Genomic DNA, 230,686 nt, shown 5'->3' with positions numbered 1-230,686 from the left:
GCGGCGAACACGGACAGCAGTGGTCCGCTTCCGCGAGCGACCGGGTAGACCACCGAGAGGTCGCCCACCGCGTAGCCGCGCTGCAGAACGATGCCATAACAGACGTGGAAGACCGCCGTGAGCACGGCCGCGAGCAACCAGGCCCACTGTGGACGTGCCGGTTCGACGACCAGCGTGACGATCGCGACGGGCAGGCAGCAGACCGCGCTCGCCGTGTAGTAGAGGAAGACGAAACTCGCGCCACCGTCACGGACACGCTTGGCGGCCAGGTTCCACGCCGCGTGCACGACGGCGGCGATGAGCACGAGGGCGAGGGCGGTGCCGTTCATCGAAGGCCCTTCCGGCCTTGCGCGGGCACGCAAGAACCAGGGCCCTCGGGGCTTTTGTCCCATCAGGTGTGCCGACGGGCGTCCGGCCCACCGGTCGGTGCCGCTCGGACCAGGCCCACCACCCCTGATTGTCGATCCCAGCGGGACGGCGGCGGAACCCTAGGCACTACGTGGATCATCATACCGGCGCTGGTAGTCTTCTTGTCGCTCGTTGCCGTGTGGCATTCCGCCAGGGAGGAAACCCGGTTTCCGGGGCCAGTCGAACGCGGCAGCCCAACCAAGATCAAGGAGCGCCCTCGTGGCCAACATCAAGTCTCAGATCAAGCGCATCAAGACCAACGAGAAGGCGCGCCAGCGCAACCAGTCGGTCAAGTCCTCGGTGAAGACCGCGATCCGCAAGTTCCGCGAGGCCGCCGAGTCGGGCGACAAGGACAAGGCCATCGCGCTACAGCGTGAGGCCGCCAAGAAGCTGGACAAGGCCGCCAGCAAGGGCGTCATCCACCCCAACCAGGCCGCGAACAAGAAGTCGGCCATGGCCAAGCGAGCCAACCAGCTCTGATACGCAACCGTCCGTGGGCGGGTGGGCCGTGAGCGGCTCACCCGCCCACGTTCGTCAGTTCTTCTCCCGCACCGACACCAGGTCCAGCACGGCACGCTCGAGGGCGTAGGACGGGTCCGCCGCGGCGCCCTTCACCTCCGCGTTGACGCGCGCCACGATCCCCATCGCCTCCGCCAGCCCGGCCGAGGTCCAGCCACGTGCCTGCCCCTGGGCCTTGCGCACCTTCCACGGCGGCATGCCCAGCTCTCCGGCGAGCTGGTTGGGGTTGCCGCGCCCGGCCGCGGACACCCGCGCAATCGTGCGCACGGCGTCGGCCAGCGCGTCGGCGACCAGCACGTGCGGCACCCCGATCTGCATCGCCCAGCGCATCGACTCCAGGGCCGCCGCGCGATCGCCGGCCACCGCCCGCTCCGCCACCGCGAAGCCGGTGACGTCGGCGCGGCCACGGTGGTAGCGGCGGACCGCCTGCTGGTCCACCGTGCCGCCGGAGTCGGCCACCAGCTGCGCGGCCGCCGAGGCCAGCTCCCGCAGGTCCGAGCCGACCGCGTCGATCAGCGCGGCGACCCCGGCCGGGTCGATCCGGCCGCCGGCCCGGCGCACCTCGTTGCGGACGAACGCCTCGCGCTCCGCCGGCTTGGTGATCTTGGCGCACTCGGTGATCTCGGCGCCGGCCTTGCGCAACGCGGCCGGCAGCGCCTTGCCGGCCTTGCCGCGCCCGCCCCCGGTGTGCACGACGACCAGCACAACCCCGTCCTCGGGCCGCTGGGCGTAGTCGAGCACGGCGTCCGCCAGTTCCTGGGCGATGTCCTGGCCCGACTCGAGCACAATCACCCGGCCCTCGCTGAAGAGCGAGGGGCTGACCAGCTCAGAAAGCTCTCCAACGGTGAGTTCCGACACTTTCCTGCGGGTGAGTTCGGCCGCGGGATCGACCTGCCGTACCGCATCGAGAGCGGCACGAACAGCACGCTCGACGAGAAGTTCTTCGTCGCCGAGGACCAGGTGCAGTGATGGTGTGGTCGCGGTGGCCGGCACGCCTTCGATCCTGCCATGTGGACGAAGACCCCATGGCCATAGCGTGGCATCAACGCGATGTCGTATGTTGTTACGGACGCATCGCGCGACGTGAGCGTCGACAACCGAATACCGCTCATCCAGAGGGGCAGAGGGAACGGCCCGAAGAAGCCCCGGCAACCGGCGTCAGCCTGTCATCTCGATTCCGCGAGGTAGCTGACGACCACGGTGCCAATTCCGGCCCGCGTCAGCGGGGCAGATGAGGAAAGGAACCTCGCGATGACTGCAACCCTTACGTCGACCGGCGCCCGGCGCACCCTTGACCTCGGCCCCGCGGTGGAGCTGGTGTCGAAGGAAGAGGGACACCGCCAGCCGCTGGCCCCGGAGTTCGTTTCCGCGGAGGACTTCTCGCCGCTCGAGGTCGCCTATGACTTCGGCAAGGTGCGCCGCGAGGACATCGAGGCGGGTCCCAAGAACATCTGGCGCTACCAGAAGCTCCTTCCGGTGCCCTCGAACGTGGCGGAGATCCCGAACACCGAGCCCGGCTTTACCCGCCTGATCCGGGCCGACCGGCTGGCCAAGGCGCTCGGCGTGAAGCGGATCTGGGTCAAGGACGACACCGGCAACCCGACACATTCCTTCAAGGACCGCGTGGTCGCCGTCGCGCTGGCGGCGGCCCGGGAATTCGGCTTCGACACCCTCGCCTGCCCGTCCACCGGCAATCTGGCCAACGCGGTCGCGGCGGCCGCCGCCCGGGCCGGCTGGCGGTCGGTGGTGCTGATCCCGTCGTCGCTGGAGCGTGCGAAGGTGCTGACCACCGCGGTCTACGACGGGAACCTGATCGCGGTGGACGGCAACTACGACGACGTCAACCGCGTGGCCACCGAACTCGCCGCGGAACACGAAACCTGGGCGTTCGTGAACGTCAACGTGCGGCCCTACTACTCCGAGGGTTCCAAGACGCTGGCCTTCGAGATCGCCGAGCAGTTGGGCTGGCGGCGGCCCGAGCAGGTCGTCGTGCCGGTCGCGTCGGGCTCGCAGCTGACCAAGGTGGACAAGGGCTTCCGCGAGCTCGCCGAAGTCGGACTGATCGAGGACAGCCCGTACCGGGTGTTCGGTGCGCAGGCGACCGGGTGTTCCCCGGTGTCGGCCGCCTTCCGGGATGGTCACGACGTGGTCCGGCCGGTCCGGCCGGACACCATCGCCCGGTCGCTGGCCATCGGCAACCCGGCGGACGGGCCCTACGTTCTGGACACGGTCAAGCGCACCGGCGGCGCGGTCGAGGACGTCAGCGACGAAGAGATCGTCGAGGGCATCCGGCTGCTCGCCCGCACCGAAGGGGTCTTCACCGAAACCGCCGGTGGCGTGACTGTGGCGACCGCGAAGAAGCTGATCGAGGCCGGCAAGATCGACCCGGACGCGGAGACCGTGCTGATCATCACCGGTGACGGGCTGAAGACGCTCGACGCGGTGGAAGGCCGGATCGGCCCGCGCGCCACCGTGCCGCCCTCGGCCGACGCTGTGCGCGAGGCGCTCGGCGACTGAGCGGGCCGCCTGCGGTCCGCGGAAGACCGGCGCTGATCCGGCCGGCTCGACCCTTCTCTCCTGCGGGCAGGGCCAAGTAAGGTGGCCCTGCGAGAAGGGCGAACGGTGAAGGTTTCCGGGCGTGCGCTGCGGTTGTCGATCTTCGTTTGCGAGGGCGACACTTGGCGTCACAAGCCGCTTCACGCCGAGATCGTGCACCGGGCGCACCGGGCGGGGCTCGCCGGGGCTACGGTCGTCCGCGGTATCGAGGGCTATGGCTCGACCTCCGCGATTCACACCGCGCACCTGCTCCCCATCGGCGACCGGTTACCACTGCTCATCGTGATCGTCGACGCGGAGCAGCGGATCAGGGACTTCCTGCCGCAGCTCGACGAGCTGGACATCAGCGGCCTGGTCACCCTCGACGAGGTCGACGTGGTCCGGTATGTGCCCGGCGAGACGGCGCACTCGCGGCACCGCGACCGGCGATCCGGCTGAATCACCGGTGACACCGGCCGGACAGACGGTGAATACCGCCACACAGGCCCGTGCGGGTTACGCTCCTGCCGGTATCGTGTTAAGACGCGGCGGTGGGGCTCGCCGCTTTCGGTCTCGAAGAACCGCAGGTCAGCTGCCAACGGTCCCTACTCGACCCGGACGAGGTGAAACACGTCCAGCGCGGGAGTAGGAGGATACGACCATGGGCGGTGAGGTCGAACTAGAACATCCCATCGACTCCGACGTCGACCTCCGGGTCGGCGCGCAGCGTCGTGAGCTGGCGCGCCGCCACGCACCGGTGCTCGTGGCGATCGCGTTCGGCGGCGGGCTCGGCGCCCTGGCCCGTTTCGGGCTCACCCTGCTGCTGCCGGTCCTTCCCGGCCAGTTCCCGTGGGCCACGTTTTTCGCGAATGTGCTCGGCTGCCTCCTCATCGGCGTGCTGATGGTGCTGATCACCGAGCGGTGGACCGTTCACCGCCTGGTCCGGCCGTTCCTCGGTGTCGGTGTGCTCGGCGGGTTCACCACCTTCTCGACCTATGCCGTGGAGATCCGGGGACTGCTCCAGCCCGGCACGGTCGGGCTCGCCTTCGCCTATCTCGCCGGGACATTCCTCTGCGCGATGCTCGCCGTCATCACCGGGGTGTCGGTCACCCGAGCGGCCCTGCGCCTGAACACCGCCCGCCAGGAGGTGGCCTGACTGATCCAGACCGAGCAGGCGCTCCGGCTGACGATCTTCGTCGGCGCGGACGACCGCTGGCACCACAAGCCGCTCCACCACGAAATCGTGCGGCGAGCTCGCGAAGCCGGCCTGGCCGGGGCCACGGTGCTGCACGGCAGCGAGGGTTACGGCCGCTCCGCCATGATCCACACCACCCGCCTGCTCAGCCTCACCGAAGACCTGCCCCTGATCGTGATCATCGTGGACGGCGTGGACCGCGTCCGTGGTTTCCTGGCCCAACTCGATGACCTGGTCACCGAGGGCATGGTCCTCCTCGACGAGGTCGAGGTCGTGCGCTACCCACGGAAGCCCACCGAATGACAGCGTCTGTGTCGACCCGCGGTACTCAGAGCAACCAGGAACAAGCATGACCCTCGTCCTGATCTTCGTCGGCGCCGCTGTCGGCGCTCCCCTGCGTTACCTCACCGACCGTGCCGTCCAGTCCCGTCACGACAGCCTGTTCCCGTGGGGAACGTTCAGCGTCAACCTGGTCGGCTGCCTGATCCTCGGCGCCCTCACCGGTGCCGGGACCGCGGTTCCCACGCCCGCCCTGGCCCTGGCCGGGACCGGGTTCTGCGGAGCGCTGACCACCTACAGCACCTTCAGTTACGAAACCCTTCGGCTGGCAGAGCAAAAGGCATACTTCTACGCCGCCATGAACACTCTTGTCAGCATCATCGCCGGCCTTGGCGCTGCTCTGCTCGCTTACACCACCACGCGGGCGATCGTCTTCCAGTAAGGCCGATCGAAGTCACCCACCCCTTCGCACCACCTCCGGTCCTTGCGCGTCGGCGACGACGGCGGTGTCACCGCCCGAGTCGGTCCGGGCCACGAGCGCCCCGTCCGCCGTCAGCGTGTCTACTGTGGACTTGCTTGGGTGGCCGTAGCGATTTCCCGCGCCCACACTGATGACCGCGATCCGGGGTGCCACCGCGGCGAAGAATCCCGGCAGGGAGTAACGCGAGCCGTGGTGGGGCACCTTGAGCACCTCCGCATGTAGATCCGTGTCGGCCGCCAACAACTCGCCTTGAGCATCGAACTCGACATCGCCGGGGAGCAAAACCCGCCCGGCCGCCGTGACCGCCTTGAGCACAACAGAGGCGTTGTTGATCACTGTTCCGTCGGTGTCGTCCAGCTGCCGCGTGCTGACCTCGCGCGGGCCGAGCACCTGCACGCTCAGCCCTGGCCAGTCGAGCCGCTGTCCGGGTGCCAGCTCCAGCAACGGCACTCCCCGGCGCGTGGTCACCTCGGCGACCTGGCGCCAGGCCCAGCCCGGCATCCGCCCGGGGCCGACCGCGACCGCGCCCACCGAGCGGCCGGCCAGCACCGAGTCCAGACCGCCGATGTGGTCGGCGTGCAGGTGGCTCAGCACCAGCAAAGGCACCCGGTCGACGCCGAGCCTGGTCAGACACTCGTCGGCGGGGCCAGGCTCGGGTCCGGTGTCCACCACCACCGCCCGCCCGGGGTCGGCGGTGGCCAGCACCGCTGCGTCTCCCTGTCCGACATCGCATGCCACGAACGACCAGTGCGCGGGAGGCCAAGCAGGTGCGATCACCTGTACCGGCACCACGGCGAGCAACACGCAGACCAGCACGACTGCGAGGCCGACGCGGAGGCGACGGTGGTGCAGCGCGAGCACCAACACGCCCACTGCTACCAGTGCCAGGAACCCGCCCCACCAGCCGCTGGGCCACGACAGCACCGCGCCGGGCGCCCGAGAGGCATGGCGCGCGAGGAGAACCAGCCAGTCGGCTTCGGGCCCGGCCAGCCACGCCGACCACCCGGCGGCCGCCGGCCAGAAGGTGCTCAGCATCGCGGCCACCACGCCCAACACGGTCGCCGGCGCTACCACCGGGGCGGCCAGGATGTTGGCCACGATGGACACAACGCTGATCGCTCCGGCCATACCCGCGATCACCGGTGCGGTCACGACGAACGCCGCCACCGGAATCGCCAGTCCATCCGCGAAACCGGCCGGCACTCCGCGCCGGATCAGGGCACCCGCCCACCGCGGGGCGAGCAACACCAGCCCGCCAGTGGCCAGTACCGAGAGCGTGAAGCCGAAACTGACTGCGGTAGCCGGGTCGAAGACCACCAGCACGCACACCGCTATGGCCAAGGCGGGCAGTGCCGAACGCCGCCGGCCCAGCGCCATCGCGAGCAGGCCGACCCCGCCCATCACAGCGGCCCGCAACACGCTGGGCTCGGCACCGACGAAAACCACGAAGCCGGTGAGTGCCAATCCCGTGAGAAGCGCCGACAACCTCGGCCCCAACCGAAGGATCCGCAGCAGCAGGAGAACAACACCGGCCACGATGGCGAACTGGCTCCCGCTGACCGCCATCAGGTGCGACATGCCCGCAGCGGTGAACTCCCGCTGGACCTGTGGCGAAAGGCCGCTGATATCTCCTGCGACCAGTCCCGGGAGCAGTCCGGCCGCATCCGCGGACAGGCCCGAACTGGCCTGCCGAAGCCCACCCCGGAGCGATTCGGCCGCACGTTGCCACCAAGGCGCGGAGCCCGGGTTCACCGGCGGCCCCCGCACGTACACCGCGGCGACCGTCAGGTCGGCGCCGCGTGGCGGCGCCAGCTTTCCCTCGCTGGTGACCTCCTGGCCGGGGAGCAGATCCGACCACTGCTGGAACGGTGCGATGAGCACGACCCGGCCGCCGGAACCGACGGTCACCCGGCCACCGCCTCCGGCCGCCTCGGCCTGCAGCACGTCGGCCGTCACCACCACCAACCGGGCGCTGGAGGGCTGATCGGCGTATCCGGCCGAATGCACCGGTTTCGGACGCCCGGCCACCACGACGCGCAGGGTCACGCTCGTCCCGCGGGCGGCCAGTTCGCGGAGTGGGTCGTGCTCGGCGCGAAACATCCGTATGGTCAGCGGACCGGCGAGCACCAGACCGGCCAGCAAGGCGCCGAACAGGCCGGAACGCCACCGGTTGCCGCGAAACCGGGCCACCCAGCCGGAACCGCCGGCGCTCGACCCAGCCGGTCGCCGCCACAGCAGGAACGAGGCGGCCAGCATCGTCACGATGCCGCCGGCCAGCGCGGCCCACCAGCCGAAGAGCAGACCGGCCAGCGCACCCAACCAGAGTGACAAGGCGGCCGGTACAAGGCGGAAATCCTGCCGTGCCGCGGTGATCTCCCGCGTCGTCACGAGACAGTCACCTGGTCACGCAGCCGGGACAATTTGGCCTGCCCGATCCCGCCGACGTCCTTCAACTGCTCCACGCTGGTGAACCCGCCGTGTTGGGTACGCCATTCGATGATCCGTTTCGCGGTCACCTCACCGACGCCGGGAAGGGTGTCGAGTTGTTCGAGAGTCGCGCTGTTGAGGTCGAGCTTGCCCGGCGGCGGCGCACTGCCGCCCGCGGCCGGTTCCGGCAACGCCTGCGGAGGTACGGGAACGCCGACGTAGAGCTGCTCACCATCGGACAACTTCCGAGCCAGGTTGAGGGCGGTGATGTCGGCACCATCGAGGACGCCACCTGCTGCGCGTAACGCGTCGTCCACGCGCGCTCCACTCGGCAGCGTTACCAAGCCGGGTGAAGCCACTCTGCCGACCACGCTCACGACCAGCGAACTGTCCGCGGCCTTGCGCGCGGTGGTCGTGACGGGCATGGGCCGGTCAGGCGCGGCGGGCAACAAGGGCGGGCGCTCGGCCGGAGGACCGCCGCCGAGCAGCAGGATCGACCCGCCGACGAGCACGATCACCACGACCACCGCGCCGCAGACCGCCAGCAGCCTGCGGCGGTGGGGACTACGGGTTAGCGCGGACGGAACCCAGCGCTCGACGAGCCGGCCCGCCGCCTGAAGCGGCGGTGGACCGTTGGTCGTGCTGGACCGCGCCTGGTCGACGAGTTCGCTCAGTCGGTTGCGCGCCGTTGAGCTCGGGGATTCGGGGAAGGTTTGCTCGAACACGCATTCGACGGTAGGAGGACGGTCCGTGGCTGGAAAAGCAGAGATCACCGGGGCTGTGGACAAGCCGGGGTGTGTGGACAAGTCCGCGTTGCGTGGCGGAATCGTCCACTCGTTGTCGGTGGGTTATGGGAGGATGCCCGGCTCGCGCTGAACGACGACGCCGATCACTCCGGGACCCGTGTGCGCGCCGATGACCGCGCCGAGTTCGGACACCAGGCAGCCGCCCCGCACGGCGAGCCGCTCCTCCAGCCGGTTGGCCAGTTCCACCGCCCGCTCCGGTGAGGCCAGGTGATGCACCGCCACCTCGACCGGCCCTTCCCCCGCGGCCTTGGCGGTCAGCTCGACCATGCGGGCGATCGCCCGGTGCATGGTGCGAACCTTCTCGACCGGCTTGATCCTCCCGTGGTCGATGCCCAGCAACGGTTTCACGGCCAACGCGGTGCCCAGCAAGGCCGCGGCCGCCCCCATCCGCCCGCCCCGGCGCAGGTATTCCAGCGTCTCCACCACGAACAGGGTCTCCGACTGCCCCGCCGCCGATACCGCGGCGCTCTCGACCTCCTCGGCCGAGGCGCCGTTGGCGGCGGCGCGAGCGGCGCGCAGGGCGGCGAAGCCCAGCCCCATCGCCGTGCTTCGGGAATCGACGACGCGCACGCGCTCAGGACCGACGTCCTGGGCGGCGAGCAACGCCGACTCCCAGGTTCCCGAGATCTCGCTGGAGAGGTGGATCGAGACGATCGAGTCGGCGCCGTCGGCCAGGGCGCCGCGATAGGCGGCCACGAACTCCCCGGGCGCCGGGCGGGACGTGGTCACGAACCGGCGCTCGGCCAGCGCCTTGGCCAGCGCGGCCGGCCCGACATCGATCCCGTCCAACGCGGCCACGCCGTCGATCAGCACGTGCAACGGCACCACACCGATGGCGAACCGCTCGGCGAAGCCCTCGGGCAGGTGGGCAGTGGAGTCCGTGATGACGGCGACCGGCACGCCCGCCAGCCTACGGCCACGCCCGCCCCGGATGCCGCCCGTGGAGGCCCCCGCCGGTGTGCCGCGCCCCGATGGTCGTTACCGGCCGTCGGCGCCTGAAGCGGCCAGCAACGGCCCGACCAGCGCGGCCATCGCCTTGCCCACGTCGGCGTGTCCTTCCCATCCCCAGTGCATTCCGTCGGGATTGCCGCGCCCGCCCAGCACGTGCTCACCGACCACCGCGGCCAGGTCGAGCAGCGGGACGCCGACCCGATCCCCCCACGCGGCGATGGCCGCGGCGGTCGCGTCGCGTTCGGCGTAGACACCGCCGTAGGACGGCGCACGGTGCACGCTCGGCAGCACCGCGACGATCGGCAACTCGGGCCGCAGCACTCGCAGCGCATACACCGACCTGTCCAGGTAATGGATGGTCAGCTTCCTCGGCAGGGCGACCGGCCGGCCGCGCAACGCCACCGCCAGCCGTGGCTGAGCCGCGAGGTAGGCCCGGCGAACCGCTCGCCGCAGCCATGGCGGGCGCAGGTATCGCAAGCCTGTGCGCAGGTATGTGGGCAGGGGCGAGGGCAGCGGATCCATGCTTCCCACCGCGATCACCACGGCATCCACCCGCCGCAGTTCGGACCACACGCGCGGATCTCCGGTCAGTGCCCACCACAGGTCCCGCGCCGTCCAGCCGAAGCCGGCCACCAGATCCGCCGTACCGCCGAGCGCGGCCGCCGCGACGTTCGGCCACAGACGTGCCTCGTCGGCCGCGCAGGGTCCGCTGGGACCGTGGAAACTCAGCGAATCGCCGAAGACGAGCAGGCGCCCAGACGCCCCCTCGCTAGCCATGCATGCCGGCGTTGTACGCGTGCAACCGCCACGTACCGTCACGAAGGCCCAGTTCCACCCAGTGACAGTTGCCTATCCCACCCAGTTGTGGCCAGGTCTCGATCGGCAGCGACAGCAACCGTGCGGTGAGCGCGGTGATCAGGCCGCCATGCGCCGCCAGCAGCACGGTTCGCAACTCCTCCGCACCGGTCCGGAGGTCGCTGACGACCTCGGTGGCTCGCTCGGAGACGTCGATCCGGGACTCACCGCCGGGGGGAGCCCAGGTCGCGTCGACACGCCAGCGGTCGCGCTCCCCCGGCCATTCCGCGTCGACCTGCGCCCCGGTCAACCCCTGCCACTCGCCCAGATGCGTCTCGCGCAACCGCTTGTCGATCCGCAGCGGGACGCCCATCGCCTCGGTGAACACCGTCGCGGTGTCCGTGGCGCGGCGCAGGTCGGACGCGATCACCAGGTCGGGCTCGAACCGGGCCAGCGCCGGTACCGCGAACCGTGCCTGGTTCCAGCCGATCTCGGTCAACGCGGAGTCGAGGTGACCCTGCATCCGGCCGGCGGCGTTGTAGTCCGTTTCCCCGTGCCGCCACAGCACGAGGCGCTGTAACGTCACGGCGTCGCCTTGGCGCCGGACAGCCCTGGAACCTCGATCCGCGGGCAGTCCTTCCACAGCCTCTCCAGCCCGTAGAACGAGCGCTCCTCTTCGTGCTGGACATGCACCACGAGATCGACGTAGTCGAGCAGGACCCAACGTCCTTCGCGCGCGCCTTCCCGCCGCACCGGCTTGTGCCCGGCCAGCCGCAGTTTCTCCTCCACGTGGTCCACGATGGCGCCGACCTGCCGTTCGTTGGGTGCGGACGCGATCACGAACACGTCGGTGATGACCAGTTGGTCCGACACGTCCAGCACCACGACGTTGGTGGCCTTCTTGTCCGCCGCCGCGTGTGCGGCCACGGTCGCCATGTCTCGTGATTGGGACGTCGCTACCACTCATGCTCCTTACGGCTTGGAAGTCCGTCGGTTCACCGAGCGTACCCGGCGCGGGCGACGATGGTTTCGACGAGGCACTCGAGATCTTCCAGGTCGGCCTCGAACTCCGCGTCCCAGTCCGCCGGCGTCTCCAGCCATGGCGCGATCGCCTCGTGCCCGGGCAGCGCCCCGCCCACCGCCAGGTCCCGCCGTCCGCGCGGGTTCAGCCGCTGAAACCGGCCGCCCGACTCGGAAGCCGCGTATCCGACGATCAGAGTGCTCAACATCCGTTCGAGGCGGGGGACCTCCGAAGCCGGCACGCCCGCCTCCAGCAGCGCCAGGTAGATCCGGTCGACCGCGCCGACCGCTTCGGGCGTGACCGCGGGCCGCGAGAACAGCAGCGCGGCGGCCCACGGGTGCCGGTGGGCGAGTTGCCGCGTGGCATGGGCGAACTCGCGGAGCAGCCGGCGCCAGCCGACCGCCTCACCACTCGCGGCGGTCAGTTCGGCGAGTAACCGGCCGAGCATCCCGTCGAGCAGCCCGGTCTTACCGCCGACGTGCGGGTACAGCGCCATCGGAGTGATGCCGACCCGCTCGGCCACCGCCCGCATGGATACCGCGTCGATGCCGTGTTCGTCCGCGATCGCCAGTGCCGCGTCCAGGATCTCTTCCCGCCTGCCCCGCATGAGTATACAGTGTAGATCTATACGCTGTAGATCATTTGGGGGCTCGGGTGTTGTGCGTGGAAGGACTTCGCAAGCGATACGGCAGGCAAACCGCGCTCGATGGATTCGACCTGACTGTCGAGCAGGGCGAGATCGCCGGACTGATCGGTCACAACGGCGCCGGTAAAACCACCTTCGTCGAAGTGGTCGCCGGCCTCGTACGCGCGGACTCCGGGCGGGTGGTGGCCGATGGCCCGCTCGGGTTCGCCCCGCAGGAACTGGCGTTGTACCCGAGCTTGACCGTCCGGGAGAACTTGCGGCTTTTCGGCGAACTCGCGGGGCTGCGCCGTCGCGACCTCGGCCGGGCCATCGAGCGACTCGTGGCCGAACTCCACCTCAGCGGGACCGTGGACCGCCGAACGGGACTGCTCTCCGGCGGCCAGCGACGCCGGACACAGGCGGCCTGCGCGCTGATCGGCGACCCACCCCTGCTCCTGCTCGACGAACCCACGGCAGGCGCCGACCCGGAAACTCGCGCGGCGCTGCTCGCCGCGGTCCGGGCACGGGCGCACACCGGGGCCGCCGTCGTCTACACCACGCACTATTTGCCCGAACTGGCCGATCTCGACGCCACTCTCGCGGTCGCGCGCGCTGGGAGAATCATCGCGCGCGGCAGCAGGCAGCAACTGACCCGGCACCTGCCCGGCGAACTACGGCTCGTCTTCGACGGCCCGCCGCCGGATCTCGGGCCGCGGGCCCGCCTCGTCGGCGGGGAGGTACGGGTCCACACCCAGGACCCGCCCGCGGACCTGTCCGCCCTCCTGGCCGCGGGACACCTGCCGAGGTCGGTGGACGTGCGCAAGGCGGATCTGGACGACCTGTACCACTCACTCGGGAGTTCTCGTGACCGCTGACCGCCTCCGCCGGACCACCGCGCTGATCAGGCACAACACCCTCCTGCTCCGCCGGGAGCCCGGGCCGCTGCTGTCCCGCACGGTGCTGCCGGTGGCCTTCCTGATCACGCTCCGCCCGCTCTACACGGGCGCGCAGGGCATCACGGCGGGCACCACCCAGGCGATGCTCGGCGCGCTGGTCACGTTCTCCCTGCTGGCGATGAGCATCGTCGGCGCGTCATTGCTCAACGAGCGGGTCTGGCGGACGTGGCACCGGCTTCGCGCGACCGCCGTGCGCCCTGCGGAACTGCTCGCGGGCAAAGGACTTCCCGTGCTCGGCGTCCTGGTGACGCAGCAGGCCGTCGTCCTGGCCGCGGGACTGGTGCTGGGTGTGCGGGTGGCGCATCCGGCGCTGCTCGTCCTCACCCTGCTGGCATGGACCCTGGTGCTGCTCGGGCTCGGCGCGACGCTGGGCGCATTCGCCAACAGCCACAGCGCCCTTTCGGCGGGTTACGACATCGGTGGGCTGGTACTCAGTGCCCTCGGTGGGGCGCTGGTGCCGATCGCCGCGATGCCCGGCTGGCTGGCCGCCGTCGCGCCGGTCTCCCCCGGCTACTGGGCGGTCTCCGGCCTGCACGCGGCGCTCGACGGCAACGTCTCGCGAGCACTGGCCGCGGCTGCGGTGCTGGTGGCCTTCGCGGTGGCGGCCGGCCTGGTCGCGGCATGGCGCATCAGGCGGGGCTGGGGACGCTCCACAAAGCTCTAGGCCCGTCGGTCTCCGTTCTCGAGGCGTTACTCCGGCTTGCGGTAGAGCCGGCGCTTGTCGACGTACCGAACGACGCCGTCGGGCACCAGGTACCAGATCGGCTCATTGTGTTCGACACGCTCCCGGCAGGCGGTGGAGGAGATCGCCATCGCGGTGACCTCCACCAGGCTCACCTTGCCGCTGGGCAAATGGTGGTCGTTGAGCCGGTATCCGGGCCGGGTGACGCCGATGAAATGCGCGTAGGTGAACAACTCGTCGGCGTTGTGCCAGGTGAGGATCTGTTCCAGCGCGTCCGCGCCGGTGATGAAGAACAACTGGTCTTCCGGGTACTCGCGGTGGAGATCGCGCAACGTGTCCACGGTGTAGGTCTCGCCGCCGCGGTCGATGTCCACACGGCTGACCGAGAACACCGGATTGGAGGCAGTCGCGATGACCGTCATCAGATAACGGTCCTCCGCCCTGCTCACCGAGCGGCCGGTCTTCTGCCACGGCTGCCCGGTGGGCACGAAGATCACTTCGTCGAGGTCGAATCGGGCCTGCACCTCGCTGGCTGCGACAAGGTGGCCGTTGTGAATCGGATCGAACGTACCGCCCATTACTCCGACACGACGTGGTGACATGCTCTGAAGGGTATATAGCGGCAGTCCGCGAGGAACCTCCGGTGACCGGCGGGACTGTCACACGAGGCCCGGCTTCGCCGCAGGCCGTGCGTCGCGTCACATTCCGTACGAAGGGTCCGTTCGCACACCCGGCACGGCCCGATTGTCCGGCCGATGCGGTAGACGTGTTCCCGTGGACCTTCACCAACTCCGTACCCGCGCCGGCACAGTGCTCCAACGGCTGGCCGGCGACACCGCCGTGCTCCGTGACGACCAATGGACCGCGATCCAGGCCCTGGTGGCCGAAGGCCGCCGCGCCCTGGTCGTGCAGCGCACCGGCTGGGGCAAGTCGGCGGTGTACTTCCTGGCGACGGCCCTGCTGCGGGAACGCGGCGCCGGGCCCACGCTGATCATCTCGCCGCTGCTGGCGCTGATGCGGAACCAGATCGCGGCCGCCGGCCGGGCCGGTATCCGGGCCGTCACGATGAACTCGGCAAACCCGCAGGACTGGGACGACGTACAGCAGCGGATCGCCGCCGGCGAGGTCGACGTGCTCCTGGTCAGTCCGGAGCGGCTCAACAACCCCGACTTCCGCGATGCCGTGCTGCCCAAGCTCACCGCGTCGGCCGGGCTGGTCGTGGTCGACGAGGCGCACTGCATCTCCGACTGGGGCCACGACTTCCGGCCGGACTACCGGCGCCTGCGTACCCTGCTGGCCGAACTGCCCGCGGGCATTCCGGTCCTGGCCACGACGGCGACGGCGAACGACCGGGTGGTCACGGACGTGGCCGAACAGCTCGGCATCGGAGACGCCGCGGACACCCTGGTCCTGCGGGGCTCGCTCGAGCGGGAGAGCCTGCACCTGTCCGTGGTCCGGCTGCCGACCGCCGAGGCCCGGCTCGCCTGGCTGGCGCAGCGGCTGGCCGATCTCCCCGGTTCGGGCATCATCTACACGCTGACCGTCGCCGCCGCGCATGACGTGGCCGGCCTGCTGCGGCATCACGGGTACGAGGTCGCCGCGTACACCGGCAAAACAGAGCCGGCCGAGCGGGAGGCGGCCGAAGCCGACCTGCTCGCCAACCGGGTCAAGGCGCTGGTCGCGACCTCGGCGCTGGGCATGGGCTTCGACAAGCCGGATCTCGGTTTCGTCGTGCATCTGGGCGCGCCGTCCTCGCCGATCGCCTACTACCAGCAGGTGGGCCGGGCGGGACGAGGCGTCGAGAGGGCCGAGGTGATCCTGCTTCCCGGTGAGGAGGACCGGGAGATCTGGAGTTACTTCGGCTCACTCGCCTTCCCGGACGAGCAGCGCGTGGCGCAGGTACTCACCGCACTTGCCGGCACCGACCGTCCACTGTCGACAATGGCGTTGGAGCCGATGGTGGAGCTTTCCCGTTCCCGGCTGGACATGGTGCTCAAGGTCCTCGACGTGGACGGCGCCGTCCGCCGGGTGCGCGGCGGCTGGGTGGCTACCGGGCAGCCCTGGCGCTACGACCGCGAACGGTATGCGCGGGTCGACAAGGCACGTCAGGCCGAGCAGGCGGCGATGCTCGACTACCAGGCCACCACCGGCTGCCGGATGGAATTCCTGCGGCGGCAACTCGACGATCCCCTCGCGCAACCCTGTGGACGGTGCGACAACTGCACGGGCAAGCGGGAGCAGGTCGACATCTCGGCAAGCGTGGTGGAGGCGACCGCGGACCGGCTCCGGCAGCCGGGCGTCGAGCTGGCACCCCGGCGGCAATGGCCGACCGGGCTCGGCGCGCTGGAGGTTCCGCTGTCGGGCCGGCTGACCAAGGCCGAACTGGCGGAGCCAGGGCGGGTTCTCGGGCGGCTCACGGACGTCGGCTGGGGCAACCGGTTGCGTGACCTCGTGGGCGGGGCGGCATCCGATGGCGAGGTGCCTCCTCCGGTGTTCCAGGCATGCGTGTCGGTACTCGCCGCCTGGGACTGGGCGCGGCGACCGGTTGCCGTCGTCGCGCTCCCGTCCGGTCGGCGTCCCCGGCTCGTCCACGATCTCGCCACCCGCATCGCCCAGGTGGGCCGCCTGCATTTCCTGGGCACGATGAGCGCTCAGGGCGCGACGCCACGCACGGCCAACAGCGCCCAACGCGTGGCCGACCTGTGGCAACGGTTCAGCCTGCCGAAGGAGCTCGCCGCCGCGGTGTCCGGCGTGGATGGTCCGGTGCTGCTGATCGACGACCTCGTGGACACGGGCTGGACGATGACGATGGCGTCCCGGTTGCTGCGAGAGGCGGGCGCGCCCGCGGTCCTGCCTTTCGCCCTTGCCGGTACGAACTGATCTTCACCAGAAGGGAGACCTCAGTGTTACGAAGGTAGACCTCAACCACCCGAACCGGGTCGGCAGTGGGCGTGAGGCGTTCGGGAACCGGTGCCGGGAGCCTCACGATGAGGCGCGGTGGGCGGCCAAGGGCACGAGATCGTCGGCGTGGACGACCTCACGGCGCTGCTCTTCAGGCAGCTCATGGGTGGAGCGGCCGATCAGTTCGGGTAGTTCGGAGGCATCGAATGCCACGGCACCTCGCGCGACCACGCGCTGGGCCGGGCTGACCAGCTCGACCACGTCACCGGCCTGGAAGTCACCGTCGACGCCGACGATCCCGGCGGCGAGGAGCGAGCGCCTGCGCCGCACGACCGCGGTCACCGCGCCGTCGTCGAGGTGGAGGCGGCCGGTCGTGCCCGCCGCGTAGCCGAGCCAGAAGCGGCGAGCGGACAACCGCGAGTCGGCCGAGGCGAACGCGGTGCCGACGTCGGCCGCGGTCAGCGCCCGCGATGCGTCCGTGGCCGCGGCGAGCAGCACGGGGATGCCGGCTGCGGCCGCCGTCCGGGCCGCCGCGAGCTTGGAGACCATGCCGCCGGTGCCGAGCCCGGAGCTGGACATCCCGACCGCGATCCCGTCCACGTCGGACTCGCCGGTCACCTCGGTGATCTTGCGGGTGGCGCCGCTTCGCGGGTCGCCGTCGTACAGTCCGTCCACATCGGACAGCAGGACCAGGGCGTCGGCACCGACGAGATGGGCGACCAGCGCGGCCAGCCGGTCGTTGTCTCCGAACCGGATCTCCTCGGTGGCCACCGTGTCATTCTCGTTGACCACCGGTACGGCGCCGAGCGAGAGCAAACGAGAGAAGGTTCGCTGCGCGTTGCGGTAATGGGAGCGGCGGACGACATCGTCGGAAGTCAGCAGCACCTGACCCACGGTGAGCGAGTACCGGCCGAAGGACGCGGCATAGGCGTGTGCCAGGGCGAGTTGGCCGACGCTGGCCGCCGCCTGCTGCGTGGCCAGATCCCGGGGACGCTTGCCGAGCGCGAGGGGAGCCAGTCCCGCGCCGATCGCGCCGGAGGACACCAGCACCAACTGGCTGCCCTGGGCGATACGGCCCGCGATGGCATCGACCAGCGCGTTCAGCCTGCCGACATCCAGGCCGTTGCCGGCGGTGGTCAGCGCCGACGAGCCGACCTTGACCACCAGCCGCTCTGCGCCCGCGACGGCCTTCCTCGTCGCGCTCACTCGTCGTCCAGTTCGGGGTCGTCCACCTCGTCCGGCTCGGCCGTGCCTGCACGCCTGACGCGACGGGCTTCCTTGCGCTGGGCGGCGGTGCTCCGGCTGTGGTCCTCGAGCCGGACGTCGGTGCCACGCGAAGCGAAGTACGTCGCAACACCGGGCGTGGAGGGCTCCCAGTCGAAGGTCATGTCGCCGATCGTGACGGGACATCCGGGCTGCGCACCCTGGCGCGCCAGATCCTCTTCGACGCCCAGGCGGTTGAGCCGGTCGGCCAGGTAGCCGACGGCCTCGTCGTTGGCGAAGTTGGTCTGCCGCACCCACCGCTCGGGCCGCGAGCCGCGCACAATGAACGCGCCGGGCTCTTCGGGGTCCGGCTCGACGGTGTAATCCGCTTCGTCAACGGCACGGGGTCGCAGCACGATCCGCTCCGCCTCCGGCCGCGGCTGCTCGGCACGATACTTCTCGACGACAGCCGCCAGCGCGTAGGAGAGTTCCCGCAGGCCCTTCCGTGACGCTGTCGACACCTCGAACACCGGCAGCCCGCGCGCCTCGAAATCCGGTTTCACCAACTCGGCCAGCTCCGCCGCCTCGGGCACGTCGATCTTGTTGAGCACGACCACCCGTGGCCGCTCGGCAAGCTCCCCACCGAGCCCCGGCGTGTAGCGGTCGAGCTCCGCTTCCAGAGCATCCACATCGGACAGTGGGTCACGGCCGGGCTCGTAGGTGGCGCAGTCGACCACGTGCACCAGGACCGCACAACGCTCGATGTGCCGCAGGAAGTCGAGTCCGAGGCCACGCCCCTGGCTGGCACCCGGGATCAGGCCCGGCACGTCGGCCATCGTGAACACCGTCTCACCGGCCGTCACGACACCGAGATTGGGCACCAGCGTGGTGAACGGATAGTCGGCGATCTTCGGTTTGGCCGCGGAAAGCACCGAGATCAATGAGGACTTTCCGGCCGAGGGGAAGCCGACCAGGCCGACGTCGGCGACCGAACGCAGCTCCAGCACCAGGGAACGGGTCTCGCCCGGCTCGCCGAGCAGCGCGAACCCGGGTGCCTTGCGTGCCCGGGAAGCGAGCGCGGCATTGCCCAGCCCGCCACGGCCGCCTTGCGCGGCGACGAACGTGGTGCCGGCGCCGATCAGATCCGCGAGCACGTCGCCGGTTTCACTGAGGACGACGGTGCCGTCGGGCACCTTCAGCTCGAGGGTCTCTCCTGCCGCGCCGGCACGGTTGGCGCCCTGGCCCTGCTTGCCGCTGCCCGCGGTCGCGTGCGGGCGGAAATGGAAGTCGAGCAGCGTGTGCACGTTCGGGTCGACGACCAGCAGTACGTCACCACCGTTGCCACCGTTGCCGCCGTCGGGTCCGCCGAGCGGCTTGAACTTCTCCCGGTGGACCGAGGCGCAGCCGTTCCCGCCGTTGCCGGCGGCCACCTGGATCACCGCTCGGTCAACGAATCGGGACGCCATCGCATACTTCCTCTCACAACTTGTGCAAGTTCCAACCTAACGCGACCACGCTGAGTCGTAGGGAGCTCGCACCGTGGGGGTGTGGGGGGCCCAACCCCCACAGACACGAAAACGGGCGACGAGGTCCGCGCATTCCGCGGACACACGTCGCCCGGTCGCTTGTTTCTGCTCAGACCTCGGCGGAGACGATGTTGACCGTCCTGCGGCCACGCTTCGTGCCGAACTGAACCGCACCGGCGGCCAGCGCGAACAGCGTGTCGTCGCCGCCACGGCCGACGTTGACGCCGGGGTGGAACTTGGTGCCGCGCTGACGGATGAGGATCTCGCCAGCCTTGACGACCTGCCCCCCGTACCGCTTGACACCCAGGTACTGAGGGTTCGAATCGCGGCCGTTGCGGGAGCTGGACGCACCCTTCTTGTGTGCCATGACTCAGCTCCTTACTTGCTGATTCCGGTGACCTCGACACGGGTCAGCTTCTGCCGGTGACCCTGCCGCTTGTGGTAGCCGGTCTTGTTCTTGAACTTGTGGATGTGGATCTTGGGGCCCTTGGTCTGCTCGACGACCTTGCCGGTGACCGAGACCTTCGCCAACGCGTCGGCGTCCGTGGTGACCTCGCCGCCATCGACGTACAACACGGCGGGGAAGGTGTGCTCGGTGCCCGGCTCGCCCTCGAGCTTCTCGACCTCGACGACGTCGCCGACGGCCACCTTGTACTGCTTGCCGCCGGTCTTGACGATCGCGTACGCCGACACGGAAGTCTCCTGCTTACTCGACTATGGGTGGGGGCTCGCGCCCGGTCCGCTCGCAGGCGATCCGCGGGTCGCGCCATGGTGACCCGCGTGCTGCGGGCCGCTACACAGCTTATATGCCACCCCGGCCAGCGCTGAGGCCGGGGTGGCATAACCGATCTAGCTCTGGTCGGAGGCGTGCACCGGCGGTCCCGCGGGGCGGGAGACCACCCGGCGGGGACGCCGGCGCACCGAACGGGCACCCGTGCCGGGGCCGGCGGAACCGGCAGCGGTTTCACTCGGCTCCGCCACGGTCCCGACGGGTTCGGGCACGACGGGTTCGGATTTCCCGGCTTCCTCCTGCTCGGCGGTAGCCTCCGCCTCAGCGCGGACTCCCGACCAGGAGGCCGGCTCCGGCTCGGCACCGGCTGCCGGCTCGGTGGTCGCTCCCGTCCAGGCGGCGGTCACGGGCTGCGTGCCGCTCTCCGCCGGTTCGGGGGCACCCACGGGCTCTGCAGGCGCAGCTTCCTCCGGTCCGGCGTCTGCTGCCACGGCTCCCACGGATGTGGCTTCTGCCTCAGCGGCCTCGGGCTCGGCGGACGCGGCTTGTGCCTCAACGGGCTCCGGCGAGACAGGTGCGGACGCTGCCTCGGTGACGACCGGTGCGGGCTCCGGCGTCTCACCGGCCGTCTCCACGGGTACCTCGGCAGGTTCGGTCGTGGTGTCGGAGGGGGTCACCGGTTCCGTGGCCGGAGTTTCCGTTGCCGACTCGGGCGGGGCCGCAGCCGCCGCCTCGGTGACCGTTTCGGCCGCAGTCTCGGCGGGTTCGGGCGGCTCCGAGCTCTCGGACCAGGCGGGCTCCGCAGGTTCGGCGGGCTCGTGGTCCTTCGCCTGGTCCTTGCCCGAGGACGCGATCTTCGCCGCGTTCGCCATCGCCTGCACCGCCGAGACGACCGACTCCCGCTGTTCGGGCGTAGGGCCGGCCTGTTCGCCGCGGGTCTCGGCCGGGGTCTCCTCGGACTTGCCACGGCCGCGTGCACGCCGGGAGCCGTGCTGGTGGCCGCCGTTGGCGCCGTTGGCACCACCGGTCCGTTGCGGCTCCGTCGAAACGATCACGCCGCGGCCCTTGCAGTGCTCACACGTCGTCGAGAACGCCTCCAGCAGACCGGTGCCGACCTTCTTCCGGGTCATCTGCACCAGCCCCAGCGAGGTCACCTCGGCGACCTGATGGCGCGTGCGGTCCCGGCCCAGGCACTCGGTGAGGCGCCGCAGCACCAGCTCCCGGTTGGACTCCAGCACCATGTCGATGAAGTCGATCACGATGATGCCGCCGACGTCGCGCAGCCGCAGCTGGCGCACGATCTCTTCGGCCGACTCCAGGTTGTTGCGGGTCACCGTCTCTTCGAGGTTGCCGCCGGAGCCGGTGAACTTACCCGTGTTGACGTCGATCACGGTCATCGCCTCGGTGCGGTCGATGACCAGGTAACCGCCGGAGGGCAGCCAGACCTTCCGGTCCAGCGCCTTGGTGATCTGCTCGTCGATGCGGTAGTCGGCGATCACGTCACCGGTGCCCACGTAACGCTTGAGGCGGCCGAGGAGGTCCGGCGCCACGTGCTGGACGTAGGCGTTGATCGTCTCCCACGCCGTGTCGCCCTCGACCTCCAGCTTGCTGAAGTCCTCGGTGAACAGGTCGCGGACGACCTTGACCAGCAGGTCCGGCTCCTCGTAGAGCATGGTCGGCGCGCCGGCCTTCTTGCCGCTGGCCGCGTCCGCCTTGCCCTTGATGACCTCCCACTGGGCCTTCAGGCGCCGGACGTCCCGCTCCAGTTCCTCCTCGCTGATCCCCTCGGACGCGGTGCGGATGATCACCCCGGCGTCTTCGGGCACGATCCGCTTGAGGATGTCCTTGAGCCGGCGCCGCTCGTTCTCCGGCAGCTTGCGGGAGATCCCGGTCGCGCCACCGGCGGGGACGTAGACCAGGAACCGGCCGGGCAGCGAGATCTGGGTGGTCAGCCGTGCCCCCTTGTGGCCGACCGGGTCCTTGGTGACCTGCACCAGCACGTTGTCCCCGGTGGACAGGGCCTGCTCGATCTTCCGGGATTTGCCTTCCAGCCCGGCGGCGTCCCAGTCGACTTCACCGGCGTAGAGGACCGCGTTGCGGCCGCGGCCGATGTCGACGAACGCCGCCTCCATCGATGGCAGCACGTTCTGCACGCGACCCAGGTAGACGTTGCCGACGATCGAGCCGCTCCCGGCCGAGGTCACGAAGTGCTCGACGAGCACACCGTCCTCGAGCACGGCGATCTGGGTGTTTTCGCCGCGTTCGGCCACCACCATGGTCCGCTCGACGGACTCGCGGCGGGCCAGGAACTCGGCCTCGGACAGGATCGGCGCGCGCCGGCGGCCCGCCTCGCGGCCGTCCCGCCGCCGCTGCCGCTTGGCCTCCAGCCGGGTGGAGCCGCGCACGCTGCGCACTCCATCGGACTTGCCGTCCTTGCCGTCCTTGCCTTCCTTCTTCTCCGGCTCGACCTTGGCCTCGCGGACGTGCACCACCGTGTTCGGCGGGTCGTCGCTGGACTCGGTCAGGTCCTCGTCGGCGCTCTTGCGGCGGCGACGACGGCGGCGACGACGGCTGGTGCTCTCCGCCTCCTCGGTCTCCTCGGGCTCTTCCGAGGCTTCGGTCTCGGCTGCGGCCTGGTCGTCCTCGTCGGGCTTGCCCGTCTCCTCGGCCTGCTCCTCGGTGGTCGTGGCCTCGTCGCCGCCCTTGCCGCGGCCCCGGCCCCGGCGTCCGCGACGGCGCCGGCGACGGCCAAGGTCTTCTTCCTCGGCCGGCTCGGCCTCGCTCTCCTCCGGATCGCTGGCCGCCGGTTCCTCGACCGGCGGCTTTGCCGGGGCCGGCGGCGGCTCCGGTGGGAGGAACAGCGGGGACGGCGCGGCGAACACCGGCGCGTGCGCCAGCGGTCGCCGAACCGGTTCGGGTTCGGGCTCCGGCTCGGGTGCTGGTTGAGGTTCCGGCTCGGGTTCGGGTGTTGGTTCGGGTTCGGGTTCGGCTTGCGTGGTGAACGCGTCGGCGACCCGGATGGCGGTCTCCCGGGGCACGCTGGACTGCGCGCTGCGGGCGGGTTCGCCCAGTTCCGTGAGCTTCGCCAGGACGTCCCGGCTGTTCAGTCCGAGCAGCTTGGCCAGCGCATGCACCCGCACTCGCGGCGGTAGTTCGCCGAGCGGGCCCCCGGATGTGGGTGTGGCGATATTCCCGCCCGCGGCGGGTGTTTCAGTGTTCGACATGCGTCTCCTCCGCCCCCGGGCGCGTCTACCGGCTCCGCGAGCTGGCAAACGCGGCCGCGCAGGGGCACTTTCTCCGTCTGTTCCGCCGTGGTGGTCACCGACGACGGGAATCCTGTGCCTCTCTCACCGCGACGGCGCCGGGCTGGCCCGGCGGCCCGCCGACGGCAGGTCCGCTCGATGGCGTGCCGGCCGGGCCGGCGGCTTCCCAAGCCGCCTGCCTTGTCGTCGAGCCACCCGCACGGGCGGCGACGACCTGGCGCTCTTCCAGCATGTCACCGGGCCACCGGCGCCTTTGCGACGCAGCAGCCAACCTGAGTATCCCACACGGGGCGGTGGCGTCCGCGTACCAAGGGGGCCTGGGGGCTTGCCCCCAGTCGGGGTCTGGGGGGCTGAGCCCCCAGAAGACACAGGGCCTGGGGGCAAGCCCGCAGATGACACGGCCCTGGGGCCGAACATCCGCCGTGGCGTTGTCACCAGGATATCCCCGTGGTGAGCGCGGCAAGCCTGGGTCGCCGCCGGGGTTAGGTGCTCTCCTACCGCAGCAGCAGACGACTGATCCGGCGGTATGCGCCATACACACCGATTGCCGCAAGCGCACCGAGATAGGCGAAATGACCGATCATGGCGAGATTCAACACCCCCGCGGAGAAGTCCCGCATCAGTTCGATCCCGTGGTAGAGCGGGAAGCACTGCACCAGAACCCGGACCGGCTCCGGATACACCGACAACGGGTAGAACGTGGTGGAGAACAGGAACATCGGCACGACGGCCAGCTGGATGAAATCGAACTGGGACGGCGACTTCAGGAACGTCACCAGTGTCATGCCGACCGCGGCGAAGGCGAAGGCGACCAGCAACGCGACGGGAATGAGCAGCAGCGCCCACGGCGAGGTGACCAGCCCCATCGCCAGCATCACACCGAAGAACGCGACCGAGTAGATCCCGCCACGCAGCACCGCCCAGGAGATCTCCCCGACCGCGATGTCCAGCGGGCCGATCGGGGTGGCGAGCATCGCATCATAGGTCTTGGCGTAGCGGAACTTGAAGAACACGTTGAACGTCGCGTCGAAGACCGCGCCGTTCATCGCCGACGAGGCCAGCAGGGCGGGCGCGACGAACGCCACATAGCTCATCGGCCGCCCGTCCGGCCCGGCCACGTCACCGACCAGCCTGCCGAAGCCGATCTGGAAGGCCATCAGGTAGAGCAGCGGCTCGACCACCCCGGACGCGAAGACGAACCACATCCGGGAGTAGACGATGACCGAGCGCTCGACGACCTTGCTCGCCCGGCCGCCGTACAACCCCGGCGGCAGGACCCGGAGCAGCAGCCCCGGACGTTGGCCGACCGCCACCATTCAGACCACCAACCGTCGGTAGAAGTACCTGCGGGACAGCACCACGCCCACCGCCAGCAGCGCCGCGAGAAACGCGAGGTGCCCGAGCGCGGGCAACGGGCCGAGGCCGCCGAGGGTGGCGCCGCGCGCGAGCTCGTTTCCGTGCCACAGCGGGGAGATCCAGGCGAGCCAGCGAAGCGCCGATGGGATCTGTGTAATCGGGAAGAACGTGCCGGAGAACAAAGTCATCGGCATGAGCACGAACCGGAACAGTGCGTTGAACCGGGTTCCCTCGTCGAAGGTGGTAGCGGCCAGCGCGGTGACCGGGGCAGCACAGGCGAGCCCGGTGACCACGCCGACGAGCACGACCAGGACCACGCCCGCGTTCAGCCAGGCACCGAAGGCCAACGCGATCAACGCGTACACCGCGCCGACCATCGACAACCGCAACGCCACCCATAGGAAGTGACCGCCGAGCAGTTGTCCCGGCGTGATCGGCGTCGCCGTCACCGCGAGATAGTCCTTCTGCCACTTGAAGCCGGACAGCACCGGGTAGGTGGACTCGCCGACCGCGTTCTGGGCGGCCGCCGAGACCAGCAGGGTGGGTGCGATGTAGTGCAGGTACGACAGCCCACCGGTGGCCGTACCGGCCTTGACCTGCGAGCCGAAGCCCACGCCCAGCGCGACCAGGAACAGCACCGGCTGAAGGCCCGTCGAGTAGAGGGTGGACCGCCAGTAGCGGCCGTACCAGGCCCAGTGACCCTCGACCCGGAACCAGGCCGCGCGCCACGACCCGACCACCCGCCCACTCGGACGCACCTCCGCGCTGACCAGACTGCTCATGCTTGTCTCTCCACAAGTAAGGCGCAGTCACCGTGATTGCCGCGACGTGTCATTCGGTCAGCTCCCGGCCGGTGAGGCGGAGGAACACGTCCTCCAGGGTGCTGCGGCGAACCAGGCTCGACATGGGCCGGACGCCGCGGGCGTGCGCGCATTCCAGCGCCGTCTCGCCCGAGCCGGTATAGAGCAGGACCCGGTCGGGCAGCACCTCGACCCGCTCGGCGAGATCCGCGACGTCCGGCGCGGCCTCGCCCGGCGGGAAGCGGAGTTCGAGCACTTCGCGGGTGGAGTAGCGGTCGATCAGCTCGGCGGGCGAGCCCTCGGCCACGATCCGGCCCCCGTCCATGACGACGAGCCGATCGCACAGTTGCTCGGCCTCGTCCATGTAGTGGGTCGTGATGATGAGCGTGACGCCGCGGGACTTGAGCCGGAACAGCTTGTCCCACAACAGGTGCCGGGCCTGCGGGTCGAGCCCGGTGGTCGGCTCGTCGAGCAGCAGCAGTTCGGGGTCGTTGACCAGCGAGCGGGCGATGGTCAGCCGCCGCTTCATGCCGCCGGAAAGCGGCTCGACCTCGTCGTCGGCCCGGTCGGACAGCTGGGCGAACTCGAGCAGCTCGGTCGCCTTGCGGCGGGCCGCGGCGCGGGAGAGCCCGAAATAGCGGCTGTAGACCTGCAGGTTCTGCCGCACGGTCAGCTCGTTGTCGAGGTTGTCCTGCTGCGGCACCACCCCGAGACGGGCGCGGATGCGGGGCCCGTCCACGCTCGGGTCCATCCCGAGCACCTTCAGTTCACCGTCGGAACGCGGCGACACGCTCGCGATCATCCGCATGGTGGAGGACTTCCCCGCACCGTTGGGCCCGAGGAAGCCGAAGGCCTCGCCGCGGCGGACCTCGACGTCGATGCCCCGCACCGCTTCGAACTCGCCGAAGCGCTTCACCAGCGCCTTGGCCTGCACCATGGTCGGTTCGTCGTGCACACCATGCACGGTAGAACGGACCACCGACAGAATTCGAACTCTTTACGAGAGACCGGCCCCGGCGCGGTGGCCCGATCGGCTTAGTTACCAGTTTCAGGCCCTCGTTCTCGACTCCCGGGGCGGCTGCTGGCGGGCCCTGGCGAGGTCGAGCGCGCGGACGCGCAGCCGTGGCAGCCGGTCATGGAGCTCCTCGCCGGTTCGACGACGTACTGGGCGCTGAGGGCCGCCCGCGACTGGAGGCTGCGGGCGTCGCCGAAGGTCGGCGCGGTCGATGGCGAACTCGCCGCTGTTGAAGCGGTGCGGCAAGGTGCGGTAGAAGGTCACGCCGGTCGGCTCTGTCCGTGAGGACGGACAGCAGAGCAGAATTCGAAGGAATCAGCAGACCGGGCCACCCAGCGAGGTGGCCCGGTCTACCGAACAACCAGGTCAGAGCTCCGGGAACCAGATCTTGAGCTCGCGTTCGGCGGATTCCGGCGAGTCGGAACCGTGCACCAGGTTGTACTGGGTCTCAAGGCAGTAGTCGCCGCGGATGGTGCCCGGCGTCGCCTTCTCCACCGGGTCGGTGCCGCCCGCCAGCTGCCGGAACGCGGCGATCGCCCGCGTCCCCTCAACGGCCATGGCCACGACCTGGCCGGAGGTGATGAACTCGAGGAGCTCGCCGAAGAACGGCTTCTCCTTGTGCTCGGCGTAGTGCTCTTCGGCGACCGCGCGCGCCACATTGCGCATTTCCAGCGCGACCAGTTTCAGGCCCTTCTTCTCGATCCGCGAAATGACCTCGCCGACGAGACCGCGCTCGACGCCATCGGGCTTCACCAGGACCAGCGTGCGTTCACTCACGACGGTGTTTCTCCTCCATTACTGCGACTGTGAAGGAAGCCTAACGGGGCGAACCGGCTCCCGCGCCCGCGGTCCTCATCCAGCCGTGCGGATACCTGGCCCGGGCGGGGGAAGCCGGTCTCGAAGAGGTCCTCACGACGCGGTTCGGCGCACCTGCCAGAGTCCCGTCGCCAGCCACAGGCAGCCCACTGCGACCAGCACGCCGTGCGCGATCCGGAGCGCCGGCGAGGCGTAGAACTGCGGGATGAACAGGGCGAAGGCGACCGCGAAGAGCACGCCGCTGGACCGGGGTAGCGCGCCGGACCGCCAGATCGCCGCCGCGACGAGGATCGCGGCCACCGCGATGAGCAGCAACCCGCCCGCGAACAGGACCGCGGCGGCCGGGTTGAACCGCATCGCGTCCACGGCGCTCATCAGCGCGGGGCTGTTGTCGGCCAGCGCGCGGGCGGCGATCGCGTTGCCACCGAATACTTCCGCGCCGTAGTAGGGCAACGTGAGCCCGACACCGACCAGCCCGCTGATTACGGACGCCCGGGCGAGGCCCGTTCCGCCGATCGCCAGCCGCAACGCCAGGAGCCCCAGTGAGACCAGGACGAAGCCGACGACCGCGGCCAGGTGCGCGACGATCCAGGCCGGTGAGGCCATCGCCGCCGCACCGTCCAAAGTCGACTCGTCGGAATAGGGGCGGGTCGCCGGATACACGGCGAACAGCACACCGGCCAGGCCGAGCCCGATCGCGGCGGCCCGGGCACCGCGGATATCCGTGCCGGGCGAGGTGAGTAGTGCCATGGTCGCCTCCGTGAGCGCTAGCCCTTTTCAAGAGCAGTGATCTCGTTGTTGCGATCAGCATGACGCAAACGGTGCACCAAGTCAAGAGCAGTGCTCTCGTTTTGCTGATAGTGCTCTCAGATTGGCCGAGCAGGGCGCTCAGGAACGGGAGAAGGTCAGTCGGACTGGCGTTGCTGGCTGGGTAGGCGGCCCTGAGCCATGCGCCGCGCGACATCCCGGCGCAGCCACAGCGCCCACAGCCAGAACGCGAGGAACAGCAGCCCGATGATCCCGATCGCGACCTGCGACACGAAGAACGCGATCAGCCCGACCTGCAGCGCCAGGATGACCGGCACGATCCACGGCCGCCCGAGCAGCCCGCAGCAGGCGACGAGCGCGATGGCGATGCCGATCACGGCCCAGCCGCCGACAGTGCCCACTCCCCCGCCGAGCCGCGCGACCACCGGCACCGCAAGGCCCACCGTGATCGCCTCCAGGATCAGTGCGCCCGCCATGACCCCGCGGAAGGACTTCATCGGGTCCTTCGCGGGTGGACGCGGGGACTCCTCGTCGCTCACTCTGGCTCCTTACCGAACAGGGTGCGCGCATCGCCGACGGTCACCACCGAACCGGTCACCAACACGCCTCCGCCGGACAGCGGCTCGTCCGGGTCGTCGACCTCGTCCACCAGCGCCACCGCGCTCTCCACCGCCGCGTCCAGGCTGGTCTCGGCGACCACCCGGTCCTCGCCGAAGATCGACAGGGCGAGTTCGTTGAGCTCCTCCAGCGGCATCGCCCGCGGTGAGCTGTTCCGGGTCACCACGATGTCGGACACCACTGGTTCGAGCGCCTCCAGGATGCCCCGCGCGTCCTTGTCCGCCATGATGCCGACCACGGCGACCAGGCGCCGGAACGCGAACTCCTCCGCGATCGTGCCGGCCAGCGCGCGGGCGCCGTGCGGGTTGTGCGCGACGTCAAGCAGCACTGTCGGCGCTGGGCGCACGTGCTCCAGGCGGCCGGGCAGCCGCACGTCGGCGAACGCCTCGCGCACGGCGTCGACCGTGAGTTGCCGGTCCTTTCCGGCGCCGAAGAACGCCTCCACCGCGGCAAGCGCGAGCGCGGCATTGCCCGCCTGGTGCGCGCCGTGCAGGGGCAGGAAGATCTCGTCGTAGACGCCGCCGAGACCCTGCAGTCGCAGCATCTGCCCGCCGACGGCGATCTCGCGCTGCAGGACACCGAACTCACTGCCGGCCCTGGCCACCGTGGCGTCGACCTCGATCGCCCGCTCCAGCAGCACCCGCTGAACCTCGGGCTCCTGCTCGGCGAGCACCGCGACGCTACCGGGCTTGATGATGCCCGCCTTCTCCGCGGCGATCTGGGTGAGGTCGCTGCCGAGGTACTGGATGTGGTCGAGCCCGATCGGCGTGATCGCGGCGACCTGCGCGTCGGCCACGTTGGTGGCGTCCCAGCTGCCGCCGAGGCCGGTCTCCAGCACCGCGACCTCCACCGGAGCGTCGGCGAAGGCTGCGAAGGCCATTCCGGTGAGCACCTCGAACTTGCTCATCGGCGGCCCGCCGGCACCGTCCACCATGGACACGTACGGCGCGATGTCACGGTAGGTCTCGACGTATTTCGCGATCGGGATCGGCGCGCCGTCCACCGCGATCCGCTCGGTCACCAGTTGCAGGTGCGGGCTGGTGTAGCGGCCGACGCGCAACCCGAGACGGGTCAGCAACGCGTCGATCATGCGGGTCGTGGAGCCCTTGCCGTTCGTCCCCGCCACGTGCAGCACCGGGTAGGTCTTCTGCGGATCGCCCAGGACCGTGGTCAGCGCGGCGATCCGGTCCAGCGACGGCTCGATCTTGGTCTCCGGCCAGCGCCGGTCCAGCTCGGCCTCGACCCGGATCAGCTCCTGGCGGGCCTGGCGGTCGAGCACCGCGGGATCGATTTCCTGGCCGTTGTCCGTCTCGGACGGATCGTCGGGCAGCGGTCCGGCCACGAAATTGTCACCGCTGGACAGTTCCGCGGGGTACTCCTCTTCCACACCTATCGAGTCTAGAGTGCCGCTTTGTGGCAGGTTGGCCCCGTGCCGTTCAACCACAACCACCACTATCACCCGCTCCTGCTGCGCACCGTGCCCGAAGGCGCCCGCACCGCACTCGACATCGGCTGCGGCACGGGACTGTTCGCGCGCCGGCTCGCGGCCTCCGGGCTGGACGTGGAAGCGGTCGATGAGGCCGCGGAGGTCGTCGAAGCCGCCCGCGCGCTCGGCAACCCGGGGCCGGGCAAGATCAGCTACCGGTGTGCCGACATCACCGAGGCCGAGCTCGGCCGGTACGACTTCATCTCCGGCCTGGCGTCGATCCACCACGTGCCGTTCGAGACGGTCGCCAGGCTGCGCGACGCGCTCGAGCCCGGCGGCGTGCTCGCGATCCTCGGCCTCGGCCGGCCCAGTTCGCCGGCGGAGCTGGGCAAGTGGCTGCTCGCCGGCCCGCCGCTGAACCTGGCCGCCCGCCTGATCGTGCACCTCGGCGAGCGACTCAACGGCGGCCCGGAGCCACTCGGGGTCGTGCCGCCGGTCAAGGCCGAGACGATGACCATGCGCCAGATCCGGCGCGCGTCGGCGTCGCTCCTGCCGGGGAGCACCGTGCGGCCCTTGGCGTTCTGGCGCTACCTGCTCGTCTACCAAGCCGGGTAACCCGACACTAAGGTCGTTTCCACGGCGTTCCGGGTCATGACGCGGGGACGCACCAGGGCAACGCGGAGGGCCGATGACCGTCGAACGGACCACGACCGACCAAGCGGTGGCCGACGCTCGCGAACTGGGGGCGTTCGTCGAGCTGTACCCGGAAAGCCCGGGAATTCCAGTGGCCGTCAAGGATCTGATCGACGTCGCCGGCCAGACCGTCCGGAACGGGACGCCCGGGCTCGCCCACCGGACGGCAGGCGAAGACGCCGAGGTCTGGGCGCGGCTGCGTGCGACCGGGCATGTCGTGTCCGGACGGACGACGGTTCCGGAGCTGGCCTGGTCGGTGCGCACGCCGGGGTGCCGCAACCCGTGGGACCCCAGCCGCGACGCGGGCGGCTCGAGTGGTGGTTCGGCGGTCGCGGTGGCCACCGGCGCGGTCCCGGCCGCGCTCGGCACCGACACCGGCGGCTCCATCCGGATTCCCGCCGCGCTGTGCGGCGTGGCCGGCCTGCGCCCCACCCACGGCACCATCTCGATGCGCGGGATCACACCGGTGGCCCCGTCCATGGACACCGTCGGGCCGATCGCGCCGACCGCGCGGGAGTGCCTGCGGCTGCACGAAATCCTGGGCGGCGCCATGGTGCCCGCCCGACCGGTGGCAGACCTGCGTATCGGGCTGCCCAGGCAGCTGTGGGACGGCAAGATCGATCCCGAAGTGCTGCGCCTGTTCGAGGAGGCGGCGGACACTCTCGAGGCGGCGGGCGCGAAGCTCAGCGACATCGAACTGCCGCTCGGTCACCGCCATGCCCGCACGGCGGGCTACACCATCATGCTGGCCGAATCGGCACGAGAATGGTGGGCCGCGTACACCGGCGATCCGGCCGGCCTGGCCGGACGGGCCGCGGAAATGCTGCGCGCGGGCAGCGAAGTGTCCTCTTCGGATTATCAGGAGGCGCTGGCCCGGGCCGCCGCCGTGCGCGCCGAACTCGACGAAGCCTTCGGCGCGGTGGACGCGCTTCTCCTGCCGACCGTGCCGGTGACCGCGGCGCCGGCCGGCACGGACACGGCGATGGTGGGCGACCGCAAGGAGCCCATCGAGGCCGCGTACTTCCGGACCACCGCGCTCGCGTCGGTCACCGGACATCCCGCGCTCACCGTCCCGGCCGGCCTCACCGGCGACGGGCTGCCGGCCGGCGCCCAGCTCGTCGGGCCACGGCGGCAGGAGGCCCTGCTGTGCCGGTTGGGCGAGACCATCGAGGGCGGGCCGCGGGCGCGCGAGTTGGCGCGGGCGCGCGGATCGAACCGCTGACCGGTCTGGTCCTCCCCAAGGGCGAGGCATGAGTGAGGAGTTCATCCCGAATTTCGACAGTAACGGGTCACTCATGACCGCTGGGGGTTGACAAACTGGGGAATGCACCCGAACGGCGGCGGCGCAGTCCCGCGCCAGCGGCTAGGAATTAGCCATGCGCAGACTCGCCGTCGTCGCCGTGGCCCTCGCTGTCGTCATGTTGTCCTCCGCTTTCACGGCGTCAGCCGCCCCACAAAGGTTCAACCATTACGTCGCCCTCGGCGATTCCTACACGGCGGGCCCGCTCATTCCGTTGCAACGACTCGACCCGGTCGGGTGCCTGCGCTCCACCTCGAACTACCCGGCACAACTCGCCTTCCGCCTGTTTGTCCGGTCCTTCACCGACGTCAGCTGCAGTGGTGCGGACACGTCGGACATGACTTCGCCGCAGGATATTCCGCTTGGCACCAACCCGCCGCAGCTCAATGCCCTGAGGCCGGACACCGACCTGGTCACGCTGGGCATCGGCGGCAACGACTTCAGCGTGTTCGGCACCCTGGTCGGGGTCTGTCCCGGTCTGCGCGCCTCCGACCCGACCGGCAACCCGTGCCAGCGCCAGTTCACCGTCGACGGGGTCGACACGGTCAAGGCGAAGATCGCGCAGACCCGGAACAACATAGCCGCCGTGCTCACCGAAATCCACGCCCGCGCACCTCACGCGAAGGTGGTCGCCGTCGGCTATCCGCGGATCGCGCCTCCGTCCGGCACCTGCCCGGACATCCTTCCGTTCGCCGATGGGGACTACGCCTGGCTGAACAGCGTCGAGGAAGCGCTCAACGGAGCGATTTCCGATGCCGCGGCGGCCGACGGCAAGACGTCCTATGTGGACACTTTCACTCCGTCGCTCGGCCACGACGCCTGCTCGGCCAGCCCATGGATCAACGGCCAGCACACCAACGTGCTCGCGGCGGCCGCGTACCACCCGTTCTTCGCCGGGATGCGGGGAATGGCGCAGGCCATCTACGCGTCCCTGCGCTGACCGAGGAACCCGCGGGCCCGGTTATTCCGGTTTTCGGCCGAACAACAGGTGCAGAACGGGCCGGGCGGCGGCTTCGGGGTCGGTGCCGACATCGGACGGGATCGCCCCGCCCAGCCACAACGCGGCGAAGCCGTGCGCGATCGACCAGGCCGCGAGGCGTGCGGCGCGACTGTCGGCCGTGTCCCCGACGACCGCCGCGGCGCGTTCGGCGAGGATGGCCGTCGCGCGGGCACGGGCGGCCGTGACCTCTGGATCGTCGGCGTGGTAAAGCTCGGGGCGGAACATCACTTCGAAGTGCGCTCGGTGCCCGATCGCGAAGCGGATGTAGGCCACGCCGGTCTCGTGCAGGTCTGGACCGGCCGCGGCCAGCTCCTCGGCCAGCAGGTCGAAACCCTGCGTCGCCAGCGCGGTCAGCAGTCCCGCCTTGTCGCCGAAGTGGTGCGCGGGCGCGGCATGCGACACGCCGGCCCGGCGCGCCAGCTCACGCAGGCTGAGTGTCGCCGGACCTGACTCAGCTATCACCTCGACCGCCGTCGCCAGCAAGGTCCGGCGCAGGTCGCCGTGGTGGTAGGCCATGGCTCTCCAATCTTGTCATTGACAAGTTGATTGTCCTAAGTCAATCTTTCCATTGACAAGATCGATGAACAAGAACCGAGGAGATCCCGATGGCCCCCTTGATCGCCCTGGTCGGCGGATTCGCCGTGCTGCGCCTGCTCGGCTTCGCCGGCATCGCGGTGCTGGACGCCTGGCAGCCCGCACTGCGCGGCGGGCTGGCGCTGATGTTCCTGCTCACCGGACTTGCGCACTTCAACAAGCGACGGCGGGGGTTGATCGCGATGGTCCCGCCCCGCCTGCCCCGCCCGGACCTGCTGGTCACGGTGACCGGCATGCTCGAACTGGCCGGCGTGGCCGGACTGCTGCTGCCACCCACGGCCTCCCTGACCGCCTGGTGCCTGGCCCTGTTGATGCTGCCCATGTTCGCCGCGAACGTCTCCGCCGCACGCCGTGGCCTGCCGGTCACCCCACTGGTACCCAGAACCGCCATCCAGATCGTCTTCCAGGCCGCCGCCGTCGCGGCCGCACTCTGATCCCATGCGAGCACCGAGAATGGAAGCGAAACTGCACCGGAGACCGGAGGCTGGGTTGGCCCGAGCCGGGAACTCGCGTGCCTGAACCGGGAACTCACCGTCCCCAGCCGGGGACACGCCAGGCCCCCGCCACGCCGACTGCCGAAGGCAGGGAGCCGCCTACCCGGGCAGAGTGACGTCGAAGCGGAGCGGGGCCTCGGACGGCTCGAGCACCAGGCGTGTGACATTGCCCGCGGCGCGCAGATCGTCGGCGATCGAGTCCAGGGTCTCCAGTTCGCTCACCGGACCCTCGATACGCACGTGTTCCACCGGCGAACGCATCGACTGCTTGGCGTCGGACTTCGCCTTGCGGATCGCGCCGATCGCCCGGCTGGCCAGTGACACGACCGCGCCGCCGTCGGCCGCACCCCGAGGCACCGGCCACTCGGCGACGTGCACCGACTCCGCATGCCACCAGGACCAGACTTCCTCGGTGGCGTAAGGCAAAAACGGCGCAAACAGCCGCTGCAACACCGACAGGGCCGTGCGAAGCGCAAGGCGGGCGGACTGGTCGTCACCGCCGTAGGCGCGCTGCTTCACCAGTTCCAGATAGTCGTCGCAGAAGAACCAGAAGAACTTCTCGACGCTTTCCAGCGCGCTGGTGTATTCGAAGTCGTCCAGCGCCTGCGTCGCCTGCCGGATCACGTCGTCCAGCGCCGCCAGCATGGCCCGGTCGAGCGCGTGCGTCACCTCGGCGCCCGCGGCCGGCTCGGGGAAGCTGAGCACGAACTTGCTGGCGTTGAGCAGTTTCGTCGCCAGCCGGCGTCCGATCTTCATCTGGGTCTGGTCGAAGGCCGTGTCCGTGCCGGGACGCCCGCTCGCCGCCCAGTACCGGACCGCGTCCGGGCTGAACTGCTCCAGCAGCCCCAACGGGGTGACCACGTTCCCCTTGGACTTGCTCATCTTCTTCCGGTCGGGATCGAGAATCCACCCGGACAGCGCCACATTCCGCCACGGCAGCGAGTGCGCCTCCAGCTCCGACCGCAGCATCGTCGAGAACAGCCAGGTGCGAATGATGTCGTGCGCTTGCGGACGCAGGTCCATCGGGAACGTCTGGGCGTACAACTCCTCGTCCTCGCCCCAGCCGCAGACGATCTGCGGGGTCAGCGAAGACGTCGCCCAGGTGTCCATCACGTCGGGATCGGCCACGAACCCACCGGGCTTGCCGCGCTGGTCCGCGCGGTACCCGCGGGGAACCTCCGAGGACGGATCGACCGGCAACTCGTCGTCCCCGGGCACGATCGGCGCGCGGTAGTCCGGCTCGCCGTCGGCGTCCACGGGGTACCACACGGGGAAGGACACCCCGAAGAACCGCTGCCGGCTGACCAGCCAGTCCCCGTTCAGGCCGCGCACCCAGTCGTCGTAGCGCGCCTTCATGTACGGCGGGTGCCACACCAGTTCGGCGCCACGCCGGAGCATCGCGTCCTGGTGCGCGAGCGAGCGGATGAACCACTGCCGGCTGGACACGATCTCCAGCGGCTTGTCGCCCTTCTCGAAGAACTTGACCGGCCGGACCGTCTTGCGCGGCTCGCCGTCGAGGTCACCGCTTTCCCGCAGCATGGCCACGACCCGTTCCCGAGCCGTGTGCACCGTTGCGCCGGCCAGCTCGGCATAGGCCGCCCGCCCCCGCGAGCCGGCCAGCCCGGCCGGCGGCTCCGGCAGGATCCGGCCGTCCCGGCCGATGATGGTCCGCGTCGGCAACCGCAACTCGCGCCACCACTGCACGTCGGTCAGGTCGCCGAACGTGCAGCACATCGCGATCCCGGCGCCGCGCTCCCGCTCGGCCATCCGGTGTGCCAGCACCGGAACCTCGACGCCGAAAACCGGTGAGGTGACCGTGCTGCCGAACAACGGCTGGTAACGCTCATCGTCGGGATGCGCGATCAATGCCACGCACGCGGGCAGCAACTCGGGACGCGTGGTTTCCACGTACACCGGGCCGTCCGCGCTGGGGAAGGCGATCCGGTACCACGCCCCGGCGTGCTCGCGGTCCTCGAGTTCCGCCTGTGCCACCGCCGTGCGGAATCCGACGTCCCACAGCGTCGGCGCCTCCGACTGGTATGCCTCGCCCGACTCCAGCAGCCGCAGGAATGCTCGCTGCGAGACTCGGCGGGCGTGCTCGCCGATGGTGGTGTACGTACGCGACCAGTCGACCGACAGGCCCAGGCGGCGCCACACCTCCTCGAACGCCTTCTCGTCCTCCTCCGTCAACTGCTCGCACAGCTCGATGAAGTTTTCCCGAGAGACGTCGAGGACGCCCTTGTGGCTGGACAGGCGGAAATCGGGATCGTAGGGCAGTGACGGATCGCAGCGGACCCCGAAATGGTTCTGCACGCGGCGTTCGGTCGGTAACCCGTTGTCGTCCCAGCCCATCGGGTAGAACACGTGCTTGCCCCGCATCCGCTGGTAGCGGGCGACGATGTCGGTATGCGTGTAGGAGAACACGTGCCCCACATGCAGCGAGCCGCTCACCGTGGGCGGTGGCGTGTCGATCGAGAAGACCTCAGCACGCCGGCCCGGGGCACGGAAGGAGTACAGCCCGGCCCGCTCCCAGTGCTCCGACCATTTGACGTCCAGCCCGTCCAGCGACGGGCGTTCCGGCACCTGCGACATCGGCTCCCTGCCTCACCTTGACGACTGTTCGGTCGAACCGGAGTGCGTCTCAAACTCCGTGTTTCCGCCCGAGGTAACCACGGGCGCGCGTGCCGAAGGCCGCGCGCACTTTGAAACACTGTCGAAGAGGCGGCGCTCGGGAACACCCGAGGCCGCCTACATTACCGGCAGTTCGTCCAGGCGGGCGCTGATGCGGTCGAGGTCGGCGGCGGCGACCTCCCGGCGGGCGCGGATCTTGTCCACCACGTCGGCCGGTGCCTTGGCGAGGAACGCCTCGTTGCCGAGCTTGGCCTCGGTCTGCTTGAGCTCCTTCTGCGCCACGGCCAGGTCCTTCTGCAGGCGCTTGCGCTCGGCCGCGACGTCCACCGCGCCCGACAGGTCGAGGGCGACCCGCGCCAGCCCGCCGGACAACGCGACCTCGACGGTGGCGCTCGCGGTGAACCCGTCGCCGGGTTCGGTGAGCCGGGCCAGCGTCCGGAGGCTGCCCTCGTGACCGGCGATCGCGGCGAAGCCCGGGCCGGCCACCTGGGCGGCGACCCGCTGTCCTGGCTTGAGCCCCTGGTCCGAGCGGAACCGGCGGACCTCGCTGATCAGCTTCTGCAGGTCCTCGATGCGTCCCAGGGCGACCGGATCGGTGAAGGAGGCGTCCGCCGCCGGCCAGTCGGCGATGACGATCGACTCACGGCCGGTCAGCGCGGTCCACAAGCGTTCCGTGACGAACGGGATCACCGGGTGCAGCAGCCGAAGGACCACCTCCAGCACGTGACCCAGCACCGCCCGGGTCGCCGGTGCGCGGCCGGCATCGGCCAGCTGGACCTTCGCCAGCTCCAGGTACCAGTCGCACAGCTCGTCCCAGGTGAAGTGGTAAAGCGCGTCGACGGCCTTGGCGAACTGGAAGTCCTCCAGCAGGCCGTCGGTCTCGGCCACCACCTCGGCCAGCCGGCCGAGGATCCACCGGTCGGCCTCGGTCAACTCGGCGGCGGGCGGCAGCCCGGTGGCGACGGTGGCACCGTTCATCAGCGCGAATCGCGTGGCGTTCCACAGCTTGGTGCAGAAGTTCCGCGAGCCGGCGGCCCACTCCTCGGCCAGCGCCATGTCCGCGCCCGGGTTCGCGCCGCGGGCCAGGGTGAACCGGGTGGCGTCGGCGCCGTAGCGATCCATCCACTCCAGCGGGTCGATCACGTTGCCCCGCGACTTCGACATCTTCTTGCCGTTGGCGTCGCGGATCAGGCCGTGCAGGTAGACGTGGTCGAACGGTTGGACGCCGTCCATCGCGTGCAGGCCCAGCATCATCATCCGGGCCACCCAGAAGAACAGGATGTCGTAGCCGGTGGACAGCACGCTGGTCGGATAGAACCTGGCGAGGTCCTTTGTGGACTCCGGCCAGCCCAGCGTGGAGAACGGCCACAGGCCCGAGGAGAACCAGGTGTCGAGGACGTCCGGGTCCTGCGTCCATCCCGGGCCCGACGGCGGCTCCTCGTCCGGGCCGACGCACACCAGCTCGCCGTCCGGCCCGTACCAGACCGGGATGCGGTGGCCCCACCACAGCTGCCGCGAAATCGTCCAGTCGTGCAGGTTGTCCACCCAGTCGAAATAACGCTTCGCCAGCTCGGGCGGATGGACCTGCGTGCGACCGTCGCGCACCGCGTCCCCGGCGGCGCGGGCCAGCGGCTCGACCTTGACCCACCACTGCAGGGAAAGGCGCGGCTCGACCACCGTGTCGCAGCGGGAGCAGTGCCCGACCGCGTGCAGGTACGGCCGCTTCTCCGCGACGATCCGGCCCTGCTCGCGCAGCGCGGCCACGATCGCGGGCCGGGCCTCGAACCGGTCCAGCCCCTCGAACGGGCCGGGCGTGGTGATCGTGGCGCGCTCGTCCATGATCGTCAGCATCGGCAGGTCGTGCCGACGGCCGATCTCGAAGTCGTTCGGGTCGTGCGCCGGGGTCACCTTGACCGCGCCGGTGCCGAACTCCGGGTCGACGTGGGAGTCGGCCACGATCGGAATCTTCCGCCCGGTCAGCGGAAGCTCCACCTCGGTGCCGATCAGATGCGCGTACCGCTCGTCGTCCGGGTGCACCGCGACCGCGGTGTCGCCGAGCATCGTCTCCGCCCGGGTGGTGGCCACGACGATGGAGTTTTCCCCGTCGCCATAACGGATCGAGACCAGCTCGCCCTCGTCTTCGGAGTGCTCCACCTCGATGTCCGACAGGGCGGTCTGGCATCGCGGGCACCAGTTGATGATGCGTTCGGCGCGGTAGATCAGGCCCTCGTCATAAAGCCGCTTGAACATGGTCTGGACCGCGCGGGAGAGGTTCTCGTCCATGGTGAACCGCTCGCGCGACCAGTCGACCCCGTCGCCGAGCCGCCGCATCTGCCCGAGAATCCTGCCGCCGTACTCGGCCTTCCATTCCCAGACCCGCTCGACGAACCGCTCACGGCCGAGGTCGTGGCGCGAGACGCCCTCCCCGGCCAGTTCGCGCTCGACGACGTTCTGCGTGGCGATCCCGGCGTGGTCCATGCCCGGCAGCCACAGCACCTCGTAACCCTGCATCCGGCGGCGCCGGGTCATCAGGTCCATCAGTGTGTGGTTGAGGGCGTGCCCCATGTGCAGGCTGCCGGTGACGTTCGGTGGCGGGAGCACGATCGTGAACGGAGGCTTGTCCGAATCCACGTCCGCCGTGAAGTAGCCGGCGTCTACCCAGCGCTGGTAAATCGCGGCTTCCTCGTCGGCCGGGCTCCAGGCACCCGGCAGGTCGGTCGTCCGGTCAAGAGGGTTCTCCGTCACAGCAGGTAAGTGTACGAACCCGTCGTCCCCAGAATGCATCGGCACTGCCCGTGCAGCGAGTAACGATCGACAACCGCGCCCGATGGGACGCTTGCGACGAACGGGAAGGGCGCGATCGGGCATGGAAGACAACGACAACGGCATCGAAAACCACCCGGACCTGATGGACCCGGACTGGCAACGGCACGCGGAGAAGGAGGCGTGGGTCGAACTGCGCACCAAGCGGCGGCGGGCCAGACGGGGCAGGAGGCTGGCCTGGACGGCCGCGGCGCTGGTCGCCGTGCTGGCCGTCGGGTTCGGCATCTACCGCTGGCGGACCACCGACCACAACGAGACGAACGGCGCGGCTGGGACCCCTGGTGACGTCGTGGCGACCACGAAGCCCAGCGTGCTGCCGGAAATCGCGAGAGTGGACCTCGCGCGACCATTCGACAACACCCCGGCCCAGTCGTGGGCCGACAGCGTCGACGGGTTGACCGTGCCGGCGGCCGAGAAGATCGGCACGTTCTCGGCCGCCCAGGTGCAAAGCGCCTACGACAAGGTCAAACAGTCGATCAACGCCGGGCAGGTGGACCGGCGGGTGGTGGAGGGCCACGACACATCGGCCTACCTGGCGCTGCTGTCTTCGCGTGAGCGCGACCGCGTCGGGCCGATCCTGGCCGACCGAAGCAAGAACACCTTCTCCGCCTACGTCGCGTTCGCCGCCGACGGCTTCCACCTCCTGCCCGCCGGACCGAAGATCACCGGCCGGCTCTCCGCGCGACCCGGCGGGGAGGGCGAACTGGTCGTGCACGCCGAGTACGTGGTGGCGTATGCGTTCGACCCGGGAAGCTACGGCCCGGTCACCTCGCCCGCGGACATCGACATCTTCTGGCGGCACCAGGAGGACTACTCGATTTTCACCAGCCCGCCGTATGTCAAGAGCGACGCGGGTCTGACCGCCCCCTACGGACCGAACTCCGGCGAGATGTATCCGGTCGCCTGTCGCGCGGCCGGGGCCGGTTACCTCGCCCCCTGGATCAGCGAGCGTGCGACGACCACGGGTGGCACGCCAGCGACGAACGAGGCCGCGATCTACGACCTGGACCAGCCCATGCCGACCGACGACGGGTGTGAACCACACAGTCCAACCTCAACAGGCTAGACTGTGCAATATGCCCGTCCCGAACGAGATCGCCCGTCTTGCCGGCGAACTGCGCGGCTTGGTCGGCCAGCTGCGCCGGCGACTGCGTCAGGTCGACAACGCCGGCGTGCTGACCCCCACCCAGTCGGCCGTGCTGGCCCGGCTGGACCGGGAGGGCCCGGCGACCCAGGCCCAACTCGCGGCCGCCGAGCGCGTCCGGCAGCAGTCGATGGCGGCGACTCTGGCCGCGCTCGACCAAGCCGGGCTCCTGGACCGCACGCGTGACCCCGATGACGGGCGGCGAGTCGTGATCTCGCTGTCCGACGTGGGACGCAAGACCGTGCGCGGCCTGATCCAGCACCGCGAGGAGTGGCTCGCCGCGGCGCTGGCCACCGGATTCACCGACGACGAGCGCCGCACGATCGCCGAAGCACTGCCGCTGCTGCGCCGCCTGGCGCAGCGTGAGGACTGACGCCGTTGAGCACGGCCACGAAGACCCGGGCGAGGATTGGCACCCGGCTGGTGACTCCCCTGGTAGCCAGCGCGGTACTCAACCCCTTCAACTCGACGCTGATCGCGGTCGCGCTCATCCCGATCGGGCATGCCTTCGGCGCCGGACCGGAACGGACCGCGTGGCTGGTCACCTCGCTCTACCTGGCCACCGCGATCGGGCAACCGGTGGTCGGGCTGTTCGTGGACCGCTTCGGCGCGCGGCGCGTGCTGCTCGGCGGCGCGGCACTGGTGATGGCCGCCGGTGTTGGGGGCCTGTTCGCGTTCTCCCTGGACTGGCTGATCGCGGTGCGCGTGGTGCTCGGTATCGGCACCTGCGCGGGCTTCCCGGCTGCCATGGCGGTGCTGCGCGCACGCGCCGACGCGACCGGTCAGGGCGTGCCGAGCGGGGTCCTTTCCGTGCTGGCGATCTCCGCGCAGACGATCATGGTCATCGGTCCGGCGCTCGGTGGCGCGCTGATCGGTCTCGCCGGCTGGCCGGCGATCTTCGCGGTGAACATCCCGCTGGCCGCGGTGTCGCTCGTGCTGGCGCTGCTGTGGGTGCCGAAGGACGACCGGCGCGGTCTCAAGCGCGAACCGATCGACGTCGTGGGCATTCTGCTGTTCTCCGCGATGCTGCTGGCTCTGCTGATGTTCGTGATGAACGCTGCCGTCGGCAATCTCTACCTGCTCGCCGTGTCGGCGGTGCTGGGCGCGGGGTTCTGCTGGAAGGAGTTGCGTTCCCGCAAGCCGTTCATCGATCTGCGCATGCTGGTAGGCAACGGGCCGCTGCTGCGTACCTACCTGCGTCAGGCGCTGGCGTTCCTGATCGTCTATTCCGTGCTCTACGGATACGTGCAGTGGCTGGAGTCCGCTCGCCGGCTCAGTGAGTCGCGGGCCGGTGCGCTGCTGCTGCCGATGTCCGCGGTGGCGGTGGCCGCGGCGGCGTTCTCCGCGAAGCCGACCCGCGTCAAGGGCCGGCTGATCGCCACCTCTCTCGCCCTGCTCATCGGCTCCGGACTGCTGCTGTTCGCCGGGGAGAGCACCTCGCTCGCCGCGCTCGTCGGGCTGGCCGCGGTGTTCGGTTTGGGCCAGGGACTGACCAGTGTGACGAATCAAACTGCCCTGTATGGACAGGCCCCGGCCGAGCAGATGGGCACCGCCAGCGGACTGTTCCGGACGGCCCAATATCTCGGCGCCATCGCCGCATCCGCCCTGATAGCGCTGTGTTTCGGCCCGCATGCGGACTCCGCGGGGCTGCACCGGCTCGCCCTCGTGCTGATCGTCGTCGGCGGGCTCCTGTTGGCCGTCACCGTCTCCGACCGGGCACTCGGCACTCGCAAAAGGCCCGCTGGCCAGGCACGATAGCGCCGTGAGTCGCTCCGGACCAACCTCAGACATCGACGAATCCGATCTCGAAGTCCATCGGCCCAAGGCCTGGGCCGCCGGGACCCCGGGCGTGGCCGTGTCGCTGCGCCGGGGCGTCGAACAGATGGGGCCGCTGCGCACCGCGCGCACGCTCAGCCTGCTGAACCAGCGCGAGGGCTTCGACTGCCCGGGCTGCGCCTGGCCCGAGCCGCAAGCCGCCGACGGCGAGGGCCGCAAGCTCGCCGAGTTCTGCGAAAACGGTGCGAAGGCGGTGGCCGAAGAAGCCACCCGGCGCCGGGTCGGACCCGAGTTCTTCGCCGCGCACCCGGTCGCCGAACTGGCCGAACGGACCGACTACTGGCTGGGCCAGCAAGGCCGGCTCACCCACCCGATGGTGCTGCGCCAGGGCGCGACCCACTACGAGCCGATCTCCTGGGACGGTGCGTTCGCGCTGGTCGCGGACAAGCTGCGCGAACTGTCCAACCCGGACGAAGCGATGTTCTACACGTCCGGCCGCACCAGCAACGAGGCCGCGTTCCTCTACCAGTTGCTGGCGCGCTCCTTCGGCACCAACAACCTGCCCGACTGCAGCAACATGTGCCACGAGTCGTCGGGTGCGGCGCTGACCGAGTCGACCGGCATCGGCAAGGGCTCGGTGAGCCTGGCCGACATCCACCACGCCGACCTGATCGTCGTCATCGGACAGAACCCGGGCACCAACCATCCCCGGATGCTGGCCGCGCTGGAACAGGCCAAGACGCGGGGCGCGCGGATAATCGCGGTGAATCCGCTGCCGGAGGCCGGGTTGCTGCGGTTCAAGAACCCGCAGAACGTGCGCGGCCTGCTCGGCCGGGGCACCGCGCTGGCCGACGAGTTCGCGCAGGTCCGGCTGGGCGGGGACCTCGCGCTGTTCCAGGCGATCGGGCACCTGCTGCTGTCCTGGGAGGACGCCGCGCCGGGCACGGTGCTCGACCGGGACTTCATCGACGATTCGACGCACGGTTTCGAGGACTACGCGAAGAACCTGCGTGAGCTGGACTGGGCAGCCATCGACCAGGCCACCGGGTTGTCCCGCAGCCAGATCGTGAAGATCGCGCGAATGATCTCCGACTCCGAGCGCACGGTGTACTGCTGGGCGATGGGCGTGACCCAGCACCGGCATGCCGTGCCGACCATCCAGGAGATCACGAACGTCGCACTGCTGCGCGGCATGATCGGCAAGCCGGGCGCCGGCCTGTGCCCGGTACGCGGGCATTCGAACGTGCAGGGCGACCGCACAATGGGCGTCTGGGAGAAGATGCCCGAGGAGTTCCTCGACGCGCTCGACGCCGAGTTCGACATCACCGTTCCGCGCAAGCATGGACTGGACACGGTGGACGCGATCCGCGCCATGCGGGACGGCCGCGGCAAGGTGTTCGTCGGAATGGGCGGCAACTTCGCCGCCGCCACACCGGATTCCGCGCTGACCGAACGCGCGCTGCGCTCGTGCGAGCTGACCGTCCACGTGTCGACCAAGCTCAACCGGTCACACGTGGTGCACGGGAAGACGGCCCTGATCCTGCCCACGCTCGGGCGCACCGAGCGCGACGTGCAGGCGACGGGCGAGCAGTTCGTCACGGTCGAGGACTCGATGTCGTGCGTGCACGCATCTCGCGGGCGGCTGCGCCCCGCGGACCAGCACCTGCTGTCCGAAGTGGCCATCGTCTGCCGGCTCGCACGAACCCTCCTCGGCGACGGTCACGCCGTGCCGTGGCGGGAGTTCGAGCGCGACTACGACCAGATCCGCGACCGGATCGCCCGGGTCGTTCCGGGCTGCGAGAACTACAACGCGCGAGTGCGGGAACCGGATGGGTTCGTGCTCCCGCACCCACCGCGCGACTCGCGGGAGTTCACCGGGACCGCAACCGGCAAGGCGCACTTCACCGCCAGCGAGTTGGAGTTCCCGGAAGTCCCCGCCGGGCGCCTGCTGTTGCAGACCCTGCGCAGCCACGACCAGTACAACACCACGATCTACGGGCTTTCCGACCGCTACCGCGGCATCGAGGACGCGCGGCGCGTGGTGCTGGCGCACGCCGAGGATCTGGCCGAACTCGGCTTCGCCGACGGGGATCTGGTGGACCTGGTGTCGGAGTGGGAAGGCACCGACCGGCGCGCCGAACGGTTCCGGGTGGTGGCCTACCCGACCGCGCGCGGGTGCGCGGCGGCCTACTTCCCGGAGGCGAACGCGTTGGTACCGCTGGATTCGGTGGCCCGCAAGTCCAACACCCCGGTGTCCAAGGCGATCATCGTCCGGCTGGAGGCGACCGCGTCGGGGCGTCAGTAGTAGTGACGTAGCTGCGGCCAGATCTGTGACCACGGCCCGGTGGTCCCGTCGCACAACGAAATCCAGGTGCCCTGTTCTTCGTTGTCCACACCGGCACCGTTGTCGTTCACGGCGGCCTGACGGCAGCCGACGAACGGGCCGCCGCCATGCGGCCCGACGAGAACGACCGGGCCGGTCATGGCGTCCGGCGGCGGCCCCCAGTCCGCATAGGACATGTGCCCCGAGTACGCGCCGGGCAGGCCGGCATCGGCACCGTAGTCGTTGATCGCGGACGCCTGCCCGTAGTTGCCGGTGAAGATCACGGCGGTTTCCCGCTGCTCCGCCGGAATCTGTTGCCACACACCGGAAATCGTCGTGACGAGTTCCGGCCAGCCGACCTGCTCGCCCTGTTCCTTGTTCACCGCCAGCACCGGGCCGAGCGCGCTGGGCGGCAACACCGGGAGCGCGACCAACACGGAGATCACGACCGCCACCACGCCGGCCACCGCAGCCGCAACGCGTCGCGCGCGTGTGCGCAGCCACCGCACGGCCGGCTCGGCTCCCGCTGCCATCAGTACCACCAGCAACGGCACCGAGTAGTAGGGTTTTCCGCCCATTACCAGCAGGATCGCGCAAATCAGGGGGTAACTGACCGCCAGTGCGCGGTAGCGGCGGTCACGCCAGAGCCGTACCAGCCCGGCCAACCACACCGGCACCAGCACCGGCGAAAGGTAGACCACTTGCATCGGCACGAACATGATGCGGTTCTCGGTGCCGTCCTTGTCGCTGATCCCGCCCGCCACGGTCAGCATCGGGAACCCGTGCGTGGCTTGCCACACGATCAGCGGCGCCACCAGCACCAGCGCGACCAGCACGCCCAGCGCAAGCCAGCCGGACCGCAGCACCGCGCGCGGCCCGGTCGCGAGCAGCCCGACGCCGATGGCCGCGACCAGTAGCAACACCAACCACTTGTTGGCCATGCCGACGCCGGCCGCCGCGCCGATCGCGACCCACCATCGGCCGTCGCCGGTGCGCAGCAACCGCACGGTGAGCAGCCCGAGCACCACCCACATCACCGTGTCCACCGACGTCGTGGACACCATGTGCGACAGGGCCAGCACCTCGGTGGACAGCGCGGTCGCGGCTCCGGCGAGGGCCTGCGCGGCCGCCCCACCGCCGAGTTCCCGCGCGATCAGCGCGGCGGCGATCACGGTCAGGACGCCGGCGAGGGTCGCGACAACGCGCAACCCCATCGGCGTGTCCCCGAAGAAAAAGGTTGCGGCTTTCGCGAGAAATGGCGTAATCGGCGGATTGTCGACATATCCCCACGCGAGATGGTCGCCGGAGGCGACGAAGTACATCTCATCGCGATGGAAGCCGTATCGCCCGGACAGCGCCGTCAGCATGATGGCCTGCACCAGTACTACGGCACCGACCGGGCGCAGCACGAAGCGCGGCAGCGAAGTGATGTTTTCGACGCGCAACGCTGTCGCGCTTCCGCCCATGGACGGCCTCCAGATTGGTCCCACCAGTGGTTCTTATTACGAACCGGTCAATCCGGGCGATGCTAGCAGAAAGGAACCCTCAGCCGCCGAAAAGCTGGATAACCTTGAGGATCAACTGGTAGACCCCGTAGGCGAAGGGGATGCCGACCCACAGCCAGGCCAGGGCCATCAACCACGGCCGCCGGACGGCCTGGTCGTCGCCCTGGCCACCGCGACTCGCGACCTGCTCACTCATGCGGCCTCCTGTGTTTTGCGGGACACCCGCACCCGGTCGGCCCGCATGAGCGGGCTTCGCAATTTTCACTCATGCGGCCTCCTCCTTTTCGGACACGGGAGCCGGCTCGTGGTACCGGCTGTGCACGGGGCGCACCAGTTCGTTGGCGACGAAGCCGACCACCAGCAGCGCGATCATGATGTAGAACGAGGTGGTGTAAAGGTCCGGACCGTGCTTGCCCGCGGCCGCCTGCTGGTCGGCGATGCCGTCGATGATCACCGGGCCGAGCACGCCCGCCACCGACCAGGCGGTGAGCAGCCGGCCGTGGATCGCGCCCACCTGGAACGTGCCGAACAGATCCTTCAGGTACGCGGGCACGGTCGCGAACCCACCACCGTAGAAGGAAAGGATCACCATCGCGCACAGCACGACGACGACCTTCGACGAGTTCCCGGTCAACGCGAGCGTCAGGTACAGCAGCGCGCCCACGCCGAGATAGATCCGGTAGATGTTCTTGCGTCCCACCAGATCCGACACCGACGACCAGACGAACCGGCCCAGCATGTTGGTCAGCGACAGCAGGGCGACGAACCCGGCGGCGGCCGCGGTACCCACCGGAACCGGTGTCTGGCGGAAGAAGTCGGTGATCATCGGCGCCGCCTTCTCCAGGATGCCGATGCCGGCGGTGACGTTGAAGCACAGCACCACCCACAGGAGCCAGAACTGCGGCGTCTTGATCGCGTTGGCCGCCGACACCTGCGCGGAGGTGACCATCGCCTTGGTGGTCGCCGGAGGCCGGAAGCCCGCCGGGCGCCAGTCGTCGGCCGGCACCCGCACCAGGAACACGCCAAGGGACATGAAGACGGCGTAGACGACGCCGTGCACGAGGAAAGCGCCGGCGATCCCGTTCGTCGTGCTGCCGAAGGACTGGAGCATCTGCGCCGACCACGGCGAGGCGATCAGCGCTCCCCCGCCGAAGCCCATGATCGCGATGCCGGTGGCCATGCCCGGCCGGTCCGGGAACCACTTGATCAGGGTGGACACCGGCGAGATGTAGCCGATGCCGAGACCGACGCCGCCGACGAGACCGTAGCCCAGCACGATCAGCCAGAACTGCGCGGTCACCGCCCCCAGCGCGGAGATCAGGAACCCGGTGGAGAAGCAGGTCATCGACACGAACATCGCCCATCGGGGGCCTTTGCGCTCGACCAGCGTGCCGCCCAGAGCCGCGGACAGCCCGAGCATCACGATGGCCAACTGGAACGGCAGCGAACTCTCCGTGCCGGAGAGGCCCATCGACTTCTCCAGCGGTGTCTTGAACACGCTCCAGGCGTATGCCTGACCGATAGCGAGATGTACCGACAGCGCCGCGGGCGGGATCAGCCAGCGACTCCAGCTCACCGGAGCAACCGTGCGAGCACGGTCAAGAAAGGTGACGGCCACGGTGACGCTCCCCTATCCTGGACGGTGGTTGAGCGTGCAATCTAATACCAAAACTGCGTCGGCGCAGCAACCGAATGTCGAATCTTGATCGACCCGTGAGGCGGGAGTTGAGGGCAATGGGCCGAGTGACCGTACGGCGACCGGTCCGCATGCTGTCCCCGGAGGGGCAGCGTAGGCGGTCGGACTCCCTGGCCGCCGAGGAACCGCTGGAGCTCCGCGTCGGCGGTAAGCCCCTGGCAGTGACCATGCGCACGCCCGGCAACGACGTCGAGCTGGCCCACGGGTTCCTGCTTTCCGAAGGCGTGATCGGCTCGTCCGCCGACGTCTTCAGCGCTCGTTACTGCGACAGCGTGGACGACACCGGCCGCAACACCTACAACGTGCTGGACATCGCGCTCGCCGACGGCGTCCCGCCGCCCGACACCGGTGTCGAGCGGAACTTCTACACAACGTCGTCGTGCGGTGTGTGCGGCAAGGCGGCCTTGGACGCGGTGAAGCTGAAAACCCGCTTCCCGCCGGGTAAATCCCCGTTCGCGGTGACTCCGGAGGTGCTCGCCGGGCTGCCGGATGCCCTTCGCGCCAAGCAACGCGTGTTCGCCAGCACCGGTGGTCTGCACGCGGCGGCGCTGTTCAGCTCCGACGGCACGCTGCTGGCCGTACGGGAGGACGTTGGGCGGCACAACGCGGTCGACAAGGTACTTGGCTGGGCTCTCCTGGAAAACCGGGTGCCGCTGGCCGACAGCGGGCTGCTGGTGTCCGGGCGTGCGTCGTTCGAACTGGTACAGAAGGCCGCGATGGCCGGAGTTCCCTTGCTCGCGGCGGTATCCGCACCGTCTTCACTCGCCGTGGAACTGGCCGAGGAGAACGGCATCACGCTGGTCGGCTTCCTGCGCGGCGCCAGCATGAATCTCTACACCGGCGAACACCGCGTGCTCGCGGCGATACCGTCCTGAATACCACGAAAGTGCTGGTGAGAGCGACCCCACTACGATTGAATGATCGCAGTGGAGGACGAGGGGCAGCGGGCTGACGCGCCCGGAGCGAAGCGGTGGGCGCGGCCCAGCCGCCGCTCTGTGCTGATCGCCGGTGCCACGCTCCTGGCCGGTGGTCTCACCGCCGGCACGGCGACCGGGACGCTACCCATCGCAGATGTGGTCGACCAGGTGCCGGGCGAGACGCCCGCCGCGCCGCCAGGCTCGGGCGTGGTCAAGGTGGAGCGGGTGTGGTCGCAGGCCCGCAACCGAGCCGTCGACCTCGTCACGCTGCTGCCCAGCGACTCCCCGCCGGATCACCTACCGGTCTCACTGCTGCTGCACGGCCTGCACGGCCGAGCCCGCGCGGCAGCGCCCACGGGCACCCGCGCCGCATTGGCCGGCCAGGTCTCGCAGCGGGCCGTGCCCGCGTTCGGGCTGGTGGCCCTCGACGGCGGAGACAACTACTGGCACCAGAACAAGCCGGGTGACGATCCGATGGCGATGCTGCTGGAGGAGTTGCCGGTCTGGCTGCGGCAGCGCCGCCTCGCCGGGGTGGACGGCCTTCCCTTCGCCTGTATGGGGCTCTCGATGGGCGGGTTCGGCGCGCTGCTGTACGCGCGCCGGCGGGCCGAGCGGCGGCAGCGGCTGTCGGCGCTGGCTCTGCTCGCCCCCGCGCTGATGACCTCGTGGTCCGACATGAGCAAGCGGCATGCGTTCCACAACCCGGCCGACTGGGCGTCGATGGATCCGCTGCTCCATCCGGACGCGACCCAGGGCGTGCCCACCGGCGTGTGGTGCGGCACCGAGGATCCGTTCATCGGCGGGGTGCGCAGGTTCATCGCCGAGACTCACCCCGCCGTCGCCTACACGGCCCGCGGCCGCCACGGCGACTCGTTCAACCGCACCGTCGTCCCCGCCGTCATCGGCTTCCTGGGCAAGCACGTCCCGTAGTCGTATTTCCCAAACGGCGGAGCCGCTTGCTGTGAGGCACGCGGCCTGCACCGCTGAGGTTCCGCTACCCGCACCGCCAAGCAAGCCCGCCACAACAGGGCCCTAGTGCAGGTGGGTGCCTATGACGGACATGACCCAGAACGCGACCAAGATGCCGGTCAGGAACACCGCGGACCACACCAGCAGGCCGCGGTCGCCCTGGGCCGAGCGGGTGCGGCGCAGGCCGAAATACGCGGTACCGAGCAGCGGAAGCGGGAGCAGCGGAAACGGCGACAGCCGGACCCCGGACGCGATCACGCAGACCGCGGCGAGCACCACCAGGGCCACGAAGCACGCGCGGTGCAGCCTCTCGTGGCGCAGATACGGGGTGATGATCCGATAGGTGAGATCGCTGATCCCCTGAACATCCCCGCGGCCCTCGGGCACCACCGTGTCCGTACCGGCGTCCGGTCTGCCGGTTTCGGCATCCTGACGGGGCCCCGCCCCCTCCTTGCTCATTCCGGTAGTTTATCGCGAGCGCTACACCGGGCCACGCGCAGACGGCCACGTACTGTGGCCGTCAAAGAACGTGACAGCAACGAGATTCAGCGACGGCGAACGCCTCACGCCGACTTCTCGCCACGCTCCGTGCTACGCCGTCGCGACGGCTGCCGGGACACGATCGTCGGGTTCACGTTCTCCCGCACGGTCTGCTCGGTGATCACGACCTTGGCCACGTCCGTGCGGCTGGGAATGTCGTACATCACCGGCTGCAGGACCTCTTCCATGATCGCCCGCAGGCCACGAGCGCCGGTGCCGCGCAGCACCGCCTGGTCGGCGATCGCTTCCAGCGCGGTCTTGGTGAACTCCAGCTCGACGTTGTCCATCTCGAAGAGCTTCTTGTACTGCTTCACCAGCGCATTGCGCGGCCTCGTGAGGATCTCCACCAGCGACGTCTTGTCCAGATGCGTCACGCTCGCGACCACCGGGAGCCGGCCGATGAACTCCGGGATCAGCCCGAACTTGATCAGGTCCTCGGGCATGGTCTCGGTGAAGATGTCGCTTTCCTCGATCTCGGCCTTGCTGCGGATCTCGGCGCCGAAACCGAGGCCGCGCCGGCCGATCCGGTCGTTGATGATCTTCTCCAGGCCGGCGAACGCGCCCGCGACGATGAACAGCACGTTCGTGGTGTCGATCTGGATGAACTCCTGGTGCGGGTGCTTGCGCCCGCCCTGTGGCGGCACCGAGGCGGTGGTGCCCTCGAGGATCTTCAGCAACGCCTGCTGTACGCCCTCACCCGAAACGTCACGGGTGATGGACGGGTTCTCCGACTTGCGGGCGATCTTGTCGACCTCGTCGATGTAAATGATGCCGGTCTCGGCGCGCTTGACGTCGTAGTCCGCGGCCTGGATGAGTTTGAGGAGAATGTTCTCCACATCCTCGCCGACATAACCGGCTTCGGTCAGCGCGGTGGCGTCGGCGATGGCGAAGGGCACGTTCAGCAGCTTCGCCAGGGTCTGTGCCAGGTAGGTCTTGCCACACCCGGTCGGCCCGAGCAGCAGGATGTTCGACTTGGCGAGCTCGACCGGCTCGTCCTTGGCGTCCTTGGGGCCGGTCTTGTCGTCGGACTGGATTCGCTTGTAGTGGTTGTACACCGCCACCGCGAGCGTCCGCTTGGCCTCGGTCTGGCCGATGATGTACTGGTCGAGGAACTCGTGGATGTCGAACGGCTTGGGCAGCTCGTCGAGCTTGACGTCACCGGCCTCGGCCAGTTCCTCTTCGATGATTTCGTTACACAGGTCGATGCACTCATCGCAGATGTACACGCCGGGGCCGGCGATGAGCTTTTTCACCTGTTTCTGGCTCTTCCCGCAGAAAGAACACTTCAGCAGGTCCCCGCCGTCGCCGATCCGTGCCATGACCGTTGACCTGTCCCCTCCGGAGCGCCGGGTCGGCGCACCTGATTGACGCGTTGCTTCTGACGGTACCCGCCCGGAGCCTCGGACGGGAGGACCGACCATAGACCAAGAAGCCGGCGCGTGTCGTCTCCCGACACGCGCCGGCCCCGGGTTGTGATCAAGCCTCTGAAGAAGCCTTCCGGTACGGCAACACCTCGTCGATGATCCCGTATTCCTTGGCCTGCTCGGCGGTGAGGATCTTGTCGCGTTCGATGTCCGCCCGGACCTCGTCGGCGGTCTTGTTCGTGTGATGGGCCAGCGTGGTCTCCATCAGGCGCCGCACGCGGCCGATCTCGGCGGCCTGGATCTCCAGGTCCGACACCTGTCCGTAGGTGCCCTCGGTGGCCGGCTGGTGGATCAGCACGCGGGCGTTGGGCAGGGCGAGCCGCTTGCCCTTGGTGCCCGCGGCGAGCAGCACGGCCGCCGCCGAGGCCGCCTGCCCCAGCGCCACCGTGCTGATGTCCGGACGCACGTACTGCATCGTGTCGTAGATGGCCATCAGCGAGGTGAACGAACCACCCGGCGAGTTGATGTAGATGGTGATGTCACGGTCGGGGTCCTCGTGCTCGAGGTGCAGCAGCTGCGCCATCACGTCGTTGGCCGACGCGTCGTCCACCTGCACGCCGAGGAAGATGACCCGCTCTTCGTAGAGCTTGTTGTACGGGTTGGACTCCTTGACCCCGTAGCTCGTGCGCTCGACGTAGGACGGCAGCACGTACCGGGACCGTGGAAGCTGGAAGTGACTCATCGCTCGTTTCTCCTACTTGCGCCCGGTCAGCGGCTGCCGTTGGCCGAGGGGAGCTGGTTCTCCCGGGTCAGGACATGGTCGACGAAGCCGTAGTCACGCGCCTCTTCGGCGGTGAACCAGCGGTCGCGGTCGCCGTCCTTGATGATCTGCTCGACGGACTGGCCGGTCTGCTCGGCCGTGATCCGCGCCAGTTCCTGCTTCCACTTGCCGAACACCTCGGCCTGGATCGCGATGTCCGACGCGGTGCCGCCCACGCCCGCGGACGGCTGGTGCATCAGGATGCGGGCGTGCGGCAGCGAGTACCGCTTGCCGGGGGCGCCCGAGGAAAGCAGGAACTGTCCCATCGAGGCGGCCAGGCCCATCGCGTAGGTCGCCACGTCCGGCTCGATGAGCTGCATCGTGTCGTAGATGGCGAAGCCCGCGGTGACCGAGCCGCCCGGAGAGTTGATGTAGAACCGGATGTCGGACTCGGAGTCCTCCGCGGCCAGCAGCAACAGCTGCGCGGTGATCCGGTTCGCGACATCGTCGTTGACCTCGGAGCCGAGGACGACGATGCGCTCCTGGAGCAGCCGCTCGTACACCGAGTCGGTCAGGTTGAGCCCGGCGCTGGTGGTGCGCGCCTCGGGCTTGTGCTGCGTCACGTCTGCCTGCCTTTTCGCCACTGCGTTCACACGTTCAAAATCTGTGTTTTCGACCCTAACGAACCCGGGCGGCGTGGTATGCCCACAACCGCCCGCGTTCGCTCAGAGCTTCACTTTTCGGCCGCGTCCGCCGCATCCGCGGTGACCTCGGTCTCAGCATCGGTGCCGGCCTCGGCGTCCGGCTCCGCCTTCGCCGTGCCGAACAGCTCGTCCAGGTCGACCGCGGCGCCGGAGGCGTCGGTGACGGTTGCCTTCTGCACCACCGAGGCAATGGCCTTGCCGCGGCGGACATCGGCGTAGATCGCGGCCAGCTGGCCCGATTCCTGTGCCCGGCGCACGTACTCGTCCGGGCTGACGCCGAAGCGCTGCGCCTGGTAGATGATCCGCTCGGTGAGTTCGTTGTCCTCGACCGTGGTCTGCTCCGCCTCGGCGATCGCGTCCAGCAGCAGCTGGGTCCGGACCGCCTTCTCCGCCTCGGTCTTCAGCTCGGCGTCGAACTCCTCGACGGTCTTGCCTTCCTCCTCGAGCAGCTTGGCCAGCGCCTCCTCACTGTGGTCGAGGTCGTGGACGGCGTCGTGCTTGCGGTTGGCCACCTCGGCTTCGACGATCTTCTCCGGCAGCGGCACCTCGACCGACTCGAGCAGCACGTCCAGCACCCGGTCCCGGGCCTGCACGCCCTGGCCCACCTTCTTCACCCGGCCCAGCTGCTCACGCAGGTTGGCGGTGAACTCCTCGATCGTGTCGAACTCGCTGGCCAGCTGCGCGAACTCGTCGTCGGCGTCGGGCAGTTCGCGCTCCTTGACGCTCTGCACGGTCACCTCGATCTCGGCGTCACGGCCGGCGTACTGGCCGGCGACGAGCTTGGCGGTGAACGTCTTGGTCTCGCCCGCGCTCGCGCCGGTCACCGCCTCGTCGATGCCGTCGACGAGCTCACCGGACCCGACCTGGTAGGACAGCCCGGTGGTCGCGGCCTCCTCGACCTCCTCGCCGTCCACGCTCGCCGCCAGGTCGATGGAGAGGAAGTCGCCGTCCTGGGCGGGCCGGTCGACGCCCTTGAGCGTGCCGAAGCGCGCCCGCACGTTCTCCAGCTCCTGCTGGACCTCCTCGTCGGTCACCTCGATGTCGTCCACGGTCACCTCGATGCCCGAGAAGTCGGGCAGCGTGATGTCGGGGCGGACGTCCACCTCGGCGGTGAACTCGAGTACGTCGCGGTCTTCGAGCTTGGTCACCTCGAAGTCGGGCTGGCCGAGGGCGCGGACATCGCCGGCGCGGACGGCCTCCATGTACTTGGACGGGATGGCCTCGTTGACGACCTCATCGAGCACCGGCGCGCGGCCGATCCGGCTTTCCAGGACGCGAGCGGGGACCTTGCCGGGGCGAAAGCCCGGGATGCGGACCTGCTGGGCGATCTTGCGGTAGGCGCGGTCGAAGTTCGGTTTCAGTTCGTCGAACGGCACCTCGACATTGATCTTGACTCGCGTCGGGCTCAGCTGCTCGACGGTGCTTTTCAACGTGTTCTCCTCGGCCTTAAGGTTGCGGGTTCGGGCACACGGGTACCCCAAGAACCGAGTCTAGGCCAGTGACTTGACAGCGCGGCCCCGGGCCTGCTCGCCACCGGAGACGTTTACTTTCGAACTCCGCTTGTCTACCTTCTTTGGCGAGCAGAGCCCCCTTCCGCAGGAGCCAGTTCGTGACCGCTGACGCGTACTGCCCCGCCCCCGTTCGACTACCCACCGCGCGTGAACGACTGCCCACCGTGGCGGTTCCGACCATCGCCCTGTTCACCGGCGCCCTGGCGCTGGGCTCGTTCGCCACCTGGCTGTCCCTGGTCCGGCAGGTGCCCGCGTGGGCCACCGTCGGCCTGCACACCATCGCCGTGGTCGGCATGTTCGTGGTGCTCCACGAGTGCGTTCACCACAGTGCGGGCAGGCTGACCTGGGTCAACGCGGTAATGGGGCGCCTGGCGACACCGTTCGTCTCGGCCTTCGGGGCGTTCCCGGCGGCCCGCCACCTGCACCTGCACCAGCATCGCCACGGCCGGGAGCACCTGACCGCGTGGGACGTGCGGGGTCCGGCGTGGCTGCTTCCGCTGCGGTGGCTGACCATGGACCTCTGGCACGTCGTGACCTACCTCCGGCGCAGCGACGCACGCCCCCAGCTGGAGGTCGCCGAGGCGCTCGCGATGCTCGTCCTGGTCCCCGGCACGCTCGTCGCGGTGGTCGGCACCGGGAACGCATGGTCGCTGTTCGTGGTGTACCTGCTGCCTCAACGGCTCGCACTGGCCGCCCTCGCGTGGTGGTACGACTGGCGTCCGCGACGGCAGGCACCCGGCACCCGCGGCTATCCCGAGGCGCACCGCAGGTGCCCCCGGCTGCCGTTCTACCGCTACCCGGAGGCATGGCAGGCCGAGAAGACCGAGGCCGGCCCCGCGGCCGGAGAACCGGCCGGCGAGTTCCACCGGCTGACGGTCTCCGAGGTACGCCCGCTCACCAGCCAGGCGGTGCTGGTCACCTTCGACATCCCGGAGGAGCTGCGCGCGGAGTTCCGCTTCCGGCCGGGACAGCACGTCGAACTCCGTGCCGTCGTCGACGGCGAGGAACTGCGCCGCCGCTACGCGATCTGCTCGTGGCCCGGCGAGGACCGGCTGGGCATCGCGATCAAGCGCGTCGGCCGGTTTTCCGGCTACGCCACCGGAACGTTGCGGCCCGGCGATGAGATCGACGTCCGCCCGCCGGCCGGCGGGAACGCGCTCGCCCCGGACTCGCGGCACGTGGTCGGGCTGGCGGCGGGGATCGGCATCGCCCCGTTGCTGCCGATGCTCGCCCACGCGCTGGCCGCCGCCCCGCGCGCCCGCGCGACCCTGCTCTATGTCAACCGGCGCAGCGAGGACACGATGTTCGCCGCGGAACTGACCGAGCTGGCACGTCGGTTCGACGGCCGGCTTCGGGTGCTGCACTTCCGCACCGACGAGCGCGACCAGGACCTGCGGCCGGCCCGGCGCCCACTACCCAACATCGCGGACGCGCTGGCGATCTGCGACGAGCGGTACTACCCCGGCCGGCTCTCCGCCGGCCAGCTACGCGAGTTGCTCGGCCGCCGGCTGCACCCGGCCAAGGTGGATGAATGGGTGCTGTCGGCACCCGCCGATCTCGCGGGTGTCGCCCGGAACGTCCTGGCCGAGCACCACGTGCCCGCCTCGGCCATCCACGTCGAGCAGTTCCATTGACCGGCCCGCCGGTGGTCACGACCTGTCCACGGGTCAGTTCGGCCGAGCGATGTCGAGCAGGATCTTCAGCAGGTCGTCGGGCGCGTCTCGCATGAGGTTGTGCCCGCCGTCGAGTGCGTGCGTGGTGCATGAGGAATCCTCACGCAGGCGCTGGTAGACGGGCGTGAAGGGCGACTCGCCATTCCATCCGGCGGCGTAAACGTAGTCCCGGCGCCGAAACCGGGCGATCTCGACGGACATCCGCAGCGGCTGGAGCAGTGAGGCAATCGGGTGAGGCGTGGCCCGCGGATCGAAGAACGGCAAGGGGCGCACGGCATACCCGTTGTCCACGACGTCGAGGTACCACTGGCGTTCTTGGTCGGAGACCAGTGTCCAGCAGGAGTCGCCATCCGCGGGCACCATGGCGTCGACGTAGGCAAGACAGTCCACTCGCTCGGGCATGCGGTCGGCGGCCCCGGTGATCACCATTCCGCCGTAGCTGTGGCCGACCAGCACGGCGTCGTGGATGTTCTCTGCCGCCAGCAGCGCGGTCACGTCCTCAATGTGCGTGTCGAGGTTGACCCCGCCGTGCAGGAGGTGGCTGCGTTCGCTGAGTCCGGTCAGCGTCAGCAGGTGGACGGCGTGCCCGTGTCGGCGGAGTTGCTCGGTCAGTTCGGTGAAACACCAGCCGCCGTGGCACATGCCGGGGACGAGGACGAAGGTAGCCATAGATCGCTCTCCGTGTTGGTTTTTCCGTTGGTTCAGCGGATCTCGGCATCGAGTTCCGGAGGTGCTGGGGTTCGTGGTGGGACTGCCGCCAGCAGGGCCGCCACGGCACAGAGGGCGGCGGTCCAGGCCAGGGTCGCGGCGGTCGAGGTGTGGTCGGCGAGGATGCCGGCCAGCCACGGGCCCACGGTCTGTCCCGTGGCGAACAGGATCGTGAACGCGGCCAGCGTGGCGGTCCAGTCGGCCGGTGGAACAGCGGTCCGGATGTGCGCGGTGACCGCGGCGGGCACCGCCATGAAGGTCATCCCGTAGGCGACCGCGGAGGCGATCACCACCACAGACGAGGGTGAGAGCAGCGCCAGTGCCGCGCCGCCGGCCAGTACGCCGAGCACGACAGCCAGGGCGCGCATACCACGCCATCGCGTTACCGGACGGCTCCACAGCGCCGGGGCCACCACGACCCCGGCGCCCAGCACCGTCCACGTGAGCGCCACCTGCACGGTCGGCGCATGCCGGTCGGCCAGGTATACGGACAGGAAGGTGATGTAGGTGATGTAGCCGGCCGCGAACAGGAAGTACACCACCGCGAGCCGCCACAATGGACGGACACGCGCCCGGCCGACGTCGCCGGTTTGGCGCTCCTCGTCGATGCTTGCGGCCCGCCAGCAGATCAGGGTCGCCAAGCCGGCCGCGGCCCCCATGCCACCCCACGCCGCCTGCCAGTGCTCACCCAGTCCCGGAATGGTCGCGCCGGACAGGACGATCCCCAGCCCCGTGCCCGCGAAGTACACCGTGATGGGCATGCTGGATCCGGCACGGGTGGCGAGCCGAGCCGCGATCACCCCACCGGCGATGAACACCACCGCCCCGCTTGCCCCGGCCAGGACGCGGATCGCCAGCATCACCACGAAAACATGACTCACCGCGGTGCCGGCCAGCGCCACCGCGGTAATGACCATGCCCCAACGGAAAGCCGCCGCGGTGCCCCACCGGCGAACCACGGCGGCGGTCGCCACCGCGCCGAGGAGGTAACCCAGCCCGTTCGCGGTGCTGACCGCCCCGGCCTCGGCCAAGGTCCACCGTAGGTCGTCCCGCATGGCCGGCACGAGCAGCCCGTAGGCGAAGCGCGCGAGCCCCAGCGCGGACGCGGTCCCGAGCGCCAGCCGTGCCGCCTGCCCCACCGCCGTCATGCCCACCCCATAGATCGAACTGATCAGTACGATCTTGACGCTAGCACAGTGAACGAACCGATCGGTACCATCGTGGTCATGCCGGTCGCCAAGGGTTCCACCATCGACCCGGCGCGCACGCGCGCCACGATCCTGCAAGCGGCCACCCAGATGCTGTACGAACGCGGGCTCGACGGCATCGGTGTGGCCGAGCTTTGCGCGCGCCTTGGCGTATCCAAGGAAACGCTGTACCGACACTTCGGGACCAAGGACGGGCTCGTGCAAGCGATGCTCGAAGCGCGAAGTGACCAGGGCATACGCCGGATGAACGACGCTGCCCTGGCCGCCGGTGATGACCCCGCCGACCAACTCACGGCCGTGTTCAATGCCTTCCAGAGGTGGTACGACGAGGCGACCTTCCGCGGCTGCGCACTACTCAACGCGGCCACCCAGCACTACACCGATGCCGTCCGGGCCATCACCGCACGCCACCTCCGCCGCTACCTCGACCTGCTCACCGGGATCGCCGAGCGGGCCGGAGCCGCCGACCCGCAGCTACTCGGACGGCAACTACTGATCCTCATCGAGGGCGCCACCGTGGTAGCCGACCACCACAGCCCCACTCGCGCGGGCGAGCACGCATGCCAGGCCGCACTCACCCTGCTCGCCGCGGCCCGCAAAACCTGATGCCGAGGCCCGAATGCGGAACTCATTTCACCGGAGCGGGAATTCGGCTGCCTGAAGCCGGAACTCGCCTTACTGAACCGAGAACTCGGCTGCCTGAAGCCGGAACTCGCCCGCCTGGAGCGGGAATTCAGGTACCTGAAGCCGGAACTCGGCGGCCTGGAGCGGCTGAAGGCAGCCCAGATGCAGTCGGTGCGACCGTCCACTGTGGTCGCACCCTCGATCTGGAAGGCGGCGGTGCCGGCTCCCCAGACGAACCCGGCCGGGAACTTCACGACATCCCCGGCGACACCGTCATTTCGCTTCTGTTCCGCCATAAACCAGTTGCCCTTTCACGGCACCCTGCATGATGCCCGCCACGATTCCCGAAATGCGTTCCGAACAGGGTCGTTAAGATCATGCCGATCGCGACCAGGCTCGCCGCGTAGGGCATCAGCACCCCGACCCGCCAGCCCGAGCGGAAGCGCACCCTCGTGTTGAGCGCCGCGGCCAGCAGCACGGCGATCACGATCTGCGGCCCGCTGGAAAGCACGAAGATCGATACCGTGTTCAGCACGGCGTTCCAGAACTGCCCGTCACCCACCAATTCGACGTAGTTCTTTCCAGGCCGAGGAACTTCGGATTGTCGTCACCGATATCCCAGTCGAACAAGGACACGTAGGCCGTGTAGAGGAGCGGCACAGGCCGGTGGTGGCGAACACCACGAAGAACGGCGCGATGTACGGGTACGGGGACCACCTTGATGTCCCAGTGCGCCTGCACGCCTTCAGGCTGGGTTTGTGCGGTTCCCCGCTGGGCGCCCGCCGCGGCCGCGCGCGACCCGCCAGGACAGTGCGAACGGTCGGTTCGCGCCTGTCGGTTCAGTCGCCGGAGTGGTCCGGCAGGAGTTGGGCCGCGAGTGATCGTGCCGTGGCAGTGAGTGTGGCCGTGTCCAGCCCGGTCCGGCTCATGAACACGAGCCCTTTTGCGCGGCCAGGAGGGCTCGCGCCGCACCGGGCCGACCCGCTCCCCCGCGCGCTACGCCTGCTGCGGCTGCCCGTGGTGTTCGGTGGGCCGCCCGGAAACCTCACCCGCGGCGTGCACGTCGTCGACTTCGACAACTCCTCCGGCGCCCGGCTCGCCGCGGAGTACCTGCTGGGCAGCGGACGGCGGCGGATAGCCACGGTCGCCGGACCGCAGGACCAGACCGCCGCGCGGCACCGGCTGTCCGGCCGGCGCGAGACGTTGCGGGCGGCCGGCCACGAACCCGCCGATCTCGCCGAGGAAGCCGCCTTCACGCTGGACGGCGGCCGGGCGGCGATGGAACGGCTCCTGGACCGTCACCCCGATCTGGACGCGGTGTTCGTGAGCGGCAAACCGATCAAGGGCGGGCCGGCTGGCACTCCCGGTGTCGATGACCGTGCGGGAATCCGCCTGAGGGCGGCAAATCCCGGCCGCCGCGCGGACCGGTCCCCTGCATGGCACAAATCACATTGCCCCGCAACGGACGCCCGTGAAAGATGCTCCGGTGCGAAGACTGGGGATTCTCACCGGCACGCTTGTGTGCGCGGTGGTGGCCGTACTGGCCCAACTCCCGCTGATCGGTAACCGGATCTTCTACTACTGGGACGACAGCGCGGCGCAGTTCCTGCCGATGTGGTACCACCTCGGCCAACTCGTGGCGGGTGGACACTGGCCCACTCTGCTGGATCTCCATACCTGGATGGGCGGAAACGTCGCGGGCGAGGCGTTGTTCGGCGTCTACAACCCGCTCAACGTGGCCAACTTCCTGCTGGTCTTCGGGATCGGTGACCTCGCCGTCGCGGCAGCGGTGGTGAAGACCGAGTTCCTGATCATGCTGGCGCTCGGCACCTACCTGGTCTGCCGCGAGTACGAAGCGAAACGACACGTGTCGGCCGCGGTCGCGATCGCGTTGCCGTTTTCCGGCTTCACTCTTTACTTCGACACCGCCGCGTGGGCCTCGGGCCTGATTTCCTTCGCCTACCTCCCGTTCGTGTGGTGGTCGGTACGCAAGGCCGCGCGGGGCGCGCTCAACCCGTTCTGGGCCTTCCTGATCGGCGCTGGAGCCATCACCTCCGGCAACCCGTACGGCGTGCTCGGCGTGTGCGTCGTGTTGCTGGGCCTGCTCGTCGAATTCGGCGTGCGGAAGCGATGGCGCGGATTCCGCACGACGCTTCTGCTCGGCGTGTGTGTCGGCCTGGTGGTGCCGCTGGTGTTCCTGCCGCTGGCGCTGACCGGACCGGTCACCTGGCGCGCGGGCTGGGGCATCCTCAACGACGGCTTCCTGGTGCCCAGCGGCACCGATCTGATGGCCATGAGCGTGCCCGGCTACCTGCCCCGCATCACGGCCTTCGACGGCGCCGAAAGCCTGCGGGTACCGGCGGCCTACTTCGCGTGGTTCGCGCTGCCACTGGCGCCCTGGCTCAACTACCGGGCCGCCCGCCGGGCCACGCTCGGCGCCGTCGTGGTGGCGGCGGTGTTCCTCGCGCTGACGCTCGGGCCGTCGAGCTTCTGGATGTTCCGCTGGCCGCTGCGGCTCATCGAATATTTCTATCTCGGGCTGGGCGTGCTGCTGGCGGTGGTGCTCTCCGCCGGGCTACGCACCGACCACCGCCGCATCCGGATCGTGCTCACGGCGGGAATCCTGCTCGGCGGCGCCTACCTCGCGTGGGCCACCGAGCCGAAGACGCTGTCGTGGAATCTGCTCGGCCTCGTTGTGGTCGCCGCGTTCACCGCCGCGGCCATCTGGGTGTCCCGGCGTGGCACCGCCTTCGGCGCCGTGCTCATCACCGGCACCGCGGCCGTGCTCGGCCTGCAACTCGCCAACTTTCCCGGCAATTTCAACATCAAGCCCTACTACTATCCGCACTCGGTCCAAGCGCTGAAGGACACGTTCGCCGACCGCTACCAGGGCGAGACCCTGCAGATCGCGTCGATCAAGACAGCGTCCGACACGATCGGTCTCGGGCCGGACAAGGCGTGGCGCTACTTCCTGTTCGGCTACTCCTACCAGGTGGCCGGCGTCGATGCGGTCAACTCGTACGCGGGCATGGGGTTCAGCGCGTTTTCCGAGACCTTGTGCTTCGACGGCTTCGGCTCTTCCTGTGCGGAGGCATATCCGAACCTCTGGCGGCCCACCTCGTTCGGCGGCGCGCCGCTGGCGGACCTGATCCGGCTGCGGACCGTGGTCGTGGAGAACGCGCTCGTGCCAGAGCTCACCGTGCCCGACGGCTGGCAGGTCGTGGAGCACGACGAGGTGGTCACCGTGCTGCGGCGCACCGGCCCGCTTCCCTGGCCGCAGGGCACGCTCGCCTGGGCGGGTCCCGGGCTCAGCGTGAGTGACGATGCCTCCGAGGACTCCCAGGCCGAAACGGTGCGGTTCACCGCGAACGGACCAGACTCACGGCAACTGGTCTTCGCACGGCTCGCCTGGCCCGGGTACGAGGCGCGGGTCAACGGCCAGGAGGTGCCGGTGAGCCTGGGCCCCTCCGGGCTGCTCACCGTCGAACTGCCGCCCGGCACGACAAGTGGCGAGCTGACCCTCAGCTGGGCACCGCCCGCGTTCTGGCCGGGCATCTGGCTGGCCGTGGCCGGTCTGCTCGGCGGCCTCGCCCTCGGCGTGGGCCACTACCTCACGCGACGCAAGCACGGTACGGAAAACGTCGTGTCCCGCGGCTCAGGGACCGTGCCCCGGCCTCGCGGCGATCTCCTCCCGGAGTTCGACGGTGACAGCCCGACAACCCGCATCCATCCGCTGTAGCTCCAAGTGATCTTCGGCCCGGTCGCCTGGAATCGTGGAGAGGCCACCGGTTAGGTTAGAGCGTCAAGATGGGCACGCATGGCGACACACCACAACGCCGCACGGGGGCGGGGAGGCAGGCCGCCATCGTGGTGAACGGGCAGCCGACGAGGAGAAGTCACGGCCTGTCTACCCGAACACGTTCTGAATAACGCTGCGGCTGGCGACGAGCGAGGAGGCGGTCTTGTCCGGTCCACTCAACGGGTTGCGGGTCGTGGAACTGGCCGGCATCGGCCCCGGGCCGCACGCCGCCATGGTGCTCGCCGACCTGGGTGCGGACGTGGTGCGGGTCGAGCGGCCTTCCGGTGGTCTCGACATCGCCGGCGGCAAGCCCGACCATCTGCTGCGCGGCCGGCGTTCGGTGGCCGCGGATCTGAAGACGGAGCAGGGCCGGGATCTCGTGCTGCGCCTGGTCGCCAAGGCCGACGTGCTGCTGGAGGGGCTGCGTCCCGGAGTCGCCGAGCGGCTCGGCGTCGGGCCGGAAGACTGCCACGCGATCAACCCCGGCCTGGTCTACGGCCGGATGACGGGCTGGGGTCAGGACGGCCCGCTGGCCTCCCGCGCCGGGCATGACATCAACTACATCTCGCTCACCGGCGCGTTGCACGCCGTCGGGCGGGCCGGGGAACGGCCGACAGCGCCGCTCAATCTGGTCGGCGATTTCGGTGGTGGCTCGATGTTCCTGGTCACCGGGGTGCTGGCGGCGCTGTGGGAGCGCCAGCGATCCGGCCGGGGACAGGTGGTGGACGCCGCGATGGTGGACGGCGCGAGCGTGTTGCTGCAGATGATGTGGGCGCTGCGGGGAACCGGTGCGTGGACCGACGAGCGCGGCACCAACCTGCTCGACAGCGGCGCCCCCTTCTACGACACCTACACCTGCGCGGACGGCCGGTGGGTCGCGGTGGGCGCGCTGGAGCCACAGTTCTACGCGGCGTTGCTGGCGGGTCTGGGCCTCGACGGCGAGGATCTGCCCGCCCAGTTGGACTCCTCGGGCTGGCCGGCGCTGCGGGCCCGTTTCACCGAGGTGTTCCTGACTAGGACCCGGGACGAGTGGGCGGATGTCTTCGCCGGAACCGACGCCTGCGTGACCCCGGTGCTGTCCTTCGACGAGGTCGCCGGACATCCGCACCTGGCCGCTCGCGACACGATCATCACCGTCGACGGTGTCGCCCAGGCCGCCCCCGCACCCCGTTTTTCCCGTACCCCCAACGAGATTCCCACGCCGCCGCCCACCCGGGGCGGCGACACCGAAGCCGTTCTCGCCGACTGGGACGCCTGAGGCGTCCGATCTAGGAGGAGGTGGGCTCGGGCGCCGGCGCCTCGCGGCGGACGGACTCCAGCAGAAGCTGGGCGACATCGCGAACGTCGACCCCCTGCCCGGAGTCCTCGCTCTGCCGCTGCACGAGCCCGTCGGAGATCATCACCTTGCAGAACGGGCAGCCCGTCACGATCGTGCTCGCTTCGGTGGCGATGGCCTCGTCGACCCGTTCCAGGTTGATCCGCTTCCCGATCTTCTCTTCCATCCACATCCGCGCCCCGCCCGCGCCGCAGCACAGCGCGCGGTCCGCGTGGCGCGGCATCTCGGTCAGGGTGGCGCCGGCGGCCCCGACCAGTTCTCGCGGCGGGGTGTAGACCTTGTTGTGACGGCCGAGGTAGCACGGGTCGTGGTAGGTGACCGTGGCCCCGCCGACCGGGGCGACCGGCGTGAGCCGGCCGTCCCGCACCAGCCGATTCAGCAACTGCGTGTGGTGTACGACCTCGTAGCGCCCCTCGAACTGCGGGTACTCCCGGCTCAGCGTGTTCATGCAGTGCGGGCAGGTGGTCACGATCTTGCGCCGGCCCGGCTCGCGGCCGGAGAACACCGCGTCGAGGTTTTCTTTGGTCTCCTGGGCGAGCATCTGGAACAGGAACTCGTTGCCCGAGCGGCGCGCCGGATCGCCGGTGCAGGTCTCGCCGGTGCCGAGCACCGCGAACCGCACCCCCGCCAGGTGTAGCAACTCGGCCGTGGCGCGCACGGTCTTGCGGGCGTTGTCGTCGAACGCCCCCGCGCAACCGACCCAGAACAGGTACTCGCTGTCGTCGGGCAGTTCGCCGTCACAGACGGGCACTTCGAAGTCCAGGCCGGCGGCCCAGTCCATGCGCTGCGAGTTGTTCTGCCCCCATGGGTTGCCCTTGTTCTCCAGGTTCCGGAACAGGGTGCCGAGTTCGGTGGGGAACGCCGATTCGATGAGCACCTGGTGGCGCCGCATGTCGACGATGTGGTCGACGTGCTCGATGTCCACCGGGCACTGCTCGACACAAGCTCCGCAGGTGGTGCACGACCACAGCACGTCCGGATCGATCACGCCGCCGTCCGGCACGGGGCCGACCAGCGGCACCTCGGGCCGGTCCGGCTTGCCGTCGAGCAGATAGGGCGCCTGGCCGAACAGGTGGTCCCGCAGGTCCATGATCACCAGCTTCGGCGACAGCGGCTTGCCCGTGTTCCAGGCCGGGCACTGGCTCTGGCAACGCCCGCATTCGGTGCACGTGGCGAAGTCGAGCATGCCCTTCCAGGTGAAGTCCTCGATCTTGCCGCGGCCGAAGATGTCGTCCTCGCCGGGATCCTCGAAATCGATGGGCTTACCGCCGGACTCCATCGGCAGCAGCGGGCCGAGCCCGTCGGGCATCCGCTTGGCCGTGACGTTCACCGGCGCGAGGAAGATGTGCAGGTGCTTGGAGTGCAGGACGATGACCAAGAACGTCAGCATGACGCCCAGGTGCAGCAGTAGCCCGACCGTTTCCAGCACGTCGTTGACGCCGGCACCCAGCGGCCTGAGCGCGTCGCCGACCCCAAGTGACACGTAGGCGCCCGAGTCGTACGGAAAGGTCCCGGCCGCCGCGGAGGCGCCCCGGAACAGGAACATCGTCCAGATCACGTTGAAGATCATCAGCAGGATCAGCCAGGCGCCACCCAGATGCGAGCCGTAGAACCGCGAAGCCCTGGCCTTGCGCTCCGGCGCCTGCCGGATCCGGATGATCGCGAACACCACCAGCGACACGAACACCGCGACGGCGATGAAGTCCTGCAGGAAGCCCAAGATCGGCGACCGGCCGATGAACGGGATGTGGAAGCTCGCGGTGAACAGGGAGCCGTACGCCTCCAGGTACACGGTGGCGAGGACCAGGAAGCCCCAGAACGTGAAGAAGTGGGCAAGGCCGGGAACCGACCACTTCAGCAGCCTGCGCTGGCCGAACACCTCGGTGAGATGGGTCTCGGCGCGCTTTCCGGCCTGCCCGGTGCGGCCGGGGGCCGGCTGACCGGTGTTGATCAACCGGTACAGCCACCAGGCCCGGCGCCCGGCGAAGGCGAGGCCGATGGCGGTGATCGCCAGACCGATGATCAGCCGAACTAGCACGAGTCCTCCGCTTGGTCTTTCGTCCAGGCGTTGCGGAGATCACGTTACCGCGTGGTAGCTACAGTGTGAAGCGTGTCACTCGGAGTAGTAGTTGCGGGCCTTCATGGCACACCGCATCTTGCGGACCTGCCAGTATTTCCGGTAGAGCCGCGGCGCGCGCAGGCGATCCGGGTGCAGCCCGAGACGCTCGTAATGCCTTGTCCCGTAACGCCTCTCGCACTCGCTCGCCTCGAACTGCTCGGTCGCCCAGCCGAGCCAGGCGCGGCGCAGGATCTGCCCGCACCCGAGCCGGCGGACTTGTGACACATAGTTACAGAACCGGTGCGCAACGCCAAGGTTCGGCAAACCGTCGGCCCGCGGGGGCGCGAAGGCCACCTGGTCGACGACACCGTAACCGGGATGCCGGTGGTCGCCGGTCAGCCGTACCCGCAGGCCGCAATAGGAGCAGGCGTAACCGGCGAGGCGCACCACGGACCGACCTCCTTGACCACTCAATGTGGAGCCAGTGTGACCTGGAGCACTTGGCGACAAAAGAGGCCGAACGACCTAACTCCGACAGATTCAGCGAAGCGGCTCTATGCGGAACACCGCGATGCGTTCCGCAGCGGCGGCGACCTCGTCGGGCGTCGCCCCCTCCGCCAACCCGGTGGTCACGAACCGTTTGCCGACACTGGCGTTCGACGTCCGCACCAGTTCGTGCAGAACGGGCCGACGCTCCTCCACCGGCAACTCGATCAACCGCACCGTGGACGAGTGGCGCCCGCGGGTCAGGGTCGCGGTGTCCGCCGCGCGCACGTTGGCTACCCAAGCCGCCCTCGGATAAGCCTGGAAGATGTACTGCCCGCCGGTCAGCGGGAGCACGGCGATCGGGAAGGTGCGCGGGAGGCCGCTCCGGCGTCCCGTGACGGTGATCAGCCGCATCGGCCCGATCACGATGCCGACTCGCTGCAACCCGATGACCGCCTTGTTCATCGAGTTGACCATCCGGCGGTAGGTCCGCCCCTTTTCCTTCTGCTCGACCATTCGTCCATCCTTCACTCGGCGAGATTATATGATTTCCATAGTATATCAAAGCCAAACTACATTGGCCGGTCAGGCTTGTCAGCCGCGAGTCCCCGTTCCCGTCCCGCGAGCCCCACGTTCCGGTCCACCGGGGCAGACGATGAAGGCGTTTCCCGTAGTAGTTGAGCTGGTCAACCTTCTGGAGCCGTTTGATCTAGCCGGGCACGGGCTAGCGCGGCGGTAACAGCGTCGTAGGTTTGACCTGCATCGCGCCCGTCGGTCTGAACCACCACACACTCCGGACGGGTGTCCAGATACGCGGTGAGGTGGTCATGGATCCGCTCCAGCAACACCGGGCCACCACCCCGCGCGACGATCTCTTCGATATGTCGGTGGTGGGTCAGCACGGCGCCCGCCGCTCGACCTGCGAAGCGCTCGACCATCTGCTGCTTGCCAACCATCAACACGACCTCGCGATACTGCGCCCCGGCACGGCCAGCAGCGGCTTGGAATCCCTCGACTTCCTCCCACTTGGTCGCCAACTGCGGCATCACGACATCGTGACCTGTCCGCAGGTGTGTCTCCGCCATACTGACCGCCAGTAGTCGTCCGGCCTTCAACGCCTCCCAAAAGTTGTCCTGCCAACCACCGATAAGGCTGACAACCTGGTCAGTGTCGAGATTGAGCACGCCTGGATGTCGATCGGCATACATCCGGGCAACCGTGGACTTCCCAACGCCGGACGGACCGTTCACATGGATCAATTGCGGCATCCACCAACCCTACGAATCTCGAAGGGGCCCACACACCGATGAGTTCCGCGCCGGTCGATGGTCATAGTCCGCGACTGCCGGTTCGAACTAAGCAAAGGAGCAGCACATGGTGATCGTCGCGGGAACCATCACCGTCGATCCACAACAGCGCGAGTCCTATCTCGCGGGCTGCGTGAGCGTCGTTGAACAGGCCCGCCACGCGCTCGGCTGCCTCGACTTCGCCATCACCGCGGACCTGGTGGATGCCGGCCGCATCAACGTTTTCGAGCGCTGGGAGTCGCGGGCGGCCGTCGAGGCGTTCCGGGGCAGCGGTCCCAGCGGCGAGCAGCGCGCTGCGATGCTCGCCGCGTCGGTGGCCGAGTACGACGTCGCGGGCGTGCGCTCGCTGACCTGAACACCAAGCCGCGCGGCGTGCGGCGACCTTACCGGCCGTGCCGGAAGAGCCTGCGGATCAGCCGGATCGCCACCGAAGCGCCCACGATGGCGAGGCCGAGACGGCCGTGATGCTCCGGCGGGGGCGGTTCGGCCGGGCCCACCGGCACGGCCCGGGGCTCGGCGAGCCCGAGGCGGCGGCGCAGGTCGTCCGCCGCCTCGCTTTCCACCAGGCGCTCATGCTGCTGCAGCCAGTACAGGTAGACCAGAGACGGCGCCACGATCACCACGGCCAGTAGCGCCACGGCCAGCAGGGCCCACAGCGCGCTGCTCGAAGCGCTGCCGTCGACCAGCGTCAGCGTCCCGGGCAGCAGCCAGGGGTACTGGGCCCACCCCCATGCCACGATCACCGACACCACCGCGAGGGCCCCGGTGATCCTCAACAGGTTGTAGCGCCTGATCCCCAGCAGGGTGTCGCGCCGCAACACGAGCAGGCCGAGCGTGGCGATGCCCGCGGCGACCGAGAGGGCGACCATGGGCAGTGCCGGTCCGACGAGCCGGCCGAAGACGTAGGGGGCACCCGTGCTCATCAGGTACATGTTGATGGCCGCCACCACACCGGTGGCCAGCCCAGCGGCCAGCGCGCGGCGCGAGAAGTAGCTCACCAGGTCGGTTTCGCCCCGGTGTTCGGCGTCACCGACCAGGTACACGGCGCCGATATAGGCGCAGGCGCAAACGAACAGGACTCCCGTGACCAGTGCGACCGGGTTCGTCCAGGCTGCGAAGTCGTTACCCACCGAGTGGGCCCGCACTCGGCCGGTGGCCACCGCGCCGATGACGGTACCGAGGAAGAACGGCGCGACCAGCGAGGCTGAGGCGAACATCGCCCCCCACATGCGCCGTGACGGCAGCCGCTCGGCCTCGTGGCGGAACGCGAACCCGATTCCGCGGAAGAAGATCCCCGCCACGGACAAGAACAGCGGAACGAACAGCGCCGTCATGATGCTGGCGAACGCGATCGGGAACGCCGTCCAGATGACGACCAGGCCGAAGATGATCCAGACGTGGTTGCCCTCCCAGACCGGCGTGACCGACGCGTCGATGGTCGCGCGCGGCCGCTGCCCGCGCTCGGTGCCCCCGGCGAACAGGTCCCAGATCCCCGCACCGAAGTCGGCGCCGGCGAACAGCGCGTAGCAGACTATCGCGAGGAACAACACCACCGCACTCAAGATCGATTCCGGTGACGGGTTCATGATCCGGCCTCCGGCACGGGCGGCCCGTAGGGCGTGGTCTCGTACTCCTCCAACCGCGGATCCTCCCGGCGCCAGCGCCGGCTCATCAGCCACGGCACGCCTATGCAGATGCCGGTGAGCACGGCATAAATCGCGATGGTCGCGCCGAGGGTCACCGGCACCCCGCCCGCGGTCGTGACCGCGTCGCGGGTCAACAGCAGCCCGTAGACGGTCCAGGGCTGCCGCCCGACCTCGGTGACGATCCAGCCGAACTCCATCGCCACCACCGCGCCGATCCCGGACAGCGCGGCCGGGATCAGGAACCAGCGCGTGGTCAGGGTCGTGTGGCGGAACCGCCAGACCCAGCCCTGCCACGCGCCGAGCAGCATCAGCGCGAGTCCGATCACCACCATGCCGTCGAAGGTCAGGTGGATCAGGTTGGGCAGCGGGGCGCGCAACTCGGGCGGGAAGTCCTCCCAGCCGATGAGGCGCGGGCTGCCGGCCAGTAGCGAGCCCAGGCCGGGGATGCCGACACCGAAGTACACCTGGCCCTGGTAATAGATGCCGCCCAGCCACTCGGTGACGTTGGTCCCGGTCCGGTCGATCAGTTCCATCGCGGCGAACTTGGCCGGCTGCTGCGCCGCCACCGCGCGTGCGGCGATGTCGCCCACGACGACCTGGATCGGTGCCGCGATCGCGCCCGTCGCGAACGCGATGCCGAAACCCAGCCGGTGGTAATGGTTCCGGCGCCCGCGGAGCATCCCCACGGCGTACACCGCCGCCACGACGAAGCCGGCGACCATGTACGCGGCGAGCACCATGTGCGGCACCTCGTACGGCGTGGCGGCGTTGAAGATCACCGACCACGCGTTGACCGATACGATCCGCCCGTCACGCAGCACGAACCCGCTGGGCACGTTCATCCAGGAGTTCGCCGACACCACCGCCAGCGCACCCAGCGCCCCGGCGACCACCATCGGCGTGCCGGCCCACCAGTGGGCCCACGCGGACAGCCGGCGCCAACCGTAGAGGTAGATGGCCGTGAAGATCGCCTCCAGGAAGAACCAGATTCCCTCGATCGCGAACGGGATTCCGAAGGCGCTGCCGTAGGTGCCCATCAGCCCCGGCCACAGCAGCCCCAACTCGTACGAGAGCACCGTGCCGGACACCGCGCCCACCGCGAAGGTCACGGCCATGACCTTCGACCACCGCCGCGCCAGCAGCAACGCCGCCGCGTCACCATGGCGGATACCCCGCCAGTGGGCGGCGAGCACGATCGTCGGAAAGGCGATGCCGAAGCAGGAGAACACGATGTGGAAGCCCAGCGCCGCCCCCATCTGGGTACGGGCGGGGATGTCCCCCTCCGCCAGCGTCACCAGCGAGGCGGTCACCATCGCGGCACGCCTCCCCGACGAGTGCGGTCGCGCGCCCGAACCCGGACATCGAGGCTGGGACGTGTAGTGCCCTCGGCAGCGGGAACCACCAGATACGGAGGTGAGGCGGCAATGGCAGAGGCGATTGGGGTGATTCTGCTCGGCGTCGGCATTGGTGCCCTCGGTCTTGTTCAAGCGGACATGTATGTGGTCGGACTCGTCGTGATAACCATCGGCCTTGTCGGCGTGCTCGTCCGGCTCGTCTACGGGTGGCTCGACCGACGGTCCACCGTCACGAGCTGACAGCGCCCGCCGCCCGTTCTCGTATTGCCGCTCCTGCCCCGGGCAAACCGCAAGACCCGACCGGGGTTGTGACGCTGCGATCACCCGTTTCGGGAGCTACCACGGGTGGCAGGAATCGGTCCGGGATCCAACGTGAGCACCGCTTGCCCACACACCGGCAACACCCGAGGTCCTCATCGATCCGATGGCCGGCCACGAGGTGGCCTTCACCCCACCCGAACGGGAGTCGTTCGGCTGACCGGGCGGCTGCCGCCGGCACCGAACTCAACCGGAACCGGATCACCGAATACGTCGAACCGGTCACCGCACGGTTCCTGGTGATCGGCTACGAGCGGGAAAGTCGTGGTCGGCTCGGCCGGCCCGGAAAAGGGGCTGAACCCGTGGGTCCAGCCCAGGTGGTCGGGATGACAGGATTTGAACCTGCGACCCTCCGCTCCCAAAGCGGATGCGCTACCAAGCTGCGCCACATCCCGTGGCCGGGTAGCCCCCGAACGAACAGAGGACCCGAATGCGAGCGGGCCAGTTCGCGAAGACCGAGCACCCGCTCCCCGGACACTGTACACCGGCTGTTGACCTTCGCCTCGTCTGGGCACGCTCGGGCCGGCCGCGGGATCAACGGCCGCCGGCGCTCGACGCCGACCCTCGGCGTCGCACAGCAATGGGCCAGCACCATCCTTGATGGCGATCAGAGTGGTCGCGTCGCAGGAAATGTGTTCGTGGCGTGCCAGTAGGTGACCAGACGTCAAGTTTGAAACCTTACCCCGGCTTCAGACACGAAAACGCAATATTCGCCGTTGATGCGTTACCAGAATGAGTTTTCGTTCTGCAACCGGTTTCTCGGATATTTCCTTCTCTCCGGCGCCGAACCCGACGGCACCCCAGAAAATGAGGCCGGGGGCACCGTCGCCAACCGCCGACACGGCCCGTTTCAGCCTCACGGCGCACAAATCTCGTAGACGGTGATCGGCGTACCGGAGACATGGGCGGCTTGCCACCCGACCGCCGGTAACGCGCCGACAACGACGGGCCTTGAAGTGGTGAGTGGATGGTCAGACCTCCGGTCGCTGACAGCACCGCGACAGTCTCGACCAGTGATCTGGTGAGGGTTTACGCATACCGCCAATGAAAGCGAAAGACGCACTGTTCGTAACAAGACTTCTACCCCACCGGGCCACCACCAACGCATCGCGAAGAAAAACAACCAGACCACATTCGCACCACGATCACCGATCCGGTGGACCAGAACCCGGCACACAGATCGCCTCTACACCATCAGCAAGGCCGCGCTGGAGGTGATGGCCCCTCGCCGGCCAACGAGCTGGGCCGACGCCGCATCACCGTGAACAGCGTGGCGCCCGGTGCGCTCCGGGGCGACCTGACCGGGGGTTACACCGTCAACCGGCAGCCAATGGCCGAAGTCACGGCCTGGCTATCCGAACACGTTCCGAACAACACTGGATAATCGCCGGCGTGCGGTTTGGCATCCTCGGCGAGACCCGGGCGTGGCACGACGACGGGACCGAGATTCCCTTGGGGGGACCCGCCCGGCGTGCGCTGCTGACGTTGCTGCTGGTCCGTCCCGGCCAGGTCGTCCCGTCCGGCCGGCTGGCCGAGGAGATCGACCCGGATGCGGCACCGTCGGCGCATGCGCTGCAGTCACAGGTGTCCAGGCTGCGAACGGCGTTGGGATCGGCGGCCACGATCGAGCGCGCCGGGGCGGGCTACCGCATCGTCGTCGCGGACGACACCGTGGACGCCTGCCGGTTCGAGCGGCTGGCCGGGCAGGGCCGGGCGGCGTTGCGCGACGGCGAGGCCGATCAGGCGGTGGCGCTGCTGCGTGATGCCCTGGAGTTGTGGCGCGGGCCCGCGCTGGCCGAAATCACCGAGAGCGAGACGGCCCAGTCCGCCGCCGTCCGGTTGGAGGAGATGCGGCTCGGGGCACTGGAGGACCGGTTCGAAGCCGAACTACGGCTCGGCGGGCACCGCGCGGCCGTGCCGGAGCTACGCGAGCTGGTCGGCCGCCATCCGCTCCGGGAACGATTGGCGGGACTGCTGATCCGGGCGCTGTCCGCCGAAGGCGGGCAGGCCGAGGCGCTGGCGGTGTTCGAGGCGACCAGGCGGCACCTGGCCGAGGAACTGGGTGCCGGCCCCTCCGTCGAACTGGCCGCGCTGCACCGGGAACTGCTGAACGCCGATGCGTTGCCGTCGCTCGCCGCTCCGCCCGCCCAGCTGACCTCCTTCGTGGGCCGCGACGAGGAGGTGACCGAGATCGCGGACCTGCTGCGTACCGCCCGGCTGGTCACGCTGATCGGCCCCGGCGGCGTCGGCAAGACCCGGCTGTCGGTCGAGGTCGCCGCGCTCGCAACCGACGAGGTGTGCTTCGCGGAGCTGGCCCCGTCGAGCGACGGCGCCGGGCTGGCGCGGGCGCTGCTGGGCGCGCTCGGCCTTCGCGAGAACGCGCTACAGCTCACGGACGGACCGCAGGCGCCGATCGATCGCCTGATCGCGGCCCTGTCGGACCGCGCGCTCGTACTGGTTCTGGACAACTGCGAGCATGTGATCGAGACTGCCGCCGAGGTGGTGGCACGGCTGCTGGCGGCCTGCCCGCGACTGCGGATCCTGGCCACCAGCCGGGAGCCGCTCGGCATCATCGGCGAGACCCTGCACCAGGTGCGCCCGCTTGACGAGGCCGCAGCCGTGCGGCTGTTCGCCGACCGGGCCACGGCCGTCCGGCGTGGTTTCACCGCCGAGGACGGGCTGGTGCGGCGGATCTGCGCGGCCCTGGACGACCTGCCGCTGGCCATCGAACTCGCGGCGGCACGCGTGCGCACACTGGACATCGACGATCTCACCGCGCGGCTGGGCGTCGGCAGCCGGGGCAGCCGCACGATCGCCGAACGACATCGGACGCTGCGCTCGGTGATCGCGTGGAGCTGGGACCTGCTCGCCGAATCCGAGCTACGGGCCGCGCGGCGGTTCTCGGTCTTCGCCGGCGGCGCGACCGCCCGAGCCGCGGCGCGGGTGTGCGGCACCGACGAGGAAACGCTGGAATCGCTGGTCGACAAGTCACTCCTGGAGGTCTCGCACGGCCGTTACCGGATGCTGGAGACGATCCGCGCCTACGCCGCCGAACAGCTCGACGAGGCGGGCGAACGCGAGTCGGCGCAACAGGCTCACGCCGACCAAGTACTGGATCTGCTGCGTTCAGCGGACCCACATCTGCGGCGAGCCGAACAGCTGCAGTGGCTGCCGCGCCTGGTAGCCGAACACGAGAATCTTCTGACGGCCCTGCGTTGGGCGGTCGAGACGCCGAACGTCACCACCGGCTTGGAGCTACTCGCCGCGGCCTCGGCCTACCTGTGGATCCGCGGCACGTCCACTTCAGCCGCCCCGTACGCGATCACGCTGCTCGGCTTGATCGGTGCCGGCCCGCCCGCCGGGCTCGGCGAGGACTACGCGGCATGCGTGCTGCTGGCCGCGTCCGACCGGCCGACGTGGCAGCGCCACCGCGCGACCGCCGAAAAGGTCTTGACCGCCGCGTGGCCCGGCGACCGGCCGGGCCGCTACCCCGTCGTCCTGTTGCCGTGGATGATGCGGAACGCGAGCGAGGGCGATCGGCAGGCGGCGTTCGCGCTCGTCTCGGCCCAGCAAAACTGCCCCGAGCCATGGGCGCGGGCGACCGCCCAGTACGTCGCGGGTTTCGGGGCGCTGGGCGACGGAGACACCGCGGCGGCCGAGCGAGCGTTCGACCTGGCCGCCGACGGATTCGGTGCGCTCGGAGACCGATGGGGCACGGCCGTGGCGCTGGACGCGCTCGCCGGCCTGGCGGACGGGCGGGGTGATCGCGCTCGGGCGATCGCGCTGATCGACCGGGCCCTGGCCCTGACCGAACAACTCGGCGCGCAGGAGGACTCGGCCGACCTGCTGGCCAGCCGGGCCGACCACCGCGCCGACACCGAGACGACGGCAGCCCGCGCGGACTATGCCCAAGCCGCGGACCTGGCCCGCCGCACCGGCAGCGCCGCCTGTCTGGCGGCGGCCCTGCGCGGGCTCGGCGACATCGCCCTGCGGGAGGGAGACCCGGCCGAAGCGGAACGGCTCTACACCGATGCGCTCGACCGAATCGATCCGCACTGGGTCAAGAGCCTCGGCGACCGGGTGCGCTGCCTCGCCGGGCTCGGCCGCATCGCCGAAGTACGCGGCGATCACGCCGCCGCCCGCACGTCCTACCAACAGGCCATCGGAGCAGTGGCTGACCTGGCCCCCTCCGTGCCGGACACGCTCCGCATGCTCGGACTGTCCGACGACCTCGTCCAGGCGGTGACTTCACGGTGAGCCCGCGGTGAGCGCGCCCTTGCAGTCTTAGCGTCATGACGAACCGCAACGTACTGATCTCCGGCGCTTCGGTCGCCGGCCCCGCGCTCGCCTACTGGCTCCACCGCCACGGCTTCAACCCCACCATCGTGGAGCGCGCCCCCGCGCTCCGGGATGGCGGCTACGCCGTCGATTTCCGCGGCGAGGCACACCTGTCGATCCTGCGCCGCATGGGCATTCTGGACGACATCGAACGCGCCCGCACCGGCACCGGCTCCATGTCCTACGTCAACAGCGCAGGCAAGCCGGTGGCCCAACTGCCCGCCGACCTGTTCGCCGGAGACATCGAGATTCTGCGCGGCGACCTGGCCCGCATCCTCTACCACGCGACCAGCGAACACACCGAATACATCTTCGGCGACTCCATTACCTCACTCACCGAGGACGCCGACGGGGTGGCCGTCACCTTCGAACGCTCCGCGCCGCGCAGGTTCGACCTGGTCATCGGCGCCGACGGGCTGCACTCCAACACCCGCCGGCTGACCTTCGGACCCGAGGAGAATTTCGTCAAGCATCTCGGCGTCTACTGCGCGATCTTCACCACCGACAACCACCTCGGGCTCGACCACACCGGCCACGCCTACCGCACCGCGAACAAGCTCGTGGCGATGTACAGTGCCCGCCACAACGCCGAGGCCAAGGCCGTCTTCTACTTCGGCTCGCCGGACCTGGACCTGGATCGCCGCGACGTGGCGCGGCAACAAGCGATCCTGACCGAGCAGTTCACGGGCAACGGCTGGCAGAGCGACCGGCTGCTGCACGAGATGCGGCACGCGCCCGACTTCTACTTCGACTCGGTCGGGCAGGTCCGCATGGACGCCTGGACCCGCGGCCGCGTCGCCCTGGTCGGCGACGCCGCTTACTGCCCGTCTTCCCTGTCGGGCATGGGATCCGGCCTCGCGCTCGTCGGTGCGTACGTACTGGCGGGTGAACTGGCCGCCGCGCAGGGCGACCACCGCGTCGCGTTCGTCCGCTATGAGGATGAGATGCGCGCGTACGCGGTGGGCTGCCAGAAGATGGGCGACGGCGTCGCCAAGCTCATGGTCCCCGGCAACCGCTTCATGGCCGCGGCCCTCAACCGGTACTACAAGGTCATGCCCTACCTGCCGGGCAAGAACATGGCCACCAAGATCGCCCGCAAAACCGCCGAGAACATCACCGTTGGTGAGTATGCGGATAGCTGTCACCGGTAATCACCGGCGTGACTTTCGCCGCAGAGCGGGGTTCCTCACGTGTGACCCGTTGGATATAGCGGCATCATGATCGGGTCGGACGTTTCCGGAATGACCTCCAGAGCGAGTCGGCAGTGAGCATTCCTGGCAGAGGAGGCCCCGAAGGTGACAACTGACCGCATGCCTCGCGACAAAGGCTCCGAAGTACACGGGATCTTCGAGAAGATCGCCGGGTACTACGACCGGATGAACTTCGTCATGACGCTCGGCCGCCATGAAAAATGGTGCCGCGAGGTGGCCGCGCGTGTCGCACCGGCCGCGGGCGGACAGCTGTTGGACCTGGCCACCGGTACAGGTGTGATCGCTTTGGAGGCGGCACGGCGCTACCCTGCCTCCGCCGTGACGGGCGTCGACTTCTCGGAGGAGATGCTGAGTCGTGCCATGGCCAAGCCTGGGGCTGACGCGATTCGATGGCAGCGTGCGGATGCAGCCTGCCTGCCGTTCGAGAACGAGTCTTTCGACGGGATCACCGAGGGCTATCTCCTCCGCAACGTCGAGGACCTGGCCGGAGTGCTTCGCGAACAATACCGAGTTCTCAAGCCTGGCGGCCGGATCGTGATTCTCGAAACCTGTCCCCCGAGCGGCCTGCTGAAACCGATCATGGGGTGGGGAGTTCGCGTGGTTGTTCCGCTGTTGGGGCAGCTCGTGGCTCGCGACCGGTCGTCCTACACCTATCTCGAATCCAGCACGCTCGCCTTCAAGTCACCGCAACATATCGCCGATATGCTGAGTGGACTCGGTTTCCGGGACATCGGGTGGCGCAAGAAGTTCTTCGGCACGAACGTCATCCTGTGGGCCACCAAGCCGAAATGATGGAGTTGACGTCAGCCGAAGGCCCCTCAGTGCCCCGACCTACTGGAGGGGCTCGGCACGACCGGACCGCCCGAGGGGCAGGGGGCTCGCCCCGTGGCGGGGGTCCGGGGATCGGCTCCCGGAATAATGGCGGAGAGACAAGGCGAAACGCACAGCGTGAGCAGGGTCCGCCTATCTCGGAACGCTACGCGTCGCAACTATGTCACCGAAGTTGTTAGCGCCTTCGCGTTCCTGGCTGACGATGCTGGCTTCATCGGCCCCGAACGCGACCACCACTCGGTGCTCTGGCATCACGGCACCCTCCGAGTCGAAGTAGCGATCCCAGGGTTTCGGGACCGATGGTGTCGACCAGCCTGACGACGACCGCGCCTGATGGTCAGGACCGGCAGACCTGGCTGCCGGAAATCTACAGCGCGATCGGTTGCGGCGCAGAACCTTCCGGTAGACGCCTCAACGCTCGACACGGCGTTGGAAAACGCCCGAAAGCGCTGCTGTTCCGCGTCGGGCACTGCCGCTCCTGCTGGCCCGCGACGGCCAGCTCATACCGTTGAGAAACTGGCTAGTGTCACGAGTCGTTAATTCGCTTGCAGTATGCGGGTGATTCGAGGAAGTTACCACCCGGCCTTGGTCAAGACATAGCGTCCCACGAAATTGAGCCAGCAGCGGCTGGCCGGGGTGAAACTGGCAGTTGACAGCTCGACCAGGACCCGAAATTCTCTGTCCCATGGAGCCCTCAGAGACCCTCTACGAGCATGCCGGTGGTGACGAAGCGCTGCACCGCCTCGAGGAGTTGTTCTATGACAAGGTTCTCGCTGACCCTGTGCTGAAGGCGCAGTTCAAGGAACGGGTACCGACACACATTGATCATCTGACCTGGTTCACCGCCGAGTCATTCGGCGGCCCCGATCGCTTCACGCAGGAACTGGGTTTCCAATACATCATCGACGTGCACCGGCACCTGAAGATCACCGATGACCAACGGGAACGCTTTGTAACTCTCTATCTGGAGGCGATCGGCGAAGCCGGGCTGCCCAACGACGAGCCATTCCGGCAGGCTGTGCGTGAGCACCTGGAGTTCGGCTCACAGGTCGCCCAGCAGAACTCGTGGGCCAAGACCGATGCCGAGCTTCACCCCATCCGCAACGTGCCGCGCTGGAACTGGCCCGACTGACACCGCGAGCACCCCGCGTTGTCCGGCGGATCCCATGTAGAGACCGACGACGTCACGACCGCCACGCCAACGTCTGCGGGGGTCTTCCGCCGGCGGCCATGGCCGGAGCCCACGGCGTCTTCGCCGGCTGGACCAGGATGGCGCCGAGGCCATCGCCACACTCCTCGACGGCTTTAACGGACTATCCGACGCCACACGGGGGTGGCACGCTCATGCACAACCAGCACCGCGTGGGGGTAAGGGGCTCGCCCCCCGGCGGGGGTCTGGGGGCTCGGCCCCGGAATAAGGGCGGAGAGACCAGGGCGAAACGCGAAGCGTGACCAGGGCTCACCTGTCTCGGAGCGGGCGACGGGAATCGAACCCGCGTAGCCAGTTTGGAAGACTGGGGCTCTACCATTGAGCTACGCCCGCATACGCCCGGGAGGACCCGGGCGCGACACCAGTCTAGCGGCTCACGCCTGGGTGATCGCAGGGCCCCACCCACTGCCGGCCGGGGCGGGCGCGTCAGTCGTCGACCCGCCGGGCCGTGGCCATGGCCCGGTCGACCTCCCAGAAGGCGCGCATCGACCGGATCAGCCCGGCCTCATCGACCCGGTAGACGAACACCCCGTCGGTGTCGACCCGGTAGCCACCGGGCAGAAACGTGGTGATCGTGCCGACGTTCGCCACCTCCGTTCCGGCCGCGTGGGAGTCCCGGATGGTGAACCGGAACCGCTCGACCTTGGCGATGGCAAGGTCCCAGAACGCCGAGATCCCGTCGTGGCCGTGGTGGCCTTTGCCCTCGGGATCGAACATCGAGGGTCCGACGGGGTCCTCGATCACGGCGGTGGACGCGAACAGCGAAAGCCATTCCCGCTTGTCGCCGCGGACCGTGGCGTTCATCGACCGCCACGCCGCGACCCGCGCGGCGGGCTGCTCGGCGGAGGGGTCCCAGCAGACGTCGATGCTCACGGCAACTTCCCGATGATCTCGTCGGCGAACTTCTTGATGGCGTCCTTCTTCTGTTGCAGCGGGCCGTCGAAACCGACGCCGTCGAACACCCAGGGCTGCGTGATGACGTCCGTCACGCCGATGTCGGCCTGCTCGCGGTAACCGTCCAGGCCGAACCGGTCGACGCACACGGCCTGGATCTCGAACGGCTCGGCTTCCCGCCCGTACTCCGCGCGGAGCTCGCCGAGCCGGTTGATCGTGCTGCGCAGGTCGTCCAGTTTCATCATCGCCGATGCCCAGCCATCCCCCACCTTCGCCGCGCGCCGCAGCGCCGGCTCGGTGTGGCCGCCGATGTAGAACGGGACCCGCTTCGCCGGCGCCGGGCTCATGCGCAGCTTGCCGAAGTCGAAGAATTCCCCGTGGTAGGAGACCATGCCGCCACCCAGGATCAGGCGCAGCACCTCGATCGCCTCATCCACCCGCCGCCCGCGCCGCTGGTAGGGCGCGCCGCACCATTCGAACTCTTCCGGCGCCCAGCCGACACCGAGTCCGAGCCCGAACCGGTCGCCGCTGAGCACCGCGACCGACGCCACCTGCCGCGCGAGCAGCACCGGGTTGCGCGAACCGAGCTTGAGCACCGAGGTGTAGAAGAAGATCTCGCTGGTCACCGCGCTCATCGAGGCGACCGCGATGAGCGGGTCCGACCACGGGGTCTCCTCGGTCCAGAATCGGCTCCCGTCGAGCGTGTAGGGATACGCGGCCGAAACGGCCTCCGAGTAGAACAGCGAGTCCGGCAGCGCGATCGCGGAGAAGCCGTTCTCTTCCGCTGTCCGCGCCAGCTCCGCGAACTGGTCGAGCGGGTTCATCGCGACCGACAGCGTGAACTTCATGCCGCGAGACTATAACGTGTTCTAGTTTTCGTCCAGCACCGCTATTACCGTGGGTGCCTTCCAGCTCACGGAGAGAGTCCCGGAACCTGCTGTTCGCCACGGTCAGCGTTGGGCGGCTTCCTGCGCCACGCGTTCCAGCCGGCTCCGGTAGCCGTCCCACCATGCCTGGTCGCCCGGCGCCATGTTGTCGTTGCCCTTCCGCAGCCCAACGGCCCCGTCGATCAGTTCCCGGACGATGTCGGCGTGCCCGGCGTGCCGATATGTCTCGGCGATCATGTGCACCAGGATCTGGTGCAGCGTCACCTCGCGCCGGTCCGCCGGCCACCAGGGCACCTGGCCGGTCGCGTCCAGCGCCAGCGCGTCGATGGTCGCGTCCGCATGTGCCCACGCCCGGTGGTACAGCTCGATGATCTCCGCGCGGGACTCGCCGGCGGTGGCCCACATGTCGGCGTTCGGTTCGGCGTCGTCGGCGAACCAGGGCAGCGGTTGGTCGGACGGCCGTCCGAAGACCTGGCCGAAGTACTCCAGCTCCGTGCTGGCCACATGCTTGACCAGCCCCAGCAGGTTGGTCCCCGTCGGCGTCAACGGGCGGCGGACGTCGTACTCCGACAGCCCGTCGAGCTTCCACAGCAACGATTCGCGGGCGGTCTGCAGGTAGCGGTGAAGGTCGGCCTTCGGTTGCGATCCGGTCATGCCCGGCAGTCTCCCACCGGCCACCGACAGGCCAACGCGCCCGACCGGCGACCGTGCGCCACCCGAGGGTGAGACCTGATCGGGCGCCCCGCTCCCCCTGTGAGCGGGTGGAATCCACCTCTTTTCCGGAACCTGCCGACGGCCCAGTACGTTGGTGGTATGTCCGGTTCGCGGTGGCCAATACGGTGTGTGTACTTGGTTACACTTCGGACCTTGTCCGGTTCAAGACCACCGAATTCGTGGGGAGTAAGGCCATGGGCACCGCGATCACCGTGATCGTGCTCCTGCTGATCATCGGCGGCGGCATCGTGTATTTCGCCAAGTCTCAGGCGGCGACGCGGCAACGCCAACTCGACGACGTCAAGGCCGACGCCCGGCGTCTGGTGGAGCGGCTGGGCGGGCAGGTACTCAATCTCACCGGCACCGACACCGCGTCGAAGCAGGCGCTGGCGGACGCCGCCGAGCGCTACAACGCCGCCGGTTCGCAACTCGAGCAGGCCCAGACCGCCGAGCAGGCCAAGCTGGTGAAGGAGACCGCTCTCGAAGGGCTGTACTACGTGCGTGCGGCGCGGACCGCGATGGGCATGGACCCGGGTCCGAAGCTGCCCGAGGAGATCGAACGCGAGCGCGCCGGAAAGGTCACCGAGCACCGCAAGGTCGAGGTCGAAGGGCGCGACTACGAGGCCTCCCCGAACCCGGGCGAGGGCACGCCGTACTACTACCCGGGCGGCCGCGTGGCCGGCCGGCCGGTGCCACAGGGCTGGTACAGCGAGCCCTGGTGGAAGCCGGCGCTGGTCGCCGGTGCGTGGGGGCTCGGGTCGATGTTCCTGTTCAGCGCGATGTTCAGCGGCATGAGCGGCATCGCGAGCGCCCAGGCTTGGGAGGCCGGGTACGACGCAGGCCAGGCCGAAGCGATGGGCGGCTCCGACGGCGGCGACGCCGGGGGCTCCGACGACGGCGGGTTCGACGGCGGAGATGGCGGCGGCTTCGATGGCGGGGGCTTCGACGGTGGCGGCTTCGACGGCGGTGGGTTCGACTTCGGCGGCGGCGACTGGTAGTCCGGTCGCCTACGCGGGCTGGCAGCGGGGGCACCAATAGAGGTTGCGCCCGGCCAGTTCCGTGTGGGCCACCGGAGTTCCGCAGACCAGGCAGGGCTGGCCCGCACGGCGATAGACGTAGACCTCGCCGCCGTGCCGGTCCTGCCGGGGCGCGCGGCCGGTGGCCTCGGGCAGGTGTTCGTCGTGCACCGTGTCGATCCGCCCGGTGCGCACGCCCGCGCGCATCAGCGTGACCAGGTCGGTCCAGATTTCCTTCCACAGCACCGGATCCAGCGAACGACCCGGCGTCATGGGCGCGACGTTGTGCCGGAACAGCACTTCCGCGCGATATACGTTGCCGACGCCCGCCAGCACGGCTTGATCCATCAACAGCGCGGCCAGCGGGGCACGGGACGCGGAGATCCTGTCCCACGCCCGTTCGGGACGCGCGTCGCGCCGCAACGGGTCCGGGCCCAGGCGCGACTTGATGGCATCCACCCGGTCCGGCGTGAGCAGCTCGCACCGGTTCGGCCCGCGCAGATCCGTCCAATGTGTACTACCGATGAGCCGGAGCCGCACCTGGCCCACCGGCGCCGCGGCCGGCAGCTTCGACTCGGTGAACGTGCCGTACAACCCGAGATGGACGTGCACGGTGCCGGACGGGCCGAAGTCGTGGAAGAGATGCTTGCCGTACGCCTCGGCGCGCACCAGCACCTGACCGTCCAGAGTGGATGCTTCGGTGGCGAACCTGCCCTGTGGGCTGCTCACCTCGACCGGCCCGCCCGCGTACCGCCGCTGGTGCAGGCGGGCGAGCCGGTGGAGCGTGTGTCCCTCGGGCATCAGGCCGACGGCAACGGCGGTGGCGTTCCGGTGCGTTCGTAGTCGGCGAGTTGCCGGATCCGGCGGTTGTGCCGTTCGTCGGGAGACGGCGGCGTGGACAGGAACGCGTCGACGATCGCCTCGACCTCTTCGAAGGTGTGCATCCGCGCGCCGATACCGATCAACTGGGCATGGTTGTGCTCGCGGGCCAACTGGGCGATCTCCGGTTTCCACGCCAGCGCCGCCCGGGCGCCCGGCACCTTGTTGGCCGCGATCTGCTCGCCGTTACCCGACCCGCCGATCACCAGGCCGAGGCTGCCCTCGTCGGCCACCACGCGCCGGGCCGTCTCGACGCAGAAGGCCGGGTAGTCGTCGGCGGCGTCGTAGACGAACGGGCCGATGTCGGTGACCTCGTGCCCCTTCCCCTTGAGGTAGGACACCAGGTGGTTCTTCAGCTCGAATCCAGCATGATCGGATCCCACATAGACATGCACGCCTGGAGTGTGCCATCCCGCCTCCCCACCTCCGTGCTGCGGGTGGGACGGCCGTCGACGCTACCCTGAGTAGCGCTATCCGTAGCAAATATTCATTGCTCCTGAACGCACCGGAAAAGGCGGTCGCTGTGGGTGAGTGGACGGAGGTCGGCGACGGTGTGCTCGCGCGGCGCTACGAGCATCTCGACCAGACGCTCGGGCTCGTCGTGGGCCAGGAGCGGTGCCTGGTGATCGACACCGGTGGTGACGAGGTGCAGGGTGCGGAGTTCGTGGCCGCGATCAAGGGCGTCACGAGTCTGCCGTGGACGGTGGTGATCACGCACGCCCACTTCGACCATTACTTCGGTACCGCACCGTTTCGGCCGTGCCCGGTCTGGTCACACGATCGTTGCCGGGCGGCGATGGCCGCCGACGCCGAGCATGACCGTGCGGCGTTCGCGGCCCGGTTCGTCCGGGACGGCGAACACGAGCTGGCAGACCGGCTCGTCAACGCGGAACTCGTACTGCCGGACGAGGTGATGACCACCAAGACCGAGTTGGACCTCGGCGGCCGGGTGGTCACGCTGCTGCATCCCGGCCTCGCGCACTCCGACGGCGACCTCATGGTGCACGTCGCCGACGCGGGGGTGGTGTTCGCCGGGGACCTGGTCGAGGTCGGCGCCCCGCCGTCGATCGGCCCGGACGCCGATCCGGTGGGGTGGCCCAAGGCTCTCGACAAGATTCTCGCCCTGCGGCCGGACACCGTAGTACCCGGACACGGCTCCCCGGTGGACGTGTCATACGTCGAGGAGCAACGGGACCAGCTGCACCAGCTCTCCACGTTGTTCCGCGCGGTCAAGGCGGGCCGAATGTCCGTCGAAGAGGCGCTGCCCCACTCGCCCTTCCCCGAGGCCACGACCCGCCCCGTACTGGACCGCGTCAGTCGAACTTGAGGTCCCCGCTCCTGGTCCGCTTCAGCTCGAAGAAGTCGGGGTAGCTGGCCAACGCGACGGCTCCGTCGAAGATCTTCACCGCTTCCTCGCCGCGCGGGATCGAGGTCAGCACCGGCCCGAAGAAGGCGACCCCGTCGATGTGGATGGTCGGCGTGCCGACGTCCATGCCCACCGGGTCCATGCCCTCGTGGTGGCTCTTGCGCAGCGCCTCGTCGTATTCGGTGGACTGCGCGGCGGCGGTCAGCTCGGCGGACGCGCCCACCGCCTCCAGGGCTTCCTTCAGCACCACGGTGACGTCCTTGTTTCCCTGGTTGTGGTACCGGAGACCGAACTCCGTGTAGAAGTCGCGCAGGACCGCCTCGCCCTTCTGCTGCGCCAGCGCCACGGCGACCCGTACCGGCCCCCACCCCTTCTCCATCAGCTCCTGGTAACGCTCGGGCAGGTCGTCGCGGCCGCTGTTCAGGACCGACAGGCTCATCACCCGGAACCTCAGGTCGATGTCCCGCTCCTTCTCCACCTCGAGAATCCAGCGCGAGGTGATCCAGGCGAAGGGGCAGATCGGGTCGAAGTAAAAGTCGACACGGGGCTTGGTCATGGGTTCTCTCCCAAGGAAGTGGTCACACTTTCAACCAGCCCAACAGCGCATGCGTGACGCTTGTTCCCGCGGGCATCCATGATTGGATAGTTGGAACTACGACCACTAGCGCGACCAGAGGTGCACGTGCCCGCCCCAAACCTGACCCGCGACCAAGCCAAGCAGCGCGCGGAACTGCTGGAAGTCGAGTCCTACGACATCGCCCTCAACCTCACCGACGGCCAGGGTGGCCCGGGCGAGAAGACGTTCGACTCGAAGACCACGGTCCGGTTCACCAGTGCGCGTCCTGGGGAGAGCTCCTGGATCGACATCGTGGCGGCGCGGGTGCGCTCGGCCACGTTGAACGGCCAGGCGCTCGACGTCTCCTCATACGTGGAGGACGACGGCGTCGCACTGCCAGACCTGGCCGCCACCAACGAACTGGTCATCGAGGCCGACTGCCGGTACATGAACACGGGCGAGGGCCTGCACCGGTTCGTGGACCCGGTCGACGACGCCGTCTACCTTTACACGCAGTTCGAAACCGCTGACGCCAAGCGCATGTTCGCCTGCTTCGACCAACCCGACCTCAAGGCCACCTACCGGCTCACCGTCACCGCACCAAGCGACTGGAAGGTGGTGTCCAACGCGCCGGTCGAATCGACCGAGAAGACCGCGGAAGGCGCCACCAGGACGGTTTTCGCGGTGTCCGACCGCATCTCCACCTACATCGTCGCGCTGATCGCCGGCCCCTACACGGAGTGGCACGACCAGTACGTGGAGAAGACCGCCGACGGTGACCTGGTCATCCCGCTGGGTATCTACTGCCGTGCCTCGCTGGCCGAGCACATGGACGCCGAGCGCCTGTTCACCGAAACCAAGCAGGGTTTCGCCTTCTACCACAAGGCGTTCGCCACGCCGTACCCGTTCGCCAAGTACGACCAGCTGTTCGTGCCCGAGTTCAACGCGGGCGCGATGGAGAACGCGGGTGCGGTCACGTTCCTCGAGGACTACGTGTTCCGCAGCCGGGTGACGCGCTACGCCTACGAACGCCGCGCCGAGACGCTGCTGCACGAGATGGCGCACATGTGGTTCGGCGACCTGGTCACCATGCGGTGGTGGGACGACCTGTGGCTCAATGAGTCCTTCGCCACCTTCGCCAGCGTGCTCGCCCAGGCCGAGGCGACCGAGTACAAGCACGCGTGGACCAGTTTCGCCAACATCGAGAAGTCCTGGGCCTACCGCCAGGACCAGCTGCCCTCGACTCACCCCATCGCCGCCGACATCGTGGACCTGCAGGCGGTCGAGGTGAACTTCGACGGCATCACCTACGCCAAGGGCGCCAGCGTGCTCAAGCAGCTGGTGTCCTACGTCGGTCTGGACAACTTCTTGGCCGGTCTGCGGGTGTACTTCGGCAAACACGCCTGGGGCAACGCGACGCTGGCCGACCTGCTGGCCGCGCTGGAAGAGGCGTCCGGGCGTGATCTCTCCGGCTGGAGCGCGCAGTGGCTGGAAACCACCGGGCTCAACTCGTTGCGTCCGCGCTTCGAGACCGACGCCGACGGCCGGTTCACGTCGTTCTCGGTGATCCAGACTGGCGCGAAGCCGGGTGCCGGTGAGCTGCGCACGCACCGGACCGCGGTCGGCGTCTACGACGACTCGCCCAATGGCGACCTGGTGCGTGTCGAACGGGTCGAGCTGGACGTGGTCGGCGAGCACACCGACGTGCCCGAGCTGGTGGGCCGGCAGGCCGGGAAGCTGGTGCTGGTCAACGACGACGACCTGACCTACTGCACGATGCGGCTGGACGCCGGCTCGCTGGCCACGCTGGTCGACCGGATCGCCGACATCACCGAGCCACTGCCGCGCACGCTGTGCTGGTCGGCGGCCTGGGAGATGACCCGCGAGGCGGAGCTGAAGGCGAGGGACTTCGTCACGATCGTCTGCCGCGGCATTTCCGCCGAGACCGAGGTCGGTGTGGTGCAACGGCTTCTGCTGCAGGCGCAGACGGCGCTGAACTCCTACGCGAAACCCGCCTGGGCGGAACGCGAAGGCTGGCCGAAGTTCACCGCGCGCGTGCTGGAGTTGGCGCGCGCCGCCGAGCCCGGCTCGGATCACCAGCTGGCCTTCGTGAACGCGCTTTCCGGTTCGATACTCGACGATGCGACCCTCGAGGTGCTGGCCGGCTGGCTCGACGGCTCGGCCCCGCTTCCGGGCCTGACCGTGGACGCGGACCTGCGGTGGCGACTGGTGAAAGCGCTGGTGGCGCATGGGAAGGCGGCCGGGACGGAGATCGACGCCGAGCTCGCCCAGGACGACACCGCGACCGGCCGGCGACACGCCGAGCACGCCCGCGCGCTGCGGCCGACGCCGGAGGCGAAGGCCGAGGCGTGGCAAAAGGCCGTCTATGACGACGAGTTGCCCAACGCCGTCGGCACGTCGATCATCAGCGGGTTCTCTCACCCCGGCCAGAAGGAACTGCTCGGCGAGTACGTGAGCAAGTACTTCGGGATGATCGACGAAGTGTGGCAGCGGCGGTCCAGTGAACGGGCTCAGCCGACCGTGGTCGGGCTCTTCCCCGCGTGGGCGGTCGAGCAGGCCACGGTGGACGCCTCCGACGAGTGGCTCACCGGCGACCATCCCGCTGCCCTGCGCCGGCTCGTTTCCGAGGGCCGGGCCGGAATCCTGCGCGCACTGGCCGCTCGCGAGTTCGACGAGTCCTGAAAACCACAGTGCTGAGCCGGGGCCCGGTGGCCCCGGCTCAGCACTGTGTTCAGTGTTCGAGCTTGTTCAGTGTTTGGGAGCCGCGCCCGCCTGGTCGGAGAGCATCCGCAGGCCGGAAACCAGGCCGCCGATGAGGTCGCCTTCCTTGAACGAGGCGACCATGCTCATCACCGCGAGCTTGGCGCCGCGGTCGGAAACGCGGTGGAGCGCATCGGAACCGGTCACGACCTCGACGACCCGCTGCCCCGGCGAGACCGCGATGAGTACCGAGTCGTCCGCGCCCGGGCCGATGGACCAGTGCAGCTTCTCCGCGGCCTGCCGGGTGTCGCCGCCGTCGAGTTCACCGAGGTAAACGCTGAAGTCGAGGCCGGTCTCGCGGCTGGCCAGGGTCAGCGCCTCGTCGAGCCGGGCGAGCTGCGTGGTGCTGAACGGGCCGGTGGACTTCGATGGCTGGTACATCTTGGCCACCGAGCGCCGCCCGGTCGGGTAGATCGCGACCCCGAACTCGGGCTCCTCGCTCAGTCCCTGCTCGGTAAGTTCACCAGCTGCCACGGGCACCTCCTAGTGCCGAGCCGGCCGTCTCGCCGGAGCTCACTTCCGGGTGCGGGTGGGCCGCACCAATGCCCTCGGGATTCCCGCTCCACCACATCGGTGGATGCTCCCAGGCCTGCCCGGGACGGTACCTCGGGGTCCCGGCGAACTTCGACCGCAGCGTGATCAACGCAACCACACCGAAGATGGCGGCCGGGATCAGCGCATAGACCAGGATCGTCTCGACGATGCTCACGACCCCCAGACTAGAGGGGGTCTGGGGGCTTGCCCCCAGTCGGGGGTGTGGGGGCGCAGCCACCACAGAACAGAGCGGTCTGGGGGCTTGCCCCCAGACCGGGTGCGGGGGCGGAGCGGCACCGGGCGCAGGTGGTTTTCCGCGTGCTTCACGTCGCATCTGGAGCCTGCGTCCTCCGTGTGCCACGTCGCCGTTCACTCCATGGGCCGAAGGGCGCGCGGGCGAAAGGTCGCAACGCCACGTACGGGCGGACCCAACCAGCGGAGCCATCTTGTTCCGACGATCAGATCCTCGTAACTTTTCACCTGTACGGGCCTTGCGCTCCGGCCAATTGCTTCTTCGGTCACCGCAGCTGTCCCCTGGAGGATGGATCATGAACCTCGTCGCTACCCCCACTCAGACCAACGACGACTACGCGCTGTCGCTGATCGACGCTTCCGGCAGCCGAGGCACCCGCGTCACCCGTGGCACCAGGGTCACCGCGGGTACCAGGGTCACCCGCGGCACTCGGGTGACAAGGGGCACGAGGGTCACCTCGGGTACGCGCGTCACGCGCGGCACCCGCGTTACTCGGGGTACGCGGGTCACCGCCGGCACTCGAGTGACTCGCGGTACTCGGGTGACGAAGGGCACGAGGGTCACGGCCGGTACCCGAGTCACCCGCGGCACCCGGGTCACCCGCGGCACCCGAGTCACCGCCTCCTGAGCAGCACAGACGCACGACGTCGGCTCGCCCCGGCCGCCCGCGAAGGCAGCCGGGGCGCCGTCGTGAGCGCCTGGTGATCGCCGCGACTCTCAGGCGGCTACCCCGAGATACGGCCGCCACAACGGGTCGGCGTCCCCGGAATGCACGAGCAACCGCCAGTGCGGCCCGTGCGGTGCCGTCGGCACCACCCGCAAGTGCCAGCCCAGTTCGGCCAGCAGCCGGTCGGCCTTGCGATGGTTGCACTTGGCACAGCAGGCGACGCAGTTCTGCCAACTGTGCTGACCGCCGCGGCTGCGCGGGATCACGTGGTCGATGGTCTCCGCGCGCCCGCCACAGTAGGCACAGCGGTACCGGTCCCGGTGCATCAGGCCCGCCCGGGTGAGCGGCACCTGCGCTCGATAGGGCACGCGGACGTATGTCGACAACCTGATCACCGAGGGCACGGGCAACGAGAACGTCGCCGCGTGCAGCGTCAGACCGCCTGGATCGCCGTGCACGACCTCCGCCTTGCCGCACATCACCAGCACCACGGCCCGTCGCAGTGGAAGCGCCGTCAGAGGCTCGTATGTGGCATTCAGGAGGAGTACTCGCCTCCGTCCCCACAAGGGCGCCGTACCGGCCGCCGGATCCCGCCCTCTACGCTGCCCGTGCGGGCGACCGGTCCGGCCGCCACGCGTGGGTGGCCCACTGGGGTGGGGACCACTCTGGGCACCCACACCCGGATAGGAGTACAGGGCTCCCTCCGACGCCTGCCCGACCACGCTGTGGTCGGCGGCGCCGAGGGAGATCGGTTGTCGGTCTGGCACTCGACCACCTCCACCGGTGCAGCAATAGTCGACCACAGATGGCACCCGAAATGCACCTGTGTTAGAAGACGTGTCCTGTGATATCCGCCCCGCGTTAGTGTGACGCCGGGCACAAAACCAGCCAGAAAGGGACTGCGCGCGAGGTGAACCCGCTAACGAGCGAGACCCCACAATGCATCAGTGAGCCAGGATCCTGGTGTTACCAGGTGTACCAGGTGACTCACAACGAGTGGCTGGCAGCCTCCGCCGGTTGGCTGGTCGCCAAGCCGTTGAAGATCCTGATGATCTTGTTGGGGGCGTTCCTTGTCCGACTGATCGTGCGGAAGCTGATCGACCGGGTCACCGCCATGCCCCGCAAGAACGACCGCAAGCTGCCCGCCCTGCTGCGGCCGCTGCGGGAACGCGCACCCAGCCTGCTCGGCCCCGCGCTGACCGAGCGGCGCACGCAGCGCGCCAAGACGATCGGCTCGGTCCTGAAGTCCGTCACCAGCTTCGTGGTCTACGGGCTGGCGGGCATCCAGATCCTCGGCGAACTGGGCTACAACCTCGGCCCGATCCTCGCCTCCGCCGGCATCCTCGGCGTCGCCCTCGGGTTCGGCGCCCAGAACCTGGTCAAGGACTTCCTGTCCGGGATGTTCATGATGGTGGAGGACCAGTACGGCGTCGGCGACGTGATCGACATCGGCGAGGCGAGCGGCGTGGTCGAATCGGTCGGCCTGCGCATCACGACGCTTCGAGACGTCAAGGGCACCGTGTGGTATGTCCGCAACGGCGAGGTGCGCCGGGTCGGCAACTCCAGCCAGGGCTTCGCGGTCGCCGTGGTGGACGTGCCGCTGAACTACTCCGCCGATGTGGACCGGGCCACCGCGGTGCTCACCGAAGCCGCCATCGAGTCGGTCGGCAGCGAACCGTTGTCGGTGAACGTGCTGGAGCCGCCCGAGGTGCTCGGGGTGGAGAGCGTGACACCGGAAGGGCTCACCATCCGGCTGACCGTCAAGGTGCGCCCCGGCAAGCAGTGGACCGTGCAACGCGCACTGCGGGCCGCGGTGATGGCCAAACTCGAATCGGTCGGGTTCGAACCGCCCATGGGCCGGTTCGTCTCACCGGGCAACTCGTCACAACCGGCACAATGAACCTATGACGACCCCCAAGTCCCCCGAGCCGGAGAACTTCTTCGAGGCCGTTGGTGGCGAGCCGACCTTCCGCAAGATCGTGGCGCGGTTCTACGCCGAGGTCGCCGAGGACGAGGTGCTACGGCCCCTCTATCCGGAGCCGGATCTCGGGCCCGCGGAGGAGCGGCTGAGGCTGTTTCTGATGCAGTACTGGGGCGGTCCGCACACCTACTCCGAACGCCGCGGCCACCCGCGCCTGCGCATGCGGCATGCGCCGTTCAAGATCGGGCCGATCGAGCGTGACGCGTGGCTGCGCGCGATGCGAGTCGCCGTCGACGAAGCGAACCTGCCCGAGCCGCTCGACAAACAACTCTGGAGCTACCTGGAGATGGCCGCGCAAACGCTGATCAACAGCTGGACCTGACCACCGCCGCGGCCCGGCGAAGAAGGGTGAAATACACCGCAGCCATCGACGGGTACGCGCGCCGGCTGTCAGAATCGTGATCGCCGGCCTCGGTGGTGCGGTCGGAAGCGCGGTGGAGGTTGACTTCACCGACGATCTCGATCGTGCCAACGTGGAGGTGAGGAGGACCGGCACGTCCGCGGCGTGCGGGGCGTTTCGGCAGGTTATGGACCGCAACAGAGTTTTCGGCCCAGGGCCGGTGCTCGTCGGCCACCGGGGCTGTGGCGGGGGCACCGTCAACGGCCATCAGGAGAACACCCTCGGATCCTTTCTCGCGGCGGTCGACGCGGGCATCGACTGGGTAGAGGTCGACGTCCGCCGGACCTCGGACGACCGCCTGGTCGTCGCACACAACCCGGCGGACTCCGGCGGGGTGTTCTACGCCGACCTCACATCGCAGGAAGCGGTCGAAAAGGGCGCACTGCGGCTGGAGGAACTCCTCGAAGCACTTCCCCCGACGGTCGGCGTCGACTTCGACGTCAAGACGGCGATGGAAGACGCCACACGGGCCCGGGACGAGACCACAATGGGCCGGCTCGCCGCCGTCGCGGCCCGGGAGGCGTCCCGGCGCGAACTGCTGATCACCTCGTTCGACGCGGGTGCGCTCGACATCGCCCGCCAGTTGGCCCCGGCGGTGCCGCGAGGGCTGCTCACCTGGGTCTACTTCCCGATCGACCACGCCGTTGCCGCGGCCGCGCATCTCGACGTGCAGGTGCTCGCGCCACACTGGGGCTCGTTGCTTCCCAACGGCGTGGAGCCCGAGGAGCCTCAGCGACCGCTGGACTACGTGATCGACCTGGTCCACTCCAGCGGCCGGGAGTTCCTCGCCTGGTGCCCGACCGTCGAGTACGCCCGGCGGCTGCTGGACGCCGGGGTCGACGCCCTGTGCGTCGACGACGTCCCCGACGTCGTCGACGCACTCGTCCCCCGGCCCTCCTGATCAGAACAGCAGAGGCAGCAGGGCGTGACGGCGGCGGAGCACCGCCCCGTAGCGAGCATCGAGCCGCAGCCAGGAACTCGTCGCCGTCACGCGGACCACGTCGTCCGGAATGGACGAATCCACGAAACCCATGCCGGACAACGCGAACAGGCACCGCATCGGGATTTTGACCTCCAGGCTGCCCTCGGTCACGGTGAGCACCGCCTGATCCAGCAGCGAGGCCGGCGGGGTGCCCTGCGGGCCCAGGTTGTCCCGGGCGAGCGCCGCCCCCTTCTCGGCCAGTTCGCTGATCACCTTGGCGGGCACCAGGTCGACCTGCGGCCAGTCCCCGCCGGCCGGCAGCTCCGAGTGCCACATCAGATCGCGCGGCGGCCCGGGATCCATCCGCTCGCCCGGCGTGATGGTCAGTGCGGCGAGCAGCTCGTTACCCGAGACCGTCACGTCTCGGGGCGTGATCTCGCCGTGCACGGCACGGGTCGCCAGCACCTCGAACGGTGTGGCCACCCATGCCTCCACCACCCCGTTGCCGCGGTTACGCAGGCGGACCAGGGCCAGCAGGTCGAGCCGGACGGCTCTGGCCACGAAGGCGCTCAAGGTCTCCCGGTCCGCCGCGTCGGGAATCCGCAACTCCGTGTTCGCCGATCCACCCTGGCGGGACAGTTCACCGTTTTCCGGCAATCTGCTTGTCATCGGACTGTCTCCACTGGGCCCAGCCTTTCCAACAGGAAGGCGCGCTCGGAGTCGGTCAGCCGGCGCGGGCGACGGGTCTGAGTGTCGTAGGGCGCCAGCACGGTCTCCGCGGTGACCGCCACCTCGTCCGCCGCCGAAGCTCCATTGTGGACGTTGTAGCCAAGGGTGAGCGAGGCGAACTTCAGCTGCCGCAGGCTCACCTCCACGCGGATGTGCGCGCCGTCCGCGACCACCGGCGCGCGGTAGTCCACGGACAGCTTCGCCACGACCATGCCCTTCGCGAAACCGGCCAGCCCGGCCTTGTTCGCCTCGGCGAACAACACCGGCACCCGCGCCTCTTCGAGAAGCGTCACCATGCTGGCGTGGTTGACGTGCCCGAAGGCGTCCATGTCGGACCACCGCGGGCGCACCATCGCGACACACCCCATCACTGCACCGTGCTTCGCAACTGTCGCGCCGCCACCGAAAGCGCCGCCAAATCCAGCCGGCCCAACCGGTTGATCTCGTCGAGCGCGACCCTGGCCCGCGCCAGGCGGGACGCGTTCGTCTTCTCCCACTGCGCGATCTTCTCGTCCACGCTGTCGCCGGAATCGCTGTGTCGCAGCGCGTCCAGGGTGATCCCGCGAATCGAGGCGTAGACATCGTCGCGCAGGGAGAGCCTGGCCAGCGCGTGCCAGCGGTTACCGCGTTCCAGCCCGCTGATCGCGGTGAGGAGCCGATCCGCGTCGAGGTGCGCGGCCATCGCGAAGTACAGCTGCGCGGTTTCCAGCGGGGTTCGTTCGGCCTCCAGCCCGGCCTCACGCTCGGCGAGTTCGGCCACCTCCGTGGCATCCAGCAGGCAGTACACGTACAGCAGGGTCGCGATTCGTGTCGCGAGCTCCTCGGGAACCCCCTGCGCGGTGAGCTCGTCGATCCGGTTGCGCACGGCCTCGGCCTCGCGCCCGCGCAACAGTTCGGGCACACGCGGCGCGAGCGAGGCGACGTTCTCCTCGAACCGGGTGATCTCGGCGCTGACGGCCAGCGGCTGCGGCCGGTTGGCGAGGAACCAGCGGGCGGCCCGGTCGAGCAGGCGCCGCGACTCCAGCAGCATCTCGTAGGCGACCTCGACGGGCACGACGTTGTCCAGTTCGTCGATCGCCGACCACAACGAGCCGAGGTTGAACACGCGGGTGACCACGGTGTACGCGCGCACGGCGTCGGTCGCGGTCGCGTTCATTTCCTCGGCCAGCCGGAAGGCGTAGGTGAGGCCCGCGCCGTCCACGACCTCGTTGACCAGCAGGGTGGTGATGATCTGCCGGCGCAGCGGGTGTTCGCCGATCTGTCCCGAGAAACGCTCCCGCAACGGCTCCGGGAAGTACTCGGGCAGGCGGTGGGCGAACGCCTCGGCATCGGGCAGCTCGCTGGCCAGCAGCTCGTCCTTCAGCTCGAGCTTGACGTGCGCGAGCAGAGTGGCGAGCTCGGGTGAGGAGAGCCGTCCGCCTTCCTTTTCCAACTCGCCGAACCGCAACGCGCTCGGCAGCGCCTCCAGCTCACGATCCAGCGCCCCGGCCCGCTCCAGTGCGTCCACGAGCCGCGCGTGCACCGACACCATCGCGGCGGCGTGTGCCCGGCTGACGCCCAGGACGGCGTTCTGCCGGTAGTTGTCGGCAAGGACGAGGCGCGACACCTCGTCGGTCATCTCGAGCAGCAGGCGGTTGCGCAGGTCGTGCTCCAGCTGGCCGGTGGTCACCAGATGGTCGAGCAGGATCTTGATGTTGACCTCGTGGTCGGAGCAGTCCACCCCGGCCGAGTTGTCCAGGGCGTCGGTGTTGATCTTGCCGCCGGTGTGGGCGAACTCGATGCGGCCGAGTTGGGTGAGCCCGAGGTTGCCGCCCTCACCGACGACCTTGACCCGCAGGTCCCTGCCGTTCACCCGCACCGCGTCGTTGGCCTTGTCACCCGCGTCGGCGTGGCTTTCCGCCTGGGACTTCACGTAGGTGCCGATCCCGCCGTTCCACAGCAGATCGACCGGCGCCAGCAGGATCGCGCGGATCAGCTCGGCGGGGGCCAGCTTGGTGATCGTCTCGGGCAGCCCGAGCGCGCGGCGCACCTGCGGCGTGATCGGGATGGTCTTGGCGACTCGCGGGTAGACCCCACCGCCCTCGCTGATCAGCGAGCGGTTGTAGTCGTCCCAGGACGAGCGGGGCAGCTCGAACAGCCGCTTGCGCTCGGCGAAGGAGGACTTGGGGTCCGGGTCGGGGTCGAGGAAGACGTGCATGTGGTTGAACGCGGCCACCAGGCGGATGTGCTCGGACAGCAGCATGCCGTTCCCGAACACGTCGCCGGCCATGTCCCCGATGCCGACCACCGTGAAGGACTCGCTCTGGGTGTCCACGCCCAGCTCACGGAAATGCCGCTTCACGCTCTCCCACGCGCCACGCGCGGTGATGCCCATGGCCTTGTGGTCATACCCGGCGGAACCACCGGACGCGAACGCGTCACCGAGCCAGAACCCGTAGTCCGCGGAGACCTCGTTGGCGATGTCGGAGAAGGTCGCCGTGCCCTTGTCCGCGGCGACCACGAGGTAGGTGTCATCGCCGTCGTAGCGGACCACGTCCCTGGCCGGAACGGTCCTGCCCTCGACGAGGTTGTCGGTGAGGTCCAGCAGACCGGAGATGAACATGCGGTAGCAGGCGATCCCCTCCTTCTGCTGCGCCTCCCGGTCCACCCCCGGGTCGCCGGTCGGGGCGGGCGGGCGTTTCACCACGAACCCGCCCTTCGCGCCGACCGGCACGATCACCGCGTTCTTCACCGCCTGCGCCTTGACCAGGCCCAGGATCTCGGTTCGGAAGTCTTCCCGGCGATCCGACCACCGCAACCCGCCGCGCGCCACCGAACCGAAGCGCAGGTGCACCCCTTCGACCCGCGGGGAGTACACGAAGACCTCGAACCGCGGGCGGGGCTCGGGCAGGTCCGGTACCCGGTGCGGGTCCAGCTTGACCGCCAGGTACGGCCGCGGGTTCCCGTCCGGGTCGGTGACCCGGTAGTTCGTGCGCAGCGTGGCGCCGATGACCTCCAACAGCCGGCGCAGGATGCGGTCCTCGTCCAGGCTGGTGACCGCGTCGATCATCGTGGAGATCTCGGCGGCCATCGCATCGGTCCGCTCGTCGCGGTCCGGGCCGGCGGCCGGGTCGAACCGGTGCTCGAACAGGCGCACCAGCGCCGTCGCGATGTCGGTGTGCGCGAGCACCGCCTTCTGGATGTACTCCTGCGAATACGGCGTCCGCGCCTGCCGCAGGTAGCGGGAGTAGGCCCGCAACACCGCCGCCTGCCGCCAGGTGAGCCCGGCCCGCAACACCAGCGCGTTGAACGAGTCGACCTCACAGTCGCCCAACCAGGCCGCGGCGAACGCGTCCTGGAACCGGACGCGCAGATCCTGTGCGTCCTCCGGCGAGCGCACCGACAGGTCCTCCAGCGGGATTCGCAGGCCGAAGTCGTAGATCCAGAATTTGGCGCCGTCTTCACGGCGCAGCTCGTACGGCCGCTCGTCGACGACCTCGACACCCATCCGCTGCAGCACCGGCAGCACCGCCGACAGCGTCACGCCCTCGCCCAGCAGGTACAGCTTGAACCGCCGCTCCCCCGGTTCGGCGTCGGCCGGCACGTAGAACGACATCGCCAGATCCCGGTCGCCGGAGAGGGCTTCCAGCTGCCGCAGGTCGGCCAGCGCGTCGACCGCGGAGAAATCCTCCTTGTACGACTCGGGAAACGCGCTCGCGTAGCGCTGTCCCAGTTCCGTCGCCGACTCCTCGCCATGCGGCCTGGCGGCCCGCGGGCCCCCGCCCGCGCGCTCCCGCCGCTCGGCCAGGATGGCCTCGACCATGGAATCGTCCCAGCCCCGCACGGCCTCGTTCAGCCGCTCCTGGATGTGCAGGGTGTCGGGCACCAGCTCCTCGGCGGGGTCCGTGTGCACGATGAAATGCACCTGTGCCAGGAGGTTCTCCCCGACATGGGTGCCGTACTCCAGGTGCGTGCCGTGCAACTCGGCGAGCAGCACTTCCTGCATCGCGAGGCGCGAGCGCGTCGTGTAGCGATCACGCGGCAGGAAGACCAGGCAGGAAAAGAAGCGGCCGTAATGATCGCGGCGCAGGAACAACCGCAGCCGCCGGCGATCGGACAGGGTGATCGCGCCGATCGCCGTGCTGTACAAGGAATCCTCATCGGCGGAGAGCAGGTCGGCACGCGGCCAGTTCTGCAACACCTCCAGCATCCGCTGACCGGAGAAGGACTCCATGGGGAATCCGGCGCGGTGGATCACTTCGCGGGCCTTGCGGCGCACCACCGGCATGTCCAGCACGTCCTCGTGCAACGCGCTGGTGGTGAACATGCCCAGGAAGCGGTGTTCTCCGGTGACGTTCCCGCTCGGATCGAACGTCTTCACGCCGACGTAGTAGGGATAGGCCGGCCGGAAAACCGTTGAGGGTGCGCTGGCCGGTGTCAGCACCAGCAGGTCCGGCGCGGCCACCCCGGCGCCGGTGTCCAGACCAGTGGTGAGACTGCGCGCCGCGGCGTTGTCCTCCCGGAGCACGCCGAGCCCCGACGCCAGGACCGCACGCAGGGCCGGCCCGCCGGCGGCCGAGTCGTCGCGGTGGTCCGTCCCCTGCGAGCGACCGGGTTCGTGAACGACCTCCGACTGGCGGTAGCCGAGAAATGTGAAGTTGCCCCGGGCCAGCCAACGCAACAACTCCGCGGCCTCGGACATCTCGGTCGCCGGGAACAGCGGCGGGGCCTCGTCCAGTTTCAGGGCCAGGTCGAGCGCCGCCTGCACCATCTTGTCGGCGTCCTCGACGACCTCGCGGACATCGGCCAGCACGGAGGTCAGGTGGGCGTCCAGCTCCCGCACCCGCTGCGAGTCGGAGACCAGGTCGAGCTCGGCGTACATCCACGATTCGACGGCCGCGCCCTCCGGCGGATCGGCCGCGTCCGCGGTCGGGTGGACCTCCAGCAGCTTGCCGGTGATATCGCGGCTCACCACGACGATCGGGTGCACCATGCGCTGCACCTGGGCCCCGTGGCGAGCCAGTTGCGCGGTGACCGAGTCGACCAGGTACGGCATGTCGTCGGTGACGATCTGGACGACCGTGGCGTCGCGGGTCCAGCCGTCCTCGGCGACGGTCGGGTTGAGCAGGCGCACCGCCGGCCTGCCCAGCACGCGCTCGGCAGCGAACTCCAGATGGGAGCGCACCGCCCCGACCAGGTCGGCCGGGTCGTCCCCGACCACCTCGTCCGCCGGGATGTGCCGGTAGTACAAGCGAATCAGGTCCACGATGTCCGGCGCTTGCTCTGCCGCGCCCTCGATCAGCTCATCCCGGCGCTGCTCCGGGCTCGCCGGTTCGAGCCGGCTTTCCGACAAACCTGCACCGAGATTGGACGAGATTCCTGTCGACGTCATTTGAGGCAGCTCCATTGCGCACGGTTAGGCCGAACAGCCTCACCCTAGAGCCTCCGCCGCCGGAGAAAGCTTGGACGCCACCAAAAGTGGGCCACCTGCAAATACGCCGTGAAGCCGATCGGGAGCCGCTCCGCACCGCCCCGGAGACCGTCACGAAGCACAGCCATGCGCGCCTACGTGAGTTGCGCGCGCCCCTGTCCTGTGGGGGCTCCGCCCCACGCCCGGACTGGGGCAAGCCCCCGAGACTCCTTGATCGTGTCGATGGGGCGTTGCACAAGGAATCGAGTCAGGTCCGCGACGAGGACATCCCGCCGCGCCGATAGCGGGGTCTGAGGGCCGGTCGGGGGCGTGAAGGCGGAGCCCGCAAGACACGGGACAGGGACAGCGCTCGGTGGTTTCGCGATTGCCGAGGGTTGAGGCTGGAGGCGCCATGTTGATCCGCCCCGCGGCTCGCTACGGCGTGTCCGTTCCGGCGCACAGCCGGCGGAGCCGGTGGCTCCCAGCCGGGTCAGGCGCCGTTTCGATGGCGGCCGTTGGGTGGCGTTTCCCCGTTGTGGTGGCTATGCCCGTTGACTGTACGGGCCTCACTGTCGCTCTGGCCGCCGAACCGTTTGACCAAAGCGGCCGCGCTGGCCGTACCGGCCTGATGCTCGGCCAATGCCCGGGCGAGCAGATCGGCGAGCCCCGCGTCGGGCGGCAGGTCGTCATCGAGCGGCGGGGCGCCGGAACGGTCGGCGGGGAACGGGTCGCCGAGCCCGGCGTGCTCGATGACCGGCGCATTGGTGAAGGGAGTTTCCGATGTCGAAGGCGGCTTGTCGTCCGCTGCCTTGTCGTCCGCCGGCAGCTCGTCGAACGGGGCGAGGGACGGGGGCAGCTTCAACCGCGGCAGCCAGTTCGGGTTCACCACCGGCATGCTGACCTTCGTCTCCGCTTCCGCTTCCGCTGGTGCCGGCTCCGGCACGGCAGCGGCCGGGGCTTGCTGCTCAGGCGCGGGCGGCTCGACAGCCAGCTCCCGGCGTTCCTCCGCCGGGGCGGAGTTGCCAGTTGCGGATGCCTCGGGCGAAGCGGAATCCGCGCTCGCGCGGGGCTCCTCCGCTGGTGCTTCGGCGGATTTCGTGGGGGCATCGGATGTCGACGACGGGGGGTCATCCGGCTCGGCGCGGCGACGACCGCCTCCGCCCGCACTGATGCCCAACCTGTCCAGCACCGACCGGGCCGCCACCGAGCCGTGCTCGGAGTCGTGGCGCGTGGTCGGTTTCGCTGCGGACTCCTCGCGGGCCCGCCTCGGCGCAGGGGTTTCGGCGGCATCCCCCGGAGTCTCGGCTTGTGGTCGGATCAGAGCCTCGAAGCCGAGAGGCACGCGCGGTTGGTCGGCCGGCGCAGGCACCGGCGGTTCAACGGCTGGGCGCTTCACCGGTTTGAGTGGGGCCACGGTCTTGCGCTGCTCGTGGTCGGCCTCCGGCCGCAGCGCGACCACCGGAGCCACCTTGAACCTCGCCACCGATGGCGTCGACGGCTCGGCTTCGCCCACCGTCCGCTCCACCGGGCGCTGGTGCGCAGACGGCCGCCGCTCCGCAGAAGGCTCGGCCGCGCGCTCCTCGGCGGGCCACCTGGTCGCCACCTGTGCGGTCTCGCGCTGCGCGACCGCCGGCTTTTCGACCGCTCGTTCTCCCTTCGCCGGTTCCGTGGCGACGCGCTGGCGGACGGCCGGCGGCGCTGCCGCGGCCGGCGACTCGACCGTTCTGGAGGGAGCCGACTGCTCAGGCTCTCGCTGCTCGGCCACCGCTTCGGGCGGCGCGGGGCGGGCAGCGCCGGCCGCGGACGGAGCGCAACCGAGCACGTCATCCAGGTCGACCGCGGCATGATCGCCGTTACCGAACTCCCCGGACAGCAGGCTCACCGCCTGCCTACGGGCACGGGCGTGAAGGTGCTCCTCGGCCCGCGCCTGATGCAGGCATTCGATCGCCTCGGCCGACCGGCCGAGGCGCTCCTCGACGTGCGCGAGCTCCGACCAGAGTTGGGCGGTGATCGCGTGCAGTTCGTGACGTTCCGTGCTCCGGACGCCTTCCCGGAGCACCGCGGCAGCGGCCTCCGCCGCGCCCGAGGGGAGCAGGATGCGGGTGGCGACGGCCAGCCGGAGCCAGCCCGCGGGCGCGACCGAGGCCGCGCGTACCGCCTCGTCCAGCACCGGTTGTGCGATCTCCAGCGCGTTGCGGGTGTCGCCACGGTCGAGCAGCGAGCACACCAGCTGGAGCACCAGCCGTACCCGAGCCACGCCCCCGTCCGCCTGCGGATCTTCAAGTTGTTCCAGGAAACCCAGCCCGGTGCGAGCCGCGTCGGCGGCACCCATCACGTCGCCATGCCGACGTCGATGTGCCGACACCGCGACGCGCACCAGCGCACGGGCTAGCAACTTGCCGTCGTCATCGAGTCCGTCGTCCGCACTGCACAAGCGGTCCGCTTCGGTCAGCATCCGGTCCAGGTCCGGCTTCCGGCCGAACTGGAACAGGCAGCCGACCAGATGGCAGAGCACCGCGGCCCTGGCTGCGCCGGAACAGCCCGGCACGTCCAGCGCCTGCCGCAGCGCGGCAAGGCCGGTCAGGGGAACCCCCACGCTGCGTGCGCATATGGCCAGGTCCGTCCGCAGCCCCGCGGCGAGCACATCGTCGCCAAGGTCCTCCGCGGCCCGCAGCGCGGCCACCGCGCGGGCCACGGTCATGGCACGGAGCCCGGTGCGGACCCGGGCCGTCACCACCAGGCTCTCCGCCCGCACCCACAGCTCGGCCGCCCCGGCGTCCTCGGCCAGCGCAGACGCACGCTCGCCGAGGACCAAGGCGAGCTCCGGCGCACGCAGGTCGACAGCCGCGGCCTCGGCAAGCATCCGATCAAGGGCATGCGGTTCGCCCGCGGACCACCGGCCGGCACGGCGCGCGAGTGGCTGCGGTCGGGTGTGCTTGGTGGCTACCACTCCGGACTCCGGTTCAGGTCGGCTCGGTCGACTCCCACTGCGGTCGGGCGAGGTTAGTCGCGGGTCAACTTCCGGTGAGTCACCCGGTGTGGCCGGGCCGCCTCCGCTCCCAAACGTTCGATCTTGTTCTTCTCGTAGCCTTCGAAGTTGCCCTCGAACCAGAACCACTTCGCCGGGTTCTCGTCGGTGCCCTCCCAGGCGAGGATGTGGGTGGCCACCCGGTCCAGGAACCACCGGTCGTGCGAGATGACCACCGCGCAGCCCGGGAACTGCTCCAGTGCGTTCTCCAGCGAGCCCAGAGTCTCCACGTCCAGGTCGTTGGTCGGCTCGTCCAGCAGGATCAGGTTTCCGCCCTGTTTCAGGGTCAGGGCCAGGTTGAGCCGGTTCCGCTCGCCACCGGAGAGCACCCCGGCCGGCTTCTGCTGGTCCGGCCCCTTGAAGCCGAACGCACTGACGTAGGCCCTCGACGGCATCTCCGTCTGCCCGACGTGGATGTAGTCGAGTTTGTCCGACACGACCTCCCACACCGTGCGGTCCGGATCGATACCCGCCCGGTTCTGGTCCACATAGGACAGCTTGACCGTGTCGCCGACCTTGACCTCGCCGGAATCGGGCGTCTCCAGGCCGACGATCGTCTTGAAAAGGGTCGTCTTGCCGACGCCGTTGGGACCGATCACGCCGACGATGCCGTTGCGCGGCAGGGTGAACGACAGGTCGTCGATCAGCAACCGGTCGTCGAACCCCTTGCGCAGATGCTCGACCTCGACCACCACGTTGCCCAACCGGGGCCCCGGCGGGATCTGGATCTCCTCGAAGTCGAGCTTGCGGGTCTTCTCGGCCTCCGCCGCCATCTCCTCGTAGCGGTCGAGCCGGGCACGGGACTTCGTCTGACGGGCCTTGGCACCCGCCCGCACCCACTCGAGTTCGGTCTTCAGCCGCTTAGCGAGCTTCGCGTCCTTCTTGCCCTGCACCTCCAACCGTTCCTGCTTCTTCTCCAGGTAGGTCGAGTAGTTGCCCTCGTATCCGACAACCCGCCCACGGTCCAGCTCCATGATCCACTGGGCGACGTTGTCGAGGAAGTACCGGTCGTGAGTCACCGCGAGGACCGCGCCCGGGTAGCTCGCCAGGAACTGCTCCAGCCACAACACACTCTCGGCGTCAAGGTGGTTGGTGGGCTCGTCCAGCAGCAGCAGGTCGGGCTTGGACAGCAGGAGCTTGCACAACGCCACGCGGCGCCGCTCGCCACCGGACAGATGCGTGACCGGCTCGTCGGGCGGCGGGCAGCGCAGCGCGTCCATCGCCTGCTCCAGCTGCGAGTCCAGCTCCCAGGCGTCGGCGTGATCGAGTTCCTCCTGGAGACGGCCCATCTCGTCCATCAGCTCATCGCTGTAGTCGGTGGCCATCTGCTCAGCGATCTCGTTGAAGCGGTCGAGCTTCACCTTGATGTCGCCGAGGCCCTCCTCGACGTTGCCGCGCACCGTCTTGTCCTCGTTGAGCGGCGGCTCCTGTTGCAGGATGCCCACCGAGGCCCCGGGCTGGAGGAAAGCCTCCCCGTTGCTCGGCTGGTCGAGCCCGGCCATGATCTTGAGCACGGTGGACTTGCCGGCCCCGTTCGGGCCCACGACGCCGATCTTGGCGCCGGGGTAGAACGCGGTGCTGACATCGTCGAGGATGACCTTGTCCCCGACGGTCTTTCGCACCTTTTTCATGGTGTAGATGAACTCGGCCATGGCGTCGATCGTAGAGCCGCCCCTAGTCCGCCCGAACGGCGGTCAGGCCCTCGGTGGCGATTTCCGTCACCACCCCGACCGCCGTCCGGGAAACGATCCCTCCCTCGTTCGCAGCTCCGCTGGTCAGCGCCGGGCAGCACCCAGCCGAACGAACAGTGGGTGACGCCGGCGTCAAGCTGCCTGTACCCGCTCACCCGCCTGGGCGTGCGGCTTGGCCCCCGCGGGGACCGGAGGATGCCAGGTCGTCTCCGTGGCCGGACTCCGACCGGGTTCGGCCCGCTCCCGCTCGACGGTCGCTTTGCACAGCATGAGATTGGGACCGACAGCCCATGCCTCGATCTCGGGCACGCTCCGGGCCTGGCCGTCGGAGGTCTCGAAGTCACTGACGAACAGCCGGCCCGCGACGATCACCGGATCGCCCCGGCGCAGCACGTCGTGCACGGTCGCCGCCAGCTTGCGCCAGCACTTGACCCGGATGGAAAAGACCCGGTGGTCATACCACCCGGACTTCTCCTTGTCGTACTTGCGCTCACTGGCGCGCAGCAAGAAGGTGGCGAGTTCGTGCTCGTTCTCGCCAACCCTTTTCAACGCCACCTCACTGACCACCGTGCCCACCACGGTCACCGGGGTCTCCCCTACCGTCATCGCCTTCCCCTTTCCGGTTTTCCTGGCTTCGATCCGTAGGGACCAGCCTGCCCGGGCTGCGGGGAGTGGGGAACGGTGTCGCGGCGACGCTGTGGATAACCAGGGCAGTGTGCACAAGTCGCGACCGGAAAACGGCATGGCGCGAAAACTGTCGGTATGGCGTGCTACCGGCCGCCAGCGCAAGGGGCCTGAGCCAGCACCGTCATCGGGTGACCTGACGCTGGTATGCGGCGACGCCCCCCTCCGTACCGCACGCCCCGCCCCGTCGCTTCGACTCGGCAGCGGCCTTGCGCCGGCGCCTGGCCACCAGCAGGGTGACCTTGGCGATGGTCCGCAGCACCAGGGAAGTGAGCCCCACCCACGGCACCAGGAGAACCACGATCGAGATCACCGCCACCGCGGCGATCCCCACGTCACCCTCGGCGATGCCGATGCCGCAGACCTGCCAGTAGTGCGCGATGTTGATCGAGGCCGTGTGCAGGTAGCTCGGCAGGAACAGGATCAGGTTGACCAGTGCGGCGATCAGGGCGGGCACCACCAGGGCGACCCACGCCGTGATGATCCTCCTGGTCCGCGGCCGGAGGGTGGCGATCGGCCGGGCCGGCTCCCGCCGCAGGATGGCCCGCCGCAGGATGTGCGGGATCTGCTCGAACAGGTTGGGCACGCCGACCAGGTCGCCGAGGATGTAGTAGCCGTCCAGGCGGACCAGCGGGATCAACTGCTGGAGTATCTGCAGGTGGATCAGCACGATGATGGCCGGGAGCGGGGCGAACCCGGTGAGCAGGTAGATCGCGCCGATGACCACCGCGAACACCGCGTTGAAGTAGATACCGCCGAGGTCCGTGCGCAGCCGCCCACGCCGGTCGAGCCGGTAGGCGTCGTTGACGTTGGTGTAGAAGGCCGGGACCATGATCAGGACACCGACCCCGATCGCGCCCGGCTGGCCGCCCCCGTAATGGCAGCCGGCGGCGTGACCGCACTCGTGGAACAGCGTGTTCGCCAGCATCACCCCGAACACCGCCAGCATCAGCAGGGGCGAACCGATCGACGCGTGGATGGAGGCGTTGGCATGTCCGGTCGCCAGCAGCCAGACGTCCAGGACGCCCAGTGCCAGCAGCACCGTGACGATCACCGGAGCCACGAACAGCGGGTAGAAGACCGCGGCGAGGCGGCGGACCACCTTGGCGGGCAACAGGACCCCACGCAGGGACAGCCCGAGCAACGGGTTGGCCCGGGGGCGTTCTTCTTGCTCCTCCTCGCCGAATCCGGCCAGGCCGAGCGGCTTGAGCTTGTGCTCGATGAGATAGTGGACCGCCTCCGGGGACAACACCGCACCGTAGGTCTGGCCGGCGTTCTCGGCGATCTGAGCCAGCGTCCGGCCGTCGCCCACCCCGGCCAGGACCGCGTTCAGCATCCGGGACACCAGCACCATCTGCCCGTCTCCCCGGGAGACGAGGTAACGGGGCTCGTCGTAACCGCCGCCCTCGTACTCGCCGAGCAGGGAGAGCCCCTCGGCCCGGACGGGGCGAAGGTCTGGGTCCACCGCCGCGAGCGGGCCCGGGTCCGCGGCCGCCGGGGGCGAGGTGGGCGCGTTGTGCGGGATCTGTCGAGTCATCGAGGTTCCTCCTCACGCGGCCGAGGACGGCCTGCGCGTCGATCCGCCGGTTGCGGGCTGGTTTGGTGCCGGTGCGATCACGGCTTCGCAAGGGGGCCACGGTTTCCACCGTGGATGGCGCCGGTGATCTGTCGATGGGTTGCGTCAACCGAGTTTCGTCGTAGCGGTGACGACGGTCAGGCATCGTCGAAGTGGGCGGGTAGGAGCCGGTTTCTCGCTCGGGTAGGAACCGACGACCTACCCGCCCGCCGGATCAGTTGACGCTGGTGATCACCACGGCGATCTGTTGCGCGCCGGCGTCGGCCCCACCGAACTCCGAACTCGATTCGGCGATGTCCGGGATGTACTTCCACTCCGTGGTGGAACCCGGCCGGGCCTCATCGGCCGACAGCAGCTCAGCGGCCCGCAGAGGCAGCCTCGGAGGGTCGGTCATTCCTTGGTCCTTTCAGCGGATCATCGCTCCCGAGCCAGAACTGTTCGCCATACGCGGAAACAGTAAGGCACATGTTACGTCACCAAGTCGTCATCAGCTTCCCGAAGTCTGTTCACTTTCGTGTTTTTGGAAACCCGCCACCTCACGGCGCGTATTCGAAAACGGAGAACAAACGCGACTGACGCGGCTCGCCCTGCCCGGGTAGAATGAACCCAGGCAGGGCGAATTGGTCTACTCTCCGTGTGTCCCTAGTGGACTCCGACCATCTGGCTGGCGATCGCGCTCGTCACCTTGTCGGTAATGCCGGCGATAGCAAGAGCGAGGTTGAGGTCTATTACAGTGTTGATGTTGATGGTGACATCGCCCACAAGCGTCTCCCGGACAGGCAGCAATTCGGCCTCTTCGCGATTGAGCTGGGCCAGCGACGGGCGGTATTCCTTCACAAAAATTCTCCTTGGTTTCGTTTCGAGGTCATTGAGCCGCCGGCTTCGTCACCTGTAACGGATCCACCGGGGACTCGCGATCTGTTTGTCGATCAGCTTGTCAGTGCGTGCTCACCACAATGTCCTGATGGACATGGCCGAATGAACCGGCATCCGCGACGGCAACGAAGCATCGATCATTGTCGGTTCTCCTCGGCCATGAACGACGTTAACCCCATGCGCATTCGGCAGGCGCTCCACCTGTCACCTCACCATCTCGACAGGGGCACCGCACCGCCAGTGATCCGAACAACAGCCGTGGCATCGCTACCTGATGACCGGCAACGGACGCGGGCCGCCGTGGAGGAAGCTGCCGTGGTATGCGGGGAAGTGGTTCAACGCCTGCCCGACGCCCAGGGCACCGCCGAAGAGGCCGGCCAACCCGTCCATCGGGCCGACCTGCAGGGCCTCGCGAGCGGGCAACAGGTCGGCGTCCTGCCCGGAAAACTCGAGCACCGACACAGGCATTTCGTCTCCTTTCGTTTTCTTTCCCGGTGCGCGGCAACCGACCGCACGACAAAAGTAAGGTGCGGCGCCGTCACCAAAACGTCACAACCGGGAATTATGGAGACGATGGGAACCTACGCTGGCTCAATCTAGTGAATCCCGCAGCCAGCGGTTCCGCACAGCGCGAGTATTCGCGTCCGTCGAGAGGTGTACCGATGTCGCCGATCGAACCGAACACACACCAGGTGAACGATGTCGGCGGGGGTGGAGCGGGGGGCCCGGACGCGAGGTCGAACGGCGTCCTGGTCATCAGGTTCTGGCGTGAACACCCGGGGCCCGGTGGCTTTCGTGCGCGGGTCAGCAGAACCGCTGACATCTCGCACAGACCACGGAACAGCAGTCTCGTGTCGTCCATTGACGAGGTCCGCCACCTCGTCGAGGCGTGGCTTCAGGAGTGTGCAAGTCAATGAACGTCACCATACGCGGGAAGCCCGTTGGAGAATCGGGTTCTAGCCGAAAGGATGAAGTCGCCGCAGGGCGGCGACCGGGCCGTCTCGAACGTTTGATGCGTGCCGACCGGGGAGGTAGCGTGATACCGGGTATTACTTCGCCGGGAGCTTCCCTCGATGTAGCAAGGAATTTCGACGGCGAGCAGCGTCCTGGACCTCGACCGTCAACCCCGTCACGGAACAGTGCCAGACCGGTGGTGCGAGGGCAGTATGCGCCAGTTGTTCTTGCCTTGACCGCAAAGGGTGGTGGCGGTCGGGGCGATCCACGCAGGGCCACCCGGCGACCGTGCGGCGCCGGTGTCCTCAGTGGACTCCGCTCGATCCTTTGCGAAGTGGACACGGCGGCCTGTCACCATACGTCATGGAAGGAAGACAATGACACGGATTCCGAGTCAGCGGACCGGATGGCCGAGATCCGACGGGGCGGGCGACGGGTTCCAGCTCACCCTTCTTGGGGGATTTTCGTTGCGACGGGGTGGCTCCCTGATACGGCTGGCCCCGAGCGGGCAGCGTCTGCTTGCGTTCCTCGCGCTGCATCGGCGCCATCCGCGTGGCTACGTGGCGAGCATGCTGTGGCCGGAGCAGTCTCAGGAACACGCGCTCGCCAGCCTGCGGACCACGCTGTGGCGCGTGCGTTCGCGAGCCCCGGAAGCACTCTCGCCGACTCGGCACGACGTGGCGCTCCACCCGGATGTCACGGTGGACATCCAGCAGATGGCCGACATCGCCCAGTACTTCCTCGAAGGTGCCGGCCCGAAACCGCCGATCGACGCGCACACCGTGCTGGACGTGCTCGCCTCGCCCGGCGAGTTGCTGCCCGGCTGGTACGACGACTGGGTGCTGATGGAACGAGAACGAGTGCGGCTGCAGCATGTGCGGGCACTGGAAGCACTCGCCGAGCAGTTACTCAACCATCAGCGGCCCAGCGACGCCCTGCGTGCCGCGCTCACCGCCACCACCCTTGAGCCCTTCCGTGACAGCGCGCACGCGGTGGTGGTGCGTGCGTACCTGAGTGAAGGTAACACCGCCGAGGCGATCCGGCACTTCCGGCACTACCGGTCGCAGCTGCTGGAAGAACTCGGTGTGGAGCCGTCACCGGCGTTGCAGGAGCTGATCCACCCACATCTGTCGGGAATCGTCAGCTGACTGAAGCGCGGTTCCGGTTCACCCGGTCCGGGTGAACCGGAAAACCGCGCTCAGCGCTCGGCGCCGGGTGAACCGCCGCTGCCTTCCGCGACCGGCCGCCCTTCCGCGAGCTGGCGGAGCATGGCGTTGTAGGCGGCGAGCTCGGCGTCTCCGCTGGCTTCCGCACGGCGGTCGTTACGGCGCGCCTCGCGATCGTCGGCCCGCGCCCACTGCACGAGCAGGGCGATCAACACGAGCAGCACCGGAAGCTCGCCGGATGCCCAGGCGATGCCACCGCCCAGCCGCTGGTCGGCGAGCAGATCGGTGATCCAGGGCAGGCGCAGAGCCTGGAAGAACGCCTGCCCGATGACCGTCTGCTTCGACATCAGGATCACGCCGAAGAACGCGTGGAACGGCATGGCCGCGAACATCAGCCCGAGCCGGCCCAGGTGCGGCAGCCGCCGCGGCGACGGGTCGATGCCGATCACCGGCCAATAGAACACGTAACCGGCCAGCAGGAAGTGGGCGTTCATCAGCAGGTGCGCCCAGTGATAGTTGAGCGCGGCGTCGAACAGTCCCGAGAAGTACAGGACGTAGAAGGATCCGACGAACAGCGCCAGCGCCACGATCGGGTGGGTGAGCGCCTTCGACAGCGGGGAATGCACGAACGCGAGCAGCCATTCCCGCGGTCCCGGCGGCGCATCCTTGCCGGCCACGGGGAGCGCGCGCAGGGCGAGGGTCACCGGCCCGCCGAGCACGAGCAGGACCGGGGCGACCATGGACAGCAACATGTGCCCGCCCATGTGCACGCTGAACATCGCGGGGGAATACCGGCCGATTCCCGACGAGGTGGCCAGCAACACCACGAGGCACCCGGCCAGCCAGGCGAACGTCCGTCCGGCCGGCCAGCGGTCCCCGCGACGGCGTAGCCGGAGCACGCCCGCCAGGTACAGCGCGGCCAGCACGATCGCCGCGGTGCCGTAAACCAGGTCGAACCGCCAGTCGAAGAGCAGGCGCAGCACGGTTGGCGGGCCGGCCAGGTCGTAGCCGATGAGCAACTCGGTGTTGCTGGGCTGGATGAGGCTCTGCGGTGGCGGTGGAGTGCGGCTCAGAGCCGTTGCGATGCCGATGGTCACGAACATGATCAGCACCTCGACCGCGCCCAGCCGGAGCAGTTGTCCACCACCCGGCCCGTCGGTCAAGGCCCGGACACCGCGGCTGCGCTGCTGATGACCGAACACGCCGAGCATCAGCAGGGCCACGATCTTGGCCAGCACGAGCAGGCCGTAGTCGGTGGTCAGCAGGTCGCCGGGGGAAATCCGGACCAGCGCGTTGATCACACCCGAGGCGGCCATCACGAGCCAGCACGCCAGCGCGAGCTTGGAGAACCTGGTGGCGGCGAGGGCGAAGTGGTCACCGCGGCGCCAGCCGTGCGCGAGCAGGGCCAGCAGGCCTCCGACCCACAGCGCGGCCGCGACCAGATGGTAGAGCAGGCTGTTGGTCGCCAGGTCGTGGGCGCCGCCGCTGGCCGAGTGACCGGTCACGGCCACCGGAACCAGTCCCGCGACCGCGACGAAGAACAGCACCGCCGTCCAGCCCCAGGACAGCACCAGCCGGCAGCCCACGGCGACCAGCAGCGCGAGGGCCGCGGTGAACAGCCATGCCTTCGGCTGTTCGATGGCGTCGACCAGCGTGAGCAGGGTCTGGCCGGAGAACATTTCGGTCACCGGCTTGCCCGCGCCGTCCGCGGCGGTGAACAGCACCGAGGCGAGCGCCGCGACGAACCACACCCAGGCGGCGATCCCCGCGGTGCGCACGGCCGCGTATCCGTCCCGGGCCAGGGTCCCCGACCCCTGCGGAGGCACGAGAAACGCCGCCAGCAGCAGCGATCCGATACACACCACCGACGAGGCGTCGGCGACGACGCGGACCACGCCGATGCCGTAGCGTGTGATCGCTCCCGGATCGGGCAGCCCGACGATGACGTAGGTGGCGGCGCCCGAGAGCGTGAGCAGCGCGACCGCGACGACCGCGCCCAGGAGCACACTCACCGCGAGCAGCGGCCACACGCTCATCGTTTTGCGCTGGCTAGAAGCTTGTGAGGCCACGTTACGAGAGTAGGCCCCCGTGCGGAGGGAGTGTCTGGGCGGTGACCTCGCGGTGACGCGCGCGGCGCGCGCCTACGGCGGCGGCGGCGATCGACATGGCGAGTATCGCGACCACAACGAACGAAATCGTCAACGAGGTGAACTGGGCGATGCCCCCGATCAACGGTGGGCCACCGACGAACCCCGTGTAAGCGATGGTGGTGACGAAGGCGATCTCCCGCTCTCCCCCGCTGTCGTCGTCGCGCTTGCCGGCCTCCCCGGCGAGCCCCAGTGCCAGGGGGAAGGACGCGGCCAGCCCGGCGCCCGCGAGCGCGAAGCCGGCGTAGGCGAGTGCGGTCACCGGGACGACGGCCGCCACGGCGAGGCCGGCTCCGGCCAACAGCGCACCTACGACCAGGGTCCGGGTGGGGCCGACCCTGCGCTGCACCCACGCCCCGCCGAGCCGGGTGAGCGCCATGGCCAGGGAGAACCCGGAGAACGCCAGCGCCGCCGCACCCTGCCCGGCCCCGTGCACGTGGACCAGCAGCAGCGCCGACCAGTCCGAGCTGGCCCCTTCGGCGACCGCCGACAGCAGCGCGACCGCGGCGAGCAGCCACAGCACCGGGCGCCGGCCGGGCGCGACCCTCGGCGAGCTCGCGGCTTCCTTGTCCCGTGGCACGGCACCCGGCAGCCCGCGCAGCACCACCAGGAGGGCCAGCGCGATGACCACGGCCGCCGCGGTCAGGTGCCGCGCGAGCGAGAGATGGTGCGCGGCGGCGAGACCCGCGGCCGCGGACGCGGCCAGTCCGCCGAAGCTGAAACCGGCGTGAAAGACCGGCATCATGGGACGGCCGGTCCGGCGCTCCACCCCGACCCCGGCGACGTTCATCGACACGTCCAGTGCGCCGCTGGCGGCCCCGACACCGACCATCGTGACGACGAACCAGGCGACCGAGGTGAGCGACCCGATCACGGGCAGGAGCACGCAGGCGAGCATGACGGAGCCGAAGATCACCGAGCGCGCACCGAACCGTTCGACGAGCCGGCCGGAGACCGCGGCCGTGAGGAGCATGCTGACCGTCATCGCCAGCAGCGCCAGTCCGATCGGCCCAGGACCGACGTGTAACCGATCGCTGAGCGCCGGCACGCGGGGCGCCCATGATCCATACGCCGCACCGTTGAGCCCGAACACCACGAACACCGCGACCCGATTGTCGAGCACGTGCCGCCCCCTTCCGCCGGTACCCCACAATCGGTACCACACAATGCCTCGAACGCTTCAGAAAGTTCGTCGGCGGCACTCCGCTCGCGCAGTGGGTGGAGCGTCCGCACGGTGTGGCAGGACCTGATGCGACCTGGTTCGCCAGGGCACGAGGCTGGTGAACCGGCGCTGCATTCGCTCGCCGGCAGGCGAGCACACCAGAACCGGCCATTGTGGACATCGAGTTCGTCGTCCGCGGCTCGACCGGCCCGGCCCGGCCCAATAGCAGACTCCTCCCGTGCAGGCGAGCCGTTTGGCTGATCTGTGGACAACCCACACCCGGTCGGGCGATCGGCGGCGAGTTGTCCACAGAAGACGAAACCCGGGCTGACAAACCTGGTGCCGGTCGGCATTCTGAACTCGTGCGACAGACGAAACAGGTTCGCCAGATCGCACCGATATTTCTTCAGGGGAGGACAAACCATGCTTTCCACATTGCGCGCCTATCTTCCGAGACTGCTGATTCTCGCCGCGCTCGGAATGCTCGGCGGGGCCGGGATCGCGCACGCGGACACGGCACCGCCGCCGGCCGAGCGTCCCGAGTTCGCCTGCGATCCCGGCGAGTTCTGCACCTGGACGGGCGAGTTCTACCGCGGGACCATGCACCGCCTCGACCTCCGGACGACCAATCCACAGGAATGCATTGCACTACCCGATGACGCGGTCGCGAAATCTTTTGCAAACAGGCTGGAACGGGACGTCACGGTTTACCAGGACGTCGAATGCGGCACAGAAGGCGATTTCATCACCTACCCGGGGCACGACACTTTCGCACCGCACGCACCGTTGCTGGTACGCGCGGTCAAGATCTGGGACTGACCGGCCACCCCACGCACGTGACGCCGGCCATCTCTCCTGGGGAGGAGGGCCGCGCGTCCGGGGCCGAACCGGACGGCCCTGCCCGCGGGCGCGCCACCGCCCCGATTCCTGGCGCGCCCGCGGGTCCCGCGACGGCACGCGGTCGTGAACCCGAGTGGTATCGACATCTCGAGCCGTGGTTGTTACTGTGATCGCCGTGACTGCCGGGTCGGCGAAAAGCCATGAGCGGATGAGGTTCCCGGCCGCGCCGTGACCATCCGGCGGGCCAGGGGCCCGCCCACCTTCCTCGCATTCCCATTTCCTTGACGGCAACCGTGCCCATTGCGGCATTCAAGGTGACATGGAATCGCGAGAGGAGGTGAAAGCATGTCCCAGCCAAAGGTCTCGCTGTCCGAGTGGACGGAGTTCCTGGCCGAACACGCAGGAGGCGGCACTCTCAGCGCGACGGTGACGAAGGTGCTGCCCTTCGGTGCCCTGCTCGAGGTCGCCCCGGGAATCCACGGGCTGCTCCCGCGCTCGGCCTGGTCCGCCGAGCCGGAATCCGGCTCGGCCATCTCGGTCCGCATTGCGAACCTCGATGTCGAAAACCGGCGGATGAGTTTCGTGCCCGCCTGATGTGACCGGCGGGTGTGCGGGGCAGGTTGGCGCTGCCCCGCACACCCACAGCGTAGGTCACGCTGTTTCTTCGCGAGTTTGCGCGCGACCGCGGTCGTGTCGACGGGTTGCTCCCGAGGGCATCGGGTCGCTTCCTCGCGGACGGCACCCCGCCTCCATAAGGGGGCCTGGGGCCTTGCCGCCAAGCCCCCTTATGGAAGCGGAACCCCCACAAGACTCGGGGCAGAGGCGCGCGCGTGGTGGTCACCGTGATTGCCGCGGGTTGACCACAACGGGTGTCATTCCTGCTCGGCCGCCTCGGCCGCGTGGGGTTTGAGCACGTCGGCGACGAGACTGGTGATGTTGTCCGGCCCACCCCCCGCGTTGGCCAGTTCGACGAGCCGCCGCACCGCGTCGTCCGGGTCAGGGTTGGCGATCAACGCCTCCTGGAGCCCGCTCGGGGTGACGACGTCCGACAGGCCGTCGGAACAGATCAGGTAGCGGTCGCCGACGTGGGCCTCGACGAAGAACAGGTCCGGGTCGGCGTCGCCACCGCTTTGCAGGGCCCGGGTCAGCACCGAGCGACTCGGGTGGGTGGCGGCGACCTCGGGCGTGATCCGGCCCTGGTCGACGAGCTCCTGGACCACGGTGTGGTCGCGGGTGATCTGCTCGAGTTGGCCATCACGAAGGAGGTACGCGCGTGAGTCGCCGACATGCGCGACGGCGAACCGGCTCCCGTCCCAGTGCAGAACGGTCAGGGTGGTCCCCATCCCGCGTAGCGCGTGATCATCCTCCGCGAGGTCGGTCAGCCGGCGCACCGCCTCTCGCACCGCGCCGAACAGCTCCTCCAGCGGGTCGGCCTCTTCGGTGAGGCGCGAGTCGAGGTCGGAGATCGCGGCGACGGCGGCCGAGCTGGCGATTTCACCGGCGACATGCCCGCCCATCCCGTCGGCGACGGCGAGCAGACGCGGACTGGCGTAAACCGAGTCCTCGTTCGACTCCCGCCGCTGCCCGACGTCGGAAGCCACGGCATACCGGAGCGTCAGTTCCATAGGAGAAGTAAAGCAGTGGGCGGCGGGTCGCGGCACGGCATCACCCCAGGACGTCCGCCCGGGCCGTCTGATCTCGGCGTTCGCCGAGCGAACGGGCGGTCCTCGACGAGGCATCGACCGTCTGCCGTGGAGCGTCGCGGTGCATACGGGCTACACCGACCGGGTGATTGACGGCGCGCCAGGAGACGCCGCCGGGACGTGCGGCCGGCGGGCGCCCGTCGTCTACTTCGGACCCGTTTCGGGCCCGTCATCGGCGCTGCTCAACCCTGCCGGGCAGGTCCATCGCTCCGAGGCCGCGACGGTTACCCTGCTCAGGTGCTGGTGCTGCTGCCTCCCTCGGAAACCAAGGAACCCGGCGGGGACGGCCCGGCCCTGGATCTCTACCAGTTGTCCTTCCCGGAACTCACGCCGGTGCGACGCAAGCTGGCCTACGCACTTGTGGACCTGGCCGCCGACGTCCCAGAGAGTCTCCGAGTGCTCGGCCTGTCGCCGCGGCAGGAAGACGAGGTAAAGCGCAACGCGGCGCTGCTGACGGCAGGCACGCTTCCGGCATTGGACCGCTACACCGGTGTGCTGTACGACGCCCTCGGCGTCGCCACCTTCACCAGGAGCCAGCGGGCGAAGGCCGGGCACCGGCTGGCGATCGCATCCGCGCTGTTCGGCGTTCTGCGCGGCGGCGACCGAATCCCCGCCTACCGGCTCTCCGGTGCCAACTCCGTGCCCGAGCTGGGGACGTTGCGCGCGCTGTGGCGCCCAGTCCTCGAGCCCGTGCTCGCCGGGTTGGACGAGCTGGTCGTCGACCTGCGGTCGGGCGCCTACGCGGCGCTGGCCGGAATCCCGGACGCGATAACCGTGCGCGTGGTCACCGACACCGGGAAGACGGTCAGTCACCACAACAAGGCGTACAAGGGCAAGCTCGCCGCGGCGCTGGCCACGGCGGCCCGTGAACCATCCACTGTGGAAGGACTGACCAGGGTCGCGGCCCGCGCCGGCATCCGCCTGTCACGCACCGGCGACCGGGAACTGGAGCTGATCACCCCGAGCTGAACCGGCCCGGCCGTAGCGACGACACGTCCATCGCCGGGGCCTCGCCCAGCGCGATCGACGCGAGCAGCGCACCGGCGAACGGTGCGACGGTCAGCCCGGTGGGCCCGAATCCGGTGGCCATCAGCACGTCCGGGTGGCCGTCGAGCGGGCCGAGGAGCGGCAATCCGTCCGGCGACGCGGGCCGGAAGCCGATCCGGGTTTCCAGCAACGTCGCGTCGGCGAGCCCCGGCGCTACGCCAAGCGCGTGGGTCAGCACCTCGTGCTGGCCGGCGGCGGTCACCCGGTAGTCGAAGCCGGATCCGGTTTCCCGGGTCGCGCCGGCCACCACCCGCGAACCGGGGAAGGCGAGCAGGTAATGGCTCGACTGTGGCAACACGACGGGCCAGGCGCTCGTGTCGACGCCGGGCAGCTCGAAGTGGCTGATCTGGCCCCGCTGCGGCTCCACCGCCAGGTGCACACCCAGCGGCGCGACGACCTCCCGGCTCCACGCCCCCGCCGCCACCACGACCTTGTCCGCATCGCGCCGCTCGCCCGCGACGAGAACTCCACGTCCCGTCAACTCCGCGTGCCCCTCGATCGTCTCGGCACCCCGCCTCGCCGCGGCGGTCAGCAGCGCCCGGCGCAGCCGCCGCCCGTCGACCCGGCCACCGCCGGACACGTGCACCGCGGCGAGTTCGGGGGCCAGCACCGGAAAGAGCTCTCGGGCCTGCGCCGCGTCCAGTCGGCTGACCTGCCCGGCCGCGGGCGCTTCCGCCGCGCGCTCCACGACCAGTTGGTAGGTGGCTTCGAGCTCGGTTTCATCCGCCCCGACGACGAGGGCGCCGACCGTCTCGAACGAGGACTCCCGCACGCCGTCCTCGGCGAGTTGGGCCAACAACGCAGGGTAATAGGACGCGGCCATCGACGCCGCACGGATTTCGGCGTCGCCGCGTCGCGAGGTCCAGGGACAGACGATTCCCGCGCCCGCCTCGGTCGCGGCGCCTAACCGTGCCGTGTCGACGACGGCGACTTCGACGCCCCGGCGTGCGAGGTGGTAGGCGGTGCTTGCTCCGGCGATTCCCGATCCGATCACGATCACCCGCATGCCGCGAGTCTGCCCGTTACGCGCGGCGGCCGCTAATTCGGTTGCGCACTCGACGGCCGTCCCGGCAAGATCGGGTTCTTAGCGGAAGGAAGGAGGTGCACCAGTGTCGACAGATGTCCTCGGGCTGCCCTTCGTCGCCCATCCGCCCGCCCCAGCCGGCTGACGCGCTGCTCGCACCCGGTGGGGCACTCATTCAGGAGAACCACCAGTGCGTGACATCCCCATGCGCCGCTCACGATCCTTCGAGTCCGAACGCCAGCCCACTCGCCGTGGTCGCCTCACCGAGGCCGAACGCGCCCGGCTCGCCCGTTTCCGGGAGGACGATTACGCCGACCCCGACATTCCGGGCGGCGCCGATCGCTTCACCACCTGGGGCGACGGCGAACGCGGGCCACGCCCGTATCCGGATTGGCTGGTCACCGAACTGGCCGCGGTCGACACCGAACTCGGCGTGCTCAAGACCGGCAAGGAAGCCGACGTTCACCTGCTGCGACGCGGGCTGCCGGACGGCTCGCGCGAGTGCCTGCTCGCCGCGAAACGCTATCGATCCGACGAGCACAAGCAGTTCCGCCGCGACGGCGCGTATCTCGAAGGCCGGCGCATGCGCCGGTCCCGGGAGAACCGCGCGATCGCCGGCCGCACCTCCTTCGGCCGCAACCTCATCGCCGAGCAGTGGGCCGTCGCCGAGTTCGCCACGCTGAGTCGTTTGTGGACGGTCGGCGCCGCCGTCCCGTATCCGGTGCAGCGCAACGGCACCGAGGTGCTCCTGGAGTTCGTCGGCGGCGACGACGGTGGGGCGGCGCCACGGCTTGCGCAGCTACGACCCGGCCAGGAGGAACTGCGTGAACTGTGGCTCCAGGCATTGGCCGCACTGGAGGTGCTGGCCGCCGAGGGGGTCGCGCACGGCGACCTGTCCGCCTACAACATCCTCGTTCACGAAGGCAGGCTGGTACTGATCGATCTGCCTCAGGTCGTGGACCTGGTGGCCAACCCGGGCGGTCCGGAGTTCCTGGCCAGGGACGTGAGCAACCTGGCGGGCTGGTTCGCCGCACGGGGGCTGGACGTCGACGAGGCCGAGGTGACCGAGAACCTGTGGAAACGGGTCGCTCGCGCCTGACCTCCCGGGTGGTGCGCACGGCCTCGGACGGTCTCGGCTACACTGATCACCGACCGCACAGGCGGCGCGGACGGCAAGGGTTGTTCGTCGCGGCCGCGCCCCGCGGTAATCGATCCCAACAGCGGCGCAGAATGCGTCGGGTTCGTCCCTGTGAGAATGCCCACGGACAACACTTTCGCCTGCCTGTGCGCCGGCAAACCGGGCCTCCTTGTGACGTGCCACGTCCGAGAGGCATTGAGTGAGTATCACCTCCCAGTCCGACAAGTCCGCACGTCCCGCCCGCAAGCCGCGGCACACGGCGAAGGCCCGCATCGAGCGCGTCCAGTCGACAGCGCCGTCCCCGGTGCGGTCCTTCGCCGATTTCGGCCTGCCCGAGCCGCTGTCGCGCGCGCTGCGTGACAGCGGCATCGACATGCCGTTCCCCATCCAGTCGGCCACGCTGCCGGACGCACTCGCCGGCCGCGACATCCTGGGCCGTGCCCAGACCGGATCCGGCAAGACGCTCGCCTTCGGGCTGCCGTTGCTGGCCCGCCTCGGCGGCGGGAAAGCCAGGCCGAAGCGCCCGCGTGCGCTGGTTCTCGTGCCCACACGGGAGCTGGCCATGCAGGTTGCGGACTCGCTGACCCCGCTGGCCAAGGCCATGGGCCTGTGGTGCCGCACCGCCGTCGGCGGGCTGGCCTTCATGCGTCAGGCCGACGCCCTCAACCGGGGGGTCGACCTGCTCATCGCCACCCCCGGGCGCCTCTCCGACCACGTCCGGCAGGGCACCTGCGTGCTCTCCGACGTGAATTTCGTCGCACTCGACGAGGCGGACCAGATGGCGGACATGGGCTTCCTGCCGCAGGTTCGCGAGATCCTCGACCTCACCCCGCCGCGCGGCCAGCGCCTGCTGTTCTCGGCGACTCTCGACGGCGACGTCGAGAAGCTCGTCAAGGCGTACCTCACCGACCCGGTCGAGCATTCCGTCGCCCCGGTGACGGCGAGCGTGGAGACCATGGACCACTACGTGTTCCAGGTGTCCCATCAGGAGAAGCAGACCGTCGTGACCGAGATCGGCGCGCGCGATGGCCGCACGATCATGTTCGTGCGCACCAAGCATCACGTCGACCGGCTGGCCGAGCGCCTGCGTGCCAGCGGCGTGGCGGCCGGGGCCTTGCACGGTGGCAAGACCCAGGGTCAGCGCAACCGGGTGCTCGCCGACTTCCGTGAAGGCCACACTCCGGTGCTGGTCGCCACCGACGTCGCCGCGCGCGGCATCCACGTCGACGACGTCAGCCTGGTGCTGCACGTCGACCCGGCCGCCGATCACAAGGACTACCTGCACCGCGCGGGACGCACCGCGCGTGCCGGCGCGTCGGGCGTCGTGGTCACCCTGGTCACGCACGACCAGCGGCGTATCGTGCGCCGGATGACCGAGCGGGCCGGGGTTCGTGCCGAAAGCACCGTGGTGCGCCCGGGCGATGTCGAACTGACCCGGATCACCGGTGCTCGGGAGCCGAGCGGTGAGCCGGTGGCCGAGCGGCGGCGTGAGCCGCAGCCTCGGCGGGGTGCACGCGGTGGTGAGCGGCACGGCTCGTTCCGGGACAAGGAGCGGCACGGTTCGCGCTCGCGCGGGTTCACCGGCCACCGCCAGAGCCGTGACGGCTCCCGTCCGAACCGCTTCGGCCGCGGCCCCGCCCGGAAGCAGGGTAAATAGGCTCAGCGTCGAAGGGAAAGCGTTGTCTTGACAACGCTGTGTTGTCTGGGGGTTCGTCCCCCAGACAACACCTGCGGGCAAGCTCCCTGGCACCTCTCCCCTCCCGCCACCCCACGCACTGTCGGCCCGCGGGTTCTCTGAGACACTGCCGGGCATGAACGCGCGCCCGAATTCCGCCCCGGTTCCCGCGGAGCAGGTGTTCGACTGGCTGGACGCCGAGGCCGCACGCAGGGTCGAGGCCGGGCTGGCACACCGGCCACAGCCGCGGGGTGCCACACCGGGCGAACTGGATCTGGCCGGCGACGACTATCTCGGGCTGGCCAAGGACAAGCGGGTCGCCGGAGCCGCGGCGGCCGCGGCGCTGCGCTGGGGCGCGGGTTCGACGGGCTCGCCGGTGAACAACGGATCGACCGAGCTGCACGCCGAACTCGAACACGAGCTGGCCCGGTTCTGCGGTACCCAGGCAGCGCTGGTGTTCTCGTCCGGTTTCCTGGCCAACCTGGCCGCGGTCACCGCTCTCTCCGGAGGAGAGTCGGCGATCGTGACTGACCGGCACCTGGGCGCCTCACTCATCGAAGGGTGCCGCCTCTCGCGCGCCGACGTGGCCGCGGTGGCGCACAGCGACACCGCGGCGATCAAGCACGCCCTTGCGACCCGGCGCAAGGCGCGGGCGCTGGTGGTCACCGACTCGGTGTTCTCCGTGGACGGCCACCTCGCGCCACTGGCGGAACTGTCCACCGCCTGCCGTGAACACGGCGCCGGGCTGCTGATCGACGACGCACACGGCTTCGGCGTGCTGGGCGACGGCGGCCGTGGCGCGGTGCAGGCGGCCGGGCTCGCTGCCGAGCCTGACGTGGTCACGACCATCTCGCTGGCGAAAGCCCTTGGCGCGCAAGGGGGTGCAGTGCTTGGGCCGCGGCGGGTGATCCGGCAGATCGCCGAAACGGCCCGTGGCTTCCTCGCCGACACCCGGCTTGCCCCTTCGTCCGTGGCCGCGGCACTGGCCGCGCTCGGGGTGCTCAAGGCGGAGCCTGAGCTACCGGGTGCGGTTCAGGCCTGCGCCGTCGCTCTCGCGGCGGGGTTGCGCGACGGCGGGTTAAGCGTGAGTTCGCCGCAAGCCGCCTTGATGTCCGTACGGGCACCGTCGGCCGCTGACGCGGCGAACTGGGCGGCACGGTGTGCCGAGCAGGGTGTGCGGGTCGGTTTCCTCCGACCACCGTCGGTTCCGGACGGAGTGTCCCGGCTGCGCCTGACCGTCCATGCCCGGCTCACTGAGTCTAATGTGGACACCGCGGTCAAGGTGGTCAGCGCCTCGGCGCCATCCGCCGCCACATCCTGATGTGCGGGATACCGTCCTCGTCGAACTCGTCGCCTTCGGCCACGTACCCGAACTTCTCGTAGAAACCGCGGGCGTAGGTCTGTGCGTCGAGCACGCTGTCCCGGTCTCCGATGACGCCCAGCGCGTCGGTCATCAGCTTCGCGGCAAGCCCCTGGCCCCGAGCGTGTTTGGCGGTCGCCACCCGCCCGACACGATAGATCCCGCCTGGCTCGGCCAGCACCCGTAGACAGGAATCCACGTCACCGAGCCAGAAATGATGCGTAGTGGCCAGCAAGTCACGCCCGTCCAGTTCCGGATAGGGGCAGGCCTGCTCGACGACGAACACGTCCACCCGCAGCCGCAGGATGCCGTATAGCTGTTGTGCCGTCAGCTCATTTCCGGGAACGCTCACGGGTCACCACCCTAGGCCCTCGCCGGTGCTCAGCCGAGCGGACGACCTCCGCTCGCTTGCGCACGCAAGTCGTTGGCGTAGGTGGACACGCGGGTGTAGATCCCCGGCTTACCCGCTTCGGCACACCCCTGGCCCCAGGACACCAGACCGGCCAGCTTGCCGTTGACAATGAGGGGACCACCCGAGTCGCCCTGGCAGGCGTCGGTACCGCCCTGCGGATAGCCCGCACACAGCATGGTCTTGCCGTTGTACGTGGGGTAGCTGGCCGCACAACCGGCGTCGCTGACGATCGGCACGACCGCCTCGCGGAACACGTTGGAGCGCGTGCCGCCCTCGGCCGTACGGCCCCAACCGAGCACTGTCGCATTGGTGCCCGCGGCATAGAGCGCCGTGTCGTTGCTGCTGGGCAGGGTCACCCGACGATAGGGCACGACGCGGTCGAGCTTGAGCACGGCGATGTCGTTGCCCATCCGGGGGTCGCTGAATCCTGGCGCGATCCACAGGCTGGAGACCCCCGCGACCACGCCGTCCGCGGTTCGCTGGTCCTGGCGGCCCGCGACGACCCGCATGTCGGACATGGTCGTCGCGACCGCGCAGTGCGCCGCCGTCGCCACCGCCGTCGGGCCGATCAGCACGCCACCGCAGTACTCGAGGCCGTTGCTGTTGGTCAGGTAGACCGCGTAGGGATACTCCATGATCGAAGCCTCCTCGCCACCGACGATCCGTGGGGTGCCCTCGGTCTCGGCCGCGGCCGAGACCGGCAGGCACGTCGCCAGCGCGACGAATGCCGCGACAGCCACGCGCAGTTTGCGACCGTACCCACGATGCCCACGATGCTTCGCCATGGAATATCTCCTCACCCCTCATCAGACCGGAATACCCTATCCGTTCAAACGACTACTCGCTGTCGCTGAATAGGGTGGTCTGGAGGAGATCCGTCGGGCTCCGCCCTGCCCGGACCGGAACAAAGCCCGGTTCCGGCGGGTTTAGGAGGTTGTGACTCACTACGATCTGGTCGTCGTCGGTACCGGTTCGGGGAACTCGATACTCGATCCCCGGTTCGCGGACTGGAAAACGGCGATCGTCGAGAAGGGCGTGTTCGGCGGGACCTGCCTCAACGTCGGCTGCATCCCGACCAAGATGTTCGTCCACACCGCCGATCTCGCCGCGACCCCCTCGATCAGCTCGCGCTTCGGCGTGGACGAGGAGCTGCGCGGGGTTCGCTGGCGCGACGTTCGCGACCGCATCTTCGGCCGGATCGACCCCATCGCGGCCGGGGGCCGCGAGTACCGGATCGGGCACAAGGACAACGCGAATGTCACGGTCTACGAAGGCGAGGGCCGTTTCACCGGGCACAAGGAGCTGACCGTCACCCTGCCGGCGGGAACCGAAACGATCACCGCCGACCGGTTCGTGCTCGCGGCCGGGAGCAGGCCGTTCGTGCCGGACATCGAAGGTCTCGACGAGGTCGGCTACCACACGTCGGACACGGTGATGCGCCTGGACGAACTGCCGCCCCGGCTGACCATCCTGGGCAGCGGGTTCGTCGCCGCCGAGTTCGCGCACGTGTTCGCGTCCTTCGGTGTCGAGGTCACGATCATCGCGCGCACTTCTCACCTGCTCCGGCACCAGGACGCCGACCTCAGCGAGCGGTTCACCGAACTGGCCGCGCAACGCTTCGACCTGCGGCTCGACAGCCACACGAAACGCGTCCGCCGGACCGAATCGGGCATCGTGCTCGAATTCGCCGAAGGCGGCAGCGTCGAGACCGACCTGCTCCTGGCCGCGACCGGCCGGCAACCGAACTCGGACCTGCTGAACGTCGATGCAACCGGAGTGTCCGTTTTGGACGGTGGGTTGGTCGATGGGCTCGTCGCGGTCGACGACTACCAGGAGACCTCCGTCGAAGGCATCTACGCCCTCGGCGACATTTCCTCCCCGCATCAGCTCAAGCACGTCGCCAACCACGAGGCACGAGTGGTGCAGCACAACCTGCTGCATCCCGACGACCGGATCCGGGCGGACCATCGGTTCGTGCCGCATGCGGTGTTCAGCTCACCGCAGATCGCCTCCGTGGGGTTGACCGAGGAGCAGGCGCGCGAGCAGGGCATACGCTACGTCACGTCCAAACAGGACTATTCGGGAATCGCCTACGGCTGGGCGATGGAGGACACCAGCAGTTTCGCGAAGCTGCTCGCCGATCCCGACACCGGCCAGTTGCTCGGCGCACACATCATCGGCCCGCAGGCGTCCACGGTGATCCAGCCATTGATCCAGGCGATGAGCTTCGGCCTCGACGCTCGTTCGATGGCGCGGGGCCAGTACTGGATCCACCCGGCCATGCCCGAGCTCATTGAGAACGCGTTGCTGAATCTCCCGTTGAACTCCTAAACGAAACGGGGTCGCCCGGCGAGCCAGCCGAAGATCATCTGCCCGGCGGACGCGGCGAGCAGCAGGACGAACGGGACCGTCCAGCCGCCGGTGAGCTGGTGCAGCAGTCCGAACAGGAACGGGCCAAGCGCGGCCAACAGGTAGCCGATGCCTTGTGCCATACCGGAAAGCCGCCCGGTGTCTTCGCCGGTGCGTGCACGCAGGGTAATGGTCATGATGGCCAGCGAGAACACGCTCATCCCGATACCGATGCAGATCGACCACACCAACGGAGCCTGCCCCGGCGCAACCATGACGCCGACGGTGCCAACGAGGCCGAAGACGCCCAGCCCGACGACCCACCAGCTCTGCGTGCGCGCGCGGGCCGCGATGGGGACCAGGAACAGGCTGACCGGCAGCCCGAGCAACGAGATCAGCCCCAGCAGAAGCCCGGCGTCGCCTCGGCTCACCCCGGCGTCGATGAACACCGCCGGCAACCAGCCCATGACGATGTAGGCCATGCAGGACTGCAGTCCGAAGAACAACGTGACCGTCCACGCCAGCCGGTTACCCAGAAGCGAACGGCGACCGCTGTCCGACGGGTCCACTTCGACGACGGGAGCCGGCCGGGTCCGTGCCGCGAGCAACCACACCATCAGCGCCACGCCCGCCAGCACGGCCCAGCTGGCCAGGCCCGGCCGCCAGCCGCCGAGCGCGACGTCGATCGGTGGTGTCGCCGCCGAGCCGACCGCACCCCCGGTCTGGAGTGCGCCGGTGTAGAGCCCGCTCATCAGGCCGATGCGGGCGGGGAAGGCATCCTTGACCACGACCGGGATCAGCACGTTTGCCAACGCGATCCCCGCGGTGGCGACCAGGGTGCCGCCGACCACCACGAACGGGCCGTCCAGCACGCGCACGATCAGGCCGCCGGTCAGCAGCGCCAGCGCCACGCTCACCGCCGCGGGCAGGCCGATCCGCCGGGCTACCCACGGCGCGGTGCCGCCGGCCGCGGCGAAGCACAGACCAGGCACCGTGGTCAGCGCTCCGGCCCAGGTCGAGGACGCATGGAGGGAATTCCGCACCTCCTCCAGCACCGACCCGACGGAGGTCACTGCCGGCCGGAGGTTGAGTGCGGCGAGCACCACGGCCACCCCCAGGAGGCCACTGGCGACCAGGACGCGAGCCGGCGAGTGTTCCTTCTCCAACGTCTGGGTCACGTTTGATAGTGTGACAGACGTAGGATGATAGGTCGAATAGGGTGTGCCATGCCGCTTGCCAGCACTCGCCGCTCCGGGCTCGTCGATCAGGCCATCGAGCAGCTTCGGGACGCCATCAAGCAGGAAGAATGGCCGGTCGGGCAACGGATTCCGACCGAAGCCGCACTCGCCGAAAGCCTGGGTGTCGGACGCAACACAGTCCGCGAGGCCGTGCGCGCGCTCGCGCACGGGGGGCTGCTGGAGGTCCGCCAGGGCGACGGCACCTACGTGCGGGCGACCAGTGAGGTATGCGGCGCGATCCGGCGGATCTGCGGCTCGGAGTTACGCGAAGTACTCCAGGTCCGGCGAGCGCTGGAAGTGGAGGGGGCACGGCTTGCCGCCGTCAATCGCACCGACGCGGACCTGGCCGCACTCAACGACTTGATGAGCCTGCGAGAGCAGGCCCGTCGCTCGGATGACCAGGACGCCTTCGTACGCGCCGACACGGAGTTCCACCGCACGATCATCCAAAGTGGACGCAACGCGCTGCTCGTCGAGCTCTATCGCGGGATCACCGAGGCGGTGGCGGCCAGCGTGGTGGCGACCTCGGCCCCGCCGGAGATCAAGCGGGTCGAACTCGCGCACCGGGACCTGCTGGCGGCCATCGCCGCCGGCGACGAGGACCGCGCCGCGGCGGAAGCCGGCGACGTGATCGACCAGTTGCTGGCGCCCAGGGAAGAGGTCGAAGCCCCTTTCAAGGAAGAGGGTCCGGGGGCTTGCCCCCAGCCGGGGTACAGGGACGGAGCCCCCGTTAAGGAAGAGTGAGGATCTCCGAGCCGTCACCGGTGACCACGATGGTGTGCTCGAACTGCGCGGTCCACTTCTTGTCCTTGGTGGTGACCGTCCAACCGTCGTCCCAGATGTCGTAGTCGATCGTGCCGAGGGTGATCATCGGCTCGATGGTGAACGTCATCCCCTCCTCGATGACCGTGGTGACAGAGGGCTCCTCGTAGTGCAGGACGGTCGGCGCGGTGTGGAAGGCCGGGCCGACGCCGTGTCCGGTGAAGTCACGCACCACGCCGTAGCCGAACCGGTTGGCGTAGGACTCGATCACCCGCCCGATCACGTTCAGCTGACGCCCCGGCCGCACCGCCTTGATCGCGCGCATGGTCGCCTCACGCGTGCGCTCGACGAGCAGCCGCACTTCCTCGGACACCTCGCCCGCGAGGAAGGTGGCGTTGGTGTCGCCGTGCACGCCGCCGATAAAGGCGGTCACGTCGATGTTGCAGATGTCGCCGTCCTCGATGACCGTCGAGTCCGGGATGCCGTGACAGATCACCTCGTTGAGCGAGGTGCAGCACGACTTGGGAAAGCTCCGGTAGCCGAGGGTGGACGGGTAGGCGTGGTGGTCGAGCAGGAACTCGTGAACCACCTTGTCCACATCCTCGGTGGTGTTGCCGGGCTTGACGGCCTTACCGCCCTCTTCCAGCGCCTGCGCCGCGATCCGGCCCGCCACCCGCATCGCCTCGATGACCTCGGGCGTGCGCACGCCGTTCCCGTTCTCTCGCTTGGGCGCCGGCCGGTCCACGTACTCGGGACGAGCAATGCTGGGGGGCACGGGACGACGAGGCGTCTGGACGCCAGGCTTCAACGGGGCACGCTGCGACATGGTTCCACCCTACGTCGTGGTCGAGGCGAGAGTCGGCGGGCTGGTCGAACGCGCCCCGGCCGGTCAGAACAGCACGGTGGCGTACCGGCCGACCTGGCGGAAGCCGATCCGCCGGTAGGTGGCCAGCGCCGGGGCGTTGAACGAGTTGACGTACAGGCTCGCGGTGCGCCCCATGTCGTTGACCAGCCTGCTGACCACGGTCGCGGTGCCCGCCGTGCCCAGGCCACGCCCCCGCCACGCCGGATGCACCCAGACCCCCTGGATCTGGCCGACATGGCGGGAAAGCGCCCCGATCTCGGCCTTGAACACGACCTCGCCGCCCTCGAACCGGGCGAAGGCACGCCCGGTCGCGATCAGTTCGGCCACCCGCGCCCGGTAGCTCGCGCCGCCGTCGCCGGCGCAGGGATCGGCGCCGACCTCCTCCATGAACATCGCGATCGCGGCCGGGAGATAGCGGTCGAGCTCCTCGGTCCGCACCGGGCGGACCAGCCGGTCACCGGGTACCGCGGGCAACTCGTCCAGCGCCAGCAAGGGCTGGTCCGGCCGCACCTCCCGGGCGGGTCCCCATTCCGCGGCCAGTTCCTCCCACAAGCCGAGCACCTGCTCGGCGGGGCCGACCAGTGAGGAGCAGACCCGCTGCCGCCGCAGCGCGCGATCGGCGAAGGCGCGCAGTGCGGAGGCGTTGCCGCGCAACGGGATCAGATTCGGTCCGGAGAAGCAGAGCCCGGGCAGGCGCCCGGACCGGACGCCCCGGAAATCGGCCGCCCACAGCTCCCCGCCCAGCCGCCACGGATCCAGACCAGCGGCCTCGACCCGGGCACTGACCATACAGTTCGCCACCGGATCGGCCGCGAGCACGGCACGAACCACGGGAGAGTCTCGATCACCGAGCAGCCGTGCACCGGCAAGCCGCAACACACCGTTCAGCCTGCCAGATCTTCTCCGGGGAGGCTAAACCACACCCACGTCAGAAGCCGGCGGTGTCCAGATCGATGCCGAACGGCGCGCCGATCTTGATCGGCTCGCCGAACGGGATGCGGATGGTCCGGCTGTAGACCCCCTTGACCGGGTCGCTGAACAGTGAAACCGCCGGACCGTCCTCGTCGAACGCGTCGATCAGCAGATATTGCGGAACCGGGCCGTGTGCGTAGGCCCACCGCTTCTTCTTCCGGTCATGTTCGGCATTGGAGCGTGAAGTGATCTCGACTGCGAGCAACACGTGCTCGGTCGGAACGGGGTCGGACCCGTGCGGGATCGCGGCTACCGGCGCTACGCACAGATCTGGCACATAGATGGAGCCGACGTTACGGAAGCCGACGCCCTGAGTCTGGAAGACTTCATGGCCATCCGGAACAACGGGCAGCAGTGCCCGGTGAAGCCTGGCGGCGGTCAGGTTGTGCTGTCCCCCCGGTGGCGGCGCTATCTGGATCCCCTCGACGGCCAGTTCCGGCCGCCAGCCTTCCGGCACCTCCAAGGCTCGCCAGGTGTGCAGCAGGTACTCCCAGGTCAGCGCGGAATCCGCGAATGCGGTGCTCATGGCTCACCCCGTCCCATACCGTCCACCACCTGTGTAAAGGACAGCGGCGAAGACGTCGGAACCACGTCTTCCGAGGGGGAGGCTAACTCACGGTGACCGAGGGTTCACCGCGGTCTCCCGCGTCCCCCGCCTCTTCGGCGATCCGCATGGCCTCCTCGATCAGCGTCTCCACGATCTTGTGCTCGGGCACGGTCTTGATCACCTGGCCCTTGACGAAGATCTGGCCCTTGCCGTTGCCGGAGGCCACACCGAGGTCGGCCTCTCGCGCCTCGCCCGGCCCGTTGACCACGCAGCCCATCACGGCGACCCGCAGCGGCACCTCCATGCCCTGCAGGCCCGCGGTCACCTCGTCGGCCAGCTTGTAGACGTCGACCTGGGCCCGCCCGCACGACGGGCACGACACGATCTCCAGCTTGCGCGGCCGCAGGTTCAGCGACTGCAGGATCTGCGTGCCGACCTTGACCTCCTCCACCGGCGGTGCCGACAGCGAAACCCGGATCGTGTCCCCGATCCCCTGCCGCAGCAGCGCGCCGAACGCGACGGCCGACTTGATCGTCCCCTGGAACGCCGGGCCGGCCTCGGTCACCCCCAGGTGCAGCGGGTAGTCGCACTGCTCGGCCAGGATCTCGTAGGCCCGCACCATGACGACCGGGTCGTTGTGCTTGACCGAGATCTTGATGTCGTGGAAGTCGTGCTCGGCGAACAGGCCGGCCTCCCACATCGCCGACTCCGCCAGTGCTTCCGGCGTCGCCTTGCCGTACTTCTTCAGCAGCCGTGGATCCAGGGAACCCGCGTTCACGCCGATCCGGATCGGCGTGCCGTGATCGGAGGCGGCCTGCGCGATCTCCTTGACCTTGTCGTCGAACTTCTTGATGTTGCCCGGATTCACGCGCACCGCCGCGCAGCCCGCCTCAATCGCGGCGAACACGTACTTCGGCTGGAAATGGATGTCGGCGATCACCGGGATCTTGGACTTCTTCGCGATCGCCGGCAGCGCCTCGGCGTCATCCGCCGACGGGCAGGCCACGCGCACGATGTCACAACCGGCCGCGGTGAGCTCGGCGATCTGCTGCAGGGTCGCGTTCACGTCGGCGGTCAGCGTCGTGGTCATCGACTGCACGGAGATCGGGTAGTCACTGCCGACACCGACCGAGCCGACCATCAGCTGCCGGGTCTTGCGACGCTCCGACAGTACCGGCGGCGGAAGGGCTGGCATACCAAGTGCGACGCTCATCGAATCCTCTCAGTTCACGATCTGGTCACCTTGAGTGCCGCCCCGCCATCCCGCAATTCCGCTCCGTGGAGAGACCGGCTGCTTACTCCAGACAGGGTACCTATTGCAAACGAATCGGGTTGACGATGTCGGCCGTGACGGTGAGCAGTGTTACGGCACCGCCGATGAACACCAGGACCACCGTCACCGTGGACAGTTTCGTGTAGTCGACCGGCCCGCCGGCGGCCCGGCCGCGCAGCTTGCGCAGCCAGTCGCGCACCCGCTCGTACCAGGTCACGGCGATATGACCGCCGTCGAGCGGCAGCAGCGGCAGGAGGTTGAACACGCCGACGAAGAAGTTCAGGCTCGCCAGCAGGATCAAAAACAGCGGCCACAGCCCGGCCTCGACCGCCTCACCGCCGATCCGGCTCGCGCCCACCACGCTGACCGGGGTGTTCGGGTCACGCTCGCCGCCGAAGATCGCCTTCACCACGGCCGGGATGCGCTGCGGGAACTCGAGCAGCCGTTCCCAGGCGTTGACGAACATGTCGCCGGTGAAGGTCGCCGCGCCGCCGATCGCGCTGACCGGGGTGTAGTGGAAGGTGGTGGCGAACGTAACACCGATCGAGCCCAGTTTGACGATCTTCTCCTGGCTCGGGTTGGCCGGGTCGGTGACCGGCCGCGACACCTGGACCACGTCGATCGTCAGCGGCACGACCTTGCCGTCCCGCTCGACCTCGACGGGGAGCGGGCCCGACCGCGGCCGGATCTTGGTGGTCACCTCGTCGTAGTTGGACGTCGGCGTGCCGTCGACCGAAACGATCCGGTCGCCCGGCAACAACCCGCCGTTCTTGGCAGGGGCGGCGTCGCCCGGCTGGCACACCGGGTTGGCGAACTCGGCGGCGGTCTGGGCGTCGCGCACGCAGTTGGACACGCTCTCGATCTGCGGCTGTCCGGTTATGTTCGGCAACCCCATCGTGGCGGCCATGGCGAACAGCACGATGAAGCCCAGGATGAAGTGCGTCACCGAACCGGCCGCCAGCACCACGGTCCGCTTCCAGGTCTTGAACCGCCACATCGCGCGCGGCGCCTCGGCGGGCGTCACCTCGTCGAGTGCGGTCATGCCGGCGATGTCGCAGAACCCGCCGAGCGGGATCCATTTCAGGCCGTATTCGGTCTCGCCACGCCGGAAGGAGAACACCTTCGGCCCGAAGCCGACGAAGTAGCGTCGCACCTTCATACCGAATGCCTTGGCGGCCAGCATGTGGCCCGCCTCGTGCAGGGCGACGGACACGCAGATGCCCAGCGCGAACAGCACGACCCCGAAAATGTAGGCGAGCACGCGCTACTTCCCTTCAGTCCCGGCAACTTCGGTGGCGCGAGCGCGCGCCCACTCCTCCGCCGCGAACACATCCTGCTCATCCCGCGGTTCACGATGCCACTCGTCGGCAGCCTGAACCACCCGCTCCACAGTGTCCACGATGGACGTGAAGCGGGTGTTCCCGGCCAGGAACGCGGCCACCAGCTCCTCGTTGGCCGCGTTGAACACGGCGGGCAGGCAGCCGCCGACCGTCCCCGCGTGGCGGGCCAGTTCGACCGCCGGGAAGGCCCCGTCGTCCAACGGTTCGAAGGTCCACGCCGATGCCTGGTCCCAGCGGCATGCCGGCGCCGCGCCGGGCACCCGGTTCGGCCAGTTCAGCGCGAGTGAGATGGGCAATCGCATGTCCGGCGGACTGGCCTGGGCGAGCGTGGATCCGTCGGTGAAGGTCACCATCGAGTGCACGATCGACTGCGGGTGCACCACGACGTCGATCCGGTCACACGGCACGTCGAACAGCAGCCGGGCCTCGATCAGCTCCAGCCCCTTGTTCACCAGAGTGGCCGAGTTGATGGTGACCAGCGGACCCATGGACCACGTGGGATGCGCCAGCGCCTCCTCGACCGTGACATCGGCCATCTGCTCACGGGTGCGGCCCCGGAACGGACCACCGGAGGCGGTGAGGACGAGCCGCTCGACCTCCTCCGCACGGCCGCCGCGCAGGGCCTGCGCGAGCGCGGAGTGCTCGGAGTCCACCGGCACGAGCTGACCGGGCTTCGCCGCCTTCAAGACCAGCGGTCCGCCCGCGATCAGGGACTCCTTGTTGGCCAGCGCGAGCGTGGCCCCGGTTTCCAGGGCGCGCAGCGTCGGCTCGAGCCCCCGCGACCCGGGCAGGCCGTTGAGCACCACGTCCACCGGCACCGCGCCGATCAACTGGGTTACCGCGTCCGCTCCGGCGAAGATCCGAGGCAGCCGGAACTCACCGCGCGCGTACCCGCGCCGCTGCGCCTCGGCATACAGCGCGAGTTGGAGGTCCTCCACCACGGTCGGCTTGGTCACGGCCACCGCGTCCACCTCGTGCGCGAGCGCCTGGACGGCCAGCGCACCCGGGTCCGAGCCGCCGGCCGCGATGCCGGCGATCCGGAACAGCCGCCGGTTGCGCGCGGCGACGTCGAGCGCCTGCGTGCCGATGGAACCTGTGGAACCGAGCACGAGCACGGTACGGGGTGCGTTCATCGCCGCTATTCTCCCGTGGGATTATCGGTGTGCATTTGATGGGTGTCCTCAAGGAGTGAACGTGGCTGGCAAGGCGGTCCAGAAGCGGCAGAAGGGCGGCGTCAAGACCGTGGACCCACGCGACGAGCCGTCGGCCGAGTGGGGCTGGCACGGGGGATTCCCGAAGGCGACCCGCATCGCCGGCTGGGTCACCGCGATCCTCATGTTCGCAATGATCTACAACAACCACGAGAACAACACCGAAAACGTGTGGCTCATCGGCATTGGGCTCGCGATCGTTATCGGTCTGTTGTGGGACCTGCGGCGCAGGCGCACCGCCTGGCGCCGCTAGGGGCGTCCGGGGGCTTGCCCCCAGCCGGGGGTGTGCGGGCGGAGCCCCACAAGGCACAGCGTTCTCAGCCCTCCGCGGCGAGCTGCCCGCAGGCCGCGGCGATCTCCTGGCCGCGCGTGTCGCGGACGGTGCACGCCACTCCCCCGGCGTTGACCCGGCGCACGAACTCCCGTTCCACCGGCTTCGGGCTGGCGTCCCACTCGCTGCCCGGGGTCGGGTTGAGCGGGATGACGTTCACGTGGACCAGCTGGTTGAGGTGCTTGCGCAACCGTTTCGCCAGCAGGTCCGCCCGCCATGGCTGGTCGTTGACGTCCCGGATCAGCGCGTACTCGATCGAGACGCGGCGCCCGCTGGTGTCCGCGTAGTACCGGGCGGCCTCGAGCACCTCCTCGATGGGCCACCGGTTGTTCACCGGCACCAGCGTGTCGCGTAGCTCGTCGTCCGGCGTGTGCAACGAAACCGCCAGCCGCACCTGCATCCGCTCGTCGGCCAGCTTGCGGATCGCGGGCGCCAGCCCCACCGTCGACACGGTCACCGAACGCTGCGAGATGCCCAGCCCGTTCGGCGCCGGGTCGGTGATCCGCCGGATCGCGGCGACCACTCGCCGGTAGTTGGCCAGCGGCTCACCCATGCCCATGAACACGATGTTCGACAGTCGCCCGGCACGCGGTTCGCCATCGGGCCCGGGCATGTGCCCGTCCCGCATCACCGCGGCCGCCGCGCGCACCTGGTCGACGATCTCGGCGGTGGACAGGTTGCGGTCCAGCCCGCCCTGGCCGGTAGCACAGAACGGGCAGGCCATCCCGCATCCCGCCTGGCTGGAGATGCACAGCGTGGCGCGGTCCGGGTAGCGCATCAGCACGCTTTCCAGCAGCGTGCCGTCGTGCGCCCGCCACAACGTCTTTCGCGTGGTCCCGCCGTCGCAAGCCACCGCGCGGACCTCGGTCAGCAGGGGCGGCATCAGCTCCGCCACGAGCCGCGCGCGTGACGCCGCCGGGATGTCGGTCATCGCCCCCGGGTCGACGGTGAGCCGCGCGAAGTAGTGGTTCGACAACTGCTTGGCGCGAAACGACTTCTCGCCGAGTTCGGCCACGGCCGCCGCCCGCTCGGCGACGGTCAGGTCGGCCAGATGGCGTGGCGGCAACCCGCGTTTGGGCGCGTCGAAGACGAGAGGAAGGGATTTCATAACCGCTCAAGTGTCCCACGAGCCGACGGCATCTTCCGCTGACGGGTGTGGCTCGCTTCTTCGCTGCCGTCCGGTTGCCGTCCGACAGTTTCCGATATATCGTGAACGTGTCGCGACACGATGCGTCACATCGGGAGGTGGCGCAAGGAAGCAGTTCAGTGGAGGCACAGAATGAAGCATCAAGGCTTTCCCGGCCCCTGGTCGGAAGCGCGGCGGGCATTCGGCCCGTGGGCACGCGGTGGTTTCGGCGAGTTCCCAGCCGGCTGGGGCCCCGGCGGTCCGTGGCGTGGGCACGGCGGGCCACGTGGTCGTGGCGGAGGGTACGGCCGCGGCCGCCGCGGCCGGCGCGGTGACGTCCGCGCCGCGATCCTCGCGCTGCTGGCCGAGCAACCGCGGCACGGCTACGAAATCATCAGTGAAATCGCCGAGCGCAGCGGCGGGTTCTGGCGTCCCAGCCCGGGCTCGGTCTACCCCACCCTGCAGTTGCTGGCCGACGAGGGATTGGTCACCAGCCGGGACGAGGGCGGCAAGAAGCTGTTCGAGCTCACCGAAGCGGGGCGGACCACGGCCGAGTCCCAGGAGGGAGCACCTCCGTGGGAACAGATCGCGCTCGATGTCGACCCCGCCGAGGTGAACCTGCGGAAGGCGGGCGCCACGCTGGCCGCCGCCGCCATCCAGGTGTCACAGGCCGGCACACCGAGCCAGAAGAGGCGCGCCGTCGAGGTGCTCAACGAAGCACGGCGCTCGCTCTACGGCATCCTCGGCGAGGTCGACACCGACGAGGATGAGGACACCGAAGACGACGACTGACCGGGGATCACGAGGCCGGTGGGCTTTTCGCGGACATGTACCCGATAGCCCACCGGCACCGTGTAGCCGGAATCGGGATTTCCGTTGTCCCGCAGCACATCCGCGATAGCTCGGCGCGCGACCGGCGGACTGAACTCGATCCGCAGCACGGACTCGCACGTCGCCAGATCGTCGAAGCACCAACGAGTCGCGACGCGGCGGAGCCGAAACCCATTGGCAGCAAAGAAGCTTTCGACGCTTTGCGGCTCGTAATGCGGTAGATCCGCGCGCATCCAGTCCCCGTACGGCGAACTCGTCGCGTCCAGATCCACGATCGCCAGCGCGCCACCCGGCCGCAGCACGCGATCCGCCTCCGCCAAGCCTGCTTCGCAGCCGGGACCGAAGAAGTACGCCGTGCGCGCGTGCACCAGGTCAACGCTCGCGTCCGGCAACGGCAACCGCTGCGCCGGACCGCGCAGCACCGTTACCGTCTCTGATCCCGCTACCCGCCGCCGCGCCCTGCGCACCAACGGCTCATGCGGCTCGACACCGGTTACCGACTTCGCCCTTTTCGCGAAACGGGGCAAGTGAAACCCGTCACCACAGCCGATATCAAGAACGTCACGACCGGTCCAGTCACACTCCTCGGCGAGCACTCGCCAAATCGCCCCGTCCACGTCCTGGGCCAGGTTTTCGCGCTCGTAGACATCTGTGTGATACCAGATGTTCGGACTCGGCACGACGGCCCGGCGGGCGGATCTGGACACGTCACAAGGATATTCGTGCTGAACTGGGCCCCTCCGCCGGTAGACTGTCCGGAAGGTTGTTCACACCGCGAGATGGACACCGCGCGGGAGCGTCACGGCCTGACCGACCGCGCGTTCTGAACCACACTGAAACAGTTCAAAACGTGAGATGAGCACGCTGGTTGACACAACACAACGCTGCACATGGGCGGGAAGGCAGGCCGCCATCGTGGTCAACCGGCAGCCGACGAGGAAAAAGTCACGGCCTGGCTACCCGAACACGTTCTGAATAAAACAGACTGTTTCTCCTCGTGAGGGGAGGCGAACATGTCCATCGACATCCCCGCGACCTCCAATCCCTCCGGTGTTCCCTGCTGGGTCGAACTCGCCACCACGGACGAAGCCGTGACGCGGGACTTCTACGGCCGGTTGTTCGGCTGGACCTACCACCTTGACCGCGACCCGTCCACCCCGAACGGCCGCTACCTGACCGCGTCCCTGGAGACGTTCGACGCCAGCGGTCTCTACCATGCATGGGCGGGCTGGCCGACCGGGTGGACGGTCCGGATCTCGGTGCCCAGCATTGTCAACGCCGCAGCCAGGATCGAGCACCTCGGCGGGAAGCTGATGCTGGGACCGGTCGACGTTCCCCGCCGCGGCAGCGTCGTGCACGCGATCGACCCGAGCGGCGCCCCGGTGGTGCTCTGGCAACCACCGCCGGACTGGGACTTCGTTTCCGGGCTGCCCAACACCTTCTCCAGCGCCGACCTCAACACCCGCGACGGTGCGGCCACCGACCACTTCTTCGGCCGGTTGTTCAACTACAAGGCCGTCCGGATCGGCAACGGCCGCAGTATCGACTACGTGGCCTGGCGGCTCAATCAGCAGCCGCTGCTGTACCGCTACGTGATGGGACCCGAATACCACCCCGACACGGCCCCGCACTGGGTGGTCTACTTCGAAATCGATCACGCGCGCGGAACGGATGCCACGGCCGGGCATGCGCTCCTGCTCGGCGGGAAGGTCCTGATCGAACCCTACGACTCACCGTGGGGACGCATCGCGCACCTCGCCGACCCGACGGGCGCGATCTTCTCCATCGTCGACCGCTCGGTCACGGCCGAGAACTGGAGCCGCGCCGAAGTCGACGACCCCTACGACGACTAACTGAGTTTGTGACGAACCCAAGTTGTGTTTTCCAAAGCGGCGAGGCCGCTTGAGGTTTCGCTACCCGCACCGCTAACCAAGCCACTTCCAGCAGACTATCCATTTCGGACGTTAGTGGCCGAAGACGGTTAGCAGCACCCACGAAACGACGGCCGACGGTAACAGCGAATCGAGACGATCCATCAGGCCGCCGTGGCCGGGCAGCATCGTGCCCATGTCCTTGATGCCGAGATCCCGCTTGATCAGCGACTCGACCAGATCACCGAGCGTCGCGGTGAGCACGATGGCGGCGCCGAAGATGGCGCCCTGCCAGGCGAATCCATCGAGCAGGAAGTAAACGCTCAGCGCTCCCGCGGCGACACCGGCGATCATCGAACCGGAGAAGCCCTCCCAGGTTTTCTTCGGACTGATCGACGGGGCCATCGGGTGCTTGCCCTTCAGCACACCGGCGACGTATCCGCCGGTGTCCGAGGCCACCACGCCGATCAGGAAGGTGAGCACGCGGCCCACGCCGTTGGCCGGCGTCACCAGCATCGCCGCGAACGAGGCGAACAGCGGCAGGTAGGCCGCGGCGAAGACCGACGCGGTCGCGTCGCGAAGGTAGCCTTCCGCACCGCCTCGTAGCCGCCACAGCAGGCACACCAGCACGGTGACCGCGAACGCGACCAGCGCGCCTTCGCGACCGAACGGCCAGGTCAGCCAGATCATGGCTTGGCCGCCGACGAGCACCGGGATCAGCGCGATCCGGATATCGGCGGCCCGTCGCAGCGCCTGCGCGAACTCGATGGTGCCGACCGCGATCGCCGCCGCGATGACCCCGATGAACACGTAGCGCACGGTGAGCAGCGAGATCAGGACCGCCGCCCCCAGCACAAGACCGACCGCGATCGCGGCCGGCAGGTTGCGGCCGGCGCGCGAGGTCTTCCTCGCCGGTTCGGCCGGCTCCGGGGTCGGTGCCACGACCTCCCCCTGCTCTTCACTCACCTGGGCCATCAGACCTCGAGGAGCTCGGCTTCCTTGTGCTTGACGAGCTCTTCCACCTGGCCCACGTAGTTGTCGGTAAGGTTCTGCAGCTCCTTCTCCGCGCGCGCGACCTCGTCCTCGCCGGCCTCACCGTCCTTGGCGATGCGGTCCAGCTCCTCCTTGGCCTTGCGGCGGACACCGCGGATGTGCACCTTGGCGTCTTCGCCCTTGCCCTTGGCCACCTTGACCATCTCGCGCCGCCGCTCCTCGGTCAGCTGCGGGATGACGATCCGGATGATGGTGCCGTCGTTGCTCGGGTTCACCCCGAGATCGGAGTCCCGGATGGCCCGCTCGATCGCGCCGAGCTGGCTCTGGTCATACGGCTTGACGACCGCCATCCGGGCTTCGGGGATGTTGACGCTAGCCACCTGGTTCAGCGGCACCGTCGCGCCGTATGCCTCCACCATGACCCGGGAGAACATCGCCGGGTTGGCCCGACCGGTCCGCACCGACGACAGATCCTCCTTGGCGAAGGACACCGCTTTTTCCATCTTCTCCTCGGCATCGAGGAGGGTCTCGTCGATCACGGCTACTCCCAATTGGCTATTCGTAGTATGTCTCGTCGTCCTATGCGATCCCACCACTTGCCGGGGCCTGGGTCCCCGGCGGGGTGCTGACCAGCGTGCCGATCCTCTCACCACTCACCGCACGAGCAATGTTCCCCTCGGTGAGCAGGTTGAACACGATGATCGGCATGTTGTTGTCCATGCAGAGGCTGAAGGCCGTCGCGTCGGCCACCTTGAGGCCACGTTCGAGCACCTCGCGGTGGGTGATCTCGTCGAACATCTTCGCGCTCGAGTCGGTCTTCGGGTCCGCGGTGAAAACCCCGTCGACCGCCTTCGCCATCAGCACGACCTCGCAGCCGATCTCCAGCGCCCGCTGGGCGGCCGCCGTGTCGGTGGAGAAGTACGGCATTCCCACCCCGGCGGCGAAGATGACCACCCGGCCCTTTTCCAGGTGCCGCTCGGCCCGCCGCGGAATGTAGGGCTCGGCGACCTGGCCCATGGTGATCGCGCTCTGTACCCGGGTCGGCACGCCCTCCTTCTCCAGGAAGTCCTGGAGCGCAAGGCAGTTCATGACGGTGCCGAGCATCGCCATGTAGTCGGCACGGTCGCGGTCCATACCCCGCTGGGAGAGCTCGGCGCCACGGAAGTAGTTGCCGCCGCCGATGACCACCGCCAGCTGCACGCCGCCGCGGACGACCTCCGCGATCTGCGCGGCGACCGAGTGCACGACGTCCGGGTCCACCCCGAGCGATCCCCCACCGAGCATCTCGCCACCCAGTTTCAGCAGCACCCGCTGGTAGCCCTGGCCGGCCCTGTCGTCCTTCATCCCGCCTCCGCCCGTTGATCCTCGCTCGTAATCGTGCCCCGTCCCCGAGACTGCCGGGAGACGGGGCACGGTTGGCTACGAGCGCCTGCTACTGCTGGCCGACTTCGAACCGGGCGAACCGGGTGACGGTCACGCCCGCCGCGTCGAGCAACTGCTTCACGGTCTTCTTGTTGTCGGTCACCGACGGCTGGTCCAGCAGCACGATGTCCTTGTAGAAGGCGTTGACCTTGCCCTCGATGATCTTCGGCAGAGCCTGCTCGGGCTTGCCCTCGGCGCGCGCGGTCTCCTCGGCGATCCGGCGCTCGGCCTCCACGAGGTCGGCAGGCACCTGGTCACGGGTGAGGTACTTCGGCTTGAGCGCGGCGATCTGCAGGGCCGCGCCCCGGGCCGCCTCCGCGTTGTCGCCGGTGTATTCGACCAGCACGCCCACCGCGGGCGGCAGACCGGCACCGCGCCGGTGCAGGTAGGTCTCGACCTTGCCGTCGAAGGCGACGACCCGGCGGAGTACCAGCTTCTCGCCGATCCGCGCGGCCAGTTCCTGCACCGCCTCGCCGACCGTCTTGCCCGACTCGATCTCGGCCCCGGACAGCTTCTCGATGTCGCTGGTGCGAACGGTCTTGGCGACCGCCACGATCTTGTCGGCCAGCGCCTGGAACTGCTCGTTCTTGGCGACGAAGTCGGTCTCCGAGTTGAGCTCCACCAGCACGCCGCCCTCGCCGGCGACCATGCCCTCGGCGGTGGCGCGCTCGGCACGCTTGCCGACGTCCTTGGCGCCCTTGATGCGGAGCAGTTCGACCGCCTTCTCGAAGTCCCCGCCCGACTCCTCCAGCGCCTTCTTGCAGTCCATCATGCCGGAGCCGGTGAGCTCGCGGAGACGCTTCACGTCAGCCGCGGTGTAGTTCGCCATGGTGAGTTGCGTTCCCTTCGGAAAGTTGCTGTGCCGCGCGGCCGGCTGGGCCGGCCGCGCGGGTTTGAATCAGGAGGAGGCCGCCTGAGCGCTGGCCTCGCCGCCGCCCTCGCTGCCGGCCAGCAGGTCCTTCTCCCACTCGGCCAGCGGCTCGTCGGCGGCCACGCTGGGCTCGGGCTTGTCCTGGCCCTCCGGCGCGGCGCCGTTACGGCCCGAGCGGGCGAGCAGACCGGCCGCGGCCGCCTCGGCGACAACCTTGGTGAGCAGCGCGGCCGAGCGGATCGCGTCGTCGTTGCCCGGGATCGGGTAGTCGACCTCGTCCGGGTCGCAGTTGGTGTCCAGCACCGCCACGACGGGGATGTTCAGCTTGCGGGCCTCGCCGACGGCGATGTGCTCCTTCTTCGTGTCGACGATCCACACCGCGCTGGGCACCTTCGCCATGTCGCGGATACCGCCGAGCGTCTTCTCCAGCTTCTCCTTCTCACGGGTGAGCGTGAGCACCTCACGCTTGGTCAGCCCCTGGAAACCGCCGGTCTGCTCCTGCGATTCGAGCTCCTTGAGCCGCTGCAGCCGCTTGTGGACGGTCTGGAAGTTGGTCAGCATGCCGCCCAGCCAGCGCTGGTTGACATAGGGCATGCCCACGCGCTGTGCCTCGGCGGCGATCGCCTCCTGGGCCTGCTTCTTGGTGCCGACGAACATGATCGTGCCGCCGTGCGCGACGGTCTCCTTGATGAACTCGAACGCGCGGTCGATGTAGGTCAGCGTCTGCTGCAGGTCGATGATGTAGATGCCATTGCGCTCGGTGAGGATGTAGCGCTTCATCTTCGGGTTCCAGCGCCGGGTCTGGTGTCCGAAGTGCACACCGGAATCGAGCAGCTGCTTCATGGTGACGACGGCCATGGCCGGATTCGCACCTCTTCTGTGTTGAGCGCGCCGGGTGCCCCGGCCCGCATGGTCGGTTTGTCGCCGTCGGCCGGGTGACCGGCGGCCCTGGTGTCGTGCCGGCGCCCGGACCCCGATGACCGTGCACCGAGGACCGCCGGGCGTCGTGCGTTCAGCGAACCAACAACACTTTGGAACGAAGAACCTGCACGTACACGCGAAGTCAGCCTGTGCTCACACAGACCGCGCGAATAGTGTACGCCCGGCCTCTGCGGCGTTCAGCACGGGCAACGCGAACCAGCCGAGTTATCCACATCGGCCCCGGTTGTCCACAGATTTCGGGTTGCTCTCCCGTCCCGGCGTCCGCCCGGCCACAGTGGGTAGGTGATCGTCGTCAGAACCCTGCTGGCCCTCGCTGTCCTGGCGGTGGCCGTGGTTCCGTACCCGGCCGCGGCGGGGACCTCGGCCGGGCCACCGAGGTTCGCCTGGCCGCTGGACCCGGCGCCGAAGGTGACCAGACCTTTCCAGGCACCGGCCAGCGACTACGGCCCCGGCCATCGCGGCCTCGACCTCGCGGCCACGCCCGGTCAGCCGGTGCTCGCCGCCGGGCCGGGTGTGGTCGTGTTCGCCGGGCTCGTGGCCGGGACTCCCGTGGTGTCCGTGGACCACGACGGCGGCCTGCGCACGACCTACGAGCCGGTGACCGCGACGGTCACGGCCGGGACACAGGTTTATGGCGGCGAGCCCATCGGGACCGTGAATCCCGGCCATCCGGGCTGCCCCGTCGCCGCCTGCCTCCACTGGGGCGTGCGGCGGGGCGACGAGTACCTCGACCCGGCCGGCCTGATCCGCACCGAGTCGGTAATCCGCCTGAAACCCTGGAACGGCCCCTAACCCTCGCTACGAACCTACCTGGGCCGCCTTTATAAGCGGCGAAGCCGCTTGCTGCGGGCCGTCCACTTGCACTCTGCAGCCGAATTCTCAGACGTCTTCTCGCGAGGACAGTGCCGACGTAGAGAATTGGACATTCATGAGGAGGCGATCCCGGAACGAAAGAGGTCTGGGGGCTTGCCCCCAGTCGGGGCCTGGGGGTTGCACCCCCAGACAACACAGACGTCTCAAGTTCCGCTACCCGCACCGCCACGCAAACCACTTTGTATCAATCTGTCAGACGCTGGCTTGCTCGGTTAGACGGGCGCGGAGCCGCAGCACCGCGCGGGTATGCAGCTGGCTGACCCGCGATTCGGTGACACCCAGCACCTTGCCGATCTCGGCGAGGGTGAGGCTTTCGAAGTAGTAGAGGCTGACCACGATGCGGTCGCGCTCGGTGAGCTGTGCGATGGCCTCCGCCAGCTGTCTGCGGTTGTCCCGGTCGACCAGGACGGCGACCGGGTCGACCGCACCGTCGTCGGGCAGGGTGTCGACCAGTGAGCCGCTGTCCTTGCCCGCGGCGATCAGGTCCTCCAGCGCGGCAACGCTGGTCAGGCGCAACTGGCGGTACAGGTCGCGCAGGTCGCTGAGAGTGATACCGAGTTCGTTCGCCACCTCGGTGTCCGTGGGGGTCCGGTGCAGGCGCGCACCCAGCCGCTCCATCGCCCGCTCCGCCTCCCGGGCGCGGCTGCGCACGACCCGCGGCACCCAGTCCTGGGACCTGAGGTCGTCGAGGATCGCTCCACGAATGCGCTGCATGGCGTAGGTCTCGAAACGCAGGCCGCGCTCGGGCTCGAACTTCTCGATGGCATCGATCAGTCCGAAGATGCCCGATTGCACGAGGTCGCCCACGTCCACGTGGGTGGGCAGCCCGGTGCCCACGCGACCCGCCACGTACTTGACGAGCGGCGCGTAATGCAGCACCAGCCGTTCCCGCAGCCGTTGGTTCGGGCAGGCGCGGAACTCTCGCCACAGGGCTTGGATCCCCGCCTCGACGTCGTTCGGCGCCGTCTTGCCCGTGCCGGACCGCTCGGCTTTCGCGGGTACGGCACGATCGCCGTTCGGCTTGCCATCCGAACGGTCGGTCTCGGTCAGGCGCAGGTCGGCTGTCACTCGGTCGACGCTCTCGGCGATGGTCTCAGTTCGGTCTCCGGACTCGGACAATGCTCGGTCGGCTGCCGCCATCCTGACTGGTCCAGCCCGCGCTCATCGGGCGCGGGGATGTGCCTGGTCATGGATCGCCTTCAACCGCTCGACTGTCACGTGAGTGTAAATCTGGGTTGTGGCTAGCGTAGCGTGACCGAGCAGTTCCTGAACGGCTCGAAGGTCCGCGCCTCCCTCCAGTAGGTGGGTGGCAGCCGAGTGACGGAGGCCGTGCGGCCCCGAATCGGTGACCCCGGGCACTGCCCCGATCGCGTCATGCACGAGTCGCCGGACCGTGCGCGGATCGAGCCTGCCACCGCGAATTCCGAGGAAGAGCGCGCCGTTCTCGGGTTTCCGCGCCCCGCGAACGATGGCGGGCCTGCCACTGTCGAGCCAATCTCGCACCGCACGTTCGGCTGGCACACCAAAGGGTACGACCCGCTCCTTGTCCCCCTTCCCGATGACTCGCACCACCCGACGGTCGAACTCGATGTCGCCGACGTCGAGCCCGCACAGTTCCGACACCCGCACACCGGTGGCGTAGAGCAGTTCGAGCACCGCGTGGTCCCGCAGCGCAACCGGCTGGAGTTCCGCCGCGCCGGATGCAGACGCCAGCAGCACTTCGCCCATCTCCTCGGTCTTCAACACCGCAGGCAGCGGGCGCTGCGCCCTAGGCGCCACCAGCCTGGCCCCGGGATCGCCGGCCAGGACGCCCTCCCGGCGCGCCCACGCCGTGAACGTCCGGGCAGCCGCCGCCCGACGGGCCACCGTGGTCCGGCTCGCGCCGGAACCCAGCAGATCGGCCAGCCAAGCTCGAAGGCACGCCAGGTCCAGCCCATCGAGCGATCGCTGCGTCTCGGTCGCCGATTCGGCTACCGCGCTTCCTGGATTCGTCCCGGTGACCCCGTGCAGGAATCCGAGCAACGACACGACATCGCCGACGTAGGCCCGCACCGTGTGCTGGGACAGGCCCCGCTCCACCGCGAGGTGGCGCTCGTAATCTCCGACGAGCCGGAGCGCGTCCTCCGGCAGCGCAGCCCGGACACTGCTGAGCTCAACCCGGCGGTGCCGATCTTTCGGTGACATGGTCTTCACGCTGAGCGAAGCGGCCCTGATGGTCAAGTATCGCCACGCAGGAAAAGAGGATCACCTCACCTCCCTCGTCTTTGACGGACGGCAAGCGACCCCTACCTCCGGCCCCGACGCGCGGCTGAGCGCTTCCATCCGTTGTCGCAGCGCTGCGCGAACTCGTCGATTTCGAGTGCGGAAAGCAGTGCGCGAACCCGGACCAGTGGCACTCCCGACTCCGCCGCGATCTCTTCCGCGGACTTGCCCTGCCCGCGGTCCAATGCCTCATGGACCCGGAGCGCGTCCGGGCCGAGACGGTCGGTCGGCCGTCGGGCACTGGCCCTTTCTCCAGGCAGCGCCCCCAGCTTGCCGGCCTGCGCGATGACATCGTCGATCGAGGTGACCAGGGTCGCGCCGGACTCCTGGATCAGTTCGTGGCAGCCGATAGACATCGCCGAGGTGACCGGGCCGGGCACCGCCATCACGACCTTGCCGAGCACTCCGGCGGTGGTCGCGGTGTTGCGCGCGCCGCTGCGCCGTCCGGCCTCGACGACCACCGTCCCCTGGCTGAGCGCGGCGATCAACCGGTTCCGCACGAGGAAGCGGTGGCGGGCCGGTGAGGTGCCCGGCGGGTACTCGCTGACCACCAGCCCGCCTCTTTCCGCGATCTTGTTGAGCAGGGCGACGTGCCCCGCCGGGTACCCCGCGTCGACACCGCACCCGAGCAGGGCGACCGTCACCCCCGACCCAGCCAGCGCACCCCGGTGCGCCGCGCCGTCGATTCCGTACGCGGCACCCGAGAAAACCGAGATCTCGTGACCTGCCAGGCCGTAGGCGAGTTCGCCCCCGACGTGCTCGCCGTATCCGGTTGCCGCCCGCGACCCGACGACCGCGATGGCGGCCTCCGTGACGGTGTCCAGGCGGGCATCCCCCCGCACCCAGAGCGCGAGCGGCTGCGCCATCCCCTGCACACCTCGCCGGCCGGCCTGGTCCAGGCACAGCAACGGCCACGCCGGCCACTCGTCGTCCTCGGGAATGACCAACCGGGCGCCCAACCGATCCGCCACGGCCAGGTCGTCTTCCGCACGCTCGACGTCCCGGCGCGCCGCGGTCTCGTCACGTACCCGCGGCGGGCAGTGGTCAGCCCGCACGGCCTTGGCCGCGGCCAGCGGACCCTGCTCGGCGACGAACGCGTGCAAGGCCGGCGCCGGAGGCTCGGCCACCCGCAGCAGATACGCCCTGGCAAGGCGTTCCTCGTCCAGCCCGCTCATGTTGCGCTCTCCGCGACCGCCTGATGAGAGCGCGCGTGGTGGTCGCCTTGATTGCCGCGACTCAACACAGGTGCCGTCATGCTGATTTCGCCGCGCGTTTGCGCGCGACCGCGATCGTGCCGACGGGGCGCTCCATTCGAGATCAAGCCACGTCCTCGACCAAGGCGCCCCGCCGCCCCGATAGCGGGACAAAGGCGCGCGTGGTGGTCGCCTTGATTGCCGCGACTGGACATAGGTGCCGTCATGCTGCCCGCCGTTCCCGGAACTCCAGCGCCGCGGCCACGTGATCGCCGTCCGGTCGATCCGCCTCGGCGAGATCGGCCAGCGTCCACGCGATACGCAGGCAGCGATCGGCGCCCCGCGCGCTGACCAGCCCTCGATCGAGCCCGCGATCGAGCAGTTCCGTGACCTTGCCCGGCAGGGCGAACTCACGCCGGAGCACCGGGCCAGGGACCTCGGCGTTGGACCGCCACCCGTGCTCGGCCCACCGCCGCGCGGCACGGTCTCGAGCCGCGAGCACCCGTTTCCGGACCACCTCGGTCGCTTCCGGCTGGTCACCGCCATGCGTGCTCATCGCGGTCATCGGCCGCATCCGCACCCGGAGATCCACGCGATCCAGCAACGGCCCGGAAAGCCGGCTCAGGTAACGGCGGCGTGCGGTGGCCGAACAGGAACAGTCGGTCTCGCGGGGCGGGGCGCACGGGCACGGGTTCGTCGCCAGCACGAGCTGAAACCGAGCGGGGTAGCGAACCACCCCTTTCGCCCTGGCGATCCGGACTTCACCTTCCTCGAGTGCGGTGCGCAGCGAGTCCAGCCGGTCCGCACCGTACTCGCATGCTTCGTCCAACAGCAGCACGCCGCGGTGTGCCCGGCTGATGAGACCCGGCGCGGCGAGCCCGTTGCCCCCGCCGATCAGAGCGGCCACCGAGACCGAGTGGTGCGGTGCGACGAACGGAGGGATCTTGATCAGCGGCGAGGTCCGGGACAGTGACCCGTGCACCGAATGCACGGCGGTGACCTCCAGCGACTCCAGTGTGGTCAGCGGGGGAAGCAAGCCGGGCAAACGCCTGGCCAGCATGGTCTTTCCGACTCCCGGCGGCCCGGTCAGCAACAGGTGGTGACCGCCCGCGGCGGCAACCTCCAGCGCCCAGCGAGCCTCCGGCTGCCCCACCACGTCCGCCAGATCGGGAACGTCCGGGGGCTCCACGTGGGCGGGTGGCTCCGGCGGGGCCAGCGTGTTCTCGCCGCGCAACCACGCGGTGACATCGCGGAGCCTGGCCGCGCCCCATACCTCCAGCCCGTCCACCAGCGCCGCCTCGAACAGCGCGGGTCCGGGCACGATCGCGCGCTTCATCCCGGCGTTACGGGCGGCGAGCAGCCCGGGCAGCACTCCCCGGATCTCCCGAACCCGCCCGTCCAGCGCGAGCTCACCGAGCAGCACCGTGCCGAGCAGCCGGGTCGCGGGCACCCGCCCGGCCGCGGCGAGAATCGCGACCGCAATGGCCAGGTCGTAACCGGACCCCAGCTTTGGCAGGTTGGCCGGGGACAGGCCCAGGGTCAGCTTCTCGCCGGGCCACTCCTCCTCGGAGTTGCGCACCGCCGAGCGCACCCTGTCCTTCGCCTCCCGGAGCCCGGCATCAGGCAGCCCGACGATCGTGACGCCGGGTATGCCGCCGCCGATGTCGGCCTCGATCTCGACAATCCGGCCGTCGATGCCCAACACGGCGACCGACCAGACGCGTCCCATGGGCATCAGAACGCGCCTTCGATGTGCCGCAGTTGGACATCTCCATTTTCGGGCAGAACGATCGAGATCACGTCGAACCGGATCTGGCACCAGCCGACGCGATGCGCGCTCAGCCATCTGCTGGTGAGGCGTCTGATACGGGCCATCTTGTCCGCCGTCACGGCTTCGGCGCCGTCCCCGTACTTCGGCCCGGTGCGGGTCTTCACCTCGCAGACCACCAGTGTCCGCCCGTCGGTGGCCACCACGTCCAGCTCACCCTCGCGGCATCGCCAGTTCTTCGACAGCACCACGAAACCGAGCTTCGCGAGATGCCGTGCGGCCAGGTCCTCGCCCCTCCGGCCGAGCCGCAGATGCGGGGCCTCCACCTTGACCGGGACGCGCGCCGCGGACCTCTCCAGAGTGCTCATCACTGCCACCACCCCTACGGGAGTCGAATCGTTTCGGATGGTCCCGACGCTGCCAGGTTCGGCGGCGCGGGCACCAGAACGGATTCGCCCAGGTGTGGACAACCGCGGCGATGTGGATAAACGGAACCTTCCATGCGGCCGGACCGGAAAACTGTCGGCCTGCTGTGGTAGGCGCCCGGCCGTAAAGCCGGCTCACCCACCTGCGCCCGGCAAGGAGCGGTCAGCCGGAGAAGGGGCCGTCCTCGGGAAGGCGAAGGTCAGGTTTCTCGAGTTCTTCGACGTTGACGTCCTTGAAGGTGATGACGCGGACGTTCTTGACGAACCGAGCGGGGCGGTACATGTCCCAGACCCAGGCGTCGGACATCCGGACCTCGAAGTAGACTTCGCCCCCACCGTCGCGGACCTGAACGTCGACCGCATTGGCCAGGTAGAACCGCCGCTCGGTCTCCACCACGTACGAGAACTGGCTGACGATGTCCCGGTACTCCCGGTACAGCGACAGTTCCATCTCGGTCTCGTACTTCTCGAGATCCTCTGCGCTCATGGAATCGGGGCCCCTCCTCGCGAGCTGGAGCGATATCCGACGGCGGAACTTTCATTCTGACTCAAGCCGCCGTCCAGGGCACGCACCGGCGCCCCGGTGTGCCCGAGCGCCGCCACGCTCAGCATGACCCGGCGCGGCGGGCGCCGCCCGTGCGCGGCGGCCGCCGTCGCCACGTTGGCGTACGACCACCGATGTACCTCACTCGGACCGTATTCGGTGAGTGCCGCGCCGTGTTCGGGCGTGGTGTACCCCTTGTGCACGTCGAACCCGTACATCGGGTGCTCTCCGTGCAGCTCGGTCATGATCCGGTCCCGGGTGACCTTGGCCAGCACTGAGGCCGCCGCCACGCAGGCCACCGCACGGTCGCCCTTGATCACCGGCATGCTCGGCGCGGGCAGTCCGGGCACCCGGAACCCGTCGGTCAGCACGTAACCCGGGCACGCGCCGAGGCTGGCCACAGCGCGCCGCATGCCTTCGATGTTGGTCACGTGAATGCCGCGCGCGTCGACCTCCTCCGGTGGCACCACGATGATCGAATAGTCCATCGCCCTGGCCAGTACCCGCTCATAGACGCGCTCGCGCGCAAGCGGGGTGAGCAACTTGGAATCGTCGAGTTCGGCCAGCCGTGCCGCGTCGCCCGGTCGCAGCACGCATGCGGCGACCACGAGCGGGCCCGCGCAGGCACCACGCCCGGCCTCGTCGACACCGGCGACCGGGCCGAGCCCGCGCCGGTCGAGGGCCGACTGGAGTCCCCAGGACGTCTGCCCCCGGATGATCGCCCGGGGTGGCCGGAGCGCCGAAGAGCTACCCACTCGTCCTACCGCTTTCGCTTTACCACCCTGCGCAACCCGGAGCCGAGCCGCCGGCCGAGCAGCACGGTCGGCCACGCGGCGATCGCGCCGAAACCGAGCGGAGCGCCCTCCTGCCACGCCGGAGCGCTGAGCCCCTGGGCGGACCCGGCCGGCGCGGCCTGCGGGTCGGTGTCGCTGACCCCGCCCCAACGGCTCGGCGGCAGGACGATGAACCTCGCCTTGCCGATGACATCCGACAGGGGCACCGCGCCGTTGACTCCGCCGCCGCCCTGATAGCGCGAGTCGAAGGAGTTGTTGCGGTTGTCGCCCATCACCCAGACATCACCCTGCGGCACCGTGACCGGCTCGAAGGAGTCCTGCACCGGCTTGGCCGGATTCTCCCAGTGGATGTACGGCTCGTTCAACGGCTTGCCGTCGACCATGACCCGATTCTGCGCGTCGCAGCACTGCACCGTCTGGCCGCCCACGGCGATGACCCGCTTGACGAAGTCCCGCTCGTTGGGCGGGGCCAGTCCGAACACCGAGCCGACGTTCTGGAAGAAGCGGACCACCGCGTTACCGGACTCCTCCGGGGGCGCCTCGCTCTCCAGCCACGCCGGCGGGCCCTTGAACACCACCACGTCCCCCGGCGAGGGGTCGGTGAAATCGTAGGTGATCTTGTCGACGAGCACCTTGTCGCCGTAGCAGCCGGTGCAGCCGTGGAGCGTGGCCTCCATCGAACCCGACGGAATGGTGTAGACCCGTGCCAAAAACTGCTGGAACACGAAGGCCAGTACCAGTGCCACGACGATCAGAATCGGCAGCTCAACCCAGAACGAACGTTGCTTTCCGGGCTTTTTGCGATGCCGCTTACCGCGTTCTCCGGATTCGGCGTTTTCGTCCGGCTCGTCCTCGGCGGCATTCGAGGGCACAGGTTCGACCACGTTGGCCAGGCTACCGGGGCTGGGTTCAGGACGCGGTGGGGGCTTCGCGACGCTCCTTGATCTTGGCCGCCTTGCCGCGCAGGCCACGCAGGTAGTACAGCTTGGCGCGCCGCACGTCACCGCGCTTGAAGACCTCGATCTTGGCGATGTTCGGCGTATGCACGGGGAACGTACGCTCCACGCCGACACCGAAGGAGACCTTCCGGACCGTGAAGGTCTCGCGGATGCCACCGCCCTGGCGGCGGATGACCACGCCTTGGAAGACCTGGTTCCGTTCGCGGTTTCCCTCGATAACGCGAACGTGCACCTTCAGAGTGTCACCCGGGCGGAAGTTCGGAATGTCGGTACGCAGCGACTGCGCATCCAGTGCGTCCAGGGTGTTCATCGGGGGTCAGTCCTCGTCCTTCTATGTCTGGTGGTTCCGGGCGCGCACCTGCTCGAGGGCGATCGACCCGGGGGCTCAAAGGCAGGCGCGCACGGCTACCGCCGCGCGCCAACCGGTAAAGTATCGCAGACTTACCTCACGCGGGAACCATGGGGTCCGTCCGGCTCGCGCCGCACCTGATCCAGCACCGCGAGATCATGGTGGTCCAGGCTTCCTTCCGGGAGCCGGTCCAGCAGTTCGGGTCGGCGCCGCACCGTTCGCTGCAGTGCCTGGTCCCGGCGCCAGCGGTCGATCAAGGCGTGGTTGCCCGACCGCAGCACCTCCGGAACCGCCAGGTCGCGCCACACCTCGGGACGGGTGTAGCTGGGACCTTCCAGCAGGCCGTCGGAGAAGGAGTCCTGCTCGGCCGAAACCGGGTTGCCCAGCACACCCGGCAGCAACCGGGCGGTCGCCTCGACGATCACCAACACCGCGGCCTCGCCACCGACCAGCACGTAGTCCCCGATCGAGACCTCGTCGACCGGCATCCGGCGCGCGGCGTCCTCGATCACCCGCTGGTCGATGCCCTCGTACCGCCCGCATGCGAACACCAGGTGCTCTTCGGCGGCATAGGCATGCGCCATGTCCTGGGTGAACGGGCGCCCGGCCGGCGTCGGGACCACGAGCCGAGTGGCTTCGTCGCAAACGTCGTCCAGTGCGTCGCCCCAGACCTGCGGCTTCATCACCATGCCGGGCCCGCCGCCGTACGGAGCGTCGTCGACGGCCCGGTGCACGTCGTGCGTCCAGTCGCGGAGGTCGTGCACGTTGACCTCGATGAGCCCACGCTCGATGGCCCGGCCGAGCAGCGCGGCGCGAAGCGGATCGAGGTACTCGGGAAAGATCGTGACGACGTCGATGCGCAGCAGCGGTCGGCGCGAGTCCGCTTGCTCACCGGTCATCTGGCGCCGCCTTTCGAATCGCAGCAACCATGTCAACCGTCCAGCAGGCCCTCGGGAGGATCGAGGACGACCCGGCCGCCCGCGACGTCGACCACCGGGACGATCTCGCGAACGAACGGCACCAGCACGGTCCGCCCCGCATGGTCCAGGGAAAGCAGCTCGCCGCCGGGGGCATGCACGATCTCCTGGACCGTCCCGGCAGGCGTGCCGTCAGTGAGTTCGGCCCGCAGGCCCTCGAGTTCGTGGTCATAGAACTCGTCCGGGTCCTCCGACGGGGGCAGATCCGCGGTGTCGGCGAGCAGGAGCGCGCCACGCACCGCTTCCGCGTCCTCCCGACTGCGGATCTGCTCGAACGTCACCAGCAGCCGGCCGCTGTGCGGGCGAGCGGCCACCACGGTGAGTTCACCGACGCTGCCGTCCCGGCGCCGCAAGTTCAGCACGGCGCCGGCGCGGAAACGTTCGTCCGGAGAGTCGGTACGCAGCTCCACGGTCACCTCACCGCGGACCCCGTGCGCCTTGGCGACGCGACCGACCACTACCTCCACGGCAAGCCGAGCCCGGTCAGCGGTCGGTGTCGACGACGTCCACCCGGACGCCGCGGCCACCGATCCCGCCCATCACGGTGCGCAGTGCCGTCGCGGTCCGCCCGCCACGGCCGATCACCTTGCCGAGGTCGTCCGGGTGGACGTGTACCTCGAGGGTGCGGCCGCGCCGGGTGGTGATCAGCTCGACCCGGACGTCGTCCGGGTTGTCGACGATCCCGCGGACCAGGTGTTCGAGGGAGTCGGCGAGAAAGCTCACGCTGCCTCCTTGCGCGCAGCTTCAGTGCCGCGACTTGGCCTGGAAAAGCTCACGCTTCTTCCTTGCCCGCCTCGTCGGCCTCGGCCTTCTTCGGAGCCTTCTTCTTCGGCGTGGTGGCCTCGGTGGAAGGCTCCTCGCCGGCGGCGGCCAGCGCGGCGTTGAACAGCTCCTGCTTGGACGGCTTGGGCGGGCGCACCTTCAGCGTGCCCTCGGCGCCCGGCAGGCCCTTGAACTTCTGCCAGTCGCCGGTGATCTCGAGAATCCGCTGCACCGGCTCGGTCGGCTGCGCGCCCACGCCCAGCCAGTACTGCGCACGTTCGGAGTCGACCTCGATGAAGCTCGGCTCCTCCTTGGGGTGGTACTTGCCGATCGTCTCGATGGCCTTGCCATCCCGGCGGGTGCGCGCGTCAGCAACGATGATGCGGTAGTACGGCGCACGGATCTTGCCGAGGCGCTGCAGCTTGATCTTGACGGCCACGGGTGTGGGTACTCCTCAGTTCTCTGTCGTGCTCAGTGTGTGTCGGGACACGATCCGAGTGGGGAAACGGACACGGGTACCCGAAGTTCTGGGTCGCCACGGCGCGGTGAGAGGGACCGGCCGCAGCGGGCAAGCATCTATTCTGCCAGACCGGTATGCCGGGACGGCTAGAGGGTCATCACGCCCAGCGAGGTGAGCAGCAGCGCCAGAGCGGGCAAAAAGTTGTTCATCTGGTGCGCGACGATACTGCCGAGCAGCCGGCCGGTGAACAGCCGGGCGAGGCCGATCGGCACCGCGATCACCAGCAGCAACGTGGTCCGCAGCGGCTCCAGGTGGCTCACCGCGAAGACGGCCGTGGACAGCAGGAAGGCCGCCAGCCTGCCCCACTTCTCCGGGTTCTCCTTACCCCAGCTCAGCCGTTCCACCGCGGTCCACAGCAGCCCGCGGTAGATGATCTCCTCGCAGATCGGGCCGATCAGCCACAGGTAGCAGAACATGATCACCGCGGCGGTCACCGACATGGGCTGGTTGTCCACCAGTGCCGAGATGGCCGAGGTCGCCTTGTTCTCCCCCACCACCTCCGACCACAGGAAGGTGCCCAAGCTGGTGAGCACCAGGCCGAGCGCGCCGAGCTTGACCCCGAGCCACACGTCCGACCAGCGCCAGGTCAACCGCAGGTCGACACGCGGGCCGTTGCCACGCCACACCGTGATCAGCACCGCCACCAGGGCCGCCAGCACCGTCGGCGCCATGGTGCCGATCAGCACGTCGCGGATCGGGGTCGGCTCGCCGGGCGGGGCCGGGCCGAGCAGGACGCTGACGAACGCCGCGACGGCCAGAAGCACGGCCTCGACGAGGAGAAAGGCCCCGAATCCCCATCGGTGTTCGGGAATGGGCTCACCGACCTCCGGCAGCTCCAACGGGTCCGCTTCGGAAACCGGCTCGCCCGACTGCGCTGACGTCACGCGGATCCTCCAGTTGATCCATTGAGCCACTTTCCGAAACTAAACCCGTCGCGTCACGGGGCGGCGGTGAAGCGGGCCGGGTGAGCCGGCCGCATCGAACCATTCTTACCCAAAGGTCACGATGCGCAACCACCCGCTCGTGGACCGTGACGTGGTTCAGCGAACGAGGGCCCCACCGAGCAGGATGTGCCGCGGCGTGCGGAGGACGCCAAGATCTTCGCGGGGATCGGCGGAGTAGACGAGCAGATCCGCCGGGGCACCCTCCTCGACGCCGGGCCGCCCCAGCCAGGACCGGGCCGACCAGCACGCGGCGGCCAGCGCCTGCTCGCGGGCCATCCCGCACCGGTGCAGCGCCTCGATCTCGTCGACGATCCTGCCGTGCTCGACCATGCCGCCGGCGTCGGTGCCCGCGTAGATCGCGACACCGGCATCGAGCGCGGCGCCGATCATCGTCGTCACGCCCGCATGCAGGGCACGCATGTGTGATGCGTAGCGCGGGTACTTGCCGGCCTTGTCCGCGATACCGGGAAAGTTCTCGATGTTGATCAGGGTCGGCACCAGCGCGATCTCGCGGCGGGCCAGTTCGTCGAGAAGTTCGCCGTGCAGTCCGGTGCCGTGCTCCAGGCAGTCGATGCCGGCGTTGATGAGTCCGGGCAGGGCATCTTCACCGAACACGTGCGCGGTCACCCGGGCACCAGCGGCATGTGCGACCTTCACGGCCTCGGCAAGCACGTCATCCGGCCACAGTGGCGCGAGGTCGCCCGCGGCCCGGTCGATCCAGTCGCCGACGAGCTTGACCCAGCCGTCGCCGTCCGCCGCCTGCCGCGCCACCGCGGCCGGCAACTCCTCCGGATGCGCCAGGTCGATGCCCAGGCCCGGAATGTAGCGCTTGGGCAGGGCGAGATGCCGGCCGGAGCGAATGATCCGCGGCAGATCCGCGCGGGCCTGCAACCGTCTGGCGTCGATCGGCAGGCCGCAGTCACGGATGAGCAGGGTGCCGGCGTCGCGGTCGACGAGTGCCTGCGTCACCGCTTCGTCCACTGTGGTGGGTCCGTGCACGCCGATCCCCGGATGACAGTGCGCGTCGACCAGCCCGGGAAGGACGAACCCGTCACGCACGAGGGTTTCGGCGCCCTCGACGGGCGAGAAGCTGACCGTCCCGTCCACGATCCACAGATCGCGCTGCTCGCCGTCGGGAAGCACGACCCCGCGCAGGTGCCGCGCCGGCCGCTTCGCGGTCCGCTCGCTGCTCACCGGTGCCGCCGGGCTATTTGTTCTTGGGGAGCTTGAACTTCGAGGGGTCGAAGCCGGGCACGTCGTTCAGGCCGCCGCCCAGCTGCGAGAAGTCGGGGCCACCACCCGGCGGGAGCATCGGCATGCCGCCAGGCAGGCCGCCGCGCACCTTCGGCTGCGTGGGGCCGCGGCCCTTGCCCTTCTTCCCCTTCTTGCCCTTGCGGCTCTTGCTGCCGCCACCACCGCCGAACCCGAACCGGCCGGCCATTTGCTGCATCATCTTGCGGGCCTCGAAGAACCGGTTCACCAGGTCGTTCACCTCGCGCACGGTGACGCCGGAACCGACCGCGATGCGCTGCCGGCGTGACCCGTTGATGATCTTCGGGTCGGCCCGCTCGGCCGGTGTCATGCCGCGGATGATCGCCTGCAGCCGGTCGAGCTGCTTGTCGTCGACCTGGGCCAACTGGTCCTTCATCTGACCCGCGCCGGGCAGCATGCCGAGCAGGTTGCCGATCGGCCCCATCTTCCGGACCGCGAGCATCTGCTCCAGGAAGTCCTCCAGGGTGAGCTGCCCGGTGGTCAGCTTGGCCGCGGCCTTCTCGGCCTGTTCCTGGTCGAAGGCCTGCTCGGCCTGCTCGATCAGGGTGAGCAGGTCGCCCATGCCGAGGATCCGGCTGGCCATCCGGTCCGGGTGGAAGGTGTCGAAGTCCTCGAGCTTCTCGCCGTTGGACGCGAATAGGATCGGCTGACCGGTGACCTGGCGGACGGACAGCGCCGCACCGCCTCGCGCGTCGCCATCGAGCTTGGTGAGCACCACACCGGTGAAGCCGACGCCGTCGCGGAACGCCTCCGCGGTGACCACCGCGTCCTGGCCGATCATGGCGTCGACGACGAACAGGGTCTCGTCCGGCTGTACCGCGTCGCGGATGTCGGCCGCCTGCCGCATCAGCTCCTCGTCGACGCCCAGCCGGCCGGCGGTGTCGACGATGACGATGTCGTGCTGCGCGTGCTTGGCCTCGTCGATCCCGCGCCGCGCCACGTCGACCGGGTCGCCGACGCCGTTTCCGGGCTCGGGCGCGAAGGTCGCCACGCCCGCGCGCTCGCCGACGACCTGCAGCTGGGTGACGGCGTTGGGCCGCTGGAGGTCACAGGCCACGAGCAGCGGCGCGTGCCCCTGCTTCCGCAGCCACAGCGCGAGCTTCCCGGCCAGGGTGGTCTTACCGGAACCCTGCAGGCCGGCGAGCATGATCACGCTCGGCGGGTTCTTGGCCAGCGCGAGCCGGCGGGTCTCGCCGCCGAGGATCGCGACGAGCTCCTCGTTGACGATCTTGATGACCTGCTGCGCCGGGTTGAGCGCCGCGGACACCTCGGCGCCTTTCGCGCGCTGCTTGATCTGGGCGATGAACTGCCGCACCACGGGCAGCGCGACGTCGGCTTCCAGCAGCGCGATCCGGATTTCGCGCGCGGTGGCGTCGATGTCGGCGTCGGTCAGCTTTCCCTTGCCCCGCAGGCTCTGCAGGGTCGAGGTGAGCCGGTCGGAAAGAGTATCGAACACGGCGGTGCACGCTCCAGCTGGTTGGGGGTTGCTCTCCCAGGGTACCGAGTCACCGAGATAGTAAAGGTACGTTTACTAAAAACGACAGATCGGGGCGGCTCCTAGGAACTCCCCGAGCCTACGCACGCCACGGACAGTCACGCTACTGTCACTTAGTGGGATTCGTGAGCGGAGCCGATGGTCAACAGTAGCGTTGCCGCGAAGTGGAGCCGTCGAATTAGTACGCTCATGTTTATGACCACGCCCGACCAAGAGCTGGCCGAACTTTCGCGCACGGTGCGAGACGGCGTACTCGGACTCAGCCTGCGGATGCGCGCCGAACGGGACCGTGGCGCCCCAAGCCCGCTGGTGATCGCCGTGTTGAGCCGGCTCCACCGCGATGGCACGCAAACCCCGAAGGCGATCGCCGACGGCGAACGCATCCACGCACAGTCACTAACCCGTGTCCTGGCCGCGCTCCACCGTGACGGGCTGATCAACCGAAGGCGCGACCCGGACGACGGGCGACAGGCGCTGGTCGAGATCACCACCCGCGGGCTGGAAACCCTGCGTACCTATGGCGATGGGCAACGGCGCTGGCTCGCGGCGGCAATGGGCGAAACGCTGACCGACACCGAGCGAGAACTGCTCGGCATGGCGGCGAAGCTGATGATGCGCGTGGCCGACTCGGCCTGAGCACCGGCCGACGTGATGCGGGTGGCTCGCCCCCTCGCCGAGCCACCCGCACGGTCGCACCGAGATCGACGGACTCGTTGCGCTCGCCAGACCCCCAGCACCGGCGAGCGCCCCGGCATCCGCATGACCTCCGGGCCATACCGTTAGCCTGCCGGACGCGATGTGACGCCCGGCAGCGTGAACACCCCTGAGTGATGCTGGGTAGATCTACTCAGATGGCCATCCCGGCCACGGTCTCAAGTCGCGGTGTAACGCGCGATGGCCCGTCTGTGGAGACGGGCCATCGCAGCGAGCCGGGCGCGACGTCAACGACCGGACTTGGTGGCCGAGCGCGACTTCGACGAGGCCTTGCGGGCCCGCGATTTCGCGGACTTCGCCTTCTCCGAGGCCGCCTTCGCCTTCGCCAGCGCGGCTTCGGTGTCGGCCTGCTGCTGGGCAGTGGCCTGTAGCGCTTCGAGCAGCTCGTTGACCCCCGCGGCCTGCAGGCCCGCGGTCGGCTGAACCACTTCGCGTCCCTCGACCTTGGCCTCGATCAACGCGGCCAGCGCCGTGGAATAGGTGTCGGTGTAGCCGTCCGGTTCGAAGTCACCCGAGAGATTCTCGACGAGGTTCGACGCCGCCCGCAGATGCGACCGGTGCACGTCGACATCATCGTGCAGGAACGGGAAGTCCGGGCGCCGGATCTCGTCCGGCCAGTGCATCGTGTCGAGCACGATCACCTGGTCCCGCACGCGCAGCGCACCCAGCGTCTCGCGCTGGCGGATCGCCACCCGCACGAGGCCCACCCGTTCCGCCTGCTGCAACGCCTCGGCCAGCAGCACGTACGGTCTGGTCGCCGACACTTCCGGCTCCAGGTAATAGCTCTTGATGTAGTAGATCGGGTCGATCTGGGCGGGCCGGACGAAACCCAGCACCTGGATCGAATTCGCGGACGCCAGCGGCAGCGCCGCCAGCTCCTCGTCACTCAGCATCACGACGTCGCCGCCGGGCAGCTGGTATCCCTTGCCGACCTCACCGAGCGGAATCTCGGCGCCGTCGATCTCGCACACGCGCTTCTGCCGTAGTCGTCCACCGTCGGTCAGGTGGAGCAGGTGCAGTGGCGTTCCATGTTCTTCAGTGGCGCTATAAGCCTTCACCGGGATTGCCGAACCACCCAGCCCGATGGTGCCCTTCCACACTGTGCGCATTCAAAAATAATATCAAGCGCACGCATGGGCGAATAGCTACAAACGGGTGTCCGTACCAGCGAAATCGGCGAGAGACTGGGCGAAGGGCTCGCTTTCGGTCAGCGCGTCCGCCGAATAGCCGACAGCGCTCGCCGCCGCTTGGAGCACCTCGGTCAGCGCGACGAGCTCGGGCGAGGGAACGGCGGCCAGCGTGGTGTCCCGGCCATCCTCGACCCGGGCGGCCAGCGCGGCCAGCGCGGCGGAGAGATGGCGCTGCGCGGCGACCACGTCATGGATCATCGCGGTGACCTCACCGAGCTCGGCCGTGCCGGCTTTCTCGAGTTCGACGGCGCAGGCTCGCAGGTGGGATGCGGCCACCGTGACCGGCAGGACGGACGGCTCGAGCTCCGGCATGGCGGACATCCTGCCACCGCGCCCGCTGTCCCCGAACGCGACACGCGCGAGCGGGTCACGACGCTGCGGCGAGCACCGCCTGTTCCACCCGCCGGCGCCAGGCCTGGTCCACCGGCCCGGCGCGGGGGGACACGGCGAAGGAATCGACCACCGCGCCGCCGAGCGTCGCCACCTTCGCCCAGCGCACCTCGGCCCCGGCTGCCCGCAAGGCGCCCGCGACCCGGTAAAGCAGGCCGATCCGGTCGCCCGCCCGCAGTTCCAGCACGACCGTGTCGGGGCCGCTGGTCTCGTCGTCGAACCACAGCACGTTCGGCTTGGCCGGGGCATGCACCGCCACCGGGTAATCACGTTCTTTCGCGGCCAGGCTCGCCTCCAGCGCCAGCCCACCCGCGACCGCGCGCGCGAACTGCTCACGCAACAGCGTGGTGTCGGGCAGCGAGCCGAACCTGGGCGACGCGGTGAAGATGCCCAGCCGGCCGCCGTCGTGCGCGCGCAGAGTCGCCGAATGCACCTCGAGCGAATGCAGTGCGAGTACCCCGGCCGCGGGTGCCAGCAACTCCGCCCGAGCCGGCCCGGCGAGCACGACCGTCGCCGTGTTGCCGTCCGAGGTGACCAGCACCTCTCCCCGGCCGGCGCGCACCGCTGCCGCGACCAGTTCGCGCTGGCGCTCGTCGAGCGGTTCGGGGGCGCCCAATCCCTCGCCCTGCAAGGCCTGACGGGTCCGGTCGACCAGGTTCGCCACCAGCCCGGCCTTCCAGGCGGACCACATTCCCGGCCCGGTCGCCAGCGAGTCGGCCTTGGTCAGTGCATGGACCAGCTCCAGCAGCACGATGTCGTTGTCCAGCGTCTTCGCGATCCGCTTGATCGTGGCGGGTTCTTCGACGTCGCGCCGGGTGGCGGTGTGCGCCAGCAGAAGGTGGTGACGGACCGCCGCCGACACCAGGCCCGCGTCGGGGCCGGGCAGCCCGATCCGGCGGGCGACCTCGGCCGAGATCGCCGCGCCCAGCTCGGAATGGTCCGTCTCGCGTCCCTTCCCGATGTCGTGCAACAAGGCGGCCAGCAACAACAGGTCCGGGCGCGAGACGGTGGTGGCCAGCTTCGCCGCCTCAATCGAGGTCTGGACCAGATGCCGGTCGACGGTCCAGGCATGGACGCCGGAGGACGGCGGCAGGTCGCGGACCGCGCCCCACTCCGGGAAAAGCCGGGCCCACAGGCCGGTCTCCTCCAGTGCCTCCACCGCGCCGATCAGGCCCTCGCCCGCGCCGAGCAGTTCGATCAGCGCGTCCCGCGCCGCCGCCGGCCAGGGCGCGCGCAGCTCGGGCGCCGACTCGGCGAGGGTGCGCAGGGTGCCGTGCGCGATCGGCATCCCGGTGCGCGCGGCGGCCGCGGCGACCCGCAGCAGCAGCGCCGGATCCTTGGCCGGGACGGCGTTCCGGGCCAGCGCGACCTCACGGCCGTGCAGCACCACACCCTCGTCGAGCGGAGCGCGCACCGGACGACGGCCGAACCGGCCGCGTGAAGCGTCCACAGTAGACCTCAACGCCACATCGACGGCGTAGCCGACCGCTCGGCCCGCGCCGGAAAGCTTGCGCGCCAGCAGGAACCGGTCACCGAAGCCGAGCTCGCCGGCGACCTGCTCGGCGTCCACTGCGGACAGCACGTCCCGGTCGCGCCCGAGCTCGCGGCGCATCTCGGTGCGCACGTCGAGTAGCAGTTCCCTGGCCTCGCGAAGTTCCTCGCCGGGCCGGTCGATTAACTGCGCCGCCGCCAGGGCGTCCAGGATGCCGAGATCACGCAGCCCGCCCCGGCCGTGCTTGAGATCGGGTTCGGCGGACTGCGCGATCTCGCCGCTGCGCTGCCAGCGCTTCCGGGTGGACTCCACCAGCTCGGGCAGGCGCTTGCGGGCCGTGCGGCGCCACTGGTCGCGGGCCGCCGCGGCCAACCGCCCGGCGAGCTCGGCATCCCCCGCCAGATGCCGGGCATCGAGCAGGCCCATCGCGGTCCGCAGATCCTCCGCGGCCACCTGCAGGGCTTCGCCGGGGGTGCGGACAGCATGATCGAGGCCGATGCGCGCGTCCCACAGCGGGTACCACAACGCGTCGGCGATCTCGGAGATCCGGGGATTCTTCTCGTGCACCAGGAGCAGGTCGAGGTCGGAGAACGGCGTGAGCTCGCGCCGGCCGAGCCCGCCGACGGCCACCAGCGCGACACCGGGTTCGGCGGTGTCCACGCCGGCCTCCGTAGCGGCCTTGCCCAGCCAGAACTCGTACAGGTCGACCAGCGCGGCACGCAACGCCGCGGCACCTTCTCGCCCGTGCCGGCCTGCCAGCAGCCGGTTCGCCGCTTGCGCGAGCTCCGCCCGGGGAACCATCGTGCCGCCTGGCTCAGAGCGCGTCCGTGCCGCGCTCGCCGGTGCGAACCCGGACCACGGTTTCCACGGGCGTCACCCACACCTTGCCGTCGCCGATCTTGCCGGTGTGCGCGGCGTTGACGATCGCCTCGATGACCTTCTCCACGTTCGCGTCGTCGGTGAGGACCTCGACCCGGAGCTTGGCCACGAAGTCGACCATGTACTCGGCACCACGGTAGACCTCTGTGTGGCCCTTCTGCCGCCCGTAGCCCTGAACTTCGCTGACGGTCATGCCGAGCGAGCCGAGTTGCTCCAGCGCCGCGCGGACGTCGTCGAGGGTGAACGGTTTGATGATCGCGGTTATGAGTTTCATGCCTTGCTTCCTTCCAGAGCCGCACGGTCCGGAGACGGCACCGGGGCGGGAGTGGGGGCACCGTGACCGCTACCGGTCCCGCCGAAGTCATACGCGCTTTCCGCGTGCTGTGCCTCGTCGACACCGCTGACCTCGTCCTCGGTGCTGACCCGGAACCCACCGGCCACCTTGATGACGAAGCCGATGATCAGGGTGAGGACGAACGAGTAACCCATCACCGCGAAGGCCGCGGCCGCCTGTTTGCCGAGCTGTCCCCAGCCACCGCCGTAGAAAAGCCCGTCACCACCGGCCGAGTTCACGCTCGACGAGGCGAAGAACCCGATCAGCAAGGTGCCGACGAGGCCGCCGGCCAGGTGGACGCCGACCACGTCGAGCGAGTCGTCGAAACCGAACCGGTACTTCAGGCTCACCGCGAGGGCGCAGACGGCCCCGGCGATGACGCCGATCGCGATCGCGCCGAGCGGGGTGACGAAGCCGCATGCCGGGGTGATGGCGACCAGGCCGGCCACCGCGCCCGACGCGGCACCGAGCGTGGTCGGCTTGCCGAACCTGAGCTGCTCGACGAGCAGCCAGCCGAGCACCGCGGCGGCGGTGGCGACGGTGGTGTTGGTGAAGGCGACGCCGGCGAGGTCACCGGCACTCAGCGCGGAACCGGCGTTGAAGCCGTACCAGCCGAACCACAGGAGTGCGGCGCCCAGCAGGACGAACGGAACGTTGTGCGGGCGAGGAGTGTCCTTCGGCCAGCCCCTGCGCTTGCCGAGCACGATCGCCAGGGCGAGCCCGGCGGCGCCGGCGTTGATGTGGACCGCGGTACCACCGGCGAAGTCGAATGCCTTCAGCTTGTTGGCGATCCAGCCGCCCACCGCGTCGGCACTGGTGAAGCCGTCGAAGGAGAACACCCAGTGCGCCACCGGGAAGTACACGAGCGTGACCCAGATGACGACGAACAAGCTCCAGCCCCAGAACTTCGTCCGGTCGGCGATCGAGCCGGAGATCAGCGCGGGCGTGATAACCGCGAACATCAGCTGGAACATCGCGAACGCGAGCAGCGGGATGGCGTGGGAGCCCGGCCATCCGACCGCGGGCAGGGAGCCGACCGCCTCCGTCGCGTAACCGGCCAGGTGGCCCCAGGTGCCGGCGAACCCGGCATTGGCGAAGTTCCCGATGAGTCCGCCGAACGCGTCACTGCCGAAGGACTCCCCGAAGCCGTACAGGACCCACAAGACGGACACGATCGCCAGACAGACGAAATTCATCATGAGCATGTTCAGGACGCTCTTCGCGCGGACCATGCCGCCGTAGAAGAACGCCAATCCTGGTGTCATGAGCATGACCAGCGCGGCGCCGGCCAATACCCAAGCGGTGTCTCCTGCGTTCAGCACATCGGCCTCCCGAATACGATTAATGCCCGGGAGTTTTGGTTTGCCGTGTTTCACCGGAACGCTCGCCACGTTTCGCCGGAGTGAACTGTCCGCGCGCTTTTGTTACGAGCACGTTTCCCGTTACTGCGGAGTGCACGAGTGACCCGTTCATGCCGGATTTCGACAGTAACGGGTCACTCATTGACAAGGTCTGACTACGAAAGGTACTAGTCGGCTACCTTTCGTGATCGATCCGCTGGCCGCCGTCGCGGTCACGTCGACTGGCTCGTCACGGTCCAATACGGGAAGGTGAAACTCGCGCTACGGGAACGCGGGACTCACGCTACGGGAGTGTGGGACTCGCGCTACGGGAGTGTGGGACTCGCGCGACCGGAACGTGGGACTCGCGCTACGGGAGTGTGGGACTCGCGCTGTCGACCGGGTCTGGTGAGATTGGGGCATGGGTCTTCCCACCGCGGTCGTTCAGGCACTTCGCTGCTCGGTGTGCGGTGACGCGGTCGAGCTCGACGGGAGGGCGCTGCGCTGCCGGCGGGGGCATTCGTTCGACCTGGCCAAACAGGGGTACGTCAACCTGCTGCACGCCCGCGTGCCGTCCGGCACCGCCGACACCGCCGAGATGGTGGCCGCGCGGGTGGAGTTCCTCGCGGCGGGGTACTACGCCGAGTTGGCCGAGTGCATCGCCGAGCGGGCCGCCGGGGCGGAGCCGGGGCTCGTCGTGGACGCGGGGGCGGGCACCGGCTACTACCTGGCCGGGGTTCTCGACCGGCGCACCGGTACGCCCGGGCTCGCCCTGGACGTGTCGGCGATGGCGCTGCGCCGGGCGGCGCGGGCACATGAGCGGCTGGGCGCGGTGGTGTGGAACCTGTGGGAGCCCTGGCCGGTCGCGAGCGGGTCGGCGGCGCTGTTGCTGAACGTGTTCGCGCCGCGCAACGGCGCGGAGTTCCATCGCGTCCTCGCACCCGGGGGCACTCTGATCGTGGTGTCGCCGCGGGGCGACCACCTTCGCGAGCTGACCGCGGTGGTGGATCTCCTGGACGTGGACAGCCGCAAGGAAGAGCGGCTCGACTCCGGCCTCGCCGCCCATTTCGAGCTGGTGAGCAGGCAGGATCTCGTGCGCACCCTCGTGCTGCCGCCCGACGACGTGCGGCGGGTGGTGCGGATGGGCCCGAGCGCGCACCATCCGCAACGGCTGGCGCGCCTTGACGACGTCGACGAGCCGGTGACAGTCACCGCTTCGTTCCTGATTTCGGTTTACCGGCCACGGAGACTGGCCGGGTGAGCGCGGTACCGGCAACCTCCCTCACCGACCCGCGCTGGCTGCGGGCGCAACTCCACCTGACCGCCCGGCGCCACCGCCGCGCGCCGGACCCGGTACTAGGTGTCATCTGGTGGTACTCGGCGTCATCCGTCCTGGTCGCACCCGCGCTCCAGTCGTGGGCGGCCACCGGAACGGCCCGGGATCCCGCGCTGGATGCGGTCACGCTCGACGTCACCGCCGACGGCCGGCTCCTCGACGCCCGCTCCGCCCGCCCGCTCGACGGCGGCCTCGACGAGCTCGGCCGGGCGCTGGGCGTGGCGCTGGCGTCCGCGATCGCGGCGATCGAGGCGGTGACCGGCGCCCGTTCCCCGGCGTTGCGCGCGATCGCCACGGACTCCATCGCGAACCGCCTGCTGTGGGCAGGCACCCCCGAACGCGCAGCGCCGCTCGTTGCCGCAACGGGAATTCGGATGCCGCGACCACGCTACGTCGAACTCGGTTCGAACTTGGTGGTGCGACGCGCCTCCTGTTGCCTGATTTACCAGGTGGGCCAACCGAAGTGCGTCAGTTGCCCGCGCCAGCCGCCGGCCGAGCGGGAAAGCCGCGTGCGGGCGGCACTCGGCGCCCACTGACCGCAGGCACGCGCGCGACTCCTCGTCGAGAACTTCGTTGTCCAGTACGGTCGGCGGTGTGAGTGAACGCAGCTGGGGCTTTCGCACGCGTGCCCTGCACGCCGGGGGCACGCCGGATCCAGCGACCGGATCCAGAGCCGTGCCGATCTACCAGACGACGAGCTTCGTGTTCGAGGACGCCTCCGATGCGGCCAATCTGTTCGCCTTGCAGAAGTACGGCAACGTCTACAGCCGGATCAGCAATCCGACGGTGGCCGCCTTCGAGGAACGGATGGCCAGTCTCGAAGGCGGCATCGGCGGGGTCGCCACCGCGAGCGGGCAGGCCGCGGAGTTCCTTACGTTCTCGGCGCTGGCCGAGGCGGGCGAGCACATCGTTTCCGCGAGCGGCCTTTACGGCGGCACGGTAACTCAGCTCGACGGCACGCTTCGCCGCTTCGGCGTGGACACCACGTTCGTCTCCGGGAGCGGCCTCGACGACTACGCCGCGGCCATCAACGACAAGACTCGCCTTGTCTACACGGAAATCATCGGCAATCCCGGCGGGGACATCGCAGATATCGCCGGTCTCGCCGAAGTCGCGCACGCGCACGACATCCCGCTGGTGGTGGACGCGACCCTGGCCACGCCATACCTGTGCCGTCCGATCGAGCACGGCGCCGACATCGTGCTGCACTCGGCCACCAAGTTCCTCGGTGGGCACGGCACCACGCTCGGCGGGATCGTGGTGGAGTCGGGCAAGTTCAACTGGGGCAACGGAAAGTTCCCCAGGATGACCGACACCGTCGCCTCGTACGGCGGGTTGAAGTGGTGGGAGAACTTCGGCGAGTACGCGTTCTGCACACGATTGCGCGCCGAGCAGTTGCGCGACATCGGCGCCGCACTGTCACCGCACTCGGCTTTCCTGTTGCTGCAAGGAGTCGAGACCTTGCCGCAACGCATGGACGCGCATGTCAAGAACGCACAGGCCATCGCCGAGTTCCTGGACGCGGACGACCGTGTGGCGTGGGTGAACTACGCCGGGTTGCCTGCTCATCCGCATCACGAGCGCGCGAAACGCTACCTGCCGCAGGGCCCCGGCGCGGTGTTCTCGTTCGGGGTGAAGGGTGGACGTGCCGCGGGCGAGAAGTTCGTCGAGTCGGTCGAGCTGCTGTCACATCTGGCGAACATCGGCGACGCCCGCAGCCTGGTGATCCATCCCGCGTCGACCACGCACCAGCAACTCTCCGACGAGCAGTTGCGCGGCGGCGGGGTCGGACCGGACCTGATCCGCCTGTCGGTCGGCCTGGAGGACGTCGACGACCTCCGCTGGGACATCGACCAGGCACTGACCGCGGCGGTGAAATCGTGAGCTGGACTCCGCCCACCGCACGCGACCGCCAAGACATCCTGAGCCGGACGAAGTCGGTCACCATCGTCGGTGCGTCCGCCAATGCGGCGCGGCCGAGCTTTTTCGTGGCCACCTACCTGTTGTCCGCCACCGGCTACCGGGTCAACTTCGTCAACCCGCGCCTGAGCGAACTGCTCGGGCAGCCGGTGTACCCGTCGCTGGCGGACGTGCCGGGCCCGCTGGACCTGGTGAGCGTGTTCCGCCGGCACGACGATCTGCCGGAGGTCACGGAGGAGGTGATCGGCGCGGGCGCCCGCACGTTGTGGCTCCAGCTCGGACTGTGGCACGAGCCGGTCGCCGAGCGCGGCGTCGCGGCCGGGCTCGACGTGGTGATGGACCGCTGCGTGAAGATCGAGCACGCCCGCTTCTCCGGCGGCCTTCACCTGGCCGGCTTCAACACCGGTGTGATCAGCTCACGGCGCCGAACGCCGTGATGTGTCGGGAACAACGGGCAAGCACGGAAAGTTGACGGCTGACATGACGCAAGATCTGCGACTGACGTTCATCGGTGGGCCGACCGCGCTGCTGGAGATCGGCGGCAAGCGCCTGCTCACCGATCCGACCTTCAGTCCCGCCGGGGCGCAGCCATCCGGTGGAGGGCGCCAGTTGACCAAGACCGAGGACGCCGCGCTGACCGCCGACGAGGTCGGTGCGGTCGACGCCGTTTTGCTGTCCCACGACCAACACGCGGACAACCTGGACGCGGGTGGACGAAAGTTCGTCGAAGAGAGCCTGCTCACGCTGACCACGACCAGCGGCGCCGCCCGGCTGGGCGGCACGGCGCAGGGCCTGCCGCCGTGGGCGACGATCAGGCTGGGAGAGCTCGAGGTCACCTCGGTGCCCGCGCTGCACGGCCCGCCGGGGGCGGAGCGGGTGGTCGGCGAGGTCACCGGGTTCGTGCTCAGCGGTGGCCGGAACATCCCGACGGTCTACATCAGCGGCGACAACGCCTCGCTGGAGGTGGTGCAGCAGATCGCCCGCCGGGTGCGGAAGGTCGACGTCGCCGTGCTGTTCGCCGGCGCGGCGCGAACGCAGGTGCTCAACGGCGCCGCGCTGACCCTCACCAGCGAGGACGCGGCCGGAGCCACCCGGATCCTCGGCGCCCGGCACGTCGTGCCGCTGCACACCCGGGGCTGGCAGCATTTCAGCGAAGGTCCGGACCGCCTCCGCAAGAGCTTCGCCGAGGCGGGCCTGACCGATCGCCTCCACCTGCTCGAACCGGGCGAAACCTGGGCCACTGGCGACTAGTGGCGCGTCTTCGACTCTCGAGGTGTGTCCCCGCCTCAGGCCTCCCAGTTCCCGGCTCAAGCACGCAAGTTCTCGCCTCGGGAATGCGAATTCCCGGGCTGGGACGCTGAGTTCCCGGTTGGCAGCGAACACATCGACCTTCCGGCACACAGCGCCACTGCGCTGAAGCACCTGGCGGAGGTGTGGGCGGGGAGCCGGTAACAGCCAGCGGCTGTCAGATTTGCCGGTCTCGTCCTCGGGTTATGGAGCTGGTCGCGTGGCTGGCGGGGCAGCACGTCTACCCTGCCGCACCGCGGGGTTCCCGGGCACGGATCGTCTGGACCGGCACGCAGATGGCGCAGGACGTCTAGATCGAGCGGGAGCAGGTGACGCTCGGCGACTATCTGTTGCTGGCCGGTTTCTAATCCCCGGGGGGTGATCGGGCCGCGCGGCTTGCTCGCTCGCGCGGGAAACGATGCTCCTCGAACCGCTGCGCAAAATCCTGGACCGGCGAGGCAGCGGCCAGGTACCGGTCGCAGGCCCATCACATCGCCAACCTCGCCATTGCCACCTCTGGCGCGGCCGACACCCCCAAAACCGTGGCCGAGATGGCCTCCGAACTCGTTGCCGGGTACGGACCATGGTCCGCAACGTCATCGCGTCCCTGGTCGGCTACCTCGTCAGCCTCGTCGTCGAAGAAGTGGCTTCCCTCGGCCTGGCCACACCGTCGTGGTCGCACAGGGCGTTTCCGCCATCGGCCGCGCCGCCAGCAAGGTCGCCAACTTCCTTTTCAAACTCGGCAAGTCCATCAGCAACCTCGCTCCCCTTCTCATTGCACTGCGCGACGTCCTCGACGGTGTCTACAAGGGATCTGCGCACTCGCCCAGAGCAACTGATCTCCGTCAGGTGGAGCGAGAAGCGTCGAGAAACCGCTGTGTGAATGCCTTACGGCCCGCCTCGGTCAACGCGCCGAACAAGCGGAGGCGGGCCATCCCGCCGTCGGGATAGATGTCCAGCCGGAGGTGGGTGAGTTCGCGAGCATCCTCGACGACGAACCGATGGCGGGTGTCGGGCTGCAGGCGGGTGCGGGGCAGGACCTCGAACCACGAGCCGTCCGACCTCCCGCTCAACCCGGCCCAGCCGGGGGCATTGCCCTTGAAGTGCGTGGTGTCCAGCTCCGCGAACCGGGGCACGCCGGCCGCGGCCAGTTCGACGATCACCCAGTCGTTGCCGTCGTCCCGGCGGCGCGCGGTTTCCCAGCCCTCCCCCATCACCCGCGCGAAACCAGGCGAGATCAGGTTGGCCGGCAACGCGTAGAACATGTTACTGGCCTCGGTGATGCGCGCGCCGTTCTCCAGCGCGGCGAGGTCGAGTGAACCGAGGTCCAGCAGGCGCGGGTCGGCGACGGGGGTGCCGTGCACGCGCAGCCGGGCGACCCCGCCGTCGGGGTAGATCGTCAACCGCACGTGGGTGTACCGCCGGTCCGATTCGACGGCGAAATGGTTCGGGGCGTCACCGGCGAGCGGCGACCGCGGCACCACCGTCGTCCAGTCCATTTCGGACAGCTCGGCCGGACTCGGGTAACCATCCGCCGCCACCGCCTCGACGGAGGCGAACGGCGGGTAGTTGCCGGTGAAGAACGACGTGTCCACGACGACCCCGGACAGCACGCCGGGCAGGCCGAGCCGGACGATCGCGTGGTCTTGGCCGGGCTCGCGGCGACGGCGGGTTTCCCAGCCGTCGTAGACCTGCCCCTTGTGGCCGAAGGTCGCCGGCTGGAACACCGGCGGCTCGGGCTTGATCAGGTTCTCCCGCTCGGCGAACAGCTCGTCGTTCGCCCAGACCACGCCGCCGCCGACGCGCCGCGACGCCAGGTCGGGCTCGATCGTCCACTGAGGATGGTCGGTCACGGCTGCCTCCCGAGCAAACGGCCGGCCGGGTGCCGGCCGGTGATCTCCTCGCCGCGCAGCCAGGTGCTCCGCACCACGCCGGCCAGTTGGCGCCCGTGATAGGCGCTCACGGGGTTGCGGTGCCACAGGTTTCCGGCGTCCACCACGAATTCCTCGTCCGGCGCGAACACGCAGAAATCGGCGTCGTGGCCCGGGGCTATCCGGCCCTTGGCCGCCAGGCCGACCAGGCTCGCCGGCCGCTCGGCCATCCAGTGCACCACCTCGGCGAGGCTGCATCCGCGTTGCCGCGCCTGGGTCCACACCGCGGGCAGGCCGAGTTGCAGGCCGGAGATGCCGCCCCAGGCCACGCCGAAATCGCCGGTGTCAAAGCGTTTCAGCTCGGGCGTGCACGGCGAGTGGTCGCTGACCACGCAGTCGATCAAGCCCGCGCGCAGGCCCTGCCACAGCAGATCCCGGTTGGCCGCTTCCCGGATCGGCGGGCAGCACTTGAACTGGGTCGCGCCGTCGGCGATCTCCTCGGCGGCGAAGGTCAGGTAGTGCGGGCAGGTCTCGACGGTCAGCGCCAGGCCGTCGGCGCGGGCCCGGGCGATCATCGGCAGAGCGTCCGAAGAGGACAGATGCAGGATGTGTACGCGGGCGCCGGTCCGGCGCGCGAGCTCGATCACCCGTGCGATGGCGAGGTTCTCCGCCTCCCGTGGCCGGGAGCGCAGAAAATCGGCGTAGCGCGTGCCGTGCGGCCCTGGCGCGTGCTCGATCGCGGCCGAGTCCTCCGCATGCACGATCATCGTCGCGCCGAAGCCTGCCAGCTCGGCCAGGTCCGCTTCCAGCTCGGCCTCGGCCAGCGGCGGGAACTCCTCGACCCCGGAGTCGGCCAGGAAACACTTGAAGCCGAACACCCCGGCCTCGTGCAGGGCGCGCAGGTCACCGCGGTTGCCGGGCACGGCTCCGCCCCAGAACCCGACGTCGACGTGCACTCGCCCTTGCGCGGTCTTGCGTTTCACCGCCAGCGAAGCCACATCCACGGTCGGCGGGAGGCTGTTGAGCGGCATGTCGACGATCGTGGTGACCCCGCCGGCCGCCGCCGCGCGGGTCGCCGTTTCGAAGCCCTCCCACTCGGTGCGGCCCGGGTCGTTGACGTGGACGTGCGTGTCGACCAGCCCGGGCAGCAGCACGACGTCATCACCGAGTTCCACGACCCGGTCACCGGTCAGGCCGGCGCCGGCGCCGGCGCCGACGGCGACGATCCGGCCGTCCTCGACGCCGACCTCGCACGGGCCCTCGCCGTCGGGTGTGACCACCCGCCGCGCCCGGAACACCAGGTCCACCGCCGCCTCCTCGTCACCCGCGTTCGGCCACCGGCTCGAACTCAACCACGTTAGCCACCGACGTGCCCGTCGCGGCATTCTCCGCGCACGATCATGATTTCCACCAGCACCGGGCGGCTGGTGCGCTCGGCCTCCTTGCGCTGCGGCAGGATCACCGCGCCGGGCAGCCGAACGCGGTGTGCACGCCTTCGCTCACCCGGAGCTCTGGGCACGGGTTCACTCCTGACCGCGACCGGAAAGCTGTTCGACGAGTTTGAGCAGTGCGCCGTGGTCGAGCGCGCCGTGTCCCTGGGCCTCGAGTGCGGCCATGAGCTGGGCGACGGCGGCGCCCAACGGAATGACGACACCAGCCTCGCGGGCCGCCTGGAGCACGATGCCCAGATCCTTGTGGTGCAGTTCGACCCGGAAGCCGGGCGTGAACTCGCGGCGGACCATCGCCGGTGCCTTGCGGTCCAGGATCCGGTTGCCCGCCAGCCCACCGGCGAGCACCTCGATCGCCGCGCCGGTGTCCACGCCGTGGGCCTCCAGGAACACCAGCGACTCGGCGACCAGTTCGATCGTGCCGGCCACGATCAGCTGGTTCGCCGCCTTGACGGTCTGCCCCGCACCGGGCCCGCCCACGTGCACGATCGTCGCGCCGACCACGTCGAACACCTCGCGGGCGGTCTCGAACGCCTCGGCCGCGCCGCCCACCATGATCGACAGGTTGCCCTCGATCGCACCCTGTTCCCCGCCGGACACGGGCGCGTCGAGCGCCTGGATTCCCTTGGCCGCGGCGGCTTGGCCGACCTCACGGGAGACGTCGGGGCGGATCGTGCTGCAGTCGATCAGCAACGCTCCCTCGCGAGCGTGGGCGAGCACGCCGTCCTCACCCAGCACGACGGCGCGGACGTCGGGCGAGTCGGGCAGCATGGTGATCACCGCGTCGGCATCGCGCACGGCCTGACCGACGCTGTTCGCTCCCCGGCCGCCCGCGGCCACCAGCCTGTCCACTCCTGCTCGACTCCGGTTGTAACCGGTGACCTCGAAGCCGGCCTTGACCAGGTTCGCGGCCATCGGCCCGCCCATGATCCCGAGCCCGATGAATCCGACCTTCGTCATCGCTTGCCTCCGCTCGTTCGTGCGTGCTCAGCCCTGCCGCCACGGGATACCGGCCCGGTCCAGCCAGCCGAAGGACTGCTCGCTCGGGCCGGCCGGGATGTACTCCAGGCCGACACAGCCTTCGTAGGAGCGGTCGGCCAGCTTGCGCAAGTAGCGCTCGATGTCCAGGGAGCCCGTGCCGGGCTGGTGGCGGCCGGGCACGTCCGCGATCTGCACATGGCCGATGCGGTCGATGTGCCCGTCGATCACGGCGTCGAGATCGTCACCGTTGACGGCCAGGTGATAGAGGTCGAACAGCAACGCGAGGTTCTCTCGACCGACCTTGTCGATCACCGCGAGCGCATCGGCGGCCGTGCGAAGCGGGTACCGCCCGGCGCCGGACAGCGGCTCGATCACCAGCCTGGCACCGATCCGCTCCGCCGCCGCGGCGGCGGAGTCCAGATTGGATACCGCGAGATCGTCCTGGGCCGAGGGGTCCGCACCATCGATACGGTTGCCGTAGAGGGCGTTGAACGTGCGACAGCCGAGACGCTCGGCGATGCCGATCGCGACCGCGACGCTGTCGGCGAACTCCCGCTCCCGGCCGGGCCACGAAACGAGGCCGCGGTCACCGGAGGGCATGTCCCCGGCGAAGAAGTTCAGCCCCACCAGCCGCACACCGGCGTCGGTGATCGACCGCTCGAAGGCATCCACCTCGGTATCGGAAGGCACCGCGCGGTCGAACGGCCACCAGAACTCGACCGCGCCGAACCCGGCCTTCCGGGCCGCCTCGGCCCGCTGGAGGAGGGGAAGCTCAGTGAACAGGATGGACAGGTTCACGTCGTAGCGCATGAGTCTCTTCTTCTATTCAGTTTCGTATAGTGGAATCTTTGTTCCGTTATATGAGAATAGCTCCGTGCTTGGGCACACGTCAACGGGTTACCTTGCCAAGGTGGAGTTGACAGCCGAGTTCACCACCGAACCCTTCCACGGCGAAGGCCGGCCGCCTGACCACGCCGTACGCGCCCGCGAGGCCGCGGCCGAAGCGGGACTCGAGATCGACTTCGGCCCGCTGGGTACGACCGCCAGCGGCGAGGCCGAGGTCCTCCTGGACGCCTTGCCGGCGATCGCCACGGCCGCGTTCGCCGGTGGCGCCACCCGGTTCACCCTCCAGGTGTCCACCTCGAAGGCACCCGGGAAACACCATCCGGGCCCGCACACCCTGGATGTCCTGATCCGCGAGGTGGAAGGCCAACTCGGTGGCCCGCTGTCCGGCCTCGGCCGTTCGGACAAGCAACGCGCGGTCCGTCTGCTGGAGGAACGCGGTGCCTTCGAAATGCGCAAGGCGGTGGTGACCGTCGCCGAAGCGCTCGGCGTCACCCGGTTCACCGTCTACAACTACCTGAACCGCGAGGGCGATTGACTTCAACAAAATGTTGACCGACCATCGTGGGCATGGACCTCGCCGGATTCAACAGCGCGCCGGCCGGCGAGGTCCGGCCCATGCTCACGGCGTGTCTCTCGGTCCCGCGGTGGGTTGACACGGTGCTCGCCGGGCGGCCGTACCGGAGCATGGACGCGCTGGTGAACGCGGCCGCCGCGGTATCCCCGTTGGATCCGGCGGAGACCCGGCGCGCGATCGAGGCCCATCCGCGCATCGGCGAGCGGGCGGCGGGCTGGTCCCGCGCGGAGCAGTCCGGTGTGGACGATGACGCCGCGGAGCGGTTCCGTGAAGCAAACGCGGAATACGAACACCGCTTCGGACACGTGTACCTGGTGTGCGCGGCGGGGCGGGACGGCGACGAACTGCTCGCCGATCTGCGGAGCCGGATGGCCAACGACCCGGAGACCGAACTCGCCGTGGCCGGCCGGGAACTGCTCAAGATCGCGGTCCGCCGGCTGCGGAAGGCGGTGCTCTCGTGAGCCTGGTGACCACGCACGTCCTCGACACGGCCGCGGGCCGGCCCGCGAAAGGCATCGGGGTACGCCTGGAGTTCGAGGGCTCGGTCCTGGGTGAGGCGCGGACGGACGACGACGGCCGGGTTCGCGACCTCGGGCCGGAGGAGTTGACTCCCGGCGTGTACCGGCTCGTCTTCGACACCGCGGGCTATCTCGGGCCGGACGGGTTCTTTCCCGAAGTCGTCGTCAGTTTCCGGATCCGCGACGGCGCCGCGCACCACCACGTGCCGGTGCTGCTGAGCCCGTTCTCCTACACCACCTACCGAGGGAGTTGATCAGCCTGGCTGTCATCCTGGGGCCAAACCAGTACGGCAAGGCAGAGGTTCGCCTGGTCACGGTGAAGCGGGATGGCCCGGTGCACCACATCAAGGACCTCACCGTGTCCACGGCGTTGCGCGGGGACCTCGCCGCCACGCACCTCACGGGCGACAACTCCGTCGTGGTCGCCACTGACACTCAGAAGAACACGGTGTACGCCTTCGCGAAGGAAAGCCCTGTCGGCGAGATCGAAGACTTCGCGCTGCGGCTGGCCCGGCACTTCGTGGACCGGTTCGGGCACATCACCGGCGCCCGGGTCATGATCGACGAACACGGCTGGGACCGGATCGCGGTCGAGGGCAAGCCACACGAGCACTCGTTCCTGCGCTCCGGTGCGGAAAAGCGCACGACCGCGGTGACCGTGCAGGACGACCGGTCGTGGGTCGTCTCCGGGCTGGCGGACCTCGTGGTGCTCAAGTCGGCGGGCTCGGAGTTCCACGGCTTCCCGCGCGACGAATACACGACGCTGGCCGAAACGGACGACCGGATCCTGGCCACGGCGGTGACCGCACGCTGGCGTCACCAGGGCGAGAAGGCCGGCTGGGGCGAGAGCTTCCGCGAAGTGCGCCGGATTATGCTGGAAACCTTCGCCACCAAGCACAGCCTGTCGCTGCAGCAAACCCTGTACTCGATGGGCGAAGCGGTGCTCACCCACCGGCCGGAGGTCGCCGAGGTCCGCCTGTCGCTGCCGAACAAGCACCACTTCGCGGTCGATCTGAGCCCGTTCGGCCTGACCAACGACAACGAGGTCTTCTACGCCGCCGACCGCCCGTACGGCCTGATCGAAGGCACCGTGCTCCGGGACGACGCGGAGGACGCAGGCCCCGCGTGGAATCCGCACTGACCCCGGTCCCAGCACGCAACGCGTGTCCCCGGCCCAGGCACGCGAGTTCCCGCCTCAGGCACGCGAGTTCCCGCCCCAGGCACGTGAGTTTCTATCTAGGGCACCGCGACGCGGCGTGCCTCGGCGGCGGTGACGGGCGGGCCGATCTCGACGCCGTGCAATACGCTCGCCAGCACCTCGACACCGCGGACGACCCTGGGGCCGGGCCGATTGAAGTAGGCCGGACCATCCAGTACCCATACCGCGCCGGCCCGCACGGCCGGCAGGTCCGGCCAGCCGGGACGGTCGGTGAGCGCGTGCAACTCCGCGACGGTTCGCTCGGGCGGGAAGCCGCACGGCATCAGCAACAGCACGTCGGGGGCCGCGTCCAGCACCGCCTGCCAGGGAATCGGCCGCGTGTGCTCACCGGACGCGCCCAGCAAGGCCACTCCCCCGGCGTGCCCGATCTGGTCGGGCACCCAGTGCCCGGCCGGCCACACCGGTTCCAGCCACTCGATCGCCATGGCTCGCGGACGGGCCAAGCCCGCCACTAGCCGACTCACCCGCTCCAGCCGTGCGCGCAACTCGGTGGCGTGGTCGGCGGCAGCTTCCGTCGCGCCCAGCACATCGCCCACCACCCGCAGGCAGTCGAGCACGTCGGACAGGGTGCGGGGTTCCAGACTGACCACCCGCGGCCCCGCGTCCAGCACCCGCACCGCCTCGCACACCCGGCGGTAGGACACCGCGCACACCTCGCACAGATCCTGGGTGAACACGACGTCGGGCGCCAACTCAGCGAGTCGGCCTGAATCCAATGTGTACAGTGATGACCCGTGATGGCTCGCGCCGCCCACCGCGTCGGAGATCTCCCGGCTGGACATCACCTCGGGTTCGACCTCGCTGGCCGTCACCACCGGCACGGCCGCCACCGCGCCCGGCGGCCAATCACACTCGTGGGTCCGGCCCACCAACTCCGGCAACCGGCCCACGGCGGCCACGAAATCGGTGGCCGCGGGCAGCAACGACACGATCCGCACTCTCGGCACGATAGGCCCTGCACCGCCGCGGCGCAGCAGTCCCGAGCTCAGGGCTCGACCATTTCGCGCAGCCAGGCGCGTTCCGCGCGGCTGGTCGCCCGAGCGACGACGAGCATGCCGCGCCGGTAAGGATCTCCGGTGTCCTCGGCGCGCAACGGCCGGTCGTCGTCGTAGAAGAAACTCGCGGGCTGTTCGAGGAAGGCGAGCCGCCGGCGCAGCACCGCGTGCTGGTCGGCGACGTCGGGGAGTTGGGACAGAAAGGCGAGGATGGTGAAGAACCGGGTGCTGTCGCTGATCTCCAGGTCCTCGGGATCCCTGAGCCGGCGCAGCAATTCGGCGCGGCCGGCATCGGTCAGGCTCAGGATGTGCCGCGGGGCGGCCGAGGTACCCGGTTCGGTCCGTCGGTCCAGCAGCCCGGCGGCGGTCAGGCGCTTGATCGCCGGGTAAAGGCTGCCTTCGCTGACCGGGCGGGCGTGGCCGGACAACTGCGCGATGCGGCGGCGCAGTTGATAGCCGTGCAGGGCTCCTTCGGCCAGGAAACCCAGGATCGCGAGTTCGAGCACGCTGCTATCCTCTCACATCGAAGCGATGTACATCGAATCGATGCATGGGTGAGGATGGAATACAGCGAGGAATGGGTGACCGCGCGTGCGCGGCACGCCTACGAACACGGCCAGGCCTCGTTCGAGGTACTGCCGGAGCGCGCGGCGCTGCTGGTGATCGACATGCAGGACGAGTTCGTCCGGCCCGGCTGGAGCCCATACTGGGTGCCGGCAGCGACCCGCATGGCGCCTCGACTGCGGCAACTCGTCGAAGCCTGCCGGGCCGCGTCGGTCCCGGTGATCTCCGACCATATTCGACGACACCCACCTCGGTCTGGACCGGCCGAACGCCCTGCGCTATCTCCCACACGCCGACACGGACTGGCGCCGCCCGGGCCCGGCCGCGGTGTGGGACCGGATGGGACAGCGCACCGACGAGGTAGTGATCCGAAAACCGTCCTACGGGGCGTTCTACGACACGCCTTTGGATACGGTGCTACGCAACCTCGGCCGGGACACGGTCATCGTCACCGGCACGCTCACCAACTACTGTTGCGGCACCACGGCCCGCCAGGCGTACGAACGCGGCTACCAGGTGGTGTTCGGAGCCGATGTGACGGCCACCGACGACGAGTCCCGGCAGGAACCCGAACTCGCCGTGCTGCGCAAAGGTTTCGCGCTGGTGCTGACCGCCGAGCAGATAACGAACTGTCTCCAGGTGATCAGATGAGGTGCTCCGGTCGTACCGGGACCCGCGGCAGGTCCCGGCCGGTCGCGGCGCGGATCGCTGCCACGATCGCCGGGGTCGACGAGATGGTCGGCGGTTCGCCGACGCCGCGCAGGCCGTACGGGGCATGCGGGTCGGGCAGTTCCAGCACGTCAACGTCCATGGGCGGCATGTCGAGCACGGTCGGGATCAGATAGTCGGTGAACGACGGATTGCGGATCCGGCCCTGAAGGATCTGTATCTCCTCCATCACCGCGAGCCCGAGTCCCTGCGCCGAACCGCCGTGAATCTGCCCGAGCACGGCCTGCGGGTTCATCGCCTTGCCGACATCCTGAGCGCAGTCCAGCGCCACCACCTTGACCAGGCCCAGCTCGATGTCGACGTCCACGACCGCCCGATGCGCCGCGAACCCGTACTGCACATGCGCGTTGCCCGCGCCGGTTTCCGGGTCGAGCGTCTCGGTCGGCCGGTGCCGCCACTGGACGGTCTCCTCGATCGCCGCCGAGCCCAGCACATCCACCAGGTCGGCGAACACACCGTCCTGTGTGGACACGAGTTTCCCGCCAACGACACCGAATTCGCCCGCCACGCCACCGAACTCGCCCCTGGCCCGGTCGAACAGCGCCGACCGCACGGCCAGGCACGCCGCCTGCACCGCGCCCCCGGTCACATACGTCTGCCGGGACGCCGAAGTGGACCCGGCGTTCCCGATGGTGGTGTCCACCGGCAGCACGGTGACCCGCTCGACACCGAGTTCGGTCCGCACGATCTGCTGCAGCACCGTGACCAGCCCCTGCCCGACCTCACATGCGGCGGTCTGCACCGTCGCCGCCGCCTCGCCCCCGACTACCTCCAGCCGTACCCGCGCGGTCGAATAGTCGTCGAAACCTTCGGAGAAGCAAATGTTCTTGATCCCCACGCCATAGCCCACGCCTCGCACCACACCCTCGCCGTGCGTAGTGTTCGACACCCCACCGGGCAACGTACGCAGGTCCCGGGAACCCGAAGGCTCGGGCGGCAACGGCTTGCTCGCCAAGCGCCGCAACAGTTCCGCCACCGGAGCCGGCGAGTCCACCACCTGCCCAGTAGGCATTCGGGAGCCTTCTCCCATCGCGTTGCGCACTCGAACCTCCACCGGATCGAGCCCGCACGCTGCGGCGAGCTTGTCCATTTGCGACTCGTAGGCGAACGCCGCCTGCACCGCGCCGAACCCGCGCATCGCGCCACACGGCGGGTTGTTCGTGTACGCGCCCCAGCAGTCGATCGACACGTTCGGCACGTCGTAGGGCCCGGCGCCGAGGGTGGCGGCATTCGCGACCACGGCCGGGGTCGACGAAGCGTAGGCGCCGCCGTCGAGGAAGATCCGCGCCCTGACATAGACCAGCTTGCCGTCACGGTCGGCGCCGTGCTCGTAGTACAGCTTGGCCGGATGCCGGTGGACGTGCCCGTAGAAGGATTCCTCGCGGTTGTAGACCATCTTCACCGGCCTGCCGGTGTGCAACGCGAGCAGGCACGCGTGCACCTGGATCGACAGATCCTCACGCCCGCCGAACGCGCCGCCGACCCCGCCCAGGGTCAGCCGCACCTTTTCCGCGGGCAGCCCGAGGGCGGCGACGATCTGTCGCTGGTCCACGTGCAGCCATTGCGTTGCCACATACAGATCGACGCCGCCGTCCTCCGCCGGGGCCGCCAGGCCGGACTCCGGTCCGAGAAAGGCCTGGTCCTGCATGCCGACCTCGTAACAACCGCTCACGACAACCTCGGCCGACACGTCCGTACCGGAGGTGAACAGGCCCGAGCGGATCGGCACGTGCCGCACCACGTTCCCGCCCGGGTGCAGCCGTGGCGCCTCCCCCGCGACCGCGCGCTCCGCATCGGTGACCGGATCGAGCACCTCGTAGTCCACCGCGATCCGCTTCATCGCCCGCTGCGCGGTTTCCGGGTGGTCCGCCGCCACCAACGCCACCGGCTCGCCCTGATACCGGACGATGCCCTCGGCCAGCACCGGCTGGTCGGGGCGTTCGAGGCCGTACCGGTTCGTCCCGGGCACGTCCTCGTGCGTCAGCACGGCATGAACCCCTTGCACGGCAAGGGCCTGCGTGATGTCGATGCCCTTGATCCGGGCATGGGGGTGCGGGCTGCGCAGCGTGGCGCCCCACAGCATGTCCTCGTGCCACAGGTCCGACGAGTACGCGAATTCGCCGCGTACCTTGACCGAGCCGTCCGGGCGGTGGGCGCTGGTGCCCACCCCGTTCGCCGTGCCGATAGCCTGCACCGAGGTCATCGCCGTTCCTCCGCGAGTTGGCACAAGGGGTGTCATCGTCGAAGCCTCCCGCTCGCCGCGGAAAGTTCGCCGGCCAAAGTGGACTCGTCGGCCGTGCGCAGCTCCCCGTCGGCCACCACGGTCTCGCCGCCGACCAGCAGGAGTCGCACGGGCGGTACGGGGCCGAGCACCAGTGCCGCCACCGGGTCCTCGATCCCCGCGTACCGCAGGCCACCCAGGTCCCAGACGGCGAGATCGGCCAGCTTGCCGGGCTCCACCGAACCGAGCTCGTCAGCTCGGCCGAGGCAGCGCGCCCCGCCCATGGTGCCCAGCCACAACGCCTGCCGGACGGTCAGCGCGGTCGGGCCGCCGAGCTGACGTGCCTGAAGCAGTGACTCGTGCAGTTCGTCGGCGAGTCCACCGGACTCGTTGGACGCGGCCCCGTCGACCCCGAGTCCTACCGGCGAACCGCTGTCGAGCAACTTTCGCACGGGTGCGATGCCGGCGCCGAGACGACCGTTCGACGTCGGGCAATGCGCGACACCGGTGCCGGTCTCGCCGAGCCTGCGGATCGCCGCGGACGCGAGGTGCACACCGTGCGCCAACCACACGTCGCCGGCGAGCCAGCCCAGCTTGTCGGCGTACTCGGCGGGAGTGCAGCCGAATTCCGCGAGGCACTGGGCCTCCTCGTCGAGAGTCTCGGCGAGATGGGTGTGCAGCCGGACACCTTTGCGGCGGGCCAGTTCCGCGGAACCGGTCATCAACCGCTCGCTCACCGAGAACGGCGAGCAGGGCCCCACCGCGACTCGGATCCGGGCGCCCGCCGCCGGATCGTGGTAAGCGTCGATGGCCTGCTCGGTGCCGAGCAGCGCGGCCTCGGTCTCTTCGACCACATTGTCCGGGGGCAGGCCACCGTCGGATTCACCGCGATCCATCGAGCCGCGCACGAGGTGGGCCCGCACGCCGATCCGGCGAACCGCCGAGACGAGCGCCTCGATCTGGTCGCCGCCGTCGGCCGGGAAGACGTAATGGTGGTCGGCCACCGTGGTGCAGCCGCTCTGCGCCAGCCGCGCGAGACCGGCGCTCGCCGCGGCGTGCGTGATCTCGGCGTCCAGCCTGCCCCAGACCGGGTACAGCTCGACCAGCCACTGGAACAGCGTCGAGTCGGCGGCGAGCCCCCTGCTCGCCCACTGGTAGAGGTGGTGGTGGGTGTTGACCAGACCCGGCGTGACCAGGCAACCGGTGGCGTCGATTCGACGGTCTGCCGCCACCGTGGCCGGTCCTTCGCCGACCGCCACGATGCGCTCGCCGTCGATGACCACGTGACCGTGACGGAACTCGGTGCCGGCGGCGTCCACGGTGCAGATCGCCGCGTGGTCCAGGATGGTGATCATCGGGCCACCATCCGCACCGCGTCGAGGATCTTCTCGTAACCGGTACACCGGCACAGGTTCCCGGCGAGCGCCTCGCGGATCTCTTCGTCGCTGGGCTCGGGCACCCGCCGCAACAGGTCGTGCGCGGCGACGACCAGCCCCGGCGTGCAGAACCCGCACTGCACCGCCCCGGCCGCCACGAACGCCTGCTGGACCGGATCGAGCTGGTCGCCGTCGGCGAGACCCTCCACCGTGCGCACCTCGCGGCCCTCGGCCTGGCCGGCCGCGACCAGGCACGCGCAGACCACCACGCCGTCCAGATACACCGTGCACGAACCGCATTCGCCTTGCTCGCAAGCGTTTTTGGAGCCGGGGAGGCCGAGCCGCTCGCGTAGCAGATAGAGCAGGCTTTCGCCCTCCCACACGTCGTCGGCCTGGCGTGGCTCGCCGTTCACCGTCACGTTCACGCGCATGCGTCGTCCTTCCGGTGCTTGTCGAGGAATTCCTGCCATGCCCACCCCAAGGTGCGGCGAGCGAGGACGGCGAGCGCATGCGAGCGGTAGGCGGCCGTGCCGCGCACGTCGTCGATGGGCTCGGCCACCGAGGCGACCAGCTCGCCGAAGCGCCGTTTGACCGAGTCACGCAGCGGGACCGGCGACGCCCACGGCAGTTCGCCGGCCAGGAAATCCTCGGCCGCGCGTGCCCGGCGCGGGGTGGGCGCGGCCGAGCCGATGGCCGCCCGGACCCGGCCGGGCTCCAGTGCGATCGCGAACGAGCAGACCGCGATCACCATGGCGTTGCGCGTGCCGACCTTCGCGAACTGCTGGGGGCCGGTGGCGGTGGGCAGGTGAACGGCGGTGATCAGTTCGTCCTCGGCGAGGACGCTGCGCTTGACCCCGACGTAGAAATCGTCGGCCGGTACCAGGCGCGTGCCCCGGACCGAGGCGATCTCGATCTCCGCTCCGGTGGCCAGCAGCACGGGATGGGTGTCGCCGGCCGGCGAGGCCGTGCCCAGGTTGCCGCCGACGGTGCCACGGTTGCGGATCTGTGGGGACCCGACAGTGCGAGCCGCCGTCGCCAACGCAGGCAGCGGCCGTGCCAGGTCCGTGATCAACCGGGTGTACGGCACGCCCGCGCCGAGCCGGACACGCGAGCGGGCCGAGTCCGATCCTGTGTCCGATCCTGTGTCCGATTCGCTGGCCCATTCCGCGAGTTCGGCGACGCCGGTGAGGTCCAGCAGGGCCGCCGGGCGGCGGTGATCGAAGTTCAGCTCGACCATGACGTCGGTGCCGCCCGCGATGGGCACCGCGTCCGGCCGCTCGGCCTTGACGGCCAGCGCCTCGTCGAGGGTGGTCGGGCGCAGGAAGTCCATCCAGTCAGTAGACCGCCGTCACCCGCCCGGCGACAACGGCGCCGCAGTATGAACTACGAGCGGCCGATCGGTGGCTCTTTTGTGGTTTCCTACAAAGATGACGGAACGCCATCCACAAGGTGAGATAGGCACCCGTGGTAACGCGACACCACTGTGTTCTGTAGGGGCTCCGCCCCCACACCCCCGACCGGGGGCAGGCCCCCAGACCCCCTGCACGGGGGCGGGGAGGCAGGCCGCCAACACTCTCGACCGGCAGCCGACAACGGATGACACGGCCTGGCTACCTGCACCCGTTCTTTGAAAAAGATGACAACAGTTCAAAGCGTCCTGGCGATTCCGGAGCTCGGGTTGCGGCTGCGCACCGGCTCCGGGTTGACCGGGCGCGAAGTCAGCCGGATCTACGTCACCGAACTGCCCGATCCGAGCCGCTACGTCTCCGCGGGCGAGTTGGTGCTCAGCGGCCTGCTGTGGTGGCGGGAGCCGGGGGACGCCGAGCGGTTCGTGGGCGCGCTGGCTCGGGCCGGGGTGGCGGCGCTCGCCGCGTCCGGCGCGGACACCGGCGGCCTTCCCGACGACGTGATCCAGGCCTGCATGCGTCACCGGATCCCCCTGCTGGAGGTGCCGGCCGACCTGTCGTTCGCGGTGATCACCGAACGCGTGGTGCTGGCGCTGGCGGCCGGCCGGGACAGCGCGCCCGACGGCGCGCACCGGCGACTGCTCGAGGCGGCCGAGGGAACGTCGCTGGCCGAGCTGCTGCGGCAGGGTGCGCTCGAACTCGGCGCGCCGTGCTGGGTGCTGTCGGGTGACCGGGTCGTCGCCGGCACCGAACCGGGCGCGCCGCCCGGGTTCGTGCCGGACCGCCGCACCGGACGGACCGACACGAGCGCCTACGCGATCCTGCCGGTCCGCGGCCGGTTCCGGGTGCCATGGCGGCTGGTGGTGCGGGCGGGCTCGTGGTCGCCGGGGCTCGCCGAGGAACTGGCCGGGCTGGCCGGCCTGGTCCGGGCCCGCGCCGAACAGGTCCGGCGGATCGGCGACCGGGTCGCCCAGCCGCTGTTCCGGCTACTCGCCGGTGGCGGTGGGGATCCCGCCGAAGCGTTCGCCGCGACCGGGCTACGTGTGCCCGTCCGAGTGCTGCTCGCGCGCACCCCCGACGACGGCGACCTCGCCAGGGAGCTACTCGGCGAGGTGCTGGGCGATTCGAACGCGATGCTGGCCGAGGAAGGCGACGAGGCGTACGCGGTGGTCGAAGACACCGGGAACTGGCCGCGGGAGTGGCCGTCCGAGGCGGCGAACGTCTTGTCCACTTTGGCCGGTGTGGCCGGGTTTTCCCGGGTCTTCGTCGGCATCGGCGGCCCGGTGACGGTCGACGGGCTGCACGGCGCGAGCCAGGAAGCGCGCCACGCGGCCGAGGTCGCGGCCCGGCGAGGCGATCGGATCGGCGTGGTCGCCGCCGCGGACGTCGCCGTGCACCGGCTCCTGGTCGCGGGCGCGCCGGACGAGCTGCGCCGCACGGTCCGGGACCGCGTCCTCGGCCCGCTGCTGGCCTACGACGCGGCGCAGGGCACCGATCTCGTCCGGACCGTACGGGTCTTCCTCGAACACTCGGGGTCCCCCACAGCGGCGGCCAAGGCTCTGCACGTCCACGTCAACACCTTGCGCTACCGCATAACTCGCGCCTCCGCGGTGCTCGGACTCGATCTCACCGACTTCCCGACGCAGGTGGACGTCTACCTCGCGCTTCACACGGTCTGACGGCGGGCGTAGGCGTGCAACCGGGGGCGGTCCAGGGGCAGCTCGTCCTCGTCGAGGGCGCCGCAATCGAGGCCACGCAGGAGGAACACCGCGAGCGCTTGGGCGGTCGCGGGCTCGTCGAGCACCCCGCTTTCGGTCTGCTCGGCGTAGTCGCGGATTCGTTTGGCCGCCGAGTCGACGCCGTCCCGGAAGAAGGCGTAGGTGGCGGCGAAGCGGGTGGGCAACTGGTGGGGGTGCAGGTCCCAGCCCTGGTAGAAGCCGCGCTCCAGGGACCGGCGGACCAGCCGGAGATGCTCGCGCCAGGCCGCCTGCAGGTCGTCGCCGACCGGGAGGCGGTTCGTCGAACCGTCCGACAGGCGCACCCCGGTCCCGGCGGCAGCGACCTGCATGACCGCCTTCGCGAAGTCGGCCGCGGGGTGCTCCATGCTCTGGTACGCGGCGGCGATACCCAGCCCGGCCGTGTAGTCGTAGGTGCCGAAATGCAGCCCGGCGCACCGGCCGCCGGCGGCCCGGATGATCCGGGCCGCCGCCAGCGCGCCGTCTGTGCCCACGATGGACTGGGACGTTTCGATCTGCACCTCGAACCGCAGGGCGCCCACGGGTAAGGCATAGGCATCTTCAAGACGAGCGAGCACCTCCGCCGCGACGGCGACCTGCTCGACCGCCGTCACCTTCGGCAGCGTCACCACGAAACCGGGCGGCAGTTCGCCGCCCAGCCCGTCCAGGAACACGTCCAGGGTGCGGATCCCGCGCCGCCGGGTGAGCCGCTCGAAGCTCTTGAACCGGATACCGGTGAACGGGGGCAGCGGGGCCGACGAGCCGGAGAGCGCCTTGGCGCAGGCCAGCGCGGCGGCGTCCTCGGCCTCGTCGCCGGGGTCGCCGTAGCCGTCCTCGAAGTCGATGCGCAGGTCCTCGATCGGTTCGACGCCGAGTTTGCGGCGCACCCGCTCGGCGATCTCGCCGGGGAGGCCGAGCCGCTCGCCGTGGTCGGCGAAGACCCGGCCGGCCTGCTCTCCCCACCTCGTGACGAGGTCGGCGGAAAACCGGTGCGCCGGAACATAAACCGTGTGCACCGGTTGCCGGCCGGCCGGCTCACCCGGATAGCGCGCCGCCACCCGCGCGTCTACTTCGGACAGTCGCGCGTCAGCGCTCGCATAGGTTTCCTCGGTGAGCCGGCCGGACATGGCGCAATCAGGAAATCCGCTCGTAGGCCGGAAGAGTCAGGAAGTCGGGGAACTCGTCGGCGAGCGCGACCTCCTCGAACAGCTCGACCGCCGGGCCGAGCAGGTCGGCGGGGACCACGCCGTCCAGTTCCTTGCGCACCTCGGCGAGCACGGTGCGCACCAGCTCCTCGGTGACCTTGACGCCGTTCGACAGCTCGACGCCGTTGCGGACCCACTGCCAGACCTGGGACCGCGAGATCTCGGCGGTCGCGGCGTCCTCCATCAGGTTGTGGATCGCCGCCGCGCCGTTGCCACCGAGCCAGGAGGCCAGGTACCGGACGCCGACGTCGACCGCGCTACGCAGACCCGCCTCGGTCGCCTGGCCCTCGGTGGCGGCGATGTTGAGCAACTCCTCGGCGGTCACGCTCACCTCGTCGCGGGTGCGCTCGAGCTGGTTCGGCCGGTCACCGAGCACCTTGTCGAACTCCTCGCGGCACAACGCCACCATGCCGGGGTGCGCGACCCAGGACCCGTCGAACCCGTCCCCGGCCTCACGCGCCTTGTCGTCGTGGACCTTCGCGAACGCCTGCTCGTTGATCTCGGGGTCCTTGCTGGGGATGAACGCCGCCATCCCGCCGATCGCGAACGCGCCGCGCTTGTGGCAGGTGCGCACCAGCAGCTCGGTGTAGGCGCGCATGAACGGAGCCGTCATGGTGACGCTGTTGCGGTCGGGCAGGACGAATTTCTCGCCCGCGTCCCGGAAATACTTGATGATGCTGAACAGGTAGTCCCACCGGCCGGCGTTCAGGCCCGAGGCGTGTTCGCGCAGCTCGTAGAGGATCTCCTCCATCTCGAAGGCGGCCGGGATGGTCTCGATCAGCACGGTCGCGCGGATGGTGCCGTGCTCGATGCCGAGCGTCTTTTCGGCGTAGGTGAACACGTCGTTCCACAGCCGCGCCTCGAGGTGGCTTTCCATCTTGGGCAGGTAGAAGTACGGGCCCGAGCCGCGCTGGAGCAGCTCACGGGCATTGTGGAAGAAGTAGAGGCCGAAGTCGACGAGGGCGCCCACTCCCTTACGGCCGCCGAAGGTGAGGTTGCGCTCGTCCAGATGCCAGCCACGCGGGCGGACCACGATGGTCGCCCGGTCGATGTCGTCGCGCAGCGCGTAGTGCTTGCCGTTCGAGTCGAGCGCGATGGTGCCACGGATCGCGTCGTGCAGGTTGACCTGACCGCCGACGACGTTGGCCCAGTGCGGCGTGTTGGCGTCCTCGAAGTCGGCCAGCCACACCTTCGCGCCGGAGTTGAGCGCGTTGATGGTCATCTTGCGTTCGGTGGGGCCGGTGATCTCGACCCGGCGGTCGCGCAGCGCGGCCGGCGCCTCGGCGACCCGCCACTCGGACTCGCGGACCTGCTTGGTCTCCGGCAGGAAGTCCAGCCGACCGGTACGTTTGGCCTCCTCGCGGCGCTTGCCACGAGCCAGGAGAAGCTCGTCACGGCGCGCCGCGAAGTTGTCGTGCAGGCCGGCCAGGAACTCCAGGGCCCCCTTCGTCAGGATTTCGTCGCCGCGCTCCGTCGAGCCGCCGACCACCTGGACTTCAGACATGCGACACTCCTGTGTTCTGGAAAGACGTCCGTACGGTTTTACATCTCGGACTATAGTTTCTGCATAGCGGAAGCTCAACGCGAGGAGTTGACCTGGGTGGCTGACGAGAAGGGTGGTCGCGACGGGAGTGTCCAGTCACTCCGGCGAGCCTTCGAACTTCTGGAATTGCTCGCCGACACCGGTGGCGAAGCGAGCCTGTCCGAACTGGCGACCGGTTCGGGCCTGCCGATGCCCACCATTCACCGGCTGATCCGCACCCTGGTGGCCCTGGGTTACGTGCGGCAGAACACGAACCGGCGCTACGCACTCGGCGCCCGGCTCATCCGGCTGGGCGAGAACGCGACCATGCAGTTCGGCGCGTGGGCGCGACCGTTGCTGGCCGAACTGGTCGACAAGGTCGGCGAAACCGCCAACCTCGCGGTGCTGGAGCGGGACGAGGTCGTCTATGTCGCGCAGGTGCCGTCGAAGCACTCGATGCGCATGTTCACCGAGGTGGGCCGCCGCGTGCTGCCGCACGGCACCGGAGTGGGCAAGGCGATCCTGTCGCAACTCCCCTCCGATGAGGTGCGCGGCCTGCTGATGAGGACCGGCATGCCCGCGTACACCGAACACACCTACACCGACGCGGAAGCGCTGCTACGGCACCTGGCCAAGGTCGCCAAACAGGGTTACGCCGTCGACGAAAGCGAGCAGGAACTCGGCGTCCGCTGTGTCGCGGTGCCACTGACCAACACCCCGGCACCGGCGGCCGTCTCGGTCTCCGGACCGGAAGGCCGGCTCACCAAGGAGGCGGTCGGCCGCATCGCCCCGGTCGTCCAGCGGGTCGCCGCCACGCTGTCCACCCACCTCGCCGAGGCCGACCTCAGCGCGTGATCACCCGGCCATCGGGTGGTCGTCGACCTGCACGTTGTAGGAGGTCTTCCCCTTGTCGTACGACGTGATGGTGACGGTGAGACCGTACTTCGCCGCTCCATCGCTGAGGACGCAACGAGCGCTCTGCCCGGGTGCCGCCTTGATCGATCCCGGGCATTCGATCGCGTCCGGCCGCTGCCCATAGCTCTTCTGCAACTGGTCAGAAATACTCTGTTCCAGATTGGTCTTGTCGACGATCGGATCAGTGGTGCCCACCTTCACCGTGCATCCGGTGAGAGCGGCGCCGATGAAGACCGCCGCCACAATAGTCCGAACAATGGAGAACATGGGGAAAATCTCCTAAGCCCAGGCGTTGGATGGAATTCGGTCGAGGATGTCACAGCGCAGATCCAAGGCCGGGATCAGCTCCGCGGGATCACGGTGATCATTAATGGGGTCCATGACGTCGAATTGGTCACCGACAAGCTGGAATCCCCGGAACTCCCGCTCGTCGGCCAGCAAGAACCGAGTCAACGCGGGGTTGAGCACTATCGCCGCAAAAGCCTCGTCGTCGGCGCTGATCTGGAACTTCCGGTCTAATTCCGGATCGCCGGAGCGAATGGTCCAGCCCAGGGCGGTGTTCACCGTGCTCGCCAGTGCAGGAGCCCGGTGCACGCTCAGCCCCGGACGGATCGCGGGCGTGCGGACCCAGATGCACCGGAGCGCCGCGTGTTCCCCACGGAAGTAGGAGTCCAGCACCGCGGCGAGAAACGGCCTCCCCCGGTGGATTCCAGTGATCACGTTGCGTGCGGCTTTTACCTTCGGCGGCCCGACGAACGGCTGAAACGGATTGGGCCGGTAGTAGTCCCGGTATTGCCGGTTGCAAAACTCGAGGATCGAGTCGTCGCGCTCCGCGAAGGTCCAGCCTCGCTTCGGCAGCTCCTCGTGGAGCCGTGCGAGCGAGACCTTCTCCTCGGCGAGATATGACCGGCGGAGCCAGAGGACCATCCAGATCAAGCCGGCGGCCACCAGGAGAGTCCCGCCGCCGGCCAGCGCGATGATCGCTCCGGTACTCATCGACCCGTCCTGTCGTCGAGCACGTCGAACTCCTCGAAGAACTCGTTCTCCCGTGCGGGTTCCTGGCGGCGGACGGCGACCGGAGCCGGGCCCGAGTCGTTCGGGCGCTCGTCGAGCACGTCGAACTCCTCGAAGAACTCGTCATCTCGTGCGGGTTCCTGACGGCGGACGGCGACCGGAGCCGGGCCGGGGTCGCGCGGGCGCTGGTCGCCGAAGATCCGCTCGTCGGCGTCGAGCACCCGGTCCAGCAGCTCGGTGTCCCCGAGGCCACGCCGCACCACCTCCGCCTGCGTCCGCGCCGCTTCCGCCTGTGCCTGGGCGATCGTGTGCACGACGAGGGCCGATAGCGAGGACGGCGCCAGCGAACCGATCCGGTCATCGAAGGTGACCGTCCTGACCTCCCCACCGGGCATGGCGACCACGGTCACCAGCCCGTCGGGCGAGGTGGCCCGGCCCTCGACGTCCTTCAGCTCGCCGGCCATCTCCTGAAAGGTTTCGGCGCGCAGGCGGTTGTCCGCGGCCGCGGTGTCGAGCGCCTCGATGCGCTGGAGCAGGTGCTCGGCGTACTCGCTCATCGTGCCCCTTCGGGTCGGATGGTCGACAGGAAGTTCTGGAAGTCGCCGACAACCTGGCTGAATTGCTCAGCCAGAGCGCTCAGCACGATCTGCAGAACCGCGTACCGGCTTTCGTCACGGATGTCCCGCATGCCGAGAAACACCTGGAGCTGCACCAGTTGCTCCGGTTTGTCGTCGAGCAGCAGCGACATTCGCACCGCCTGGGTGAGTCCGGGGTTGTCGGCCGATCCGACTTCGTTGCGTCGCCCGAGCTGCGCATCGGGGGCACCCCGGCGCAGCCTTTCGAGCGCCTCATCCGCCAGTTGGCTCAGCGGCACGCCGCGGTCCTGAAGCTCCCCGGTGATCGTGATGTTGGGCGTGAATCCCTTGAGCGAGGGCGGCCGCAACGCGACGAACGCCACTTCTTCCGCGTTGACCGCGTCGGGCGGTACCGATCGCCACCCCTCGGGCAGCGAGAACTCGATCGGCACCGGAATGGTGGCTACCACGTGTTCTCTCTCCTCGGTCAGGTGTTTATTCACCAACGTGTTCGGACAGACAGGCCGTGACTTCTCATCGTCGGCCGCCGGTTGGCCACGATAGCCGCCCGCCTCCCCGCCCACGTGCAGCGTTGTGCTGTGTCACCAAGCAGGCTCTTCTCGTGTTTGAACAACTCTCCGTGTCTGTTCACAAGCCGAGGAAGTCGCCGACCGCCTCGGCGACGTTCGTCAGCTCATGTCCGACGTCGGAAGCGATCTCCCCGACATCGTGCACGACGTCCTTCACGGTATTCACGACCTCCCCCGGATCGATCGCGATGTCGAAACCGAGCTTGCCGCCAATGCCGACCGAGAGGCCGAGCGAGGCGCCGATGTGGAACTTGCCGTCGTCGCCCATTCCGAACTGACCACTCGCCTCGGCCCCGAAACCTACCTGCGCTTCGGCGTGCAAACCGACGTTGACACCGGCAACCTCGGCGCCGAGGTCGGTTTCGACCTTCCCGCCGGCAAAGCCCCCTATGCTGCCCTGCGCACCGCCCGCGCCGATGCTGCCCTTGGCGTGGACCTCCCCACCGACGGTGGCTTCGGCCTTCCCCGAAACTTCGGCGTGACCGCCAAGTTTCACGCTGCCCTCGGCGGTGTCCTTCACCACATATGCCTCGGCACTCGCGGCTCCAGTTATGCCGAGATCATTCACGGTCGCGCTGGCTTGTGCGCCGGCTCCGAAAACCGAAGCCTCGACCTTGCCGGATCCCGACCACGGCCCGGACTCGAACCTTCCCTCGAGGCCGCCGCTGGCCACGTCCACGCCGGCCGAGGCTGACCACGTCTGCTCGTGTAGATCGAATCCGAGGGCCTTGAGCGTCTCGCCGACCGTGTCGGTGAGCATCCCCTCGGACTGGCCGGTGCCCCATTCGCGCTGGTAGCTCTTGCCGCCCGGGGCGGTCTGCCAGCCGCCCTCGTCGTTCTCCCGCTTGTCGGCGCCGAACTCCTTGTCGTCACCGAGTTTCTTCGAATAGCCGCCTTCACCGTCGGGTTTGAAGCCGAACGCCCGCGCCGCGAGGTCGCCGACCGCCGCCAGTCGCTCGCGCGCGTTGTCCAGGACCGCCTGCGCGTCCTGCGCGAGCGCCTTCCCTGGATCCTGGAACGGCGACAGGAATTGCCCGGGGACCCGGGCTTGCGCCTTGTACTGCGCGGCAGCGGCCCGGGACGCCGCCTCCGCCTGGGTATGCATCTCGATGGCGCGCTGTGCCTCGGCCTGCGCCCAGATGAGCACGTCGCCGTAGTCGGCAAGCGACTTTCCGCCCCGGCTGAGTACCTCGACCGCCTGGAACCACTTGGGCGGTTCCTCACCGAACAACTCCCGGAACGCGTCCGCGCCATCGCCGGTCCACTGTGTGGGGTCGATCCCTCGCAGACCGTCGCCTGCGGCACCGATTCCGTCGATGTTGGCGACCAGCCGGCGCAGGTTGTTCACGATCAGTTCCGGCTCACCAGGAATCAGCTCATTGGGGTTGGTCGTCTCCCCCAGCTCGGCGGCCATCTCCTAAAGCGCCCCGTCCCGGCCTTCTCGCAGTTCCCGCCCCACCTGGCCGGCGTCGGGGAAATCGGGGTCGAGCCGGCTCGCGATGCCGCCGTCCGGGAAGAGTTGCGCGGCCCGTTGAGGGCTCATGAAGCCGGCGATTCCGGCCGAGTTTCCGGTTGCCTTGTCAACGACATCCTTGATCCCGCCGGTGAAACCGCCGCCGACCGTTCCGTCGCCCGGGTCGAGCAGGTCGCCGATATTGCCGAGAACGAAACCGCCCTCGTCGTCGGACTCCTGGTAAAGCCCGGCCGCGGCGCGAAGCCCGTCGCTGTGCTCGCCCGCCTTTTCGAGCAGCTTCTCGATCTCCGCGCTCGCGTCCTCGAGGAACTGCGTCCAGCCCACCTGCACACCGCGGTGCCCGAAGTCCCCGCTCGGGCCCTGCCACGGCAATTCGGCGACGGCCTGAACGGCCTCCCCGATCTGGTTGGCGGTCCGATGTAGATCGTCAAAGACAGCACGAAACCCGTCCGTCACGCGGTCCCCCTCGACGGCTCCCCCGCCGGCCCCTCAGCCGGTCATTTCGGGCAAGATTGTTCTGAGACGAGCACGTTTTGTCAAGGGCCTGCTGCGAACCGTGAGCGACTGCGGTCCTCGCCGGATCAATCAGCGCCGGAACACGTTGAAGTCCTCGAAGAACTCGTCTTCGTTCCTGCGGGCGTGTCGGCTGCGGGTGGTGGGTGCCGGCGCGGGGCCGGGGTCGCGGGGCCGCTGATCGCCGAAGATCCGCTCGTCGGAGTCGAGCACCCGGTCCAGCAGCTCGGTGTCGCCGAGGCCGCGGCGCACCACCTCGGCCTGTGCCTGCGCCGCGTTGGCCCGGGCCGCGGCCAGGGTGTGCATGACGGTGGCCGACAGCGCCTCGGGTGAGACGGTGCGCACCCGGTCGGTGAAGGTGATCGACGTGATCGCACCACCAGGGCCGGCGACCACGGTCACCACCTCGTCGGGCGAGGTGGCGCTCGCCTCGACGGCCTGCAGCTCCTCGGTCATGCGCTGGTAGGTCTCGGCCCGCTGGCGGTTGTCCGCGGCGACGGTGTCGATCGCTTCGATCCGGCGCAACAACTGATCGGCCGTCTCACTCACTGCTGTACCTCGGGTCGAATGGTCTCGATGAACTTCTGGAAATCGTCGATGACTCCGGCGAACTGCTCGGGCAGCGAACTCAGGACGACGTGCAGCACGGCCCGCCGGCGCGGGTCACGGGTGTCTCGCATGGCCAGGAAGACCTGGAACTGCACGATCTCGGCCGGCGCCCCGTTGATCAGGACCGACAGGCGGACCGCCTGGGTCAGGCCCGGGCTCGCCGGCGAACCGACCTCGGAGCGCCGGCCGAGTTGCACCTCACGGGCCCCGGCGCGCAGCCGGTCCACGGCGTCGTCGGCGATCTGCGTCAACGGCACGTCGTCGGCGTGCAGCTCACCACTGATCGTGATGTTGGCCGTGAAGCCCTGGCTGGCCGGAGGATGCAAGGCCACGAACGCGGCCCCCGGCGCGCCGGCCTGATCCGGGGGCACCGACCGCCAGCCTTCAGGCAGCGAGAACTGGATCGGCACCGGGATGGTGGCTACCACGCTATCTCTCCGAATCCGTTACTAGAAGCCAAGGAAGTGGCCGACGCTCTTGGCGCCAGAGGCGATGCCATGGCCGACATCCGAGGCGACATTGCCGACCTCTTTGGCCGTATCTGTAACTGTAGAGACGACCTCGCCCGGGTCGACAGAGACGTCGAAACCGACCTTGCCACCAACACCGAGCGCCACGCCCACCGATCCGCCGACGTGGAACTTGCCGTCGTTGCCCATGCCGAACTGGCCGCTGGCCTCGGCACCGGCACCGGCCCATGCCTCACCGGTCACACCGGCGCCCACCCCGGCCACCTCGGCACTGGCCTCACCTTCGGCCCTGGCCCCGGCGAACGCCGACGCGCTCCCTTCGGCGCCGGTCCAGCCGATGTTGCCCTCAGCCTCGGCCTTGGCGCCGACAAAGGCCTCGCCCTTGCCGGAGACCCCGGCATGATCACCGAACTTGAGTTCGCCCTCCGCGCTGCCCTTGGCCAGGTAGGCCTCGGCCTCAGCCTTTCCGCTCACGCCCAGCCAGCTCGCAGTGGCCTCCGCGCTCGCACCCGCGCCCAGCACCCCACCCTCGAGCTTGCCGCTGCCCGAGACCAGTCCCGAGTCGAACTTGCCTTCGATCGAGCCTTCCAGCAGGGCGACGTCGGCCGAGGCCTTCCAGGTCTTCTCTGGGACGTCGATGCCCAGTCCCTTGAGCAGGTCGCCGATGCCGCTGCCGAGCAGGCCATCCGCCTGGTTGCCGAACTCTTTCGAGTAGCTCTTGCCGAACCGGTTGCGCTGCCAGCCACCGGGGTCTTCTTCGACCCACTGCCCCGTTGCCGGATCCCAACGCCGCTGCTTCTGCCGGTTGTCGGCGCCGAACTCCCGCTCACCGAGGGTCTTCGAGTATTTGCCCTCGCCATCCGGCTCGAGCCCGAAGGCGTACGCCACGGCACCGCCGGCCTGTTCCAGCGCCTGGCGGGCCTGGGACAGGATGCCCTGCGCGTTCTGCATGGCGCCCTGGGCAGGATCGGCGAACGGCGCGATCATCTGCCCCGCGGCCTGCGCCGCCTGCGCCTGCACGTCGTACTTTGCGGCGGCGGCCCGACTGGCCGCCTGCGCCTGCGTGTACATCTCGATCGCGCGCTGGGCCTGGCCCTGCGCCCAGGTGAGCACATCCCCGTAATCGGCCAGGTACTTGCCGCTCTCGCCGATCAACTCGGCCGCGTTCAGCCACTTGGGCGGCTCGGCGCTGAACTTGTCCCGGAAGGCCGAACTGGCCTCCCCGACCCACTGCACCGGGTCGATCCGACCGAGATCTCCGCCGATCCCGTGCAGGCCCTTGATGTTGCCGAGCAGGCCGCGAAGGTCGTTCGTGATCGCGCCCGGTTCACCGGGAATGAGGTCTTTCGGGTTGGTTGTTTCCCCCAGTTCAGCCATCAGCCCTGCTTCCCGTCGAGAACGCTCGAGATGGCGCCGCCCGCGATACCGGCGGGCGCCAGGGAATCGACCATCTCGCCGAGCCCGCTCAGCACGCTGCCGGCCGACTGCTCGGACTCCAGATACTTCACGGCGGCGGCCTTGAGGTCGTCGCCGTGTCCGTTTGCCTTTTCCAGCAGTTGCTCGACCTGCGCCTTGATGTCCTCAACGAACTGCGCCCAGCCTGCCTGCACCCCGGCATGCCCGTAGTCGCCGCTTGGGCCGTTCCAGGCCATCCCGATGGCGCCACCTGCCACATCGGCAATCCGGCCGGCTGTCTCGCGTAGCTCGTCCGGGACCGCACCGAACCCCGCGGTCATACAAAACCCCCAAGATCGACTCACTCGGACGGACGATTTTATCCAGATCTGGACGAATGTCAATTCGTGACAGAATCGGGATGTTCCGGTCACATCCGACATCGCTGCACGTAGACGGGCAGCTTGCCTCGCCACTTATGTGCAGCTTTGTCCGCCGTTGACCGGACCGCCCATCTGACGCCCCGAAGAGCCTTCCGGTTCCGCCTACCGGAATTCAGCCGAGGAGTGCGTTAACGAACGCTCCGGGCTCGAACGGGGCGAGGTCATCGGGCCCCTCGCCAAGGCCGACCAGCTTGACCGGGACGCCCAGCTCGCGCTGCACCTGGAACACGATCCCGCCCTTGGCGGTGCCGTCCAACTTGGTCAGCACGATCCCGGTGACGTCGATGACCTCGGCGAACACGCGTGCCTGCGCGAGGCCGTTCTGGCCGGTCGTGGCGTCCAGCACGAGGAGCACCTCGTCCACCTTGGCCTGCTTCTCCACGACCCGCTTGACCTTGCCGAGCTCGTCCATCAGCCCGGTCTTGGTGTGCAGCCGGCCCGCGGTGTCGATGAGCACCGCGTCCACGCCGGTCACGATGCCGCGCTTCACGGCATCGAAGGCGACCGCCGCCGGGTCCGCACCCTCGTTGCCGCGCACCACCTCCGCGCCCACCCGCTCGGACCAGGTCTGCAACTGCTCGGCGGCAGCGGCACGGAAGGTGTCCGCAGCGCCGAGCACCACCTGGCTGCCCTGCGCGACGAGCACCCGGGCGAGCTTGCCGGTCGTGGTGGTCTTGCCGGTGCCGTTGACCCCGGCCACCAGCACCACCGCCGGCCGCTTCTCGCCGTCGAGGGAGTGCGGCAATGCGCGAACCGCACGGTCGAAGGCGGGCTCGAGCGCGTTCGTGAGCACCTCGTGCAGCAGAACCCTGGCCTGCTCGGGCGTGCGCACCCCGCGGCGGGTGATCTCGGCACGCAGCGTCTCGACGATCTCGGTCGTGGTAGCGGCACCGAGGTCGGCCATCAGCAGCGTGTCCTCGACGTCCTGCCAGGAGTCCTCGTCGAGATCGCCCGCACCGAGCAGCCCGAGCAGACTCTGGCCGAACATCGAGCGGGACTTCGACAGCCGCCCGCGCAGCCGTTCCATGCGGCCGGTGGTCGGTGCGATCTCCTCGGTGACCGGGGCGGGAGCCGGTTCCGGCACCGCGGGAGCCTCGACCTGCAGCGGTGCGAGAGCCGGCACTGGCGCGGGAGCTTCCACCGGCGCCGGGGGAGCTTCCGTCTCGGGAAGGGCGACCGCCTCGGGAAGGGCGACATCGGTGACGGTGCGGCGCGGCGCGTCCCGCGGCACCGCGGCGTCGTCTCCGACCCCGGGCTGGCCGTCGACCTCGGTGCGCTCCCCCGCGGGGTGCGGTGGCGCTACGGTTTCGCCGCCGGTCTCCTCGGCGGCCTCCCCGCCGGTCTTTTCGCCGCCCGGCGCGAGCGCGATCCCCCCGCCGGCCTGGTATCCGCCGCCTTTCGGCCTGGTCTCGGTGGGGGTGGTCCCGGTCATGCTGATCCGGCGCCTTCGCGCCACGGTCAGCCCGGTGACCAGCAAAGTCGTCAGCAGCACGGCTACGACGACGACTATCCATACCCACCAGAGGTTGCTCGACACTCCGTAATCCTCGCATCCTTTCGCTCGGCGCCCGTATGACCTCGGCACCGATAAAGCCACTTTAGGGGCGCCCGGCTCGAGCGCTCCGGGGGTCTGGGGGCTTGCCCCGGTCGGGGGATGGGGGCGGAGGCTCGTGCGACACGGAGTAGCGGAGCGTCCACACGACTCCGCGTAACCGTGTGGAAAAGAAGTGGCCAGGTGGCTTGCGTCTTCGTCAAAAATGGCCTAGACCACTGCTGGTGATGGAACGGGTCGTGGGGCTGATCTCCGGCACGTCGATGGACGGGATCGACGTGGCGGTCGCGGATCTGCGCGCCGGCCGGGACGAAATCGTGCTGACGCCCGTCGGTGACTGCGAGGTGTCCTATCCGGACGCGCTGCGGGCGGGCCTGCTCGCCGCGCTCCCGCCCGCCGGCACCACGGCCGAACAGTTGACCAAGCTCGACGTCGAGGTCGGACAGTCCTTTGCCGAGGCCGCCCGCCACGGCATCGACCGGTTCGGCCCCGCGGACCTGGTCGCCTCCCTCGGTCAGACGCTGTTCCACTGGGTCGAGGACGGCCAGGCACGGGGCAGCCTGCAACTGGGCCAGCCCGCCTGGATCGCCGAACGCACCGGCCTTCCCGTGGTCGCCGACCTGCGCGTCCGTGACATCGCCGCCGGTGGCCACGGCGCCCCGCTGGCCAGCACCTTCGACCGGCTCTGGCTGCGCGACCTCGCCGAGTCCGCCGGACGGCCCGCGATAGCCCTGAACATCGGCGGCATCGCCAACGTGACCGTCGTCGAACCCGGTGATACCGGCAGGGTCACCGCCTACGACACCGGCCCCGGCAACGCCCTGCTCGACCTGGCCGCCTTCCAGACCACCGGCGCGCGCAGCGACCTCGACGGCGCGCTCGCCGCCAAGGGCCGGGTGCACGAAGACCTGCTCGCCCGCCTGCTCGCCGAGCCCTACTACCAGGCCCCGCCACCGAAGTCGACCGGCAAGGAGCTGTTCCACACCGGCTATCTCCAGGCGGCGACCGACGGCCTCCGCATCGAGCCCGAGGACCTGCTCGCCACGCTCACCGAACTGACCGCGCGCACCATCGCGCAGGCTTGCGCCGGGCACGCGGCGCACATCGTGATCGCCTCCGGCGGTGGCGTCGAGAACCCGGTCCTCATGCGCGCGCTCGCCGCTCACCTGCCGGACGTCCGCCTGGTCACCAGCGACGAGTTCGGTCTGCCGCGGGGTGCGAAGGAGGCATACCTGACCGCGCTGCTCGGCTGGCTCACCTGGCACGGCGCGCCCGCCAACGTACCCAGCGCCACCGGGGCCCGCGGCCCCCGCCTGCTCGGCAGCATCACCCCTGGCACCGGCGGATTGACCCTGCCGGCACCACATTCGGCGATCTGGACCCGGCTGCGGGTGGCGACCGGCTCGCACGGAGAAACGGAGAATAGGAGAGACAGATGAATCCCGTTGATCTGGCGATCATCGTCGTCTATCTGGCCGCGATGCCCGCGATCGGTGTCCTCGTCGGGCGCCGCCAGCGCTCGGCCGCCGACTACTTCATCGGCGAGCGAAGCCTGCCGTGGTGGGCCGTGTGCTTCTCGATCGTGGCCACGGAAACCTCGACCCTGACCGTGATCAGCACGCCCGGCCTGATCTGGGCGGCCTCCGGCAACTACAACGGGTTCACCTACCTGCAGCTGCCCTTCGGCTACATCATCGGGCGGACGCTCGTCTCGTTCATCCTGCTCCCCCGCTACTTCAAGGGAAAGCAGTCCACCGCCTACGCCTTCCTCGGTCAGCGGTTCGGGTCGTCCATGCAGGCCGTGTCGTCGATCGCCTTCATCATCACCCGGCTGCTCGCCGAGGGCGTCCGGCTCTTCGCCGGCGCGATCCCGATCCAGGTGATCCTTTCCCACTACGGGCTGCATACCCAGTACTGGCAGATCGTGGTCGTGCTGACCGCGCTCACCGTGATCTACGCGCTGGTCGGCGGGATCAAGGCGGTGGTGTGGGTGGACGTCATCCAGCTGTCGATCTACGTCGGCGGCGCGATCATCGCGGCGATCGTGCTGGCCACCAAGCTTCCCAGCGGCTGGACGTCGCGGGCGTCCGACGCCGGTGTGTTCAAGCTGTTCGACTTCAACTCCTCCGGGCTGCACCTGCTGACCAGCCAGTACGCCTTCCTCACCGCGGTGGTCGGCGGCGCGATCTTCACCATGGCCTCGCACGGCACCGACCAGCTGATCGTGCAACGGTTCCTGGCCTGCCGCAGCGTGGCCGACGGGCGCAAGGCGTTGATCGGCAGCGGCATCGCCGTGACCATCCAGTTCGGACTGTTCCTGCTCGTCGGTGCGATGTTGTGGGCGCACAACGGGTTCCGCAACCTGAAGGACCTCGGCGTCAAGAGCAGCGACGACGTCTTCACCAACTTCATCACCAGCGAGCTGCCGGTCGGCGTGGCCGGGCTGCTGATCGCCGCGATCCTCGCCTCCACCATGGGTGCGCTGGCCTCGGCGCTCAACGCGCTGTCCAACTCGACCGTCGCCGACCTCTACCAGCGCTTCACCCGGCGCGCCCCGGAGGACTCGAAGCTGCTGCGCCACGGCCGGGTGTGGACCCTGGTCTGGGCGGTGGTGTTCGCCGTGTTCGGGTCGCTGTTCAGCAGCCGGAACAACCCGGTGATCGAGCAGGGGCTGTCCATCACCGGCTACACCTACGGCGCGATGCTCGGTGCGTTCTTCCTCGGCATGCTGATCAAGCGTGCCCGCCAGCTCGACGCGATCATCGCGTTCGTGGTCACGGTCGCGGCAATGGCCTTCGTGGTACTCGGGGTGAAGATCTCACCCGCGCCCGGCGCGAAGCCGGTCGTGCTCGCCTTCCCCTGGTATACCTTGCTCGGGGTGGTCATCACGCTGGTGGTCGGTGGTCTGCTGTCCCTTCGCCACCGCACCCCGGACCCGAGGGCAACGACCACCGAAGAAAAGGAGACAGAAACTGTCTAGCTGCGGCGCGGAGCGCTTCCGTTGAGGGCGGTGGCGGGCGACGGGCGGGGGAACGCGACAATCCTCCGGCGCACCGCACAAGCCTGCACCGCCTTTCTCTCGGAGCATCTGGACGCCGACTGGACGGCCCGGGTGGAAGTGATGGGCATGACGGTCGCCGAAGTGGTCGCACACATCGGCAACTGCCTCACGTGGTACGCGCACGACCTCGCCGCGGGCCCCGCCGAGCTGTCCACTTTGGAACTTGAGGTGAAGGCGGATTCGCCTCTCCGCGATCTCGTTGCCACCCTCGCCACGGGGGCGAGGGTGCTGGGGGCGGTCGTGGCCACCACCCGGGAGACCGAGCGGGGCTGGCACCCCTTCGGCCTGGCCGACCCGTCCGGGTTCGCGGCCATGGGGTGCGACGAGTTACTGGTGCACACCGCGGACGCGGCCACGGGGCTCGGCACCTCCTTCGAGCCGGACTCCGAACTCGCGGCCGCGACATTGCACCGGCTCTTTCCCTGGGCGCCAACGGACGTCGATGCGTGGAACGCGCTGTTGTGGGCCAACGGCAGAATCGAACTACCGGGCCGACCGCGGCTGGCGCGCTGGCGGTGGCACTGCGCACCACTGTCCGAATGGGACGGTGTCGCACCCGTCGAGCCGGCCTAGGGCCCACATCGAAGCCGGTCGGGGTGGGCTGATCCTGGCGTCCTCGCCTGAACCCCGGAACTCGCCACAACCCCAGAACTCACCTCCCCGCCCCAGCACTCACCCACCTAGCCTCAAAACTCACCCACCCCAACCCAGCGCTCACCCGCCTGACCTCAAAACTCGCCCACCCGAATCCAGAACTCACCCACCCGAATCCAGAACTCACCCACCCGAACCCAGAACTCGCCCTCCCCGACCGGGGACACACCAGCNCCGGGCGTGTCCCCGGTCCAGGCACCCGAGTTCCCGACTCAGGCACCCGAGTTCCCGGTTCAGGTGCCTGAGTTCCCGGCCCAAGCACGCGAGTTCTCGGTTCAGGTGCCTGAGTTCTCGGTTCAGCCGGGCGTGTCCCCGGTCCAGGCACTTGAGTTCCGGCTTGGGAACAACAGATACCGAAGGCAGGATTACCCCGGCAACGTTGCGAGACACCTCGTCAGAACCGTCGCGCTCCCGGACGGCACGACGAACTGGTGTCCGGAACCGGATACACGCGCTCCTGGACCAGGAACACAACCTCCTGGAACGGGAACACAGCGGCCCGAAGCAAGAACACAGCCTGCCGGAAGCGGGAACACAGCGGCCCGAAGCGGGAACATAGCCGCCTGGAGCGAGAACACAGCGGTCTGGGGCGGGGACACGGCGGTCTGACACGGGAACTCAGGGGCCTGACGCGGGAACTCAGCAATCTGGGGCGGGGACACGGCGCCGTCGCCACTCGTCACTCGCCACTTGTCACTTGTCACTTGCCACGACGCACTCGCCATACGCTACGAAGCCACGATCCGCCTCGCTGCGATCAACGAACGGCTCTGATCAACTTCGATACACGTCCTAGTCCGATCCTGTGTCGGCGCCGCCGACCGGGGTGAGCGGGCCGACCTGGGAGAGCACCGCGTAGCGGGCGGCCGACCAGGCGGGCGCGCCGGCGACCGGCTCCAGCCGGACGGTGACGGTGGACTTGCCCCTCGTCGCCGAGGCCGGCACGTCGAAGGCGTCCTCCAGCCAGCGGGAATGGGTGTTGCCCAGCGGTTGGAGCCACTCGCCGACGCGCTCGCCGTCGATGTAGACGTTGGCCCGCTGGTAGGAGCTCGCCTGGTCGGAGATCCGGCGCAGGCGCAGCCCCTGGTTGGCCTGGTCCACCCGCGCGGTGAACTGGACCGGCCCGGTCGACGACGCGGTGGTCATGGTCACCGGCGTCCGGTCGTTCTTGCCCTCGAAGGTGGAGGTCAGGGGGGCGGTGGTTTCCCCCGTCGCCAGGTAGCCGTGGCCCGCGCGACTGGCGGTGTCACCGATGTCGACGACGTCACTGCGTTCCAGCGAAGGCGAGTTTTGCCCGTACCAGTAAGCGGTCGAGCTGTAGTTCGCGGGCTGGGTCGACCGGTCCCCGTGCTCGATGTCGAACTCGATGCCGTCGCCGAAGGCCACCGCGTCGGCGAGCATGAGGCGGTAGGAGTTGAGGCACACGTACTGGCAGCCGGCCTCGGCGTTCTGGTGGCTGACCAGGCCCGCCTGAGGCATCGCATACGGCACCCCCTCGATCCCGCCGTTGCGCGCGTCCTGGAAGTACCAGCCGGACTCGGCGAAGTCCTCCGTGCCGGTCCCGTGGATCTGCGGGCTCTGGGAGCCGTCGGCATACTCCCGCTCGTCACCTTCGAGAAAGTTGAGCTGGTTCTGGCCGGGCGGGATGAGCCCACGCATGCTCATCGTGACCCCGTAGAACACGCCACGCCCCTGCGCGGTCAGGAAGTTCCAGTCCTTCCCGTCGACCGTGTCCGCCCGATGCTGGGTGGCGTGGAAGTAGCCGAGCGAACCGTCCTCCAGCCCGCCGGCCACCGACCCGTCGGGGGCGGAGCTGACGCTCAGGCTGCCACCGCTGACCGGAACCCCGGAGGTGTTGACCAGTTGGACCGTCGCCGAGCGGGCGTAGGGCATCGGCCACCACGAGGTGAAGGCGCCGTTGTCCACTGTGTCCACCGAGCTCAGCAGAGTCCGGGTGGAGTACCGGCCGAGTCCCGAGCCGAAGAACTCACCCACTCCGGCGTCCACTGTGGTCCGCCCGTCGAAGATGATCCGCAGCCGAAGCCCGTCCAGCACCGCTTGGGCGTCCGCGAGCACCGCGTCGTCCGCCGGGTACCGGAAGTACCGCAGACCCGCCCAGCTCTGGCCGGAGATCTGGTAGCCGTGTGCGCTTTCGTCGGTAACGTGGTCGTTGCCGACGTCCAGAACGTCGGTGAGCACCCACTGGCCACCGATCTTGCTGTGCACCTCGTAGCGGAACTCGTTCACGTCGACGCTCGAGGAGGCGAAGGCGTTCGCGATCCGGATCCGGGACTTGCCCGCGGTCAGCGGCGGGGGGACGTCGATGGTCTGGTCCGCCCAGGCTCCGCCGGGCACCGCCGGCCCGCTGGACCACTGCCCCGCCGGCCGGCCGTCCACGGTCACGTCCGCACGCTGGTCACCGATGCCCGCGTCGTAGCGCCGCGTGACCCGCACGCCCTGGTTGGCCGGATCGATCGCGGCGGTGAAGGAGGAGCCACCGGGGTTGTAGGCGCGCCCGTCGTCGAACAGGCCCGGACCGGTCGCCACCTGAGGCAGGCGCAGGGTGAGCTCGGTGACCTGCCGGGGACCGCCGGGCAGCGGCAGGGAAAGCACCGCGCCCGGGGCGACGGTCACGCCGGTTTCCTGGCTCCGCACGCCCGGTGCGAGGGGTTTCGGGTCGCGGACACCGTAACCACGCAGGCGCTGGATGACGTCGGTCGCCGGGTCGTTCGGGTTGAATGTCCGGACGCCGTCGGCGTCGGCGAACTGCCGATACGTCACGTGGTAGAAGTGCGGGTTGTTCTGCGTGACGATCTTCATCGAACGGGTGTAGGGCATCGGTACCTTGATCACCGAACCGCCCATGGTGTCGGCCGAGTTGCCCACCAGCGGCCAGACGAACGGGGCGCCCTTCGCCCCGTTCACGATGTCCTGCAACGAACCCTGCAGGACCACCCGGCCGTCCAACTCGACGGTGATCTGGCCGACCGCGGCCACCGAGCCGGCCGCGTAGGTGAACCACATCGAGGAGATCTCACCGGGGCCGCCCGCCTCGGCGATGACGCACTCACCGCCGGGCTCGTGCCGCAGGCAGGAATAGGTTCCGTTGAACCCGTCGTCGTTGCCGCCCGTGCGGTCGAAGCTGGAGAACTGCCGGACCTGCTCGCCGGGCCGCAGCCGCTCCATCGCGTCGAGGGTCCGGTAGGTGTCCCAGCCGACCGGTCCCTTGTCCGCCGACGGTGCCGGCAGTGCGGGCGCGGCGACGGCTCGGGCCGGCACGGCCAGCGCGAAGATCGTGAGCACCGCGATACCGAGGTAGATCCACCGGCTTTCCGGGACGGCACGGGAACGGTTGGGCACAGTGGAACTCCTGGGCACGGGGAATCTGTCGGCGAGTGCCGCTGGTACTCGATTGCTTGATACGCTAGAGGGGTATGTGGCTGATATGAAATCCACCAGATGAGTGGTCTGCACCAACAGCGAGTAGTGCCGGTGCGTCGCTGTCCCCCGACCCGGTCGTCGCGGATCACCTCTTGGGGTGACCCGCCTGAGGACGGCCTCGTCCCCCACGCCCGCCTGCTGCAGAATGGGGAATCCTATCCGCTCAGGCGCTCTTCTCCTCGACCGTTTCCTGGCGCAGTCGCTGCGAGATGACCTTCGTGATCCCGTCGCCCTGCATGCTCACGCCATAGAGCGCGTCGGCGATCTCCATGGTCGGCTTCTGGTGCGTGATGATGATCAGCTGCGAGGATTCGCGCAGCTGCTCCAGCAGGCCGATCAGGCGGCGCATGTTGGTGTCGTCCAGTGCGGCCTCGACCTCGTCCATCACGTAGAACGGCGAGGGCCGGGCCCGGAAGATCGCCACCAGCATCGCCACGGCGACCAGCGACTTCTCCCCGCCGGACAGCAGCGACAGCCGCTTGACCTTCTTGCCCGGCGGCCGGGCCTCGACGTCCACCCCGGTGGTGAGCATGTCGTCCGGCTCGGTCAGCACCATCCGGCCGTCACCACCGGGGAACAGCACCGAGAACACCACCTCGAACTCGCGCGCCACATCGTGGTAGGCGGAGCTGAAGACCTCCAGGATCTTCTCGTCCACCTCCTTGATGACCTGGAGCAGGTCCTTCCGGGTGGCCTTGAGGTCCTCGAGCTGGGTGGACAGGAACTTGTAGCGCTCCTCAAGCGCGGCGAACTCCTCCAGGGCCAACGGGTTCACCTTGCCCAGCAGGGACAGGTCCCGCTCGGCGCGCTTCGCCCGGCGCTCCTGGGTAGGCCGGTCGTAGGGCAGGGCCGGCGGCGCCGTCACCGCCTCACCGCGTTCCTTCGCCTCCTCGTACTCGGCCACCTCGCCCGCGCTGGGCGGCACCGGAACGTCCGGCCCGTACTCGGCGACCAGCTCGTCGAGCCCGATACCGAAGTCCTCGGCGATCTTGGTCTCCAACTGCTCGAGGCGAAGCCGCTGTTCCGCTCGCAGCACCTCGTCGCGGTGCACCGCGTCGGTGAGCTTCTCCAATTCGCCCGCGAGTTCCCGGACCTGGCCGCGGATCTGCGACAGCGCGGTCTCCCGTTGCTGGCGCATGGCCTGTGCCTCGTCGCGCTCGGCCGCCGCGCGCCGCACCGAGGACTCGATGCGCTCCAGCGCCATTTCACCGGCGTCGACGACCGCCGTCGCGATCGCCGCGCCCTTCTCCCGCGCGACCCGGGCCTTCTCGGCGCGTTCCCGCGCCTGCTGCTCGGCGTGCGCGGCGCGGCGCAGCGACTCGGCCCGGCCCGCGATGCTGCGCGCGCGTTCTTCGGCGGTGCGCAACGCCAGCCGCGACTCGACCTCCTCCTGCCGGAGGGCGGCCAGCTCTTCGGCGAGGAGGTCCCGCTCGCTCGTGTCCGGGTCCTCGTCGACCGGCTGGTCGGCGACGGCCGCCAGCCGCTCCTCGAGTTCGGCGAGCTTCCGCAGCGCGTCTTCGCGGCTGGACTCGACCTTCGCGCGCTGCTCCCGCAGTCGCGTGACCTCCGCCTCGGCCGAGCGAGCCGCCTGCTGCAGGCGGTTCAGCCGCTCCGACGAACGCGCCTTGCGGACCTTCGCCTCGCCGAGCGCCTCCTTGGCCTGGCCGACCTCCTCGCTCCGGGCCTGCTGCTCGGCCCGCGCACCCTCCAGCTCGGCCAGGACACGCTCGAGCCTGCGCTCGGCCGCGAGCAGCCGGTCGCGCGCCTCGTCCACCGCGGCCTGGATCTCGATGACGCTCTCGCTGTTCGCGGACCCGCCGGCCGCCCAGGCCGAGCCGAACACGTCGCCGTCCACGGTGACCGCGCGGACCTCGGGATGCACGGCCACCAGCCGGCGCGCCGCCTCCAGGCCGTCCACAATGGCCATCCGGTCCAGCGCACGCTCGACCGCGGACCGCAGCGCCTCCGGAGCCCGGACCACCTCCCGCGCCCAGCGCGCACCGTCCGGAAGGGCCGGCAACGCCCCGGTGTCCACTGTGGAATCCTGGCCACCGAGCAGGATGCCGGCGCGGCCGGCGTCGTTGTCCTTGAGGTAGCGCAACGCGGCCACCGCGTCTTCGCCGCCGCGGACGGCGATCGCCTCCGCCACCGGGCCGAGTGCCGCGGCCAGCGCGACCTCGAATCCGGGCTCGACGGCGAGCAGCGCGGCTACCGAACCGAGCAGGCCGGGCAGGTGGTCGGCCGCGCCGAGCAGCGCGCCCGCGCCGTCCTTGCGCCGCAACCCCATCGACAGCGCGTCCACCCGGGCCTTTTCCGAGGCGATTTCCCGCTCCGCGGTGCGCTCGGCCTTGACAAGCTCCTCCACCCGCGCCTTGGCCGCGCTGTTCTCCTCCACAGCACGGTCGTGACGGGCCAGCAGATCGGCATCGTCCGACTCCTCGACACCGCCCTCCGCCTTGGCCTCTTCCAGCTCCTCGACGGCGAACTCGGCGCGCGCCTGCGCCTCGTCGATGGACTCGGAAAGACGGTCGATCTCGTCGGAGGTGGCGCCGTTCTTGCTGCGCAGGGCCTCGACCTGACCGGTCAGCTTGGCGAGGCCCTCACGGCGGTCGGCGATCGCGCGCACCGCGGCCAGGTGCGCGCGCTCCGCGGCCTGGACCGCGTGCTCCAGCTGCTCGCGGCGTTGCACGGTCTCGGAAAGCGTCGTACGGGCCTCTGAGACGGCCTCGTTGAGCTCTTCCTCGCGTTCGGCCACCTGCTCGGCCTCGGCCAGCAGTTCCTCGGGATCGCGCCCACCGGTGTGCGCCTCGACGGCGGAGGTCAGGTGCCTTCGGCGTTCGACCGCCAGCCGCACCGTGCCGCGCAGGCGTTCGCCCAGCGCGGAAAGCTTGTACCAGGTGTCCTGCGCGGCGGTCAGCCTCGGCGCGTCCTGCGCCAGCAGCGCCTCCAGCTGGTGTTCCTCCGCGCTGACCGCCTCCAGCGCCTGCTCCACCTCGGCGCGACGGGTCCGGGCGGCGTGCTCGTCGGCTTCCTCCCTGGCGATCGCCGCGCGCTGGGTGACCAGATCGTCGGCAAGCAGCCGGAGCCGGGCGTCACGCAGCTCGGCCTGGACGGTCTGCGCCTTGCGTGCGATCTCGGCCTGCTTGCCCAGCGGCTTGAGCTGGCGGCGCAGTTCGGCGGTCAGGTCGCCGAGCCGGTCCAGGTTGCCCTGCATGGCGGTGAGCTTGCGCAGCGCCTTTTCCTTGCGCTTGCGATGTTTCAGCACGCCGGCGGCCTCTTCGATGAACGCCCGGCGCTCCTCCGGCTTCGACTCCAGGATCTGGGACAGCTGCCCCTGGCCGACGATCACGTGCATCTCGCGGCCGATGCCGGAATCGGACAGCAGTTCCTGGATGTCCAGCAGGCGGCACGAGTTGCCGTTGATCTCGTACTCGCTGGCGCCGTCGCGGAACATGCGGCGGGTGATGGAGACCTCGGTGTAATCGATGGGCAGCGCGGCGTCGGCGTTGTCGATGGTCAACGTCACCTCGGCGCGCCCGAGCGGGGCGCGCCCGGAGGTGCCCGCGAAGATGACGTCCTCCATCTTGCCGCCGCGGAGGTCCTTCGCGCCCTGCGTGCCCATCACCCAGCGAAGAGCGTCGAGGACGTTGGACTTGCCGGACCCGTTCGGACCGACGACGCAGGTGATGCCCGGCTCGAAACGCAAGGTGGTAGCCGAGGCGAAGGACTTGAAGCCCTTCAGCGTCAAGCTTTTCAGGTGCACGTCGTCTCCGAACCCCTCTCCAGCGCCCGAGAAAACGCTGTCAGCCGCCAGAGTCTAGCGAGGCGCTCCACCCGTTCGCGGGACGCTGGCCGCGGCCCGGCGTGCCGCGGGCACAGCCTCCTTCACCGCTCGTCGAAGGAGGTGAAGGTGCCGGAGGGAGTGGACCAGTGCTCAACGACGTGGTCCACACGTCCGGGTGAAGAACCGGAGCGCAGCGCGGACAACAGCAACTCGCAATCGTCCTTGGGACCTTCGGCGACGACCTCGACCCGGCCGTCGGCGAGGTTGGTCACGCTGCCGACCAGGCCCAGTTCCAGCGCTCGGCTGCGGGTCCACCAGCGGAAACCGACTCCCTGGACACGACCGGCGACCCAGGCGGTCAGGCGGGTCATGTCGTTTTCGTCTCCCACGCGCCCATCGTGCCGCACGGTGACCGGCCGCGAAGTGTTAACCCCTGGCAAGCCTCCGATCTCGGTGCGTTAACAACGGTGGTAGGGTCCGCGTTAAATTGCCGCCCGGTTGTCGTCGTTGCGGGCGGCCCGGGTAATCGCTGGAGCGACAAGGAGCCAGGCATGGCCCATTCGGAGTCCGGAGCGGACCCGCGGACCGAGGTAGCGCCTCCCGCGGAGCCGGCCACCCGCGGCCCGCGTAACGGTTACCTTCTGCTCGCGGTCAGCGGAGTCGCACTGGCCACGGTCTTCGGCGGCATCGCCCAGTTCGTCACCCAGTCGAAAGCCTCCTCCGGCGCCATCGGCGGCAACGACAGCACCGGTTCCCAGCAGGTCGTGCCGCACTACAGCACGGCGCCGGACACCGACACGCAGACCGAGAACAGCACGCCTCTGTCCTCGTCGTCCTCGTCCTCGTCCTCCGCGATGTCCAGCGTCACCATCGGACCGGACGGCCGCCCGACCGTCACGATCCCGTCGTCGAACTCCTCGGCGACCGTGGGAACCCAGCCGCCACGCACCACGGGCGACACCACACCCACCGGCTCTTCCAGCTCCCACAGCACATCCAACCCGACGACGCACACTCCGCCGCCTGATTCGTCCACCGGTCCGACGGACACACCGTCGTCGCCGTCGAGCTCGTCCCACGGGGCAAGCACCAGCGACGACGGTTCGACACGCACCGGCTACAGCGGGACCAGCACCAGCGACAGCACGACAAGCACCAGCGGCAGCGCGACCAGCACCGGCTACAGTTCGAAGCGGTAACCCATGCCGGGCTCGGTGATCAGGTGACGTGGGCGCGACGGCTCCCGCTCCAGTTTCCGGCGCAGTTGGGCCAGATAAACGCGTAGGTAGTGCGACTCGTTCTCGTAGGCCGGGCCCCACACGTCACGCAGCAACTGCCGTTGGGAGACCAGCCGGCCACGGTTGCGCACCAGCAGTTCGAGCACGCCCCATTCGGTCTTGGTCAGGTGCACGTCCTCGCCGTCCCGCCGGACCTTTCGCGCCGCGAGGTCGATCGTGACGTCCCCCGCCTCGACGACCGCCTGGTCACCGGCGCCCGAGACGGTGGACCGGCGCACGGCCGCGCGCAGCCGGGCCAGCAGCTCGTCCATGCCGAACGGCTTGGTCACGTAGTCGTCGGCGCCCACGTCGAGTGCCTTGACCTTGTCCGGCGAGTCACCACGCGCCGAGAGCACGATGATCGGCACGTTGGTCCAGCCGCGCAGCCCGGCGATCACCTCGTTGCCGTCCATGTCGGGCAGGCCAAGGTCCAGCACCACGATGTCGGGCTTGGTCTCCGCGGCCGCGCGCAGCGCCGCCGTGCCGTCGTGCGCGGTGACCACCCGGTAGCCCCGCGCGGACAGGTTGATCCGCAGCGCACGCACGATCTGCGGCTCGTCGTCCACCACGAGCACGGTGGCGCCACCCGTCACTGTTCCTCCGCGGGTAAGGCGCTGTGGTCACCTTGATTGCCGCGACTTCGCACGGTGGGTGTCATCGAGCCTCCTGCCATGGCACCGCGGTCGGCGCCTCGTACCTGCGCAGCGAAATCACCACGGTCAACCCGCCGCCGGGCGTGTCCTCGGCCCGGATCGTGCCGCCCATGGCCTCGGTGAAGCCCTTCGCCACGGACAGACCGAGGCCGACGCCCGGGGTCGAGTCACGGTCCCCGAGCCGTTGGAACGGCGCGAACGCGGACTCCGCCGCACCCTTCCGCAGTCCCGGACCATGATCTACCACCCGCAACTCGACGCGCTCGGCGTAAGTGCTTCCCCGCACCGACACCGGCTCGGTCCCCTTGCCGTGCCGGATCGCATTGTCGACCACGTTGGCCACCACCCGCTCCAGCAACCCAGGATCGGCGAGCACCGCCGGCAACCGCTCGTCCACGTCCACCACGACCGGGCCCATTCCATCCATATTGGACAGCGCGTGCGCGACGATCTCGTCGTAGCCGACGGGACGCATCAGCGGCCGGACGGCGCCGGTCGCCAGACGGGAGGAATCGAGCAGGTTGTCCACCAGAGCGGCCAGCCGGTCGGTCGATTCCTCCGCGGTGGCAAGGAGCTCCTCGGTGTCCTCCGGCGACAGCTCGATGTCCTGCGCCCGGAGGCTGCCGATCGCCGCCTTGATCGACGTCAGCGGGGTGCGCAGGTCGTGCCCGAGCGCGGAGAGGAGAGCGGTACGCAGTTCGCTGGCCTCCGCCTTGCGTTCCGCAGTTGCGGCCGCGGCGGCCATCCGCTGCTGGCGCAACGCCAGCAGCGCCTGGCCCGCGGCCGCTTCGAGCGCACGCCGGTCGGCGGCGGGCAACGCCCGGCCGCGCAGGGTCAGGTGCACGTCGGTGGTCACCGGCACGTCGACATCGGCCTCGTCCGGTTCGCGGCACGGGTTCCCGCCCACCTGCTCGACGCACTGCCAGCCGTCCTCCTGTTTTTCCAGCAGTGCCACCGAATCCAGCCCGAAGTTCTCCCGCACCTTCTCCAGCAGGCGCCGCAGTGGCGCGGTATGGGTCAGCACCGTGCGGGCGTAGGAGACCAGCAGGGAAGCCTCGGTGCGAGCCTGCGCCGCCTGCTTGGCGCGGTTGGCCGCGGTGTCCACGACCAGCGCCACCAGCACCCCCACGATCACCATCGCGAGCAGTGTGACGATGTTGTGCGGCGCATACACGTCTAGGCTGTAGAGCGGCTCGGTGAAGAAGAAGTTGAGCAGTCCGGCGGACAGCACCGACGCGACGATGGCCGGACCGAACCCACCGACCAGCGCGACGATGACCGTGGCGAGGAAGTAAGCGACTATGTCGGTGGAGTAGTCCAGTTGCTGGCGCAGTAGCGCGCCGAGCACGGTGACCAGGACGGGCACGATCACTGCCAGCGCCCAGCCGACCAGCACGCGCGACGGCGTCAGCGGGTTGCGCCTCTCGCGCGAGGACCGCAGCCGGCCACCGGCCTCGTCGTGCGTGACCATGTGCACGTCGATCGGGCCCGAACGCTGCACGACGGTCGCGCCGATGCCCTCGTCGAAGAGCCGGGCCAGCCGCGAACGCCGGGACGTGCCCAGCACCAGCTGGGTGGCGTTGACCCCGCGGGCGAAGTCGAGCAGCGCGCTCGGCACGTCGTCACCGACGACCGTGTGGAAGGTCGCGCCGAGGTCGTCGGCCAGCTTCCGGTACCGGCCCAGCTCGGCGGGGCCAAGGCCGGACAGGCCGTCCCCACGCAGGATGTGCAGCACCAGCAACTCGGCCCCGGCCCGGGTGGCGATCCGGCTGGCGCGGCGGATGATCGTCTCGCTCTCCGGGCCGCCGGTGATCGCCACCACGACCCGCTCCCGCGCCTCCCACGTGTCGGTGATCCGATGCTCGACGCGGTACCGCTGCAGGGCGACGTCGACCTGGTCGGCCAGCCACAGCAGCGCCAGTTCTCGCAGCGCCGTCAGGTTGCCGGGCCGGAAGTAGTTGCCCAGTGCCGCGTCGATCCGCTCCGCGGGGTAGACGTTGCCGTGCGCGAGCCGGCGACGCAGCGCTTCGGGCGTGATGTCGACCAGCTCGACCTGCTCGGCCTTGCGCACCACCTCGTCCGGCACGGTCTCCTGCTGCGTTACGCCGGTGATCTTCTCCACCACGTCGTTGAGGCTTTGCAGGTGCTGGATGTTCACAGTGGACAGCACATCGATCCCGGCGTCGAGCAACTCCAGCACGTCCTGCCACCGCTTCTCGTTGCGGGAACCGGGAATGTTGGTGTGTGCCAGCTCGTCCACCACGGCGACCTCGGGCTTGCGCGCGAGCACCGCGTCCACGTCCATCTCGGTGAACTCGTGCCCGCGGTACCTGCCGTGCCGCCGCGGCACGACCTCCAGGCCCGCCACCAACTCCGCCGTCTTCTTCCGGCCGTGTGGCTCGGCCAGGCCCACTACCAGGTCCGTGCCGCGTTCCAGCCGGCGCCGTGCCTCGCCCAGCATGGCGAAGGTCTTGCCGACCCCGGGCGCCGCACCGAGGTAGATCCGCAGCTCACCCCGCCGCGGCTTCCCAGCCTCCCGCTGCTCGTCCACGACTTCAGTGTGCCCCCGTCGCCCGGACGGCGTGCTTGATCGTCAGCGCCTTCACCTCGACAGCCTGCGCGTAGCACCCCGTACTCCCGACCGGCGTGACGGTGTCTTGACGACCCGGCTGACACTGTTAACGGTTCCTTAACGCAGTGGTGATGCACCACACACCTCTTACTCGGACGTTTCGGGCAGACACGCGGACCCGTTGAAGCGCCCCGAAATCAGGCGGAACCGAGGTTCAGCCCAGTAGGCCACTGGCCTGAATTTTCGCTGTGAAGCTCAGGTCCAGGGCACAACCGGGTGGCCGCGCGCGTTGGAACGATCAGGAAGGAGAGTTATTCAAAACGTGAGATCACCACGCTTGGTGACACAGCACAACGGTTCCTTGTGGGTGCTCCGCCCCCACACCCCCGACTGGGGGCAAGCCCCCAGACCCCCTTCACGTGGGCGGGGAGGCAGGCCGCCGGCGTGGCCAACCGGCAGCCGACGGCCATGGTCACGGCCTGGCTACCCGAACACGTTCTGAATAACACTGAAGGTGAGAAGGAATGACGACAGCGTTCACGCAGACCGCGTTCACCAACAGCCGGGACAACCCCCGTCTGCCCACCCTGCCGACCGGATGGCCCATCGGGTCGTACGAATCGTACGGGGAGGCCCAGCAAGCCGTCGCCCACTTGGCGGTCAACGACTTTCCCGTGTCGGACGTCACCATCGTCGGCGTCGAGCCGATGCTCGTCGAGCGGGTGTCCGGGAAGCTGAGCTGGGGCCGGGTGCTGGGCACCGCGGCGGCGTCGGGCGCCTGGTTCGGTCTGTTCGTCGGCCTGCTGTTGAGCATGTTCGGCACCGGAACCGCCGGCGTGCTGCCGATCCTGATCGGGCTGGTCTCCGGTATCGGTTTCAGCACGGTGTTCGCCGCCATCAGCTACAGCACCACACGCGGACGTCGTGACTTCATTTCCAGCAGCCAGCTGGTGGCTCGCCGATACGACGTGCTCAGCCAGCCCCGCAACGCCGAGCGCGGCCGTGAGCTGCTGGCCAACCTCGCCGCCAAGACGGCCATGGTGAACTGACCTCGTTCCTCAGGAGCCGCTGGACACACCGGTATCGACAGCCCCGCGCACAGTGCGGGGCTTTCGTCCGGCCCGCAACAACTGGCGCCAGCGACGCACGTCGTAGTGTGCTGGGCGGGTCTCGGTGAGGAACTCCCGCAGCACCGACAGGAAGCGCTGTGGCGCGGCGCGGAACGGGAAGTGACCTGCGCCCTCGAAGATCTCCAGCCGGCTGCCGGGCATCTCGCTGTGCGCCAGCACCGCGTGCGAGGTGGGCACGACGCGGTCACGCGTGCCCCAGACGAGCATGGTCGGGATGCCCTCGGCCAGATACGAGCGGTCCATCATGTTGACCACTTGCCCGCGCCAGTCCACCACCGCGCGCAGCGTGCGCAGGAACGCCTGCCGGCTCGGTGATTCCGCGAGCCGGGCGTACTTCGAGAGCACGTAGCCGACGTCCTTGCCGAACCCCATCCCGCCGGTCGCGGTCAGCATCCCGGCGAACCGCCGCAGCAGCAGGGGGACCGGCGGGACACTCAGCAACGGCAGCACCAGCTCGGTGCCGGGAGCCGCGGCCAGCCGCAGCAGCGGATGCACCGCCTGGCCGACCCCGCCCGTGCTGACCAGCACCAGCCGCTCGCACCGCTCCGGGAACTGGTAGGCGAACTGCATGGCCACGCCCCCGCCCAGGGAATGACCGACCACGCTGACCTGGTCCACGTCCAGGGTGGCCAGCAGGTCCCGCATGCCGCACGCGTAAGCGGCAACCGAGTAGTCCGCCCTCGGCTTGTCCGATCCGCCGTGCCCGAGCAGATCGGGCGCGATGACCGTGAAGTCACGGGCCAGTGACGCCAGCACATCCAGCCACGCCGACGAGTCGTCCCCGATGCCGTGGATGAACAGCACGGCCGGGCCCGAGCCGGCCATCCGGTAGGCGCGGCGATAGCCATGGATCATGCGGTATCGCAGGTCGAACGTATCCGGTCCGACGCTGGTCAGCGCGGGTTCCGAGGAACGCACGTTTTCAGGAAAGCATGTCGGCGTCGCGCGCGCTCACCATAGTTTTTCAACGGCGGCGTCAGCCGCTTGCTGTCGGGCCGTCCACTTGCACTCTGCAGCCGAATTCTCAGACGTCTTCTCGCGAGGACAGCGCCGACGTGGTGAATTGGACATTCATGAGGAGGCGATCCCGGAACGAAGGGGGTCTGGGGCCCCAGTCGGGGCCTGGGGGTTGCACCCACAGACAACACAGACGTCTGAGTTCCGCTACCCGCACCGCCACGCAAGCCACGTCACAACAGTTTCCGTGGTTTCGGCTGGCAGCGTGGGCAGAAGTAGGACGACCGGTTCATGAACGGTTCCCGGCGGATGGGGGTGCCGCACCGGCGGCAGGGGCGGTCTTCCCGGCCGTAGACGTTGAGCGAGCGTTCGAAGTAGCCGGATTGGCCGTTGACGTTCACGTACAGGGCGTCGAACGAGGTGCCCCCGGCTCGCAGCGCCTCGGCCATCACCTCCGTCGCGGCGCTCAGCACGGCCGTGCCCTGCGCTCGGGTCAGCCGCTCGGTCGGCCGGGCCCAGTGCAGGCGAGCGCGCCAGAGCGCCTCGTCGGCGTAGATGTTGCCGATGCCGGACACCAGCGTCTGGTCCAGCAGGGCGCGTTTGACCTCCGTGCGCCGCGACCGCAACGCGCGCACCGCGACCTCGGGATCGAAGGCGGGATCCATCGGGTCCCGGCCGATGTGCGCGATCGTCGACGGCAACAGCTCCCCGTCGGTGCCGACCAGATCCGCCAGCGCGAGCCCGCCGAACGTGCGCTGGTCGACGAACCGCAGCTCCGGACCGCCGTCGGCGAACCGGAAGCGGACCCGCAGGTGCTTCTCGTCGGGCGTGCCTTCCGGCTGGACGAGCAGTTGCCCGCTCATCCCGAGATGACCGAGGACCGCCTGTCGTTGGGTCAGTTCGAGCCAGAGGTACTTGCCCCGCCGGCGGGCGGCCTCGACCCGTTCCCCGCCCAGCCTGCCGGTGAAGTCGTCCGGGCCCGCCTCATGGCGGCGGATGGCCCGCGGGTGGAGCACTTCGACCTTCGCTATGACGCGGCCCGCCACGTGCGCCTGCAACCCGGCGCGCACCACCTCGACCTCGGGAAGTTCAGGCACCGCGCCAGCCTAGCGTGGGGGATACTCTTGACCAGAAAAGGAGGTGGTCGCGTGAGCGCCGCTCTCAAACACGAGGAACTCAGCGACAACGACGAGGCCACCAACGACTGGGCCGCCGTGCTGCGCACCTGGCAAGAGCTCGACTTGCCGGACGGCTGGAAAGCCGAGATCGCAGACGGGGGTATCAGGTTGGCACCGCCACCAAGCTGTCCGCACAACAGCATCGCGAACAGAGTGCACAAGGCACTGGTTCGCGGCCTGCCCGATGACTGGGGTATCTATCAGACGCTGGGGTTGGAGGTGTGTGGAGAGGAACGTCTCTACGTGCCCGACCTGCTGGTTGTCCCTGACGAAATAGTCGCGGAAAGCACAAAACGTGTGCTGTCCGCGCATGCCCTGCTTGCTGTCGAGATCACCTCGAAGGGGAACGCGGCTGCGGACCGGACGGCCAAGAGGGACGCCTACGCACGCGGCGGCGTCGACGTATATCTGCTGATCGACGGCTGGCATGAACCGTGGCCGCGCGTCACCGTCTACTCCGAGCCCGTCGACGGCGACTACCAGTACAGCGTCACGAAGCCCTTCGGCGAGACCATTCACGTTCCCAAGCCGATAGACCTGTCCCTGGACACGAGCCGGTTCCACTGAGCCCAGGCCCCCGTTCAGGGGTTGACGGCGAACTCGGTGAACTGGCCGCAGGAGCGGAATCCCAGGCGGCGGTAGACGGGTTCACCGTCGGCCGACGCCTGCAGGACCGCGATGCGGTGGTCCCGGGTACGGGCGGCGTGCAGGGCCGCGAGCGTGATGGCCCCGCCGTAGCCACGTCGGCGGTGGCTGGAGCGGGTCGAGATGTTGTAGATCCCGGCCACACCGGCGTGCTGAAAGACCTCGGCCGAGCACACTGGGCGGCCGGCCAGGTACCCGACCAGGTAACGGGCCGGGCAGTCCGCGGCCAACGCTTGTCCGGCGGCTCGGGCGAAGAAGCGGCGGACGGTGTCAGCCGGCGGGGTCCAGTTCGCGGCGAGAACCGCGGCGTAGTCGGCGAGCTGAGCGGGCGTGGTCACCGTCTGAATGTCCAGCCCGTCCACCGCGGGCAGCGGCAGAGTGTCCTCGAGCTCCGCCCACATGGCCGTCTCGTGTTCGGCGGCCGGCAGACCAGCGGACGAGAGGAGCGTGGCCAGATCCGACGGTGTCGAGGCGGGCCCCACCCACCACGAGAAGCGCCGAGAAGTCCCGGCCAGTTTCCGAACGGTCTCGTCAATGCGTGCCCGTGCGCTGACGGAGGTGAACCGGGCCGCGGCGACGATGTTGAACGTGTCGTCGTCGAGGCCACTGTCGGCGATCACCAGGTCATCGGTCTGCGCGACGGTCGCGCCCGCCAGGCCCCGGTGCAGGTGACACGCGTGCTCGGCCAGGTTCCGTTCCATCCTGGCCATCAGCTCGGCTTCCGGCCGGACCGGGCTCACGCCGATTGGCCCTGGCCCGCGGCGTCCTCGGTCTCGGGCTTCAGTTCGTCGGTCAAGATGCGCCAGGCGGCCTCGGCGGCCTTCTGCTCGGCTTCCTTCTTCGTCGTGCCCTCGCCGCGACCGAGATCGCGGCCACCGATGAGCACGGTGGCGGTGAACTCCTTGCGGTGGTCCGGCCCGGTGTCCTCGACCTTGTACTCGGGCACGCCGAGCCCGGCCGAGGCGGTCAGCTCCTGCAGGCTGGTCTTCCAGTCGAGTCCCGCGCCCCGCAGCGGCGCCTCGGCGAGCAAACCGTCGAACAGCCGGTGCACCAGCACGCGCCCGGCGTCGATCCCGTGCTCCAGGAAAACCGCGCCGATGATGGCCTCCAGGCCGTCGGCGAGGATGCTCGCCTTGTCCCGGCCGCCGGTGAGCTCCTCGCCCTTGCCCAGCAGCAGGTGCGCGCCGAGCCCGCCCGGACCCAGGCCACGGGCGACGCCCGCCAGCGCATGCATGTTGACGACGCTGGCCCGCAGCTTCGCGAGCTGCCCCTCGGGCAGCTCGGGGTGCGTGCGGTACAGGTGATCGGTGACGACGAGACCGAGCACGGCGTCACCGAGGAACTCGAGCCGCTCGTTCGGCGGCAGCCCGCCGTTTTCGTACGCGTACGAACGGTGGGTGAGCGCGAGCGTGAGCAGCTCGGCGTCCATGCTGACGCCGAGTGCTTCAAGCAATGGCGTTGGGTCGGCAGCCGGTCCCGGCTTCGACTTCCCCCCCATTTCGCTCAACGACCTCAGGCGGGTTCGACAACCTGGCGGCCGGCGTACTGGCCACAGGTCGGGCAGGCCACCTGCGGCGGCTTGAGCGCCCGGCAGGCCCGGTTGGAGCAGGGCACCAGCTGCACCGGGGTCGCCTTCCACTGGGCACGGCGGGAGCGCGTGTTCGCTCGCGACATCTTCCGCTTCGGGACGGCCACGACTAGATCTCCTCATCACGGTTCGCTCGCTGACGCGAGCCTGGTTTGCTTTGCGAGCCCGCGCTCGTCAAGCCTTCTCGCCCGGGGGCACTAAGTGGAATCGCCGAAACGTTCAACCAGTGCGGCCCACCGAGGGTCTATCGTCTCATGCCCGTGTCCGGGCTCGAGATCGGCCCACTTCCCGCCGCATTCCGGGCACAGCCCGCGGCAGTCCTCGTCGCACAGCGGCACCTGCGGAAGCGCCAGGACGATGGCGTCCCGCACGATCGGCTCGAGGTCGACCTTGTCGTCCACCAGGCGGCTGACCTCGTCTTCGTCGGTGGTGGCCTCGGTGGTCGAGTCCGGGTAGGCGAACAGCTCGGTCAGCTCGACCTCGACGCTGCCATCGATCGGATCCAGGCACCGGGAGCATTCGCCGACGGTCGGCGCCACGGCCGTGCCCGTGACCAGCACGCCCTCGACGACCGATTCGAGCAGCAGGTCGAGTTCGACCTCGGCACCCTCGGGAACGACGATCACGTCGGGTACCCCGAGCGCGCCGGAGAGCCCGACCATCCGGTGCAGCTGACGGCTCAACCCCGCGCGGCGGCCCAGTTCACGGGTGTCGACGACCCACAGATTTCTCTGATCAGACATTTCTCGTCGAGTCTACGCGCCCGTCACGACTGGAAGTCATAGAGCGTGCCGCGACCGGAGAGACCGGCCGGGCCGCGCAGGTGGTTGCGCCCCGAGTCGACCGCGCGCAGGGTTTTCGCCAACAGCTCCGAGAACTCGGCGAGCTTGCCGTCGACGTAGGCGTCGCATTCGGCGCGCTGGCGGTCGGCCTCGGCGTGCGCCTCGTCCAGGATCCGTGCCGACTCGGCATGCGCGGCCTGCACGACCTCGGTCTGGGAGACCAGCCGCGCCTGCTCGTGCCGGGCGTCCTCGACCGCCCGGTCGTAGGCATCCCGGCCGGCCTGGATCATCCGCTCGGACTCGGCCCGCGAGCGCTCGGTCAGACTGTGGTACTCGGCCTGCCCGGCGGTGATCACGCGGTCGGCCTCGGCCTGGGCCTCGGCGATGGTCTCCTGGGCGCGGGCGCGGGCCTCGGCGATCATGCGCTCGGCGTCCTCGGTGGCGTCGCCGATGGTGTTCTCGGCCTCGGCACGGGCGTTGGTGATCAGCTCGTCGCGCTTGTCGAGCACGTCCTGGGCGTCGTCGACCTCGCGGGGCAGCGCGTCCCGCACGTCGTCGAGGAGTTCCAGCATGTCTCCCCGCGGGACCACACAGCTGGACGTCATCGGCACCCCGCGTGCCTCTTCCACGATGGTCACGAGCTCGTCAAGAGCCTCGAAAACCCGGTACACGGCAACTCCCTAGGTGACCCTTCCCCACTGGTTGACACCAGTCTGCCCGCTCAGCGGGGAAAGACCACGCAGGGACCCAGGGTGTGTCTGCGCCGCGCAGCGCCTCCCTTGAGGGTGGTGGTGCGAGACAGGCGGGGGTGTCTGTCGCGCGGAGCGTGTCGGGGTGGGGTGTCCACCCCCTATCCGCGTTGCGGGAACTTGGCGCTCAGCCGCTGGAAGACGACGTCCGGCACCAGGTTCTTGACATCCCCGCCGTACTGGGCGATCTCCTTCACCAGGGAGCTGGACACGAAGCCGTAGGCCGGGTTGTTCGGCATCAGCAGGGTTTCCACCCCCGACAGCTCCCGGTTCATCTGCGCCATCTGCAACTCGTAGTCGAAGTCGCTGACCGAGCGCAGCCCCTTGGCGATCGCGACGACCCCGTGTTGGCGGCAGTAGTCGACGAGCAGTCCCTGCCAGGAGTCCACCCGCACGGTCGGCAGCTCCGCGGTGATCTCGTGGAGGATGTCGACCCGCTCCTCGATGGAAAACAGGCCCTTCTTGTTGGGATTGACCAGCACGGCCACGATGACCTCGTCGAACAGCTTCGCGGCCCGTTCGATGATGTCCAGATGACCGTTGGTCGCCGGGTCGTAGGAACCGGGGCACACCACCCGCCGCGGCTCGGCACCCTCACGCGATCGCATGGCGCGGACGGTACCAAGCATCACGTGCCGTGGCCCTGTGACGTGACGAACTCCGCCCAGAAGACCGCGGTGTCCCCGTGCCGCATGACGCGCAGCGGCTCGAAGCCGCCGGGCCAGTCGGGCTCGCCGTCCCGGCCGGCCCGCTCGATCACCACCAGACCGCGCTCGGCGATCCACCCGCTCGCGGCGAGTGCGGTGAGCATCACGCTGAGCCGCGCGGAGTCGTGTGCGTAGGGCGGATCGGCGAACACGACGTCGAAGGGCTCCTCGGGCCTTTCCTTCGCCAGCACCGTCTCCACGGCGCCGACCCGCACGCTGCCGCCCAGCCCCACGCCGGCGATGTTGGCCTTCAGCACCACCGCCGCCTTGCGGTCCACCTCCACGAAGAGCGCCTCGGCCGCGCCCCTGGACAGCGCCTCCAAGCCCAGCGCACCGGAACCCGCGTACAGGTCGAGTACGCGCGCATCCCGCAGCTCACCGCGTGATTCGAGCGCGCTGAACAGCGCTTCACGCACCCGGTCCGAGGTGGGGCGCGTGCCCTGCGAAGGCACCTTGAGCCGCCTTCCGCCGGCTGTTCCGGCGACGATCCTGGTCACCGGACCATCTTCCCGCAGCACCTCGGCACCGCACGCCGCCGTCCGGTACCGTGTCCAGACGCGTTCGGGGGTCGCCGACCCTGCGGCTTTCGGTTCGCCTTCTCAGGCGTAGAGTCGTTCTTCCTGTTGCCGGCGAGTGAGCTGTAGGAGCACTGCGTGTCGGAACCTCGGGTCAGACGGGCCGAGATCGCCATCGAGCAAAGCCACGTCGATCGCGTGTACACCCGTCTCGCCGAGCTTCGGGCGCAGGCCGAGGCAATGCGTACCAAGGGGTACGAGCTTGGGCACGGTGCGCAGACCGAAGCCGTGTTCGAGCAGGCGTCCATGCTGTTCGAGCGGGACATGATGGTGTTCCACGCCAACCAGACGCTGCAGACGCTGGACGCCGAGTACGAGGGACTGGTCTTCGGCCGCCTGGACCACACCAGCGGCGAGACCATCTACGTCGGCCGGCTGGGCATCCGCGACGCCGAGTTCGACAACCTCGTCACGGACTGGCGTGCACCGGCCGCCGCCGCCTTCTACCAGGCCACCGCCGAGGATCCGATGGAAGTGATCCGGCGGCGCGTGATCCGCTGCTCCGGCCAGTCCGTGCTCGACGTGGACGATGACGTGCTGATCGCCGACGCGGTCGGAGACGATATGCGGATCGTCGGCGAGGGCGCGCTGATGGCCGCGCTCGGCCGGTCGCGCGGCGAGAAGATGCGCGACATCGTCGCCACCATCCAGCGCGAACAGGACGAGGTCATCCGGGCCCCCTGGCGCGGGGTCACCGAGATCACCGGCGGACCGGGCACCGGCAAGACCGCGGTGGCCCTGCACCGCGCCGCCTATCTGCTCTACCGGTACCGGCGCCAGCTCGGCGGCGCCGGGGTGCTGGTGGTCGGCCCGTCCGGCGTGTTCACGAACTACATCTCGCGCGTGCTGCCCTCGATGGGCGAGACCAACGTCGAGCTACGCGCGCTGGGTGAGGTGCTCGACGGCGTGGTCGCCACCCGGCAGGACCCGGGGCCCCTGGCCGCGGTCAAGGGATCGCTGCGCATGCGGCGGGTGCTTCAGCGCGCGTTGCGCGAAACCCCGCCCGAGGCGCCGGACGAAATGCGCATCGTCTACCGGGGTGAGGTCCTCCGGCTGCACGCCAAGGAGCTGGAGAAGGTCCGCCGCAAGGTGCACACCCAGGGTGGGCCGCCGAACCGGTCCCGGGTGCGGGCGGCCGAGACGCTGCTGGAGGCGCTCGCCGACAAGGCGGAAGAGAACGCGCGCGCCGACGGCCGGTCGGCCGACCGCGAGGACCTGATCACCGAACTGGGTGAGCGGATCGACTTCCACCGGTTCCTCGTGGTGTGGTGGCCGGTGCTCTACCCCGGCGAGGTCCTGCGGTGGCTGGGCGATCCGGGGCGGCTGGGCCGGGCCGCCAAGGGGCTGCTGACCGCGGAGGAGGCCGGGCTGCTCGGTGCATCGCTGGCCGAGGAAGGCCGGGAGTACACCGTCGCGGACATCGCCCTGCTCGACGAGTTGCGCCTGCTGCTCGGCCCGCCGCCCAAGCGACGCCGCCGGAGCCAGCCGGTCGAGCTCGACGCCGCGCCACCCGCCCGCGGCCACGATGGCCGCGGACCGCACCGGCCCGAGCACTACGAGGAGTACTCGCACATCGTGGTGGACGAGTCGCAGGACCTCTCCCCGATGCAGTGGCGGATGATCGGCCGGCGGGGCAAGTACGCGAGCTGGACCGTGGTCGGCGACCCGGTGCAGAGTTCCTGGCCGTATCCCGAGGAGGCCACGCAGGCGCGGGACCAGGCGTTCGGATCGCGTACCCAGCACCGGCGCTACACCTTGCGCACCAACTACCGGAACTCGGCCGAGATCTTCGATCTCGCCGCTCGCGTCGTCGCCGGCCACGCCGAAGAAGGCGAGCTGCCCAGCGCGGTCCGTACCACGGGAATCGAGCCGGACGTGCGGATGGTCGAGCCGCCCGGCATGCCGGACGCGGTGCGGACGGCGACCAAGGAGCTGATGGACTCCGTCGAGGGCACGGTCGGCGTGATCTGCGCCATGGACCGGGTCGGCGAGGTGTCGTCCTGGCTGCAGGGCCGCGGCGACGAGCGGCTCAAGGTGGTCGGCAGCCTGGATTCGAAGGGCCTCGAGTACGACGCCGTGGTGCTCGTCGAGCCGACCGAGCTGATCACCGAGTCGACCACCGGCCGCCGGGTGCTCTACGTCGCCTTGACCCGGGCGACGCAGCAGCTCACCGTGCTCGCCTCCGACCGCGACTGGCTGTGAATGCGTGTCTTGCCAGGGTTATTCCACACGAGTGAGAAGCACGCATGACGACACACCACAACGCTGCACGTGGACCAGGAGGCGGGTCGCCATCGTGGTCAACCGGCAGCCGACGAAAAGAAGTCACCTACCCGAACACGTTCTGAATCACACTGCCCCGGAAGGAAAACAGGACCACCGGCGTTAAAGGGAATCATGAGTTCCCTGAGTGACGTTCGGCTGTCCGTGCTCGACCTGTCGCCGATTCCGAGCGGCAGCGACGCGAGTGCCGCGCTGCGCAACACGCTCGATCTGGCCCGGCACACCGAACGGCTGGGGTACCACCGGTTCTGGGTCGCCGAGCATCACAACATGCCCGGAATCGCGAGCTCCGCCACGGCCGTGCTGATCGGCCATGTGGCCGATGCGACGGAGAAGATCCGGGTCGGCTCGGGCGGGATCATGCTGCCCAACCACGCGCCGCTGATCGTCGCCGAACAGTTCGGCATGCTGGAGGCGTTCCACCCGGGCCGGATCGACCTGGGCATCGGCCGCGCGCCCGGCACCGACCAGCGCACCGCGCTCGCCGTGCGTGGCTCGATGGCGGCGTTGCGGGCCGACGACTTTCCGCAGCAGCTCACGGAGCTGATGAACTACTTCGAGCCGGACGACGACCGCGCGGTCAACGCGATTCCGGCGGTCGGGCACAAGCCGCCGTTCTGGCTGCTCGGGTCGAGCGGTTTCAGCGCGCAACTGGCCGGGGCGCTGGGGCTGCCGTTCGCCTTCGCGCACCATTTCAGCGCGCGGAACACGGTGCCCGCGGCCCGGCTGTATCGCGAGTCCTTCCGCCCGTCGGAGACCCTCTCGGAGCCCTACCTCATGCTCGGCGTCGCGGTGGTGGCCGCGGAGACCGACGAGCGCGCGCAATGGCTGGCCGCGCCGAGCGGGCTGAGTTTCCTGAGCCTGCGGCGCAACCGCCCGATCCCGTTGCCCACGCCGGAGGAAGCGGCCGAGTACCCGTACACCGAACTGGAACGCGCCGCGATCGCCGAGCGGTTGAGCGGCACCATCGTCGGCGCACCGGAAACCGTCCGGAAGGGCATGGAAAAGCTGCTCTCCGACACCGGCGCCGACGAGCTGATGGTCACCACCATGGTGCACGGCCACGCCGATCGGCTGCGCTCCTACGATCTGGTGGCCGAGCTGGCGCCAAGCGGCGCGAGTCCCACACTCCCGTAGCGCGTGTCCCACACTCCCGTCCCGCGAGTTCTACCTTCCGGGAGACCGGTACGTGGGACACGCACGACCGGTACGTGGGACACGCACGACGGGAGTGTGGGACCCACACGACGGGAACGTGGGACCCACACGACGGGAACGTGGGACACGCACGACGGGAACGTGGGACACGCACGACGGGAACGTGGGACACGCACGACGGGAATGGGGGACTCGCGCGACGGGCGCCGGGCTAGGAGAGCAGGGCGGTGCGGGTGGATGGCATGCCGCTGGAGCCGAATTCGCCGGGCTTGACCGCGAGGATCTGGTTCACACCGATCGAGCCGCTTTCGAACGCCAGTGCCGAAGCCGCCATGTACAGCCGCCACACCCGCGCCCGCCCGGGACCACTCAGGCGCACCGCCTTGGCCCAGTTGGCGTCCAGATTGCCGACCCAGGCCCGGAGCGTGCGCCCGTAGTGCTCACGCAGCGACTCGACATCGCGCACCTCGAAACCGGCGTCCTCGATCGCCCCGGACATGACGCTGACCGGTTCCAGCTCGCCGTCGGGAAACACGTAACGCGAGATGAATGACGTGTTGTCCGGACGCGGCGGCACCAGCGGGTGGCGCGAGATGGCGTGGTTCAGCAGCCGGCCCTCGGGCCGCAGGAGCCGGAACAACGCGCCCGCGTAGGTCGGCAGCATGGCGGCGCCGACGTGCTCGGCCATGCCGATGCTGGCGATGGCGTCGAACGGCCCGTCCGCCACCTCCCGGTAGTCCTGGACCCGGATCTCCACCCGGTCCGACAGGCCCTCCTCGGCGACCCGCTTGCGCGCGAACTCGGCCTGGGCGCGGGAAAGCGTGATGCCGATCGCCCGCGCGCCGTACTCACGCGCCGCGTGGATGACGAAGGTGCCCCAGCCGCATCCGACGTCGAGCACCCGCATGCCCTCGGTGAGGCCGAGCTTCCGGGCCACCAGGTCGACCTTCGCGGTCTGGGCCTCCTCGAGCGTTTCGACGTCCTCACCCCACAGGGCACAGGAGTAGGTCATCGACGGGCCGAGCACGAGCGCATAGAAGTCGTTGCCGACGTCGTAATGGTGGCTGATCGCCCGGGCGTCGCGGGCACGTGAATGGATGCGCCCGGTGAGCTTGATCTCCTCGGCCGGCGGTTTCGGCGGCAGCCCGATCGCGCCCAGCCGCACCGCGGTGCGCGCGATCTCGCGCCTGGCCGCCCAGTCGAGGTCGGACCGCAGCGCTCCACCGGCCAGCAGCCGGTGGAGCCCGCTGAGCGCGTCCACGAAATCGCCCTCGACGTCGATCTCCCCGGCGACGTACGCCCGGGCCAGGCCCAGCTCGTTGGGTGCCCAGGCCAGCCGGCGCAGGACACGGCGATGCCGCAGGGTGAGCCGGATGTGTGCGTCGGGCGGGCCACTCACGCTCCCATCCCAGCAACGCAACCTGATCGGAAGTTCTTCGCCAAGCGCTGTGGAAACCAGATCGGCCAACGCGCCCGCGACCCCTCGCGTGCTGATCACATGGTCAATTCAAACACGGCCGGCCCGTTCCCGCCCGCCCCTGAAGTGTCGCTGTGGCAACACTTTCAGGGGGTAGCCGGACATTCTGTGTCATTCAAGACACTCGATCGGCGAACACCATCTCTCACTCCAAAACGATGAGCAGGTCCCCACCCTCGATCTGCTGCACCGAGTTGATGGCCAAGCGGGCGACCTTGCCGGCCACCGGCGCGGTGATGGCGGCCTCCATCTTCATCGCCTCGATGGTCGCGACGGTCCCGCCCGCCGCCACCTGGTCGCCCTCGGACACCGAAAGCGTCACCACCCCGGCGAACGGCGCGGCGATGTGCTTCGGGTTGGCCTTGTCCGCCTTCTCCGCCGCGGGCAGATCCGCGGCGACCGAGCGGTCCCGCACCTGGATCGGCCGCAACTGGCCGTTCAGCGTGGCCATGACCGTGCGCATGCCGCGCTCGTCCGCCGGGCCGATCGCCTCCAGCTCGATCAGCAGCCGCACGCCCGGCTCCAGGTCGACCGAGTATTCCTCGCCCGGCCGCAGCCCGTAGAAGAAGTCCTTGCTGGGCAGCACGCTGGTGTCGCCGTAGGCCTGCCGGTGCTGCTCGAACTCCCTCGCCGGCCCCGGGAACAGCAGCCGGTTGAGCGCGGCGCGGCGGTCGGTGGCCAGCGCCTGGTGGTCTTCGGCGGACAGCTCGGCAACGGACGGGCGCTCGGCGCGGCCCTGCAGCGCCTTGCTACGGAACGGCTCCGGCCAGCCGCCGGGCGGGTCGCCCAGTTCGCCGCGCAGGAAGCCGATCACCGAGTCCGGGATGTCGTACCGGTTCGGCTCCGCCTCGAACTTCTCCGGCGAGACACCCGCACCGACCAGGTGCAGCGCGAGGTCACCGACCACTTTGGACGATGGCGTCACCTTGACCAGGTGACCCAGCATCTTGTCGGCGGCGGCGTACATCGCCTCGATTTCCTCGAACCGGTCGCCCAGCCCGAGCGCCCGCGCCTGCGTGCGCAGGTTCGACAGCTGGCCGCCCGGGATCTCGTGGTCGTACACCCGGCCGGTCGGCGCGGCGAGCCCGGCCTCGAACGGCGCGTAGATCTTGCGCACGATCTCCCAGTACGGTTCGAGGTCGCCGATGGCGTGCAGGTTCAGGCCGGTCGGCCGCTCCGAGTGATCGGTGGCGGCGACGATGGCCGACAACGACGGCTGTGACGTCGTACCCGACATCGACGCCACCGCGCCGTCCACCGCGTCCGCGCCCGCCTGGATGGCGGACAGGTACGTGGCCAGCTGACCGCCCGCCGTGTCGTGCGTGTGGATGTGCACCGGCAGGTCGAACTCCTTGCGCAGCGCGGAAACCAGCTTCGCCGCGGCCGGCGCCCGCAGCAGGCCCGCCATGTCCTTGACGGCCAGCACGTGCGCGCCCGCGCCCACGATCTGCTCGGCCAGCTTCAGGTAGTAGTCCAACGTGTACAGCTTCTCCGCCGGATCGGAGAGGTCGGAGGTGTAGCACAGGGCCACCTCCGCGACGGCCGTGCCGGTTTCCCGCACCGCGTCGATGGCCGGCCGCATCTGCTCGACATCGTTGAGCGCGTCGAAGATGCGGAAGATGTCGATGCCCGTGGCGGTGGCCTCCTCGACGAAGGCGCTGGTCACCTCGGTCGGGTACGGGGTGTAGCCCACCGTGTTTCGCCCGCGCAGGAGCATCTGCAGGCAGATGTTGGGCACCGCCGCGCGCAGCCTGGCCAGCCGGTCCCACGGATCCTCGGCGAGGAAGCGCAGCGCGACGTCGTAGGTGGCGCCGCCCCAGCACTCCAGCGACAGCAGCTCCGGCGTGGTGTGTGCCATGACCGGGGCCACGGCGAGCAGGTCCTTGCTGCGGACCCGGGTGGCGAGCAGGGACTGGTGCGCGTCACGGAACGTCGTGTCCGTCACGCCGATGGTCGGCGACTCCCGCAGCCAGCGGGCGAAACCCTCCGGGCCGAGTTCGACGAGCTTCTGTTTCGACCCCGCCGGCGGCTCGCTGTGGTTGTTGGGCACGGGGGGCAGCTTCACCTCGGGATCGAGCAGCCGGGGCCGCTCCCCGTTCGGCTTGTTCACCGTCACGTCGGCGAGATAGGTCAGCAGCCGGGTGCCCCGGTCCGCCGAGCTGCGGGCGGTGAGCAGGTGCGGCCGCTGCTCGATGAACGATGTGGTGACCCGGCCGGCCCGGAAGTCGGGATCGTCCAGCACGGCTTGCAGGAACGGGATGTTCGTGGCCACCCCGCGGATGCGGAACTCCGCTACCGCCCGCCGCGCCCGGCCCACCGCGGTGGAGAAGTTCCGGCCGCGGCAGGTGAGCTTGACCAGCATCGAATCGAAGTGGGCACTGATCTCGGTGCCGGAGAACGTGGTGCCGCCGTCGAGTCGGATGCCGGAACCGCCGGGCGAGCGGTAGGCGCTGATCATGCCGGTGTCCGGGCGGAAGCCGTTGGCCGGGTCCTCGGTGGTGATCCGGCACTGCAGCGCGGCGCCGCGCAGGTAGATCTTGTCCTGGGACAGCCCGAGATCCTCGAGCGTCTCCCCCGCCGCGATCCGCAGCTGCGACTGCACCAGGTCCACGTCGGTGACCTCCTCGGTCACCGTGTGCTCCACCTGGATGCGCGGGTTCATCTCGATGAACACGTGGTTGCCCTCGCGGTCGAGCAGGAACTCGACCGTGCCGGCGTTGCGGTAGCCGATCTTGCGCGCGAACGCGACCGCGTCGCCGCAGATGCGCTCCCGGAGCTCCGGGTCGAGGTTGGGTGCGGGCGCCAACTCGATCACCTTCTGGTGCCGCCGCTGCACCGAGCAGTCCCGCTCGAACAAGTGGATCACGTTGCCCGCGCCGTCGGCGAGAATCTGCACCTCGATATGACGCGGGTCGACGACCGCCTTCTCCAGGAAAACCGTCGAGTCACCGAAGGCCGACTCGGCCTCCCGCGCGGCGGCCTCGATCGACTCACGCAGCGTCGCGGGGTCATCGACGCGGCGCATCCCGCGGCCACCTCCCCCGGCGACCGCCTTGACGAACACCGGGAACCCGATCTCGTCCGCCGCGGCGACAAGTTCGTCGACGTCCTGCGACGGCGCCGAGGAACCCAGCACCGGGACGCCGGCCTCCCGGGCGGCCGCGACCGCGCGCGCCTTGTTCCCGGTCAGCTCGAGGATTCCGGCACTCGGGCCGACGAAGGTGATCCCGGCTTCCTCGCAGGCCATGGCGAGGTCCGGGTTCTCGGACAGGAAGCCGTAACCCGGGTACACCGCGTCCGCACCGGCCCGGCGCGCGGCGCGGATGATCTCGTCGACCGAGAGGTACGCGCGCACCGGATGGCCCTGCACGCCGATCTGGTACGCCTCGTCGGCCTTGAGGCGATGCAGCGAGTTGCGGTCCTCGTAGGGGAACACCGCCACGGTTCCCGCGCCCAGCTCGTAGGCGGCGCGGAACGCGCGGATGGCGATTTCGCCCCGGTTAGCGACGAGTACTTTGCGGAACATGCCCGGTCCTTCCTGACGCGACGGATCGGTAGGTATGTGACGTTACCGCGTCGTTCGCGCCCACCGGGAGCTGAACCGAGCGTGACGGATCTAACCACCTTGTCCGGAAAAGTCTTTTACCTGCAGGTAGGCGAGGCCGGCGAACGCCACGACGATCATTCCGTCGACGACGTGCGCCGGCCCATGTGGTCCGAGGCACCCGCGACAACGGGAACGCGACACCTACCGCGCAGATCAGCCCGGAGATCCACATCGGCACCGAGCGGGTCCTGGCCAGCCCGATCCCGATGCCTAGCAGGGCGAGCGGAAACAGCGGGGCGGACCCCGATACGCAGGGACGTGCCCGACCCGAACCGAGAACTCACGCACCTGAACCCGGAACACACGCGCCTGAACCCGGAACACACGCACCTGAACCGGGCACACACGCGCCTGAACCGGGGACACGCCGGGGCTCGGCGTGTCCCCGGTTGGGGAGGGCGAGTTCCGGGTTGGGGAGGGCGAGTTCCGGGTTCCGGCGGGCGAGTTCCGGGTTGGGGCGGGCGAGTTCCGGGTTGGGGCGGGCGAGTTCCGGGATCGGTAGGGCGGGTGGGTTCGTGACGTCAGCTACACGACGTTCGACTCCAGGCCGGAGGCCGACAACACGGCCGACGAATCCTGGCGCGTCCAGTGCATCGGCTCCTCGAACAGGCCGCGCGCGCTGAGCGTGGCACCCCCCGATGGCGCCGTAGACCAACACCAGGAGCAGGAGACCGGAATACACCGGCATCCGGGAACGCAGGCGGTCAAGGACACCGATGAGCCCGGTCGTCGGAGAAGACGAGGGAAATCACGATCAGCGCGGCGGCGGTCGCGCCGTAGCTTCCGTGGGGCGGCCAGAAGAACGTGGACAGCGCGAACAGCACGGGCCCGATCACCAGGCACGCGCCCTGGAGTCTCGGTAGGAAGGTGGCGCTCATGGCGAAAAGCTAGGCCGCCACGACCGTTTTCACCCTCGGGCAAGCCACCGTTTCCCGGTCGGGCCGGCGTTACTTCACCCTCGGGCAAGCCACCGGTTCCCGGTCGGGCCGGCGCTACGTCTTTTCGAGGTACTCGGCGCTGTCGGAGTCGACGACGGCGGAGACCAGGTGCGCCAGGCCGAGATGGTTGCCCAGCGCCGGGTCGTCGGCGACGATCTCCTGTGCCCGCGCACGGGCCTCGGCGATGACGTCCTCGTCACGCAGCAGGGAGAGCAGCTTGAGGCCAGATCGCTTGCCGGACTGGGCCGAGCCGAGGATGTCGCCTTCCCGGCGCAGCTCCAGGTCCAAACGGGACAGCTCGAAACCGTCCGTAGTGGACTCCACCGCGGCCAGCCGGTCCCGGGCCGAGGTGCCGTCGAGTGCCTCGGTGACCAGTAGACACAGGCCCGCCACGTCGCCCCGGCCGACCCGGCCGCGCAACTGGTGCAACTGGCTCACGCCGAACCGCTCCGCGTCCATGATGACCATCGCGGTCGCGTTCGGGACGTTCACGCCGACCTCGATCACCGTCGTCGCGACCAGCACGTCGAGCCGGCCGGCCGTGAATTCCCGCATCACGGCGTCCTTCTCGTCGCTGGGCATCCGCCCGTGCAACACCCCCAGCCGGAGCCGGGACAACGGCCCGTTCTCCAGTTCGGCCGCCACGTCCAGCACGGCCAGCGCGGGTCGCTTGTCACCGCCGTTGTTCGCCGGGGGCTCGTCGCCGACGCGTGGACACACCACGTACGCCTGGTGCCCCCGGGAGACCTCCTCGACGACCCGCTGCCACACCCGGTCCAGCCACGCGGGTTTCTCCGCGACCGGCACCACGGTGGTGCCGATCGGCGAGCGCCCCACCGGCATCTCGCGCAGCGACGACGTTTCCAGGTCGCCGTACACGGTCATCGCCACCGTGCGGGGAATCGGCGTGGCCGTCATGACCAGCACGTGCGGGCTGGTGAAGTCGGCACCCCGGGAACGCAGCGCGTCCCGCTGCTCGACGCCGAACCGGTGCTGCTCGTCGACGACCACGAAGCCGAGGTCGGCGAAGGACACCGAATCCTGGATGAGCGCGTGCGTCCCGACCACGATCCCGGCGGCCCCGCTGGCCGCGTCCAGCAGCGCCTGCTTCCGCTCCTTCGCGGACATGGACCCGGTGAGCAGGGTCACCTTCGTCGCCTGCTCGGCGGCGCCGAGTTCCCCGGCCGCGCCCAGCTCGCCGAGCATCTCGCGCAGCGAACGGGCGTGCTGCGCCGCCAGCACCTCGGTGGGCGCGAGCATCGCGCACTGCCGCCCCGCGTCCACAACCTGCAACATGGCGCGCAGCGCCACGATGGTCTTGCCACTACCGACCTCGCCCTGGAGCAGCCGGTTCATCGGGTGCTCGCCGGAGAGGTCCACCGCGATCTTCTCCCCCACTTCGCGCTGGCCCGCGGTGAGCTCGAACGGCAGCCGCTCATCGAAGGCATCACGGATACCGCCCGGTTTGCGCGGGCACGCGCGCGCGGGCCGCGACACCGCCGAATACCGGCGCTGCGCGAAGATCAGCTGCACCGCCATCGCCTCGTCCCACTTGAGCCGGTGCTGCGCCGTCGCCAACACGGCCCGATCCACCGGGCGATGCACGGTGTGCAAGGCGTCGAACAGCTCCATCAGCCCGTACCGTGCCAGCAGCTCCGCGGGCATCGGGTCCTCTTCGCGCTCCAACGTGCCCAGGACCTGTCGCACGCAGTTCGCGATCACCCAGGACGGCAGCCCGGAAGCCGCGGGATAGACCGGGATGAGCGCGCCGACGAAATCGTCCATGGCGACCGCGTCGTCGCCGTCGAGCATCTGGTATTCCGGCTGCGCCAGCTGCAACGTCTTCCGGAAGGCGTTGACCTTGCCGGCGAACAGGCCCGTCCGGCCGACCCGCAGTTCCCGCTCCCGCTTGAAGTTCTGTCCGAAGAACGCGCAGGAAAGCCGCCGGTGGCCATCGGTGATGACCATTTCCGTGAGATAGCCGGGCTTGTTGCGCATGCGGCGCTTCTCGACCCGTTCGATCCGGGCCAGCACGGTGGCGTGCTCACCGATTTCCAGCCCGGCGATGTCGGTCAGCTCACCGCGTTCGGCATACCGGCGCGGGTAATGGCGCAGCAACTCGGCGACCGTGGTGATGTTGAACGCCTCAGCCAGCGCGGCAGCCGTCTTCTTGCCCAACACGGGAACCAGTTGGTCGGCCAGGACAGTCATGCTCGTCCTTTCGCGATTTTGCGCGCGACCGCGATCGCGTCGACAGGGCGCTGCACATGATGTCCAATCGCGTTTTCGATGCGGGCGCCCCGCCGCCGCGATAAGGGGGTCTGGGGGCTTGCCCCCAGC

General features: G+C 69.3%; 215 protein-coding genes, 2 tRNA genes, 2 pseudogenes and 1 riboswitch (1 of these 220 cut by a window edge). Of the genes and pseudogenes, 70 read left to right on the top strand and 149 right to left on the bottom strand.

The features are described from left to right. Window positions 1-329, bottom strand: the 5' end (the start) of a protein-coding gene (locus tag A3CU_RS0136990; RefSeq protein ID WP_027946478.1) for a DMT family transporter. Its footprint begins 538 nt before the window's first position; only the first 329 of its 867 coding nucleotides appear in the window; the start codon lies at window positions 327-329; the stop codon falls past the left edge of the window. Window positions 330-627: 298 nt separating this feature from the next. On the opposite strand from A3CU_RS0136990, the gene rpsT reads away from it, so the two are divergent. Further along, window positions 628-888 (top strand): 30S ribosomal protein S20, encoded by a 261-nt coding sequence (gene rpsT, locus A3CU_RS0136985; RefSeq protein WP_027946477.1) that lies wholly within the window; start codon window positions 628-630, stop codon window positions 886-888. Between the two features lie 54 nt (window positions 889-942). Here rpsT and holA read toward each other — a convergent pair whose 3' ends face one another. Next, window positions 943-1,920 (bottom strand): DNA polymerase III subunit delta, encoded by a 978-nt coding sequence (gene holA, locus A3CU_RS0136980; RefSeq protein ID WP_027946476.1) that lies wholly within the window; start codon window positions 1,918-1,920, stop codon window positions 943-945. A 112-nt stretch (window positions 1,921-2,032) separates the two neighbouring features. Continuing rightward, window positions 2,033-2,165, top strand: a riboswitch (SAM riboswitch). A gap of 13 nt (window positions 2,166-2,178) precedes the next feature. On the opposite strand from holA, the gene thrC reads away from it, so the two are divergent. The 5 genes from thrC (at window position 2,179) to crcB (ending at window position 5,378) form a co-directional block, all read left to right on the top strand. After that, on the top strand, window positions 2,179-3,444 hold the full coding sequence (gene thrC, locus A3CU_RS0136975; protein ID WP_027946475.1) for a threonine synthase: 1,266 nt from the start codon (window positions 2,179-2,181) through the stop codon (window positions 3,442-3,444). 105 nt (window positions 3,445-3,549) lie between these two features. Continuing rightward, a complete protein-coding gene (locus tag A3CU_RS0136970; RefSeq protein ID WP_027946474.1) occupies window positions 3,550-3,921 on the top strand; it encodes a DUF190 domain-containing protein in 372 nt (123 codons plus the stop codon). Between the two features lie 202 nt (window positions 3,922-4,123). Further along, complete coding sequence (locus A3CU_RS0136965; protein WP_027946473.1) at window positions 4,124-4,618, top strand: fluoride efflux transporter FluC; 495 nt, start codon at window positions 4,124-4,126, stop codon at window positions 4,616-4,618. Then, window positions 4,619-4,960 (top strand): DUF190 domain-containing protein, encoded by a 342-nt coding sequence (locus tag A3CU_RS0136960; protein ID WP_027946472.1) that lies wholly within the window; start codon window positions 4,619-4,621, stop codon window positions 4,958-4,960. A 46-nt stretch (window positions 4,961-5,006) separates the two neighbouring features. Beyond that, window positions 5,007-5,378, top strand: coding sequence for a fluoride efflux transporter CrcB (crcB, locus tag A3CU_RS0136955; RefSeq protein ID WP_027946471.1), 372 nt, complete (start codon window positions 5,007-5,009; stop codon window positions 5,376-5,378). Between the two features lie 12 nt (window positions 5,379-5,390). On the opposite strand, the gene A3CU_RS0136950 is transcribed toward crcB, so the two are convergent. The 7 genes from A3CU_RS0136950 to A3CU_RS0136920 all read right to left on the bottom strand — a co-directional run bounded on the left by A3CU_RS0136950 (window position 5,391) and on the right by A3CU_RS0136920 (window position 12,024). After that, a complete protein-coding gene (locus tag A3CU_RS0136950; protein WP_027946470.1) occupies window positions 5,391-7,805 on the bottom strand; it encodes a ComEC/Rec2 family competence protein in 2,415 nt (804 codons plus the stop codon). Next, complete coding sequence (locus tag A3CU_RS0136945; protein ID WP_027946469.1) at window positions 7,802-8,569, bottom strand: ComEA family DNA-binding protein; 768 nt, start codon at window positions 8,567-8,569, stop codon at window positions 7,802-7,804. The genes A3CU_RS0136950 and A3CU_RS0136945 overlap by 4 nt, the downstream gene beginning before the upstream one ends. 123 nt (window positions 8,570-8,692) lie before the next feature. Next, the gene (locus A3CU_RS0136940) at window positions 8,693-9,550 is read right to left on the bottom strand and encodes a DegV family protein (RefSeq protein ID WP_027946468.1); all 858 of its coding nucleotides are present in this window, start codon (window positions 9,548-9,550) and stop codon (window positions 8,693-8,695) included. Window positions 9,551-9,628: 78 nt separating this feature from the next. Continuing rightward, window positions 9,629-10,378 carry a diglucosylglycerate octanoyltransferase gene (gene octT / locus A3CU_RS0136935; protein WP_027946467.1) on the bottom strand — a complete coding sequence of 250 codons (750 nt, stop codon included), beginning with the start codon at window positions 10,376-10,378 and terminating at the stop codon, window positions 9,629-9,631. Beyond that, on the bottom strand, window positions 10,371-10,982 hold the full coding sequence (locus A3CU_RS0136930) for a histidine phosphatase family protein (protein ID WP_027946466.1): 612 nt from the start codon (window positions 10,980-10,982) through the stop codon (window positions 10,371-10,373). Before A3CU_RS0136930 ends, octT begins: the two co-directional genes overlap by 8 nt. Further along, window positions 10,979-11,359, bottom strand: a complete 381-nt coding sequence (gene rsfS / locus A3CU_RS0136925; protein WP_027946465.1) for a ribosome silencing factor — start codon at window positions 11,357-11,359, stop codon at window positions 10,979-10,981. Before rsfS ends, A3CU_RS0136930 begins: the two co-directional genes overlap by 4 nt. 32 nt (window positions 11,360-11,391) lie before the next feature. Next, on the bottom strand, window positions 11,392-12,024 hold the full coding sequence (locus tag A3CU_RS0136920) for a TetR/AcrR family transcriptional regulator (RefSeq protein WP_027946464.1): 633 nt from the start codon (window positions 12,022-12,024) through the stop codon (window positions 11,392-11,394). 56 nt (window positions 12,025-12,080) lie between these two features. Here A3CU_RS0136920 and A3CU_RS0136915 point away from each other — a divergent pair, with 56 nt between their 5' ends. Together A3CU_RS0136915 and A3CU_RS0136910 are read left to right on the top strand one after the other, a co-directional pair. Then, window positions 12,081-12,917, top strand: coding sequence for an ABC transporter ATP-binding protein (locus A3CU_RS0136915; RefSeq protein WP_245617494.1), 837 nt, complete (start codon window positions 12,081-12,083; stop codon window positions 12,915-12,917). Next, window positions 12,907-13,662, top strand: coding sequence for an ABC transporter permease (locus A3CU_RS0136910; RefSeq protein WP_027946462.1), 756 nt, complete (start codon window positions 12,907-12,909; stop codon window positions 13,660-13,662). Before A3CU_RS0136915 ends, A3CU_RS0136910 begins: the two co-directional genes overlap by 11 nt. Before the next feature lie 26 nt (window positions 13,663-13,688). Here the strand turns inward: A3CU_RS0136910 and nadD are convergent, their stop codons facing one another. Next, window positions 13,689-14,282: a nicotinate-nucleotide adenylyltransferase gene (nadD, locus tag A3CU_RS0136905; protein ID WP_084144139.1), complete on the bottom strand. Its 594-nt coding sequence runs from the start codon at window positions 14,280-14,282 to the stop codon at window positions 13,689-13,691. Between the two features lie 172 nt (window positions 14,283-14,454). Between nadD and A3CU_RS0136900 the strand changes: the two genes are divergently transcribed. Continuing rightward, window positions 14,455-16,560, top strand: a complete 2,106-nt coding sequence (locus A3CU_RS0136900) for a RecQ family ATP-dependent DNA helicase (protein ID WP_027946460.1) — start codon at window positions 14,455-14,457, stop codon at window positions 16,558-16,560. A 102-nt stretch (window positions 16,561-16,662) separates the two neighbouring features. Here the strand turns inward: A3CU_RS0136900 and proB are convergent, their stop codons facing one another. The 12 genes from proB to folC form a co-directional block, all read right to left on the bottom strand. Further along, complete coding sequence (gene proB / locus A3CU_RS0136895) at window positions 16,663-17,787, bottom strand: glutamate 5-kinase (RefSeq protein ID WP_027946459.1); 1,125 nt, start codon at window positions 17,785-17,787, stop codon at window positions 16,663-16,665. Continuing rightward, complete coding sequence (gene obgE, locus A3CU_RS0136890; RefSeq protein ID WP_027946458.1) at window positions 17,784-19,250, bottom strand: GTPase ObgE; 1,467 nt, start codon at window positions 19,248-19,250, stop codon at window positions 17,784-17,786. Before obgE ends, proB begins: the two co-directional genes overlap by 4 nt. A 169-nt stretch (window positions 19,251-19,419) precedes the next feature. Next, a complete protein-coding gene (gene rpmA / locus A3CU_RS0136885) occupies window positions 19,420-19,677 on the bottom strand; it encodes a 50S ribosomal protein L27 (RefSeq protein ID WP_027946457.1) in 258 nt (85 codons plus the stop codon). A gap of 11 nt (window positions 19,678-19,688) precedes the next feature. Beyond that, window positions 19,689-20,003, bottom strand: coding sequence for a 50S ribosomal protein L21 (gene rplU / locus A3CU_RS0136880; RefSeq protein WP_027946456.1), 315 nt, complete (start codon window positions 20,001-20,003; stop codon window positions 19,689-19,691). A 156-nt stretch (window positions 20,004-20,159) separates the two neighbouring features. Next, entirely contained in the window at window positions 20,160-23,264 is a 3,105-nt protein-coding gene (locus A3CU_RS0136875) for a translation initiation factor IF-2 N-terminal domain-containing protein (protein WP_027946455.1), read from the bottom strand. A 533-nt stretch (window positions 23,265-23,797) separates the two neighbouring features. Next, the gene (locus A3CU_RS0136870; RefSeq protein WP_027946454.1) at window positions 23,798-24,619 is read right to left on the bottom strand and encodes an ABC transporter permease; all 822 of its coding nucleotides are present in this window, start codon (window positions 24,617-24,619) and stop codon (window positions 23,798-23,800) included. Further along, complete coding sequence (locus tag A3CU_RS0136865) at window positions 24,620-25,441, bottom strand: ABC transporter permease (RefSeq protein WP_052372801.1); 822 nt, start codon at window positions 25,439-25,441, stop codon at window positions 24,620-24,622. A gap of 49 nt (window positions 25,442-25,490) precedes the next feature. Next, on the bottom strand, window positions 25,491-26,396 hold the full coding sequence (locus A3CU_RS0136860; protein WP_052372838.1) for an ABC transporter ATP-binding protein: 906 nt from the start codon (window positions 26,394-26,396) through the stop codon (window positions 25,491-25,493). Between the two features lie 444 nt (window positions 26,397-26,840). Continuing rightward, window positions 26,841-27,251: a nucleoside-diphosphate kinase gene (gene ndk, locus A3CU_RS0136850; RefSeq protein WP_027946451.1), complete on the bottom strand. Its 411-nt coding sequence runs from the start codon at window positions 27,249-27,251 to the stop codon at window positions 26,841-26,843. 132 nt (window positions 27,252-27,383) lie between these two features. Beyond that, window positions 27,384-28,040, bottom strand: coding sequence for a hypothetical protein (locus A3CU_RS0136845; protein ID WP_043843746.1), 657 nt, complete (start codon window positions 28,038-28,040; stop codon window positions 27,384-27,386). Between the two features lie 155 nt (window positions 28,041-28,195). After that, window positions 28,196-28,555, bottom strand: a complete 360-nt coding sequence (locus tag A3CU_RS0136840) for a DUF4233 domain-containing protein (RefSeq protein WP_211246615.1) — start codon at window positions 28,553-28,555, stop codon at window positions 28,196-28,198. Window positions 28,556-28,593: 38 nt separating this feature from the next. Next, window positions 28,594-30,063 (bottom strand): bifunctional tetrahydrofolate synthase/dihydrofolate synthase, encoded by a 1,470-nt coding sequence (folC, locus tag A3CU_RS0136835; protein ID WP_425388307.1) that lies wholly within the window; start codon window positions 30,061-30,063, stop codon window positions 28,594-28,596. Between the two features lie 42 nt (window positions 30,064-30,105). On the opposite strand from folC, the gene A3CU_RS0136830 reads away from it, so the two are divergent. The 3 genes from A3CU_RS0136830 to A3CU_RS0136820 all read left to right on the top strand — a co-directional run bounded on the left by A3CU_RS0136830 (window position 30,106) and on the right by A3CU_RS0136820 (window position 33,035). Next, the gene (locus A3CU_RS0136830; protein WP_027946447.1) at window positions 30,106-30,717 is read left to right on the top strand and encodes a class I SAM-dependent methyltransferase; all 612 of its coding nucleotides are present in this window, start codon (window positions 30,106-30,108) and stop codon (window positions 30,715-30,717) included. 73 nt (window positions 30,718-30,790) lie between these two features. Beyond that, the gene (locus A3CU_RS0136825) at window positions 30,791-32,017 is read left to right on the top strand and encodes an amidase (RefSeq protein WP_027946446.1); all 1,227 of its coding nucleotides are present in this window, start codon (window positions 30,791-30,793) and stop codon (window positions 32,015-32,017) included. Between the two features lie 154 nt (window positions 32,018-32,171). Beyond that, window positions 32,172-33,035: an SGNH/GDSL hydrolase family protein gene (locus A3CU_RS0136820; protein WP_027946445.1), complete on the top strand. Its 864-nt coding sequence runs from the start codon at window positions 32,172-32,174 to the stop codon at window positions 33,033-33,035. Window positions 33,036-33,056: 21 nt separating this feature from the next. Here the strand turns inward: A3CU_RS0136820 and A3CU_RS0136815 are convergent, their stop codons facing one another. Next, complete coding sequence (locus A3CU_RS0136815) at window positions 33,057-33,611, bottom strand: TetR/AcrR family transcriptional regulator (RefSeq protein ID WP_027946444.1); 555 nt, start codon at window positions 33,609-33,611, stop codon at window positions 33,057-33,059. 89 nt (window positions 33,612-33,700) lie between these two features. Between A3CU_RS0136815 and A3CU_RS0136810 the strand changes: the two genes are divergently transcribed. Then, window positions 33,701-34,123 carry a DoxX family protein gene (locus A3CU_RS0136810; RefSeq protein WP_027946443.1) on the top strand — a complete coding sequence of 141 codons (423 nt, stop codon included), beginning with the start codon at window positions 33,701-33,703 and terminating at the stop codon, window positions 34,121-34,123. A gap of 159 nt (window positions 34,124-34,282) precedes the next feature. Here the strand turns inward: A3CU_RS0136810 and valS are convergent, their stop codons facing one another. Both valS and A3CU_RS0136800 read right to left on the bottom strand, forming a co-directional pair. Next, window positions 34,283-36,775 carry a valine--tRNA ligase gene (gene valS, locus A3CU_RS0136805; protein ID WP_043843744.1) on the bottom strand — a complete coding sequence of 831 codons (2,493 nt, stop codon included), beginning with the start codon at window positions 36,773-36,775 and terminating at the stop codon, window positions 34,283-34,285. Window positions 36,776-36,931: 156 nt separating this feature from the next. Beyond that, a complete protein-coding gene (locus tag A3CU_RS0136800) occupies window positions 36,932-39,598 on the bottom strand; it encodes a valine--tRNA ligase (RefSeq protein ID WP_425388306.1) in 2,667 nt (888 codons plus the stop codon). Between the two features lie 82 nt (window positions 39,599-39,680). Here A3CU_RS0136800 and A3CU_RS0136795 point away from each other — a divergent pair, with 82 nt between their 5' ends. From A3CU_RS0136795 to A3CU_RS0136780, 4 genes are read left to right on the top strand one after another with little or no spacing between them, the layout of a single operon-like run. Continuing rightward, a complete protein-coding gene (locus A3CU_RS0136795; protein WP_027946440.1) occupies window positions 39,681-40,703 on the top strand; it encodes a hypothetical protein in 1,023 nt (340 codons plus the stop codon). A 10-nt stretch (window positions 40,704-40,713) separates the two neighbouring features. Further along, window positions 40,714-41,154 carry a MarR family winged helix-turn-helix transcriptional regulator gene (locus A3CU_RS0136790; protein WP_043843742.1) on the top strand — a complete coding sequence of 147 codons (441 nt, stop codon included), beginning with the start codon at window positions 40,714-40,716 and terminating at the stop codon, window positions 41,152-41,154. A 5-nt stretch (window positions 41,155-41,159) separates the two neighbouring features. Next, a complete protein-coding gene (locus tag A3CU_RS0136785; protein ID WP_211246607.1) occupies window positions 41,160-42,539 on the top strand; it encodes an MFS transporter in 1,380 nt (459 codons plus the stop codon). A 4-nt stretch (window positions 42,540-42,543) separates the two neighbouring features. Further along, window positions 42,544-44,862, top strand: coding sequence for an FdhF/YdeP family oxidoreductase (locus A3CU_RS0136780; protein ID WP_027946437.1), 2,319 nt, complete (start codon window positions 42,544-42,546; stop codon window positions 44,860-44,862). On the opposite strand, the gene A3CU_RS0136775 is transcribed toward A3CU_RS0136780, so the two are convergent. The 3 genes from A3CU_RS0136775 to A3CU_RS0136765 all read right to left on the bottom strand — a co-directional run bounded on the left by A3CU_RS0136775 (window position 44,856) and on the right by A3CU_RS0136765 (window position 48,003). Beyond that, window positions 44,856-46,346: an ArnT family glycosyltransferase gene (locus A3CU_RS0136775; protein WP_052372799.1), complete on the bottom strand. Its 1,491-nt coding sequence runs from the start codon at window positions 46,344-46,346 to the stop codon at window positions 44,856-44,858. The genes A3CU_RS0136780 and A3CU_RS0136775 overlap by 7 nt on opposite strands. Before the next feature lie 79 nt (window positions 46,347-46,425). After that, window positions 46,426-46,581, bottom strand: a complete 156-nt coding sequence (locus A3CU_RS53125) for an MFS transporter small subunit (protein ID WP_156960737.1) — start codon at window positions 46,579-46,581, stop codon at window positions 46,426-46,428. Window positions 46,582-46,650: 69 nt separating this feature from the next. Next, complete coding sequence (locus A3CU_RS0136765) at window positions 46,651-48,003, bottom strand: L-lactate MFS transporter (RefSeq protein WP_027946435.1); 1,353 nt, start codon at window positions 48,001-48,003, stop codon at window positions 46,651-46,653. A 116-nt stretch (window positions 48,004-48,119) separates the two neighbouring features. On the opposite strand from A3CU_RS0136765, the gene fdhD reads away from it, so the two are divergent. Together fdhD and A3CU_RS0136755 are read left to right on the top strand one after the other, a co-directional pair. Then, a complete protein-coding gene (gene fdhD, locus A3CU_RS0136760; RefSeq protein WP_027946434.1) occupies window positions 48,120-48,956 on the top strand; it encodes a formate dehydrogenase accessory sulfurtransferase FdhD in 837 nt (278 codons plus the stop codon). A 42-nt stretch (window positions 48,957-48,998) separates the two neighbouring features. After that, window positions 48,999-49,928, top strand: coding sequence for an alpha/beta hydrolase-fold protein (locus A3CU_RS0136755; RefSeq protein ID WP_052372797.1), 930 nt, complete (start codon window positions 48,999-49,001; stop codon window positions 49,926-49,928). 102 nt (window positions 49,929-50,030) lie between these two features. Here A3CU_RS0136755 and A3CU_RS0136750 read toward each other — a convergent pair whose 3' ends face one another. From A3CU_RS0136750 to tig, 5 genes are all read right to left on the bottom strand, one after another. Continuing rightward, window positions 50,031-50,426, bottom strand: a complete 396-nt coding sequence (locus tag A3CU_RS0136750; RefSeq protein ID WP_027946432.1) for a hypothetical protein — start codon at window positions 50,424-50,426, stop codon at window positions 50,031-50,033. Between the two features lie 104 nt (window positions 50,427-50,530). Next, the gene (clpX, locus tag A3CU_RS0136745; RefSeq protein WP_027946431.1) at window positions 50,531-51,826 is read right to left on the bottom strand and encodes an ATP-dependent Clp protease ATP-binding subunit ClpX; all 1,296 of its coding nucleotides are present in this window, start codon (window positions 51,824-51,826) and stop codon (window positions 50,531-50,533) included. 157 nt (window positions 51,827-51,983) lie between these two features. Then, window positions 51,984-52,613 (bottom strand): ATP-dependent Clp protease proteolytic subunit, encoded by a 630-nt coding sequence (locus tag A3CU_RS0136740; RefSeq protein ID WP_027946430.1) that lies wholly within the window; start codon window positions 52,611-52,613, stop codon window positions 51,984-51,986. 26 nt (window positions 52,614-52,639) lie between these two features. Beyond that, entirely contained in the window at window positions 52,640-53,254 is a 615-nt protein-coding gene (locus tag A3CU_RS0136735) for a ClpP family protease (protein ID WP_027946429.1), read from the bottom strand. Window positions 53,255-53,364: 110 nt separating this feature from the next. Continuing rightward, entirely contained in the window at window positions 53,365-54,765 is a 1,401-nt protein-coding gene (tig, locus tag A3CU_RS0136730) for a trigger factor (RefSeq protein WP_027946428.1), read from the bottom strand. 179 nt (window positions 54,766-54,944) lie between these two features. Here tig and A3CU_RS48535 point away from each other — a divergent pair, with 179 nt between their 5' ends. Further along, window positions 54,945-56,480 (top strand): FAD-binding oxidoreductase, encoded by a 1,536-nt coding sequence (locus A3CU_RS48535; protein WP_052372795.1) that lies wholly within the window; start codon window positions 54,945-54,947, stop codon window positions 56,478-56,480. A 33-nt stretch (window positions 56,481-56,513) separates the two neighbouring features. On the opposite strand, the gene A3CU_RS54920 is transcribed toward A3CU_RS48535, so the two are convergent. Beyond that, window positions 56,514-57,188, bottom strand: coding sequence for an alpha/beta fold hydrolase (locus A3CU_RS54920; RefSeq protein ID WP_027946427.1), 675 nt, complete (start codon window positions 57,186-57,188; stop codon window positions 56,514-56,516). A 32-nt stretch (window positions 57,189-57,220) separates the two neighbouring features. Next, a complete protein-coding gene (locus A3CU_RS54915) occupies window positions 57,221-58,375 on the bottom strand; it encodes a YbfB/YjiJ family MFS transporter (RefSeq protein WP_169739734.1) in 1,155 nt (384 codons plus the stop codon). A 48-nt stretch (window positions 58,376-58,423) separates the two neighbouring features. Between A3CU_RS54915 and A3CU_RS0136710 the strand changes: the two genes are divergently transcribed. Beyond that, window positions 58,424-59,041, top strand: coding sequence for a TetR/AcrR family transcriptional regulator (locus A3CU_RS0136710; protein ID WP_245617493.1), 618 nt, complete (start codon window positions 58,424-58,426; stop codon window positions 59,039-59,041). A gap of 161 nt (window positions 59,042-59,202) precedes the next feature. Here A3CU_RS0136710 and A3CU_RS51885 read toward each other — a convergent pair. Then, a pseudogene (locus A3CU_RS51885) lies at window positions 59,203-59,355 on the bottom strand (family 1 glycosylhydrolase); the annotation flags it as partial. Beyond that, window positions 59,310-59,621 carry a carbohydrate ABC transporter permease gene (locus tag A3CU_RS55905; RefSeq protein ID WP_027946425.1) on the bottom strand — a complete coding sequence of 104 codons (312 nt, stop codon included), beginning with the start codon at window positions 59,619-59,621 and terminating at the stop codon, window positions 59,310-59,312. The gene A3CU_RS55905 and the pseudogene A3CU_RS51885, both read right to left, overlap by 46 nt. A gap of 326 nt (window positions 59,622-59,947) precedes the next feature. Between A3CU_RS55905 and A3CU_RS55900 the strand changes: the two genes are divergently transcribed. From A3CU_RS55900 to A3CU_RS0136690, 3 genes are all read left to right on the top strand, one after another. After that, window positions 59,948-60,625 (top strand): substrate-binding domain-containing protein, encoded by a 678-nt coding sequence (locus tag A3CU_RS55900; protein WP_425388305.1) that lies wholly within the window; start codon window positions 59,948-59,950, stop codon window positions 60,623-60,625. After that, window positions 60,546-62,798, top strand: coding sequence for a hypothetical protein (locus A3CU_RS48520; RefSeq protein ID WP_156960736.1), 2,253 nt, complete (start codon window positions 60,546-60,548; stop codon window positions 62,796-62,798). The genes A3CU_RS55900 and A3CU_RS48520 overlap by 80 nt, the downstream gene beginning before the upstream one ends. Window positions 62,799-63,021: 223 nt before the next feature. Further along, a complete protein-coding gene (locus A3CU_RS0136690) occupies window positions 63,022-64,116 on the top strand; it encodes a CaiB/BaiF CoA transferase family protein (protein ID WP_027946423.1) in 1,095 nt (364 codons plus the stop codon). 10 nt (window positions 64,117-64,126) lie between these two features. Here A3CU_RS0136690 and A3CU_RS0136685 read toward each other — a convergent pair whose 3' ends face one another. The 4 genes from A3CU_RS0136685 to A3CU_RS50315 form a co-directional block, all read right to left on the bottom strand. Then, the gene (locus tag A3CU_RS0136685) at window positions 64,127-66,232 is read right to left on the bottom strand and encodes a (Fe-S)-binding protein (RefSeq protein ID WP_027946422.1); all 2,106 of its coding nucleotides are present in this window, start codon (window positions 66,230-66,232) and stop codon (window positions 64,127-64,129) included. A gap of 75 nt (window positions 66,233-66,307) precedes the next feature. After that, entirely contained in the window at window positions 66,308-66,703 is a 396-nt protein-coding gene (locus A3CU_RS48515; protein WP_052372790.1) for a hypothetical protein, read from the bottom strand. A gap of 90 nt (window positions 66,704-66,793) precedes the next feature. After that, the gene (locus A3CU_RS0136675; RefSeq protein ID WP_245617492.1) at window positions 66,794-67,255 is read right to left on the bottom strand and encodes a nitroreductase/quinone reductase family protein; all 462 of its coding nucleotides are present in this window, start codon (window positions 67,253-67,255) and stop codon (window positions 66,794-66,796) included. Window positions 67,256-67,425: 170 nt separating this feature from the next. After that, a complete protein-coding gene (locus tag A3CU_RS50315) occupies window positions 67,426-68,007 on the bottom strand; it encodes an AAA family ATPase (RefSeq protein WP_063628959.1) in 582 nt (193 codons plus the stop codon). A gap of 106 nt (window positions 68,008-68,113) precedes the next feature. Between A3CU_RS50315 and A3CU_RS0136665 the strand changes: the two genes are divergently transcribed. Continuing rightward, complete coding sequence (locus A3CU_RS0136665) at window positions 68,114-68,401, top strand: putative quinol monooxygenase (protein ID WP_027946420.1); 288 nt, start codon at window positions 68,114-68,116, stop codon at window positions 68,399-68,401. 28 nt (window positions 68,402-68,429) lie between these two features. Here the strand turns inward: A3CU_RS0136665 and A3CU_RS48505 are convergent, their stop codons facing one another. Continuing rightward, complete coding sequence (locus tag A3CU_RS48505) at window positions 68,430-69,632, bottom strand: cytochrome d ubiquinol oxidase subunit II (RefSeq protein ID WP_052372786.1); 1,203 nt, start codon at window positions 69,630-69,632, stop codon at window positions 68,430-68,432. Then, window positions 69,629-71,005: a cytochrome ubiquinol oxidase subunit I gene (locus A3CU_RS0136655; RefSeq protein ID WP_027946419.1), complete on the bottom strand. Its 1,377-nt coding sequence runs from the start codon at window positions 71,003-71,005 to the stop codon at window positions 69,629-69,631. The genes A3CU_RS48505 and A3CU_RS0136655 overlap by 4 nt, the downstream gene beginning before the upstream one ends. A 111-nt stretch (window positions 71,006-71,116) precedes the next feature. On the opposite strand from A3CU_RS0136655, the gene A3CU_RS53110 reads away from it, so the two are divergent. After that, complete coding sequence (locus A3CU_RS53110) at window positions 71,117-71,287, top strand: hypothetical protein (RefSeq protein WP_156960735.1); 171 nt, start codon at window positions 71,117-71,119, stop codon at window positions 71,285-71,287. 396 nt (window positions 71,288-71,683) lie between these two features. On the opposite strand, the gene A3CU_RS0136645 is transcribed toward A3CU_RS53110, so the two are convergent. Then, a tRNA-Pro gene (locus A3CU_RS0136645) sits at window positions 71,684-71,760 on the bottom strand. 997 nt (window positions 71,761-72,757) lie between these two features. Between A3CU_RS0136645 and A3CU_RS0136635 the strand changes: the two genes are divergently transcribed. The 4 genes from A3CU_RS0136635 (at window position 72,758) to A3CU_RS0136620 (ending at window position 78,877) form a co-directional block, all read left to right on the top strand. Next, a complete protein-coding gene (locus tag A3CU_RS0136635; RefSeq protein ID WP_027946418.1) occupies window positions 72,758-75,622 on the top strand; it encodes an ATP-binding protein in 2,865 nt (954 codons plus the stop codon). Window positions 75,623-75,657: 35 nt separating this feature from the next. Then, on the top strand, window positions 75,658-76,854 hold the full coding sequence (locus tag A3CU_RS0136630; RefSeq protein WP_027946417.1) for an FAD-dependent monooxygenase: 1,197 nt from the start codon (window positions 75,658-75,660) through the stop codon (window positions 76,852-76,854). 159 nt (window positions 76,855-77,013) lie between these two features. Then, complete coding sequence (locus tag A3CU_RS0136625) at window positions 77,014-77,706, top strand: ubiquinone/menaquinone biosynthesis methyltransferase (RefSeq protein ID WP_043843737.1); 693 nt, start codon at window positions 77,014-77,016, stop codon at window positions 77,704-77,706. Between the two features lie 724 nt (window positions 77,707-78,430). Then, window positions 78,431-78,877 (top strand): group II truncated hemoglobin, encoded by a 447-nt coding sequence (locus A3CU_RS0136620; protein WP_043843735.1) that lies wholly within the window; start codon window positions 78,431-78,433, stop codon window positions 78,875-78,877. Window positions 78,878-79,217: 340 nt separating this feature from the next. On the opposite strand, the gene A3CU_RS0136615 is transcribed toward A3CU_RS0136620, so the two are convergent. The 4 genes from A3CU_RS0136615 to A3CU_RS0136600 all read right to left on the bottom strand — a co-directional run bounded on the left by A3CU_RS0136615 (window position 79,218) and on the right by A3CU_RS0136600 (window position 81,390). Beyond that, window positions 79,218-79,288: transfer RNA gene (locus A3CU_RS0136615), tRNA-Gly, on the bottom strand. Between the two features lie 93 nt (window positions 79,289-79,381). Further along, window positions 79,382-79,828, bottom strand: a complete 447-nt coding sequence (locus tag A3CU_RS0136610) for a nuclear transport factor 2 family protein (protein WP_027946414.1) — start codon at window positions 79,826-79,828, stop codon at window positions 79,382-79,384. After that, entirely contained in the window at window positions 79,825-80,697 is an 873-nt protein-coding gene (locus A3CU_RS0136605) for a TIGR03619 family F420-dependent LLM class oxidoreductase (protein WP_027946413.1), read from the bottom strand. Before A3CU_RS0136605 ends, A3CU_RS0136610 begins: the two co-directional genes overlap by 4 nt. 102 nt (window positions 80,698-80,799) lie before the next feature. Continuing rightward, on the bottom strand, window positions 80,800-81,390 hold the full coding sequence (locus tag A3CU_RS0136600) for a DinB family protein (protein WP_027946412.1): 591 nt from the start codon (window positions 81,388-81,390) through the stop codon (window positions 80,800-80,802). 254 nt (window positions 81,391-81,644) lie between these two features. On the opposite strand from A3CU_RS0136600, the gene A3CU_RS0136595 reads away from it, so the two are divergent. Then, window positions 81,645-82,448 (top strand): hypothetical protein, encoded by an 804-nt coding sequence (locus A3CU_RS0136595; protein WP_027946411.1) that lies wholly within the window; start codon window positions 81,645-81,647, stop codon window positions 82,446-82,448. Between the two features lie 9 nt (window positions 82,449-82,457). Here the strand turns inward: A3CU_RS0136595 and A3CU_RS0136590 are convergent, their stop codons facing one another. Together A3CU_RS0136590 and A3CU_RS0136585 are read right to left on the bottom strand one after the other, a co-directional pair. Next, a complete protein-coding gene (locus A3CU_RS0136590) occupies window positions 82,458-83,267 on the bottom strand; it encodes an Fpg/Nei family DNA glycosylase (RefSeq protein WP_027946410.1) in 810 nt (269 codons plus the stop codon). Beyond that, window positions 83,267-83,740 carry a ribose-5-phosphate isomerase gene (locus tag A3CU_RS0136585; protein WP_027946409.1) on the bottom strand — a complete coding sequence of 158 codons (474 nt, stop codon included), beginning with the start codon at window positions 83,738-83,740 and terminating at the stop codon, window positions 83,267-83,269. The genes A3CU_RS0136590 and A3CU_RS0136585 overlap by 1 nt, the downstream gene beginning before the upstream one ends. A gap of 128 nt (window positions 83,741-83,868) precedes the next feature. Between A3CU_RS0136585 and A3CU_RS0136580 the strand changes: the two genes are divergently transcribed. After that, window positions 83,869-84,672, top strand: a complete 804-nt coding sequence (locus tag A3CU_RS0136580) for an MBL fold metallo-hydrolase (RefSeq protein ID WP_027946408.1) — start codon at window positions 83,869-83,871, stop codon at window positions 84,670-84,672. On the opposite strand, the gene A3CU_RS0136575 is transcribed toward A3CU_RS0136580, so the two are convergent. Continuing rightward, window positions 84,659-85,267 (bottom strand): mycothiol-dependent nitroreductase Rv2466c family protein, encoded by a 609-nt coding sequence (locus A3CU_RS0136575; RefSeq protein WP_027946407.1) that lies wholly within the window; start codon window positions 85,265-85,267, stop codon window positions 84,659-84,661. The two genes, A3CU_RS0136580 and A3CU_RS0136575, sit on opposite strands and share 14 nt — an antisense overlap. Window positions 85,268-85,393: 126 nt before the next feature. On the opposite strand from A3CU_RS0136575, the gene pepN reads away from it, so the two are divergent. Continuing rightward, entirely contained in the window at window positions 85,394-87,970 is a 2,577-nt protein-coding gene (gene pepN, locus A3CU_RS0136570) for an aminopeptidase N (protein WP_027946406.1), read from the top strand. Between the two features lie 66 nt (window positions 87,971-88,036). Here pepN and A3CU_RS0136565 read toward each other — a convergent pair whose 3' ends face one another. The 4 genes from A3CU_RS0136565 to A3CU_RS55475 all read right to left on the bottom strand — a co-directional run bounded on the left by A3CU_RS0136565 (window position 88,037) and on the right by A3CU_RS55475 (window position 89,981). Further along, window positions 88,037-88,522, bottom strand: coding sequence for a DUF5130 family protein (locus tag A3CU_RS0136565; RefSeq protein ID WP_027946405.1), 486 nt, complete (start codon window positions 88,520-88,522; stop codon window positions 88,037-88,039). Continuing rightward, window positions 88,509-88,757 (bottom strand): aa3-type cytochrome oxidase subunit CtaJ, encoded by a 249-nt coding sequence (gene ctaJ / locus A3CU_RS0136560; RefSeq protein ID WP_027946404.1) that lies wholly within the window; start codon window positions 88,755-88,757, stop codon window positions 88,509-88,511. Before ctaJ ends, A3CU_RS0136565 begins: the two co-directional genes overlap by 14 nt. A 411-nt stretch (window positions 88,758-89,168) precedes the next feature. Further along, window positions 89,169-89,309 (bottom strand): hypothetical protein, encoded by a 141-nt coding sequence (locus A3CU_RS54165; protein ID WP_211246606.1) that lies wholly within the window; start codon window positions 89,307-89,309, stop codon window positions 89,169-89,171. Between the two features lie 243 nt (window positions 89,310-89,552). Continuing rightward, on the bottom strand, window positions 89,553-89,981 hold the full coding sequence (locus tag A3CU_RS55475) for an HNH endonuclease (protein WP_342668954.1): 429 nt from the start codon (window positions 89,979-89,981) through the stop codon (window positions 89,553-89,555). A 431-nt stretch (window positions 89,982-90,412) separates the two neighbouring features. On the opposite strand from A3CU_RS55475, the gene A3CU_RS0136545 reads away from it, so the two are divergent. The 3 genes from A3CU_RS0136545 to A3CU_RS0136535 all read left to right on the top strand — a co-directional run bounded on the left by A3CU_RS0136545 (window position 90,413) and on the right by A3CU_RS0136535 (window position 92,784). Further along, window positions 90,413-91,402 (top strand): mechanosensitive ion channel family protein, encoded by a 990-nt coding sequence (locus A3CU_RS0136545; protein ID WP_027946402.1) that lies wholly within the window; start codon window positions 90,413-90,415, stop codon window positions 91,400-91,402. A gap of 4 nt (window positions 91,403-91,406) precedes the next feature. Then, window positions 91,407-91,805 (top strand): globin, encoded by a 399-nt coding sequence (locus tag A3CU_RS0136540; RefSeq protein WP_027946401.1) that lies wholly within the window; start codon window positions 91,407-91,409, stop codon window positions 91,803-91,805. Between the two features lie 205 nt (window positions 91,806-92,010). After that, window positions 92,011-92,784 (top strand): glycerophosphodiester phosphodiesterase, encoded by a 774-nt coding sequence (locus A3CU_RS0136535; protein ID WP_027946400.1) that lies wholly within the window; start codon window positions 92,011-92,013, stop codon window positions 92,782-92,784. Here the strand turns inward: A3CU_RS0136535 and A3CU_RS0136530 are convergent, their stop codons facing one another. The 10 genes from A3CU_RS0136530 to A3CU_RS0136485 form a co-directional block, all read right to left on the bottom strand. Next, window positions 92,785-93,474, bottom strand: a complete 690-nt coding sequence (locus tag A3CU_RS0136530) for a DUF8010 domain-containing protein (RefSeq protein ID WP_052372783.1) — start codon at window positions 93,472-93,474, stop codon at window positions 92,785-92,787. Beyond that, window positions 93,471-93,887, bottom strand: a complete 417-nt coding sequence (locus A3CU_RS0136525; RefSeq protein ID WP_425388304.1) for an acyl-CoA thioesterase — start codon at window positions 93,885-93,887, stop codon at window positions 93,471-93,473. Before A3CU_RS0136525 ends, A3CU_RS0136530 begins: the two co-directional genes overlap by 4 nt. A gap of 14 nt (window positions 93,888-93,901) precedes the next feature. After that, a complete protein-coding gene (locus A3CU_RS0136520) occupies window positions 93,902-98,905 on the bottom strand; it encodes an NAD-glutamate dehydrogenase (protein WP_027946397.1) in 5,004 nt (1,667 codons plus the stop codon). Between the two features lie 508 nt (window positions 98,906-99,413). After that, entirely contained in the window at window positions 99,414-101,873 is a 2,460-nt protein-coding gene (locus A3CU_RS0136515; RefSeq protein WP_027946396.1) for a hypothetical protein, read from the bottom strand. 53 nt (window positions 101,874-101,926) lie between these two features. Next, entirely contained in the window at window positions 101,927-103,603 is a 1,677-nt protein-coding gene (gene ettA / locus A3CU_RS0136510; protein WP_027946395.1) for an energy-dependent translational throttle protein EttA, read from the bottom strand. A gap of 171 nt (window positions 103,604-103,774) precedes the next feature. Beyond that, window positions 103,775-104,248: a single-stranded DNA-binding protein gene (locus tag A3CU_RS48495; protein ID WP_052372781.1), complete on the bottom strand. Its 474-nt coding sequence runs from the start codon at window positions 104,246-104,248 to the stop codon at window positions 103,775-103,777. A gap of 202 nt (window positions 104,249-104,450) precedes the next feature. Next, on the bottom strand, window positions 104,451-105,863 hold the full coding sequence (locus A3CU_RS48490) for a hypothetical protein (RefSeq protein ID WP_052372776.1): 1,413 nt from the start codon (window positions 105,861-105,863) through the stop codon (window positions 104,451-104,453). 253 nt (window positions 105,864-106,116) lie between these two features. Beyond that, complete coding sequence (locus A3CU_RS0136495) at window positions 106,117-106,296, bottom strand: hypothetical protein (RefSeq protein WP_027946394.1); 180 nt, start codon at window positions 106,294-106,296, stop codon at window positions 106,117-106,119. Window positions 106,297-106,544: 248 nt separating this feature from the next. Beyond that, window positions 106,545-106,739 carry a hypothetical protein gene (locus A3CU_RS0136490; RefSeq protein ID WP_027946393.1) on the bottom strand — a complete coding sequence of 65 codons (195 nt, stop codon included), beginning with the start codon at window positions 106,737-106,739 and terminating at the stop codon, window positions 106,545-106,547. A 306-nt stretch (window positions 106,740-107,045) separates the two neighbouring features. Next, window positions 107,046-107,246 carry a hypothetical protein gene (locus A3CU_RS0136485; RefSeq protein WP_027946392.1) on the bottom strand — a complete coding sequence of 67 codons (201 nt, stop codon included), beginning with the start codon at window positions 107,244-107,246 and terminating at the stop codon, window positions 107,046-107,048. Between the two features lie 863 nt (window positions 107,247-108,109). Here A3CU_RS0136485 and A3CU_RS48485 point away from each other — a divergent pair. Further along, window positions 108,110-108,880, top strand: coding sequence for an AfsR/SARP family transcriptional regulator (locus A3CU_RS48485; protein ID WP_052372774.1), 771 nt, complete (start codon window positions 108,110-108,112; stop codon window positions 108,878-108,880). Window positions 108,881-108,930: 50 nt separating this feature from the next. Here the strand turns inward: A3CU_RS48485 and A3CU_RS48480 are convergent, their stop codons facing one another. Next, window positions 108,931-110,934 (bottom strand): bifunctional copper resistance protein CopD/cytochrome c oxidase assembly protein, encoded by a 2,004-nt coding sequence (locus tag A3CU_RS48480; protein ID WP_052372772.1) that lies wholly within the window; start codon window positions 110,932-110,934, stop codon window positions 108,931-108,933. A 34-nt stretch (window positions 110,935-110,968) separates the two neighbouring features. Continuing rightward, window positions 110,969-112,168 (bottom strand): MFS transporter, encoded by a 1,200-nt coding sequence (locus A3CU_RS0136470; protein WP_043843732.1) that lies wholly within the window; start codon window positions 112,166-112,168, stop codon window positions 110,969-110,971. Between the two features lie 462 nt (window positions 112,169-112,630). Here A3CU_RS0136470 and A3CU_RS0136465 point away from each other — a divergent pair, with 462 nt between their 5' ends. Both A3CU_RS0136465 and A3CU_RS0136460 read left to right on the top strand, forming a co-directional pair. Beyond that, on the top strand, window positions 112,631-113,026 hold the full coding sequence (locus A3CU_RS0136465; protein ID WP_027946390.1) for a peptidase inhibitor family I36 protein: 396 nt from the start codon (window positions 112,631-112,633) through the stop codon (window positions 113,024-113,026). A 366-nt stretch (window positions 113,027-113,392) separates the two neighbouring features. Continuing rightward, window positions 113,393-113,641 (top strand): S1 RNA-binding domain-containing protein, encoded by a 249-nt coding sequence (locus A3CU_RS0136460; RefSeq protein ID WP_027946389.1) that lies wholly within the window; start codon window positions 113,393-113,395, stop codon window positions 113,639-113,641. A gap of 278 nt (window positions 113,642-113,919) precedes the next feature. On the opposite strand, the gene A3CU_RS48475 is transcribed toward A3CU_RS0136460, so the two are convergent. Beyond that, window positions 113,920-114,672 (bottom strand): PP2C family protein-serine/threonine phosphatase, encoded by a 753-nt coding sequence (locus A3CU_RS48475; protein WP_043843730.1) that lies wholly within the window; start codon window positions 114,670-114,672, stop codon window positions 113,920-113,922. 315 nt (window positions 114,673-114,987) lie between these two features. Between A3CU_RS48475 and yaaA the strand changes: the two genes are divergently transcribed. Continuing rightward, a complete protein-coding gene (gene yaaA / locus A3CU_RS0136450) occupies window positions 114,988-115,719 on the top strand; it encodes a peroxide stress protein YaaA (RefSeq protein WP_027946388.1) in 732 nt (243 codons plus the stop codon). Here yaaA and A3CU_RS0136445 read toward each other — a convergent pair. Then, window positions 115,706-116,803 (bottom strand): NAD(P)/FAD-dependent oxidoreductase, encoded by a 1,098-nt coding sequence (locus tag A3CU_RS0136445; RefSeq protein ID WP_027946387.1) that lies wholly within the window; start codon window positions 116,801-116,803, stop codon window positions 115,706-115,708. The two genes, yaaA and A3CU_RS0136445, sit on opposite strands and share 14 nt — an antisense overlap. A 223-nt stretch (window positions 116,804-117,026) precedes the next feature. Between A3CU_RS0136445 and A3CU_RS0136440 the strand changes: the two genes are divergently transcribed. The 3 genes from A3CU_RS0136440 (at window position 117,027) to A3CU_RS0136430 (ending at window position 120,955) form a co-directional block, all read left to right on the top strand. Next, window positions 117,027-117,920, top strand: a complete 894-nt coding sequence (locus A3CU_RS0136440; RefSeq protein ID WP_052372758.1) for a serine protein kinase RIO — start codon at window positions 117,027-117,029, stop codon at window positions 117,918-117,920. Between the two features lie 238 nt (window positions 117,921-118,158). Next, complete coding sequence (locus A3CU_RS0136435) at window positions 118,159-119,616, top strand: DEAD/DEAH box helicase (RefSeq protein ID WP_027946385.1); 1,458 nt, start codon at window positions 118,159-118,161, stop codon at window positions 119,614-119,616. A 154-nt stretch (window positions 119,617-119,770) separates the two neighbouring features. Beyond that, window positions 119,771-120,955 (top strand): 8-amino-7-oxononanoate synthase, encoded by a 1,185-nt coding sequence (locus A3CU_RS0136430; protein WP_027946384.1) that lies wholly within the window; start codon window positions 119,771-119,773, stop codon window positions 120,953-120,955. Here the strand turns inward: A3CU_RS0136430 and A3CU_RS0136425 are convergent. Beyond that, window positions 120,921-121,346 (bottom strand): GNAT family N-acetyltransferase, encoded by a 426-nt coding sequence (locus A3CU_RS0136425; RefSeq protein WP_027946383.1) that lies wholly within the window; start codon window positions 121,344-121,346, stop codon window positions 120,921-120,923. The genes A3CU_RS0136430 and A3CU_RS0136425 overlap by 35 nt on opposite strands. Before the next feature lie 29 nt (window positions 121,347-121,375). After that, window positions 121,376-122,191 carry a S1 family peptidase gene (locus tag A3CU_RS0136420; protein WP_027946382.1) on the bottom strand — a complete coding sequence of 272 codons (816 nt, stop codon included), beginning with the start codon at window positions 122,189-122,191 and terminating at the stop codon, window positions 121,376-121,378. Window positions 122,192-122,342: 151 nt separating this feature from the next. Here A3CU_RS0136420 and A3CU_RS0136415 point away from each other — a divergent pair, with 151 nt between their 5' ends. Further along, window positions 122,343-123,737 carry a mycothione reductase gene (locus A3CU_RS0136415; RefSeq protein ID WP_027946381.1) on the top strand — a complete coding sequence of 465 codons (1,395 nt, stop codon included), beginning with the start codon at window positions 122,343-122,345 and terminating at the stop codon, window positions 123,735-123,737. Here A3CU_RS0136415 and A3CU_RS0136410 read toward each other — a convergent pair. Further along, entirely contained in the window at window positions 123,734-124,933 is a 1,200-nt protein-coding gene (locus tag A3CU_RS0136410; protein ID WP_052372756.1) for a CynX/NimT family MFS transporter, read from the bottom strand. The two genes, A3CU_RS0136415 and A3CU_RS0136410, sit on opposite strands and share 4 nt — an antisense overlap. 48 nt (window positions 124,934-124,981) lie before the next feature. Between A3CU_RS0136410 and A3CU_RS48470 the strand changes: the two genes are divergently transcribed. Continuing rightward, window positions 124,982-125,737 carry a FadR/GntR family transcriptional regulator gene (locus A3CU_RS48470; RefSeq protein WP_063628958.1) on the top strand — a complete coding sequence of 252 codons (756 nt, stop codon included), beginning with the start codon at window positions 124,982-124,984 and terminating at the stop codon, window positions 125,735-125,737. Here the strand turns inward: A3CU_RS48470 and map are convergent. The 6 genes from map to dxr form a co-directional block, all read right to left on the bottom strand. After that, window positions 125,724-126,581 (bottom strand): type I methionyl aminopeptidase, encoded by an 858-nt coding sequence (gene map, locus A3CU_RS0136400; protein WP_027946379.1) that lies wholly within the window; start codon window positions 126,579-126,581, stop codon window positions 125,724-125,726. The genes A3CU_RS48470 and map overlap by 14 nt on opposite strands. Window positions 126,582-126,644: 63 nt before the next feature. Beyond that, window positions 126,645-127,499, bottom strand: coding sequence for a GNAT family N-acetyltransferase (locus A3CU_RS0136395; RefSeq protein WP_027946378.1), 855 nt, complete (start codon window positions 127,497-127,499; stop codon window positions 126,645-126,647). Window positions 127,500-127,548: 49 nt separating this feature from the next. Beyond that, complete coding sequence (locus A3CU_RS0136390; protein WP_027946377.1) at window positions 127,549-128,118, bottom strand: Uma2 family endonuclease; 570 nt, start codon at window positions 128,116-128,118, stop codon at window positions 127,549-127,551. A gap of 82 nt (window positions 128,119-128,200) precedes the next feature. Continuing rightward, a complete protein-coding gene (gene ispG, locus A3CU_RS0136385; protein WP_027946376.1) occupies window positions 128,201-129,352 on the bottom strand; it encodes a flavodoxin-dependent (E)-4-hydroxy-3-methylbut-2-enyl-diphosphate synthase in 1,152 nt (383 codons plus the stop codon). A 100-nt stretch (window positions 129,353-129,452) separates the two neighbouring features. Next, a complete protein-coding gene (locus tag A3CU_RS0136380; RefSeq protein WP_027946375.1) occupies window positions 129,453-130,673 on the bottom strand; it encodes a M50 family metallopeptidase in 1,221 nt (406 codons plus the stop codon). A 3-nt stretch (window positions 130,674-130,676) separates the two neighbouring features. After that, entirely contained in the window at window positions 130,677-131,885 is a 1,209-nt protein-coding gene (dxr, locus tag A3CU_RS0136375) for a 1-deoxy-D-xylulose-5-phosphate reductoisomerase (RefSeq protein WP_027946374.1), read from the bottom strand. Window positions 131,886-131,946: 61 nt separating this feature from the next. On the opposite strand from dxr, the gene A3CU_RS0136370 reads away from it, so the two are divergent. Next, window positions 131,947-132,216 carry a DUF2631 domain-containing protein gene (locus A3CU_RS0136370; RefSeq protein ID WP_027946373.1) on the top strand — a complete coding sequence of 90 codons (270 nt, stop codon included), beginning with the start codon at window positions 131,947-131,949 and terminating at the stop codon, window positions 132,214-132,216. 64 nt (window positions 132,217-132,280) lie between these two features. On the opposite strand, the gene rlmN is transcribed toward A3CU_RS0136370, so the two are convergent. Next, the gene (gene rlmN, locus A3CU_RS0136365; protein WP_027946372.1) at window positions 132,281-133,402 is read right to left on the bottom strand and encodes a dual-specificity RNA methyltransferase RlmN; all 1,122 of its coding nucleotides are present in this window, start codon (window positions 133,400-133,402) and stop codon (window positions 132,281-132,283) included. 171 nt (window positions 133,403-133,573) lie between these two features. Here rlmN and A3CU_RS48465 point away from each other — a divergent pair, with 171 nt between their 5' ends. Next, window positions 133,574-134,212 (top strand): PadR family transcriptional regulator, encoded by a 639-nt coding sequence (locus A3CU_RS48465; protein WP_052372755.1) that lies wholly within the window; start codon window positions 133,574-133,576, stop codon window positions 134,210-134,212. Here A3CU_RS48465 and A3CU_RS0136355 read toward each other — a convergent pair. Continuing rightward, entirely contained in the window at window positions 134,152-134,958 is an 807-nt protein-coding gene (locus tag A3CU_RS0136355) for a class I SAM-dependent methyltransferase (RefSeq protein ID WP_027946371.1), read from the bottom strand. The two genes, A3CU_RS48465 and A3CU_RS0136355, sit on opposite strands and share 61 nt — an antisense overlap. A gap of 306 nt (window positions 134,959-135,264) precedes the next feature. On the opposite strand from A3CU_RS0136355, the gene A3CU_RS0136350 reads away from it, so the two are divergent. Beyond that, window positions 135,265-136,104: a VOC family protein gene (locus A3CU_RS0136350; RefSeq protein WP_027946370.1), complete on the top strand. Its 840-nt coding sequence runs from the start codon at window positions 135,265-135,267 to the stop codon at window positions 136,102-136,104. Between the two features lie 111 nt (window positions 136,105-136,215). On the opposite strand, the gene A3CU_RS0136345 is transcribed toward A3CU_RS0136350, so the two are convergent. The 5 genes from A3CU_RS0136345 to rpsB form a co-directional block, all read right to left on the bottom strand. Further along, window positions 136,216-137,097 (bottom strand): phosphatidate cytidylyltransferase, encoded by an 882-nt coding sequence (locus A3CU_RS0136345; RefSeq protein WP_027946369.1) that lies wholly within the window; start codon window positions 137,095-137,097, stop codon window positions 136,216-136,218. Continuing rightward, complete coding sequence (frr, locus tag A3CU_RS0136340) at window positions 137,097-137,654, bottom strand: ribosome recycling factor (RefSeq protein ID WP_027946368.1); 558 nt, start codon at window positions 137,652-137,654, stop codon at window positions 137,097-137,099. The genes A3CU_RS0136345 and frr overlap by 1 nt, the downstream gene beginning before the upstream one ends. Window positions 137,655-137,694: 40 nt before the next feature. Beyond that, window positions 137,695-138,459: a UMP kinase gene (gene pyrH / locus A3CU_RS0136335; RefSeq protein WP_027946367.1), complete on the bottom strand. Its 765-nt coding sequence runs from the start codon at window positions 138,457-138,459 to the stop codon at window positions 137,695-137,697. Window positions 138,460-138,547: 88 nt separating this feature from the next. After that, window positions 138,548-139,366, bottom strand: a complete 819-nt coding sequence (tsf, locus tag A3CU_RS0136330) for a translation elongation factor Ts (protein ID WP_027946366.1) — start codon at window positions 139,364-139,366, stop codon at window positions 138,548-138,550. Window positions 139,367-139,435: 69 nt separating this feature from the next. After that, on the bottom strand, window positions 139,436-140,266 hold the full coding sequence (rpsB, locus tag A3CU_RS0136325) for a 30S ribosomal protein S2 (RefSeq protein ID WP_027946365.1): 831 nt from the start codon (window positions 140,264-140,266) through the stop codon (window positions 139,436-139,438). 366 nt (window positions 140,267-140,632) lie between these two features. On the opposite strand from rpsB, the gene A3CU_RS0136320 reads away from it, so the two are divergent. Further along, window positions 140,633-141,142 (top strand): M23 family metallopeptidase, encoded by a 510-nt coding sequence (locus A3CU_RS0136320; protein WP_084144135.1) that lies wholly within the window; start codon window positions 140,633-140,635, stop codon window positions 141,140-141,142. Window positions 141,143-141,415: 273 nt separating this feature from the next. Here the strand turns inward: A3CU_RS0136320 and A3CU_RS0136315 are convergent, their stop codons facing one another. From A3CU_RS0136315 to ffh, 16 genes are all read right to left on the bottom strand, one after another. Beyond that, window positions 141,416-142,363: a FliA/WhiG family RNA polymerase sigma factor gene (locus A3CU_RS0136315; protein WP_211246605.1), complete on the bottom strand. Its 948-nt coding sequence runs from the start codon at window positions 142,361-142,363 to the stop codon at window positions 141,416-141,418. A 21-nt stretch (window positions 142,364-142,384) separates the two neighbouring features. Continuing rightward, window positions 142,385-143,407, bottom strand: coding sequence for a tyrosine recombinase XerC (locus A3CU_RS0136310; protein WP_027946362.1), 1,023 nt, complete (start codon window positions 143,405-143,407; stop codon window positions 142,385-142,387). A gap of 101 nt (window positions 143,408-143,508) precedes the next feature. Beyond that, a complete protein-coding gene (dprA, locus tag A3CU_RS0136305; protein WP_027946361.1) occupies window positions 143,509-144,660 on the bottom strand; it encodes a DNA-processing protein DprA in 1,152 nt (383 codons plus the stop codon). Between the two features lie 241 nt (window positions 144,661-144,901). Next, window positions 144,902-146,413 carry a YifB family Mg chelatase-like AAA ATPase gene (locus A3CU_RS0136300; RefSeq protein ID WP_027946360.1) on the bottom strand — a complete coding sequence of 504 codons (1,512 nt, stop codon included), beginning with the start codon at window positions 146,411-146,413 and terminating at the stop codon, window positions 144,902-144,904. After that, window positions 146,413-146,814: a YraN family protein gene (locus tag A3CU_RS0136295; RefSeq protein WP_043843724.1), complete on the bottom strand. Its 402-nt coding sequence runs from the start codon at window positions 146,812-146,814 to the stop codon at window positions 146,413-146,415. Before A3CU_RS0136295 ends, A3CU_RS0136300 begins: the two co-directional genes overlap by 1 nt. Window positions 146,815-147,034: 220 nt before the next feature. Next, on the bottom strand, window positions 147,035-147,358 hold the full coding sequence (locus tag A3CU_RS0136290) for a DUF2469 domain-containing protein (RefSeq protein WP_027946358.1): 324 nt from the start codon (window positions 147,356-147,358) through the stop codon (window positions 147,035-147,037). Beyond that, window positions 147,355-148,134 carry a ribonuclease HII gene (locus A3CU_RS0136285; protein WP_027946357.1) on the bottom strand — a complete coding sequence of 260 codons (780 nt, stop codon included), beginning with the start codon at window positions 148,132-148,134 and terminating at the stop codon, window positions 147,355-147,357. The genes A3CU_RS0136290 and A3CU_RS0136285 overlap by 4 nt, the downstream gene beginning before the upstream one ends. 41 nt (window positions 148,135-148,175) lie before the next feature. Then, complete coding sequence (lepB, locus tag A3CU_RS0136280; RefSeq protein WP_027946356.1) at window positions 148,176-149,093, bottom strand: signal peptidase I; 918 nt, start codon at window positions 149,091-149,093, stop codon at window positions 148,176-148,178. Window positions 149,094-149,118: 25 nt separating this feature from the next. Continuing rightward, entirely contained in the window at window positions 149,119-149,478 is a 360-nt protein-coding gene (gene rplS / locus A3CU_RS0136275; RefSeq protein ID WP_027946355.1) for a 50S ribosomal protein L19, read from the bottom strand. A 131-nt stretch (window positions 149,479-149,609) separates the two neighbouring features. Next, the gene (gene trmD / locus A3CU_RS0136270; RefSeq protein WP_027946354.1) at window positions 149,610-150,380 is read right to left on the bottom strand and encodes a tRNA (guanosine(37)-N1)-methyltransferase TrmD; all 771 of its coding nucleotides are present in this window, start codon (window positions 150,378-150,380) and stop codon (window positions 149,610-149,612) included. Between the two features lie 68 nt (window positions 150,381-150,448). Further along, a complete protein-coding gene (gene rimM / locus A3CU_RS0136265) occupies window positions 150,449-150,961 on the bottom strand; it encodes a ribosome maturation factor RimM (RefSeq protein ID WP_027946353.1) in 513 nt (170 codons plus the stop codon). 16 nt (window positions 150,962-150,977) lie between these two features. Then, window positions 150,978-151,217, bottom strand: coding sequence for an RNA-binding protein (locus tag A3CU_RS0136260; protein ID WP_020671256.1), 240 nt, complete (start codon window positions 151,215-151,217; stop codon window positions 150,978-150,980). A gap of 49 nt (window positions 151,218-151,266) precedes the next feature. Continuing rightward, entirely contained in the window at window positions 151,267-151,695 is a 429-nt protein-coding gene (gene rpsP, locus A3CU_RS0136255; protein ID WP_027946352.1) for a 30S ribosomal protein S16, read from the bottom strand. Window positions 151,696-151,862: 167 nt separating this feature from the next. Beyond that, entirely contained in the window at window positions 151,863-152,660 is a 798-nt protein-coding gene (locus A3CU_RS0136250; RefSeq protein ID WP_027946351.1) for a CPBP family intramembrane glutamic endopeptidase, read from the bottom strand. Between the two features lie 156 nt (window positions 152,661-152,816). Next, window positions 152,817-153,914 (bottom strand): amidohydrolase family protein, encoded by a 1,098-nt coding sequence (locus tag A3CU_RS0136245; protein ID WP_052372754.1) that lies wholly within the window; start codon window positions 153,912-153,914, stop codon window positions 152,817-152,819. Between the two features lie 13 nt (window positions 153,915-153,927). Continuing rightward, on the bottom strand, window positions 153,928-155,448 hold the full coding sequence (ffh, locus tag A3CU_RS0136240; RefSeq protein WP_027946349.1) for a signal recognition particle protein: 1,521 nt from the start codon (window positions 155,446-155,448) through the stop codon (window positions 153,928-153,930). Between the two features lie 234 nt (window positions 155,449-155,682). Here ffh and A3CU_RS0136235 point away from each other — a divergent pair, with 234 nt between their 5' ends. After that, a complete protein-coding gene (locus A3CU_RS0136235; RefSeq protein ID WP_245617490.1) occupies window positions 155,683-156,123 on the top strand; it encodes a MarR family winged helix-turn-helix transcriptional regulator in 441 nt (146 codons plus the stop codon). Window positions 156,124-156,428: 305 nt separating this feature from the next. On the opposite strand, the gene ku is transcribed toward A3CU_RS0136235, so the two are convergent. From ku to A3CU_RS0136210, 5 genes are read right to left on the bottom strand one after another with little or no spacing between them, the layout of a single operon-like run. Further along, window positions 156,429-157,310: a non-homologous end joining protein Ku gene (gene ku / locus A3CU_RS0136230; protein WP_027946347.1), complete on the bottom strand. Its 882-nt coding sequence runs from the start codon at window positions 157,308-157,310 to the stop codon at window positions 156,429-156,431. A 36-nt stretch (window positions 157,311-157,346) separates the two neighbouring features. After that, window positions 157,347-157,703 carry a hypothetical protein gene (locus A3CU_RS0136225; protein WP_027946346.1) on the bottom strand — a complete coding sequence of 119 codons (357 nt, stop codon included), beginning with the start codon at window positions 157,701-157,703 and terminating at the stop codon, window positions 157,347-157,349. A 55-nt stretch (window positions 157,704-157,758) separates the two neighbouring features. After that, window positions 157,759-160,074, bottom strand: a complete 2,316-nt coding sequence (locus tag A3CU_RS0136220; RefSeq protein ID WP_027946345.1) for a [protein-PII] uridylyltransferase — start codon at window positions 160,072-160,074, stop codon at window positions 157,759-157,761. A 13-nt stretch (window positions 160,075-160,087) separates the two neighbouring features. Next, the gene (locus A3CU_RS0136215) at window positions 160,088-160,426 is read right to left on the bottom strand and encodes a P-II family nitrogen regulator (RefSeq protein WP_027946344.1); all 339 of its coding nucleotides are present in this window, start codon (window positions 160,424-160,426) and stop codon (window positions 160,088-160,090) included. Next, window positions 160,423-161,808: an ammonium transporter gene (locus A3CU_RS0136210; RefSeq protein ID WP_027946343.1), complete on the bottom strand. Its 1,386-nt coding sequence runs from the start codon at window positions 161,806-161,808 to the stop codon at window positions 160,423-160,425. Before A3CU_RS0136210 ends, A3CU_RS0136215 begins: the two co-directional genes overlap by 4 nt. 439 nt (window positions 161,809-162,247) lie before the next feature. Here A3CU_RS0136210 and A3CU_RS0136205 point away from each other — a divergent pair, with 439 nt between their 5' ends. From A3CU_RS0136205 to A3CU_RS0136185, 5 genes are read left to right on the top strand one after another with little or no spacing between them, the layout of a single operon-like run. Further along, window positions 162,248-163,087 carry a putative RNA methyltransferase gene (locus tag A3CU_RS0136205; RefSeq protein WP_027946342.1) on the top strand — a complete coding sequence of 280 codons (840 nt, stop codon included), beginning with the start codon at window positions 162,248-162,250 and terminating at the stop codon, window positions 163,085-163,087. Then, window positions 163,084-163,698 (top strand): (2Fe-2S)-binding protein, encoded by a 615-nt coding sequence (locus A3CU_RS0136200; protein WP_027946341.1) that lies wholly within the window; start codon window positions 163,084-163,086, stop codon window positions 163,696-163,698. Before A3CU_RS0136205 ends, A3CU_RS0136200 begins: the two co-directional genes overlap by 4 nt. Before the next feature lie 58 nt (window positions 163,699-163,756). Next, window positions 163,757-165,046 carry an O-acetylhomoserine aminocarboxypropyltransferase/cysteine synthase family protein gene (locus tag A3CU_RS0136195; protein WP_027946340.1) on the top strand — a complete coding sequence of 430 codons (1,290 nt, stop codon included), beginning with the start codon at window positions 163,757-163,759 and terminating at the stop codon, window positions 165,044-165,046. Next, window positions 165,043-165,519: a CoA-binding protein gene (locus tag A3CU_RS0136190; RefSeq protein WP_027946339.1), complete on the top strand. Its 477-nt coding sequence runs from the start codon at window positions 165,043-165,045 to the stop codon at window positions 165,517-165,519. Before A3CU_RS0136195 ends, A3CU_RS0136190 begins: the two co-directional genes overlap by 4 nt. Window positions 165,520-165,562: 43 nt before the next feature. Next, on the top strand, window positions 165,563-166,333 hold the full coding sequence (locus A3CU_RS0136185; RefSeq protein ID WP_027946338.1) for an MBL fold metallo-hydrolase: 771 nt from the start codon (window positions 165,563-165,565) through the stop codon (window positions 166,331-166,333). An 881-nt stretch (window positions 166,334-167,214) separates the two neighbouring features. Here A3CU_RS0136185 and alc read toward each other — a convergent pair. From alc to A3CU_RS0136155, 5 genes are read right to left on the bottom strand one after another with little or no spacing between them, the layout of a single operon-like run. Next, window positions 167,215-168,222, bottom strand: a complete 1,008-nt coding sequence (gene alc / locus A3CU_RS0136175; RefSeq protein WP_027946337.1) for an allantoicase — start codon at window positions 168,220-168,222, stop codon at window positions 167,215-167,217. After that, complete coding sequence (gene allB / locus A3CU_RS53105; RefSeq protein ID WP_027946336.1) at window positions 168,219-169,547, bottom strand: allantoinase AllB; 1,329 nt, start codon at window positions 169,545-169,547, stop codon at window positions 168,219-168,221. Before allB ends, alc begins: the two co-directional genes overlap by 4 nt. 50 nt (window positions 169,548-169,597) lie before the next feature. Continuing rightward, window positions 169,598-169,759, bottom strand: coding sequence for a hypothetical protein (locus tag A3CU_RS53100; protein WP_156960733.1), 162 nt, complete (start codon window positions 169,757-169,759; stop codon window positions 169,598-169,600). 4 nt (window positions 169,760-169,763) lie between these two features. Then, complete coding sequence (locus A3CU_RS0136160; RefSeq protein ID WP_027946335.1) at window positions 169,764-170,648, bottom strand: 2-hydroxy-3-oxopropionate reductase; 885 nt, start codon at window positions 170,646-170,648, stop codon at window positions 169,764-169,766. A 27-nt stretch (window positions 170,649-170,675) separates the two neighbouring features. Beyond that, window positions 170,676-171,479 (bottom strand): hydroxypyruvate isomerase family protein, encoded by an 804-nt coding sequence (locus tag A3CU_RS0136155; protein ID WP_027946334.1) that lies wholly within the window; start codon window positions 171,477-171,479, stop codon window positions 170,676-170,678. Window positions 171,480-171,579: 100 nt separating this feature from the next. Between A3CU_RS0136155 and A3CU_RS0136150 the strand changes: the two genes are divergently transcribed. Genes A3CU_RS0136150 through pucL form a run of 4 tightly spaced genes read left to right on the top strand, consistent with a single transcriptional unit; the run spans window position 171,580 to window position 173,748 of the window. Continuing rightward, a complete protein-coding gene (locus tag A3CU_RS0136150; protein WP_027946333.1) occupies window positions 171,580-172,050 on the top strand; it encodes a helix-turn-helix domain-containing protein in 471 nt (156 codons plus the stop codon). Between the two features lie 32 nt (window positions 172,051-172,082). Continuing rightward, on the top strand, window positions 172,083-172,550 hold the full coding sequence (locus A3CU_RS0136145; protein ID WP_027946332.1) for a 2-oxo-4-hydroxy-4-carboxy-5-ureidoimidazoline decarboxylase: 468 nt from the start codon (window positions 172,083-172,085) through the stop codon (window positions 172,548-172,550). Next, window positions 172,547-172,861 carry a hydroxyisourate hydrolase gene (uraH, locus tag A3CU_RS0136140; RefSeq protein ID WP_027946331.1) on the top strand — a complete coding sequence of 105 codons (315 nt, stop codon included), beginning with the start codon at window positions 172,547-172,549 and terminating at the stop codon, window positions 172,859-172,861. The genes A3CU_RS0136145 and uraH overlap by 4 nt, the downstream gene beginning before the upstream one ends. Window positions 172,862-172,866: 5 nt before the next feature. After that, window positions 172,867-173,748 carry a factor-independent urate hydroxylase gene (gene pucL / locus A3CU_RS0136135; RefSeq protein ID WP_027946330.1) on the top strand — a complete coding sequence of 294 codons (882 nt, stop codon included), beginning with the start codon at window positions 172,867-172,869 and terminating at the stop codon, window positions 173,746-173,748. A 95-nt stretch (window positions 173,749-173,843) separates the two neighbouring features. Here the strand turns inward: pucL and A3CU_RS0136130 are convergent, their stop codons facing one another. Further along, window positions 173,844-174,764, bottom strand: a complete 921-nt coding sequence (locus tag A3CU_RS0136130; RefSeq protein WP_027946329.1) for an ABC transporter substrate-binding protein — start codon at window positions 174,762-174,764, stop codon at window positions 173,844-173,846. Window positions 174,765-174,811: 47 nt separating this feature from the next. Continuing rightward, a complete protein-coding gene (locus tag A3CU_RS0136125) occupies window positions 174,812-175,327 on the bottom strand; it encodes a PadR family transcriptional regulator (RefSeq protein WP_027946328.1) in 516 nt (171 codons plus the stop codon). Window positions 175,328-175,381: 54 nt separating this feature from the next. Here A3CU_RS0136125 and A3CU_RS55895 point away from each other — a divergent pair. Next, window positions 175,382-175,606: pseudogene (locus tag A3CU_RS55895) on the top strand (isochorismatase family protein); the annotation flags it as partial. A gap of 10 nt (window positions 175,607-175,616) precedes the next feature. Continuing rightward, complete coding sequence (locus tag A3CU_RS55300; RefSeq protein WP_425388310.1) at window positions 175,617-176,036, top strand: cysteine hydrolase family protein; 420 nt, start codon at window positions 175,617-175,619, stop codon at window positions 176,034-176,036. Here the strand turns inward: A3CU_RS55300 and pucD are convergent. Genes pucD through A3CU_RS0136100 form a run of 4 tightly spaced genes read right to left on the bottom strand, consistent with a single transcriptional unit; the run spans window position 176,029 to window position 181,041 of the window. Next, window positions 176,029-178,317: a xanthine dehydrogenase subunit D gene (gene pucD, locus A3CU_RS0136115; protein WP_027946327.1), complete on the bottom strand. Its 2,289-nt coding sequence runs from the start codon at window positions 178,315-178,317 to the stop codon at window positions 176,029-176,031. The genes A3CU_RS55300 and pucD overlap by 8 nt on opposite strands. Before the next feature lie 32 nt (window positions 178,318-178,349). Further along, window positions 178,350-179,690: an 8-oxoguanine deaminase gene (locus tag A3CU_RS0136110; RefSeq protein WP_027946326.1), complete on the bottom strand. Its 1,341-nt coding sequence runs from the start codon at window positions 179,688-179,690 to the stop codon at window positions 178,350-178,352. After that, window positions 179,687-180,142: a (2Fe-2S)-binding protein gene (locus A3CU_RS0136105; protein WP_027946325.1), complete on the bottom strand. Its 456-nt coding sequence runs from the start codon at window positions 180,140-180,142 to the stop codon at window positions 179,687-179,689. Before A3CU_RS0136105 ends, A3CU_RS0136110 begins: the two co-directional genes overlap by 4 nt. After that, the gene (locus A3CU_RS0136100; protein WP_027946324.1) at window positions 180,133-181,041 is read right to left on the bottom strand and encodes an FAD binding domain-containing protein; all 909 of its coding nucleotides are present in this window, start codon (window positions 181,039-181,041) and stop codon (window positions 180,133-180,135) included. Before A3CU_RS0136100 ends, A3CU_RS0136105 begins: the two co-directional genes overlap by 10 nt. Before the next feature lie 306 nt (window positions 181,042-181,347). Between A3CU_RS0136100 and A3CU_RS0136095 the strand changes: the two genes are divergently transcribed. Further along, window positions 181,348-182,796 (top strand): PucR family transcriptional regulator, encoded by a 1,449-nt coding sequence (locus A3CU_RS0136095; protein WP_027946323.1) that lies wholly within the window; start codon window positions 181,348-181,350, stop codon window positions 182,794-182,796. Here A3CU_RS0136095 and A3CU_RS0136090 read toward each other — a convergent pair. Together A3CU_RS0136090 and aceB are read right to left on the bottom strand one after the other, a co-directional pair. Beyond that, window positions 182,784-183,980 (bottom strand): DUF6986 family protein, encoded by a 1,197-nt coding sequence (locus A3CU_RS0136090; protein ID WP_027946322.1) that lies wholly within the window; start codon window positions 183,978-183,980, stop codon window positions 182,784-182,786. The two genes, A3CU_RS0136095 and A3CU_RS0136090, sit on opposite strands and share 13 nt — an antisense overlap. 7 nt (window positions 183,981-183,987) lie before the next feature. After that, window positions 183,988-185,562, bottom strand: coding sequence for a malate synthase A (aceB, locus tag A3CU_RS0136085; RefSeq protein ID WP_027946321.1), 1,575 nt, complete (start codon window positions 185,560-185,562; stop codon window positions 183,988-183,990). 96 nt (window positions 185,563-185,658) lie between these two features. On the opposite strand from aceB, the gene A3CU_RS0136080 reads away from it, so the two are divergent. After that, window positions 185,659-186,435, top strand: a complete 777-nt coding sequence (locus tag A3CU_RS0136080) for an IclR family transcriptional regulator (protein ID WP_027946320.1) — start codon at window positions 185,659-185,661, stop codon at window positions 186,433-186,435. Here the strand turns inward: A3CU_RS0136080 and A3CU_RS0136075 are convergent, their stop codons facing one another. The 11 genes from A3CU_RS0136075 to ftsY all read right to left on the bottom strand — a co-directional run bounded on the left by A3CU_RS0136075 (window position 186,436) and on the right by ftsY (window position 195,115). After that, complete coding sequence (locus A3CU_RS0136075) at window positions 186,436-186,762, bottom strand: DUF4333 domain-containing protein (protein WP_084144131.1); 327 nt, start codon at window positions 186,760-186,762, stop codon at window positions 186,436-186,438. It abuts the gene before it with no gap. Between the two features lie 12 nt (window positions 186,763-186,774). Beyond that, window positions 186,775-187,491 carry a hypothetical protein gene (locus tag A3CU_RS0136070; RefSeq protein ID WP_027946318.1) on the bottom strand — a complete coding sequence of 239 codons (717 nt, stop codon included), beginning with the start codon at window positions 187,489-187,491 and terminating at the stop codon, window positions 186,775-186,777. Beyond that, window positions 187,488-188,066, bottom strand: a complete 579-nt coding sequence (locus A3CU_RS48450; RefSeq protein WP_043843710.1) for a YbaB/EbfC family nucleoid-associated protein — start codon at window positions 188,064-188,066, stop codon at window positions 187,488-187,490. Before A3CU_RS48450 ends, A3CU_RS0136070 begins: the two co-directional genes overlap by 4 nt. Further along, window positions 188,063-188,668, bottom strand: a complete 606-nt coding sequence (locus A3CU_RS0136060) for a hypothetical protein (protein WP_342668951.1) — start codon at window positions 188,666-188,668, stop codon at window positions 188,063-188,065. Before A3CU_RS0136060 ends, A3CU_RS48450 begins: the two co-directional genes overlap by 4 nt. Before the next feature lie 64 nt (window positions 188,669-188,732). Beyond that, the gene (locus A3CU_RS50305) at window positions 188,733-190,088 is read right to left on the bottom strand and encodes a putative T7SS-secreted protein (RefSeq protein ID WP_027946316.1); all 1,356 of its coding nucleotides are present in this window, start codon (window positions 190,086-190,088) and stop codon (window positions 188,733-188,735) included. Between the two features lie 3 nt (window positions 190,089-190,091). Further along, window positions 190,092-190,604 (bottom strand): WXG100 family type VII secretion target, encoded by a 513-nt coding sequence (locus tag A3CU_RS48440; RefSeq protein WP_052372751.1) that lies wholly within the window; start codon window positions 190,602-190,604, stop codon window positions 190,092-190,094. Window positions 190,605-190,733: 129 nt separating this feature from the next. Further along, window positions 190,734-191,210, bottom strand: a complete 477-nt coding sequence (locus tag A3CU_RS0136045) for a YbaB/EbfC family nucleoid-associated protein (RefSeq protein ID WP_027946315.1) — start codon at window positions 191,208-191,210, stop codon at window positions 190,734-190,736. After that, on the bottom strand, window positions 191,207-191,698 hold the full coding sequence (locus A3CU_RS0136040) for a hypothetical protein (RefSeq protein ID WP_027946314.1): 492 nt from the start codon (window positions 191,696-191,698) through the stop codon (window positions 191,207-191,209). Before A3CU_RS0136040 ends, A3CU_RS0136045 begins: the two co-directional genes overlap by 4 nt. 21 nt (window positions 191,699-191,719) lie before the next feature. Continuing rightward, the gene (locus A3CU_RS50300) at window positions 191,720-193,117 is read right to left on the bottom strand and encodes a putative T7SS-secreted protein (RefSeq protein ID WP_052372749.1); all 1,398 of its coding nucleotides are present in this window, start codon (window positions 193,115-193,117) and stop codon (window positions 191,720-191,722) included. Then, complete coding sequence (locus tag A3CU_RS48425) at window positions 193,117-193,476, bottom strand: hypothetical protein (protein ID WP_043843706.1); 360 nt, start codon at window positions 193,474-193,476, stop codon at window positions 193,117-193,119. Before A3CU_RS48425 ends, A3CU_RS50300 begins: the two co-directional genes overlap by 1 nt. A 214-nt stretch (window positions 193,477-193,690) precedes the next feature. Next, window positions 193,691-195,115, bottom strand: a complete 1,425-nt coding sequence (gene ftsY / locus A3CU_RS0136025; RefSeq protein WP_027946313.1) for a signal recognition particle-docking protein FtsY — start codon at window positions 195,113-195,115, stop codon at window positions 193,691-193,693. 242 nt (window positions 195,116-195,357) lie between these two features. Between ftsY and A3CU_RS48420 the strand changes: the two genes are divergently transcribed. Genes A3CU_RS48420 through A3CU_RS0136010 form a run of 3 tightly spaced genes read left to right on the top strand, consistent with a single transcriptional unit; the run spans window position 195,358 to window position 198,764 of the window. Beyond that, window positions 195,358-196,569 (top strand): anhydro-N-acetylmuramic acid kinase, encoded by a 1,212-nt coding sequence (locus A3CU_RS48420; RefSeq protein ID WP_052372748.1) that lies wholly within the window; start codon window positions 195,358-195,360, stop codon window positions 196,567-196,569. Further along, a complete protein-coding gene (locus A3CU_RS0136015; RefSeq protein WP_027946312.1) occupies window positions 196,566-198,110 on the top strand; it encodes a sodium:solute symporter in 1,545 nt (514 codons plus the stop codon). Before A3CU_RS48420 ends, A3CU_RS0136015 begins: the two co-directional genes overlap by 4 nt. Window positions 198,111-198,140: 30 nt before the next feature. Next, on the top strand, window positions 198,141-198,764 hold the full coding sequence (locus tag A3CU_RS0136010; protein WP_043843704.1) for a maleylpyruvate isomerase N-terminal domain-containing protein: 624 nt from the start codon (window positions 198,141-198,143) through the stop codon (window positions 198,762-198,764). Window positions 198,765-199,637: 873 nt separating this feature from the next. Here the strand turns inward: A3CU_RS0136010 and A3CU_RS48415 are convergent. From A3CU_RS48415 to A3CU_RS48410, 6 genes are all read right to left on the bottom strand, one after another. After that, window positions 199,638-202,205, bottom strand: a complete 2,568-nt coding sequence (locus A3CU_RS48415) for a glycoside hydrolase family 172 protein (protein WP_245617489.1) — start codon at window positions 202,203-202,205, stop codon at window positions 199,638-199,640. A 244-nt stretch (window positions 202,206-202,449) separates the two neighbouring features. Further along, window positions 202,450-206,049, bottom strand: coding sequence for a chromosome segregation protein SMC (smc, locus tag A3CU_RS0135995; RefSeq protein ID WP_027946310.1), 3,600 nt, complete (start codon window positions 206,047-206,049; stop codon window positions 202,450-202,452). A gap of 122 nt (window positions 206,050-206,171) precedes the next feature. Next, window positions 206,172-206,459 carry an acylphosphatase gene (locus tag A3CU_RS0135990; protein WP_027946309.1) on the bottom strand — a complete coding sequence of 96 codons (288 nt, stop codon included), beginning with the start codon at window positions 206,457-206,459 and terminating at the stop codon, window positions 206,172-206,174. Window positions 206,460-206,842: 383 nt separating this feature from the next. After that, complete coding sequence (locus tag A3CU_RS0135980) at window positions 206,843-207,184, bottom strand: hypothetical protein (RefSeq protein WP_027946308.1); 342 nt, start codon at window positions 207,182-207,184, stop codon at window positions 206,843-206,845. Window positions 207,185-207,250: 66 nt separating this feature from the next. Further along, window positions 207,251-207,940 (bottom strand): response regulator, encoded by a 690-nt coding sequence (locus A3CU_RS0135975; protein ID WP_043843702.1) that lies wholly within the window; start codon window positions 207,938-207,940, stop codon window positions 207,251-207,253. Between the two features lie 61 nt (window positions 207,941-208,001). After that, on the bottom strand, window positions 208,002-210,551 hold the full coding sequence (locus tag A3CU_RS48410; RefSeq protein ID WP_043843700.1) for a sensor histidine kinase: 2,550 nt from the start codon (window positions 210,549-210,551) through the stop codon (window positions 208,002-208,004). A gap of 545 nt (window positions 210,552-211,096) precedes the next feature. On the opposite strand from A3CU_RS48410, the gene A3CU_RS0135965 reads away from it, so the two are divergent. Further along, window positions 211,097-211,621 carry a YflT domain-containing protein gene (locus tag A3CU_RS0135965; protein WP_027946306.1) on the top strand — a complete coding sequence of 175 codons (525 nt, stop codon included), beginning with the start codon at window positions 211,097-211,099 and terminating at the stop codon, window positions 211,619-211,621. A 9-nt stretch (window positions 211,622-211,630) separates the two neighbouring features. Here A3CU_RS0135965 and A3CU_RS0135960 read toward each other — a convergent pair whose 3' ends face one another. Together A3CU_RS0135960 and mutM are read right to left on the bottom strand one after the other, a co-directional pair. Beyond that, complete coding sequence (locus tag A3CU_RS0135960) at window positions 211,631-212,620, bottom strand: alpha/beta fold hydrolase (protein ID WP_027946305.1); 990 nt, start codon at window positions 212,618-212,620, stop codon at window positions 211,631-211,633. 272 nt (window positions 212,621-212,892) lie between these two features. Beyond that, window positions 212,893-213,756: a bifunctional DNA-formamidopyrimidine glycosylase/DNA-(apurinic or apyrimidinic site) lyase gene (gene mutM, locus A3CU_RS0135955; protein ID WP_027946304.1), complete on the bottom strand. Its 864-nt coding sequence runs from the start codon at window positions 213,754-213,756 to the stop codon at window positions 212,893-212,895. A gap of 51 nt (window positions 213,757-213,807) precedes the next feature. On the opposite strand from mutM, the gene A3CU_RS0135950 reads away from it, so the two are divergent. After that, window positions 213,808-214,404, top strand: coding sequence for a Uma2 family endonuclease (locus A3CU_RS0135950; RefSeq protein ID WP_027946303.1), 597 nt, complete (start codon window positions 213,808-213,810; stop codon window positions 214,402-214,404). Between the two features lie 14 nt (window positions 214,405-214,418). On the opposite strand, the gene A3CU_RS0135945 is transcribed toward A3CU_RS0135950, so the two are convergent. From A3CU_RS0135945 to rsmD, 7 genes are all read right to left on the bottom strand, one after another. After that, on the bottom strand, window positions 214,419-215,222 hold the full coding sequence (locus A3CU_RS0135945; protein ID WP_245617488.1) for a GNAT family N-acetyltransferase: 804 nt from the start codon (window positions 215,220-215,222) through the stop codon (window positions 214,419-214,421). Continuing rightward, the gene (rnc, locus tag A3CU_RS0135940) at window positions 215,219-215,980 is read right to left on the bottom strand and encodes a ribonuclease III (RefSeq protein ID WP_084144130.1); all 762 of its coding nucleotides are present in this window, start codon (window positions 215,978-215,980) and stop codon (window positions 215,219-215,221) included. Before rnc ends, A3CU_RS0135945 begins: the two co-directional genes overlap by 4 nt. A gap of 14 nt (window positions 215,981-215,994) precedes the next feature. Further along, complete coding sequence (gene rpmF, locus A3CU_RS0135935; RefSeq protein WP_027946300.1) at window positions 215,995-216,177, bottom strand: 50S ribosomal protein L32; 183 nt, start codon at window positions 216,175-216,177, stop codon at window positions 215,995-215,997. A gap of 90 nt (window positions 216,178-216,267) precedes the next feature. After that, the gene (locus tag A3CU_RS0135930) at window positions 216,268-216,813 is read right to left on the bottom strand and encodes a YceD family protein (RefSeq protein ID WP_027946299.1); all 546 of its coding nucleotides are present in this window, start codon (window positions 216,811-216,813) and stop codon (window positions 216,268-216,270) included. 23 nt (window positions 216,814-216,836) lie between these two features. Beyond that, a complete protein-coding gene (locus A3CU_RS0135925) occupies window positions 216,837-217,523 on the bottom strand; it encodes an SPFH domain-containing protein (protein WP_027946298.1) in 687 nt (228 codons plus the stop codon). A 179-nt stretch (window positions 217,524-217,702) separates the two neighbouring features. Beyond that, complete coding sequence (gene coaD / locus A3CU_RS0135920; protein ID WP_027946297.1) at window positions 217,703-218,209, bottom strand: pantetheine-phosphate adenylyltransferase; 507 nt, start codon at window positions 218,207-218,209, stop codon at window positions 217,703-217,705. Between the two features lie 20 nt (window positions 218,210-218,229). Next, complete coding sequence (rsmD, locus tag A3CU_RS0135915) at window positions 218,230-218,805, bottom strand: 16S rRNA (guanine(966)-N(2))-methyltransferase RsmD (RefSeq protein ID WP_027946296.1); 576 nt, start codon at window positions 218,803-218,805, stop codon at window positions 218,230-218,232. Window positions 218,806-218,961: 156 nt separating this feature from the next. On the opposite strand from rsmD, the gene A3CU_RS0135910 reads away from it, so the two are divergent. Both A3CU_RS0135910 and A3CU_RS0135905 read left to right on the top strand, forming a co-directional pair. After that, window positions 218,962-221,085 (top strand): HelD family protein, encoded by a 2,124-nt coding sequence (locus A3CU_RS0135910; protein WP_027946295.1) that lies wholly within the window; start codon window positions 218,962-218,964, stop codon window positions 221,083-221,085. 195 nt (window positions 221,086-221,280) lie between these two features. Next, entirely contained in the window at window positions 221,281-222,303 is a 1,023-nt protein-coding gene (locus tag A3CU_RS0135905; RefSeq protein WP_027946294.1) for an LLM class flavin-dependent oxidoreductase, read from the top strand. A 232-nt stretch (window positions 222,304-222,535) separates the two neighbouring features. Here the strand turns inward: A3CU_RS0135905 and A3CU_RS0135900 are convergent, their stop codons facing one another. From A3CU_RS0135900 to recG, 4 genes are all read right to left on the bottom strand, one after another. Then, entirely contained in the window at window positions 222,536-223,822 is a 1,287-nt protein-coding gene (locus tag A3CU_RS0135900) for a class I SAM-dependent methyltransferase (RefSeq protein WP_027946293.1), read from the bottom strand. Between the two features lie 124 nt (window positions 223,823-223,946). Further along, the gene (locus A3CU_RS0135895; RefSeq protein ID WP_027946292.1) at window positions 223,947-227,327 is read right to left on the bottom strand and encodes a pyruvate carboxylase; all 3,381 of its coding nucleotides are present in this window, start codon (window positions 227,325-227,327) and stop codon (window positions 223,947-223,949) included. A gap of 785 nt (window positions 227,328-228,112) precedes the next feature. Beyond that, a complete protein-coding gene (locus A3CU_RS53095; RefSeq protein WP_156960732.1) occupies window positions 228,113-228,286 on the bottom strand; it encodes a hypothetical protein in 174 nt (57 codons plus the stop codon). 114 nt (window positions 228,287-228,400) lie between these two features. Beyond that, window positions 228,401-230,557: an ATP-dependent DNA helicase RecG gene (gene recG, locus A3CU_RS0135880; protein WP_027946291.1), complete on the bottom strand. Its 2,157-nt coding sequence runs from the start codon at window positions 230,555-230,557 to the stop codon at window positions 228,401-228,403. Window positions 230,558-230,686 lie beyond the last annotated feature (129 nt).

It is taken from the genome of Amycolatopsis taiwanensis DSM 45107 (assembly GCF_000519205.1).
GTDB classification, from domain to species: domain Bacteria; phylum Actinomycetota; class Actinomycetes; order Mycobacteriales; family Pseudonocardiaceae; genus Amycolatopsis_E; species Amycolatopsis_E taiwanensis.
This window is presented reverse-complemented; position numbering and strand designations above follow the sequence as displayed.

Bases quoted from the DNA above. Each gene is read 5' to 3' on its own strand.
- A3CU_RS0136750 (WP_027946432.1), bottom strand. From the start codon at position 50,426: ATGAGCAAGGAGGGGGCGGGGCCCCGTCAGGATGCCGAAACCGGCAGA.
- A3CU_RS0136775 (WP_052372799.1), bottom strand. From the start codon at position 46,346: ATGGGCGGAAGCGCGACAGCGTTGCGCGTCGAAAACATCACTTCGCTG.
- A3CU_RS0136160 (WP_027946335.1), bottom strand. From the start codon at position 170,648: ATGACGAAGGTCGGATTCATCGGGCTCGGGATCATGGGCGGGCCGATG.
- A3CU_RS0136075 (WP_084144131.1), bottom strand. From the start codon at position 186,762: ATGTTCTCCATTGTTCGGACTATTGTGGCGGCGGTCTTCATCGGCGCC.
- A3CU_RS0136665 (WP_027946420.1), top strand. From the start codon at position 68,114: ATGGTGATCGTCGCGGGAACCATCACCGTCGATCCACAACAGCGCGAG.
- A3CU_RS0136860 (WP_052372838.1), bottom strand. From the start codon at position 26,396: ATGGTGCAGGCCAAGGCGCTGGTGAAGCGCTTCGGCGAGTTCGAAGCG.
- A3CU_RS53125 (WP_156960737.1), bottom strand. From the start codon at position 46,581: ATGAGTGAGCAGGTCGCGAGTCGCGGTGGCCAGGGCGACGACCAGGCC.
- thrC (WP_027946475.1), top strand. From the start codon at position 2,179: ATGACTGCAACCCTTACGTCGACCGGCGCCCGGCGCACCCTTGACCTC.
- A3CU_RS53095 (WP_156960732.1), bottom strand. From the start codon at position 228,286: ATGAGCGCCACCTTCCTACCGAGACTCCAGGGCGCGTGCCTGGTGATC.
- A3CU_RS0136495 (WP_027946394.1), bottom strand. From the start codon at position 106,296: ATGACCGACCCTCCGAGGCTGCCTCTGCGGGCCGCTGAGCTGCTGTCG.
- coaD (WP_027946297.1), bottom strand. From the start codon at position 218,209: ATGCGATCGCGTGAGGGTGCCGAGCCGCGGCGGGTGGTGTGCCCCGGT.
- pucD (WP_027946327.1), bottom strand. From the start codon at position 178,317: ATGACCTCGGTGCAGGCTATCGGCACGGCGAACGGGGTGGGCACCAGC.
- A3CU_RS48420 (WP_052372748.1), top strand. From the start codon at position 195,358: ATGGAACGGGTCGTGGGGCTGATCTCCGGCACGTCGATGGACGGGATC.
- A3CU_RS48450 (WP_043843710.1), bottom strand. From the start codon at position 188,066: ATGAGCGAGTACGCCGAGCACCTGCTCCAGCGCATCGAGGCGCTCGAC.
- A3CU_RS0136595 (WP_027946411.1), top strand. From the start codon at position 81,645: ATGGGCACCGCGATCACCGTGATCGTGCTCCTGCTGATCATCGGCGGC.
- A3CU_RS0136390 (WP_027946377.1), bottom strand. From the start codon at position 128,118: ATGAGCACCGCATTCGCGGATTCCGCGCTGACCTGGGAGTACCTGCTG.
- A3CU_RS0136290 (WP_027946358.1), bottom strand. From the start codon at position 147,358: ATGAGCGCAGAGGATCTCGAGAAGTACGAGACCGAGATGGAACTGTCG.
- A3CU_RS0136430 (WP_027946384.1), top strand. From the start codon at position 119,771: ATGAACGCGCGCCCGAATTCCGCCCCGGTTCCCGCGGAGCAGGTGTTC.
- A3CU_RS53110 (WP_156960735.1), top strand. From the start codon at position 71,117: ATGGCAGAGGCGATTGGGGTGATTCTGCTCGGCGTCGGCATTGGTGCC.
- A3CU_RS54920 (WP_027946427.1), bottom strand. From the start codon at position 57,188: ATGGCTACCTTCGTCCTCGTCCCCGGCATGTGCCACGGCGGCTGGTGT.
- A3CU_RS0136605 (WP_027946413.1), bottom strand. From the start codon at position 80,697: ATGAAGTTCACGCTGTCGGTCGCGATGAACCCGCTCGACCAGTTCGCG.
- A3CU_RS0136205 (WP_027946342.1), top strand. From the start codon at position 162,248: ATGGGTCTTCCCACCGCGGTCGTTCAGGCACTTCGCTGCTCGGTGTGC.
- rnc (WP_084144130.1), bottom strand. From the start codon at position 215,980: ATGGGGGGGAAGTCGAAGCCGGGACCGGCTGCCGACCCAACGCCATTG.
- A3CU_RS0136105 (WP_027946325.1), bottom strand. From the start codon at position 180,142: ATGCGCGTGAACGTGACGGTGAACGGCGAGCCACGCCAGGCCGACGAC.
- A3CU_RS0135905 (WP_027946294.1), top strand. From the start codon at position 221,281: ATGAGTTCCCTGAGTGACGTTCGGCTGTCCGTGCTCGACCTGTCGCCG.
- crcB (WP_027946471.1), top strand. From the start codon at position 5,007: ATGACCCTCGTCCTGATCTTCGTCGGCGCCGCTGTCGGCGCTCCCCTG.
- recG (WP_027946291.1), bottom strand. From the start codon at position 230,557: ATGACTGTCCTGGCCGACCAACTGGTTCCCGTGTTGGGCAAGAAGACG.
- A3CU_RS48425 (WP_043843706.1), bottom strand. From the start codon at position 193,476: ATGACCGCGGGGTTCGGTGCGGTCCCGGACGAGCTACGCGAGACAGCC.
- obgE (WP_027946458.1), bottom strand. From the start codon at position 19,250: ATGGCGTCCCGATTCGTTGACCGAGCGGTGATCCAGGTGGCCGCCGGC.
- A3CU_RS0136015 (WP_027946312.1), top strand. From the start codon at position 196,566: ATGAATCCCGTTGATCTGGCGATCATCGTCGTCTATCTGGCCGCGATG.
- A3CU_RS0136795 (WP_027946440.1), top strand. From the start codon at position 39,681: ATGGAAGACAACGACAACGGCATCGAAAACCACCCGGACCTGATGGAC.
- tsf (WP_027946366.1), bottom strand. From the start codon at position 139,366: ATGGCGAACTACACCGCGGCTGACGTGAAGCGTCTCCGCGAGCTCACC.
- A3CU_RS0136625 (WP_043843737.1), top strand. From the start codon at position 77,014: ATGCCTCGCGACAAAGGCTCCGAAGTACACGGGATCTTCGAGAAGATC.
- A3CU_RS55475 (WP_342668954.1), bottom strand. From the start codon at position 89,981: ATGTGCGGCAAGGCGGAGGTCGTGCACGGCGATCCAGGCGGTCTGACG.
- A3CU_RS50315 (WP_063628959.1), bottom strand. From the start codon at position 68,007: ATGCCGCAATTGATCCATGTGAACGGTCCGTCCGGCGTTGGGAAGTCC.
- rplS (WP_027946355.1), bottom strand. From the start codon at position 149,478: ATGAACACCCTGGACGCACTGGATGCGCAGTCGCTGCGTACCGACATT.
- A3CU_RS0136110 (WP_027946326.1), bottom strand. From the start codon at position 179,690: ATGATCACCATCCTGGACCACGCGGCGATCTGCACCGTGGACGCCGCC.
- A3CU_RS0136465 (WP_027946390.1), top strand. From the start codon at position 112,631: ATGCTTTCCACATTGCGCGCCTATCTTCCGAGACTGCTGATTCTCGCC.
- A3CU_RS0136155 (WP_027946334.1), bottom strand. From the start codon at position 171,479: ATGCGCTACGACGTGAACCTGTCCATCCTGTTCACTGAGCTTCCCCTC.
- A3CU_RS0136440 (WP_052372758.1), top strand. From the start codon at position 117,027: ATGCGCCGCTCACGATCCTTCGAGTCCGAACGCCAGCCCACTCGCCGT.
- A3CU_RS0136315 (WP_211246605.1), bottom strand. From the start codon at position 142,363: ATGGCGGCAGCCGACCGAGCATTGTCCGAGTCCGGAGACCGAACTGAG.
- A3CU_RS0136220 (WP_027946345.1), bottom strand. From the start codon at position 160,074: ATGGTTCCCCGGGCGGAGCTCGCGCAAGCGGCGAACCGGCTGCTGGCA.
- A3CU_RS0136600 (WP_027946412.1), bottom strand. From the start codon at position 81,390: ATGACCGGATCGCAACCGAAGGCCGACCTTCACCGCTACCTGCAGACC.
- valS (WP_043843744.1), bottom strand. From the start codon at position 36,775: ATGTCGCAGGTGCCGGAACGCCCGTCGCTGGACGGGCTGGACGTCAAA.
- octT (WP_027946467.1), bottom strand. From the start codon at position 10,378: ATGGCTAGCGAGGGGGCGTCTGGGCGCCTGCTCGTCTTCGGCGATTCG.
- A3CU_RS0136790 (WP_043843742.1), top strand. From the start codon at position 40,714: ATGCCCGTCCCGAACGAGATCGCCCGTCTTGCCGGCGAACTGCGCGGC.
- A3CU_RS0136350 (WP_027946370.1), top strand. From the start codon at position 135,265: ATGTCCATCGACATCCCCGCGACCTCCAATCCCTCCGGTGTTCCCTGC.
- A3CU_RS0136590 (WP_027946410.1), bottom strand. From the start codon at position 83,267: ATGCCCGAGGGACACACGCTCCACCGGCTCGCCCGCCTGCACCAGCGG.
- A3CU_RS0136875 (WP_027946455.1), bottom strand. From the start codon at position 23,264: ATGTCGAACACTGAAACACCCGCCGCGGGCGGGAATATCGCCACACCC.
- A3CU_RS0136675 (WP_245617492.1), bottom strand. From the start codon at position 67,255: ATGGTCGAGCAGAAGGAAAAGGGGCGGACCTACCGCCGGATGGTCAAC.
- A3CU_RS50300 (WP_052372749.1), bottom strand. From the start codon at position 193,117: ATGGCTGAACTGGGGGAAACAACCAACCCGAAAGACCTCATTCCCGGT.
- aceB (WP_027946321.1), bottom strand. From the start codon at position 185,562: ATGTCTGAAGTCCAGGTGGTCGGCGGCTCGACGGAGCGCGGCGACGAA.
- rpmA (WP_027946457.1), bottom strand. From the start codon at position 19,677: ATGGCACACAAGAAGGGTGCGTCCAGCTCCCGCAACGGCCGCGATTCG.
- A3CU_RS48485 (WP_052372774.1), top strand. From the start codon at position 108,110: ATGACACGGATTCCGAGTCAGCGGACCGGATGGCCGAGATCCGACGGG.
- pyrH (WP_027946367.1), bottom strand. From the start codon at position 138,459: ATGAAGGACGACAGGGCCGGCCAGGGCTACCAGCGGGTGCTGCTGAAA.
- A3CU_RS48480 (WP_052372772.1), bottom strand. From the start codon at position 110,934: ATGAGCGTGTGGCCGCTGCTCGCGGTGAGTGTGCTCCTGGGCGCGGTC.
- fdhD (WP_027946434.1), top strand. From the start codon at position 48,120: ATGGGCCGAGTGACCGTACGGCGACCGGTCCGCATGCTGTCCCCGGAG.
- A3CU_RS0136530 (WP_052372783.1), bottom strand. From the start codon at position 93,474: ATGACAAGCAGATTGCCGGAAAACGGTGAACTGTCCCGCCAGGGTGGA.
- A3CU_RS0136815 (WP_027946444.1), bottom strand. From the start codon at position 33,611: ATGGCCTACCACCACGGCGACCTGCGCCGGACCTTGCTGGCGACGGCG.
- A3CU_RS0136420 (WP_027946382.1), bottom strand. From the start codon at position 122,191: ATGGCGAAGCATCGTGGGCATCGTGGGTACGGTCGCAAACTGCGCGTG.
- rlmN (WP_027946372.1), bottom strand. From the start codon at position 133,402: ATGAAATCCCTTCCTCTCGTCTTCGACGCGCCCAAACGCGGGTTGCCG.
- A3CU_RS0136215 (WP_027946344.1), bottom strand. From the start codon at position 160,426: ATGAAACTCATAACCGCGATCATCAAACCGTTCACCCTCGACGACGTC.
- clpX (WP_027946431.1), bottom strand. From the start codon at position 51,826: ATGGCACGGATCGGCGACGGCGGGGACCTGCTGAAGTGTTCTTTCTGC.
- A3CU_RS0136865 (WP_052372801.1), bottom strand. From the start codon at position 25,441: ATGAGCAGTCTGGTCAGCGCGGAGGTGCGTCCGAGTGGGCGGGTGGTC.
- A3CU_RS0136540 (WP_027946401.1), top strand. From the start codon at position 91,407: ATGACGACCCCCAAGTCCCCCGAGCCGGAGAACTTCTTCGAGGCCGTT.
- nadD (WP_084144139.1), bottom strand. From the start codon at position 14,282: ATGTCACCACGTCGTGTCGGAGTAATGGGCGGTACGTTCGATCCGATT.
- A3CU_RS0136295 (WP_043843724.1), bottom strand. From the start codon at position 146,814: ATGAGCACTCTGGAGAGGTCCGCGGCGCGCGTCCCGGTCAAGGTGGAG.
- A3CU_RS0136620 (WP_043843735.1), top strand. From the start codon at position 78,431: ATGGAGCCCTCAGAGACCCTCTACGAGCATGCCGGTGGTGACGAAGCG.
- ispG (WP_027946376.1), bottom strand. From the start codon at position 129,352: ATGAGCGTCGCACTTGGTATGCCAGCCCTTCCGCCGCCGGTACTGTCG.
- A3CU_RS0136095 (WP_027946323.1), top strand. From the start codon at position 181,348: ATGACAACAGTTCAAAGCGTCCTGGCGATTCCGGAGCTCGGGTTGCGG.
- A3CU_RS0136965 (WP_027946473.1), top strand. From the start codon at position 4,124: ATGGGCGGTGAGGTCGAACTAGAACATCCCATCGACTCCGACGTCGAC.
- A3CU_RS0136630 (WP_027946417.1), top strand. From the start codon at position 75,658: ATGACGAACCGCAACGTACTGATCTCCGGCGCTTCGGTCGCCGGCCCC.
- A3CU_RS0136070 (WP_027946318.1), bottom strand. From the start codon at position 187,491: ATGAGTACCGGAGCGATCATCGCGCTGGCCGGCGGCGGGACTCTCCTG.
- A3CU_RS0136575 (WP_027946407.1), bottom strand. From the start codon at position 85,267: ATGACCAAGCCCCGTGTCGACTTTTACTTCGACCCGATCTGCCCCTTC.
- A3CU_RS0136235 (WP_245617490.1), top strand. From the start codon at position 155,683: ATGACCACGCCCGACCAAGAGCTGGCCGAACTTTCGCGCACGGTGCGA.
- A3CU_RS0136145 (WP_027946332.1), top strand. From the start codon at position 172,083: ATGGACCTCGCCGGATTCAACAGCGCGCCGGCCGGCGAGGTCCGGCCC.
- A3CU_RS48490 (WP_052372776.1), bottom strand. From the start codon at position 105,863: ATGACTCGACAGATCCCGCACAACGCGCCCACCTCGCCCCCGGCGGCC.
- A3CU_RS50305 (WP_027946316.1), bottom strand. From the start codon at position 190,088: ATGGCCGCCGAGCTGGGGGAGACGACCAACCCCAATGAGCTGATTCCT.
- A3CU_RS0136810 (WP_027946443.1), top strand. From the start codon at position 33,701: ATGGCCCCCTTGATCGCCCTGGTCGGCGGATTCGCCGTGCTGCGCCTG.
- A3CU_RS0136840 (WP_211246615.1), bottom strand. From the start codon at position 28,555: ATGAAGTCCTTCCGCGGGGTCATGGCGGGCGCACTGATCCTGGAGGCG.
- A3CU_RS0136845 (WP_043843746.1), bottom strand. From the start codon at position 28,040: ATGGCACTACTCACCTCGCCCGGCACGGATATCCGCGGTGCCCGGGCC.
- A3CU_RS0136655 (WP_027946419.1), bottom strand. From the start codon at position 71,005: ATGGTGACCGCCTCGCTGGTGACGCTGGCGGAGGGGGACATCCCCGCC.
- A3CU_RS0136755 (WP_052372797.1), top strand. From the start codon at position 48,999: ATGATCGCAGTGGAGGACGAGGGGCAGCGGGCTGACGCGCCCGGAGCG.
- ettA (WP_027946395.1), bottom strand. From the start codon at position 103,603: ATGGCCGAGTTCATCTACACCATGAAAAAGGTGCGAAAGACCGTCGGG.
- rpsB (WP_027946365.1), bottom strand. From the start codon at position 140,266: ATGGCCGTCGTCACCATGAAGCAGCTGCTCGATTCCGGTGTGCACTTC.
- A3CU_RS0136525 (WP_425388304.1), bottom strand. From the start codon at position 93,887: ATGGTGCGCCCGCGGTGGTCCGACATGGACGCCTTCGGGCACGTCAAC.
- A3CU_RS0136485 (WP_027946392.1), bottom strand. From the start codon at position 107,246: ATGCCTGTGTCGGTGCTCGAGTTTTCCGGGCAGGACGCCGACCTGTTG.
- A3CU_RS0136345 (WP_027946369.1), bottom strand. From the start codon at position 137,097: ATGGCCCAGGTGAGTGAAGAGCAGGGGGAGGTCGTGGCACCGACCCCG.
- A3CU_RS0135930 (WP_027946299.1), bottom strand. From the start codon at position 216,813: ATGTCTGATCAGAGAAATCTGTGGGTCGTCGACACCCGTGAACTGGGC.
- A3CU_RS0136310 (WP_027946362.1), bottom strand. From the start codon at position 143,407: ATGTCACCGAAAGATCGGCACCGCCGGGTTGAGCTCAGCAGTGTCCGG.
- A3CU_RS0136225 (WP_027946346.1), bottom strand. From the start codon at position 157,703: ATGCCGGAGCTCGAGCCGTCCGTCCTGCCGGTCACGGTGGCCGCATCC.
- dprA (WP_027946361.1), bottom strand. From the start codon at position 144,660: ATGAGCGGGCTGGACGAGGAACGCCTTGCCAGGGCGTATCTGCTGCGG.
- dxr (WP_027946374.1), bottom strand. From the start codon at position 131,885: ATGAACGCACCCCGTACCGTGCTCGTGCTCGGTTCCACAGGTTCCATC.
- A3CU_RS48505 (WP_052372786.1), bottom strand. From the start codon at position 69,632: ATGAACCCGTCACCGGAATCGATCTTGAGTGCGGTGGTGTTGTTCCTC.
- A3CU_RS48470 (WP_063628958.1), top strand. From the start codon at position 124,982: ATGCCGCTTGCCAGCACTCGCCGCTCCGGGCTCGTCGATCAGGCCATC.
- A3CU_RS54915 (WP_169739734.1), bottom strand. From the start codon at position 58,375: ATGACGGCGGTGGGGCAGGCGGCACGGCTGGCGCTCGGGACCGCGTCC.
- A3CU_RS0135895 (WP_027946292.1), bottom strand. From the start codon at position 227,327: ATGTTCCGCAAAGTACTCGTCGCTAACCGGGGCGAAATCGCCATCCGC.
- A3CU_RS0136820 (WP_027946445.1), top strand. From the start codon at position 32,172: ATGCGCAGACTCGCCGTCGTCGCCGTGGCCCTCGCTGTCGTCATGTTG.
- A3CU_RS0136460 (WP_027946389.1), top strand. From the start codon at position 113,393: ATGTCCCAGCCAAAGGTCTCGCTGTCCGAGTGGACGGAGTTCCTGGCC.
- A3CU_RS0136520 (WP_027946397.1), bottom strand. From the start codon at position 98,905: ATGACGTCGACAGGAATCTCGTCCAATCTCGGTGCAGGTTTGTCGGAA.
- A3CU_RS0136870 (WP_027946454.1), bottom strand. From the start codon at position 24,619: ATGGTGGCGGTCGGCCAACGTCCGGGGCTGCTGCTCCGGGTCCTGCCG.
- A3CU_RS0136740 (WP_027946430.1), bottom strand. From the start codon at position 52,613: ATGAGTCACTTCCAGCTTCCACGGTCCCGGTACGTGCTGCCGTCCTAC.
- A3CU_RS0136800 (WP_425388306.1), bottom strand. From the start codon at position 39,598: ATGCATTCTGGGGACGACGGGTTCGTACACTTACCTGCTGTGACGGAG.
- A3CU_RS0135965 (WP_027946306.1), top strand. From the start codon at position 211,097: ATGACGACAGCGTTCACGCAGACCGCGTTCACCAACAGCCGGGACAAC.
- A3CU_RS0136535 (WP_027946400.1), top strand. From the start codon at position 92,011: ATGGACCGCAACAGAGTTTTCGGCCCAGGGCCGGTGCTCGTCGGCCAC.
- A3CU_RS48465 (WP_052372755.1), top strand. From the start codon at position 133,574: ATGAAGCATCAAGGCTTTCCCGGCCCCTGGTCGGAAGCGCGGCGGGCA.
- A3CU_RS48495 (WP_052372781.1), bottom strand. From the start codon at position 104,248: ATGACGGTAGGGGAGACCCCGGTGACCGTGGTGGGCACGGTGGTCAGT.
- A3CU_RS0136920 (WP_027946464.1), bottom strand. From the start codon at position 12,024: ATGCGGGGCAGGCGGGAAGAGATCCTGGACGCGGCACTGGCGATCGCG.
- A3CU_RS0136100 (WP_027946324.1), bottom strand. From the start codon at position 181,041: ATGGACTTCCTGCGCCCGACCACCCTCGACGAGGCGCTGGCCGTCAAG.
- map (WP_027946379.1), bottom strand. From the start codon at position 126,581: ATGTCGCAGCGTGCCCCGTTGAAGCCTGGCGTCCAGACGCCTCGTCGT.
- A3CU_RS0136825 (WP_027946446.1), top strand. From the start codon at position 30,791: ATGACCGTCGAACGGACCACGACCGACCAAGCGGTGGCCGACGCTCGC.
- A3CU_RS0136185 (WP_027946338.1), top strand. From the start codon at position 165,563: ATGACGCAAGATCTGCGACTGACGTTCATCGGTGGGCCGACCGCGCTG.
- A3CU_RS0136300 (WP_027946360.1), bottom strand. From the start codon at position 146,413: ATGCCCATGGGACGCGTCTGGTCGGTCGCCGTGTTGGGCATCGACGGC.
- ku (WP_027946347.1), bottom strand. From the start codon at position 157,310: ATGCGCACAGTGTGGAAGGGCACCATCGGGCTGGGTGGTTCGGCAATC.
- A3CU_RS48475 (WP_043843730.1), bottom strand. From the start codon at position 114,672: ATGGAACTGACGCTCCGGTATGCCGTGGCTTCCGACGTCGGGCAGCGG.
- A3CU_RS0136445 (WP_027946387.1), bottom strand. From the start codon at position 116,803: ATGCGGGTGATCGTGATCGGATCGGGAATCGCCGGAGCAAGCACCGCC.
- A3CU_RS0136090 (WP_027946322.1), bottom strand. From the start codon at position 183,980: ATGTCCGGCCGGCTCACCGAGGAAACCTATGCGAGCGCTGACGCGCGA.